Origin of the sequence: Actinoallomurus spadix (assembly GCF_024055725.1) — a bacterium.
Taxonomy (GTDB): domain Bacteria; phylum Actinomycetota; class Actinomycetes; order Streptosporangiales; family Streptosporangiaceae; genus Actinoallomurus; species Actinoallomurus spadix.
The window spans coordinates 1-230,686 of the sequence record NZ_JAMXMX010000003.1; the positions used below are offsets into that span (position 1 = coordinate 1).

211 protein-coding genes, 2 tRNA genes and 1 pseudogene (1 of these 214 cut by a window edge) are annotated in these 230,686 nt (G+C 71.4%); 69 read left to right on the top strand and 145 right to left on the bottom strand.

All coding sequences use genetic code 11. The annotated features are described in order from the left end of the window. The 5 genes from NE235_RS04170 to NE235_RS04190 all read right to left on the bottom strand — a co-directional run. Nucleotides 1-264, bottom strand: a 264-nt coding sequence (locus NE235_RS04170; RefSeq protein WP_252799523.1) for a dihydrodipicolinate synthase family protein, incomplete at its 3' end; no start/stop codon positions are given. Beyond that, nucleotides 261-1,274, bottom strand: coding sequence for an oligopeptide/dipeptide ABC transporter ATP-binding protein (locus tag NE235_RS04175; protein ID WP_252799524.1), 1,014 nt, complete (start codon nt 1,272-1,274; stop codon nt 261-263). The genes NE235_RS04175 and NE235_RS04170, both read right to left, overlap by 4 nt. Then, nucleotides 1,271-3,256 carry a dipeptide/oligopeptide/nickel ABC transporter permease/ATP-binding protein gene (locus tag NE235_RS04180; protein WP_252799526.1) on the bottom strand — a complete coding sequence of 662 codons (1,986 nt, stop codon included), beginning with the start codon at nt 3,254-3,256 and terminating at the stop codon, nt 1,271-1,273. Before NE235_RS04180 ends, NE235_RS04175 begins: the two co-directional genes overlap by 4 nt. After that, nucleotides 3,256-4,215: an ABC transporter permease gene (locus tag NE235_RS04185; RefSeq protein WP_252799528.1), complete on the bottom strand. Its 960-nt coding sequence runs from the start codon at nt 4,213-4,215 to the stop codon at nt 3,256-3,258. Before NE235_RS04185 ends, NE235_RS04180 begins: the two co-directional genes overlap by 1 nt. A 43-nt stretch (nt 4,216-4,258) precedes the next feature. Then, nucleotides 4,259-5,866: an ABC transporter substrate-binding protein gene (locus NE235_RS04190; protein ID WP_252799529.1), complete on the bottom strand. Its 1,608-nt coding sequence runs from the start codon at nt 5,864-5,866 to the stop codon at nt 4,259-4,261. 135 nt (nt 5,867-6,001) lie between these two features. Here NE235_RS04190 and NE235_RS04195 point away from each other — a divergent pair, with 135 nt between their 5' ends. Continuing rightward, nucleotides 6,002-6,766: a FadR/GntR family transcriptional regulator gene (locus tag NE235_RS04195; RefSeq protein ID WP_252799531.1), complete on the top strand. Its 765-nt coding sequence runs from the start codon at nt 6,002-6,004 to the stop codon at nt 6,764-6,766. A gap of 46 nt (nt 6,767-6,812) precedes the next feature. Here NE235_RS04195 and NE235_RS04200 read toward each other — a convergent pair whose 3' ends face one another. Together NE235_RS04200 and NE235_RS04205 are read right to left on the bottom strand one after the other, a co-directional pair. Next, complete coding sequence (locus NE235_RS04200) at nt 6,813-7,634, bottom strand: ABC transporter permease (protein WP_252799533.1); 822 nt, start codon at nt 7,632-7,634, stop codon at nt 6,813-6,815. Further along, on the bottom strand, nt 7,631-8,572 hold the full coding sequence (locus tag NE235_RS04205; RefSeq protein ID WP_252799534.1) for an ATP-binding cassette domain-containing protein: 942 nt from the start codon (nt 8,570-8,572) through the stop codon (nt 7,631-7,633). The genes NE235_RS04200 and NE235_RS04205 overlap by 4 nt, the downstream gene beginning before the upstream one ends. Before the next feature lie 84 nt (nt 8,573-8,656). Between NE235_RS04205 and NE235_RS04210 the strand changes: the two genes are divergently transcribed. Continuing rightward, nucleotides 8,657-9,409, top strand: coding sequence for a TetR/AcrR family transcriptional regulator (locus NE235_RS04210; protein ID WP_252799536.1), 753 nt, complete (start codon nt 8,657-8,659; stop codon nt 9,407-9,409). Nucleotides 9,410-9,443: 34 nt separating this feature from the next. On the opposite strand, the gene NE235_RS04215 is transcribed toward NE235_RS04210, so the two are convergent. The 10 genes from NE235_RS04215 to iolC form a co-directional block, all read right to left on the bottom strand. Then, nucleotides 9,444-9,520, bottom strand: a tRNA-Pro gene (locus NE235_RS04215). 96 nt (nt 9,521-9,616) lie between these two features. After that, nucleotides 9,617-10,525: a polysaccharide deacetylase family protein gene (locus NE235_RS04220; RefSeq protein ID WP_252799538.1), complete on the bottom strand. Its 909-nt coding sequence runs from the start codon at nt 10,523-10,525 to the stop codon at nt 9,617-9,619. A gap of 115 nt (nt 10,526-10,640) precedes the next feature. Beyond that, complete coding sequence (locus NE235_RS04225; RefSeq protein ID WP_252799539.1) at nt 10,641-11,801, bottom strand: Gfo/Idh/MocA family protein; 1,161 nt, start codon at nt 11,799-11,801, stop codon at nt 10,641-10,643. 16 nt (nt 11,802-11,817) lie between these two features. Next, complete coding sequence (locus tag NE235_RS04230) at nt 11,818-12,708, bottom strand: ATP-binding cassette domain-containing protein (RefSeq protein ID WP_252799541.1); 891 nt, start codon at nt 12,706-12,708, stop codon at nt 11,818-11,820. Further along, complete coding sequence (locus NE235_RS04235) at nt 12,705-13,757, bottom strand: ABC transporter permease (protein ID WP_252799542.1); 1,053 nt, start codon at nt 13,755-13,757, stop codon at nt 12,705-12,707. The genes NE235_RS04230 and NE235_RS04235 overlap by 4 nt, the downstream gene beginning before the upstream one ends. 20 nt (nt 13,758-13,777) lie before the next feature. Further along, nucleotides 13,778-14,770: a sugar ABC transporter substrate-binding protein gene (locus NE235_RS04240; protein ID WP_252799544.1), complete on the bottom strand. Its 993-nt coding sequence runs from the start codon at nt 14,768-14,770 to the stop codon at nt 13,778-13,780. Between the two features lie 15 nt (nt 14,771-14,785). Then, entirely contained in the window at nt 14,786-16,666 is a 1,881-nt protein-coding gene (gene iolD / locus NE235_RS04245) for a 3D-(3,5/4)-trihydroxycyclohexane-1,2-dione acylhydrolase (decyclizing) (RefSeq protein WP_252799546.1), read from the bottom strand. Then, nucleotides 16,663-17,520: a 5-deoxy-glucuronate isomerase gene (iolB, locus tag NE235_RS04250; RefSeq protein WP_252799547.1), complete on the bottom strand. Its 858-nt coding sequence runs from the start codon at nt 17,518-17,520 to the stop codon at nt 16,663-16,665. Before iolB ends, iolD begins: the two co-directional genes overlap by 4 nt. Then, on the bottom strand, nt 17,517-18,407 hold the full coding sequence (locus NE235_RS04255; RefSeq protein ID WP_252799549.1) for a Cgl0159 family (beta/alpha)8-fold protein: 891 nt from the start codon (nt 18,405-18,407) through the stop codon (nt 17,517-17,519). The genes iolB and NE235_RS04255 overlap by 4 nt, the downstream gene beginning before the upstream one ends. Beyond that, nucleotides 18,397-19,362 (bottom strand): 5-dehydro-2-deoxygluconokinase, encoded by a 966-nt coding sequence (gene iolC / locus NE235_RS04260; protein WP_406567533.1) that lies wholly within the window; start codon nt 19,360-19,362, stop codon nt 18,397-18,399. Before iolC ends, NE235_RS04255 begins: the two co-directional genes overlap by 11 nt. A gap of 191 nt (nt 19,363-19,553) precedes the next feature. Here iolC and NE235_RS04265 point away from each other — a divergent pair, with 191 nt between their 5' ends. Then, nucleotides 19,554-20,306 carry a GntR family transcriptional regulator gene (locus NE235_RS04265; RefSeq protein WP_252799551.1) on the top strand — a complete coding sequence of 251 codons (753 nt, stop codon included), beginning with the start codon at nt 19,554-19,556 and terminating at the stop codon, nt 20,304-20,306. Nucleotides 20,307-20,410: 104 nt separating this feature from the next. On the opposite strand, the gene NE235_RS04270 is transcribed toward NE235_RS04265, so the two are convergent. Further along, entirely contained in the window at nt 20,411-21,190 is a 780-nt protein-coding gene (locus NE235_RS04270; protein WP_252799553.1) for a DUF6973 domain-containing protein, read from the bottom strand. Nucleotides 21,191-21,405: 215 nt separating this feature from the next. Then, nucleotides 21,406-21,999 carry a TetR/AcrR family transcriptional regulator gene (locus tag NE235_RS04275; protein WP_252799555.1) on the bottom strand — a complete coding sequence of 198 codons (594 nt, stop codon included), beginning with the start codon at nt 21,997-21,999 and terminating at the stop codon, nt 21,406-21,408. Between the two features lie 127 nt (nt 22,000-22,126). Here NE235_RS04275 and NE235_RS04280 point away from each other — a divergent pair, with 127 nt between their 5' ends. The 3 genes from NE235_RS04280 to NE235_RS04290 all read left to right on the top strand — a co-directional run bounded on the left by NE235_RS04280 (nt 22,127) and on the right by NE235_RS04290 (nt 25,195). Continuing rightward, nucleotides 22,127-22,807, top strand: a complete 681-nt coding sequence (locus tag NE235_RS04280; RefSeq protein WP_252799557.1) for an SDR family oxidoreductase — start codon at nt 22,127-22,129, stop codon at nt 22,805-22,807. A gap of 94 nt (nt 22,808-22,901) precedes the next feature. Continuing rightward, the gene (locus NE235_RS04285) at nt 22,902-23,387 is read left to right on the top strand and encodes a hypothetical protein (RefSeq protein ID WP_252799559.1); all 486 of its coding nucleotides are present in this window, start codon (nt 22,902-22,904) and stop codon (nt 23,385-23,387) included. Nucleotides 23,388-23,548: 161 nt separating this feature from the next. Then, a complete protein-coding gene (locus tag NE235_RS04290; RefSeq protein WP_252799560.1) occupies nt 23,549-25,195 on the top strand; it encodes a serine/threonine-protein kinase in 1,647 nt (548 codons plus the stop codon). 74 nt (nt 25,196-25,269) lie between these two features. Here NE235_RS04290 and NE235_RS04295 read toward each other — a convergent pair whose 3' ends face one another. Together NE235_RS04295 and NE235_RS04300 are read right to left on the bottom strand one after the other, a co-directional pair. Continuing rightward, complete coding sequence (locus NE235_RS04295; RefSeq protein ID WP_252799562.1) at nt 25,270-27,669, bottom strand: choice-of-anchor Q domain-containing protein; 2,400 nt, start codon at nt 27,667-27,669, stop codon at nt 25,270-25,272. A gap of 299 nt (nt 27,670-27,968) precedes the next feature. After that, nucleotides 27,969-28,979 (bottom strand): Lrp/AsnC family transcriptional regulator, encoded by a 1,011-nt coding sequence (locus NE235_RS04300; RefSeq protein ID WP_252799564.1) that lies wholly within the window; start codon nt 28,977-28,979, stop codon nt 27,969-27,971. A 99-nt stretch (nt 28,980-29,078) separates the two neighbouring features. On the opposite strand from NE235_RS04300, the gene NE235_RS04305 reads away from it, so the two are divergent. From NE235_RS04305 to NE235_RS04315, 3 genes are read left to right on the top strand one after another with little or no spacing between them, the layout of a single operon-like run. After that, nucleotides 29,079-30,317: a M20 metallopeptidase family protein gene (locus tag NE235_RS04305; RefSeq protein ID WP_252799566.1), complete on the top strand. Its 1,239-nt coding sequence runs from the start codon at nt 29,079-29,081 to the stop codon at nt 30,315-30,317. Next, nucleotides 30,317-31,630 (top strand): MFS transporter, encoded by a 1,314-nt coding sequence (locus tag NE235_RS04310; RefSeq protein WP_252799568.1) that lies wholly within the window; start codon nt 30,317-30,319, stop codon nt 31,628-31,630. Before NE235_RS04305 ends, NE235_RS04310 begins: the two co-directional genes overlap by 1 nt. Continuing rightward, nucleotides 31,617-32,411 carry a cyclase family protein gene (locus NE235_RS04315; protein ID WP_252799569.1) on the top strand — a complete coding sequence of 265 codons (795 nt, stop codon included), beginning with the start codon at nt 31,617-31,619 and terminating at the stop codon, nt 32,409-32,411. The genes NE235_RS04310 and NE235_RS04315 overlap by 14 nt, the downstream gene beginning before the upstream one ends. A gap of 13 nt (nt 32,412-32,424) precedes the next feature. Here the strand turns inward: NE235_RS04315 and NE235_RS04320 are convergent, their stop codons facing one another. After that, entirely contained in the window at nt 32,425-34,620 is a 2,196-nt protein-coding gene (locus tag NE235_RS04320) for a UvrD-helicase domain-containing protein (protein ID WP_252799571.1), read from the bottom strand. Then, nucleotides 34,617-41,105: a DEAD/DEAH box helicase gene (locus tag NE235_RS04325; RefSeq protein ID WP_252799573.1), complete on the bottom strand. Its 6,489-nt coding sequence runs from the start codon at nt 41,103-41,105 to the stop codon at nt 34,617-34,619. Before NE235_RS04325 ends, NE235_RS04320 begins: the two co-directional genes overlap by 4 nt. A gap of 283 nt (nt 41,106-41,388) precedes the next feature. Between NE235_RS04325 and NE235_RS04330 the strand changes: the two genes are divergently transcribed. Beyond that, the gene (locus tag NE235_RS04330) at nt 41,389-42,024 is read left to right on the top strand and encodes an NYN domain-containing protein (protein WP_252799575.1); all 636 of its coding nucleotides are present in this window, start codon (nt 41,389-41,391) and stop codon (nt 42,022-42,024) included. A 302-nt stretch (nt 42,025-42,326) separates the two neighbouring features. On the opposite strand, the gene NE235_RS04335 is transcribed toward NE235_RS04330, so the two are convergent. After that, entirely contained in the window at nt 42,327-42,713 is a 387-nt protein-coding gene (locus NE235_RS04335; RefSeq protein ID WP_252799958.1) for a PQQ-binding-like beta-propeller repeat protein, read from the bottom strand. Between the two features lie 484 nt (nt 42,714-43,197). On the opposite strand from NE235_RS04335, the gene NE235_RS04340 reads away from it, so the two are divergent. The 5 genes from NE235_RS04340 (at nt 43,198) to NE235_RS04360 (ending at nt 46,168) form a co-directional block, all read left to right on the top strand. After that, nucleotides 43,198-43,467: a hypothetical protein gene (locus NE235_RS04340; RefSeq protein WP_252799577.1), complete on the top strand. Its 270-nt coding sequence runs from the start codon at nt 43,198-43,200 to the stop codon at nt 43,465-43,467. After that, nucleotides 43,436-44,065, top strand: a complete 630-nt coding sequence (locus NE235_RS04345) for a DUF6879 family protein (RefSeq protein WP_252799579.1) — start codon at nt 43,436-43,438, stop codon at nt 44,063-44,065. The genes NE235_RS04340 and NE235_RS04345 overlap by 32 nt, the downstream gene beginning before the upstream one ends. Nucleotides 44,066-44,087: 22 nt before the next feature. Next, nucleotides 44,088-44,837 carry a DUF6082 family protein gene (locus NE235_RS04350; protein WP_252799581.1) on the top strand — a complete coding sequence of 250 codons (750 nt, stop codon included), beginning with the start codon at nt 44,088-44,090 and terminating at the stop codon, nt 44,835-44,837. Between the two features lie 468 nt (nt 44,838-45,305). Beyond that, nucleotides 45,306-45,605: a transposase gene (locus NE235_RS04355; protein WP_406567534.1), complete on the top strand. Its 300-nt coding sequence runs from the start codon at nt 45,306-45,308 to the stop codon at nt 45,603-45,605. 197 nt (nt 45,606-45,802) lie between these two features. Then, on the top strand, nt 45,803-46,168 hold the full coding sequence (locus tag NE235_RS04360; RefSeq protein WP_252785909.1) for a hypothetical protein: 366 nt from the start codon (nt 45,803-45,805) through the stop codon (nt 46,166-46,168). 14 nt (nt 46,169-46,182) lie between these two features. Here the strand turns inward: NE235_RS04360 and NE235_RS04365 are convergent, their stop codons facing one another. After that, nucleotides 46,183-47,400, bottom strand: coding sequence for a hypothetical protein (locus NE235_RS04365; RefSeq protein ID WP_252799583.1), 1,218 nt, complete (start codon nt 47,398-47,400; stop codon nt 46,183-46,185). A gap of 497 nt (nt 47,401-47,897) precedes the next feature. Between NE235_RS04365 and NE235_RS38070 the strand changes: the two genes are divergently transcribed. Together NE235_RS38070 and NE235_RS04375 are read left to right on the top strand one after the other, a co-directional pair. Further along, nucleotides 47,898-48,617, top strand: a complete 720-nt coding sequence (locus NE235_RS38070; protein WP_252799584.1) for a DUF433 domain-containing protein — start codon at nt 47,898-47,900, stop codon at nt 48,615-48,617. Between the two features lies 1 nt (nt 48,618). Further along, nucleotides 48,619-49,053, top strand: a complete 435-nt coding sequence (locus NE235_RS04375; protein WP_252799586.1) for a PIN-like domain-containing protein — start codon at nt 48,619-48,621, stop codon at nt 49,051-49,053. Between the two features lie 17 nt (nt 49,054-49,070). Here NE235_RS04375 and NE235_RS04380 read toward each other — a convergent pair whose 3' ends face one another. From NE235_RS04380 to NE235_RS04400, 5 genes are all read right to left on the bottom strand, one after another. Next, nucleotides 49,071-50,252, bottom strand: coding sequence for a DNA methyltransferase (locus NE235_RS04380; RefSeq protein ID WP_252799588.1), 1,182 nt, complete (start codon nt 50,250-50,252; stop codon nt 49,071-49,073). After that, a complete protein-coding gene (locus tag NE235_RS04385) occupies nt 50,155-50,559 on the bottom strand; it encodes a DNA methyltransferase (RefSeq protein WP_252799590.1) in 405 nt (134 codons plus the stop codon). The genes NE235_RS04380 and NE235_RS04385 overlap by 98 nt, the downstream gene beginning before the upstream one ends. 477 nt (nt 50,560-51,036) lie before the next feature. Beyond that, nucleotides 51,037-51,447, bottom strand: coding sequence for a hypothetical protein (locus NE235_RS04390; RefSeq protein ID WP_252799592.1), 411 nt, complete (start codon nt 51,445-51,447; stop codon nt 51,037-51,039). A gap of 95 nt (nt 51,448-51,542) precedes the next feature. Beyond that, nucleotides 51,543-51,983: an ATP-binding protein gene (locus NE235_RS04395; RefSeq protein WP_252799594.1), complete on the bottom strand. Its 441-nt coding sequence runs from the start codon at nt 51,981-51,983 to the stop codon at nt 51,543-51,545. Nucleotides 51,984-52,058: 75 nt separating this feature from the next. Further along, nucleotides 52,059-52,379, bottom strand: coding sequence for a hypothetical protein (locus NE235_RS04400; protein ID WP_252799596.1), 321 nt, complete (start codon nt 52,377-52,379; stop codon nt 52,059-52,061). 89 nt (nt 52,380-52,468) lie between these two features. Here NE235_RS04400 and NE235_RS04405 point away from each other — a divergent pair, with 89 nt between their 5' ends. Then, nucleotides 52,469-53,323, top strand: coding sequence for a helix-turn-helix domain-containing protein (locus NE235_RS04405; protein ID WP_252799597.1), 855 nt, complete (start codon nt 52,469-52,471; stop codon nt 53,321-53,323). Beyond that, nucleotides 53,320-53,424 carry a DUF397 domain-containing protein gene (locus NE235_RS38570; protein WP_406567535.1) on the top strand — a complete coding sequence of 35 codons (105 nt, stop codon included), beginning with the start codon at nt 53,320-53,322 and terminating at the stop codon, nt 53,422-53,424. Before NE235_RS04405 ends, NE235_RS38570 begins: the two co-directional genes overlap by 4 nt. Nucleotides 53,425-53,513: 89 nt before the next feature. Here NE235_RS38570 and NE235_RS04410 read toward each other — a convergent pair whose 3' ends face one another. Genes NE235_RS04410 through NE235_RS04420 form a run of 3 tightly spaced genes read right to left on the bottom strand, consistent with a single transcriptional unit; the run spans nt 53,514 to nt 62,422 of the window. Continuing rightward, nucleotides 53,514-58,604 carry a class I SAM-dependent DNA methyltransferase gene (locus NE235_RS04410; RefSeq protein ID WP_252799599.1) on the bottom strand — a complete coding sequence of 1,697 codons (5,091 nt, stop codon included), beginning with the start codon at nt 58,602-58,604 and terminating at the stop codon, nt 53,514-53,516. Beyond that, complete coding sequence (locus NE235_RS04415) at nt 58,601-61,363, bottom strand: DEAD/DEAH box helicase (RefSeq protein WP_252799601.1); 2,763 nt, start codon at nt 61,361-61,363, stop codon at nt 58,601-58,603. The genes NE235_RS04410 and NE235_RS04415 overlap by 4 nt, the downstream gene beginning before the upstream one ends. 45 nt (nt 61,364-61,408) lie before the next feature. Beyond that, complete coding sequence (locus tag NE235_RS04420; RefSeq protein WP_252799933.1) at nt 61,409-62,422, bottom strand: serine/threonine-protein kinase; 1,014 nt, start codon at nt 62,420-62,422, stop codon at nt 61,409-61,411. Between the two features lie 11 nt (nt 62,423-62,433). On the opposite strand from NE235_RS04420, the gene NE235_RS04425 reads away from it, so the two are divergent. Further along, nucleotides 62,434-63,930: a hypothetical protein gene (locus NE235_RS04425; RefSeq protein WP_252799603.1), complete on the top strand. Its 1,497-nt coding sequence runs from the start codon at nt 62,434-62,436 to the stop codon at nt 63,928-63,930. 75 nt (nt 63,931-64,005) lie between these two features. On the opposite strand, the gene NE235_RS04430 is transcribed toward NE235_RS04425, so the two are convergent. Then, nucleotides 64,006-64,587, bottom strand: coding sequence for a dihydrofolate reductase family protein (locus NE235_RS04430; RefSeq protein ID WP_252799605.1), 582 nt, complete (start codon nt 64,585-64,587; stop codon nt 64,006-64,008). 197 nt (nt 64,588-64,784) lie between these two features. Then, complete coding sequence (locus tag NE235_RS04435) at nt 64,785-65,633, bottom strand: oxidoreductase (protein ID WP_252799607.1); 849 nt, start codon at nt 65,631-65,633, stop codon at nt 64,785-64,787. A gap of 82 nt (nt 65,634-65,715) precedes the next feature. On the opposite strand from NE235_RS04435, the gene NE235_RS04440 reads away from it, so the two are divergent. The 3 genes from NE235_RS04440 (at nt 65,716) to aepY (ending at nt 68,704) form a co-directional block, all read left to right on the top strand. Continuing rightward, on the top strand, nt 65,716-66,330 hold the full coding sequence (locus tag NE235_RS04440) for a TetR/AcrR family transcriptional regulator (RefSeq protein WP_252799609.1): 615 nt from the start codon (nt 65,716-65,718) through the stop codon (nt 66,328-66,330). A gap of 167 nt (nt 66,331-66,497) precedes the next feature. After that, the gene (locus NE235_RS04445; protein ID WP_252799611.1) at nt 66,498-67,226 is read left to right on the top strand and encodes a dienelactone hydrolase family protein; all 729 of its coding nucleotides are present in this window, start codon (nt 66,498-66,500) and stop codon (nt 67,224-67,226) included. A gap of 317 nt (nt 67,227-67,543) precedes the next feature. Then, nucleotides 67,544-68,704 carry a phosphonopyruvate decarboxylase gene (gene aepY / locus NE235_RS04450; protein WP_252799613.1) on the top strand — a complete coding sequence of 387 codons (1,161 nt, stop codon included), beginning with the start codon at nt 67,544-67,546 and terminating at the stop codon, nt 68,702-68,704. 104 nt (nt 68,705-68,808) lie between these two features. On the opposite strand, the gene NE235_RS37155 is transcribed toward aepY, so the two are convergent. Together NE235_RS37155 and NE235_RS04460 are read right to left on the bottom strand one after the other, a co-directional pair. Then, the gene (locus NE235_RS37155) at nt 68,809-69,501 is read right to left on the bottom strand and encodes a TetR/AcrR family transcriptional regulator (protein ID WP_289848189.1); all 693 of its coding nucleotides are present in this window, start codon (nt 69,499-69,501) and stop codon (nt 68,809-68,811) included. A 73-nt stretch (nt 69,502-69,574) separates the two neighbouring features. Next, entirely contained in the window at nt 69,575-70,327 is a 753-nt protein-coding gene (locus tag NE235_RS04460) for an MBL fold metallo-hydrolase (RefSeq protein ID WP_252799615.1), read from the bottom strand. 35 nt (nt 70,328-70,362) lie between these two features. Here NE235_RS04460 and NE235_RS04465 point away from each other — a divergent pair, with 35 nt between their 5' ends. Next, the gene (locus NE235_RS04465; protein ID WP_252799617.1) at nt 70,363-71,355 is read left to right on the top strand and encodes an NAD(P)-dependent oxidoreductase; all 993 of its coding nucleotides are present in this window, start codon (nt 70,363-70,365) and stop codon (nt 71,353-71,355) included. A gap of 59 nt (nt 71,356-71,414) precedes the next feature. Here NE235_RS04465 and NE235_RS04470 read toward each other — a convergent pair whose 3' ends face one another. The 7 genes from NE235_RS04470 to rfbH all read right to left on the bottom strand — a co-directional run bounded on the left by NE235_RS04470 (nt 71,415) and on the right by rfbH (nt 79,605). Next, nucleotides 71,415-72,575, bottom strand: coding sequence for a phosphonoacetaldehyde reductase (locus tag NE235_RS04470; RefSeq protein WP_252799619.1), 1,161 nt, complete (start codon nt 72,573-72,575; stop codon nt 71,415-71,417). Then, entirely contained in the window at nt 72,572-73,552 is a 981-nt protein-coding gene (rfbB, locus tag NE235_RS04475; protein ID WP_252799621.1) for a dTDP-glucose 4,6-dehydratase, read from the bottom strand. Before rfbB ends, NE235_RS04470 begins: the two co-directional genes overlap by 4 nt. Beyond that, nucleotides 73,549-74,607: a glucose-1-phosphate thymidylyltransferase gene (locus tag NE235_RS04480; RefSeq protein WP_252799623.1), complete on the bottom strand. Its 1,059-nt coding sequence runs from the start codon at nt 74,605-74,607 to the stop codon at nt 73,549-73,551. The genes rfbB and NE235_RS04480 overlap by 4 nt, the downstream gene beginning before the upstream one ends. A gap of 12 nt (nt 74,608-74,619) precedes the next feature. Beyond that, the gene (locus NE235_RS04485; RefSeq protein ID WP_252799625.1) at nt 74,620-75,843 is read right to left on the bottom strand and encodes a cytochrome P450 family protein; all 1,224 of its coding nucleotides are present in this window, start codon (nt 75,841-75,843) and stop codon (nt 74,620-74,622) included. Nucleotides 75,844-75,846: 3 nt separating this feature from the next. Continuing rightward, entirely contained in the window at nt 75,847-77,025 is a 1,179-nt protein-coding gene (locus tag NE235_RS04490; protein WP_252799627.1) for a nucleotide disphospho-sugar-binding domain-containing protein, read from the bottom strand. A gap of 64 nt (nt 77,026-77,089) precedes the next feature. Continuing rightward, entirely contained in the window at nt 77,090-78,298 is a 1,209-nt protein-coding gene (locus NE235_RS04495) for an aminotransferase class I/II-fold pyridoxal phosphate-dependent enzyme (RefSeq protein WP_252799628.1), read from the bottom strand. After that, nucleotides 78,295-79,605, bottom strand: coding sequence for a lipopolysaccharide biosynthesis protein RfbH (rfbH, locus tag NE235_RS04500; protein WP_252799630.1), 1,311 nt, complete (start codon nt 79,603-79,605; stop codon nt 78,295-78,297). Before rfbH ends, NE235_RS04495 begins: the two co-directional genes overlap by 4 nt. Nucleotides 79,606-79,750: 145 nt before the next feature. On the opposite strand from rfbH, the gene NE235_RS04505 reads away from it, so the two are divergent. After that, entirely contained in the window at nt 79,751-81,016 is a 1,266-nt protein-coding gene (locus NE235_RS04505) for an NDP-hexose 2,3-dehydratase family protein (RefSeq protein WP_252799632.1), read from the top strand. After that, nucleotides 81,013-82,008: a Gfo/Idh/MocA family protein gene (locus NE235_RS04510; protein ID WP_252799634.1), complete on the top strand. Its 996-nt coding sequence runs from the start codon at nt 81,013-81,015 to the stop codon at nt 82,006-82,008. Before NE235_RS04505 ends, NE235_RS04510 begins: the two co-directional genes overlap by 4 nt. A gap of 6 nt (nt 82,009-82,014) precedes the next feature. On the opposite strand, the gene NE235_RS04515 is transcribed toward NE235_RS04510, so the two are convergent. From NE235_RS04515 to NE235_RS04595, 17 genes are read right to left on the bottom strand one after another with little or no spacing between them, the layout of a single operon-like run. Next, on the bottom strand, nt 82,015-83,877 hold the full coding sequence (locus tag NE235_RS04515) for an AfsR/SARP family transcriptional regulator (RefSeq protein WP_252799636.1): 1,863 nt from the start codon (nt 83,875-83,877) through the stop codon (nt 82,015-82,017). After that, nucleotides 83,874-85,289, bottom strand: coding sequence for an MFS transporter (locus NE235_RS04520; protein ID WP_252799638.1), 1,416 nt, complete (start codon nt 85,287-85,289; stop codon nt 83,874-83,876). The genes NE235_RS04515 and NE235_RS04520 overlap by 4 nt, the downstream gene beginning before the upstream one ends. Before the next feature lie 53 nt (nt 85,290-85,342). Further along, a complete protein-coding gene (locus NE235_RS04525; RefSeq protein ID WP_252799639.1) occupies nt 85,343-86,035 on the bottom strand; it encodes a DedA family protein in 693 nt (230 codons plus the stop codon). Between the two features lie 8 nt (nt 86,036-86,043). Then, nucleotides 86,044-87,282 carry a beta-ketoacyl-ACP synthase II gene (gene fabF / locus NE235_RS04530; RefSeq protein ID WP_252799641.1) on the bottom strand — a complete coding sequence of 413 codons (1,239 nt, stop codon included), beginning with the start codon at nt 87,280-87,282 and terminating at the stop codon, nt 86,044-86,046. A gap of 10 nt (nt 87,283-87,292) precedes the next feature. Next, nucleotides 87,293-87,661, bottom strand: a complete 369-nt coding sequence (locus NE235_RS04535) for a Rieske (2Fe-2S) protein (RefSeq protein WP_252799644.1) — start codon at nt 87,659-87,661, stop codon at nt 87,293-87,295. Next, nucleotides 87,658-88,749 (bottom strand): amidohydrolase family protein, encoded by a 1,092-nt coding sequence (locus NE235_RS04540; RefSeq protein WP_252799646.1) that lies wholly within the window; start codon nt 88,747-88,749, stop codon nt 87,658-87,660. The genes NE235_RS04535 and NE235_RS04540 overlap by 4 nt, the downstream gene beginning before the upstream one ends. After that, nucleotides 88,736-89,584, bottom strand: a complete 849-nt coding sequence (locus NE235_RS04545; protein ID WP_252799648.1) for an SDR family oxidoreductase — start codon at nt 89,582-89,584, stop codon at nt 88,736-88,738. The genes NE235_RS04540 and NE235_RS04545 overlap by 14 nt, the downstream gene beginning before the upstream one ends. Further along, entirely contained in the window at nt 89,556-90,986 is a 1,431-nt protein-coding gene (locus NE235_RS04550) for an aspartate aminotransferase family protein (protein WP_252799650.1), read from the bottom strand. The genes NE235_RS04545 and NE235_RS04550 overlap by 29 nt, the downstream gene beginning before the upstream one ends. After that, nucleotides 90,983-92,230, bottom strand: coding sequence for an aminotransferase class I/II-fold pyridoxal phosphate-dependent enzyme (locus tag NE235_RS04555; RefSeq protein WP_252799652.1), 1,248 nt, complete (start codon nt 92,228-92,230; stop codon nt 90,983-90,985). Before NE235_RS04555 ends, NE235_RS04550 begins: the two co-directional genes overlap by 4 nt. Before the next feature lie 14 nt (nt 92,231-92,244). Next, entirely contained in the window at nt 92,245-93,636 is a 1,392-nt protein-coding gene (locus NE235_RS04560) for an aldehyde dehydrogenase family protein (RefSeq protein WP_252799655.1), read from the bottom strand. Nucleotides 93,637-93,642: 6 nt separating this feature from the next. After that, on the bottom strand, nt 93,643-94,524 hold the full coding sequence (gene bcpA, locus NE235_RS04565) for a carboxyvinyl-carboxyphosphonate phosphorylmutase (RefSeq protein ID WP_252799656.1): 882 nt from the start codon (nt 94,522-94,524) through the stop codon (nt 93,643-93,645). 35 nt (nt 94,525-94,559) lie between these two features. Beyond that, the gene (locus NE235_RS04570; RefSeq protein ID WP_252799658.1) at nt 94,560-95,747 is read right to left on the bottom strand and encodes an enolase-like domain-containing protein; all 1,188 of its coding nucleotides are present in this window, start codon (nt 95,745-95,747) and stop codon (nt 94,560-94,562) included. Beyond that, nucleotides 95,744-97,024 (bottom strand): CMP-5'-phosphonoformate--3-phosphoglycerate phosphonoformyl transferase, encoded by a 1,281-nt coding sequence (locus NE235_RS04575; RefSeq protein ID WP_252799660.1) that lies wholly within the window; start codon nt 97,022-97,024, stop codon nt 95,744-95,746. The genes NE235_RS04570 and NE235_RS04575 overlap by 4 nt, the downstream gene beginning before the upstream one ends. Further along, nucleotides 97,014-97,544 carry an adenylyltransferase/cytidyltransferase family protein gene (locus NE235_RS04580; protein ID WP_252799662.1) on the bottom strand — a complete coding sequence of 177 codons (531 nt, stop codon included), beginning with the start codon at nt 97,542-97,544 and terminating at the stop codon, nt 97,014-97,016. Before NE235_RS04580 ends, NE235_RS04575 begins: the two co-directional genes overlap by 11 nt. After that, nucleotides 97,541-98,482, bottom strand: a complete 942-nt coding sequence (aepX, locus tag NE235_RS04585; protein WP_252799663.1) for a phosphoenolpyruvate mutase — start codon at nt 98,480-98,482, stop codon at nt 97,541-97,543. Before aepX ends, NE235_RS04580 begins: the two co-directional genes overlap by 4 nt. 10 nt (nt 98,483-98,492) lie before the next feature. Beyond that, on the bottom strand, nt 98,493-99,503 hold the full coding sequence (locus NE235_RS04590) for a C-terminal binding protein (protein WP_252799664.1): 1,011 nt from the start codon (nt 99,501-99,503) through the stop codon (nt 98,493-98,495). 45 nt (nt 99,504-99,548) lie between these two features. Continuing rightward, nucleotides 99,549-100,868, bottom strand: coding sequence for a histidine kinase (locus tag NE235_RS04595; RefSeq protein ID WP_289848191.1), 1,320 nt, complete (start codon nt 100,866-100,868; stop codon nt 99,549-99,551). Between the two features lie 175 nt (nt 100,869-101,043). On the opposite strand from NE235_RS04595, the gene NE235_RS04600 reads away from it, so the two are divergent. Together NE235_RS04600 and acpP are read left to right on the top strand one after the other, a co-directional pair. After that, entirely contained in the window at nt 101,044-102,282 is a 1,239-nt protein-coding gene (locus tag NE235_RS04600) for an Nramp family divalent metal transporter (protein WP_252799665.1), read from the top strand. A 16-nt stretch (nt 102,283-102,298) separates the two neighbouring features. Further along, complete coding sequence (gene acpP / locus NE235_RS04605) at nt 102,299-102,562, top strand: acyl carrier protein (protein WP_252799666.1); 264 nt, start codon at nt 102,299-102,301, stop codon at nt 102,560-102,562. A 139-nt stretch (nt 102,563-102,701) separates the two neighbouring features. Here the strand turns inward: acpP and NE235_RS04610 are convergent, their stop codons facing one another. From NE235_RS04610 to NE235_RS04625, 4 genes are all read right to left on the bottom strand, one after another. Continuing rightward, on the bottom strand, nt 102,702-103,307 hold the full coding sequence (locus tag NE235_RS04610) for a response regulator transcription factor (protein WP_252799667.1): 606 nt from the start codon (nt 103,305-103,307) through the stop codon (nt 102,702-102,704). A 132-nt stretch (nt 103,308-103,439) separates the two neighbouring features. Then, the gene (locus NE235_RS04615) at nt 103,440-104,621 is read right to left on the bottom strand and encodes a sensor histidine kinase (RefSeq protein WP_252799669.1); all 1,182 of its coding nucleotides are present in this window, start codon (nt 104,619-104,621) and stop codon (nt 103,440-103,442) included. 123 nt (nt 104,622-104,744) lie between these two features. Beyond that, complete coding sequence (locus NE235_RS04620; protein WP_252799670.1) at nt 104,745-105,104, bottom strand: amidohydrolase family protein; 360 nt, start codon at nt 105,102-105,104, stop codon at nt 104,745-104,747. Continuing rightward, nucleotides 105,101-105,295 (bottom strand): hypothetical protein, encoded by a 195-nt coding sequence (locus NE235_RS04625; RefSeq protein ID WP_252799672.1) that lies wholly within the window; start codon nt 105,293-105,295, stop codon nt 105,101-105,103. Before NE235_RS04625 ends, NE235_RS04620 begins: the two co-directional genes overlap by 4 nt. A gap of 91 nt (nt 105,296-105,386) precedes the next feature. Between NE235_RS04625 and NE235_RS04630 the strand changes: the two genes are divergently transcribed. Then, nucleotides 105,387-106,154, top strand: coding sequence for a TetR/AcrR family transcriptional regulator (locus NE235_RS04630; protein WP_252799674.1), 768 nt, complete (start codon nt 105,387-105,389; stop codon nt 106,152-106,154). Nucleotides 106,155-106,190: 36 nt separating this feature from the next. On the opposite strand, the gene NE235_RS04635 is transcribed toward NE235_RS04630, so the two are convergent. Both NE235_RS04635 and NE235_RS04640 read right to left on the bottom strand, forming a co-directional pair. Then, nucleotides 106,191-106,823 carry an MBL fold metallo-hydrolase gene (locus NE235_RS04635; protein ID WP_252799676.1) on the bottom strand — a complete coding sequence of 211 codons (633 nt, stop codon included), beginning with the start codon at nt 106,821-106,823 and terminating at the stop codon, nt 106,191-106,193. Beyond that, on the bottom strand, nt 106,820-107,905 hold the full coding sequence (locus NE235_RS04640) for an S-(hydroxymethyl)mycothiol dehydrogenase (RefSeq protein WP_252799678.1): 1,086 nt from the start codon (nt 107,903-107,905) through the stop codon (nt 106,820-106,822). Before NE235_RS04640 ends, NE235_RS04635 begins: the two co-directional genes overlap by 4 nt. Before the next feature lie 159 nt (nt 107,906-108,064). Between NE235_RS04640 and NE235_RS04645 the strand changes: the two genes are divergently transcribed. Continuing rightward, on the top strand, nt 108,065-108,295 hold the full coding sequence (locus NE235_RS04645) for a hypothetical protein (protein WP_252799679.1): 231 nt from the start codon (nt 108,065-108,067) through the stop codon (nt 108,293-108,295). A gap of 10 nt (nt 108,296-108,305) precedes the next feature. Here the strand turns inward: NE235_RS04645 and NE235_RS04650 are convergent, their stop codons facing one another. Further along, on the bottom strand, nt 108,306-108,782 hold the full coding sequence (locus NE235_RS04650; protein ID WP_252799680.1) for a hypothetical protein: 477 nt from the start codon (nt 108,780-108,782) through the stop codon (nt 108,306-108,308). A gap of 196 nt (nt 108,783-108,978) precedes the next feature. Between NE235_RS04650 and NE235_RS04655 the strand changes: the two genes are divergently transcribed. Continuing rightward, entirely contained in the window at nt 108,979-109,557 is a 579-nt protein-coding gene (locus NE235_RS04655; RefSeq protein ID WP_252799681.1) for a hemerythrin domain-containing protein, read from the top strand. A 353-nt stretch (nt 109,558-109,910) separates the two neighbouring features. Then, entirely contained in the window at nt 109,911-110,321 is a 411-nt protein-coding gene (locus NE235_RS04660; protein ID WP_252799682.1) for an STAS domain-containing protein, read from the top strand. Between the two features lie 130 nt (nt 110,322-110,451). Here the strand turns inward: NE235_RS04660 and der are convergent, their stop codons facing one another. Continuing rightward, complete coding sequence (der, locus tag NE235_RS04665; protein ID WP_252799683.1) at nt 110,452-111,828, bottom strand: ribosome biogenesis GTPase Der; 1,377 nt, start codon at nt 111,826-111,828, stop codon at nt 110,452-110,454. After that, nucleotides 111,821-112,552, bottom strand: a complete 732-nt coding sequence (cmk, locus tag NE235_RS04670) for a (d)CMP kinase (protein ID WP_406567536.1) — start codon at nt 112,550-112,552, stop codon at nt 111,821-111,823. The genes der and cmk overlap by 8 nt, the downstream gene beginning before the upstream one ends. Before the next feature lie 121 nt (nt 112,553-112,673). On the opposite strand from cmk, the gene NE235_RS04675 reads away from it, so the two are divergent. Next, nucleotides 112,674-113,297, top strand: coding sequence for a GntR family transcriptional regulator (locus tag NE235_RS04675; RefSeq protein WP_252799684.1), 624 nt, complete (start codon nt 112,674-112,676; stop codon nt 113,295-113,297). A 43-nt stretch (nt 113,298-113,340) separates the two neighbouring features. Then, nucleotides 113,341-114,651, top strand: coding sequence for an MFS transporter (locus NE235_RS04680; RefSeq protein WP_252799685.1), 1,311 nt, complete (start codon nt 113,341-113,343; stop codon nt 114,649-114,651). A gap of 26 nt (nt 114,652-114,677) precedes the next feature. Here NE235_RS04680 and NE235_RS04685 read toward each other — a convergent pair whose 3' ends face one another. The 10 genes from NE235_RS04685 to NE235_RS04730 all read right to left on the bottom strand — a co-directional run bounded on the left by NE235_RS04685 (nt 114,678) and on the right by NE235_RS04730 (nt 125,153). Continuing rightward, nucleotides 114,678-115,760, bottom strand: a complete 1,083-nt coding sequence (locus NE235_RS04685; RefSeq protein WP_252799686.1) for a prephenate dehydrogenase — start codon at nt 115,758-115,760, stop codon at nt 114,678-114,680. Nucleotides 115,761-115,871: 111 nt separating this feature from the next. Next, nucleotides 115,872-116,240 (bottom strand): chorismate mutase, encoded by a 369-nt coding sequence (gene aroH, locus NE235_RS04690; protein WP_252799687.1) that lies wholly within the window; start codon nt 116,238-116,240, stop codon nt 115,872-115,874. Between the two features lie 37 nt (nt 116,241-116,277). Next, nucleotides 116,278-117,015 carry a pseudouridine synthase gene (locus NE235_RS04695; RefSeq protein WP_252799688.1) on the bottom strand — a complete coding sequence of 246 codons (738 nt, stop codon included), beginning with the start codon at nt 117,013-117,015 and terminating at the stop codon, nt 116,278-116,280. Beyond that, nucleotides 117,012-117,626, bottom strand: coding sequence for an SMC-Scp complex subunit ScpB (scpB, locus tag NE235_RS04700; RefSeq protein WP_252799689.1), 615 nt, complete (start codon nt 117,624-117,626; stop codon nt 117,012-117,014). Before scpB ends, NE235_RS04695 begins: the two co-directional genes overlap by 4 nt. Continuing rightward, nucleotides 117,619-118,455 carry a segregation and condensation protein A gene (locus tag NE235_RS04705; protein ID WP_252799936.1) on the bottom strand — a complete coding sequence of 279 codons (837 nt, stop codon included), beginning with the start codon at nt 118,453-118,455 and terminating at the stop codon, nt 117,619-117,621. Before NE235_RS04705 ends, scpB begins: the two co-directional genes overlap by 8 nt. Before the next feature lie 52 nt (nt 118,456-118,507). Beyond that, a complete protein-coding gene (locus NE235_RS04710; RefSeq protein WP_425542352.1) occupies nt 118,508-119,329 on the bottom strand; it encodes a ParA family protein in 822 nt (273 codons plus the stop codon). A 255-nt stretch (nt 119,330-119,584) separates the two neighbouring features. Next, on the bottom strand, nt 119,585-120,496 hold the full coding sequence (xerD, locus tag NE235_RS04715) for a site-specific tyrosine recombinase XerD (RefSeq protein WP_252799690.1): 912 nt from the start codon (nt 120,494-120,496) through the stop codon (nt 119,585-119,587). Nucleotides 120,497-120,570: 74 nt separating this feature from the next. Further along, nucleotides 120,571-121,254 (bottom strand): NUDIX hydrolase, encoded by a 684-nt coding sequence (locus tag NE235_RS04720; protein WP_308206020.1) that lies wholly within the window; start codon nt 121,252-121,254, stop codon nt 120,571-120,573. After that, the gene (locus NE235_RS04725; RefSeq protein WP_252799691.1) at nt 121,251-122,909 is read right to left on the bottom strand and encodes a CTP synthase; all 1,659 of its coding nucleotides are present in this window, start codon (nt 122,907-122,909) and stop codon (nt 121,251-121,253) included. The genes NE235_RS04720 and NE235_RS04725 overlap by 4 nt, the downstream gene beginning before the upstream one ends. Nucleotides 122,910-123,032: 123 nt before the next feature. Beyond that, complete coding sequence (locus tag NE235_RS04730) at nt 123,033-125,153, bottom strand: coiled-coil domain-containing protein (protein ID WP_252799692.1); 2,121 nt, start codon at nt 125,151-125,153, stop codon at nt 123,033-123,035. Between the two features lie 186 nt (nt 125,154-125,339). Between NE235_RS04730 and pip the strand changes: the two genes are divergently transcribed. The 6 genes from pip (at nt 125,340) to NE235_RS04760 (ending at nt 133,247) form a co-directional block, all read left to right on the top strand. Beyond that, nucleotides 125,340-126,299, top strand: coding sequence for a prolyl aminopeptidase (gene pip, locus NE235_RS04735; RefSeq protein ID WP_252799693.1), 960 nt, complete (start codon nt 125,340-125,342; stop codon nt 126,297-126,299). Nucleotides 126,300-126,354: 55 nt separating this feature from the next. Beyond that, entirely contained in the window at nt 126,355-127,281 is a 927-nt protein-coding gene (locus tag NE235_RS04740; RefSeq protein ID WP_252799694.1) for an arginase family protein, read from the top strand. Nucleotides 127,282-127,360: 79 nt separating this feature from the next. Continuing rightward, nucleotides 127,361-128,527: a thiolase family protein gene (locus NE235_RS04745; protein WP_252799695.1), complete on the top strand. Its 1,167-nt coding sequence runs from the start codon at nt 127,361-127,363 to the stop codon at nt 128,525-128,527. A 49-nt stretch (nt 128,528-128,576) separates the two neighbouring features. Then, the gene (locus NE235_RS04750) at nt 128,577-128,972 is read left to right on the top strand and encodes a Zn-ribbon domain-containing OB-fold protein (protein WP_252799696.1); all 396 of its coding nucleotides are present in this window, start codon (nt 128,577-128,579) and stop codon (nt 128,970-128,972) included. Then, a complete protein-coding gene (locus tag NE235_RS04755) occupies nt 128,953-130,083 on the top strand; it encodes an NAD(P)H-dependent flavin oxidoreductase (RefSeq protein ID WP_252799697.1) in 1,131 nt (376 codons plus the stop codon). The genes NE235_RS04750 and NE235_RS04755 overlap by 20 nt, the downstream gene beginning before the upstream one ends. Nucleotides 130,084-130,289: 206 nt before the next feature. Further along, nucleotides 130,290-133,247, top strand: coding sequence for a type 1 periplasmic-binding domain-containing protein (locus NE235_RS04760; RefSeq protein WP_252799698.1), 2,958 nt, complete (start codon nt 130,290-130,292; stop codon nt 133,245-133,247). Between the two features lie 26 nt (nt 133,248-133,273). Here NE235_RS04760 and NE235_RS04765 read toward each other — a convergent pair whose 3' ends face one another. Next, the gene (locus NE235_RS04765; protein WP_252799699.1) at nt 133,274-134,326 is read right to left on the bottom strand and encodes an SGNH/GDSL hydrolase family protein; all 1,053 of its coding nucleotides are present in this window, start codon (nt 134,324-134,326) and stop codon (nt 133,274-133,276) included. Between the two features lie 346 nt (nt 134,327-134,672). Between NE235_RS04765 and NE235_RS04770 the strand changes: the two genes are divergently transcribed. Beyond that, nucleotides 134,673-134,876, top strand: coding sequence for a cold-shock protein (locus NE235_RS04770; RefSeq protein ID WP_252799700.1), 204 nt, complete (start codon nt 134,673-134,675; stop codon nt 134,874-134,876). Nucleotides 134,877-134,939: 63 nt separating this feature from the next. Here NE235_RS04770 and NE235_RS04775 read toward each other — a convergent pair whose 3' ends face one another. The 4 genes from NE235_RS04775 to NE235_RS38075 form a co-directional block, all read right to left on the bottom strand. Further along, complete coding sequence (locus NE235_RS04775; RefSeq protein ID WP_252799701.1) at nt 134,940-135,419, bottom strand: carboxymuconolactone decarboxylase family protein; 480 nt, start codon at nt 135,417-135,419, stop codon at nt 134,940-134,942. Between the two features lie 288 nt (nt 135,420-135,707). Further along, nucleotides 135,708-137,822, bottom strand: a complete 2,115-nt coding sequence (gene uvrB, locus NE235_RS04780) for an excinuclease ABC subunit UvrB (protein WP_252799702.1) — start codon at nt 137,820-137,822, stop codon at nt 135,708-135,710. A 228-nt stretch (nt 137,823-138,050) separates the two neighbouring features. Next, nucleotides 138,051-138,743, bottom strand: a complete 693-nt coding sequence (locus NE235_RS04785; RefSeq protein WP_252799703.1) for a response regulator — start codon at nt 138,741-138,743, stop codon at nt 138,051-138,053. Next, a complete protein-coding gene (locus NE235_RS38075) occupies nt 138,740-140,059 on the bottom strand; it encodes a sensor histidine kinase (RefSeq protein WP_252799704.1) in 1,320 nt (439 codons plus the stop codon). Before NE235_RS38075 ends, NE235_RS04785 begins: the two co-directional genes overlap by 4 nt. Nucleotides 140,060-140,265: 206 nt before the next feature. Between NE235_RS38075 and NE235_RS04795 the strand changes: the two genes are divergently transcribed. From NE235_RS04795 to NE235_RS04805, 3 genes are all read left to right on the top strand, one after another. Continuing rightward, nucleotides 140,266-140,952 (top strand): ABC transporter ATP-binding protein, encoded by a 687-nt coding sequence (locus NE235_RS04795; RefSeq protein ID WP_252799705.1) that lies wholly within the window; start codon nt 140,266-140,268, stop codon nt 140,950-140,952. Continuing rightward, a complete protein-coding gene (locus NE235_RS04800) occupies nt 140,949-143,333 on the top strand; it encodes an ABC transporter permease (RefSeq protein ID WP_252799706.1) in 2,385 nt (794 codons plus the stop codon). The genes NE235_RS04795 and NE235_RS04800 overlap by 4 nt, the downstream gene beginning before the upstream one ends. A gap of 204 nt (nt 143,334-143,537) precedes the next feature. Then, complete coding sequence (locus NE235_RS04805) at nt 143,538-144,362, top strand: glycerophosphodiester phosphodiesterase (protein ID WP_252799707.1); 825 nt, start codon at nt 143,538-143,540, stop codon at nt 144,360-144,362. Nucleotides 144,363-144,435: 73 nt separating this feature from the next. On the opposite strand, the gene NE235_RS04810 is transcribed toward NE235_RS04805, so the two are convergent. The 7 genes from NE235_RS04810 to polA all read right to left on the bottom strand — a co-directional run bounded on the left by NE235_RS04810 (nt 144,436) and on the right by polA (nt 154,222). Continuing rightward, complete coding sequence (locus NE235_RS04810) at nt 144,436-145,137, bottom strand: hypothetical protein (RefSeq protein WP_308206021.1); 702 nt, start codon at nt 145,135-145,137, stop codon at nt 144,436-144,438. 121 nt (nt 145,138-145,258) lie between these two features. Then, nucleotides 145,259-145,870 (bottom strand): dephospho-CoA kinase, encoded by a 612-nt coding sequence (gene coaE / locus NE235_RS04815; RefSeq protein ID WP_252799708.1) that lies wholly within the window; start codon nt 145,868-145,870, stop codon nt 145,259-145,261. Nucleotides 145,871-145,908: 38 nt separating this feature from the next. Continuing rightward, nucleotides 145,909-146,391: a GNAT family N-acetyltransferase gene (locus NE235_RS04820; RefSeq protein WP_252799709.1), complete on the bottom strand. Its 483-nt coding sequence runs from the start codon at nt 146,389-146,391 to the stop codon at nt 145,909-145,911. A gap of 6 nt (nt 146,392-146,397) precedes the next feature. Further along, on the bottom strand, nt 146,398-148,410 hold the full coding sequence (locus NE235_RS04825; protein WP_252799710.1) for an endonuclease/exonuclease/phosphatase family protein: 2,013 nt from the start codon (nt 148,408-148,410) through the stop codon (nt 146,398-146,400). Between the two features lie 41 nt (nt 148,411-148,451). After that, nucleotides 148,452-149,915 carry a 30S ribosomal protein S1 gene (rpsA, locus tag NE235_RS04830; protein WP_252799711.1) on the bottom strand — a complete coding sequence of 488 codons (1,464 nt, stop codon included), beginning with the start codon at nt 149,913-149,915 and terminating at the stop codon, nt 148,452-148,454. 207 nt (nt 149,916-150,122) lie between these two features. After that, nucleotides 150,123-151,310 carry a polysaccharide deacetylase family protein gene (locus NE235_RS04835; protein WP_252799712.1) on the bottom strand — a complete coding sequence of 396 codons (1,188 nt, stop codon included), beginning with the start codon at nt 151,308-151,310 and terminating at the stop codon, nt 150,123-150,125. Nucleotides 151,311-151,528: 218 nt separating this feature from the next. Continuing rightward, nucleotides 151,529-154,222, bottom strand: coding sequence for a DNA polymerase I (polA, locus tag NE235_RS04840; protein WP_252799713.1), 2,694 nt, complete (start codon nt 154,220-154,222; stop codon nt 151,529-151,531). 53 nt (nt 154,223-154,275) lie between these two features. On the opposite strand from polA, the gene NE235_RS04845 reads away from it, so the two are divergent. After that, nucleotides 154,276-154,695 (top strand): PaaI family thioesterase, encoded by a 420-nt coding sequence (locus NE235_RS04845; RefSeq protein WP_406567537.1) that lies wholly within the window; start codon nt 154,276-154,278, stop codon nt 154,693-154,695. Between the two features lie 337 nt (nt 154,696-155,032). After that, a complete protein-coding gene (locus tag NE235_RS04850) occupies nt 155,033-155,632 on the top strand; it encodes a DUF4352 domain-containing protein (RefSeq protein ID WP_252799714.1) in 600 nt (199 codons plus the stop codon). 70 nt (nt 155,633-155,702) lie between these two features. On the opposite strand, the gene NE235_RS04855 is transcribed toward NE235_RS04850, so the two are convergent. From NE235_RS04855 to NE235_RS04880, 6 genes are all read right to left on the bottom strand, one after another. Continuing rightward, nucleotides 155,703-156,434 carry an ABC transporter ATP-binding protein gene (locus NE235_RS04855; RefSeq protein WP_252799715.1) on the bottom strand — a complete coding sequence of 244 codons (732 nt, stop codon included), beginning with the start codon at nt 156,432-156,434 and terminating at the stop codon, nt 155,703-155,705. After that, complete coding sequence (locus NE235_RS04860) at nt 156,424-157,236, bottom strand: ABC transporter ATP-binding protein (protein ID WP_252799716.1); 813 nt, start codon at nt 157,234-157,236, stop codon at nt 156,424-156,426. The genes NE235_RS04855 and NE235_RS04860 overlap by 11 nt, the downstream gene beginning before the upstream one ends. Continuing rightward, nucleotides 157,233-158,420 (bottom strand): branched-chain amino acid ABC transporter permease, encoded by a 1,188-nt coding sequence (locus tag NE235_RS04865; protein ID WP_252799717.1) that lies wholly within the window; start codon nt 158,418-158,420, stop codon nt 157,233-157,235. The genes NE235_RS04860 and NE235_RS04865 overlap by 4 nt, the downstream gene beginning before the upstream one ends. Further along, on the bottom strand, nt 158,417-159,382 hold the full coding sequence (locus NE235_RS04870) for a branched-chain amino acid ABC transporter permease (RefSeq protein ID WP_252799718.1): 966 nt from the start codon (nt 159,380-159,382) through the stop codon (nt 158,417-158,419). The genes NE235_RS04865 and NE235_RS04870 overlap by 4 nt, the downstream gene beginning before the upstream one ends. Before the next feature lie 85 nt (nt 159,383-159,467). Then, nucleotides 159,468-160,607, bottom strand: a complete 1,140-nt coding sequence (locus NE235_RS04875) for a branched-chain amino acid ABC transporter substrate-binding protein (protein WP_252799719.1) — start codon at nt 160,605-160,607, stop codon at nt 159,468-159,470. Between the two features lie 300 nt (nt 160,608-160,907). Next, complete coding sequence (locus NE235_RS04880; RefSeq protein ID WP_252799720.1) at nt 160,908-161,519, bottom strand: ANTAR domain-containing response regulator; 612 nt, start codon at nt 161,517-161,519, stop codon at nt 160,908-160,910. Nucleotides 161,520-161,615: 96 nt separating this feature from the next. Between NE235_RS04880 and NE235_RS04885 the strand changes: the two genes are divergently transcribed. Continuing rightward, nucleotides 161,616-161,689: transfer RNA gene (locus NE235_RS04885), tRNA-Leu, on the top strand. 318 nt (nt 161,690-162,007) lie between these two features. Then, a complete protein-coding gene (locus NE235_RS04890) occupies nt 162,008-162,532 on the top strand; it encodes a hypothetical protein (protein WP_252799721.1) in 525 nt (174 codons plus the stop codon). Here the strand turns inward: NE235_RS04890 and NE235_RS04895 are convergent, their stop codons facing one another. The 3 genes from NE235_RS04895 to NE235_RS04905 form a co-directional block, all read right to left on the bottom strand. Continuing rightward, entirely contained in the window at nt 162,533-162,721 is a 189-nt protein-coding gene (locus NE235_RS04895) for a hypothetical protein (RefSeq protein WP_252799722.1), read from the bottom strand. A 110-nt stretch (nt 162,722-162,831) separates the two neighbouring features. Continuing rightward, nucleotides 162,832-164,268 carry a pyruvate kinase gene (pyk, locus tag NE235_RS04900; protein WP_252799723.1) on the bottom strand — a complete coding sequence of 479 codons (1,437 nt, stop codon included), beginning with the start codon at nt 164,266-164,268 and terminating at the stop codon, nt 162,832-162,834. A 343-nt stretch (nt 164,269-164,611) separates the two neighbouring features. After that, on the bottom strand, nt 164,612-165,166 hold the full coding sequence (locus NE235_RS04905; protein ID WP_252799724.1) for a type 1 glutamine amidotransferase domain-containing protein: 555 nt from the start codon (nt 165,164-165,166) through the stop codon (nt 164,612-164,614). Between the two features lie 374 nt (nt 165,167-165,540). Between NE235_RS04905 and NE235_RS04910 the strand changes: the two genes are divergently transcribed. From NE235_RS04910 to NE235_RS04915, 3 genes are all read left to right on the top strand, one after another. Then, nucleotides 165,541-166,968, top strand: coding sequence for an alkaline phosphatase family protein (locus NE235_RS04910; RefSeq protein WP_252799725.1), 1,428 nt, complete (start codon nt 165,541-165,543; stop codon nt 166,966-166,968). 27 nt (nt 166,969-166,995) lie between these two features. Then, nucleotides 166,996-168,363, top strand: a complete 1,368-nt coding sequence (locus NE235_RS38080) for a YncE family protein (RefSeq protein WP_308206022.1) — start codon at nt 166,996-166,998, stop codon at nt 168,361-168,363. Between the two features lie 338 nt (nt 168,364-168,701). Continuing rightward, nucleotides 168,702-168,989: a YiaA/YiaB family inner membrane protein gene (locus NE235_RS04915; protein WP_252799726.1), complete on the top strand. Its 288-nt coding sequence runs from the start codon at nt 168,702-168,704 to the stop codon at nt 168,987-168,989. Here NE235_RS04915 and NE235_RS38575 read toward each other — a convergent pair. After that, nucleotides 168,973-169,332, bottom strand: coding sequence for a hypothetical protein (locus tag NE235_RS38575; RefSeq protein ID WP_406567538.1), 360 nt, complete (start codon nt 169,330-169,332; stop codon nt 168,973-168,975). The genes NE235_RS04915 and NE235_RS38575 overlap by 17 nt on opposite strands. 595 nt (nt 169,333-169,927) lie before the next feature. On the opposite strand from NE235_RS38575, the gene NE235_RS04925 reads away from it, so the two are divergent. The 3 genes from NE235_RS04925 to NE235_RS04935 all read left to right on the top strand — a co-directional run bounded on the left by NE235_RS04925 (nt 169,928) and on the right by NE235_RS04935 (nt 171,808). Next, the gene (locus NE235_RS04925; protein WP_252799727.1) at nt 169,928-170,440 is read left to right on the top strand and encodes a hypothetical protein; all 513 of its coding nucleotides are present in this window, start codon (nt 169,928-169,930) and stop codon (nt 170,438-170,440) included. Between the two features lie 47 nt (nt 170,441-170,487). Then, nucleotides 170,488-170,856: a DUF427 domain-containing protein gene (locus NE235_RS04930; protein ID WP_252799728.1), complete on the top strand. Its 369-nt coding sequence runs from the start codon at nt 170,488-170,490 to the stop codon at nt 170,854-170,856. Between the two features lie 127 nt (nt 170,857-170,983). Continuing rightward, entirely contained in the window at nt 170,984-171,808 is an 825-nt protein-coding gene (locus NE235_RS04935; protein ID WP_252799729.1) for an alpha/beta fold hydrolase, read from the top strand. A gap of 127 nt (nt 171,809-171,935) precedes the next feature. Here NE235_RS04935 and NE235_RS04940 read toward each other — a convergent pair whose 3' ends face one another. Both NE235_RS04940 and NE235_RS04945 read right to left on the bottom strand, forming a co-directional pair. After that, nucleotides 171,936-172,193, bottom strand: a complete 258-nt coding sequence (locus tag NE235_RS04940; protein ID WP_252799730.1) for a DUF397 domain-containing protein — start codon at nt 172,191-172,193, stop codon at nt 171,936-171,938. 66 nt (nt 172,194-172,259) lie between these two features. Beyond that, nucleotides 172,260-173,027: a helix-turn-helix domain-containing protein gene (locus NE235_RS04945; protein WP_252799731.1), complete on the bottom strand. Its 768-nt coding sequence runs from the start codon at nt 173,025-173,027 to the stop codon at nt 172,260-172,262. Nucleotides 173,028-173,110: 83 nt separating this feature from the next. On the opposite strand from NE235_RS04945, the gene NE235_RS04950 reads away from it, so the two are divergent. Next, complete coding sequence (locus NE235_RS04950; RefSeq protein WP_252799732.1) at nt 173,111-173,392, top strand: hypothetical protein; 282 nt, start codon at nt 173,111-173,113, stop codon at nt 173,390-173,392. Nucleotides 173,393-173,516: 124 nt separating this feature from the next. On the opposite strand, the gene NE235_RS04955 is transcribed toward NE235_RS04950, so the two are convergent. Continuing rightward, nucleotides 173,517-174,242, bottom strand: a complete 726-nt coding sequence (locus tag NE235_RS04955) for a hypothetical protein (protein WP_252799733.1) — start codon at nt 174,240-174,242, stop codon at nt 173,517-173,519. An 829-nt stretch (nt 174,243-175,071) separates the two neighbouring features. Here NE235_RS04955 and NE235_RS04960 point away from each other — a divergent pair. Then, a complete protein-coding gene (locus NE235_RS04960; protein WP_252799734.1) occupies nt 175,072-175,455 on the top strand; it encodes a hypothetical protein in 384 nt (127 codons plus the stop codon). A 273-nt stretch (nt 175,456-175,728) separates the two neighbouring features. Here NE235_RS04960 and NE235_RS04965 read toward each other — a convergent pair whose 3' ends face one another. The 5 genes from NE235_RS04965 to NE235_RS04985 form a co-directional block, all read right to left on the bottom strand. Continuing rightward, nucleotides 175,729-176,394, bottom strand: coding sequence for a sigma factor-like helix-turn-helix DNA-binding protein (locus NE235_RS04965; protein WP_252799735.1), 666 nt, complete (start codon nt 176,392-176,394; stop codon nt 175,729-175,731). 50 nt (nt 176,395-176,444) lie between these two features. Then, a complete protein-coding gene (locus NE235_RS04970) occupies nt 176,445-177,908 on the bottom strand; it encodes a glutamate synthase subunit beta (RefSeq protein ID WP_252799736.1) in 1,464 nt (487 codons plus the stop codon). A gap of 10 nt (nt 177,909-177,918) precedes the next feature. Further along, nucleotides 177,919-182,487, bottom strand: a complete 4,569-nt coding sequence (gene gltB, locus NE235_RS04975) for a glutamate synthase large subunit (RefSeq protein WP_252799737.1) — start codon at nt 182,485-182,487, stop codon at nt 177,919-177,921. A 221-nt stretch (nt 182,488-182,708) separates the two neighbouring features. Continuing rightward, nucleotides 182,709-183,866, bottom strand: coding sequence for an alpha-hydroxy-acid oxidizing protein (locus tag NE235_RS04980; protein ID WP_406567539.1), 1,158 nt, complete (start codon nt 183,864-183,866; stop codon nt 182,709-182,711). Between the two features lie 62 nt (nt 183,867-183,928). Beyond that, the gene (locus NE235_RS04985) at nt 183,929-184,996 is read right to left on the bottom strand and encodes a hypothetical protein (RefSeq protein WP_252799738.1); all 1,068 of its coding nucleotides are present in this window, start codon (nt 184,994-184,996) and stop codon (nt 183,929-183,931) included. A 113-nt stretch (nt 184,997-185,109) separates the two neighbouring features. Between NE235_RS04985 and NE235_RS04990 the strand changes: the two genes are divergently transcribed. Beyond that, entirely contained in the window at nt 185,110-186,633 is a 1,524-nt protein-coding gene (locus NE235_RS04990; protein ID WP_252799739.1) for a bis-aminopropyl spermidine synthase family protein, read from the top strand. A 34-nt stretch (nt 186,634-186,667) separates the two neighbouring features. Here the strand turns inward: NE235_RS04990 and NE235_RS04995 are convergent, their stop codons facing one another. From NE235_RS04995 to NE235_RS05055, 13 genes are all read right to left on the bottom strand, one after another. Then, nucleotides 186,668-187,942, bottom strand: coding sequence for a hypothetical protein (locus tag NE235_RS04995; RefSeq protein ID WP_252799740.1), 1,275 nt, complete (start codon nt 187,940-187,942; stop codon nt 186,668-186,670). Beyond that, the gene (locus tag NE235_RS05000; RefSeq protein WP_252799741.1) at nt 187,935-188,720 is read right to left on the bottom strand and encodes a hypothetical protein; all 786 of its coding nucleotides are present in this window, start codon (nt 188,718-188,720) and stop codon (nt 187,935-187,937) included. Before NE235_RS05000 ends, NE235_RS04995 begins: the two co-directional genes overlap by 8 nt. A gap of 127 nt (nt 188,721-188,847) precedes the next feature. Beyond that, nucleotides 188,848-190,206 carry a prolipoprotein diacylglyceryl transferase gene (gene lgt, locus NE235_RS05005; RefSeq protein WP_252799742.1) on the bottom strand — a complete coding sequence of 453 codons (1,359 nt, stop codon included), beginning with the start codon at nt 190,204-190,206 and terminating at the stop codon, nt 188,848-188,850. A 203-nt stretch (nt 190,207-190,409) separates the two neighbouring features. Continuing rightward, on the bottom strand, nt 190,410-191,246 hold the full coding sequence (locus NE235_RS05010) for a DsbA family protein (protein WP_252799743.1): 837 nt from the start codon (nt 191,244-191,246) through the stop codon (nt 190,410-190,412). A 47-nt stretch (nt 191,247-191,293) separates the two neighbouring features. Further along, complete coding sequence (locus NE235_RS05015) at nt 191,294-191,959, bottom strand: MauE/DoxX family redox-associated membrane protein (RefSeq protein ID WP_252799744.1); 666 nt, start codon at nt 191,957-191,959, stop codon at nt 191,294-191,296. A gap of 114 nt (nt 191,960-192,073) precedes the next feature. Further along, nucleotides 192,074-192,904, bottom strand: coding sequence for a tryptophan synthase subunit alpha (gene trpA / locus NE235_RS05020; protein ID WP_252799745.1), 831 nt, complete (start codon nt 192,902-192,904; stop codon nt 192,074-192,076). Nucleotides 192,905-192,921: 17 nt separating this feature from the next. Next, on the bottom strand, nt 192,922-194,151 hold the full coding sequence (trpB, locus tag NE235_RS05025) for a tryptophan synthase subunit beta (RefSeq protein ID WP_252799746.1): 1,230 nt from the start codon (nt 194,149-194,151) through the stop codon (nt 192,922-192,924). A gap of 109 nt (nt 194,152-194,260) precedes the next feature. Further along, the gene (gene trpC / locus NE235_RS05030) at nt 194,261-195,067 is read right to left on the bottom strand and encodes an indole-3-glycerol phosphate synthase TrpC (protein WP_252799747.1); all 807 of its coding nucleotides are present in this window, start codon (nt 195,065-195,067) and stop codon (nt 194,261-194,263) included. Nucleotides 195,068-195,285: 218 nt separating this feature from the next. After that, complete coding sequence (locus NE235_RS05035) at nt 195,286-195,729, bottom strand: DUF2752 domain-containing protein (protein WP_252799748.1); 444 nt, start codon at nt 195,727-195,729, stop codon at nt 195,286-195,288. A gap of 36 nt (nt 195,730-195,765) precedes the next feature. Then, nucleotides 195,766-196,470, bottom strand: coding sequence for a response regulator transcription factor (locus tag NE235_RS05040; RefSeq protein ID WP_252799749.1), 705 nt, complete (start codon nt 196,468-196,470; stop codon nt 195,766-195,768). Further along, nucleotides 196,471-197,058: a Trp biosynthesis-associated membrane protein gene (locus tag NE235_RS05045; protein WP_252799750.1), complete on the bottom strand. Its 588-nt coding sequence runs from the start codon at nt 197,056-197,058 to the stop codon at nt 196,471-196,473. Beyond that, nucleotides 197,055-197,423, bottom strand: a complete 369-nt coding sequence (gene hisI / locus NE235_RS05050; RefSeq protein WP_252799751.1) for a phosphoribosyl-AMP cyclohydrolase — start codon at nt 197,421-197,423, stop codon at nt 197,055-197,057. The genes NE235_RS05045 and hisI overlap by 4 nt, the downstream gene beginning before the upstream one ends. Before the next feature lie 9 nt (nt 197,424-197,432). Next, complete coding sequence (locus NE235_RS05055) at nt 197,433-198,602, bottom strand: MFS transporter (RefSeq protein WP_308206027.1); 1,170 nt, start codon at nt 198,600-198,602, stop codon at nt 197,433-197,435. Here NE235_RS05055 and NE235_RS38580 point away from each other — a divergent pair. Further along, nucleotides 198,572-199,069, top strand: a pseudogene (locus NE235_RS38580) (PadR family transcriptional regulator); the annotation flags it as partial. The gene NE235_RS05055 and the pseudogene NE235_RS38580 sit on opposite strands and share 31 nt — an antisense overlap. 16 nt (nt 199,070-199,085) lie before the next feature. On the opposite strand, the gene NE235_RS05065 reads toward NE235_RS38580, so the two are convergent. The 3 genes from NE235_RS05065 to NE235_RS05075 all read right to left on the bottom strand — a co-directional run bounded on the left by NE235_RS05065 (nt 199,086) and on the right by NE235_RS05075 (nt 203,161). After that, nucleotides 199,086-199,289, bottom strand: coding sequence for a cold-shock protein (locus NE235_RS05065; RefSeq protein WP_252799752.1), 204 nt, complete (start codon nt 199,287-199,289; stop codon nt 199,086-199,088). A 288-nt stretch (nt 199,290-199,577) separates the two neighbouring features. Next, complete coding sequence (locus NE235_RS05070; protein WP_252799753.1) at nt 199,578-201,353, bottom strand: ABC transporter ATP-binding protein; 1,776 nt, start codon at nt 201,351-201,353, stop codon at nt 199,578-199,580. Further along, nucleotides 201,350-203,161 (bottom strand): ABC transporter ATP-binding protein, encoded by a 1,812-nt coding sequence (locus NE235_RS05075; protein WP_252799754.1) that lies wholly within the window; start codon nt 203,159-203,161, stop codon nt 201,350-201,352. The genes NE235_RS05070 and NE235_RS05075 overlap by 4 nt, the downstream gene beginning before the upstream one ends. A gap of 112 nt (nt 203,162-203,273) precedes the next feature. Here NE235_RS05075 and NE235_RS05080 point away from each other — a divergent pair, with 112 nt between their 5' ends. Next, the gene (locus NE235_RS05080) at nt 203,274-203,912 is read left to right on the top strand and encodes a TIGR03085 family metal-binding protein (protein ID WP_252799755.1); all 639 of its coding nucleotides are present in this window, start codon (nt 203,274-203,276) and stop codon (nt 203,910-203,912) included. 148 nt (nt 203,913-204,060) lie between these two features. Here the strand turns inward: NE235_RS05080 and NE235_RS05085 are convergent, their stop codons facing one another. Next, nucleotides 204,061-205,533: an MFS transporter gene (locus NE235_RS05085; protein ID WP_252799756.1), complete on the bottom strand. Its 1,473-nt coding sequence runs from the start codon at nt 205,531-205,533 to the stop codon at nt 204,061-204,063. A gap of 112 nt (nt 205,534-205,645) precedes the next feature. Here NE235_RS05085 and NE235_RS05090 point away from each other — a divergent pair, with 112 nt between their 5' ends. After that, the gene (locus tag NE235_RS05090) at nt 205,646-206,617 is read left to right on the top strand and encodes an Lrp/AsnC family transcriptional regulator (protein ID WP_252799757.1); all 972 of its coding nucleotides are present in this window, start codon (nt 205,646-205,648) and stop codon (nt 206,615-206,617) included. Nucleotides 206,618-206,658: 41 nt separating this feature from the next. Beyond that, nucleotides 206,659-207,888 carry a HEAT repeat domain-containing protein gene (locus NE235_RS05095; RefSeq protein ID WP_252799758.1) on the top strand — a complete coding sequence of 410 codons (1,230 nt, stop codon included), beginning with the start codon at nt 206,659-206,661 and terminating at the stop codon, nt 207,886-207,888. A 144-nt stretch (nt 207,889-208,032) separates the two neighbouring features. Here the strand turns inward: NE235_RS05095 and NE235_RS05100 are convergent, their stop codons facing one another. Then, nucleotides 208,033-209,169 carry an FAD-dependent oxidoreductase gene (locus tag NE235_RS05100; RefSeq protein WP_252799759.1) on the bottom strand — a complete coding sequence of 379 codons (1,137 nt, stop codon included), beginning with the start codon at nt 209,167-209,169 and terminating at the stop codon, nt 208,033-208,035. A gap of 101 nt (nt 209,170-209,270) precedes the next feature. Between NE235_RS05100 and NE235_RS05105 the strand changes: the two genes are divergently transcribed. Both NE235_RS05105 and NE235_RS05110 read left to right on the top strand, forming a co-directional pair. Next, complete coding sequence (locus tag NE235_RS05105) at nt 209,271-209,831, top strand: TetR/AcrR family transcriptional regulator (RefSeq protein ID WP_252799760.1); 561 nt, start codon at nt 209,271-209,273, stop codon at nt 209,829-209,831. Between the two features lie 27 nt (nt 209,832-209,858). Next, nucleotides 209,859-211,232: a glutamine synthetase family protein gene (locus NE235_RS05110; RefSeq protein WP_252799761.1), complete on the top strand. Its 1,374-nt coding sequence runs from the start codon at nt 209,859-209,861 to the stop codon at nt 211,230-211,232. Between the two features lie 66 nt (nt 211,233-211,298). On the opposite strand, the gene NE235_RS05115 is transcribed toward NE235_RS05110, so the two are convergent. From NE235_RS05115 to NE235_RS05165, 11 genes are all read right to left on the bottom strand, one after another. After that, complete coding sequence (locus NE235_RS05115; RefSeq protein ID WP_252799762.1) at nt 211,299-212,717, bottom strand: sugar porter family MFS transporter; 1,419 nt, start codon at nt 212,715-212,717, stop codon at nt 211,299-211,301. Nucleotides 212,718-212,723: 6 nt separating this feature from the next. Next, nucleotides 212,724-213,770: a glucose 1-dehydrogenase gene (locus tag NE235_RS05120; protein ID WP_252799763.1), complete on the bottom strand. Its 1,047-nt coding sequence runs from the start codon at nt 213,768-213,770 to the stop codon at nt 212,724-212,726. 442 nt (nt 213,771-214,212) lie between these two features. Beyond that, on the bottom strand, nt 214,213-214,965 hold the full coding sequence (gene hisF / locus NE235_RS05125) for an imidazole glycerol phosphate synthase subunit HisF (protein WP_252799764.1): 753 nt from the start codon (nt 214,963-214,965) through the stop codon (nt 214,213-214,215). Beyond that, on the bottom strand, nt 214,962-215,366 hold the full coding sequence (locus NE235_RS05130) for a RidA family protein (RefSeq protein WP_252799765.1): 405 nt from the start codon (nt 215,364-215,366) through the stop codon (nt 214,962-214,964). Before NE235_RS05130 ends, hisF begins: the two co-directional genes overlap by 4 nt. Beyond that, the gene (gene priA / locus NE235_RS05135; protein ID WP_252799766.1) at nt 215,363-216,091 is read right to left on the bottom strand and encodes a bifunctional 1-(5-phosphoribosyl)-5-((5-phosphoribosylamino)methylideneamino)imidazole-4-carboxamide isomerase/phosphoribosylanthranilate isomerase PriA; all 729 of its coding nucleotides are present in this window, start codon (nt 216,089-216,091) and stop codon (nt 215,363-215,365) included. The genes NE235_RS05130 and priA overlap by 4 nt, the downstream gene beginning before the upstream one ends. Before the next feature lie 4 nt (nt 216,092-216,095). After that, complete coding sequence (locus tag NE235_RS05140; protein WP_252799767.1) at nt 216,096-216,428, bottom strand: hypothetical protein; 333 nt, start codon at nt 216,426-216,428, stop codon at nt 216,096-216,098. Then, nucleotides 216,428-217,054, bottom strand: a complete 627-nt coding sequence (gene hisH / locus NE235_RS05145) for an imidazole glycerol phosphate synthase subunit HisH (protein ID WP_252799768.1) — start codon at nt 217,052-217,054, stop codon at nt 216,428-216,430. Before hisH ends, NE235_RS05140 begins: the two co-directional genes overlap by 1 nt. Beyond that, a complete protein-coding gene (gene hisB, locus NE235_RS05150; protein WP_252799944.1) occupies nt 217,051-217,641 on the bottom strand; it encodes an imidazoleglycerol-phosphate dehydratase HisB in 591 nt (196 codons plus the stop codon). The genes hisH and hisB overlap by 4 nt, the downstream gene beginning before the upstream one ends. Nucleotides 217,642-217,661: 20 nt before the next feature. Beyond that, nucleotides 217,662-218,735 carry a histidinol-phosphate transaminase gene (locus NE235_RS05155; protein ID WP_252799769.1) on the bottom strand — a complete coding sequence of 358 codons (1,074 nt, stop codon included), beginning with the start codon at nt 218,733-218,735 and terminating at the stop codon, nt 217,662-217,664. Further along, on the bottom strand, nt 218,732-220,039 hold the full coding sequence (hisD, locus tag NE235_RS05160; RefSeq protein ID WP_252799770.1) for a histidinol dehydrogenase: 1,308 nt from the start codon (nt 220,037-220,039) through the stop codon (nt 218,732-218,734). Before hisD ends, NE235_RS05155 begins: the two co-directional genes overlap by 4 nt. Nucleotides 220,040-220,147: 108 nt before the next feature. Continuing rightward, nucleotides 220,148-220,321: a hypothetical protein gene (locus NE235_RS05165; protein ID WP_252799771.1), complete on the bottom strand. Its 174-nt coding sequence runs from the start codon at nt 220,319-220,321 to the stop codon at nt 220,148-220,150. Nucleotides 220,322-220,578: 257 nt separating this feature from the next. On the opposite strand from NE235_RS05165, the gene NE235_RS05170 reads away from it, so the two are divergent. Continuing rightward, a complete protein-coding gene (locus tag NE235_RS05170; RefSeq protein ID WP_252799772.1) occupies nt 220,579-221,241 on the top strand; it encodes an LON peptidase substrate-binding domain-containing protein in 663 nt (220 codons plus the stop codon). A 60-nt stretch (nt 221,242-221,301) separates the two neighbouring features. Then, a complete protein-coding gene (gene ybaK, locus NE235_RS05175; protein ID WP_252799773.1) occupies nt 221,302-221,799 on the top strand; it encodes a Cys-tRNA(Pro) deacylase in 498 nt (165 codons plus the stop codon). Here the strand turns inward: ybaK and NE235_RS05180 are convergent. Next, nucleotides 221,683-222,294: a hypothetical protein gene (locus NE235_RS05180; protein WP_252799774.1), complete on the bottom strand. Its 612-nt coding sequence runs from the start codon at nt 222,292-222,294 to the stop codon at nt 221,683-221,685. The two genes, ybaK and NE235_RS05180, sit on opposite strands and share 117 nt — an antisense overlap. Before the next feature lie 102 nt (nt 222,295-222,396). Here NE235_RS05180 and NE235_RS05185 point away from each other — a divergent pair, with 102 nt between their 5' ends. Then, nucleotides 222,397-223,083, top strand: coding sequence for a DUF6882 domain-containing protein (locus tag NE235_RS05185; protein WP_252799775.1), 687 nt, complete (start codon nt 222,397-222,399; stop codon nt 223,081-223,083). Nucleotides 223,084-223,090: 7 nt separating this feature from the next. Here NE235_RS05185 and NE235_RS05190 read toward each other — a convergent pair whose 3' ends face one another. Continuing rightward, complete coding sequence (locus NE235_RS05190; RefSeq protein WP_252799776.1) at nt 223,091-223,726, bottom strand: GOLPH3/VPS74 family protein; 636 nt, start codon at nt 223,724-223,726, stop codon at nt 223,091-223,093. 65 nt (nt 223,727-223,791) lie between these two features. Then, nucleotides 223,792-224,502: a TetR/AcrR family transcriptional regulator gene (locus NE235_RS05195; protein ID WP_252799777.1), complete on the bottom strand. Its 711-nt coding sequence runs from the start codon at nt 224,500-224,502 to the stop codon at nt 223,792-223,794. 111 nt (nt 224,503-224,613) lie between these two features. Between NE235_RS05195 and NE235_RS05200 the strand changes: the two genes are divergently transcribed. Together NE235_RS05200 and NE235_RS05205 are read left to right on the top strand one after the other, a co-directional pair. Further along, nucleotides 224,614-225,516 carry an SDR family oxidoreductase gene (locus tag NE235_RS05200; RefSeq protein ID WP_252799778.1) on the top strand — a complete coding sequence of 301 codons (903 nt, stop codon included), beginning with the start codon at nt 224,614-224,616 and terminating at the stop codon, nt 225,514-225,516. 29 nt (nt 225,517-225,545) lie between these two features. After that, nucleotides 225,546-225,752 (top strand): 4-oxalocrotonate tautomerase family protein, encoded by a 207-nt coding sequence (locus NE235_RS05205; protein WP_079313442.1) that lies wholly within the window; start codon nt 225,546-225,548, stop codon nt 225,750-225,752. Nucleotides 225,753-225,886: 134 nt separating this feature from the next. Here the strand turns inward: NE235_RS05205 and NE235_RS05210 are convergent, their stop codons facing one another. After that, nucleotides 225,887-226,573: a response regulator gene (locus NE235_RS05210; protein ID WP_252799779.1), complete on the bottom strand. Its 687-nt coding sequence runs from the start codon at nt 226,571-226,573 to the stop codon at nt 225,887-225,889. Then, on the bottom strand, nt 226,570-227,784 hold the full coding sequence (locus tag NE235_RS05215) for a sensor histidine kinase (RefSeq protein WP_252799780.1): 1,215 nt from the start codon (nt 227,782-227,784) through the stop codon (nt 226,570-226,572). Before NE235_RS05215 ends, NE235_RS05210 begins: the two co-directional genes overlap by 4 nt. Before the next feature lie 226 nt (nt 227,785-228,010). Between NE235_RS05215 and NE235_RS05220 the strand changes: the two genes are divergently transcribed. Then, nucleotides 228,011-229,402 (top strand): FAD-binding oxidoreductase, encoded by a 1,392-nt coding sequence (locus NE235_RS05220; protein ID WP_252799781.1) that lies wholly within the window; start codon nt 228,011-228,013, stop codon nt 229,400-229,402. Nucleotides 229,403-229,423: 21 nt separating this feature from the next. Here NE235_RS05220 and dnaE read toward each other — a convergent pair whose 3' ends face one another. After that, nucleotides 229,424-230,686, bottom strand: the 3' portion of a protein-coding gene (gene dnaE / locus NE235_RS05225) for a DNA polymerase III subunit alpha (RefSeq protein ID WP_252799782.1). It continues 2,262 nt past the right edge of the window; the window shows 1,263 of its 3,525 coding nt (coding positions 2,263-3,525); the start codon falls outside the window, past its right edge — the gene reads right to left on this strand; the stop codon is at nt 229,424-229,426.

The window sequence follows — 230,686 nt, forward strand, 5'->3', positions numbered from 1 at the left end:
GGGCGCGGTCATGTCGATCACACCCGCCAGCACCGGCACCTGCCCCGCGACGTGGCCGAGCACGATGTCCAGCACGGTCCGGCGGTGCCGGTCGGGCAGGAACGCCACCTCCGAGGACGACCCGAGGACGAACAGCCCGTGCACGCCGCCTTCCAGGAGGTGGTCGACCAGCCGGGTCAGCGAGGCGGTGTCCACCTCGCGCTCCGGGGTCAGCGGGGTGCAGACGGGCGGGATGACGCCGGACGACGGTGCGGCGTTCGTCATGAGTTCTCCTGTGTCTGGGTGATGAGTTCGCGGTCGGTGGCGCCGGCGAGGACCGGATGGTGGCAGCGGAAGAAGCCACCGGCGTTCTCCTCCGGGGCGGGCATCTCGGCGGCGCAGGTCTCGTCGGCCTTCCAGCACCGGGTGCGGAAGGGGCAGCCGGACGGCGGCCGGGTCGCCGACGGGACCGGGCCGGTCAGCGGGATCGGGTCGATCGGGGACAGCAGCCCCGGCGTGGCGGAGAACAGGGCCCGCGTGTACGGGTGGCGGGCCGCGCCCGGCACGGCCCCGGCCGGCGCCTGCTCGACGATCCGGCCGAGGTACATCGTCACGACCCGGTCGCTCATCCGCCGCACGGTCTGGATGTCGTGGGACACGAAGACCATCGCGAGGCCGAACCGCTCCTTCAGGTCCTGCAGCAGGTTGAGGATCTGCGCACGGACCGAGACGTCGAGCGCGCTGGTCGGCTCGTCGGCGACCAGCAGCCGCGGTCGCAGCGCGAGGGCGCGGGCGATCGCGACCCGCTGCCGCTGCCCGCCGGACAGCTGGGCGGGCAGCCGGTCCGCCGCGCTCGCGGGCAGGCCGACCAGGTCGATGAGCTCGCGGACGCGTTCCTCCCGCTCGGCCGGGGTGCCGGCGCGCTGCACGTCGAGCGGGTCGCGCAGGATCCGGCGGACCGGCAGGCGGCGGTTCAGGGCCGTGGACGGGTCCTGGAAGACCATGCCGATGCTCGACCCGATGGCCTCGCGGCGGGCGGCGCCGGACATCGACCAGACGTCGCGTCCTTCGAAGGCGACGGTGCCGGCGGCCGGCCGCTGCAGGCCGACCAGCACCCGGGCGAGGGTCGACTTGCCGCACCCGGACTCGCCGACGACGCCGATCGTCTCACCGGGGTGGACGGTCAGGTCCGCGCCGGTCAGCGCGTACACGCGGTCGCGGGTGAACAGGCCGCCGGAGCGTGCCTTGTGGACGACGTGGACGTCGGTCAGCTCGACGATTCCCTGGGTGCTCATGAGCCCTCCGGCGGGTCGGCAGGCGCGGCGGCCGCGCCGGCGGCGGACAGGGAGGCCGAGACGTCGGCCGCCGGGTGGTGGCAGGCCACCGCGTGCAGGCGGTCCCGTCCCTCCAGGCGTGGCGTCTCGGTGTGGCAGACCTCGGTCGCGGCGGGACACCGGTCGGCGAACCGGCAGCCGGCCGGGAAGTCCGCGGGTGAGGGCACGACGCCGGGGATCTGGGTGAGGTGCTCCGCGCCGGACTCCAGCGACAGCACCGAGCCCAGCAGGCCGCGCGCGTAGTGGTGCGCGGGGTTCCCGACGACGTCCGGGGTCGCGCCCTTCTCGACGATCTGCCCGCCGTACATGACGACCACCCGGTCGGCGACGTCGGCGACCAGCGCGAGGTCGTGGGAGACGAGGATGAGCGCGAAGTCCAGTTCCTCGCGGAGCCGCAGCAGCAGCTCGATCACCTGCGCCTGGACGGTGACGTCCAGCGCCGTCGTCGGCTCGTCCGCGATGATCAGCTTGGGGTCGCGGGAGAGCGCCATCGCGATGAGCACGCGCTGGCGCTGCCCGCCGGACAGCTCGTGCGGATACGACGAGAGCGTGCGGGCGGGGTCCAGGCCGACGAGCTCCAGCAGCTCCGCCGGGGAGCGCCGGCCGCCGCGCCGGACGACCTGCTTGAGCTGTGCCCGTACGGTCATCGCCGGGTTCAGCGACGACAGCGCGTCCTGGTAGATCATCGCCATGTCGTGGCCGAGCAGCCGCCGCCGGTCCCGCGCGGGCATCGCCAGCAGGTCGCGGCCGTCGAAGCCGATCTCACCGCGCACCCGCGCGCCGCGCGGCTGCAGCCCCATGATCGTCAGCGCGGTCAGGGACTTGCCGCAGCCTGACTCGCCGACCAGGCCGAGCACCTCCCCCGGCCGTACGTCGAAGGAGATCCCGTCGACGATGTCGACGCCGTCGTGGCGGTCGTCGAAGCCGACCCGCAGGTCCCTCACCCGCAGGACGGGCTCGCCGTCCGGGAGCGGCCGGGCGCGTTCGGCGAGGCGCCGGGCGGCCTCGGCCAGCCCCGTGAGCTCGGTGAGCTCGGTGACGGGGCCGGGCGCCGCCCGCCGCGTGGTGCCGGCCCCGGTCGTCTCGGCCGGGCGCGTGGCGGGCGCGGCCCAGGCGTCGGAGACGCCCTCGGCGAGGATGTTGAGGGCGAGCACCGTAATGAGGATCAGCAGGCCGGGGAAGACGGTCGCCCACCAGCCGCCGGTGAGCACCATGTTCCGGCCGTCGGCGATGACGCTGCCCCAGGAGGGGTCCGGGGGGCGCACGCCCGCGCCGACGAACGACAGGGACGCCTCGAACACGATCGCGTCGGCCACCATCACCGTGCAGAACACCAGGATCGGGGCGGCGCAGTTGACGGCCACGTGCCGGATCAGGATGTGCGGGGCGCGGGCGCCGATGACCCGTTCGGCCGCGACGTAGTCCTCGCCGTACTGGGCCAGGACGTTGGCCCGGACGACGCGGACCACCGAGGGCATGTAGAGGAAGGCGATGGCCAGGACCAATACCGGGATGCTCCCGCCGAAGACCGCGACGAGCACGGCGGCGAGCGCGATGCCGGGGAAGGCCATGATCACGTCGAGCGTGCGCATGATCGCCTCGTCGACGGACCGCCGGGAGGTCGCGGCGACCGCGCCGATCACGGCACCGGCGACGAGCGCGATGGCGGTCGCGCCCAGTCCGATCACCAGTGACCAGCGCGCGCCGTACAGCAGGCGCGCGAAGATGTCGCGGTTGGCGCTGTCCAGGCCCATCCAGTGCGACGTGCTGGGACCGCCGCCGCCGGCCTCCTGGACGTACGGCGAGTGCGGCGCCAGCACCGGGGCGAGCACGGCGGCGAGGATGATGACGACCACGACGCCCAGGGAGATCCAGGACGCCGGGCCGAGGCGCCGGAAGCCGATGCCCGCGCGGGACAGTCGGTCCGCCAGTCCACTGCGCATCAGGCGGCGCTCCTCAGTCGGGGGTTGACCAGCAGGTACAGGACGTCGATGAGGAGGTTGACCACGACGAAGCCGACCGCGATGGTGATCACGACGCCCTGGACGACCGCCGGGTCGCCGTTGCGCACCGCGGTGATCATGAGCTGGCCCATGCCGGGCAACGCGAAGATCGTCTCGATCACGACCGCGCCGCCGAGCAGGTAGCCGACCCGCAGGCCGAGCACGGTCAGCGGGTTGATCAGCGCGTTCCGCAGGACGTTGCGCCCGACCACGACGACGGGCGGCAGGCCGCTGCCGATGGCGGTGCGCACGTAGTCCTTGTCGAGTTCCTCGACCATCGACGTGCGGATGATCCGGGTGAGGTACGCCGCGATGGGCAGCGACAGGGCGAACGCCGGCAGCGTCAGCGACCGCAGCCAGCCGCTCACCGAGTCGGCCGGGTTGATGTACCCGCCGGTCGGGAACCAGCCGCGGTCGACCGCCAGGTACTGGGTCATCAGCAGCGCCAGCCAGAACGCCGGCGAGGCCACCCCGACCAGCGAGACGAGGCGGATGACCTGGTCCGGCCACCGGTCCCGGAAGATCGCGGCGACGACGCCGAACAGCACGGCCAGCACGATCGCGATGACGACGCCGAACAGCGTCAGCTGGAGCGTCAGCGGCAGGGCGGTGGCGACGGAGCTGCGCACCGGCGCCTTGGTGAGCGCGCTCGTTCCCATGTCGCCGTGCAGCAGCTGGCCGACGAACCGTACGTAACGCACGGGCAGCGGGTCGAGCAGGCCGTTCTCCACCTGGAACTGATGAATCTGCTCGGCGGTCGGGTTGGCGCCCTGGAAGTAGGCGTACTCCGGCTTGTTGTCGGAGAACCGCATGATGATGAAGACGAACAGGACCACGCCCAGCAACAGGGGGATCAGGATGAGGACGCGGCGCACCAGCATTCTGGCGATCGCTGCCACGGGTGCCTCCTGAGGGATCGGATCGGGGTACGGAGGCGGGCGCTCAGAGGCGCTTGGCCTGCAGCAGGTTGACGCCGGGGTACGCCTGCGGCCGGACGCCGGTGAGCTTCTTGGGGTTCCAGGCGGTCATCAGCTCGGTGTGCAGGACCGGGTAGAGCACGGCCTGCTCGGCGATGACGTCGAGGTACTGGTGCAGCAGCTCGAGCTTCTTGGTCTTGTCCGGCTCCCGGGTCGCCCGGTCCATCAGCGCGAAGAGGGCCTTGGCGTCCGAGCTCTTGTCCCACTTGGTGTACTTCATCCAGGTGCCGCCGGACGTGTAGTTGTAACGCAGGATCAGGTCGGCGTCGAGGCCGAACTGGTTGGGGTTCGAGGCGGCCGCGACGACCTGGTAGCTCTGCGACTGGTCCATCTTGGTGAACAGCGCGCTGGTGTCCTGCGGCTCGAGCGAGGTCTTGACGCCGATGGCGTTCCAGGAGTTGGCGATCGTCGGCAGGCAGTCGGCGATCCAGCTCACGTTGACCGCCATCAGGTTGACCGACAGGTTCTTCACGCCCGCGGCGGCCAGCAGCGACTTGGCCTTGTCCGGGTCGTAGCCGTAGACCGTCTTGGCCGGCGCGTACGCCGGGTTCTCCTTGTTGAGGAAGCTGCTGGCCGGTGTGCCGTGGCCCTTCAGCGCCACGTCGATCATCTTCTTGGTGTCGATGGCGTACAGCAGCGCCTGGCGCACCCGCACGTCGTCGAACGGCTTCTGGCCGGTGTTGAACATCAGGAACATGTGGTTCATGCCCTTGCCGCCCTCGACGGTCAGCCCCTGCTTGCGGAGCTGGTCGATGTTGGCGTACGGCACGTTGTCGGCGATCTGCGCCTCCGCGCCGCCGCCGGAGATCTTCGCGACCCGGGCCGAGGCGTCCACGATCGACAGCCAGTTCATCTTCTTGATCGCCGGCTTGCGGGGGCCGTTGTAGTCGGCGAACGCCTCGAAGGTGGTGTTGGACTTCGGGTGGTGCGCGGTCATCTTGTACGGGCCGGAGCCGACCGCCTTGCCGTTCTTGGCCGCGTCCCAGCCGCCCGGCTGCCCGAAGACGTGCTTGGGCATGATCTTGGCGATGGTCAGCCGCTGCAGCGCGTCCGGGAAGGAGAACTTGAAGACGAGCTCGACCGTGGTCGCGTCGACCTTGCGGACCTCCTTCAGCCAGGTGGTGAAGAAGGAGGACACCAGCGTGGAGGAGTCCTGCACGCGGTCGAAGGTGAACAGCACATCGTCCACGGTGACCGGCTGCCCGTCGTGCCACTTGGCGCCCTGCCGCAGCGTGAACCGCCACGTGGTCGCCGAGGGGTCCGACGGCAGGGCCGTGGCCAGCGCGGGGTACGGCGCGCGGGTGATCGGGTCGGTGTCGACCAGCCCCTCGTAGATGTGGTTGTTGCCGGCCATCGCGAACGCCGACGCGCTCATGGTCGGGTCCCAGCTCTGGTCGTTGCCGTAGCCGATGACCACGGTGACGAGGTCCTTGTTCCCGCCGGAGCCGGCCGAGCCGGTCGAGGCGGGGCCGCCGCAGGCGGAGATCGTGCTGGAGAGGGCGGCCGCGGCGCTCATTATCCCGCTGTAGCGCAGGAAGTCGCGGCGGCTGAAGGGGGATCGCGGAGCGCTCACGGTGTCTCCCGGTGTGGGCTGTCAGGCAGGCACGAGATGGGGGTGGAGGTGGGACGTCCCACGTCCTATCTCTGATAGCGTCGGAGACTAGAAGTCCGTTACGTTTCGCGTCAAGAGCATGACCAGGAGATGTCCGTGTCGTTGCGTGACGATCGCCCCCTCGCCGAGCCCGGTGGGCCGGCTCCCGCCCGTAGCCGCCGGCTCAGCCGATCGCTCGAGGTGCAGGAGGCGGTCAAAGAGCTGATCGTCCGGCGCGGGCTGACCGCCGGAGATCCGATGCCGACAGAGACCGAGCTTATGCAAGAACTGGACATCGGGCGCAACTCGGTACGCGAAGCCCTAAAAGCCCTGCAGGCCGTCGGCATCGTCGACATCCGCCACGGCTTTGGCACGTTCGTCGGCCAGATGTCCCTGAACGGGCTGGTCGACGAACTCGCCTTCCACAGCCGGATCGGGCCACAGGACGAGCAGAGCCACCTCGCCCACCTGATCGAGATCCGCGAACTCCTGGAGAACGGCCTGGCCGCCCGCCTGATCGACCGGCACGGCGGCGCCGGCCTCGCCGACCTGCTCTCCCCCGCCCGCGAGGCACTGGAGCGGATGGAGGCCGAGGCGCTCGTCGGCGTGGTCTCCCCGGAGACCGACCGGCTCTTCCACGACTCGCTCTACCGGCCGCTGGGCAATCCGCTGGTCGGCCGGCTCCTCGGCGCCTTCTGGCAGGTCTTCCACCAGCTCAGGAACGAGCTCGGCGCCCCGGACGAGACCCCGGAGTACGTCGCCCGCAAGCACCGCGACATCTACGCCGCGGTCATCGCCGAGGACCGGGACGCCGTCGAGGCGGCGATGATCGCCCACTTCGCGGGCATCCGCACCCGCCTCGCCCGCCTCCGCGACGACTGAGGGTGGACAGGGCGCCGCCGGCCCAGGGCGGGCCGGCGGCGCCTGTTCACCGGCCCCTGCGCCTGTAGGTGCGGACCGACAGGGGGACGAAGACCACCAGCAGCGCGGCCGACCAGAGCAGGACCGTGGCCGCCGGATGCGCGAGCGGCCAGGTCAGGTGCCCGGACGGAGCACCGGGGTTGCCGAACAGGTCCCGCGAGGCGGCGGTGAGCGCGCTCACCGGGTTCCAGTCGGCCAGGAACCGCAGCCACCCTGGCATCCCGCCCGTCGGGACGAACGCGTTGGACAGCATCGTGACCGGAAAGAACAGCGGCACCATCTGATCGGCGATCTGGTCGTTCTTCACCACCAGGCCCACGTAGACGCCCGCCCAGCTCAACGCGTACCGCAGCAGCGTTATCAGCAGGAACGCCTCGGCCGTGGGGACCAGGCCGCGATGGGGCCGCCAGCCCACCAGCAGGCCCGCCCCCACCATGATGGCCAGCGACAGCAGACCGGTCAGGGAGTCGGCGCCGGTCTGCCCGAACGGCACCGCCGACCGCGCCATCGGCATGGAGCGGAACCGGTCCATCACGCCCCGGGAGGCGTCGGTGGCGACCCGCACCATGACTCCCATCACCGCCGAGAAGGTCACCATCGCGAACAGCCCGGGCATGAGGTACTCGCGGTAGTTCCCGCCGCCCGGCACCTGGATCGCGCTGCCGAACACGTACCCGAACAGCACGACCATGACGGCCGGGAAGATCAGCGCGGCGATGAGTTCTCCCGGGTTCTGCCGCAGCCGTCCCAGCTCGCGGCCGACCAGGGTCAGCCCGTCGATGAGGGTCCAGCGCAGGCGGTGGTCCGCCGGCGGGGTGAGGGCGGTCATCGGACGGGCTCCTTCCGGTCGGTGAGGCGCAGGAACACCTCGTCGAGGGTGGGGCGGCGCAGTCGCACGTCGGCCGCGGCGACCCCCGAACGGTCGAGCTCGCGCACGACGTCGGCGAGGCGGAGACCGCCGGGCAGGACGACGCTGAGCCGGTCGGCGTCCATCGTGGCGGGGGCGGTCCCGGCCAGGGTGGTCAGCACGGTGGCGGCCGGACGCAGCGCGGCGGGGTCCTCGACGACGACGTCGAGGCGGTCCCCGATCGTGGCCTTCAGCTCGTCGGGAGTGCCTGTGGCGATCACCCGCCCCTGGTCGATGACGGCGATGTCGTCGGCGAGCCGGTCGGCCTCGTCCAGGTACTGCGTGGTGAGCAGCACGGTGGTGCCGTCCGCGACCAGTTCGCGGACGCTGTCCCAGATCTCGCCGCGGCTGCGCGGGTCGAGGCCGGTCGTCGGCTCGTCCAGGAAGAGCACCTCGGGGCGCAGGATGAGGCTGGTGATCAGGTCGAGGCGGCGCCGCATGCCGCCGGAGTAGCCGGCGACCTGGCGATCGGCGGCGTCCGTCAGGCCGAAGCGTTCGAGCAGTTCGTCGGCCCGGCGGTGCGCCGCGCGCCGGGACAGGTGGGAGAGGCGCCCGAACATGCGCAGGTTGCCACGGCCGGTGAGCTTCTCGTCCACGGCGGCGTGCTGGCCCGCGAGCCCGATCCGGGCCCGCACCTCCCCGGCCTGGCGGACGACGTCGTACCCGGCGACGCGGGCGTGCCCGGCGTCGGGGTCGGACAGGGTCGCCAGGATGCGCACCGCGGTCGTCTTCCCCGCGCCGTTCGGCCCGAGCACGCCGCAGACCCTTCCCCTCGGGATGCTCAGGTCCAGGCCGCGCAGCGCCTGAACGTCGCCGAAGGACTTGCGCAGCCCTTCGGCGAACACGATCGGATCCGTCACGATCCCTCCACTGGGTACGTCGTACGCGGTTATGCCGACGAGGCTAGGTCACTGGGTACGATGTACGCAAGTGAGGGGAGGACCGTGAGCGACGCCGAGTACGTGAGCATCTGGATGCGGCCCGAGCGCCCGGCCCGCGGGCCGAAGCCGGCCTACAGTCGCGCGCAGATCACCGAGGCCGCCATCCGGATCGCCGACACCGAGGGGCTGGAGGCCGCCACCATGCGGCGCATCGCCGCCGAGATCGGCGCCGGCGCGATGTCCCTCTACCGGTACGTCCCGAGCCGCGACGACCTCATCGCGCTCGTGGCCGACCGGCTGATGGGCGAGATCGACGTCGAGGGCATGCCCTCGGGCGACTGGCGCGCGGACCTGACGCGCTATGCGAACGAGGTCCGGGCCATGTGGCTGCGGCACCCGTGGATCGCCACCGTGCACCGGTCACTCCCCGGCCTCGGCCCCAACCAGCTGCGCCTGATCGAACGGGTGATGGGCACCCTCGACGCTCACGTCCCCATCGACGAGAACCTCGGCCTCATGGCCATCCTGACCGGCTACGTCGAGGGCACCGTCCGCGAGGAGGTCAGCGCGGCCGAGGAGCTCCGCCGCAGCGGGCTCAGCGAGTCGGAGTGGATGGCGCGGAGCTCCCCGCGCGTCCGGCAGCTGCTGGAGAGCGGGGAGTACCCCATCTTCACCAAGATCGTGATGGAGGCGCGCCGGCCGCACCTGAGCCGCGACGAACAGTTCCGGTACGGCCTGGAGCGCGTCCTGGACTGCATCGCCGCCGCCCTCCCCTCAACGGCCGGGCCGGAAAGCGAAAACCCCCCGAACCCGTAGGTCCGGAGGGCTTGCGATGTCCTGCGACATCACCTGGTCGGGACGGCGGGATTTGAACCCACGATCTTCTGACCCCCAGTCAGACGCCTTACCAAGCTAGGCCACGTCCCGGTGCCCGCCGCGAGCGAGCGGAACAACTCTAGCGCAGACGGCGACCTCTTCGCGCATCGGAGGAAACGCCGGACGATCACGCCGGCCTTCCCGAGGTCAGTGCACCTGGTCGGAGAGGCGGACGAAACGGTGCCCCGAGGCCAGGAGGTGCGGGACGGCGCCGATGATCCCCTCGGCCGTACCGCCCTCGGGGTGGTTCATATGGCAGATGACGATGGAGCCGGGCCGGGCCTTCGCGACGGTGCGGCGGACCTCGCCGGGGCCGAGGGTCGCGCCGCCGTCGCCGTTGACGGTGAAGCCGACGACGCGTTCGCCCAGGTCGGCGGCGATGCGGACCGCGATCTCGTCGGAGTACGCCGTTCCCGGGCGGAAGAAGCGCGGCGGGGCGCCCAGGGACCGGGTGAGCTTCGCGCGGTTCCCGGCGACCTCGTCGTAGACCTCGCCGGCGTCGCGCGTGCCCGCGATGCCGTACGCGGACCGCCCGTTGACCGAGAGCGGGCGGTGGCGGGTGCCATGATTGGCGATCTCGAACAGCGGCTCGCGGGCCAGTTCGCGGAAGACCGCCCGGTTGGCGTCGATCCAGCGGGAGTTCAGGAAGAGCGTCGCCGGCACCTCCCGCCGCCGGAGGAAGTCGATGAGGCGCCGGTCGTAGCCGTCACCGCCGGGTCCGCCGCAGGCGTCGAAGGTCAGCGCGATCACGCGCTCGGTGGTGGGCAGCGCGCGGACGATCCCGGGCGTCTCCAGGCTCCAGTGCCGGGGCTTGGCGTGGCGGTAGCGCGCCACGATCTGCGCGCGGGTCACCGCGGGCGGCGTCGCCCCGGTGGTGCGCCCCACAGGTCGCGGCGCGCCGCCCTTCGGCGTGGATCCGGGTGAGCCGGGAGTCGTGGGGTTCCCGGCGGTGCCCGGGGTCGCGGGGCCGCCGGCGGCGCCGGTGGCCGAGCGGGTGCAGCCGGCGAGCGCGGTGGTGACCGCGGCGGCCAGTACGGCACGGCGGCTGAGGGACATCGGTTCCTCGTCAGGTGGGGGGTGACGCGCCGGTACGCGGGCCGGACGTGGCAGCGACTTTACCGAGCCGGTACCGGATTCCACGGTGAATCACGGAGGAAGATCACAAACCGGTTCAGAGGCGGACCCAGGTGCCGTCGGCGGCGGACCGTGCCATCGCCTCCAGGGCTTCGGCGGCGCGTACGGCGTCCTCCAGGGTCGGCCCGTACGGCGCTCCCTCGTCGATGCTTCTCAGGAAGGCGGCGGCCTCGATCACCTTGGTGTCGTCGTAGCTCATCACGATCCCGGCTCCCGGCTGGAACCGCGCGTACTCGCCGTCCCCGGGCCCCGGGAACACCCTCTCCGCGGGCTGGTTCCGGTAGTCCCCGCCCGCGGAGACCGTCAGCTCTCCGGCGCGCCGGAAGTCCCAGCCGACCATCCCCTCGCCGCCCTGCACGACGAAGCCGTAGGCGTTCTGCGCGCCCGCCTCGGTGCGCCCCGCCTCCAGGGTGACCCGGACCCCGCCGCGTGTCCGCAGCAGCGCGCAGACGTAGTCCTCGTTCTCCACGGCGCCGGTCGGCCCGCCCGGGGCGTCCACGACCGTGTAGTGGCTGCCGCCGGGCGCCGTGAGGGGCCGGTGGGGCACGAACACGGCCGTGTCGGCGACGAGCCGTTCGACGTCGCCGAGGAGGAACCGCAGGAGGTCGACGCCGTGGGACGCGAGGTCTCCGAGGACGCCCGAGCCACCCTGTGCCCGCAGGAACCGCCAGGTGAGCGCGCCGGAGGGGTGCGCGGCGTAGTCGGTGAGGAAGGTGACGCGGGCGTGGGCCGGCGTCCCGATGGCGCCTTCGGCGATGAGGCGGCGGGCGCGGGCGACGGCGGGGAAGTTGCGGTAGTTGAACCCGACGGTCGCCTGGACGCCCGCCCGGGCGGCGGCCTCGGCCGCCGCGCGGGCGTCGCCGGCGGTCAGGCCCACCGGCTTCTCGATCCACTGGTGCTTGCCCGCCCGCGCCGCCGCCACCGCCATGTCGCGGTGGTAGGCGTTCGGCGCGGTCACGCTGACCGCGTCGATCCCGGGATCCTTCAGCAGCGCCGCCCAGTCGGCGTGGATCCGATCCGGGGCGTACCGCGCGGCGAAGTCCTCGGCCCGGGCCGGGACCGTGTCGGCCACGGCGACCAGGCGCGCCCGGAGTCCCAGCTCCGGATAGTGGTGGGGCAGCCGGGCGTACGCGCGGGCGTGCACGTGCCCCATCCACCCGGCGCCGATGACCCCGACGCCGAGTACTCGTTCCGGCACGGTTCCTCCCTCGGGCTCAGGCGCCCTGCTCGGGCGGCGCGGTCCGGCCCGACAGCTCGGCGACGTCCTGCTCGAGCTCCTCCGCGACGCGGCCGAGATCGGCGTCGGCGGCGGCCGCCCCTTCGAGTTCGTGGCTGAGCTGCTCGAGCTCCTCGCCGCCGGCCATCAGGGTGGTGAGCCGCTCCCGCGTGATCTCGTCCTTGGTGTAGGCGCCGAGCGGGCGTCCCCGGTTGAGCAGCAGGAACCGGTCGCCGACCGGGTACGCGTGGTGCGGGTTGTGGGTGATGAACACGACGCCGAGGCCGCGCGCCCGGGCCCGCATGATGTAGCGGAGGACGACGCCGGCCTGCTTGACGCCGAGCGCGGCGGTGGGCTCGTCGAGGATGAGCACCTTGGCGCCGAAGTAGACGGCGCGGGCGATGGCGACGCACTGGCGTTCACCGCCGGACAGGGTGCCGATCGGCTGGTCGACGTCGCGCAGGTCGATGCCCATGTTGCGCAGTTCCGTGCGCGTGGTGTCGCGCATGAACCGGATGTCGAGCCGGCTGAGCGGGCCGGCGCCCTTGCGGACCTCCGAGCCGAGGAAGAAGTTGCGCCAGACCGGCATGAGCGGGACGACGGCGAGGTCCTGGTACACCGTCGCGATGCCGTGTTCGAGGGCCTCGCGCGGGGACGTGAAGCGCACGGGCTCGCCCGCGACCTCGTACGTTCCGGCGTCGGCCTGGTGCATACCGGAAATGATCTTGATGAGGGTGGACTTGCCGGCGCCGTTGTCGCCGAGCACGCAGGTCACCTCGCCCGGGTGCACCTCCAGCGACACCCCGGTCAGCGCGATGATCGTGCCGTACCGCTTCTCGCAGTCGGTGAGCCGTACGAGCGGAGTCCCCGTGGTCATCGTGTCGCTCATCGGGCGGCCTCCGTTCGCCGGCGGACCCAGAGGTTGAGGAGGGTGGCGCCGAGCAGCATCGCGCCGAGGAAGAACTTGAACCAGTCGGCGTTCCAGCCCGCGTACACGATGCCCTGAGTGGTCATCCCGAAGATGAACGCCCCGGTGGCGGCGCCGATGGCCGAGCCGTACCCGCCGGTGAGCAGGCAGCCGCCGATGACCGCCGCGATGATGTACAGGAACTCGTTGCCGACGCCCTCGCCGGACTGGACGGTGGTGAAGGAGAACAGCAGGTTCATGCCGGTGAACCAGGCCAGGAACCCGACCGTCATGAACAGGCCGATCTTCACGCGCCGGACCGGGACGCCGACGGCCCGCGCGCTCGACTGCGCTCCCCCGACCGCGAAGATCCAGTTCCCGACGCGCGTCCGCAGCAGTACCCAGGTCGCGATCGCGGTGAACAGCAGCCACCACACCACGCTGATCCGCAGGGACAGGCCGCCGAGGTTCCACTCGGCGGCGAAGACCTTCCGCGCCGCCCCGAAGCCGTCCATGTCCGCGATGTCCGGGCTGGCGACGTTGCCGGTGATCACCTTGGTGATGGCCAGGTTCAGGCCCTGCAGCATGAGGAACGTCGCGAGCGTCACGAGGAAGCTCGGGATGCCGGTCTTCATGACGAGATAGCCGTTCAGCGCGCCGACACCCAGTGCCAGCAGGAGGCCGACCGCGATCCCCACCCACAGGTTGAGCGTGAGCTGGAAGCTCAGCATCGACGCGACCAGCGCCGAGCTCGTCACGGCCACGCCCGCCGACAGGTCGAACTCCCCGCCGATCATCAGCAGCGCGACCGCCACCGCCGGGATGCCGATCGTCGAGCTGGCGTACAGGATCGTCGCGAGGGCGTCGAGACCGCGGAACGGTGGGGCGACGGCGAAGAAGAACACGTAGATGACGACCGCGCCGGCCAGCGAGCCGGTCTCGGGGCGCGCCAGCAGCCGGGCGAGCGGCGACCGCCGGGCGAGCCGCTCGTCCGGCGGGGACGGCGCGGCGGTGTCCGCGGCCTGGCTCATCGAGATCTCCGGGGCCATCGCTACCGGGTGCCGCGCGCGGCGTACTTGGCGACCGCCGCCACGTTGCCCTTGTCGACGAAGTACGGGCCGGTCGGCGTCGTCTTGCCGCCGCCGAGGACGTTGCCGTTCGTCCGGTACAGCCACAGCGAGTCGACGGCGAGGTAGCCCTGGAGGTACGGCTGCTGGTCGACGGCCCACTCGACCGTGCCGTCCTGGACCGCCTTGACCATGGCCGGGTTCATGTCGAACGCCGCGACCTTGGCCGCGCTGCCCGCGTCCTTGACCGACTGCAGCGCGGTCAGCGCGAACGGCGCGCCGAGCGCGACGACCCGGTCGATGCTCTTGTCCTGCTTGAGCTTGGCCGCGATGGTCGACCGCACCGACGGCATGTTGGTCCCCGTGACGTACACCTTGTCCGTCTTGCCGGAGAACGTCCTGGCCAGGCCGCCGCAGCGCGCCTCCAGCGAGACCGAGCCCTGCTCGTGCAGGACGCACAGGACGTGCTTGGCGCCTTCGGTGCCCAGCCGCGTCCCGGCGCTCTCCCCCGCGAGGCTCTCGTCGGAGCCGAAGAACTCCAGCGCGCCGACCTTCTGCCAGTCGTCCACGCCGGCGTTGAGGACGACGACCGGGATGCCCCCGCCGGTGGCCTTCTTGACGGTGCCGGCCATCGCGTCGGGGTGGGAGAGGGTGACCGCGATGCCGTCGACCTTGCTGTCGATGGCGTTCTGCACCAGAGTGGCCTGCTTGTCGCCGTCCGGGTCGTTGGAGTAGACGAGCTGCACGTTGTCCTTGGCGGCGGCGGCCTCGGCCCCCTTGCGGACGATGTCCCAGAAGGTGTCGCCGGGCGCCTGGTGCGTGACCATGGCGATCTTCATCCGGGGGGTGTTCGCCTTGCCCGCGCCCGTGTCCGCGGCCGACTCCTGGGCCTTCTTCCCGCCGTGACCGCTGCACGCCGTCACGGTGAGGGCCAGGGCGGCCAGAATGGTGCCGGCCCGCCTACCTGTTCGAAGCATCGCGTCTCTCCGTCCTCACTGTGTCGGGCCGAGGTGGGGGCGTTGCGCAGCCTTGGCGGCCTCGTACTCGGCCCGTGCCTTGCGGGTGCTGTCGAGCGCGGAGACCTCCGCCACCGGGACGTCCCACCAGGCGTCCGAGGAGGGCGCGGGCGCGAGCGGGTCGGTCTCGACGTGGACGACGGTCGTGACCTTCGACTCCCGGGCGCGGTCGAGCGCGGCGCGGAACTCCTCGATGGTCGTCGTGCGCAGCACGTCGGCGCCGAGGCTCGCGGCGTTCGCCGCGAGGTCGACGGGCAGGAGGTCGCCGTCGAACAGGCCGGTCTCGGGGTTCCGGTAGCGGTAGCTCGTGCCGAACCGCTGCGAGCCCAGCGACTCCGACAGCGCGCCGATCGAGGCGAAGCCGTGGTTCTGGACGAGCACGATCGTCAGCTTGATCCCCTCGGCGACCGCCGTGACGATCTCCTGGGCCATCATGAGGTACGACCCGTCGCCGACGAGGACGAACACCTCTCGCTCGGGGTCGGCCATCTTGATCCCCAGGCCGCCGGCGATCTCGTATCCCATGCAGGAGTAGCCGTACTCGACGTGGTACTGCCGCGGGTCTCGCGCCCGCCACAGTTTGTGCAGGTCGCCGGGCATGCTGCCGGCGGCGTTCACGACGACGTCGCGCGGGCCGGCTGCCTCGTTGACCGCGCCGAGGATCTCGGTCTGCGCCGGCAGCGGGCCGTGCCCGAGGTGGTAGGCCCGGTCGACGACCCGCCGCCAGTCCTCGGCGAGCCGCCGCGCGCGATCGGCGTACGCGGCGTCGACGCGGTGACCCGCCAGGGCCTCGGTGAGCGCCCGCAGCCCCGCCCGCGCGTCGGCGACCAGCGGGACGGCGGAGTGCTTCGCCGCGTCGAACGACGCGACGTTCAGGTTGATGAAACGAACGCCGGGGTGGGCGAAGACGGTACGGGACGCGGTGGTGAAGTCGCTGTAGCGGGTGCCGACGCCGAGGACCACGTCGGCCTCGCGGGCGAGGGCGTTCGCGGCGGCCGTGCCGGTGGCGCCGACGCCGCCGACCGCGAAGGGATGGTCCCACGGCAGCGAGCCCTTGCCCGCCTGGGTCTCGGCGACCGGAATGCCCGTCGCGTCGGCGAAGGCGAGCAGGTCACCGGCGGCGTCGGAGTAGGTCACGCCACCGCCCGCGACGACCAGCGGCCGCTCGGCCCCGTGCAGCAGCGCGACCGCGCGTTCGAGCTGCGCGGGCTCGGGCACCGGCCGGGGCACATGCCACACCCGCCGCGCGAACAGCTCCTCCGGCCAGTCGCAGGCCTCCGCTTGCACGTCCTGCGGCAGCGCGAGGGTGACCGCGCCGGTCTCGGCGGGGTCGGTGAGCACCCGCATCGCGGCGAGCAGCGCAGACGGGAGCCGTTCGGGACGCTCGATGCGGTCCCAGTACCGCGACACCGGCCGGAACGCGTCGTTGACCGACACGTCACCGGACCGGGGGTCCTCCAGCTGCTGCAGCACCGGGTCGGCGACCCGGGTGGCGAACACGTCGCCGGGCAGCAGCAGCACCGGGATCCGGTTGATGGTGGCGAGCGCCGCGCCGGTCACCATGTTGGTCGCGCCGGGCCCGATCGAGGACGTGCACGCGAACGCCGCGAGCCGGTCGCGCATGCGGGCGTAGCCGACGGCGGCGTGCACCATCGCCTGCTCGTTGCGGGCCATGTGGTACGGCAGGACGGCCGCGCCCGTACGGTGCGCCTCCAGCAGGGCCTGCCCGACGCCCGCGACGTTGCCGTGCCCGAAGATCCCGAAACAGCCGGCGAAGAACCGCTGCTCCCGCCCGTCCCGCTCCGACCACTGCGCCGCCAGGAACCGGACGACCGCCTGTCCTACGGTGAGCCTCATCTCTCCTCCTCGGTCGTCGAGGTGAGGGGAAGCCGGGGATCGATCTCCTCGTCCCGCCACGTGCCGCGCACCCAGGCGTGGGCGGGGTCGTCGCAGATCCGCCACGCGCGCTCCGGCGAGGGACCGGCCATCACGTTCAGGTAGTACAGGTCGTAGCCCGGCACCGCCATCGACGGGCCGTGCCAGCCGTGCGGGATCAGCACGGCGTCGCCCGTGCGCACCTCTTCGAGCACGTCGATCGGCCGGTCGGCGGTCCCGTACACCCGCTGGTACGCCATCGCGGTGGGCCCGCCACCCACCTCGAAGTAGTAGATCTCCTCCAGCACGCTCTCGCCGGGGCGGTCCTCGTCGTGCTTGTGCGGCGGGTAGGACGACCAGTTGCCGCCGGGCGTGAGCACCTCGCAGGCGATCAGTCTGTCGGCCGAGAACGCCTCCGGCGTGCAAAAGTTGTTCACCTGCCGCGACGCCCGGCCCGCCCCGCGCAGCTCGACCGGCACGTCCCTGGCCGGGCCGTACCGCGCGGGAAGGCGGTTCTCGCACCGCGCGGCGGGCAGCGCGAACCGGCCGCGCCCCGTCACCGTCACCACGGCGTCGCGCGGCACGTAGGCGAAGTCGGTGACGCGGGAGAAGACGTCCCGCCGTCCCTCCAGCTCGAACGTCTCGCCGTCACAGGCGACACGGCACGACCCGGACAACGGCAGCACGAGCGTCTCGTACGAACCGGTCGCGAAGGTGTGCGCGCCGTCGAGTTCGAGGACGCGCAGCGCGGAGTACGTCCAGCCGGCGGTCTCCGGGGTGATCTCCAGGGCGTACGGCGGGGTGCCGGTGGTGCCCGCGGGCACGTAGTGCGTCAACCCAGGACCTCCACGGCGGCGTCGACGGCGCCGGCGACGTCGTCGCCGGCCGGGTACAGCAGGGTGCGGCCGGCGACCAGGCCCTTCACGGTCGGCAGCCGCAGGGCGCGCTCCCAGCGGGCGGGCGCGGCGCGGGGGTCGTCGGGCACCTCGCCGCCGAGCAGCAGGGCGGGCAGCGTGGAGGCGGCCAGCACGCGCTCCATGTCCTCGACGACCGGCACCTTCAGCCAGGTGTACGCGGAGGTCGTCCCGAGCCCCGAGGCGATCGCGATGGCTCTGGTCATGGCCTCGGGTGTGAGGACGTTGCGCACCCGGCCGCCGACCCGCTGGGACATGAACGGCTCGACCAGCGCCATCAGCCCGCCGGCGGCCAGTCCCGAGACGGCCTCCGCGCAGGACTCCAGCGCGCGGGCGGTCGCGGGGTCGGCCTCGTCGATCCGGAGCAGCATCTTGCCGCCGTCGAGGCGCCGGTCGGCGATGGCGCGCGCGTCGTACGCGGTGAACCGGTCGTCGATCTCGAACGCCGACCCGGCGAGGCCGCCGCGGTTCATCGAGCCGAGCACGACCTTCTCGTCGAGCGCGCCGAGCAGCAGTAGGTCCTCGACGACGTCGGGGGCGGCGAGCACGCCGTCGACACCGGGGCGGCTGAGCGCGAGGCAGAGGCGTTCGAGCAGGTCCCGGCGGTCCGCCATGGCCATGGTCCGGTCGCCCGCGCCGAGCGACCCGCGCGCCGGATGGTCGGCGGCCACGATCATGAGGCGGCCGTTCGGGCCGAGGAGCGTCCCGCGCCGGACGCGCCGCGCCGCCGCGTCGGCGACCGCCGACGGCCGGGAGGCTCGGATCTCGGTGAGCGCCGCGATCCGTTCGGCGAAGACCTCAGTGATCACCGGTCGCCTCCACGAGCTCCTCGACCTCGCCGGTGGCCGGCATCGCGGGCGAGCAGGCGAGACGGGAGGCCACGATCGCGCCCGCGGCGTTCGCGAAGCGCACGGTCCGCTCGACGTCCCAGCCGGCGAGCAGGCCGTGGCAGAGCGCCCCACCGAACGCGTCCCCGGCCCCGAGCCCGTTGACGACCTCCACCTCGACCGGCGGGACCTCGACGACGTCCATGCCGCCGGCCGCGGAACGGGCCGCCGCCAGCACGCCCTTCGGCCCGCGCTTGACGATCGCCAGCCGGACGCCCCGGTCCAGCAGCGCCTCGGCCGCGGCGTACGGCTCCCGCTCCCCCACGGCGACCGCGCACTCCTCGGCGTTGCCGACCGCGACGGTGACGTGCTCCAGGGCCCGCCGGACCGCTCCGCCCGCCTCCTCCGGCGACGGCCAGAACATCGGCCGGTAGTCCAGATCGAGCACGGTGTCCCGCCGCCGGGACCGGGCGGCCAGCGCGGCGAGGGTCGCCGTACGGCTCGGCTCGTCGCACAGGCCGGTGACCGTCGCCCAGAAGATCCGGGCCGCGCGGATCGCCGGCAGGTCCAGTTCGCCGGCCTCGATCTGCAGGTCCGGGGCCTTGGGATACCGGTAGAAGTACAGCGGGAAGTCGTCCGGCGGGAAGATCTCGCAGAACGCCAGCGGGGTGGGCAGGCCGGGGACGGCCGTGACGAACCGGTCGTCCACGCCGTACTCCCGCAGCGCCGTATGGACGTACCGGCCGAACGGGTCCTCCCCGGTCCGGGTGATCACCGCGGTGCGGTGGCCGTGCCGCGCCGCCGCGACCGCCACGTTGGTGGGGCTGCCGCCGAGGTACTTGCCGAACGTCTCGACGTCCTCCAGCCGGACGCCCACCTGCAGGGGGTAGACGTCCACGCTGACGCGGCCCATCGTGATCAGATCGTGCGGACTCACGGAACGGATCACCTCCGGCACGCCGGCGTGTCACCGGTGTCACGGTTCGTTCACCGGCGTTCCCAGCCTCCGCAGGGGATGACCGCCTGTCAAGGGTTTGTCCTGACATCAAGACGTATTAGCGTGGAGGAGGAGCGACCGCTCGACGACGCCGGCGAGCGGGCCTCGGGAGGAACGCCCGGAGGTGCGGCATGGGCAGAGCGGCCGTCCACCGCCCGGTGGTGCGGGTGGACCGTGCCAGCCCCGTCCCGTTGTACTTCCAGGTGGCGCGGCAGCTCGAGGAGGCCATCCACGACGGCCGGCTTCCGCCCGGGAGCCGCCTGGAGAACGAGATCCGGCTCGCCGACGGCTACGGCCTGTCCCGGCCGACGATCCGGCAGGCGATCCAGCACCTCGTCGACAAGGGCCTCCTGGTCCGCAGGCGCGGCGTCGGCACCCAGGTCGTGCAGGCGCAGGTGCGGCGCTCGATCGAGCTGACCAGCCTGTACGACGACCTGCTCGCCGCCGGCCGCAGTCCCGCCACCCGGGTGCTGGAGCTCGGCACGCTGCCCGCCGGCGAGACGGTGGCCCGGGAGCTCGACGTGCCGCCCGGCACGGAGGTGGTACGCCTGCGGCGGCTCCGGCTGACCGGCGAGGAACCGCTCGCCCTGCTGACGAACTACCTCCCGGCCGGCCTCGTCGCCCTGACCGCCGAGGACCTGGCCGCCCGCGGCCTGTACGAGATGCTGCGCGCCACCGGGGTCAACCTGCGCATCGCCCACCAGACGATCGGAGCGCGGGCCGCCACCGCCGCCGAGGCACGGCTGCTCGGCGAACGCCGGGGCGTCCCGCTGCTGACCATGACCCGGCTCGCGTACGACGACAAGGGCCGCCCGGTGGAGTACGGCAGCCACGTCTACCGCGCCGGCCGTTACTCCTTCGCCCTCACCCTCGTCGAACGCTGAGCGGCCGGGCGGGGCAGCGCGCGGATCACGGGACGAAGGCCCCGCACCACGTGCGTGGTGCGGGGCGCGAAGGCCGCGATGTTCCGTACGCGGACCGCCGTCCGTCAGGGGTTGGCGGTGAAGTACACGAACGTGTCGGCCGGGTCGGGGGTCACCTGGTGGGCGAGGTCGGGACTGGACGCGGGCGTGTACGTGACCTGGACCGCCTGGGCGATCGCGTCACGGCACAGTTGGAGGATCCGGTCATTGGTCCGATCGTAGGAGTCGAGGGCCTTCGTCTTCTTGTAGAGATCGGCCAGGCCGACCAGGGTGGGGTCGCCCGCCATGGACCGGGCGACGATGTTGTTGTGCAGGTCCATGGCATGCGTGCGGGGCTCATCGGAGTTCTGCTCGTGTGCGTCCCCCCATTTCTTCGCGTAGTCCGCGCCGAACCAGGTCGTCAGGCCCAGCTGCCATACGCAGTGCCGGGCCGCGTCGGCCTTGTCGTCCTGCTTCTGCTCGGTGACCCCCGCCACCTGGGCGGCGTTGTTGTACGCGAACGAGTAGGGCCGGCCGGCCACGATGCACTGGGCCTTGTTCTCATCGCACACCGCCTTCTCCGGTGGCGTCATCGCGGTGTAGGTGTCCCAGCCTCTCTGGATGAAGTTCTTGTATCCGGGTGAAGGGTCGGCGTCCGCGGCGTCGGTGCCGTCGGCGGTGCCTTCCACGGTCGTCTGCGCGCTGCCGGTGTCGCCGCCGGGCGAGGTCGGGTCGGCGTGGGCCGGTGTCGTCCAGACGGCGACGGTGGACGTCGCGATGGTGGCCGCGATGACGAGGGCGAGCGTCAGGATGGCGCGCCACGGGTTCGCGTGAGGTCGGGCGATCCGGGCTGAGGGGTGTCTCACGGCAGGTCCTCCTTGTCGGGGGGAGCGGTCACCCTCAGGTGTAGGACCTGGGACTTTGTTCGTCACCGGCCGGAGCGTCCGAACAATCAAGGCCGATCAAATGTGCACGAACGGGTCCGGGCGGACCCACGGGTGACGCCTGACCGGGGGAGCCCGCGCCGGTCGACCCGGCGGGCGCTCCCCCGCGACGTTGATGATCCGCGCACCGTCGCCGGTCAGGCCGGCTGCGGGTCGGCGACCGGGAGGAGCGCGTCGAAGACGAGGGTGAAGAAGGAGTCGAACGCCTCCGCCGAGCGATCCGCGCGGGCCCTGATGAGGGATCCCTCCCACGCGTTGACGAGGAAGCCGGCCGTGGCGCGCGGGTCCAGGCCGGCGCGGAGGGCGCCGCCGTCGCGGGCCTCGGTGAGCGCGCCCGCAACGGCGTCCGTCCACTGCGCGAGGCCCTCGCGGACGGCCTCGCGGATGACCGGGCTGTGGTCGGCGATCTCGGCTCCGAAGTTGCCGACGAGGCAGCCGCGCGTGAACTGCGCTCCCACGACGGCGTCGCGGAGCGACTCGAAGTGCGCCCGCAGCCGGGCCAGCGGTTCGCCGTCCCCCGCGACCAGCTCCTGGAGGTGACGCCGGGCGCCGTACCGCTCGAGCGCGACGACGGCGAGCGCCTCCTTGCTGTCGAAGTGGTTGTAGAACGACCCCTTCGGCACGCCCGCCGCATCGGTGATCACCTTCACGCCCGCCGCGTTGTAGCCCTGGGCGTGGAACTGCTCGAGAGCCGCCTCGACGATCTCCTCGCGTACGCCTCGCCTACCCATGCCGACCACCTCCGGCCTCAATATGGCCGGTCGTCTCCTCTGTGTCAACCCAGGTGGGCGCCGCTTGACAGATCTAAGACGACCGGTCATATTCACTTCATCGCAGTTCGGCGTGGAAGGAGAGATCATGAACATCGAGGGTTCGGTCGCGGTCGTGACCGGAGGTAATCGGGGCTTCGGCCGGGAGCTGGTCACCCGGCTCGTCGAGCGCGGGGCCAAGGTCTACGCCGCCGCCCGGCGCCCCGAGACGGTGGACGTGCCCGGCGCCGTGCCGCTGCGGCTGGACATCACCGATCCGGCGTCGGTACGAGACGCGGCCGCCGCGGCGACGGACGCGACCCTACTGATCAACAACGCCGGAATCTCGACCAAGGCGTCCCTGCTCGGCGGCGACGTCGAGGACGCGAGGCGGGAGATGGAGACGCACTACTTCGGCACACTGTCCACGATCCGGGCGTTCGCCCCGGTCATCGAGGCCAACGGCGGCGGCACCATCCTGAACATCCTGTCCGTGCTCTCCTGGTTGCACATCCCGGCCTCCGGCGCGTACTCGGCGGCCAAGGCCGCCGAGTGGGCGATGACCGACGCTGTGCGCCAGGAGCTGCGCCCCAAGGGGATCCTCGTCGCGGGACTGCACGTCGGCTACATGGAGACCGACATGACCGCGGGCATCACGGCCACCAAGTCTGACCCGGGATTGATCGCCGAGATCGCGCTGGACGGAATCGCCGCGGACAGCGCGGAGATCATCGCGGACAGCCTCAGCCGGAACGTCAAGGCGAACCTGTCCGCGCCGATCGTGGCCTGAGACGCCATCGAACGCCCCGCACCGGTTGACCCGGCGGGCGCTCCCCCGCGATCATGCCGACTCCGGAAGATCCCCGGGACGTGCTGGAGGGGCCGTGGCGGTGCGGGTGTGCTCGCTGAAGTTCGACGCCGACCGTGACGGCGGCCCGCAGTCCGTCCCGGCCGGCGGCGCGTACCACGTCGTCCGCTTCCCGTACGGAGCGGCCGAGTCGTACGACGCCGACAACATGCACCCCCAGACACGGAACGGCACCGACCACCCCTTCCCCTCCGACCCCGCGAGCGGGCTGATCCGGCCGGCGCACGACGCGTGGGGCCGCCTGTACGCGATGATCCAGTGGGAGACCGCGGCGGGCGGCGCGGCGACGGAGTTCCGCGACCAGTTCGTCCGTGACCCGCTCGGGACGCCGGACACGACCTGCACGGAGCACAGGCCGCCCTCGCCCGGGATGCAGTGCTTCGCCAAGGCATGGGCGATCTTCGTGTCCCCGGACGTGCCGCTCGCCCTCCGGGTCGCCCACGACGCCGACCGGCCCCTTGACCTCGTGATCGCCGAGTTCAAGCTCGAGTACGACGCCTGACGCAACGGCGGTGGGCGAACCGCTGTTCACGGGGCCTTCCCCGGCCGCTTCTGGACAATCTCGCGGCTCGATTGTCCAGGGAACCGGCGATTGGACAATGCGCGCGGTACGAAGATCCTGTCAGGCGCTTCCGGACGGAAAGGCTCAGCAGGGTGGACGTCTTGCCCAGATTCACGCCCCTCGACAATGATGATCCGCGCACCGTCGCCGGGTACGTGCTGCACGCCCGCCTCGGTGGCGGTGGGATGGGGCAGGTCTACCTCTCGTTCAGTCCTGGGGGCCGAGCCGTCGCGGTCAAGGTGGTCCGGGCCGAACTGGCCGACGACCCCGAGTTCCGCCGCCGGTTCCGGCGTGAGGTCGAGGTCGCGCAGCAGGTGCACGGCCCGTGGACCGCTCCGGTCCTGGACGCCGACCCGGACGCGCCGCGCCCCTGGCTCGCCACCGCCTACGTCGCCGGGCCGACGCTGCAGGAGGCGGTCCTGCGGCACGGCGGGCTGCCCCAACCGGTCGTCGCACGATTGCTCGCCGGATGCGCCGAGGCACTGGCCAGTGTGCACGCCGCCGGCCTGGTGCACCGGGATTTCAAGCCCGGCAACGTGCTGCTCGCCGAGGACGGCCCGCGCGTCATCGACTTCGGTATCGCGCGCGCCGCGGACGCGAGCACCCTCACCCGTTCCGGCCTGATGATCGGTACGCCCGCCTTCATGGCTCCCGAGCAGGTCGCGGGGCGTGAGGTGACCCCGGCCGCCGACGTGTTCGCTCTCGCGCTCACCGCCTACTACGCCGCCGGCGGACAGAGCGCGTTCGGCGACGGCAACGCGGCCGCCCTCGCGTACCGGATCGTTCACGAGGAGCCGGAACTCCACGGCTGCCCGCCCGACCTGCGTCCCCTGCTGGCCCGGTGCCTGGACAAGGAACCGGGCCGCCGCCCGAGCACCTCCGAGGTCATCGAACAGGCCCGCGCGTTCGTGCCGGACGAGCAGCTCCAGGCGGGGACCTGGCTGCCCTCCGCGATCGCCACCACCTTGGCGGGCTATCGCCCGGCGACGCCGCCGCACGCCGCACCCTCACCCGCCACGCCGCCGCCCGCGGACCCCCGGACCCGGACGGCTACCGCACCGTACGCCCCCGGGTCCGGCTCCGGCCCGTCCGCATCGACGGCCTTGGACCCGGACCCCGGCGCATCCGGGAGAGGCGTCATCTCGCGTCAGCCGGTGCTCATCGCCGCGGCCGTCGGGATCGCGGTCTTCGCCGTGGGCGTGGTCGCGCTGGTCACCCTGCCGAAGGCGCATTCCGGGGACGAGACGAAGAACGGGCGCCGGCCGGCCGCGCAGGCCGACGCCACCCCGGCGCCGGCCGCCGGAGGGCAGGCCGCGTCGCCGTCCTCGTCCCCGACCCCGTACGGCGGCGCGTTCGTTCCGGAGTACAAGGACGTCTCGTTCTCCCTGCCCGGCCACGGTGGGATCTCCGGAGTGACCTTCACCGACAAGGGACCCAAGGTCACCACGGACGCCGCCGAGACGGGCGTGGCGGATCTCCAATACTTCACGGTCACGGACGGGGAACTCCGGCTCTACGACACTGTCGAGATGGCCCCGATCACCGGTCCGGCGGACGCAGCCGCGTGCAAGGACGCCGTCGACCGGAATCCGATAGCCGGCTCCGTCAGCTACCCCAGCCTTAAGGTCGGGGCCGCCTTCTGCCTGACCAATGGCGCGAACGACCAGCTCGCGTACATCCGGCTCACCGGCAAACGCAAAGACCGTCTGGCCTGGACCGCGACCGGCTGGCTGACCCAGTCCGGCTGATCCGGGCTCGCGGGTGACCGCGTCCTCTGCGCCGCCGGCGCACGTGGCGGCGGCACGGAGGACGCGGGACGACGTCAGCGGGCCAGCTCGTACGGCCCAATGTCGATGCCCTTACCGGCGGGGCGTCTGCCGCCGTCGAGGTCGCCGGCGGGCGCGCCCGTCGTCGTACCGGCGTCGACGCACGGGCTGTCCGCGGTCAGGTGGTAGTCACCCGTGCCGTCCGCCGCGTACCGCACGAGCCGGGGATCGGCGTCGAGCGTTCCCGAACTGTTCGGCGGCGTGAACTCCTCGCTGTTGTCGAGCCCGTACCTGCCCTTGTGGTTGTCGAAGAAGAGGTTGTTCCGGTACTCGTTGTGCGGGCCGTTCGCGTCACCGCGCACGTTGATGCCGTACATCGCGTTGTCACGCACGATGTTGTTCGTGATCACGAAGCCGTCCGCGGTCGAGTCGCCGCCCGTGATGTAGATCCCGTGGTTCGCGTTGGCGAACGACAGGTTGTTCGCGATCGTGGCGCCCTTCGCGTTGTGGTTGAAGCGGATGCCGCTGCCCGAGGTCTGCGACACGATGTTGTTCGCGATGACGTCCGCACCGCCGGACGGGTAGATGCCGTGGACGTACTCACAGGCGGTCGGATAGGGACCGATGTGGTCGACGCGGTTGCCGATGAAGGCGTTGTCGGAGGCCGCCGCGTCGTCGCCGATGGCCTGCCCGCCGGGACTGCCGTCACAGTCGCTCGACGCGAGGTGCGTCAGCACGTCGTGCACGTGGTTCCCCTGGATGACGTTGTGGTGGCCCCAGATGAGGATGCCGCTCCACGCGCCTCCCGTGCCGCTGATGTCGAACCCGATGACGCGCACGTAGTCGCCCTTGCTCTCGAAGGGGAACGCGGAGGTCTTCGGTGCGATGACCGCCTTGCCCGGGTGCTCGGCCTCGAAGGTCAGGTACGCGCCCTCGTGCCCGCCCTTCGTGGTGCTGATGGACTCGGCGTAGGTGCCGTCGGCGACGTGCACGGTGGCACCGGCGTTCCCCACCGTCGCCTGGTCCGCGGCATGCTGGATCGTGGCCCACGGGTGGGCGCTCGTGCCGTCCCCCTTGGCGTCGTCGCCGTCGGACGCGACGTAGTACTGGTTCCCGGTGTCCTGGTTGCCGGTGTCCTGGGACGCGCCGGGGCCGCCGGACGGCGGATTCTCAGCCGGTGACGGGCTCTCGCTGGACGGCGTGGCCGGGGGCGAGTCGACGTGGGAGGAGCCCTCCTCGGGCGACGAGCCTCCGGTGGGCGACGGGCTCCCGGTCGGCGTCGGGGGCGAGTCGACCTGGGAGCCGTCCTCCGGCGGCGCGTCCGTGCCGGACCTCGTCCCGGACGCCGGCGTCGTGGGCGGCGGTACCGGCGAAGCGGGCTCCGACGGCGGCTCGGCCTTCGGCCGCGTGACCGTGGACGAGCCCGTCATCGCCTGGCGGAAGGCCCGGCCCTGGGTGGTGAGCCGGTCGGCGCCGGTGACCAGCCCGAACTGCTCGTGGTCGGTGGCGGTGTAGACCATCGCTCCGGCCGGGGCGGGACGGAGGCCGCGCAGCCGCTCGATCGCCTTGGTCGTCCACGACGCGAGGTATCCGGCGTTCGCCTCGGTGTAGACGGAGCCCTTGTCGCCGGAGTCGGCGTTCCACTCGGAGATGAAGTACGGCAGTTGCCTGCCGATCTTCCCCTGGACGGTCATCTCGACGTCCGTGACGTGCGTCTGCCAGTTGGCGAGATGGGTCTCACAGGTCTGCTTCCAGTCGGAGTCGCCGACCGTGTCGCAGACGTACTCGTGCCAGGACAGATAGTCGGGCTCGGGTGTCGCGCCGGCGACGAAGGCGCCGATGTACTTCACGTAGTCGTGGTCGACCCGCCAGGAGGCCGGCCCGACGTAGCGGTACGCGGCCTTCGGGTAGCGGCTCTTCAGGGCCGGCACCACCGTGTTCCAGGCCGCCGTGTAGTCGGCGACCGGCACGCCGGCGTCCGGGCCGTCGGGCTCGTTGCCGAACTCCAGGTAGGCGGTGCCGTCGCCGAAGACCTGGTGGATCAGGTCGAGCAGGTGCAGGTCGGTCTTCTTGACGTCGTCGGCGGTCCGGCCGGAGCCGGGCGCGCGGATGATGAGCATCGGTGTCGCGCCGATGTCCCGTACGGCGCGCATGGCGGACATCCACTGGTCGTCGGTGACCGGCGGGCCGTCCGGCTTGAAGCGATCGCGCAGCGGCACCCGGACGATCGGCACGCCCCAGGAGCGGAACAGCTCACGCGTGGCCGCCTGGGTGACGAACGCGTCATCGGCGCCGAAGAACGACATGTTGATGCCGAAGAGCGGATCGGCGGTGGTCGGTGTGGTCGTGCCGCGGGCGGTGGGCACCACCGCCGAGGCGACGGCGACCAGGAACGCGAGGATCAACGTGAGCCGGCTGCCGAGCCGGCGCGACGCGCCGGGGGAGGGTCCGTACATGAGGGTGGCTCCTCCTCATCGGGAGATTCTGCCCCGGGCCGGAGAGGCTCTTCTCAAGAGGGGACGCCGCTCCGCCCGAGGGCTGGACACCCACAGGTTCGACCGGTGCGGGCGGCCGGAACAGCGTTCGGCGTTGATCTTTCGTTCGGCGTTTTGATGGTTTGTTCGGCGCACCGTCCGCGCAGGTCGGCGCGTGGGCCCGTTCGCACGCGAAGCGCCTGAACGATCTCCGCCGCTGCCCTACGAGAACGCGAAGCGCGGGGGGAGTTCGAACGGCCCGAGGCCGGGTGACGCCGGGCTCATCGCGGGAGGAGGGCGGAGGGGACGATGACCTTGCCGGTCGAGCGGCCCCGCGCGTCCAGCATCCAGCCCATGCGTTTCGGGGTGCGCAGGTTGATGGCGTTGTCGCGGACTCGCAGGAAGGGCAGACGTGCTCCGAGCAGCAGCTCGATGCGCTGGATGTCGCCGACGGACCGGGTCCAGATCGTCATCGCGAGATTCGTCTCGCCGGTGGTGGAGATGCACATCCGCAGTTCGGGCAGGCTCGCCAGGGCGGTGACGGCGCGCCCCTGATCGGCGGCCTCCGCCCTGGCCGTCCAGGTGCTGCTCACCGACCAGCCCGACACCTCCGCCGCCAGCTCGCAGCGGAAGGACAGCAACCCCGAACGCAGCACCCGGTGGAGCTGGCGGCGCGTGGTCGCGGGATTCTGGCCGAGCGTACGGGCGAGGTCGGCGGCGCTCGCCCGGCCGTCCCGGGCGAGTGCCTGGATCAGCGGCGTCAGGGCCGCCGGGACCGTGCCGCTCGGTCCCTTCGGAGCCTCGTCGGCGATCCGCTGGAACGCCGCCTCCTGGGCCGGTTCGAGGGCGTCGAGGCGCCAGTGGCTGCCGTGGCGGTGGACGCGCGTCGCGACGTGGCTGCGCTGGCGGGCGACGCCGCGCAACGACTCCAGGTCATCGAGCAGGAACGTGGTCAGCTCCGGCAGGTCGTGGGTGATGACCGTGAGGAGGAGATCCCGGCCGCGGGTCGACTCCTCGACGGTGACGACCCGCGGGTCCCGGCACACGGCGCGCAGCACGTCGGGCCGGGCGCCCGGGAGGCAGTCGACCTCGACGAGGGACAGGGTCACCTCGCGGTACCCGGCGCCCGGCTGCGCGCTCACCCACGCCAGGCCGGCCGATCGCAGCCGGGTCCAGCGGGCGACCAGGGAGGAACGGCCGGCGCGGAGTATGCGTGCCGCGTCCGTCCACGTGACCCGTGGAGCGATCTGCAGGGCGTGCAGCAATTGCAGGTCTCGCTCGTCGAGTTGCACGAATCGCCTCCGAATCGGGCTGTCTGTGCTTGATTCGGTCGATTATCGCTCCTTCGGGGGTCCATCGCCGATTCTGTTCGGAACAGACGGGAGGTGGCGATGAAGATCCTTCGCGAGGCGCAGGCGCTGCTCGGCGAGCTGACGAATCTCCGGCACCGGCTCCACGCTCACCCGGAGCTCGGCCTGGACCTTCCCCGGACTCAGGCGGCGGTGCTCGAGGCCCTGGACGATCTGCCGTTGGAGATCACGCCGGGGAAGAATGCGACGTCCGTGACCGCGGTGCTGCGCGGGCACGCGCCGATTGCGGCGGGAGAACGGACCACCGTGTTGCTGCGGGCGGACATGGACGCCGTGCCCGTGTCGGAGGAGACCGGCCTGCCCTTCCGTTCGCGGGTCGAAGGCGCGATGCACGCCTGCGGTCACGACCTGCACACCGCCATGCTCGCGGGCGCCGCGCGCCTGCTCGCGACGCGGCGGGACCGGCTGCGCGGCGACGTCGTCCTGATGTTCCAGCCGGGAGAGGAGGGCTGGGAGGGGGCCAGGACGATGATCGAGGAAGGCGTACTCGACGCGTCGGGGCGAAGAGCCGACGCCGCGTACGGGCTGCATGTCTTCTCCACCCTGCCGCAGCGTCTGTTCACTCGCCCGGGCCCCATGCTGGCGGCGTCCTCCGCGCTGCTGGTCACCGTGCACGGTGCGGGTGGTCACGCGTCGGCACCGCACCTGGCCCGCGACCCGGTCCCCGCCACCGCGGAGATGATCTCGGCTCTGCAGACGATGGTGACCCGGCGGTTCGACGCGTTCGACCCCGTCGTCCTGACGGTCGGCATGGTGCACGCCGGCACGCGGCGCAACGTGATCCCCGCCACGGCGACGTTCGAGGCGACGATCCGCACGTTCGGCGATTCGGTCGCCGACAGGGTGGGTGAGGAGGCTCTGCGCCTGCTCCAGGGGATCGCCGACGCCCATGGCGTCCGCGTCGACGCGCGCTTCGTCCGAGAACGCCCGGCCACGGTCAATGACGCGGCCGAGACGGCGTTCGCTGAGCGGACGATCCGCGACGTCTTCGGCGCCGACCTGCACGAGCCGCTTCCGCGGCCGTTCACCGGCGCCGAGGACTTCTCCCGGGTGCTCGCCGAGGTCCCGGGCAGTTTCGTGGCACTGGGTGCACTACCGGCCGGCGCGGACCCCCGCGACGCCGCCTACAACCACAGCGGCCACGCGGTCTTCGACGACGCCGTGCTCCCCCTGGGCGCGGCCCTGTACGCCGAGTTGGCGTTGCGGCGGACGGCCGTACGGCCGTCCGGCCTTCCGGAAACACCTGGGGAGGTCCAGTAATGAACGATCGTCTCTCCGCGCGGCCCCCGCGCCGGGCCTTGGTCGGCACGGCCCTCGGACATGCCCTCGAATGGTACGACTGGGGGATCTACGCGATCTTCGTGCCGTTCTTCTCGACACAATTCTTCGACTCCCGCGATGAAATCTCCGCCGTCCTGTCGAGCCTTGCGGTCTTCGCGGTCGGGTTCGCGGCGCGGCCGGTCGGCGGCCTGATCGTCGGACGATTCGCCGACCGCGTCGGGCGTAAGCCGATGATGCTGGCGACCGTCGCGGGGATGGCCGCCGGCAGCCTGGTCATCGGGCTCTGTCCGACGTACGCGACGCTCGGCGCGGCCGCCTCCGCGATCCTCGTGCTCGCCCGCATCGTGCAGGGACTGGCCACCGGAGGTGAGCTGCCGTCGGCCCAGACGTACCTCGCGGAGTACGCGCCGCGACGGCACCGGGGCCTCTGGTCCAGCGTCATCTACATCGCCAGCGTCGGCGGGAACACCGTCGGCGTCCTGCTCGGTCTCCTGCTGTCGGAGCTGCTGTCGAAATCGGCCATGGCGTCGTACGGCTGGCGCATCCCGTTCATCCTCGGCGGGGTCCTCGGCGCCGGGACGCTCTGGATCCGCCGGTCGCTCGCCGAGAGCGCCACGTTCACGGCCGAGCGGCAGGAGCGCCCCCGGCTCTGGCCGGAGGTGCTGCGTCACCGCCGGCAGGCGATCCAGGTCGTCGGCATGAGCGTCGGGCTCACGGTCGTCTACTACGCCTGGGTGATCGCCGCCCCGGCGTACGCCATCAGCGCGATGCACGTGAACGCGAACTCGGCCCTGCTCGCCGGAGTCCTGTCCAGCCTCGTGCTCATCGGCGTGCTCCCCGCGTGGGGGGCGCTGTCCGATCGTGTCGGTCGCCGGCCGGTGCTGCTGGTCAGCACGCTCGGCACGGCCGTGTCGCTCTTCCCCCTGCAGGCGATGATCGATGACAGCGCCTGGCGGCTGGGGGTGGCCATGGCGGTCGCGATGGTGTTCATCGGCGCCGGCGTGTCGATCCTGCCCGCCGCGTACGCGGAGATGTTCCCGACCCACATCCGCACGGTCGGGCTCGCGGTACCGTACTCGATCGCCGTCGCCGCCTTCGGCGGAACGGCGCCGTACCTGCAGACGTGGATCGGAGAGACCGCCGGCCGGGCCGCGTTCACCGGCTATGTGGTGCTCCTGCTGGTGGTGTCCGCGGTGACCGTCCTCACCCTGCCCGAGACCCGCGGGATGAGCCTCACCGCGGCCCGGGACCACGGCGGCGAAACGGAGGGCGTTGCGCGTGAAGCTGCTTGACCTGCTCGATGACGGCATCGAGGCGATCGACCTGGCACAGCCGCTGGAGACCGGGATGCCGGTGTCCCCGACGCATCCCGGCTTCCAGTTCGCGCTGCGCCAGCGGCACGGCGACGTCGAGCGCCCGGACGGGATGACCGGCTCGCACGAGATGCTCGTCCTCGGCGGGCACGTCGGAACGCACATGGACGCGCTGTGCCATGTCGCCGTCGACGGCCGCCTGCACGGAGGCGTGGCGGTCGCCGACGCCCTCGACGACGGCCGGTACCGCAGCCACGGCATCGACCAGGTGCCGCCGCTGGTCCGCCGCGGCGTGCTCGTCGACGTCCCCGCCGTACGCGGACTGGACCGCCTCCCCCCGGGAGAGCCCGTGAGCGTGGAGGACCTGCGCGCCGCCGGGGTCGTGCCGAAGCGGGGCGACGTCGTGCTGGTACGCACCGGATGGGCGCAGCTGTGGGACGACCCGCCGGCCTACCTCGGGGACGAGCGCGGCGTACCCGGCCTCGATGCCGGGGCCGCGGCCTGGCTCGCGGACCAGGGGGTCGCCGCGGTCGGCGCGGACACCATCGCGCTGGAGCACATCCCCCCGGGCGGCGGGCTCGCCCGCCTGCCGGTGCACCGGCTGCTGCTCGCCGAGCACGGCATCAACCTGATCGAGGTGATGGCGCTCGAGGCCATCGCCGCGCGCGGCGTGCGCGAGTTCCTCTTCGTCGGCGCGCCGTTGAACGTCCGCGGCGCGACCGGCGCGCCCATCCGCCCGCTCGCCCTCGTCGGAAGCTGATCGAGCGGGGTGGTCAGGGGAGGTCGGGCAGGAAGGGGCTGGGGCGGCCGTGCCAGGAGATCGTGAGCGAGTCACGGGCGCGGGTGGCGGCGACGAACAGCAGGGACCGGGCGCGCTGCAGCTCACGGCGGTACCGCTGCGGGTCGCTGGACCGGTAGTGCGCGACGTACGCCCTTGGCACGGACCCCTCGGAGACACTGGCGATGACCATGTGCTGGTACTCCAGGCCCTTGAAGCGGTGCATCGTGCCGATGTGCACGACGTCGTCGAGCTTCGGGCCGTCGGGACCGATCGCCGCCGCCGGGATGCCGGCGCGGGCGAGGCGGCGTTCGACGTCGGCGACCTGGCTCCGGTCGGGAACGCAGATGGCGATCGACGGACTGGGGCCGTCGATGAGGTCGCTGACGCGGGCGGCGATGGCGTCCTGCTCGGCCTCCCAGGTGGGCGCGGACAGGAAGGAGGGCCGGGGGCCGCGGAGGACGGACCGGTAGCCCGTCAGCTCGTCGGTGCCGTCGTCGAGGTCGTCCCAGGACTCCTCGCCCAGCAGTGCCAGCGCGGAGCCGAGGATCTCGTGGGTGGTCCGGTAGCTGAGCGTCAGTCTCGACGAGCGGCCCCGGATGTTGATGCCGAGACTGCCGAGCGACACGTAGTTGTCGTAGATCCGCTGGTGGGTGTCGCCGACGAGGAAGATGTCATCGGGCCCGGGCGGGACCATGGCGCGCAGCATCTTCCAGTGCGCGGCGTTCAGGTCCTGGGCCTCGTCGACGACGACGTGCCGGTAGCGGTGCCGCAGCCACGCTCCGGACTGGTCGGCGCGGTGGATGACCTCACCGTGTTCGGCGCGGTCGGCCTCGTATTGCTCGACCTTCGCGGCGCCCTCGATCTGGATCCGGGCGGCGCGTTCGGCGACCTGCCGGTAGGTCCAGAGGTTCTTCTCGTCGAGGCGCATGACGAACTTCTCGACGAGCTGCCAGATCTCCGCGCGCTGTGCCCGGCCGAGGTTGCGCCCTCGGCCGGCCCGTCGTGCGCGGAAGTACTCCGTGCGTGAGTTGACCGCTTGGCCGAGGATGACGTGGCTCCACTCGGCGTGCAGGAATTCGGCGTCCCAGGTGCTCTCGCCGAGTTCCGTGAGCAGGTCGCGCCACTCTTGGACGGCCTTGGCGTCTTCCAGCCAGCGGCGTTTCCCGCCGGGTTCGGCTTCGGTGACGATCTGGGTGGCCAGCTTGTCGATGTTGATGATGTCCACGCGGTCGGCGATCTCCTTGCCGCCGAGTTCGAGGAGGCGTTTACGCAGGTCGCCTGCGAGGTTCTTGTTGAAGGTCGTCAGCAGGACGGGCCTGTCGTGGCCGGGTCCGAGGCGTTCGACGAGGTGCTTGACCCGGTGCAGGGCGACGATGGTCTTGCCGGTTCCCGGGCCCCCGCTGACGCGGGCGGGGCCGCTGTAGCGGCGTTCGACGAGCTTGCGCTGGACGGGGTGCAGGAACACCTTCCAGCCGGCGAAGTCGCCGTCGAGGACGGCCTGCAGCTCGGTGTCCTCGCTGGTGACGCGCGTCGCGGGTCGGGTGAGGGCGGTCGCGTAGTCCTGGGCGTCGACCGGTTCGTCCGCCTTCTCGGGGGTCGTGACCTGGTCGAGGACCTCCTCGAAGCTCTTGCCCTCGTATAGGCCGAGGAGGACCTCTTCGGTGAGCGCCGGGGCGTACTCGACCAGGCCGAGCAGCTCCTCCTCCGTGGTGATCTTCGCGATGAGCGGCAGGAGCGGCTCGGCGACGCCGAGCTCGCGCAGCTGCTCGTCGGTGTACCGGGCGAAAAGTGGTTCCGGCCTGGCGGGGCGGGCCTCCTCCTCGCGGCCGGAGACGCTGTTCTCGACTGTGGTGAGGTCGACGAACTCGATGCCGCCGGTCACGGGGTTGATCTGGTACGCGTAGCGGTCGAGGTTTTCGTAGACGTCCTTGCGGTGCCGGACGGCCACGAGGATGTAGTCCTGGCCGCCGGCGTGCAGCAGCAGGGCACGGTAGTCCTGGGTCACCCGCGCGGAGTACAGCCGCGAGTCGCCCTGGAGCTGTTTGAACTGCAGACCCGGCGCGTTCGGGTTCTTCTTGAACTTGCCGTGGAACTCGTAGATCGCGCCCTTAATGACCCGAGGGAGCTTCTGGATCTCCTTGTCGGCCTTGTGGAGTACCCGCAGCGTCGCCTGCTCCCGCTCGGTCATGATTCCTCTCCGGTGAGACGGTTCAGTTCTTCGGCCGTCCAGTCCGTCGCGGTCCGTACGTCCCATCCCGCCGCCGCGTAGGCCGCGAAGCAGTCGGTCGTCTCCTGGTCGTCGCCGGCCAGGATGACGCCGATCCGCGCGGCGGGCCAGGCCAGCTCGGCCTGCCAGGCGTGCTCGCCCAGCTCGTAGCCGACCTCGGGGGCGGCGACGCCGGCCGTGATCAGGCCGCTGACGAGCTCGGCCAGCCCAGGTTCGTCCGGATCGAGCAGGTCCAGGACCTGGGCCCACGCGGCGTCGGGCGCCTGCTCCTCACCGGCACCGGATTCGGTGGCGACCCCTCCCCCGGTCCCTCCCCCGGAGCCTGATCCGGAGCCGGGGCCGGTGGTGACGCCCGTCCCCCCGGCCGACGATCCGTCCCCGGGCGGCTCCTCATCGTCGAGCGGCAGCAGGCTGAGCGAGCTGAGGAGACCGGCGCCGCCGGTCACGGCGAGCGCGGACGGGTCGAATCCGGGAAGCGCGGTGTGGGCGAGCTGTCCGCCGTCGCCGCCGCCGTCCGTGAGGAACTGCAGCAGGTTGCCCCAGTAGAGCCAGGCCCGCCAGCGCAGCCGGTGGGCGGCCTCGCCGGTCTCGATCGTGGCGGCCCGGTCGTCGATCACGGCGAACGCCGACCAGGTCCGGTCGGACTCGCGTACGACGAGGGTGACCGGGCAGCCGGCCTCGTCACGGCCCCGTCCGATCAGGAGGTCGCCGGGCACCTGCGCCGGGAGCGGGTCGCCGCGGAGGGCGGCCAGGACGCGTTCGCCGACGCCGTCGGGGCCGGACCTGGTGTGCTCGAGGCCGGGGTGGCGGAGCATTCCGGCGACGGCGGCGACCGCGCGCCGCTGCCAGAGCCGCCGGTCCGGGTCGGCGAGGAAGGCGAGCAGGGTGTGGACCGGGTTGGTCCAGATCAGGGCGGGGAGCTCGGCCGGGTCGCCGCCGAGCTGGAGGTAGACGCCCTGGGCTGCGCGCTGCGCGTTGCCCTGGTACGGCCGCCAGGCCGGGGTCCGCGGCGGCTCGCCGGTCTCCCATTCCCGGATGTCGTCCCAGGTGAACTGGAAGACGTACCGGCCGTGGGCGCGCAGCCGGGCGCGCTTGTCCGCGTCGTCGGCGAGGCGGTTCACCGCCGGCGCGGCGTGGTACTCGTAGCCGTCGAGGTAGACGGCGATCTCCAGGGGCGCGGCGTCGAGCCGTTTGAAGACGACGTCGGGGCGGGTCTCCCGGATGGTGTTCTGCAGGATGACCCGCCAGTGCACGATCGACCCGTCGGCGGCGGTGAGGCGCAGGTCGGCGGTGCGCCGGTCGTTCATCCGGCCGCCGAGGCCGAGCGTCCGGTCGTCGCCCGCGGCGGCCCACGCCTTCAGCAGGGCGAGGAAGCGCGCCTCGAGCTCGCTCTCGACCTGGTCCCACAGGGAGATGTCGTCGGTACTGCCGACGGGTGCGACGTCCCAGCCGTCGAGGAGTTCGTGCAGCATCTCGACGGCCAGGCTGCGATCGGCCAGGTCGAAGTCGTCGCCGCCCACGTGGGAGAGCAGGCACCGATGGCAGGCGGCCTTGCCCTCCTCCTCGGCGCAGGGGCAGTTCGCCACGACGTCGAGCGCCGTTTCGAGGACCTGCCGGAAGCCGTGTTCGGACGCCATGCGGTGCAGGTAGCCGGTGCCGCCCGGCAGTGAGTCGTGCAGGACGACGTAGCGCCGGCGGTGGCCGGTCGGCGGGTCGGGCATCGTGGCGATGACGACGCGCAGGTGGTCGGGGTCGCCGCCGTAGACCTTGGCGACGCCGGCCATGAGCGCCGCCTGGAAGGTGACGGTGCGTTCGGCGAGCATGGTCGTCGCCGCCGGGACGAGGATGCGCAGCGCCTCGGTGTGCAGTTCGTGGGCGAGGATGAGCGGGACGTGCCGGACGTCCGCGCCGCGCCGCTGCGGGCACCAGGGCCGGTGGTGGCCGGGCGTGGAGTCGTAGCCGGAGCCTGTGGTGCCGTCGAGGTGCCCGGCGGTCTGCGGTGGCCCGGACGCGGTCGCGCCGCCGCAGGTGGTGCAGACGTGGACGGGGTTGATGCGCTTCAGTTCGCCGGCGAAGGGGTCCCCGGCGGGTCGGTCCATGCGGGCGGCGCCGAGGTTGAAGGTGCGGACGACGGCGCGCCGGGCGAAGTCGACGCCGAAGGTGCGCCGGGCGTGCCGCCAGGACCCGGTGGCGATCTCCTCGGCGGGGATGTCCACGGCGACGGCCTGCTCGTAGTAGCCGCGCTGCCGTTCGTCCTGGTCGTCGCGGATCTTCGCGTCCTCGCGCAGGTCGTGGGCGGTGACACGGGTCGGGACGAGCACGTTGTGCAGGGCGCTGCTGTCGCCGATCTTCTCGTTGTGGCAGCGCGGGCAGGGGGTGGTGTTCTCGACCGCCGAGGTGGTCCGGATGTACCCGCACTCCTGGCAGACGCGCCACTGTCCCCAGGCGGGCCGGTTCTCCGAGCCGATGTCCAGGCCGGAGATCTCGTGCTGGTAGCCGCGCACGTAGAAGTGGTTGCCGGGCGCGAACTCGGTCAGGGCGAGGGCCGCGGACCGCTCGTACTCGCGGACCTCACCGTGGTATCGCTTCTCGTCCTCGCCCTCCTCCTCCCAGGTGAGGGTGGCCTCTAGGGCGGTGCGCGTGTCGATGAGGGAGTAGTTCGGCAACAGGCCGAGGTCGACGAGCGCGCCGTGCGCGTCACTGCGGCCGAGCTCGCCGATGCGGTTCTGTACGGCGCGGCGTTCGGCGCGCAGTTCCCGGCGGCGGGCGCGCTGCTGCGGGTCGGATTCCACCATCGCGTCGATCGCCGCGTCGATCACTGCGAGGCGGGCGCGCAGGTCGTCGAGGCGGTCGTCCCACTGCCGGGCGGCGGTCCGTACGGCGTCGGTCAGTCCGCCGGTCGCGAACTCGCGTAGCCGCGCCGCCGCGTCCGCGCCGACCGCGTCGCCGAACAGGGCCAGGGACCCGTCCGCCAGCGTCTCGCCGTGCTGGACCGCGACCTCGGCGAGGCCCGCCAGCCAGCCGGACTCGCCGAACAGCGGCGACGCGAGGCGGGGCAGTGGCAGCACGCCGGGCAGCCGGTCGCGGGCGGCCAGGTCGAGGAGGTGGGCGGTGTACTGCCGGCGCAGGATCGCGATGGCCGACAGGTAGCAGCCGGGCGGCGCGATCTGCCCGTCGATCATCTGCAGCGGGTCGGCGAGGTAGTACCGGTCGCGGGGCCGCCGGCCGACGAGGGTGAGCACGAACGCGTTGCCGGTGCGGCGCCCGGCCCGGCCGGCGCGCTGCACGTAGTTGGCGGGTCCCTTCGGCAGCGACCCGAGGATGACGGCGGACAGGTCGCCGATGTCGATGCCCAGCTCCAGCGTGGGCGTCGCGGACAGGACGTTCGGGTCGCTGTAGCGGGTGCCGTCGCGGAACGCCCGTTCGACCTTCTCCCGCTGGGGACGGGTCAGCGCGCCGGTGTGCTCGGCCGTCACCACGCGGAACGGCGTACCGCGCAGGTAGAGCCGCCGGTAGTAGTCGTCGGCGTACTCGTGGACGTCGCGGACGCGCAGCCGCCCGGGGCAGCGGTACCGCGGGCAGGGCGCGTCGAGCCACTCGCGCATGGAGCGGGGGTGGACGGTCTGCTCCCAGTGGCAGACGTCGCAGCCGACGCCGGACTCGGCGACCCGGTCCTCGTCGAGGAGGCGCACCTGGATGTGGCCGGGCCGCAGCCCGTACACGACGGTGGCGCCGTCGGCGGCGGTGCGCCGGGCGATGACGGCCTCGTCGGCGAGCAGGTCGAAGACGCGGCCGAGGTAGTGCGCGGCGTCGTCGGGGCCGAGGCCGAGGCAGCGGCGGGTCCAGTCCTGGTACCAGTTGTGCCGGCCGGGGATGGTGTCGAACTCGCTGCGGTCCTTGCGCCGGTCGAGCAGGAAGCGCGGCGCGGCCAGGCCGCGCGGGAAGGCGGGCATGCCGTCGGGTCGCTTGCCCCAGATGGTGCCGTAGCGGCGGGTTCCGGCCTGCGCGATCCAGGGTTCGAGCCAGGCGTGCTTGACCGCGCCGCGCATCCGCAGCCGCTCCAGCAGCCCGCGGATGAACACGGCGTACGTCTCGGGCTCGGGCAGGCCGGTGAGCCGCGCCGGGCCGCGCAGGTGCAGGTCGCGGGCGAGCGCGGCGATCCGTTCCGGTTCGTCGAGGATGACCTCGGCGGCGGCCGTACGGGTGAGTTCGAGGGTGCGGCCGAGGCGGGACCGCAGACCGAACTCCATGACGGTGGCGAAGGCGAGGCGTTCGCCGATGAGGTCCCAGGTCTTGTCCGAGCCGCTGCTCTCCCCCGCGAGCAGCGCGTCGACGTCCTCGCGGTCGTGCAGGTCCGGTGGGACGACCGACGGGAGGTACTGCGGTTCGCACGCCTCCTTGACGACGTCGGAGATCAGCTCGTTGAGCGGCCTGGGCAGGCCGGGTTCGAGCGCCATGGCGAGGAGCAGCCGCAGCGAGAAGCCGTACGACCGGTTCGCCACGAACCCGGCCCGGTGCGCGGCGTCCTGCACCGAGTCGTTGAACAGCAGGGTCTTGCGGTTCTCGGCGTCGAGCTGACCGCCGCTGAACAGTTCGGTGATGGCGACGGACGCGAGCGCGGCCAGTCCGGCGCCGAGGAAGCGGGTGCCCTGTTCCATGCCGCAGGCGGGGCACTGGTCGCGTTCGGCCGCGCGGTTCGCCTCCTTGGTGTGGGCGAGGTCGGCGAGGACGAAGACGTCGCGGAAGTCGCTCTGCTCCGCCCGCCGTGGGTCGCCGGGGTCGAGCGGCCGCACGTGCCGCCCGTCGGCCCGCAGCACGAGGACGGCGGGCCCCTCGCGCCCCTCCGCCTGGGCCTGGACCTCGTTCGGCGTGGCAGTGATCAGCGGCCGTACGAGCTTCTTGTCGGACGTCACACCGGCGCGGTAGATCTTCGCCGGCTCGGTGACGAGGTCGTGCGGGTCCTTCTCCGGGGAGATCGCGGCCCACCCGGACCGGCCGCAGTGGCGGCAGTAGACGGCGGGGAGCAGTTCGCGGCCCGCGCCGAGGACGGTGGACTCGGCCTCCAGCGGCGGCGGCGCCTCGCCGTACCAGGCGAAGCCGGGTTTGCGGCCGACCGCGCGCAGCAGCCGCGACACCGACCGAACCCACAGGTGCGTCTGGATGTGCAGCAGCGGCTCGTCCGCGTCGTCGGGTTTACGGGCGATCGACAGGAGCGCGACGTACCGCGCGAGCGCGGCGGCGGCCTGCCGGGGCTGCAGCCGGATCGCGGTGCCCCAGTTGTACGCGCCGCGCCGGGGCAGCTGTTCGAGGATCTGCCCGAGCGTGCTCGGCTCGCCGCCGAGCACGTCGAGGACGGCGCTGGTGAGGATGTGGCGGCGCAGGACCGCGCCGAGCTCGGTGGCGGACAGGTCCGCCCGCCCGGTGACGGCCTCCATGATCCGCCCCATGGCCTCGTCGTCGCCGTGCGGATCGGGGATGACCGCGAGCTCCTGCGGGTCGGGCAGCGGGAGGGAGTAGTCGATGTCGTCGATGAAGTCGTCGGTGCTCGCGCGGTCCTCGGTGATGACGGAGTCCGCGTCGAACGGCGTGCCGAACACCGCCTCCGCGACCTCGCGGATCTTCGTCCCGTCGCCCTCCCCCAGCGTCGCGCTGGTGGCGACCGGGCAGATCCGCCCGAGCGGCCGGCCGGGCTCGCTGCGCCCGGTGGCCGCCGCGAGCCGCCGCAACAGCATCGCGACGTCCGTGCCCTGCGCTCCGTCGTAGGTGTGGAACTCGTCGACCACGACGTACGCCGGCTCGGCGTCCTCCCACAGCGGCAGGTCGTCGGCGCGCTGCAGCAGCAGGTCGAGCATCTTGTAGTTGGTCAGCAGGATGTCGGGCCGGGCGCGCCGGATTTCGCCGCGCCGGGTGAGCACCCGCGGGTACCCGGTCTCCGGCGTGTCCCCGATGTACAGGCCGGCGGTGACCCCCTGCAGGCCGGGCAGCTCCAGCAGCTCGTTGAGCCGGTGCGCCTGGTCGGTGGCGAGCGCGTTCATCGGGTAGAGCAGGATCGCCTTGACCCCGGTCCGGCCCCGCCGTCCCTCCCGGCGGCAGTGGTCGAGGATCGGCAGCAGGAACGACTCGGTCTTCCCGGAGCCCGTCCCGGTGGTGATCAGCGTCGGCCGCGCCTCGCCGTGCAAGGTGCTGAGCCGCTCGAACGCCTTCGCCTGGTGCGCGTGCGGGTCGAAGTCCGGCTTCGTCCACTCCAGGTGCCGCTGCCACCCGTCCGCCGCCTTCCGGAACGGCGTGCGGATCCGGAGGTACGGCCCGCGGAAGATGCCCAGCTCGGGATGGTCGAGGAAGCGCGCCAGCCCGTCGCGTACGTCCTCGTCGGCGAGCGCGAACGTCGTGGTGAGGTACTGCGTGAGGTTCCGCCGGACCTCCTCGGCGGCAAGGGTAGGCCTCACCGCGCGCCCGCCCCGGCCAGGTCACGGCCGTACGGGAACCAGCACCGCCCGGCCCGAACCCCTGGTCGATCGACACCAGACCGCATCCGCACCGCACCCGTCAAAGCACTCTCCGCAATCACCCAAGAGATCGCATTACCCCGCAGCCCGAGAGGTTACGCGGCTTCCCCCTGATCGGAAAGTGCTCCGCGGTCTTGCGGTCCGACGACCGTCGGCTCTCTCACCACGGAGCCGCGCCTTAGATCTAGCCAAGGCTAACTTTTTGTGACGCTATCATTACCGTGTGCGAGCGAATGTCTACGTCGACGGCTTCAACCTGTACTACGGCTGCCTCAAGGGCGCGCGGCACAAGTGGCTGGACCTCGACGCCCTCTCCCGCCGCCTGCTGCCGCAGCATGAGCACATTCACCGGATCCGCTACTTCACCGCCCAGATCGGCAGGCGTACCGACGATCCTCAACGGCACAACAGGCAGCAGATCTATCTCCGGGCCCTCAGGACGATCCCTCATCTCGAGATCCACCTGGGGCGCTTCCAGCAGACGACCGTACGAATGCCTCTGGCCGTCCCGCCCGTGCAGGGACCGCGCACCGTGGAGGTGATCAAGACGGAAGAGAAGGGATCCGACGTTAACCTCGCGACTTATCTCGTCGCGGATGCGTTCCGCGGCGACTTCGACGCCGCCCTGGTCATCACTAACGACGCCGACTTGGCAGAGCCGATTCGTCTCGTTTGCCATGAACTGCGGCTCGTCGTCGGGATTGCGAGTCCACATCCTCCCCATCGACGCAGCGGAGCGCTCAGGCAAGCGACGCCAACGTTCTTCCGGCAGATTCGCCCGAGCACGCTGCGCGCCTGCCAGTTTCCCGACCTGATCAAGGATGGCCAGGGCCTCGTGCAGGGGCCACTGATGTGGTGACATGACAAGGCCCCATCCGAAGGATGGGGCCTGACCCACCAGCCTAGGCGAGTGGGGCGATTGCTCTTATTCAATCGCATCCGGACCGCATCCGTCAACGCACGCTCCGCAGTCACCCAGCAGGTCGCCTTCCCAAGCGGCTGCATAGGGGTTCGATGACGCCGGCCGAGGTCCAGCATCGGCGCAGTGCCGGTCGGCCTCGCGATGGTCGCGGGCCCATGATGCGGCGCCAAGTACTCGGCTGCGCAGTGAGACGGCTGCCAACCGCAAGCGACGGCCGCCGCCGGGCGGAAGCGGCCGGATCAGACGCGCAGGCCGTACACGGTGTTATTGCCGGAGTACGAGTAGCAGTGGAGGGCAACGGTGCCGTCGCCGGTGATGCCGACCCGCTGCGACATGCCGGCGTGGCAGCTCCACAGCAGGCGCCCGGTCTCGGCGTGCACCGCGTAGGTCATGTCGTAGGAGCTGGTCAGGTAGACGACGCCACCGAACGGGCCCCACGCACCCCGGAGATCCTTGCCGCCGTCGAATCTCCAGGCCAGGGTGTTCTGCCCGAACGCGGCCTTCCAGCGGATTCGGCCGGTCCCGGCGTCGAGCGCGTAGAGCGGCGTTGATTCCCGACCGCCCACGTAAACGGCGTCGTGGGTGGCCAGCGGCCGGCGAGGCGCCTGCCGGCGGCGAATCGCCACCGTTCCCTTTCGCGGCCGAGATAGACCCGTCCCATCCCGCCGGCGCCCAGGCGACCGACCAACGCGTACGGACCGACTCGCGCGGGGTCTTCCGGCGCGAGCGACTCCACCACACCCCCATACGCATACGATCACCCGTAAGCGGCACCGGACTTTCCGGGCCACCATAGCGATCATCATTCCATCGGACGATCGGGGCAGATGGTGACGCGGTCGCATCTTCGACGGCCCACCGGCCGAAGTGACCGATCTTCCCGGCGCCCGGGTAAGGGCAGAGCGGGCGATCAGTCGGCGACATCTACGATGTTCGGTCTCGGCCACCCTTGATGTGGCCTCGGCTCAGGTGACGGTGCCTTTACCGGCGAAGTCTCCTCGGCCTCTCATATTGGGCAGGCAGGAGACCGAAACCTCGACGACGCTTGTGTGACCATCCTTGACGTGCGAAAGTCCTGACAGAGCCGTCGGAGCAGATAAGGAGCGCGCCGTGTCTCGCCCCTGGGAAGCCGATCACGGAGCCCGGTTCAGCCGTCGCCTCGGTAAAACAGCAGCCGAATTAGGGAACAGCCGCACCACGAACGACTGCCCGGACATCTGGGAACTCGACAACGGCGACATCGCGATCGTCGGGCGCGACATGACGACCGTGTTCGCCGACCGGCTGCCTTCCGACGTCCGGATCGGAGTCGATGAACGGCTGGTCGTCATCCCTGGGAACATGCTGCGTGCCGCGAAGCCGGACATCCCGGATGCTTGACCGCATACATCGGATCCCAGGGAAGACACTCGATGTCGCTACCTACCATGCCGTACGGCGTGCGGAGACCGAGCGCCTGACCGGACCCATCTGGAAGCTCGAGCGTTCGCAGTACTTCCACGAGCCCGATGACGACCCCAGCTGGCAGGCGTTCGTCGCGGACGACTGGCCGCGGGTGCACGCCGTGTTCGAGAGCGAGCGGGCCGACGCGCGGGCCGAGGTGGAGAGCTACGCACGACAGGGCAGTGAGCTTCGCCGCCTGCGCATCGTCGAGCGGCCGGTGTCGCGATATCTCCTCTGGGAGATGCAGTGGTTCAAGATCTTGGCCGAGGAGGGAACCGCGATCCGCGTCCTCGACGCCGGAGACATCGAAACCCTTGAGCGCGACGGCGTCCTTCCTGAGGTCGTGGTCGACGAACACGCGCTCTACCACGTCCGGTACGACGAGGAGTGGCGGCCTTGCGGGGCCAGGCGAATCGACGACCCTGACGTGATGCGTCAGGCCACCACGGAACTCGCGGAACTATGGGAGTTGGCGGAGCCGTTCTCGCGGTATTTCACTCGTGAGATCATGACGCTCCTGCCATCGGCCCCGTGAGGGCCGGACCCCCTGAAGAGGTATGAGCCGGCGAACCCGTAACCGGAGCATCAGAAGCACGCTCACCACCGCCGTCCTTCTGCTGATCGCCGCGACGGCCGTGGCGCTCATCGGCATCTCCCCGATCGCGCTCGGAGTCTTCCGCGGTCCGACCGACAGGTGGGAACGATTCAGCTTTATCGGCCAGACCTACGGCGCGGCGTCAGCCATCGTGTCGGTGCTGGCGTTGGTCGGCATCGTCCTGACCTTGAGCTATCAGGCGCGTGAGACGAAGCTCGCCCGTGAGGAGACCCGGCGCCAAGCGGTCGGCGATCTCCTCAAGATGGCGATGGAGGATCCTGACCTCGACGAGTGCTGGGGACCGATGCCAGAACCGGACGACCCCAAGACCCGCAAGCAACTGCTCTACACGAATATGATCATCGCTGAATGGTCGCTGTCCTACGAGACGAGAGCACTTCCGGAAGCCCGCCTGCGTGCCATCGCGAACGAGATGTTCCAAGGCCAGGTCGGACGGAACTATTGGAAGGGCGCCCGCGAGGCACGGCTCTCAACGTCGGCCAACCGCCGGGAACGGCGCTTCCACGAGATCCTCGACGAGGAGTACGAACGGGTCCAGCCTCCGCTGCTCACTCGGCAGGTCCGTCCTGCATCGCCGATCACCGTTGTGGCGACGGCGAAGGAACGCCTGTCGTGGATGGCGCTCGGTGTCGGCGCCACAGTGCTTTATCGGGCGTTCTTCCGGCGTCGCGATGTTGACAGGGGAAGGTGACGGAGTGGAATCCCCCGGTGGGGACCGCCAGGAGGCAGGACGGCCACGAGGGCTCGCGGTACCTCGTGGGCGCTCCGGCTCAGCCGCAGTGCACCTTGTTGTACACGCGTAGCCGTTGTCGGTCTTGCTCTGGGTATCGATCTGAGCCTTGAGGTCGATGCACTGGCCGGCGGCCGAGACGTAGACCGGGCCCGCGCAGTACGTACTGCCGGAGTCGTAGGCGAGGGCACAGTTCTTCCCGGAAGCGGAGCTGTAGTAGAGCTAACCTCGCGCTTTCACGCGAGCTCTGGACGATCTGATCGTTTACATGAGAAAAGTGCCTCTGAGCTGGGAGGATCGGGCTTGTCGAGAGTCCTGTCCACCCATGCTGAATGGCACTTTTCAGGTGCAGCCTACCGGTCGCCGCCCCAAGATCACGGTGTCTTCGGACGGTAAGGGAATCGTCGGTCAGGCCGGGGCCTGCTGCTGATGGAGACGTTGCGGGTCACCGGGCTGGATCAGGGCCTGTCACAGGCGCTGGAGCGGTGGCGGCCGTCCCGGGCGGTGCATGACCCGGGCAAGATCATGTGTGATCTGGCGGTGATGCTCGCGTTGGGCGGGGACTGCCTGGCCGACATCGCCATCCTTCGCGCTGCACCGGAGCTGTTCGGGTCGATTCCCTCCGACCCGACGGTATCCCGGCTCAGCGGGCGCTGCACCACCGGTTCGAGACCGTCGATGGCGTTGCCAAGGCGCTTGCCCTCCTGGAGGACCACGGCTATATCGTGACCAATGGAGGAGATCGAGTGGCTGGCCCCGCGCGGCGGCGCGTACGCTGGGCCGCGGGAGCCGACGAAACGGTGGGTGAGTGCATGTCCTGGGTACCCAGCGTGGCCGCGCGGCTGTTAACCGCCGTTGTCCTGCTGAGTTCTGTGACTGGGTGCGAGGACGGTGCCGGGCGGGGAGCGTCGACATGCGCGCCGCCCGTGCTGACCCTCAAGATCGGCTCCTGGACCCGCCAGCTCGGTAGCTGCGCGGGCCAGTACCAGGATCTGGGGTCCACGACGCTCAAGCCGGGCGGCACCATCACCGCGGACATCCCTCGTGCTCCTGGTCTGGGTGCGCTGCCGTTGCCGCAGAGCAGTGCCCCCGCGGTCGTCGCCGTCGTCTCCCGTACGCCTGACGGGCGCCATGAACGATTTCGTGCCATGGCGCCCGGCGCGGCAGTCCTGCTCGTACGGACTTCGTTCTGCTCACCGCCCAACTGGGCGGCGACGCCTTCGCCTCCCGGGGATTCGGCGGTGCCATGGGGGCTGTGCCGTGTCCTCCACGTCGACGTCACCGGCGGCTGAGGCGCGGCGTCAGCTCACGAGCAGGCCTTCCAGGTGTTCTTCCACGCGGTGGAGCTGGAGCCGCTCGTCGGGAAGTTCGCCGGCACCGACAGGAAGTTCCCACCGGCATCGTCGGTCATGTTGACCTGGTTCCAGTTGGGATACTGGTAACCGGGGACGACGTCCCCGTCCTGGTCGTTGGCGATCTCGGCGTCCAGGAATTGGCTGTACTTCGACGAGGGTTGCCGCAAATTCACGTTCTTGCCGTTGACCTGCGATCGTTCGGCGATGGTCTCGGCATATGTTCCGTCGTAATAGTCGTCGGCGGTGCCGACAGGGATGCCGTTCTGGTCCTTGATGATGCTCCACGGGCCGAGCGTGACCAGCTTGTTGGTGCTCAGGTTGTAGACCTGGAACGCGATGGTGTGACCGATCGGATCGTAGTAGGTCATCGCCTGGACCTTGTTCCCGGCGGACACTTTCATGTTGGTCACGACCTGCTCGTTGAGGGTCTGGGACTTGCTCTGGTTCAGCGCCTCCCACCACACGTAGTCATCGTTCGGCCCGGTGCCGCCGAGGTTGTCCACGCCTACCTGCAGGAGTCCCCACTTCGACGGGTTCGAATTCCAGCCGCCCAGCCCCGACCAGATGTTGTACGACGACGCAGTGGGACATGCCGCGACGAAGGTCGGTTCGTTCCACTGGACGAAGGCCGAGGTGAACGCGGGGCTCCCGGTCGCCCGGATCGCCAGGCCTCCCGACCAGCGTGGGCTGGTCAGCGGCGCCGACGCCAGAGCGGTGCCGCCCGCGCGGGACGTCGGGGGAGGTCCAGCGGTCACTCCGGTGTTGCTGCACATCTCGGGCGTGACGTAGTCGATGTGGCGGTGGGGGTAGAGCCGGTTCCACCGTTCGCGCGCCGGACCGCTCGCCGGTCGCGGCGGGAATCCGTAGAGCCGGAGCTGTGAGTCGGTGGCGGCGTGCGGGTCGAATCCGGCCGGCGGCACCACCACTTTCATGCCATTGGCGCCACCGCCGAAGACGCGGACCTTCCCGGAGTCGCTCTGGGCGGCGCTTCGCCGGCCTGCGGCGTCGATGGAGTACGTCTCCCGCACCGAATACTTCTTGCAGTTCGGCGGCGCCACGTCGCCGGACCGGGCACTCGCCGTGGTGGCACCAAGGGCCGACGGTGCGGCCGTGGCAATGAGCGTCGTCGTGACGATGGAGGAGAACGCTAATAGTTTGGCCGATCTCATCAGTTCCGTGCCCCGTTCGTCGCGTGGTCCCTGTGGAGGGACTCATCGCTACGGATCTTCCTCGCCGCATGCCGGACTATCCATCTAATGTCCGCATATGGTCATTTACATAAGGCTGAAACTCGTCGTCACTAAGTGCCTGACCAGCGACATTCGGCGGCGCCCGACAGCCAGTGTGTCGAGTGCTCGTCGTGCGGACGGCCGAAGGCGGATCGTCCCGGTATCGGCGGGTATACGGGCGAACCCGGGAACGCGGCCCCCGTCCAGTAGGTGGAGGGCACCTCAGTCTGGTCGGCTATCGCGCTCCGCCGGAACCTCGCCGCCGTGGACGAAGCACACGGTGACGGTGGATCGAGGAGTCTTGGCCGGGACCGGACACGTCGCCATCGAGGTCGAACTCCCGCGCTGCGCTGTGAGGACACGATAGAAAGACGTGGAACGACCAACCGGCGTCCCAGCGCACATCCCCACTCCAGAGCGGAAAGGAGGCGACCGAGGTGGACGGCTCAAGCGACGTCATCGCTGATCCGCACTACTGCCTGCCCATCTATCACAAGGCGGAGGCCGCCCACATCATCGATGTGCCGGCCCAGACCTTCAGAAATTGGTCGATGGGGTACGCCTACAAGCGGATGGATGGTTCCCAGGTCGTCTCCGCGCCGATCATCACCACCCTAGAACCGCCTCGCCCCCACGGTGTGAGCGTTCCCTTCGTGGGGCTTGCCGAGGCGTACATCGTCTCCGCGTTCACCAAGGCCGGTGTTCCGATGCAGAGGATTCGTCCGGCGGTCCTCTGGCTTCAGGAGCACATCGGCCTCGAGCAGGCGCTCGCCAGCGAGCGGCTCCAAACCGATGGCGCTGAGGTGCTCTGGGACTTCGCCAAGCAGTCGCCGGACCCCGCCGACCAGGACACGGTCGAGGATCTCGTCGTCATCCGTCGCGAAGGCCAGCAGGTGTTCCGGCCGGTGGTACGCGACTATCTGACGCGCGTCAGCTATGACCGCGGCTGGACCCGCACCATCCACCTTCCTCAGTACCCGGACGTAGATGTCATCGTCGATCCTTGGTTGAACGGCGGCCAGCCGACTGTGGCCGAGCGTGGAGTTCGCGTCGCGGACATTGTGAACAGGCTCAAGGCCAGAGAACCTGCCGAGGACGTGGCGTACGACTACGACCTCACGCTCGGCCAGATCGAAGCGCTCCAAAGGGCGGCTTAGCATGGCGAGCGAAGCGACCGAATCCGGGCTGCGCTTCTTTCTCGATCGAGGGTTAGGTTCCCGAATTGTCCCGCAAGCGCTACGAGAAGCCGGCTGGGTCCTCGAGACGATGGATGAGCGATATGGGAAGAGCGAGTCAAAGTACATCGAAGACACCCGCTGGATCGAAGAGGCGACTCTGATCGGCGACATCTTGCTCTGCAAGGATGTCGCCATCGCCCATAACCCGCTCGAAGCGCAGGTAGTCTATATGTCAAGCGCCAAGGTGTTCGGCTTGTCGAACGCGAACATCGTAGGGCGGACCATGGCCGACTGGTTCCTGGCAAACGAAGCACGCATCATTGATGCGGCATTGAAGGCAGAAGGACCATATATCATGGCCGTCAACCCGTCGTACGGACTACGGCGCCTGAAACTAGCGTATCCGCCGAGGTAGTACTTGCCGGGAAGTAGCTAACCTGCCGTACGCGCGCTTGCGATCAGCTCTTCCGCAGTGATTTCGCGCGTTTCGCTCGGCCCGCTTAGCGGCAGCTCTGTGACGGATGCAGGTTCCGGCCACATAGGGCCTCGACGTTCGGTCTTGGGTTTCAAGAGGTCGGCGACGGTGACGAGCTTGATGTCGAGGTTCTCGTGCCATCGGGCTCGAGCAGCCTCCTCACGGGCCCCCTTGGTGAAGCTGAAGGCGACGATCCATCCGGTCGTTGATCTATCACGCTTCACCGCCGTCTCGAATTTATCCACGACATCGCGCCCGACGCGATCCGATTGCTTCACTTGGATGGGATCGTGAGTAAGGAAGGTGTACCCGTCGATTCCCATGTCTCCGGTCTTGCGCGGAGAATTCACTCCATAGAATTGCTGAATCACCCAGTTCTGAAACTCGAACGGCTTCAACTGACGGAGACTCTCTACCGTGGAGGGGAGTCCAACGAGCTTCGGCGACTTCGTGCCAGCGATTCGCTTCAGGCGGCGAGCCATGATGTTAACGGCGGTCGGACTGATATCGATACCGATCCAGCGACGACCGAGTTTCTGTGCGACGGTGACGGTTGTGCCACATCCACAGAAAGGATCGAGCACAGTATCCCCGCGATTCGAGCTTATCGAGATGATTCGCTCAAGAAGCGATTCCGGCTTCTGCGTAGGATATCCGAGCCGCTCGGCGGCACGGCTGTTGAGAGGAGGGATGTCCGTCCAGACATCCCCGAGCGGCTTCCCCCTCTGCTCATCGAGATAGCGCTTGAGCCTAGGGACACGACCAGGGGCGGTCTGGACAACGACGCCGTCTCGGTACGCTTGCTCCATTCTATCTCTGGTCCATCGCCAGACCCGGGTTACACCGAGGAACTCATAAGTGAGATTGGGACGATCCGCATTCGGATTAATGAGGCTGGTCAACTGATAACGCCGCCCACCCTCATCCACGAGAGAGTACTTCTGCTTGGTCTTTTCATCGAGGTCATCCGGATTATAGGGGATGAATGAGGACTCCTTGTTCCAAGTCGACTTGTCACTTTTTGCATACACGAGGATGACGTCATGATTCGACGGGAATCGGCTCGTAGACAACGCTTTTTGCCGCAGTCCGCTTCCAAATGATCTCATTGCGGAAGCAGGATGACCCAGCGAGTTCATCGAGCATCACCTTGAGGTAATGGCTTGCGTGTGGGTCGCAGTGCAGGAAGAGAGTTCCCGTAGGTTTCAGGGTGCGCCAGAGCTCCATGAGACGGTCGCGGAGCCAACCAACATAGACGTGGATTCCTCCTTCCCAGCGATCCTCGAAGGATCGGACCTCGGCTTCGTCACCCCAGATCACCTCATATACACGGTCACTAAAGAACGGAGGATCTAGATAGATCAGGTCTACTGATTCAGCAGGGAAGGTCGCCACGCGAGGTAGATTGTCGTCACAATAGAGCACGCCGGTCTCAATCGCTGGCACCGTTGGATCGCCTCCGCGCTCGTTAGGACGAGCTCACCCAGAGCCCGTTGATTGGTGCTCTGGGTTCAGCTAGTCCGATCGCGATTGTTGACCTCGCCACGTCGAAGGCCAGAGAACTGCGCGAAGACTGGCCCATCGCGATGCCTGCCGGGTGGTCCGTCGCTGCCGCCGGGATGAGGATTGGCCACGGCATCCTCCGTTGGGGTTCCCTGCCATCATCACCAATTCGAAAGAATACTTCAATGACTGTGCCGCATCCGGCCATTGCGACAAGGCCATAGTTTGCGCGCGCGTTCCGACTGCAGGGGCGAGAGGAGGTCGTTCCGATGAACGGGGCCAACGAATCGAAGCCGATCAGCGCGCAGACGACGCTGACGGCCGCGGTATGGCGGCTCGTAACGTTGAGCCCCGGCGCGGACGTACGGGCAGCCGACATCTGCCGGTCATTGCCCACTCAACAGGTGCCGCCGTCCTGGATCACGGCACAGGGACGTCTCCGTGATCTTCCCCCGAGAGGGTCATCGTCGGCCGAGCGTCCAGATCCGGGTCGGCCAGGATTCGTGCCGTGGCGCGCCATTCCACGATGACGCGATACAGGTCGGCATGTACGTCCAGGCCGGCCGTGTCGCGAAGGGCATCCACGAGATCAGCGACGAACTCACATACCTCGTCGGCCGAGAGATGCTGCGCCCATGGGAACACCTGCGGGACAGCGACCAGGACGGCGCGAAATCCTTCGTCGCTGCCGGTCAGCGCGCCGAGCAGGCGAGTGGTCACGTCGGCGGTCCCCTGCCGCTGCCGGTCGTGACGCTCGGTGGTGAGGTACAGGTCCTCACCACCGAGTCGCGTGACACGAACCCGCTGAGCACACTCGACGGCCTGGGCCACTCGCCAGAGGTTCTTCGACAGCTCGGAGAACGGAACGACGGGAGGCGACGCAGCCACAGGACGTTACTCCGATCGAGAGACCGAAGAAGCGTCCGTCATCCGATCACCCCGGAGGCTGACCCGGCCGGTTGATCGAAGAGGACGAACTCGGCTCGTACGGTCTTGCCGGTCGTGGTGGGGTGGATGGTGAGGCGGGCGAGTTCTTCGGCGATCCACAGGCCGAAGTGACCGACCTCGCCGGGCAGGTCCTGGACCGGCAGTTCGGGTGAGGCGTCGGCGATCTCCAGAATGACGGTCGGCTCGGGCTCTTTTCGTACGGTGACGGTCAGGGTGACCGGGGCGTCCCCATGGGCGATGGCGTTGGTGACCAGCTCGCTGGTCACCAGGACGGCATCTTCGACCAGGTCGGCGTCCCAGCCGGCCAGCACGGTGCCGACCAGGGCGCGGGCGGTGATGACGGCCGCGGGGTCCTCGTCCAGCCGGCAGAACCACTGCCGCTGCTCGTACGTGGTGCGGGGGTCGTTCTCGGCGTACATGGCGTGACCCTCCTGGGGGTGATGCCGTGACCGGCCGGGTGCCGGGCGGGCCCGGCCGGTCACGGCGAATGCGTGTCAGCGGCCGGGGCAGCCGAGAACCTGAATGATGCGGGCGGCGGCGATGTCGACGTTGTCGACGTGCGCGATCCGGTCGCCGAACGACCAGCGGAACCACCACAGCCCCGCCACGTCGGCGCCGAGGCGGATGTCGTCGTTGAGCGGCGGCGCGTACGGGTTGACCACCCGCACTAAACCCGCCTGCCCCGCCGAGACGATGACGCGGGCGTACCACCCTTCGCCCCGCAGCCGCTCGGCGAGCGCTTCGAGGTGGCGATTCGGATCACCGAGTGGAAGATCCGCTCGGGCGTGCCTGCCCGAGCCATGACATTCAGCCATTTGCCCCCGCTCCGTAGTTGAGCCGTGACAGCATGTGTTCGATCGCACGCTAGACCAAGAACCGTGATCTCACAAGCGAAGGGACCACAATGAGCGCATCACTCGTCCTCCGACGTCGTCTCGCTGGCGAACTGCGAGCCCTCCGCCTGCAGACCGGCCTCTCCCAAGAGCAGGTCGCGGAGTACCTGGACGCCTCCGCCTACAAGATCGTCCGGATCGAGAACGCGCAGAGCTCGATCGGCATGAGCGACCTGCGCCAGCTCCTGACCCTGTACAAGGTCGACGCGGAGACCCGCGACCGCCTCATCGACCTCGGCCGCAACGCCCGCAAACGCGGCGGCTGGTGGTCCTCCTACCGCGACGTCCTCCCCGGCCCGTACGTCCAACTCGAAGCCGAAGCATCGCTCATTCGCAACTATCAGCCCAGCATGGTCCCCGGTCTTCTTCAGACGCCCGACTATGCCCGCGCGGTCGTCCAGTCATCGAGCCTCGCCATCAGCCCCGACGAGATTGAGCGGCGAGTCACCGTGCGCATGAAGCGGCAGGAACGCCTATACGATGCCGAGAATCCGCTCGAACTCCACGCCCTGATCGATGAGGCCGTCCTGTACCGGCAAGCGGGAGAGGAGCGGGTCATGCAGGCTCAACTGGAGCACCTGATCGAGGCCGCCGCCCTCGACAACGTCAGTCTCCGGGTGCTGCCGTACGATGCGGGTCTCTACCCCGCCGTCGGCAACCCATTCGTCATCCTGACCTTTGCGGAGTCCGTCGACCCTGACGTCGCACTATGCGAAAACCGTGTCGGCGAGAAATACTTCCACGACGCAGAGGAGGTCTCTGGATTCCATGCGGACTTCCGACAGATGACCAAGGTCTCCCTCGATGAGGCCGCCTCGGTTAAGCTCATCAAGAGAACGATCACTGAGGTAGGGACGCAGAGATGATCATCCAGCTGGACTGGCGGAAGAGTAGCCGGTCAGACACAGTCGGCAACCAGTGCATCGAGGTAGCCAGCGTCAAGCTTTCTCAAGGATCTGCCGAGTAGTACGGCGACGATCCGCTGTGGGCTAACTGGACTGGTTCTCCTGCATCAGAGCCCATGTCGAGCTAGTTACACGGGCCTGACGCTCTGCCTCAGGACGGCGACCATCCGGCTTCCTCAGCCTGCCGCAGACTTGAGGAAAAGAATGCGTGCGCCTTTCGATATTCGCGTTCTCTATCCGCTCGGTAAAAGGGAGGCTCGTAGCCCTCCGGCGGCCGCTCAGCATCCTCCTGTTCTAGATATCCGAGCAGTCGTTCATAATCACCCTTTGATTGCCTATTACCATAGGCATTGAAGTTCTCGGCGATCTTTTGTCCATTTACATCAAACCACATCGCGCTTTCATAGGTGACCGCGTGCGGGAATCGGGCTCGATAGACCGCCAAGAGTTCATCAGCGGTGATGCCCAACATCACCGCAACCAGAGCATCCAATTCTATCGAAGCGGCTCTTCTCTCGAACTCTGAGCGGAGTGCAGTTGCTCTCTCCCAGGTCGATGCGACAGCGCCGAGCGGCCGGATGAACGGCCAGTCACAGGCCCATTTCTTGGAACGCCACTCCTCTCGGTACAATTCCTGCCATATCTCGGAGTACACTTCAGTTAGACAGTTCAAGCGCAGCGCTCTCAGCAACAACTCCTCGGCCAACGGATGATTCGGGTCCGGCGCCGGCAAGGTACGCGCATCGTTAATGTGCAGGTGTCCTCGACCAGTTACACGCAACAAATAGTCGATCGGCAAGCCCGCCCAAAACCCTGCAAGAAGTGCAGTTTCGCGATTGGTAGGCAGGGCCATCGATCTAACAAAGTCAATATGCGCAGGGCCCGGCGGAATCAAGACAGGGAATAGGCTTCGCTCTGTGCTGTTAGGGATCATTTCCCGCCAGGCGACCCGCCAGAACTCTGTATATCGCTTAGACGCGCGACCACGAAGATCGGCTATCAGCAGGTCCTCGGGAATGCTTCCGGCATCGACGCCTCGCGCGGCGGCTAGTGCCTGTCGAGCCTTTTCTACAGATTCCAGAGAAGCTAGTAGCTCAGACAGCCGCGTGTGGTCAACCCAGCGATCCTGTGATCGCTCATATTGATCAAGATCAGTGGCGCGCTGGTAGTCAGTGGCGGGAACCGCATCTGATGCCAACGTTCCGAGATCGACAGGGCGATCATTACGCCCCATGTTAGGTGGCTGTTTGGCAAAAGGCGTCAGAATAGAGAATTGCGGACCACGGAGGATAACCTCTCGCCAGTCGCTGGGGTGACCTATCCTCCATTGAATCAGTCCAGCTTTCTTGGCGTTCCCCTCGTGGAAGCCGGGGCTTATCTGAGGACTTAGCTCGCCGAGGCGACGTTCGACGCGGGCAAGCGCCGAGATCGCCGATCGCTCGGCGGTGGTGACCGGGTATAGGAGCTTGGTCTCTACAACTGGTCCAGTGTCATTGACCAAGCGCTGCCATCCCGCGAGGACATCTCCGTCTACCCATATCAGCCGATCACGATGGGGCCTGAGGTCCCAAGATCCGTTCTGCTTGATTCCTGGCCGCTCTCCGCTACCGTCATGATCAAGAGATCCAACCAGAGGCTCTGTTCCATACAGCCAACTAACGTGCGTGAATCCTATCTCCTTCTTAACGCCATAGATCTGTACCCCATATTCGACGTTCCAATCGATATCCGCAAAAAGGAGGCGCCTATTATGGAAGTGTGCATGCATTCGGAGATGTTGATACGTGGCCGCACGCAACCTACCCTCATGCGCTCCAGAGAAGTGTGAGTCCGGATGAATAAGACCCGCTATCCCGCAGTTGCCGAGATTTCGCCATACTCGAACCATGAAAGCTCTATATAGATTAGGCTGCGTCCCTACCAGTTGAGCATATGTCGCAGGTGACCCAAAGAAAGATGCGAGCCCAACATTCTCCTGAAGCGTAGACAAGAAGAATTTCTCGTTCTCTCGCGAATTGAGAGTCTTTCTCTTATTTTCAATCCATTGGTCATTCGTGGGCTTGGTAACCAGCTCAAACCAAGGATCTAGCTCTGCGAGGACAGGCCCTTCGAGCCACCGCGGACGCACCCAGGGCGGATTGCCGACTTGAAGATCGAAGCCGCCCTTAGCGAAGATTTGGGCGAACTGAAGTTCCCAGTGAAAGAAACCTTGCTGGTCGACGATATCCTCAACGGCTCCCAGCCAGGGGAAGCGATTGTCCAGTTGGAGTGGCGTGTCCATGCCCATCCAGGCGGGCAGCTCTTCCTCGTGATCGTCGAGCTCGGCCAGGGTGGCGTAATGAGCGCCGAGGGAATCTTCCGGGATGTCGGTGACGCCGAGGAGGGCTTCGGCGAAGTCGAGCCAGTCGTCGAGGTCGGCGAGCGGGATCACCGCGCGGGGCTCTGGCCGGGGCGCCGGCTTGCGCGGTCGTTTCGGCTGGGGCTTCGCCGAGGCCAGCGGCAACTGTTCCGATGACTCGCCGAACAGGGAGTCGGCCTCCCACGTGCGCGGGAAGCCGGTCGGGTTCGGGTCGGGGACCTCGATCGTCCCTTCCATCGGGACGGCAGAGTCGAGCGACGCCGTCTTGCGCAGGCGCTCGTACACGTCGTCCGTGCCGTCGAGGAGGCCGACGGCGTTGAGGGGCCAGAACCACAGGGCGCACCAGGCGTCCATCAGGGTCTTGAGCCGCCAGTACGGTGTGCCCTCTAGCAGCAGCGACGCCAGGACCTCGTCCCGTTCGATCGCCTCCTGCGGCTGCGGCAGGTCGTCGGCGCCCCAGACGTCGATGCGGCGGCTGATCTCACGCTCGGAGATCTGCAGCCGCTTGATGACCAGGCTCCACAGGTACTCCGCTCGGCGGGACAGGGCCTGGAGGCGTTGGACCTGGGAGAATTTTTGGCCCTGCTTGCGCTTCGGGGACGGGGCCTTGCGGATGCCCTTGCGCCAGTCGGCGAGGCGTTTGGCCTGCTCGGGGGCGAGGGCCTTGGCCTCCTTCTCCCCCGCGACCGCGCCCCAGCCCTGGGCGGGGAGGAGGAAGTGGTGGATGTGTCCGTCCGGGATGGGGCCGTCGCGGAACGGGTGGTCGTCCGGGGCGCTGGTCAGCCACGCGCCCTTGGCCAGCTTATCCGGCGCGTACAGCCTGCGGCCGGCGCCGATGAGGGAGTTGCCGCGGCGCAGGTGCAGGCCGAACCATGGGGCCTGCAGGCCCGGGTACATAACGTTCAGCCAGAGTGACACCTCGGCCAGCTCGACGGCCGTCTCGTTGAGGTCCACGCCGTACGAGTTGTGCAGGGCGATGTACGCCTTGACCTTCTGCAGCTCCTCGTCGTACCGGTCCGGGTCGAGGCGTTCGCCGAGCTCGGCCTGGCGGCGTTTGAGGTACTCGGCGGCGACCTGGTTGATGGCCTCGTTGAGGAACGCGCCGGAGCCCAGGGCGGGCTCGCAGATCGTCCAGCCCAGGATCTCCCGGGCCGTCGTGGTGGTGCCGTCCTGGTCGAGGCGGTGCTTCAGGGCCAGCTCGACGGTGACCTGGGTCAGGGACTCGGGCGTGTAGTAGGAGGCGCTGGTCTGCCGGTCGCGGCCGGCCAGGCGCCAGACGAACGCGCCCGGCTTGTAGCGCACGCGCTCGCCGTTCGCGTCGCGGACGAAGACGGCGTCCTCATAATCGTCGACCTTGGACGCCGGGATCATCCAGGAGCCGTCCTTCGGGTCGCCGCCCTTGGCGACCTCGTACAGCTCCTCGTCGGCGATGAAGCCGGTGTAGGACATCAGGCCCTCGTACACCGCGCCGAGCTGGTTGATGCCGAGCTGGGCGTACGAGATGAAGCCGCCGCGCTGGTTGCGGCGGCCCTTGGCGAGCATGAGCAGCCGCAGCACCTTGTACAGCGCGGCGTTGCGCAGGCGGGTGTCGACGCGGGGCGCGGCCGGGTCGTCCTCGTCGTACCCGGGCAGGACGATCTCGCTCCGGCCGATCAGGCGCGTACGGGACGGCTCGAACAGGTCGGCCTTCAGCGGTTCGAAGCGCAGGCCCTCGCCCTCGGACGTACCGACGGCCTCGCCGCGGCGCGGCCGGTGGCCCTCGTTGACCATGCGGAACAGCAGGTCGAGAGAGTCGTACAGGTGGAAGCCGCGCCGGGACTCCTCGCTGACCAGGTCGCGGACGACGAGGTCGCCGAGGCGGGCCATGCCGTACCCCCTGACGTACGCGTCGTCGTCGGAGGGGAGCACGCCCAGCTCGGGGCGGGCCTCGGCGTACAGCAGGAACAGGATGCGGTACAGGTAGCGCAGCGCCTCGCGGCCCAGCTCCTTGGCGAGCGCGCCCGGCTCCATGATCTGGTCGGGGCGGACGCCCTGCTCGCGGAGGCGGTCGAGCACCTCGTTGGCGATGATCTCGACGGACTCCTTGAGACCGTCGCGCAGGTCCTTGGACACGCCGACGGCGTGCCGGCGGGAGTCGGCGACCAGCTCGGCCAGCGGCTCGGTGCCGCCCTCCTCGGGCGGCAGCAGCGAGTCCGCGCCGAACAGCGCGCCGATCGTCTCCAGCTCCTTGCCGTCGGCGCGGCCGAGCGCGACGTCGAGGCTGACGCCGAGGTAGCGGCCGTCGCCCCAGGTCATCCGGTCGGCGAGGATGACGACGCCGCCGGCGAGGATGAGGACGTAGCGGGGCGGCTCGTCGCCGTCGAACAGCCACGTCGCCAGCTTCGCGCCGGTGGTGATCTGCTCCCGGTTGTCGAGCTGGAGTGGGGTGAGCAGCATTCCGGCCTGCTCGGGGTCGAGGGCGGCGTCGACGTCGGTGGCCCAGCCGCACTCGATCGCGACGACCGTGGGCGCGGCGTACGCGACGGCGACGTCGTACCTCTTGTCCGCACGCTCGACGGTCAGCTCCTGGGGCTCCGCGTCGTACCCGAGCGCCCGCAGCACGTCGCCGTGCAGTTCGTGCAGCGACTTGCGCCACTCCTCGGCGTCGTCGAGGCGGCGCGGCCCGCCGGACAGGCTCCGCTCGGCGAACTCGGCGAAGAACGGCCGGCCCTTGAAGTAGTCGCGCTTCAGACCCCGCAGGCCCGTACGGGGGGTGCGCCCGCCGGCGTTCTCGCGTTCGTCCCAGCGGGGCAGGACCGTCTTCTTCAGGTCCTTGGGGAGCTGTTCGGCGAGGTAGTGCGCGGAGAAGTAGTCGCGGCGGTTGACGATCGAGTCGTAGCTCATGATTCGGGGTCCAGTACGGCGAGGATCCGCAGGAGGGGTTCTCCGGTGGTCTGCATGCGGTCGAACAGGCGGCGCTGCTCGTCGGCGGTGGCGAGGACGTCCTGGCGTTTCTTCGCGCCGCGCCAGTCGTCGGGGATGACCTCCAGGCTGGTCTGCTCCCACTCCTGGAGCCGGGACCGGCCGGGGCGCAGGCTCTCGGCCACCTGCGCGTCGTACTCGCCGCGCCGTTTCTCCAGGTGCTCGCGGGCGGCCTCGACGGCCGGGACCACGAGCTTCTTGAGGGCGGCGAGGTCGGGCGTGCGCGATGTGTTGATCATGCCGGGGCCGACGCCGGCGGCGGCGAGTACGTCGGTCAGATCACCGATGACCGGGGCGTCCGGCAGGCCGGTGACGGCCATCCACTCGACGACGGTCGGCTGACCGAGCGCGTTGGAGTACATGCCCTGCACGAGGAACGCCGGCTCGCCGACCTTCGCGGTCAGCACCGGGGCCTGCTGGCGCAGGAGCTGCACCTGCACCTTGTCGACCAGCCACTCCACCATCGGGTGCAGGTCGGACAGGTAGGCGATGTCCGGCCACAGCGTCTTGGTGCGGCGGGCCTCGTCGAGCTTGCGCTGCGCCAGCCGCCGGTCGAACGTCACCTTCATCCGCTCGGTGATCCGGTGCGTGCGAAGGTACGACGCCGGGAGCGCGGACAGCCGGTGCACGAGGTCCGGCGGCGGCTCGAACGCCAGGAGCTCGCCGTCGTCGTCGACGTGCAGCTGCGGGCAGACGGTGCGCAGCGCCTCCCGTACGAACGCCTCCGTGGAGTCGAACAGCCGCGGCACGCGGGCGCGCGGCGGGTCGGCACGGCCCGCCTGCTCCCCCACGCCGCCGAGCAGGTCGCCGAGGAAGTCGGCCGGGGACGCGTCCAGGGACTCCTCGACGGTACGGCCCGCGAGGAGGTCCTGGATGAGGCGGTCCTCCTCGCGCTTGGCGGTGTACTCGCCGGTGACCGCCTCGGCGGTGCCGAGGCTGCGGTGCGCCTCCTCCTCGCGCCTCAGCAGCTTCTCCGCGACCGTGGTGTCGTCCTTGGCGCCCGGCGTCTGTGAGGTGAGGATCAGCGCCCGGAACTGCGGCCGGTGCTCCTGGCCGTACCGGTCGATGCGGCCGTTGCGCTGCTCGATCCGGATCAGGCTCCACGGCAGGTCGTAGTGGATGAGGTGGTGGCACTGGCGGTGCAGGTTCACGCCCTCGGACGCGACGTCGCCGGTGAACAGCAGCCGGACCTTGCTGTCGGCGAGGGAGAAGCGCTCGACGATGTCCTGCTGCTGCTGATCGGAGCAGCCGCCGTGCATCAGCTCGACTTGCTCGGGCTTGAGGTCCAGCTCCCCCGGCACCGTGTCACGGAGCCATTCGAGGGTCGGCACGCTCTCGGAGAAGACGACGACGCGGGTGTGGGAGCGCGGGCCGACGCCGATCTCGCGGAGCTGGTCGATCAGCGCCGTCCGCTTGGCCGAGTCCTCGGCCTCCATGCCGATGGTGAGCGAGTCGAGGGTCTCCAGGGCGGCGCGCTCGGCCGGATCCTCGGCGTTCTTCAGCCGCTTGCGCACGGTCGTGCCGAGCGCGACGTGCGAGGACAGGAACGCCTTGAGCAGCGTGTACGGGAACAGGCGGCGGTCCCTGCCGACGGCCGGGGCGTTCTCGCCCAGCCAGACCTCGGTGAGCTCCTTGAAGATCAGCTCTTCCTTGCCGGTGGCGGGGCAGCGGATCGGCACGGACGGGGCGCGCTCGGGCCACTTGCCGCCGATCTGGTCGCGCACCTCCGGGCTGACCTTCGTACGGCGCAGGTAGAGGTGCTCGATCTCCTTGGCCGAGTAGCGCTTCGGGTCGGCGATGGCGGCCGGGTCGAGCAGGGCGATGAGCTGGGCGAACGACTCGGCGTCGCCGTTGTGCGGGGTCGCGCTGGCCAGCAGCAGCGCGTCGGTGTGCGCGGCGAGCAGCCGGGCCAGCTTGCTGCGGAGGGTGGCCTCGCCGATGAGGTTGTGGGACTCGTCGATGACGACCGCGTCCCAGTGGAGGCTCTCCAGATGCTGGCCGTACTTGCCGCGGTTCTTCAGCGTGTCCACCGAGATGATGACGCGCTTGTAGTACAAGAACGGGTTGCGGCCCGCCGGGATGTCGCGCTGGATGCGCTCGATGCCGACCGAGTCGAGGCGGACCAGCGGGATCGCGAACCGCGTCCACAGCTCGTGCTGGAACTGCTCCAGCACCTGCTGCGGGGTGACGACGAGGATGCGCTCGCCCCGGCCGCGCCGGATCAGCTCCGCGAGGATCAGGCCGATCTCCAGGGTCTTGCCCAGGCCCACGACGTCGGCGAGCAGAATGCGGGGGCGCAGGCCCTGCAACGCCAGTTCGGCGGGGCGCTGCTGGTACGTCAGCGGGTCCAGCAGGAACCGGTCGGGCAGCGCGAGACCGCGCTCGGACTGCGGCAGCGGCGTGCGGCGCAGCACCGACTCCAGGTACAGCCGGCTCCTGGCGAACGCCGGGGTGTCGTCGGCGACGAGGTCGGTGTCCTCCGGCCGCAGCGGCACCGGCGGCTCGATGCCGGTGAAGAAGATCGCGTCCTCGTCGCGGACGAACTCCGAGACGCCCACCGCCTGGATCTTGTAGCCGTCGTCGGGATGGTCGGCGCGCGTGCAGGTGCGCACCATCCACTCGGCGTCGCGGACGATGATCCGCGCACCGGGCGCGAAGGGCGTCTCTTCGCCGCTGGGCACTGTGGGGGCTCCCTCGTTCACAGGTCAGTCAGTCTGCCACGGCCGTCACAGCACTCCGCCACGGTCGTAACCGGACCGCAGCCGGTCCGCCAGCCGGGCGACGACCAGGGTGGGCAGCGGGTGCCCGTCCCGGCGCGGCCGGGCCGGCGGCGGTGGCGGCGCGACGTCGACCGGCGGATCTCCGGCCTGCTCGACGTACGTGAGGCTCACCAGGTGGACGCGGGCGGCCGTGATCGAGGACGCGATGCGCGACCGCAGCGCCTTCGCCACCTCGGTCGTCGTCGGCCGGGCCGCCGGGTCGTGGGCGAGCATCGCCGTGATCAGAGGCGCCAGGTCGACAGGCAGGCCGGACAGGTCCGGCGGCGTGTCCAGGTCCGTGATCGCCCGCAGCAGCGGGATCGCCGGCCCCGGCTCGTACGGATAGTGGCCGGTGAGCGCGAACAGCAGGGTCGCGCCCAGCCCGTACACGTCGGCGGCGCGCGTCACGTCCCGCGCGGATTCCGCCTGCTCCGGGGGCATGCAGATCGGGGTGCCGAGCGGGGTGGCGGTGCCGGTCAGGTCGCTCACCGACTCCGTCAGGGCCACCAGGCCGAAGTCGATGACCTTGGGTCCGTCGCGGCCGAGCAGGATGTTCGCCGGTTTGAGATCACGGTGCAGCAGCCCGGCCGCGTGGATCTCGGTCAGCGCCTCGGCCAGGAGCTCGCCGAGCGCGGCGCCCATGTCGGCGGTCAGGGGCCCGTCGGCCTCGACGTGGTCGCGCAGGTTCTGGCCGCGGACGTACTCCATCGCCAGCCACGGCTGCTCGGCCTCCGGGCCGGCGGCATCCACCAGCACGGCCACCCGCGGGCCCTGCACCATGCGGAGCGCCGCGATCTCCCGGTCGAAGCGGGCGCGGACGTCCGTACGGTCGGCGAGGTGCGGGTGGATCACCTTGACGGCGACCCGCAGCCCGTCGGGCGTCACCCCGAAGTAGACCTTGCCCATGCCCCCTTCACCGAGCACCCCGTGCAGTTCGATGTCGCCGAGCACAGGAGGATCGGCCGGTTTGAGAGGTTCCATCGCCACCCGTCGTGAATGATCGTCCACCTTCCGCCTGTTCAGGTTATTGCGTCGCGTCGCGTTACAGGTTGTTACCGTCCGAATCCGGCCATCCGTATCCTCCCTTTTCTGGTGACACATCGACTCACTCGGGGGAACGGAAACGGTGGATCGCCTCCCGGCGTAACCTTGGCGATCCCCCGAACCGACTCGACGACAAGGACGACGCGTTGCCCGCCGAACCCCCCACCGAGGCATTCCAGGAGTTCACCCGCAACCTCGAATACGCCCGGCAGCTCGTCGGCGGCGGGAGGCGGCTGGGCCAGCTGCGCGTCGGCGCGTTCGACGTAGACGACCTGTACCGCGCCGCCTGGGTGCAGGCGGTGGCGGCCCTCGACCACTGGATAACCCGCGAGATCATCGACCGCGCGGTCACCCTCGCCCAGAATCCCTCGATCACCCGGCCGCCGAACTTCAACAAACTCAAGATGCCCGTCGAGCTTTTCGAAAGGGTTCACTACGAGCAGGAGCCGATCGACGCGGCTTTCCGCGCTTTCTTCGAGCAGACCTTCGAATTCCGGACCTTCCAGGCCCCCGACAAGATCAAAGAAGGCTTCGCCCACGTCAGCACCGTCAAATTGTGGGTACGCGTGGCGGAGATCATGGATGCGGCGCGGTCGGACGATGAGCCCATCACGCCCGACATCGTGCGGCAACGGCTCGACAGGATCGCCAAGCGCCGCAACGCCATCGCCCACACGGCCGACCGGGACCCGACCTCCCCGACCATGCGCGCGGCGATCACGGCGGACGAGACCCTGGCGACCATCAACTGGCTGCAGGCGATGGCGGCCGCCATCCAGGAGGCCGTGGGACAACCCACCGTCGCGCCGGACTACGACAGCGGGCCCGAGGACGACGCCGGCCCTACAGCCGAGGTGCGTCTCCAGAAACCGGGCCATCGGCGGGACGCCGAGGGGACCTCAGGAGCCGAGGACGCGCAGGTGTCCCCGCCCGAGAACTTGTCCCTGACCGAGGCGCCGTCGGCGCGGGCCGACGAGACGTTCGTTCGCCAACGTCACCGGTGGGACGAGACGGACCTGCTCGAAAGCATCGAGAATCACTGCCCGCCGGACGTGGCGAGGACCCTCCTGAGCGTCTACCGGCACGCCGAGAAACATCCCGCGTTTCAGGAGTACCGGTTCGGGACGGGCGCGCAGCCGTCCGTCACGGCCTGGTTCAGCATCGGCACCGACGATGCCCCGGTGTGGAGCATCTATACCGGGGTCAGTATGTCGGCGCTCTCCATCAACTTCGAGTGGATGCAGAGCCGCGGTGCCTCCACGGAGGTCCTGAGCAAGCTGGCGCACGACCTCCGGACGATCCGCGGCTGGCGCCACCTGCCGGCGAAGCTCGAATCCGATGACTATCGCAGGCGGCCGTCCATCGGAATGCGTTCGCTGGCCGTCCCCTCTACCGCGGAGACCGTCATCACGGCGCTGAACGACCTGCTCTCCCCCACCGGATGAGCCATCGCAGGCGGTGCCGAGGATCCTTGTCGTCGGCGCGACGAAGGACCTCGGCGTAAGCCTGCGGAGCCGCGATCAGCGGCGTACGCGGTAGCGCAGGTGGGTGGCGCCCCTGCCCTGGATGACCACCGGGTCGTCGAAGCGGTGCGGGGCGCCGGTGAGGCCGGCGAAGTAGGGGATGCCCGCGCCGAGCAGAACGGGGACGAGGCTGACGACGACCTCGTCCACCAGGCCCAGGTCGAGGGCCTGCCGGGCGATGTCCGCGCTCGCGACGCAGACGTCCTCGTCCCCGGCGATCTCCTTGGCGCGGGCGATGCCCTCCGCGACGTCGCCGGCGAACGTCGTACGCGGCCGCGTCGCCGCGTCCTGCGGCACGTTGTGGGTCACGACGACGACCGGCGCGCCGATCGGATGGTCGTCGTTCCAGCCGTTGGTCAGGTCGAACAGCCGGCGGCCGCAGACGAGCGCACCGGTGCCGGCGAGGACGCCGCGCAGCAGCTCCGCGCTGTCGGCGTCGACCTGGAAGGCCGTGTGCTCGTCGGCGCCGGGCACGGTGACGTCGCCGGCGCCGTACCAGCCGAACAGCTCACCGATCCCGTCGTCCGGGTCGGCGATGTATCCGTCCAGCGACATCGTCATGTGCGAGTACACGGCCATGGGGGCCTCCCTGGTGCTGCTCTCCGAGTGGACGGTCCTGTAACGGCCCAGGTGACCGGAACTCATCGGTGAATCTCACTTTTTCTCTCGGCCACCGCCTCGTCCCGGCCGGGCGCCGCGCGTGTCGGCCGCGGCAGGTCGGTCCGGGCGACCGCAGCCGGTACCGCCGGGGCCGGGTCGCCCGCCCGGCAGAGGCGTCAGGCGATCTGGTGGCCGTCGGGGAAGTCGGTCGAGCGGGACAGCTCCTCCCAGGTGTCCAGGTCCTTGTCCAGCTCCGCTCGCGCCGCGCGGACGAGACGCAACGCGTCGGAGCCGAGCACCAGGTGGGCGGGCGGGTCGGGCTCGTCGAGGATGCGCAGGACGGCCGCCGCCGCCTTCTCGGGGTCGCCGAGCTGGTTTCCGCTCGCCGCCTGCCGGGCCGCGCGGATCGGCTCGAAGAGCTCGTCGTAGTCGGAGATGCCACGCGGCACGCGGACCATCGAGCGCCCGGCCCAGTCGGTGCGGAAGGACCCGGGCTCGATGGCGGTGACATGGATGCCGAACCCCGCGACCTCCTTGCCGACCGCCTCGAGGATGCCTTCGAGCGCGTACTTGCTGCCGCAGTACGCCGAGACGCCGGGGAAGGCGGCCAGGCCGCCCATCGAGGTCACGGCGAGGACGTGCCCGCGTCGGCGCTCGCGCATGTACGGCAGGACGGCCCGTACGGTCGCTGCGGCGCCGAACACGTTGACCTCGAACTGGGCGCGGAGCTCGCTCAGCGGGGTCTCCTCGAAGGTCCCCTCGACGCCGTAGCCGGCGTTGGCGATGAGGACGTCGATGGGGCCGACGGAGTCCTCCACGTCCGCCACGACGGAGCGGACCGCGGCCTCGTCGGTGACGTCGAGGAGGCGCGCGTGGGCGTGTTCGGGGCTCAGGGCCGCGAAATCCTCCGCGTCGGCCTGCTTGCGCACCGTCCCGACGACGGTGTGACCCGCCCGGAGGGCGCCGGCGGCGAAGGCGCGGCCCAGGCCGCTGCTCACCCCGGTGATCAGGAAAGTCTTGTCCATGACCCTTACTCTACACACTGCTGATTTTTTTCCGCACTGTGCAGAATACGGTAGCCTCTTCGGTGGTCGGAGGAGGAGAACGATGGGCAGGCGAGCTGGCGCTCCGAGCAAAGGAGACCGCCGGGAGCAGGCGCTCCTCGACGCGGCGGAGGTCCTCCTCGAGCAGACCGGCCTGGAGCGGATGACGGTCGACGCGATCGCCCGGGGGGCCGGCATCTCCCGCGGCTCGATGTACTTCTACTTCGGTTCCAAGCACGAGGTGCTCGAGGCGCTGGTCCGCCGCACGATGTCCGAGATCCGGCAGGAGGCGTCGATCACCGCGGACGACCTGGCGTCCTCGCCGGTCGGTGCCATGGAGCGGGCGGTCAGGAGCGTCGAGAAGATGTGGCGCGATCACGGCACGGTGATGCGCGCCGCCGTCGAGTACGGCGCCGCGCACTCCGGCATCGGTGCCGCGTGGGACGAGACCGTGGAGCTGTTCGCCGCGACGATGCGGGGCGTGCTCGCCCGTGCGGGCGTGCCCGACGGGGACGGCCCGCAGGACGCCGCGGCCCTGGCCCGTGCCCTGTGCTGGATGACCGAGCGGGCCTTCTACCAGGCCTCCCGAGCCCCCGACGATCAGCTGGCGCGGGCCGCCGAGACGTCCATCGAGGTCTGGCGCCGGATCATGACGGCGCCCGCGCCTCCGGAGGGCTGAGCGGCCGAAGGCGCGAGTGACGATCTTCGTGGTACCTTCGGCGTCGCCGTGCACCACTGCGCATTCGAGGAGGTGAGACCGATCAACGCTGTGACAGGTCGGGGCTCCCTCCTCCGCATGGCCTAGGGAGCGCCCGCGCAAGGCATTCCGAAAGGCCTGAAACGCTGATGCGCTTCATCTCCCGGACGTCGTCGGACGGCGTCACCGAACGGTTCTTCACCCTCGACGAGGTCCCCGGCGTGCTGTGGACGCCGGAAGACGCCTCCGGTACTCGTCCGCTGATCCTGCTGGGGCACGGTGGCGGGCAGCGCAAGACGGCCCCCGCGACCGTGGCCCACGCGCGTCGCTTCGCCGCCGCGGGTTTCGCGGTCGTCGCGATCGACGCGCCGAACCACGGCGACCGGCCCAAGTCGGAGGAGTTCGGCCGGATCGCGGCCGAGCTGCGGGCCGGCATGGCCGCCGGCCGGAGTCCGGGTGCGCTGGTCGCCGGCATGCACGGTCACCTGGCCGGTCAGGCCGTCGCGGACTGGCGGGCGGTCCTGACCGCCGTCCAGCGCCTCGACCAGGTCGGGACCGGCCCGGTGGGCTACTGCGGCATGTCGATGGGCTGCGGGCTCGGCATCCCGCTCATCGCGGCGGAACCCCGGATCCGGGCCGCGGTGCTCGGCCTGCTCGGTGTGCACGGGCTGGCCGAGGACGCCGCCCGGATCACCGTGCCGGTGCGGTTCCTGGTCCAGTGGGACGACCGGCTGGTGCGACGAGACGAGAGCCTGGCCCTGTTCGACGCCCTGGCCTCGGCGGAGAAGACGCTGCACGCCAATCCCGGCGATCACGGGGACGTGCCGTCGTTCGAAGCGGACGACGCCGTGGGTTTCTTCACCCGGCATCTGAGCTGACGCACGAATCGCGGCGCGTCCGCGGGCCGACCGCCCCCACCGACCGACCACCACCGCTCGCCACCGGCCGATCACGGCCCGGCGCGGAGGTCAAGTAGCGGGAACGCGACGTCGAAGCCTCAGGGCGACCGTCCGGATCGGACCCACGGGGCCTTGATCAGCGCATGTGCAGATCGCATGTTCAACACCTGCGGATCGCACACCGATCTCATGACTCCCGCACTACAGGGTTTCGCCGTTCACGACGATTCTTGACCTCGGCAAGAGAACAGGACAGGGAGATCGTCCGGAGAAGGTTCCGAGGATGGAGGCGGCGCGTGATCGACGCGGGATTGCTGATGACGGAGTTGACCGGTCGTGGGGTGAGCCAGGTGAGCGGCGTGCCCTGCTCCTTCCTCACGCCGATCATCAACAGGGCGATCAGCGATCCGAATGTCGGCTACCTACCGGTCACGCAGGAGGGCGAGGCGGTGGCGCTGGCCGCCGGCGCATGGCTCGGCGGAGGGCTGGGCTGCGTGATCAGCCAGAATTCCGGGCTGGGCAATATCGTGAACCCGCTCACCTCGCTCCTGCATCCCTGCCGGATTCCGGCGCTCCTCATGATCACGTGGCGGGGACGGCCCGGGCGGCCGGACGAGCCGCAGCACGAGCTGATGGGCATGGTGACCGAACCTCTCCTGGCCCTCCTCCGCGTCGACTCCTCGCGGCTGCCCGCTGATCAGGGGCGGCTCAAGGAGGTCTTGGATCGTTCCTTCGAGGACCTGAACGACGATCGGTCGCACGCCCTGGTCGTCGACCACGGCGTCGTCGCCGCCGAACCGCTGAGCGAACCCGAACCGGGCGTTCTGCCCGAAGCGCGGATCCACCGCGCGCACCGGCCTCTCCCAGGGGCGACGGTACGCCGCGTGGAGGCCCTCCAGCGGCTCCTCGAGATCATCCCGGACGAGGCCGCCGTGGTGTCGACGACCGGGAAGACGAGCCGCGAACTGTTCACCATCGCCGACCGTCCGCAGAACTTCTACGTGGTCGGGGCGATGGGCTCGGCCGCCATGGTCGGGTTGGGCGTGGCGCTGCACTCCCCGCGTCCCGTCGTCGTCGTGGACGGTGACGGCGCGCTGCTCATGCGGCTGGGGTCACTGGCCACCGTCGGCGCGCAGGCGCCCGACAACCTGGTCCACGTCGTCCTCGACAACGGCGTTCACGACTCCACCGGGGGGCAGCGGAGCCTGTCGGCCACGACCGACCTGCCGGCCGTGGCGGCGGCGTGCGGCTACGCGCGGGTCTACGAGTGCGTGGACCTCGGCGCCTTCGAGGCCGGCCTCAAGGACTCCCTGTACGCCACCGGCCCCTCCCTGATCCACCTGCGGATCACCCCCGGCTCGCTGGCGAAGCTGGGCAGGCCGACCGTGCACCCCGCGGACGTGGCGAGCCGGTTCCGCGACTTCGTCAGGACGGCGCGCGTCGCGCAGACCCGGTGAGTGAGACGCCGGGCCGGGCACGGAAACAGGGACGGGGACGGGGACGGGGACGGGGACGGGGATGGGGACGAGAACGGCGCACGGGCGCGACGAGGGGGAAGGGTTCAGCGGCCCTTCTCCTCCTCGGCGCCGCTCTCCGCGGCCTTCTTCGCGAAATGCTCCGAGATAGCCAGGCAGACCTCGACCCATGTGTCGAGGAACCGGTCGTCGTCGAGCCCGAGCGGCTTCTGCCCATAGATCGACTCGAGCATGCGGTAATACCCCATCGAGCCGGAGATGATCAGTGCGAGTGACTCGGCGTCGACCCCCTCCAGGCCGTCGGAGGCGGTCACCTGCGCGATCCACCGGGCGATCTCCCGGTGCGGCCGGTCGTGGACGGCCTCCCGGACGTCGTCCACCAGCCCGGGCACCACGTCGCCCTCCTGGCGTACGAGCCGCAGCAGCGGCTCCCGGTTGGTCAGCTCCTGAAGATTCCACCGGCCCAGCATGATGAGCTCGGACCGGAAGTCGGCGAGCGGGAGAAGGTCCATCACCGAGACGACCCGCTCCAGGTCCTCGATCTGCTTGCGCACGCCCGCGCGCAGGACCTCTTCCTTACTCGCGAAGTGCTGGTACAGGGCACCCGAGCGGGGGGCCAGGCCGGCGCGGCTCTCGATGTCGGCGACCGTGGTGTTGCGGTATCCGCGCTCGGCGAACAGCTCCATGGCCGCCGTGATCATGCGATCGCGCGTCGCCCCGGATCGATCGCCGGAACCGGCCGGCCGCTTACGCCGTGCGGCCTGGTCATCTTTCTTCATCTTTGCCTTCCACCGCCTTCACTGGATGAACGATAACAGCGATGTGCTGGACGAATACGCTGAGGTTCACTCGTCATTCAAGGTTCACCACGAGCCCGTCCGCGGCGATCTCGAAGCCGGCGACCGGCAGGTCGTCGAGGACGTCGGCGGACATGTGGGTGAGGATCACCCGGCCGGCGCCGATCGATCGGCGGTGGGCGACGAGGTCGGCGAGGCGCAGATGGTACGGAATCGCCTTGTCGCGGTAGTAGGCCTCTGCGATGAGCAGGTCCGTGTCCCGGGCGGCCTCGACGATCGCGTCGGTCCAGGCGGTGTCGCCCGTGTACGCCACCGCGCGGCCGCCGACCGTGACGCGGAGGATCAGGGCGGGAGCGCCGCTCGGATGGTCGGCCGCCCACGTGGTGACCTCGGTCCCGGCGACCGTCGCCGTCGTGCCGGGCGGCAGTTCCGTCACCTCGACCGGGAAGGCCCGCCGCGCCGTGGAGGATCCCGGGAACAGCACCTCCATCGCCTCGGTGAGCCGCCGTCCGGTGCCCGGCGGGCCGGCGATCAGGAGCGGCTCCCGGCGGCGGGAGAACTGCCCGTCCAGGATGAGGAAGGGAAGCCCACCGAAATGATCTCCATGCAGGTGCGAGACGATCACCGCGCCGATCTCGCCGGGCGGCAGCCCGAACCGCTTCAGCGCGGTCAGCGAGGTGGCGCCGCAGTCCAGCAGGACGGGCGCGTCGTCGGCGCGGGCGCGGACGTGGACGCACGCCTGGAACCGTCCGCCGCTGCCGAACGCGTCCCCGCACCCGGCGAAGGTCACGGTCACCGGTCCGGTCATGTCGAGGTCGCCTTCCGTGTCGGGGGTCCGTGGTCATGAGACCCCGTGTGGTCGTGACGCACTGGGTGCACGATGAGGTCGCACGCCGTCTCGCCGGGTTCTGCGATCCGCGCATCCCGACCCGGGCCGAGGGCGTGTGGCCCCGTGACCGGATCGCGGAGCTGGCCGCCGACGCCGACGGGCTGATCGTATGCATGGCCGACCGCGTCGACGCGGAGCTTCTCGACGGATGTCCCCGGCTGCGGATCGTGAGCGGGACGCTGAAGGGCCACGACAACCTGGACGTGGCGGCCTGCACACGACGCGGCGTGTGGGTGACGGTCCTGCCGGACCTGCTGACCGTGCCGACGGCCGAGCTGACGGTCGGGCTCACCATCGGCGTCATGCGCAGGATCGGGGAAGGCGACCGGTTCGTGCGCTCCGGAACCTTCGCGGGCTGGCGTCCGCGGTTGTACGGGTCCGGTCTGGCCGGCGCGACCGTCGGCATCGTCGGCATGGGCCGCGTCGGCCGCGCGGTCGCCCGCCGGCTGGCGGCGTTCGACGCGCACGTCGTCCACAACGACGTGCGGCCCGAGGCGGGCGGCGTCGGGCTGCCCGACCTGCTGGCGACGAGCGACGTGGTGATCCCGCTGCTCCCCCTCACGCCCGCGACGCGTGGCCTCATCGGCGCGGGTGAGCTGCGGCGGATGCGGCCGGGAGGGTACGTCGTCAACGTGTCCCGCGGCTCGGTCGTGGACGAGGAGGCGATCGCCGACGCCCTGGACGCCGGCACCCTGGCCGGGTACGCGGCCGACGTGTTCGCCATGGAGGACCTGCTGCAGGCGGGGCGGCCCCGTACCGTGCCGCCGAGGCTGTCGGCTCATCCGCGCACGCTCTTCACGCCGCACCTGGGGTCGGCCGTCGACGACGTACGGCGGCGGATGTCGCTCGCGGCGGCGGAGCAGGTCCGGCAGGTCCTCGACGGGCGGCGGCCGGAGCAGGCGGTGAACGACCCGGCGTGCCGTCCCGAGGCCGGCGGCATCACCTGATCGCCCTCGGCCGGAGCGGACGGTGTACGGCCCGCCGTACCGTCCCGGGACCGGCGGCATCACCTGATCGCCATCAGTTCGTCCAGGACGCCGGGGAGGGTGAGGGCCACCGGGTTCCCGGCGGAGCGGTTGTGCCCGAGTCCCGCCGTGGCGAGGGCCTCCACGTCCGCGCGGGCGGTCACGCCGTACGCGCCGAGACGGTCCGGCAGACCGGCCCGGGCCAGCAGCGCGGCGGGTGTCGCCGCCCCGATCAGGCCGTCCAGCTCGGCGAGCCGGTCGCGCAGGTACGCGGCGCCGCGGGCGTCCTGGCAGGCGGTGCCCGCCCGGCGTGCGTTGTACTCCAGCACCCAGCGGAGGTTCAGCAGGCAGGCGAGGCCGTGCGGCACGCCGTGGCGGATCGTCAGCCGGTAGGCGAACGCGTGCGCGGCCGTCGTCCGCGTCACGTCGATCGCCCGCCCGGCGGCGCACGCGGCCGTCGCCAGGCCGGCGCGGTCGGCCGGCCGGAGGGCGGTGAAGTCCGCGGTGAGGAGGATGGGGGTCATCAGCCGCAGCGCCGTACGCGCCGCCTCCCGGGAGGCCGGCGTCGAACGGCGGCTCCAGAACGACTCGACGGCGTGGCAGTAGGCGTCGAACGCACACGGGTAGGCCACCTCCGGCGGGCAGCCGCGCAGCAGGTCCGGGTCGACCAGCGCGACGTCGGGGCGGACGCCGCCGTGGTCGAGGGATCTCTTCTCCCCGTCCACGAAGACGGTCGCGAACCGGGTGACCTCGCTGCCGGTGCCCGCGGTGGTGGGGATCGCGACCAGCGGAACGCGGGGGCGCCCGGGCGGGCCGGAGCGGCCGTCGACGACCGCCCGCGCCGCGGCCGGGTCTGCGGGCAGCGCACGGATGAGTTTGGCGGTGTCCAGGGCGCTGCCGCCGCCGACCGCGACGATGGCCTGCGGGTCCCAGTCGTCCCGGACCGCGCAGCCGCGCAGTGCCTGCTCCAGCCGGGGATTGGGTGAGAACCCCGAGAAGAGGCGGACGCCGTCGCCGGAGAGCACCTCCCGCAGGCCGGTGCGGACGAACCCGCTCTCCGACGCGACGACGAGGACCCGGCGGGCCCCGCGGTCCGTGACGATCTCACCGGCCAGACGCGACGCCCCGCCGCCCGACAGGACCGTCAACGGCGCTGCCTTCGGATCGTCGAGCCGCAGCCTCGTCACGGCGGGACGCGTCACCGCACGCCCGCCTCGGCGGGGGGCATCGCCCGGCGTTCGGGCCGGGCACGGTACCAGTCGACCACCTCCGCCAGCCCGCGGTCGAACGGAACGGCCGGGGCGTACCCGAGCTCGCGCCGGATCTTCGAGTCGTCGAGCGCGTAACGCAGGTCGTGTCCCTTACGGTCGGCGACGCGCTGGACCATGCTCCAGTCCGCGCCGCACAGCTCCAGCAGCCGTCCGGTGAGCTCGCGGTTGCTGAGCGGCTCGCCGCCGCCGACGTGGTAGATCTCCCCCGCCCTGCCGCGCGTGAGGACGAGGTGCACGGCCCGGCAGTGGTCGGCGACGTGCAGCCACTCCCGTACGTTGTGGCCCTCGCCGTACAGCGGTACGGGCCGGCCGGCGAGCAGCCGGGTGACGAAGCCGGGGATGAGCTTCTCGGTGTGCTGCCGCGGCCCGTACGTGTTGCAGGACCGGGTGATCCGCACGTCCAGGCCGTGCGTGCGGACGTGGGAACGGGCGAGGAGGTCGGCGGCCGCCTTCGACGCGGCGTACGGCGAGTTGGGGCGCAGCGGCTCATCCTCCGTCCACGAGCCGGTGGGGATCGACCCGTAGACCTCGTCCGTCGAGACCTGCACGATGGGTCCCACCCCGGCCGCGCGGCACGCGTCCAGCAGCGTCTGGGTGCCGAGGACGTTGGTGACCACGAAGTCGCCGGCCGCCGCGATGGAGCGGTCGACGTGCGACTCCGCCGCGAAGTGCACGACGGCGTCATGGCCCGGGAGCAGGTCGCGGAGGAGGTCCGCCGAGCAGACGTCCCCCTCGACGAAGTCCAGCCGCGGGTGCGCGGCCGGCAGGTTCGCCCGGTCGCCGGCGTAGGTGAGCTTGTCCAGCACGGTCACGCGGGCGCCGGCGGTGCCCGGGTAACCGCCGTCCAGCACGGTGCGCACGTAGTGGGACCCGATGAATCCCGCGCCGCCGGTGACGAAGATCCTCATGCCGCGACCTCGATACGCGTGTCGTCTCCGATGAGGAGGCGATGGCGCCGCCTTCCCGCGGTGACCTCGGCGCCCCGGCCGATCAGCGAGTCCTCGATGCCGGTGACCCCGGTGACGGTGGCGTGGTCGAGCACGATCGAGCCGCGGATCCCGGCGGACGTGATCACGCATCCCGCGCCGATCGACGTGTGCGGGCCGATCCGGCTGTCGCGTACGACGCTGCCCGGCCCGACGATGACCGGCCCGGTCAGCTCGGACCCGATGACCGTCGCGTCCTCGGCGACGATCACCTCCCCGGTGAGCGTGCTGGCGGCGTCCGCCCGGCCCCGGGCGCCGGCGCGCAGCCCGTCGAGGACGAAGCGGTTGCAGTCCAGCAGATCGTCGATCTTCCCGGTGTCCTTCCAGTAGCCCGAGTACTCCTCCCCGAGCACGTCGTGGCCCTCCGCGACGAGGAGCCCGATGGCATCGGTGATCTCCAGTTCGCCGCGGCGGCTCGGCCGGACCCGCCGCACCGCGTCGTGGATCGCCGGGGTGAAGAAGTAGACGCCGATCAGCGCGAGGTCGCTCCGCGGCGACTCGGGCTTCTCCGTCAGTGCGGTCACCCTCCCGTCGCCGTTCAGCTCCGCCACACCGTAGTCGCGCGGGTCGTCGACCTTGCCGACGAGGACGGCCGCGCTCGGCCGCCGCGCGCGGAACAGCTCCGCGGCGGGCGCGAGACCGTCGAAGAGGATGTTGTCGCCGAGGTACATCACGAAGTCCTCGTCGCCGAGGAACCCCGCGGCGACCCGCACGCAGTGCGCGAGGCCGAGCGGCGACGGCTGTTCGATGTAGGTGACCCGGACTCCGGCGCGCGAACCGTCGCCGATCGCCGCGCGGATCTGGTCGGCCTGCCCGCCGACGACGATGCCGACCTCGTCGACGCCGATCTCGCGGACGCATTCCAGGCAGTACGACAGCACGGGCCGGCCGGCCACCGGCATCAGCTGCTTGGGCATCGCGTGCGTGAACGGGCGCAGGCGCGTCCCCGTACCGCCGGCCAGGATCAATGCCTTCATCAGGCTCCTTCGTCAGGCGAGACGGACGGGAAGGCTCGTCAGTCCGTGGATCAGGATGCTGTCGCGCCAGCTCAGTTCCTCCGGCGGCACGGCGAGGCGGAGGCGGGGGAAGCCGCGGAGCAGGCGGGAGAAGGCGATCTCGCCCTCCAACCGCGCCAGCGCGACGCCGATGCAGTAGTGGACGCCGTGGCCGAAGCCGACATGGCCGTGCGTGTCCCGCCTGATGTCGAACCGGTCCGGGTCGGGGAACTGGTCCGGGTCGCGGTTGGCCGCGAGCAGGGAGATGAGCACCATCTGCCGGCCCGGTATCACCACGCCGCCCACGTCGACGGGCTCCTTCGTGTACCGGTACGTGGCGGTGCCGAACGATCCGTCGTACCGGACCATCTCCTCCATGGCCCCGTGGAGCAGCGACAGGTCCGACCGGAGCAGGTCGAGCTGATCGGGGTTGCGGAGCAGGGCCAGGGTCCCGTTACCGAGGAGGTTGACCGTGGTCTCGTGGCCGGCGACCAGCAACAGGAAGATCATCGAGATCAGCTCGACCTCATCGAGCCGGTCCTCGTCGTCCCTCGCCTGGATCAGCGCGGTCAGCATGTCGGTGGTCGGCCGCCGGCGCCGCTCCTCGATCAGGCCGCCGAGGTACTCGATCATCGCCTCACAGGCCGGCAGCACCCGCTCCGGGTTCGTGGTGGTGATGATCTCGTTCGTCCACCTCCGGATGTCGTCGCGGCCGTCGGTGGGAATGCCCAGCATCTCGCAGATGACCGTGATCGGCATCGGGAAGGCCAGCGCGTCGATCAGGTCGACGACGCCCTCCCGGGGCATGGCGGCGATCAGCTCATCGGTGATCTGCTCGATCCTCGGCCGCATCTGCTCGATGCGGCGCAGCGTGAACGCCTTGCTCACCAGCTTGCGCAGCCGCGTGTGGTCCGGCGGATCGGTGTTCAGCATGTACTTGATGAGGTCCTTGTCGAACTCCCGGCTGCGTTCCGGGTGCAGCAGCGAGTTCTGGATGACGTCGTCCGCCGAGAGCATGTCCTTGCTCATCCGGGGATCGCTCAGCACGGCTCGGACGTCGGCGTGCCGCGTGACCAGCCACACCCGCAGCCCGTTGGGGGTGATCACGCGGTGGACGGGCCCCGCGGCGCGCAGCCGGGCCAGGATGCGATGCGGGTTCCGCATGTAGTCGGCGTCGAAGACGCCCTCGATGACGGCATCGGTGGTGGTCTGGCTCATGGCTCACTCCTTCTCGGCGGCGACCAGGTCTTCCAGGAAGTGCACGGTGTCGGCCGGCGAGGGGAGCGCCATGTTCTCCTCCGCCAGGCGCCGCGCGGCCAGCCGGGTGTCCTCGTCCGCGAGGAGCCGGGCACCGTGCTTGCGGATGGTCTCGACCTCGGCCTTCTCCAGCAGCAGGACCTCGCCGGCCCCGGTCTTGGCGAGCTGCTCGCCGTCGAACAGGTGATCGGGGAGGTAGGGGATGATGAGCTGCGGTACGCCGTGGAAGACGCCGGCCATCATCGTGCCGGTGCCGCCGTGGGAGACCAGCAGGTCGACGGTCGGCAGCAGGATGTGCAGCGGCAGGTTCTCCACCACGCGCACGTGCGGCGGCACCTCGCCGAGGAGATGCCGGTCCTGGGCGGAGACGGCGACGACGAGGTCGACGTCGAGCGCGGCGAACGCCTCGATCTGCTCCGTCACCCGGAACAGGTGCTCGCCCATGGCCGGGTTGGTCGTACCGCAGGTGATGCAGACCCGGGGACGGCCCGGCGGCTCCAGCAGCCAGGCCGGTTCGACCGCGGTGCCGTTGTACGGGACGTAGCGCATCTGGTGGTACGCGTACGGGGCGTCGACCTGCATGCTCGGCGGGCAGGGGTCCAGGGTGACGGTGCCCCAGACACCGGTCGCGTCCTCGATGCCGTACCGCTGGAACAGCTCCACCGCGGCCACGCCGACCGCCGGCCCGATCTCCTGGCGGATGTGACCCGGGTAGTCCGGTCCCCACAGGTGCCGCGCCGAGGGGATGCCGGTGCGCAGCGCGAGGATCGGCCCGGCGAAGCTCATCTGGTCATAGACGATCAGGTCGGGCCGCCACGCCTCGGCGTACGCGATGAGGTCGTCGAGCACCTCGTGGGCGACCTTGGCGAACACGCGGACGGTGTTCGCGGCCTTCTCGACGCCCATGGTGTGCCAGTCGGCCCGGGACTCGTCGTGCAGTTCCATCGCGTCGAGGAGCAGTTCGTGCAGGTCGACGTCGTCACCCGTGGCGACCGCGTTGATCCCGGTGCCGCGGATGATGTCCATGTGCTCGGGGTTGCTGGCCACGCGGACCTCGTGGCCCGCGGCGTTGAGCGCCTGGGCCAGCGGGACCATCGGAAAATAGTGCGACCCCCACGCCCAGGTGGTGAAAAGTACCCGCATACTCCGTACCTCCAGCACAGATCGGATGCGCTCTCCAGCTGCCGGAGAGCATTTCCGGAACGTCTCAGAGATCTCTCAAGGATCCCTTAACCGAAACGGCCGGCCCCAGGGTCGAGCAGAGCCGGACGATCTCGCATATCTGGTCGATGTGATGGTCTTCGATGGACATTCCCGTCGGCAGTTGCATGACGCGCGAGGAAAGCGCCTCGGAATGGGGCAGCGGCAACGGCGAATGGACCTCGGGCCGGTCCCGGTAAGGGGCACGGCGATGGCAGCAGGGGTCGAAGTGCGTGCGGACGAGGACGTTCTCCGCCCGCAGCACCGCCGCCAGGGCGTCGCGGTCGAATCCGGCGGTTCCCGCGTCGACGTCCACGGTCACGAACTGGTGGTTGCTGACCTCGTCCGGCGCGGGTTCCCGTACGCGGACGCCCGGCACGCCGGCCAGGCCTCGCACGTACCGCTCGTGGTTGGCGCGGTTGCGGGCGAGGAGCCCGGGCAGGTGATCCAGCGAGGTGAGTCCCATCGCCGCGGAGATCTCGTTCATCTTGGCGTTCGTGCCGACCGACACGACGTCGCCGCCGTCGTCGAAGCCGAAGTAGTGGACCGAGCGCACGCGCGCGGCGAGGGCGTCGTCGTCGGTGACGATGGCGCCGCCCTCGAAGGCGTTGACGAACTTCGTCGCGTGGAAGCTGAACACCTCCGCGCGCCCGAACGACCCCACCGGACGGCCGGCCTTGCCGCACCCGATGGCGTGGGCGGAGTCGTACAGCAGCTGCAGATCGTGCTCGTCGGCGAGGGCCCGCAGCTCGTCCACCGCGCACGGACGCCCCCACACGTGGACGCCGAGGATCCCGGTCGTACGGTCGGTGATCAGCCTGGCGACCTGGGCGGGGTCCAGGTTGCCGGTCTCCGGGTCGATGTCGCAGAAGATCGGCGTGACGCCCTCCCACCACAGCGCGTGCGGGGTCGCGACGTAGGTGAAGGACGGCACGATGACCTCGCCGCGCAGCCCGGCGGCGCAGATCAGCACCTGCAGCCCCACCGTGGCGTTGCACACCGCGACGCAGTGCCGGGTCCCGGCGACCTCGGCGACCCGCGCCTCGAACTCGCGGACCAGCGGCCCGAAGTTGGTCAGCCGGCCCCGGTCGAGGGCCTCGGCGACGCGCTTCATCAGGCCGTCCCGATCGGGGATGTTGGGGCGTCCGACGTGCAGCGGCTCGGCGAAGACCACCGGGCCGCCGAACAGCGCCAGGTCGCGCAGAGCGGTCTTCATCGGCCCACCGCCTCGACGAACTCCCGGATCGACGCGGCGACGTAGTCGGTCATCTCCGTCGTGATCCCCGGGTAGACGCCCACCCAGAAGGTCCGCTCCGTGATGATGTCGCTGCCGTCGAGCGTCCCGGACACCCGGAAACGCCGTCCGCGGTACGCGGGATGGCGCGTCAGGTTCCCGGCGAACAGCAGCCGGGTGCCGATGTTGCGGGCCTCGAGGAAACGGACCAGTTCGGCGCGCCGGAACGGCGCGTCCTCCTCGATCGTCAGGGCGAATCCGAACCAGCTCGGGTCGCTGCCCGGCGTCGCCGAGGGCAGCAGCAGGTGGGGCACGTCCTCCAGGAGGCCGCGCAGCCGCCGCCAGTTCCGCCGGCGCGCGTCGCCGAACTCGGCGAGCCGCGTGAGCTGGCTGCGTCCCAGGGCGGCCTGCAGGTCCGTGGACTTCAGGTTGTACCCGACGTGCGAGAACGTGTACTTGTGGTCGTACCCGTAGGGCAGGTCGCCGCTCTGGTAGCCGAACCTCTTCCGGCAGGTGTCGCTCTCCCCCGGCTCGCACCAGCAGTCGCGACCCCAGTCGCGGAACGACTCCACGACCCGCGCCAGCAGCACGTTGTCGGTGAGCACGCACCCGCCCTCCCCCATCGTGATGTGGTGCGCCGGGTAGAAGCTCACCGTCGACAGGTCGCCGAACGTCCCGGTGTTCCGGCCGCGGTAGGTCGAACCGACCGCGTCGCAGTTGTCCTCGATGAGGAACAGGTCGTGGTCGGCGGCGATCCGCGCGACCTCCTCCGCCTGGAACGGGTTGCCGAGCGCGTGGGCGATCATCACGGCGCGGGTACGCGGCCCGATCGCCTCCTCGATCAGCTCGGGTGTCGTGTTGTACGTGCCGGGCCGCACGTCGACGAACACCGGGACGAGCCCGTTCTGCACGATGGGGTTGACCGTCGTCGGGAAGCCCGCCGCCGCCGTGATCACCTCGTCGCCCGGGCGCAGCCGCGCCTCGCCGAGCTCCTCGGCGGTCAGCGCGCTCAGCGCGAGCAGGTTCGCCGAGGAGCCGGAGTTCGTGAGGTGCGCCTTGCGCACGCCGATCGTCCGGGCGAACTCCCGCTCGAAGGCCCGCGAGTGCGTGCCCGCGGCGATCCGCAGGTCCAGGGCGGCCTCGGTCACCGCGACCCGGTCGTCCTCGGTGAGGACCGCGCCGGACGGCAGGACGGGCGTCACCCCCGGAATGAACTCCCCGGAGGGCGCGCATTCCCTGTCGTATTTCCGGACCTCTTCAAGAATACGCGCCTTGGCCGCACTCGCCATCGCCTCTCCAGATCCTCGAATCGGTGTCCGGCGAAGACTCGCATCGGCGACTCAAGGAGATCTCAAGGGGACCGTTTTGAGCGGCCCTTGATCGGCGCGCGATAGGAGATATCGATCCGTCCCATGCGTCGAAGGAGATATCACCGTGCGACTGTCGACTCCGGCCGCGCCCGGCACTTTGGCCGCGTCGGTACGATCCTGGCTGGACGAACGTCTCGCCGAAGGTTCATACGAGGTCCGGCGCATTCCGTTCTCGGCGCTCGAGGGATGGGGGTTCGAGCCCGGAACCGGGGACCTCCGTCACGCGGACGGGCGCTTCTTCACCGTCACCGGCCTCCGGGTGACCGCCGAGGGCCGGTCCTGGGAGCAGCCGATCATCGACCAGCCGGAGGTCGGCGTCCTGGGCCTGCTGGTGAAGGACTTCGGCGGCGAGCCGCACTGCCTGCTGCAGGCGAAGATGGAGCCGGGAAACGCCGGCACGCTCCAGTTGTCGCCGACCGTGCAGGCGACCCGGAGCAATTACACCCGTGCTCATCGCGGGCGGCACGTCCGCCATCTGGAATACTTCACCGGCGCCTCGCCGCGCGACGTGCTCGTGGACGTCGCGCACTCCGAGCACGGCACGTGGTTCCTCGGCAAGCACAACCGCAACATGGTCGTCCGGGTGACCGGCGACGTGCCCGCGCATCCGGACTTCCGCTGGATCCCCCTGCGCGCCCTCGGGGAGCTGCTCCGCGTGGACGACCTGGTCAACATGGACACCCGCTCCGTCCTGTCGTGCCTCTCACCGGCCCGGCACGGCGAGGACGGTGTCGCGGAGATCCACGGCTGGCTCGCCGGGGAACGAGCCCGGCGGAGTCTGCGCGCCGAACGGACGCCGCTGGCCGACGTACGCGACTGGCACTGGAAACCGACGGAGGTCCGCCGCGCCGACGGCCGGTACTTCAGGGTGATCGCCGTCGACGTCCGGGCCGGCGCCCGCGAGGTGACCCGGTGGACGCAGCCGCTCCTGGCGACGCCCGGCCTCGGCGTGATCGCGTTCCTGGCCCATCGGGCCGGCGGCGTGCTCCGCCTGCTCGTCCACGCGCGCGTCGAGGCCGGCTTCGCCAACACGGTGCAGATCGGCCCCACGGTGCAGTTCCGCTCCGGCGACCGGCCGCCCTTCGCCGACCTCGTCCTGGACGCGCCGCCCGAGCGGATCCTGTACGACGGCGTCCAGTCCGAAGAGGGCGGCCGGCTCTACCAGAGCCGGAGCAGATACCTCATCGTGGAGACCGACCCCATCGATCCGCCGCCGGGCTACCGGTGGCTGACGCCGGCGCAGCTCGGCGCCCTGGTCCGGCGGCCGGGTGACGTCACCGTCCAGGCCCGGACCCTGCTGGCCCTCGTCGACCTGCTGGGGCTGTCATGATCCGGGTCGGGGTGCTCGGCTGCGCCGACATCGCCTGGCGCCGCACGCTGCCGGCCATGGCGGCCTCCCCCCTCCTCACCGTCGCCGCCCACGCCAGCCGTGACCCGGCCAAGGCCGGGCGGTTCGCCGAACGCTTCGGCGGGGAGCCCCTCACGTGCTACCGGGCCCTGCTCGACCGCGCCGACATCGACGCCGTCTACGTACCGTTGCCCGCCGCGCTGCACGCGGAGTGGGCGACGCGGGCGGTCGAGGCGGGTAAGCATGTGCTGGTCGAGAAGCCCCTCACGACCTCGCACGCCGCGACGGTCCGGCTCCTCGCCGCCGGCCGGGCGCGGGGCCTGGTGGTCCAGGAGAACCTCATGTTCCTCCACCATCCGCAGCACACGGCCGTCCAGAAGATGGTCGACGACGGCCGGATCGGCGAGCTCCGCGCGTTCACCGCGTCAATGGGGATACCGCGGCGCGCCGGCGAGGACATCCGGCTCCGGTCCGAGCTGGGCGGCGGCGCCCTCCTCGACGTGGGGGTCTATCCCGTACGGGCCGCGCAGCTCTTCCTGGGGCCCCATCTCGACGTACGGGGCGCGGCCCTGCGGCACGACGCGTCGTACGGGGTGGACGTCGGCGGCGCGGCGCTGCTCGCCCGCGCGGACGGCGTGACCGCGGAGCTGTCGTTCGGGTTCGGCATGTCCTACCGCAACATGTACGCGCTGTGGGGCGAGGACGGCCGCATCAGCCTGCACCGCGCCTTCACACCACCGGACACCTGGCAGCCGGTGATCGAGATCCGGCACGGCGACCGGACCGAACAGCACGTGCTCCCGGCCGCTCCGCAGTTCACCGAGAGCCTGCACCACTTCGCCCGGCACGTCCTCACCGGGACGATCCCGGACGCCGATCCCATGCTGCGGCACGCCGCGCTCATGGACGCCATCCGGGAACGGGCCGGCACCACGACGCACCGGCGGAGCACCCGCGGGAGGGCGAGGCCCTGACCGGCCCTAAGGAGGGCGGGGCCTGGCCGGAACGGGCGTCGGCGCCCACGGTGACCGGGGGGCGGGGCGGCCCAGGCGCCGGCCGGCCGGCGCCGGGGCGCCGGCCGGTCCGGGATCCGCGGGCCGGCACGCGTGCACCCTGAGCAGTTCGGGCAGCGCGTACGTCGGCCCCTGGAACGCCTCGTTCCAGCCGGAGCTCAGCAGGTGACACTCGGTGAGCCGGGCCAGGCTCAGCTCGACGTGCCGCCGGTCGGCGCCCAGCACGGCGGCGAGGCTGCCGGCCGTGAACCGGCCGGCCGGCATCCGGCCGGCCGCGCGCAGCACGGCCTCGTCCTCGGGCGGCAGGTCACGGTAGACGGCCGCGAGGTCCCTGCGCAGGTCGATGTCGCCGACGCGCAGCTCGTCCAGGCACTGCCGCGGATCCTCGAGCCTCTCGGCGAGCCTGCGCAACGGGAGCCGCGGGTTGTACGCGAGCCTGGTGCCCGCGACGCGGATCGCCAGGGGCAGGCCGCCGCAGGCGCGGGCGATGTCACGTGCCGCCGCGGGCTCGGCCGCCACGCGGTCGCGTCCGGCGATGCCCTTCAGCAGTTCGACGCACTCCGCGGCCGGCGGCGGCTCCAGCAGCAGCGTCCTGCCCGCGGCCACCCAGGACGCGCGGCTGGTCACGATGACACCGCACCGGTCGCCGCCCGGCAGCAGCGGGGTGACCTGCGCGGGCCCGGCGGCGTCGTCCAGGATCAGCAGCAGCGCGCTGGAGGCCGTACGCGTGCGGAAGAGGTCCCGCCGCTCGACGAGGTCCCGGGGGATCCGGTCGGCGGGCGTCCCGAGCGACTGCAGCAGGCGGGCCAGGACCTCCCCCGGATCGGCCGGGTCCGGGCCGCTGCCGCGCAGGTCGGCGAGCAGCTGCCCGTCCGGGAACCGGGACTTCAGCCGGTGGGCGGCGTGGACGGCGAGCGTCGTCTTGCCGATGCCGACCATCCCGAGGATCGACACCAGGCGGGTGGCCGTGGCGGACGGGGCGGTGAGCCACCGCTCGATCGCGCTCGTCTGTTCGCGGCGCCCGGTGAAGTCCGCGATGTCGGGCGGCAGGTGCGCCGGGGGCGGGGCGGAGGTCTCCTCCTCGTCGGCGGCGAGCAGTCGCCGTTGGAGTGCCTGGAGCTCCGCGGACGGCTCCAGGCCCAGTTCGGCCACCAGCGTCTCGCGGAACCTCTGGAAGATCTCCAGCGCCTCGAGCCGCCGCCCGCAGCGGTGCAGCGCGGTCATCAGCTGCCCCTGGAAGCCCTCGTGCAGTGGATGCGCGCACAGCAGCTCCTTCAGCTCGCTGACCAGCCGATGGTGCCGGCCGAGGCTGAGGTCGGCGGCCAGGCGCAGGCGGACGACCTCGAGCCGCTCCTCCTGGAGCCGGGTCGCGTGCGCGGCGAGGATCTCTCCCGCGGGCACGTTCGCGAACGGCTCGCCCCGCCACAGCAGAAGCGCCTCGGAGAGCGCACGGGACGCGGCGGCCGCGTCACCCTGGTCGAGGTACCGGCGGCCCTCACCGGCGAGCCGGTCGAACTCCCGGAGGTCGCAGTCGGCCCCGTCCGCGGTGAGGAGATAGCCGCCCTGCCGGGTGTGCAGCAGGTCCGGGCCGAGCGTCTTGCGGAGCGTGGAGACGTAGGTCTGGATCGTCGGCAGCGCGCGGCGGGGCGGCGCCTCCCCCCACAGCTCGTCGACGATCGTGGTGGTCGGGACGACCTGGCCGCGCTGCAGCAGGAGCAGGGCGAGCAGGGACCGCAGCTTCGGCGCGGACGGTGTGCGGTCCTCGCCGCCTTCCGCGATCTCGAGGGGGCCCAGCGCGCGGAAGCGCATGCCCCTGGCCGCGCCGCTCACCGCTCGCTCGGCCGTACCTCGGGCGGCGCGTCCACCGTGAGCGGCGTCTGCCGCCCGAGCGCCGCGGCGATCGGGGCGGCGGCCAGGCTCACAATCGCGGTGAACCAGAATCCGTCCTGGAGGGAGTGGCGGGCGATCGTGCCCGCGCCGACGACGACGGTGAGGAGAGCGACGCCCAGGACGGCGCCGAGCTGGCGCGCCGCCGCGTTCAGCGCGGTCCCGCTGCCGAACCTGCCGGGCGGCAGGGAGGCGACCGCGGCGCCGCTGAGCACCGGGAAGGCCAGGCCGTTACCGATGCCCGTGAGGATGGACCCGGGGAGCCAGTCGGCGAAGTACGACGGGGTGAGACCGGGCCGGAGCGCGAACCAGGCACATCCGATCCCGTAGACCACCGCGCCCACCGTCGCGGGGGTCCGCGGTCCGTACCGGCCGGCGATCCGGGTGGTGAGGGGTGCGCACACGGCCGTGACGAAGGGCCCGGGAGCGAGTGCGAGGCCGATGTAGACGATGTTCCAGTGCCACACGTCGGTCATGTACAGGACATCGACGAGGATCTTCGCGTACATCGCCGTGGTGAAGACGACCAGCGCGAGATTGGCCACCGAGACGGCCCGGATCCGCAGGAGCGACAGCTCGATCGCCGGGGCGGGATGACGCCTCGAACGGATCACGGCGACGACGACGAGGACCGCTCCGACGGCGATCCCGCCGATCACGCCGCCGTTCCCCCATCCCCAGGTGTCGCTCTGGACCAGGCCGAAGACGATCGCCGCGAGCCCGGCGATGAGGACGACCCCACCGCTCCAGTCGGGTGCCGCGTCGCCGCCCGCGCCGGAGCGGGCCCGCAGGACGCGCATGCCCCACAGCACCGTGATGACGCCCAGGGGCAGGTTGACGAGGAAGGCCGCGCGCCAGTCGCTGACGTCGATGAGGGCGGCGCCGACCGTCGGGCCGAAGGCCGCGGCGACGGCCGAGGCGGCGCCGAGCATGCCCGTCACCTCCATCCGGCGCTCCGGCGGGTACTCGTCGAGCAGCAGCGCGGCGCCCGCCGGGATGACGGCGACGGAGCCGACCGCCTGCAGCGCCCGGAAGGCGATCAGCATCCACACGTCGATGGAGGCGGCGCAGCCGGCCGACGCCACCGTGAACAGCGCCATGCCGACCAGGAAGGTGCGGCGGTGGCCGAAGAGGTCCGCGAACTTGCCGGACGGTACGAGCAGCGCCGAGAAGGTGATGTTGTAGCTGCTCATCACCCAGGACACGGTCCAGTCGTGGGCGCCGGAGAACGTCTTCTCGATGCTGGGGAAGGCGACGTTGACCACGGTGACGTCGAGGAACGCGACCATCGCCGCCAGGGCGCAGACGCCGAGCACCTGCGCGTTCCCGGCCTTCCGGGCGTGGAGTTCACTCACTGCCATCTCGTTGCTCATGCCTGCCGTCGCATCGCTTCCGTCGGGACACTGGATCAATCGCCATTATGCTCAGTCACTACGGCGTAGTCCTTGGCATCATCAACTCTGGTCGACCCTCCTTTGCGGGACCGCCGGCGGCGGAGCCGGGCGCGCGCCGCCTCCGCGAAGAGAGGTGACAGCGCGACGGCGATGACGACCACGGAGACGATCCCGAGCTTGTCGGCGAGCGAGTCGCCGAGTAGGTAGGCGAGCACCAGAAGACCGTCCGTCCACAGGACCCCGCCGATGACGTTCCACCACAGGAACCTCATCGAGGGCATCTCCAGGACGCCCGCCACCGGGTTGATGAAGGTGCGGACCACGGGAATGAACCGGGCGAGCAGCACCGCGCGACCCGGCCGCAACCGGACGAAGTACCGCCGGGCGGCCTCGACGCGTGAGCGCCGGAACCACCGCGAGTCGGGCCGGCGCAGCAGCCGCTCCCCCAGCACCGACCCGATCAGATGCCCCGTCTGGGCGCCGAGGATCGCGAACAGCGGCGTACCGATCAGCAGCACGGTGAACGACAGCCGGCCGTGGAACGCCCGCGTCGCGGCGGGCGACGCCGCCACCCCGGCGACGACCAGGAGCGAGTCGCCGGGGAGGAAGAACCCGGCCATCAGCCCGGTCTCCGCGAAGACGATGAGGAAGACGCCGATCACACCGAACGTCCTGATCAGCGTCGGCGGATCGAGGATCGCGTGCATCGGCCCGCTCACCAGGCCCGGAAGGCGAGCACGACGTTGTGGCCGCCGAACGCGAACGAGTTCGACAGGGCGGCGCGGACCTCCATGTCGCGCGGTTTGAGGGGCACGAGGTCCAGGCCCAGCTCGGGGTCGGGCTCCTCCAGGTTCACGGTCGGCGGGACCACGCCGTTCACGATGGCCTGGACGGTGGCCACCGCCTCGATCGCCCCGGCCGCGCCGAGCCCGTGGCCGGTCATCGACTTGGTCGCCGAGACCGCGACGCGCTCCGCGGCGGTGCCGAGCGCGGCGCGCAGGGCCATCGTCTCCGCCAGGTCGTTGAAGGGCGTTCCGGTGCCGTGCGCGTTGACGTACGCGACGTCCTCCGGCGCGAGACCCGCGGAGCGCAACGCGGCCCCGACGGCCCGCCGCGCTCCCGCGCCCTCCTTGTGCGGCATCGTGACGTGGAACGCGTCGGAGGCGCGGCCGAACCCGGCGAACTCGGCGTACACGCGTGCCTGCCGGGCGGCCGCGTGCGCCGCCGACTCCAGGATCAGCACCGCGGCGCCCTCGGCGATGACGAAGCCGTCCCGGCCGGCGGCGAACGGGCGGCTGGCGCGTTCCGGGACCTCCGTCCGTGTGGACAGCGCGCGCATCTGGGTGAACCCCCCGACGATGGTCTCGACGACGGGCGCCTCGGAGCCACCGGCGATCACGACGTCCGCCTCGCCGGACTCGATCATCTGCGCGCCCGCCACCAGGGCCTCCGCCCCGGACGCGCACGCGGCGACCGGCGCCAGGGAGGGGCCGCGCGCCCCGAACTCGATCGACAGCCGCGCGGCGGCGCTGTTCACCATGGCCATCGGGATGAACCGCGCCCGGATGTGCCCCGGCCCCCGCTCCACGTTGATGCGGACGTTCTCCTCCCAGGTGTCGATACCTCCGATGGCGGTGCCCAGGGCGACCCCCACCCGGTCGGGGTCCTCGGCGGTGAGGTCCAGCCCGCTGTCCTGAACGGCCAGCCGCGCCGCGGCGAGGGCCAGGTGCGTGCACCGGTCCTCGGCGCGCAGTTGCCGCGGCGTGGGCGCCAGTTCCGGGGGCAGGTCCACCTCGCCGGCGATGTCCACGTCGAGCCGCGACGCGTCGAACAGCGAGATCCGCCGTACGCCGCTCACGCCGCTGAGCTGGGCGGCGTGGAAGTCCGCCGCGCCGACCCCGATGGGGGTGACCGGGCCGAGGCCGGTGACGACGACGCGATCGCTGACCATCATGTGCTGCTCCTCAGACGTAGACGACGACGTCGCCGTCCTCGACCGCGACGGGATACGTGGCGGCGCGGGAACGATTGATCCGCAGCACCGGACAGCCGGTCCGGGCATCGGTCTCGAAGTTGTGGTACGGGCAGATCAGGACCCATCGGTCCTCCGCCTGGCGATGCTCGTAGTAGTCGTCGCCGACCCACATGCGCTCCATCGATCCGCCGGACAGCGGCCCGCCCTGGTGCGGGCAGTAGTCGGTCACGGCGGTGTACTCGTCGTCGGACAGCCGCGCGACGAGGATCCGCCGCCTGCCGCCGGGCGTCAGGAGCTTTGTGCCGCCGGGCCGCAGTTCCTCGGCCCGGCAGACGACGAGGCGGCGCCGCCCCGTCACAGCCGGTCCTGCAGCTTGTAGAACTTCACCGCGTTGTCGAACAGGATCTTTCGCCGCAGGTCGGCGGGGAAGCTCGGCGGCAACGACCGTGTCGGCGAGTCGAAGTCCCAGTGCGGATAGTCGGAGGAGAACATCAGGAATTCGTCGTTCCCCACCATCTCGAACATCTGATAGAGGTGGTCCGGGTTCTCCACGATCTCCATCGGCTGGGTCGTGAACTTCACCTGGTCCCGGATGTACTCACTCGGCAGGCGCTTGACCCACGGCACCTCACGGCGGAGGCTGCGGAAATTGTGGTCGAAACGCCACATCAGGTGGGGCAGCCAGGTCCAGCTCGACTCCACCATCGCGACCCTCAGGTCGGGGAACTTCTCGAACACGCCGCCGATCACCAGGCTGATCAGCTGCGACTGCCACGCCTGCGAGATGCCGGTGTGCCATTCGATGTAGAAGGGCGGCAGGCCCACGGCCGTCTCGATGGTCGCGCCCTGGTGGAAGGCGACCGCGAGGTCGTTGCGCACCGCGGCCTCGTAGATGGGGTGGTAGTACTTGCGGCCGAACGTGTCATGGGAGATCACCGGGAGCATCACCTGCACCATCTGCGGGTGTGAGCCGATCCGGTCGATCTCCGCGGCCGCCACCTCGGGCTCTTGCGCGGCGATGTGCACCGATCCCAGGAACCGTGGATCCTTCGCCAGCCACTCGTGCGCGACCCAGTCGTTGTACGCCTTGGCGATCCCCGCCGCGAAGTCGGGCTGGACCTTGAACTCGCTCGGATAGAGCAGGCCGGTGAGGATGGCGAACCTGATGTCGAAGGCGTCGAGGTGCTGCTCGCGCATCAGGTTGTAGTCCGAGCCGGCGCGCTCGCCATTGTCCGGAATGGCGTCCGGCCGGGCCAGCCCTCCGGTGGTGGGCCAGGAGTAGGGAATGGAGATCCCCATCCAGTTGTCCGGATGGAGCCGCCCCTTCCAGGGTTCGTCGACGAAGTCGAGGAAGTTGATGTCCCCGATCATCTCGTGCACGTCGGTGTCGATCACCGGCCCGGTCGTCGAGGTCGTCTCGGCGGCCGGCTGTTCAGTGACGGTCAATTCGAACGCTCCTTTTCGTTGCCAGCCCATAGCGGTGGGCCACCATGCGTTCCGCGGTGCGGTCCGGCACGAACCGCCGGACGAACCGCAGGACCGAGCCATGACTCCCGACGCAGCTGACGGCCGGGGGCTGGCCGGAGGCCACGAGCCGCGCCACGCGCGCGGCGACCTCCGCCGGGTCGCCCGCGGCCGCGTGCGCCGCGCCCACCGCGTCCATCACCCGTCCGAGGCGTTCCTCGTACGGCGAGTCCGGGGCGGTGTGCCACTCCCGCCGATCGTTGATCTCCGAGCGGTAGTAGCCCGGCTGCAGCACCGAGACGCGGACGCCGAAGGGCGCGACCTCCGCGCGCAGCGCCGTGGCGAAGGCGCGCAGGGCGGTCTTGGCCGCGGCGTACCCGCCCTGGAACGGCACCGGGAAGTCGGCCATCAGCGAGCCGACGAAGACGACGTGGCCGTGGCCGCGGTCGCGCATGCGCGGCAGCAGACGGCGGGTGAGCTCCAGCGGGCCGAACACGTCGACCTGGAAGAGGCGTTCGATCGCGGCCGGGTCGAGGTGCTCGATCGGGCCGCCCTGGCTCTCCCCGGCGTTGTTCACCAGGACGTCGACGTCCTCGGCCGCCTTGGCGCACTCGTGGATGCTCGCCAGGTCCGACTGGTCGAGCCGCAGGTAGGTGACGCCGGGCAGGGGGTCGCGCAGCGTCTCGGGGTGCCGGGAGGTGCCGAGGACCGTCCAGCCCTCCCGGGCGAACCGCCGGGCCACCGCGCGGCCGATCCCGCTGGAGGCGCCGGTCACCAGGATCCGGCGGTCACCCGAGGAACTCGATGAGCCTGGCATACGCGTTCACCACCTTCTCGTTGTCGGTGGCGCTGTGGGCGAGCGAGACCATGTCGCGTCCCATCCGGGACAGCACGCCGCCGTTCGAGACGGGCACCATGTAGTCGGCCAGGACCGCCCGGCGCTGGATGATGGGCTCGACGTTCTCGGGTCGGCCGGCGTCGAGCACGTGCGGAGCCGTCATCTCGATCTTGACGATCGTGCCGAAGTGGTAGGCGAAGAACCCGGTGTCCGAGGCGTCGAACAGCTCGTTCAGGCGGGTGACCAGGTCGGAGGCGACCCCGATCGCGGCGGAGAGCGCGCCCGGCCGGGTGATCGCGCCGAGGGTGTGGAGGCAGGCCGCCATCGACAGGGTGTTGCCCGACATCGTGCCGCCCAGGTAGGCGAACGGGCCGCCCGACGGCAGGCCGATCACCGCGGTGTTCATGATCTCCGCGCGTCCGGCCACCGCCCCGCAGCCGGGGTAGCCGTTCATCAGCCCCTTGCCGAGGGTGAACAGGTCCGGGGTGACGCCCAGCCGCGCCTGCGCTCCCCCGACCCCGGCCCGGGTTCCGCTCACGACCTCGTCGAAGACGTACAGCGCGCCGTGCTCCCGCGCGAGCATGCTCGCCTGCCGGTGGAAGTCGTCGGGGAACGGCACCAGCCCGGACTCCCCGCCCAGCGGCTCACTGATCACCGCCGCCACGTCGCCCGCCGCGAGCACGTCGGCGAGCTCGTCGATGCGGTGCGGGTGCACCAGCACCGTGTCGGCGTAGTGCTCCTCCGGCACGCCGCCCGCCATGAACGCTCCGGAGCCCGGCACCTCCAGGTCGACCATGAACTGGTCGCCCCAGCCGTGATAGTGGCCGCGGAACTTCACGATCTTCTTCCGCCCGGTGTACGCCCGCGCGATCCGGGCCGCCGCCAGGTTCGCCTCGGCGCCCGAGGCGGTGAAGCGCACGGATTCGGCGGCCGGGAAGGTCCGGCAGATGCGGTCGGCCGCCAGCACCTCGTACTCGTCCAGGTGCCCGTGGAAGCCGGTGCGGGTGGCGAGCAGGTCACGGATGGCCGCGGTCAGTTCCCGGTCGTTGTGGCCGAGGAGGATGGCGCCGCCGGCCAGGATGCAGTCGACGTAGGTGTTGCCGTCGACGTCGACGACCTCGCTGCCGTCACCGTGGTCGAGGAACAGCGGGTACGGCGAGGAGAGCGGATCGACGTGCTCGTTGCCGCCGGCGAGCAGCCCGCCGGCCTTCGCGTGCAGTTCCGCGGAACGGCGCGTGCGCCGCCGGAAGATCTCGCGTTCCCGCTCCATACGCTCGGGCGCGATCGTCCGCAGGGGCCGGTCGGCGAGCGCCCGTCCGCGTTCGAGGATCTCCAGCGCCGACATGCTGCCCAGCGACGTGAGGGCGGCCCCGGCCATCATGACGTGACGGACGCCGGCTCGAACGTGCGCCCGATCACCTCCTCGGCCGCGCCCAGGAGCGCCTGAACCGTCGGCTCGACGTCCTCGACCTCGTGCGCCGCCGTCGGGATCAGCCGCAACTGGGCGACGCCCGCCGGTACGACCGGATAGATGACGCCCGAGCAGAAGACGCCGTACTTCTCCCGGAGCACCCGCAGGTACTCCACGCCCTTGATGAGGTCGAGGCCGGAGGAGTCGAAGAACACCGGCGTGACCGGTGCCGCCGACGGCCCGATGTTCAGGTCGGCCGCGATCAGCGCCTTCTTCAGCGCGTCCGACACCGCGAAGCACTTCTGCCGCAGCTCGGGGCGGGTTCGCATCAGCCTGAGCCGGACCCGGTTGCCCGCCACGATCGGCCAGGGCAGCCCCTTGGCGAAGATCTGCGAACGCATCGTGTACCGCAGGCGCCACAGCACGTCCGCGTCGCCGGCGACGAACGCGCCGATGCTGGCGCCCGCCTTGGCGAAGGTCCCGAAGTACAGGTCGATGCCGTCCTGGACGCCCTGCTCCTCGCCCGTGCCGCCGCCGTCGGGCCCCAGCACCCCGAACCCGTGGGCGTCGTCGACGAGGAGCCGGAAGTCGTACCTCTCCTTCAGGGCGACGATGTCCCGCAGCCGCCCCTGGGCCCCCGACATCCCGAACACGCCCTCGGAGATGACGAGCACCGCGTCGTCGGGGTGCCGCTCCCGTTCGATCCTCGCGAGGATCGACTCCAGCCGGCCGATGTCGTTGTGCGGGAACGCCTTCTTCGGGCCGCGGTGCAGCCGGACGCCGTCGATGATGCAGGCGTGCGACTCCCCGTCGTAGACGATCCAGTCGTGCCGGTCGACCAGGGCGTCGATGAGGGAGAACATCCCCTGGTAGCCGAAGTTGAAGAACAACGCCGCGGGCTTGCGCGCGTACGCGGCCAGTTCGCTCTCCAGCGCCTCCAGCTCATCGGTCTCGCCGGACATCATGCGCGCGCCCATCGGCGTGGCGAGGCCGTAGCGGTCGGCGAACTCCGCGTCGGCCGCCCGCACCTCGGGATGGTCGGCCAGACCGAGGTAGTTGTTGATGCTCCAGACCAGCATCTCCTTGCCCTGCCACGCCATCCGGCGGCCGATGGGGCCGGTCAGCCGGGGGTACGCCGCGATGCCGTGCGCCGCGTGGGACAGCTCGGCCAGCGGGGTACTCGCCCCCTTCGTGAGCTTCTGAAAAAGGTCCATCGCTCGTTCTCTCCTCAGCCCCCGTAGGGCATGGTGATCGTCTTGGCTACGGTCATCTCGGCGATCGCGTACCGGATCCCCTCCCGGCCCACCCCGCTGGACTTCACCCCGCCGAACGGGATGTGCGGCGAGTCGAACTGCGGACCGGCGTCGAGGTTGACGGCGCCGACGCGCAGCCGGTCCGCGATCCGCAGGAAGTCCGGCGCGCTGTCGGTGACGACGCCGGCCTGCAGCCCGTACGCGGTGCCGTTCGCCACGTCGACGGCCTCATCGGGGCCCGCCACCCGGATCACGGGCGCGACGGGGCCGAACGTCTCCTCGGTGACGAGTTCGGCGTCGGGCGGCACCCGGTCCAGCACCGTCGGTTCCATGAGCGCGCCGTCGCGGTGGCCGCCGTGGCGCAGTTCGGCTCCCGCCGCGACCGCGCCCTCGATCCGCTCCTCGACGCGGCGGGCGGCCGCGACGCTGATCAGCGGGCCGAGGTCGGTCCGCGGATCGCGGGGGTCGCCGTGGCGCCTGCCCGCCGCGGCCTTGACCAGGAGCGGGACGAAGGCGTCCGCCACCTCCTCCGCGACGATGATCCGTTTCACGCCGCGGCAGGACTGCCCGGCGGTGGCGAACGCACCGGTCGCCGCGAGGTCGGCCGCCCGGGCGAGGTCGGCGTCGCGCAGGACGATGAGCGGATCGTTGCCGCCGAGCTCCAGCAGCAGTCTCCGGCCGGCGGCCGCGGCGGCGACCGCGCGTCCCGCCGTGACACCGCCCGTGAAGGTGACCATGTCGACCGCCGGATGGCCCGCGAGCGCGGGCCCGACGACGGCCGGCGGCCCGGTGACGACGGCGAGCAGGTCCGCCGGCAGTCCGGCCTCGATGAGCAACGCGGCGAAGGCCAGCGCGGTCAGCGGGGTCTTCTCGGAGGGTTTCAGCACGAACCCGCATCCCGCCGCGATGGCCGGCGCCGCCTTCACCACGACCTGGTTGAGCGGGCGGTTGAAGGGCGTTATGCCCGCCACCACGCCCACCGGCTCCGGGACGACCACGGCGAGACGGTCGTGGCCCGGCACCGGGATGCTCTCCCCGCGGATCCGCTCGGCCTCCTCGGCGGCGACCCGCAGGTTGGCCGCCGCCCGCTCCACCTCCCGGCCGGTCTCCCGGCGGCAGACCCCGGACTCGGAGGTGATCAGCTCGGCGAACTCCTCCGCCCGGGCCAGCAGCGCGGAGGCCGCGGCGGCGAGGATGCGCGCCCGCCGCCGGGCCGGCAGCGGACGCCGGGCGGCGGCCACGGACGCGACCGCCTCCCCCACCTCCGCGGCCCCGTCGGACGGCACCCGGCCGACCACCTCGCCGGTGAACGGATCCGTCACCGCCAGCGTCTCGGCCGCCGGCCTGAGCTCCCCGTCGAGGAACATTCCGGGTCAGCCCTCGTCCCGGACGAAACGCTTCTCCAGCTCCGACAGCCGGCCGTACTCGAAGACCTCGAACAGCTCCGCGAACGTCATCCGCAGGTCGAGGCGGTCCCAGAAGCCCTGCGTGGTGCCGGTGTCCCGCAGTTCGGCGAACAGCTTGCGCAGGACCGACGCGGCGGCCATCCATCCGGAGAGGGGGTAGATCACCAGGTTGTAGCCGAGCTCCTCGAGCTCCGTGGTCGTGAGCCACGGTGTCTTCCCGCCCTCGACCATGTTGGCCAGCAGCGGCGCGTCGACCTCGTCACGGACGCGTTTCAGCTCGTCGCGCGACAGCGGCGCCTCGACGAAGATGCAGTCCGCGCCCGCGGCGACGTACGCGTTGGCCCGCCGGATCGCCTCGTCCATGCCGAGCGCCTCGCGGGCGTCGGTGCGGGCGATGATGACGAAGTCCGGGTCCTCACGGGCGTCCACCGCCGCCTCGATCTTGCCGACCATCTCGTCCGTGCTGATCAGGCGCTTGCCCTCCAGATGGCCGCAGCGCTTGGGGACCATCTGGTCCTCCAGGTGACAGCCCACGATGCCGGCCCGTTCGAACTCCCGGATCGCCCGCCAGGTCGACATGGCGTTGCCGTATCCGGCGTCCGCGTCCATGATCACCGGCACGTCGACGGCGAGGACCAGGTTCTTGGCGTGGGTGGCCATCTCCGACGTCGTGGTGAAGCCGAGGTCGGGGTAGCCCAGCAGGCTCGCGGAGGTGCCGGAGCCGGTCATGTGCAGGGCGCTGAAGCCGGTCTGCTGGATCACCTTGGCGCTGAGGGCGTCGTACGCGCTGGGCACGACGAGGATCTCCGGCGCGTTCATCATCTGGCGGAATCGGGCGGCCTTGGTCATGGTGTCCCTCCTGCGGGCTCGATTCAGGCGAATGCTCAGGCGAATGAGGCGTGACGGTCCGCGTCCACCGACTCCGCGAGCCGGAGCAGCTGGTTGTACTTGGCGAGCCGGTCGCCGCGGCGCGGACCGCCCACCTTGATCAGTTGGGCGCCGACGCCGACCGCGAGGTCGCACATCGCGGTGTCCTCCGTCTCGCCCGAACGATGCGAGACGGCGAGTTGCAGACCCGCCGCGCGGGCGGCCCGGGCCGCCTCGACGGTTCCGGTCAGCGTTCCGGCCTGGGTGGGTTTGAGGAGGATGCCGCCGGCGAGACCCGGGCGTACGCGGCCGGGGGTGGTGGCGAACAGGTCGTCGCCGACGACGAGGGCGGTGGGCGGCCGGAACCCTTGCCAGGCGGCCTCGTCGGCGGGGTCGAACGGGTCCTCGATGTAGCCGATCCCGAAGTCGGCGGCGAGGCCGAGCAGTCTGTCGCCCAGTTCACCGGCGGACAGGACGGCTCCCTCGAAGCGGTAGCCGCCGTCGCCGGCGAGGTGCTCGGCGGCGACGTCCACCCCGAGCGCGATGTCCGGGGCGACCGCGTCGCAGGCGGTTCGCGCCTGTTCCAGCTGCCATGCGGTCGTACGGCCACGGGTCACGAGGCCGCTTGACGCCGACAGCCCGGCCTCGCCGCCGACCGCCTCCGCGAGCCGGTCGTAGACCGCGCACGCGAGTTCGATGTCGGCGGCCGGCGTCCCGCGGTCAGGGATGATCATTATCTGCTGGAAGGTGTCCGGCGGCCCCGGCAGGTGGATGCCGCCGGAGAAGACGTTGACCAGCGGGCGCGGCAGGGCGGGCGTCGTCCCCGCCAGGTCCGCGACGATCTGGTGCAGCGGCCGGGACCAGCGCGAGCCGCACGCCCGCGCCCAGGCCAGCGACAGCGACAGCGTCAGGTCGGCGCCGAGGTCCAGCCGGTCGTCGATCCCGGTCAGGGATTCGTCGAAGTCACGCTGGCCGTCGAAGTCGCGGCCGCACAGGAGCGGGATCAGCGCCTGCTCGGTCTCGGTGAGCCGGCCGAGCCGCCGCTCGGCGCCGCGCCGGCGTTCCCGCCGGCCCGGCGCGATCGCCCGGGCGGCCGAGCCGCGCCCCGTGTGCCGGCAGTCGACCGTGAGCTCGGCCTCGACCGTACGGCGGGCCCGTGAGTCGAGGATGCCCCGCAGGGCGACCTGGGTGACGCGCACGCTCACCGCCCCCCTGACGCGTCGATCAGCCAGGGCAGCAGGTCCGCGGCCCGGTCCAGCGGCAGGCCGCCCGCGGCGCAGGACCGCTCGCCGAACTCGCCGACCCCGTCCGGTTTCACGCCGCCGCCCGCCACCACGAGCGGCACCCGGTCGGGCGCGTGGATGCCGAGCTCGCACGGCGTCGCGTGGTCGCAGGTCACCACCACCACGTCGTCGGCGCCGACGGCGTCGCGCAGCGGCCCGACGAAGGCCGCGTCGATGTCCGTGACGGCCCGCACCTTGTCCGCCGGGCGGCCGTCGTGACCGGGCTCGTCCGGGCCCTTGAGGTGCACGAAGATCACGTCGGCGGGGTCGTCGAGGAGCGCGGGCAGCAGTTCGGCGAAGAAGTCCGGGTCGGGCTGGCCGGTGGCCGCCTTGGCGACCGTGAAGGACGCGCCGATGAGCCCCGCGAGACCCCGCTCCGCCGGCACCTGGCCGTACATCGACAGGCTGCGGCCGGTGCGCTCCCGGAACGCCGCCATGCTCGGCAGCGAGTCGCCGCCGTCCCGGACCAGGATCAGGTTCGCGGGCAGCCGCCCCGCCCGGCGCCGGCGGCGGTTGACGTCGCTGCGCTGCAGGATCTCGGCGCTCTGCGCCACGAACTCGTTGACGAGACGGGCGGTCCGGGCCGCCTCCTCCGTGTCCTCCAGCGGTTCGCAGGGCAGCGGGGTGGACGCCGGGTCCGCGACCGGGACGCCGAAGCCCGCCACTCCCCGGAACCCGGGGTCGGTGTTGCTCACCCGGCCGGACAGCCGCAGCGTCCTGCTGGTCAGGCTCATGATGCCCCGGTGCCGGCCGAAGCCGGTGATGCGCATCCGCACCTCCGGATCCAGCCGCACGCCGTCCGCGACCTCCTCGACCAGGGTGGCGAGTTCGTCGTCGCGCAGGTCCCGGGACGTACGGCGGTCGAGCCGGCCGTTCTCGGGGTTCCACGAGGCGAAGTTGATGCGGAACGCCGTGGACCAGCCGTCCGGCTCCCAGAAGCCCATGCCCAGGCCTTCGAGAGGCCCGCGCCCGGTGTAGTGCCGGAGCGGGTCGTAGCCGAGCAGCGCCATCGCCCCGGAGTCCGACTCCGGGGGGATGTCCGGCCGGATCACGGTGATGAGCCCGGAGACCCCCTCGGCCGTCATGGCGTCGAGGTTCGGTGTGGGCGCGGCCTCGAACGGCGTGCGCCCGCCGAGCGCGGCGATCGGCCGGTCGCCTCCGCCGCACAGGGCGACCATGAAGATCCGCCTAGCGGTCATGGCCGCACGCCTTGATGACCTCGGCCACCGGAGCCGGCACGAGCGACGCCCAGTCGCCGCCGGACCTGATCGCCTCGCGGACGCGTGTCCCGCTGACCGGCTTGTCGGTACGCCGCCACATCACCTCGGTCCGCAGGCCCAGTTCGGTGAAGCGGCGGACCTTCTCCTCTCCCCAGGCGTCGTAGACCGTCAGGAAGTACGTCGCGTCGGCCGGCGCGTAGTACCGCAGCCGGTCCGGGTGACCGTGCGGGAAGGGCACGATGGCCAGCCGTTCGTACGGCACGCCGGCTCCGGTGAGCGCGGCCTCGACCATGAGGTACCGCTCGTAGTAGGTCCAGGGATTGGCGTCCGGCAGGCCGCGCGCCGGGTCGGTCTCCTCGTACGCGGTCAGGGCCGGATCCGGGTTCGTGATGCCGACGACCAGCCGCTCGCAGCGATTCGCACCCGCGAGGAGGTACTCGAGGTGACCGTTGTGGAGCGGCTGGAACCGCCCGTGGATCACTCCGACGTCCGCCCTCACAGGGCGTCACCGGCCGAGGCGGGCACCGGTCGCGCCGCGAGATGCGCGCCGACGTCGGCGTAGCGCAGTTCCTCGGCCTCCAGTTCCTCGTACCGCATGAGGGCGAAGATCTCCTTGAGCGGCGTGATCTCGGCCTCGATGGCCGCCACCCCGCCGCTCTGCAGGATCCGGGAGCACGCGTCGCGCACCGCGGCCACCTCGGCGCGCAGGGTCTGGTTGGCCCAGATCACCCCGTTGATCCCGAGCCGGCCGAACTCCTCCAGCGACGTGGCGTAGTACGTGGTCGGCGCGATGACGAGGGGCGCCCGGCCGCCCCACTGGCGGGCGAAGTCCGCGATCTGCTCCACCGTCGACTGCCGCGAGTGGATGAAGATGGCGTCCGCCCCGGCCTCCCGGTAGCGATCGGCCCGGTCCAGCGCCTCGGCCACGGACCGGCCGGCGATCAGCGCCTCGACCCGTGCGACGACCACGAAGCCGTCGTCGTTCTGCGCGTCCTTGCAGGCGGCGATCTTGCCGCAGAACTCCCCGACCGGCGCCAGGCGGTGATCGTCGCCCACGAAGGAGTTCATCTTCGGGAAGATCTTGTCCTCGATGCAGATCCCCGCCACGCCGACGCGTTCGGCCTTGATGGAGAATCGCCTGGCGGTGTTGAAGTTGCCGTACCCGGTGTCCGCGTCCACGAGGACCGGGGCGGGAGTGTTCGCGGTCATCGTCTCGACGACGGCGAGCAGCTCCGACCAGGTCGCCTCGTCGCTGTCGCGCACGCCCAGAGCGGTGGACATGCACAGGCCCGAGGCCCACAGCGCGGGGAATCCCGCCGCCGTGGCGATGCGGGCGCTCAGACCGTTGTAGACGCCCATGATCTGGCAGGGCTCCGCGCCGGTGAGCAGGGACCGTAGTCCGTGCCCGGGCGAGGTCACAGCAAGGCTTTCGTCCATTTCTCCTCCATCAGGCGACGCGGCCGTCGATCGGCGGGACGTCCTCGACCAGGACGGTGCGGACGCCGGCCGCCACGCGACGCCGCAGACTCAGTTCCGACTCCTCGGACAGGAAGGCGCGGTGAGACGAGACGATCACGTTGTCGCGGGTGAGGAGTTCACGCGTGACCGCCGAGCGGTTGGGATCCTCGGGAGAGAAGACGTCCGAGGCGAATCCGGCGAGCCGCCCATCGTCCAGCGCGCCCCGGACCGCGCCCGGGTCGACCAGCCGGCCCCGGGCGGTGTTGACGAGGAGACATCCCGGCTTGACGGCGGCGAGCGCGCGCTCGTCGATCAGGTGATCCGTCTCGTCGGTCAGCTCCGCGTGCAGGACGACGGCGTCGACGGTGGCGAGCAGGTCGTGCAGCGACCCGGCGTGCCGTACGCCGTGGCCGGCCATCACGTCGGCCGCGACGTACGGATCGTAGGCGTGCACCCGGTCGTAGAAGGGCTGCAGCTTGCGCGCCGAAGCCCGCCCGATCCGGCCGAATCCGACGATCCCGACGCTCCGCTCCGCGACCCGTCGCGGAACACCACCGGCGTGGATTCCCCACTGCCGCGACTTGACCAGACGGTCCTGCACGCAGACGCCACGTTCGAGCGCGAGGAGCAGGGCCGCCGTGTGGGTCGTCACCTCGTCCCCGCAGTAGTCCGGCACGTGGAAGCCGTACACGCCCCACTCGACCAGGGAGGGGATGTTCAAGTTGTCCAGCCCGACGCCGCTTCTCGCGATCACCCGGCAGGACGGCTTGACCACGGCGAGCAGCTCGGGCGTCACCTGGCACCGGTAGACGACCAGGGCGTCCGCCCCCTCGGCGTACGCCAGGAAGGCGTCCCCGGAGGTGACGTAGCCGTCGTCGTACAGCCCCAGGTCCAGCTCCACCTCAGGGCCGAACACCTCGCGCTCGACCCAGGCCAGTGCCGGATCGGGGCGGTCCCGGCCGGCGATCGCCCACGCCGGATCGGTATAGAGGACCCGCACGTCCGCTCCCCCTTTCACTCGTCGCTCGAATGACGCCGGCGCCGGTCAGCGCTGGTAGCCCCAGCCGGACAGGTCCCGGTGGCCGCGGCGCAGCGTCGCGGCGGGCTCGTAGGTGTTGGTCAGCTCGAACAGGTCCAGGTAGCCGACGTGGCCGCCGGAGTTGAACTTCAGCACCGCGCCGGTGCCGCGCCACCGGTGGGCCACGAACGGGGCCACCCAGGCGGACCCGTCCGCGGACAGCCTCGCCGTGGCGGGCTCCCCCCGCTCGTCCACCCAGTCGAGGTGCGGTTCCCCGTCGGTGACCAGGTAATGCGTCTCGTTGTCGTCGTGCCGCATCGGCACGTCGCCGTCGTCCGCGGCGACCTTGACGAAGAGGCCGGACAGGTCCGGCAGGTGCGGGGCGCCGGCCATCGACGCGACCTCGTACGGCCCGAACGGCCGGATGGACTCCCGCGACTCCTCGACGGTCCGGCAGGTCTTGCCCACGGCGTCGTGGCGCCGCACCGCCGGCAGGAGCAGCCGGTAGTCGATGCCCAGCTCGGCGCCCAGCGCGCGGAGCGTGTCGAGCGACGCGGGGAGCGAGCCCGGGTCGACGCCGAGCCTGGCGGCCGCGGTCTCATCGGTGTACCCGCGCCGGGCGAGCGCCAGCCGGAGCAGTTCCTCCGGTGCCAGCCCGCCCTTCTCAATGAACTGCGACCAGCGCTCGAAGGCGGGCTCCGGCCAGGTGTTGTTCTCCTCGATCAGGGCCGCGAGGTTGGAATCGGCGGTGTAGGAGACGATCCGCGCGGGGACGTCGCCGGCCAGCGCGTAGCTGTGCGGGCAGTAGGACGGCTCCACATAGGAGTCACCGGTGATCCACCGGTCCGCGCCGGTGTTGGCCGCCAGCACGCGCCACGTGTCATCGGACAGCTCCTCTCCCCAGCGACCGTGGATGTCCCCCGGCCCGAGGTTGACGGTGATCGCGGGCTCGAGGTGACCGTTGTTGAGGGCGGGCAGCCGGTCCGCCGGGCAGAGGATGTCCAGGATCACCGGCGCGACGCGGCCCTCCGGCCCGGCCATCGAGTAGTAGTCGTAGAAGTGGATCCCGTCGCGCTGGATGGGGCGCCGCGTCCGGTACATCTCCTCGGCGGAGCGGACCAGCACGGCGCGACCCGCACCGGCGGCGGCGATGAGCCGGCCGGTCTCGACCGCCAGGCCCGTGGCGAGCCGTCCGAGCCGCTCGTCGTCGATCTCCACCGGGCCTGACGCGTGCAGCGTCGACTCCAGGAACGCCTGGTCGACCCCGGCCAGTTCGGCGAGCCGTCCCGGCGTGAGCTTTCGCGCGTTCATCCAGCGAACGAACTTGAACGGATCGAGATTCGGCACGTCTTCTCCTCGCCACGAGCGGCGTCGCGAGCCTCTCGGGCCCGGCCTACCACTCGGACCCTAGATATCGACCAATACGGCGTCAAGACTGGATCACAACAACGTTGTGATGTAACACTGCGGTCCGAGGGAAAGGAGGTGACAGGGTGCGGCACCGAACCTCATCGAGACCCCGGTGACCGGCGAGCGGACCATCCCCCGGCCGTCCCCCACCGCGGCACGGCCGCGCGCCCGGCTGGTCACGGCACTCGGACCGGCCGTCATCGCCGCCGTCGCGTACATCGACCCGGGGAACGTCGCCACCAACGTCGCCGCCGGCTCGCGCTACGGGCATCTGCTGGTCTGGGCCGTCGTCTCCGCCAGCTCCTTCGCCGTGATCGTGCAGTACCTGTCGGCGAAGGTGGGCCTGGCGACCGGCCGGACCCTCCCGCAGCTCTGCCGGGAACGGTTCGGCCGGCGCGCCGCCCGGCTGCTGTGGATCCAGGCCGAGTGCGTCGCCGCCGCGACCGACGTGGCGGAGGTGATCGGCGGCGCGATCGCGCTGCGCATCCTGTTCGGCCTGCCCCTGCTCGCCGGCGGCATCATCGTCAGCGGGGCGTCCCTGCTGGTGCTCCAGGTCCAGACCTCCCGGGGCCAGCGCGGCTACGAACTCGTCGTCGGGGCACTGTTCACCTGCGCCGTGGCCGGGTTCTGCTGGCCCACCATCGCCGGCGGGCCGGACCCGGCGGCGATCACCGCGGGCATGATCCCCCGGATCACCGACCACGGCAGCGAGGTCCTGGTCGCCGGGATCGTGGGGGCGACGATCATGCCCCACGCCGTCTATCTCCACTCGGCGCTGGTCACCCGCAGATTCGGCACCGTCCTGGCGTCCGACCGGCGGCACCGCCTGCTGCGCGCCACGCGGTGGGACGTGGGCGTCGCCATGACGGTCGCCACCGCCGCGAACGTCGCCCTGCTCGTCGCCGCGGCCGAATACCTGCGGGGCGCCCCCATCGAGGACATCGTGCAGGCGCACGCCGGACTGCGGCACGCGGCCGGTCCGGTCCTGGCGACGCTCTTCGCGCTCGCCCTGCTGGCCTCCGGCCTGGTGTCCTCATCGGTCGGAACCCACGCCGGCGCCGTCATCATGGAAGGCTTCCTCGGCCGCCGCACCCCGCTCGCGGTGCGCAGACTCGTCGTCCTCGTCCCCGCGCTCGCCACCCTCGCCTCCGGCGTCGATCCCGGGGAGGCGCTGATCCTCACCCAGGTGATCCTGAGCTTCGGGATCCCGTTCGCCCTCCTGCCGCTGATCGTGTTCACCCGCGACCGCCGGCTCATGGGCGACCTCGTCAACCGCCGGACGACGACCGCAGCGGCCGGTCTCGGCACGCTGGCGGTCCTGGCCATCAGCCTGTTCACCCTCGTCAGCTGAAGAAAGGTCGAACCTCATGTCGCTGAACCAGCAGCAGATCTTCGAGGCGGTCGCGCAGATCCTCACGAAGACCGTCGGCGTGCCGCGCGACGCGATCGCACCCGGTAAGACCCTCAAGGAGGACCTGGAGATCGACTCCCTCGACACCGTCGAGGTCCTCGTGGCCGCCGAGGACGACTTCGGATTCCGGATCCCCGACGAGGACGCCGCCGCGATGACGACGATCCAGGACATCGTCGACTACGTGTACGAACACCAGCCGGAGCGGGCCGTCTCCTGAGCACCGTCCTCCCGTGATCGGTCCCGGTCCGGCGATCGGTGAAGTCCGGCGCCCGGACCCGGGGGCCGGACCCGGGGCCGGCCGCACGACGCGCCGGCGTGGGACTCACGGGCGAGCGGGCGAGCGGGCGAGCGGGCGCTCAGAGCCATCCGGCGTTCACGGCGATGCGGACGGCGTCCACCCGGTTGCGCGCGCCCAGCTTGCTGACCGCCGACGCCAGGTAGTTGCGCACGGTTCCCTGCGACAACGACAGCCGGTCACCGATCTCCGGCAGATTCGCACCGTCCGCGATCAGCCCGAGGACCCTGCTCTCCTGAGTCGTGAGCGGGTTGTCGGCGAACTCCAGCGCGGCCAGGGCCAACTGGGGATCGATCATCCGATGCCCCTCGGCGACCTTGCGGATCGCATCCGCGAGTTCGGCCGCGGAGGCGTCCTTCAGCATGAATCCCGTGATGCCCGCGTCCAGCGCACGACGGAGATAGCCGGGCCGGCCGAGACCGGTGAGGATGAGCGTCCGGCACGCCGGGACACGATCGTGGAGCTCGGCGGCCACGGTGAGCCCGTCCTTACCGGGCAGGTCGATGTCGATGACCGCGACGTCCGGCGCCGTCTCCGCCGCTCGCGGCAGGACCGCGGGGCCGGACTCGACGGCCGCGACCACGTCGATGCCCTCGGCCAGATCGAGTAACGTCACGAGAGCGTCGCGCAGTATTCGCACATCTTCGGCAAGCAGAACCCTGACCATGGTCCCCCCAGGGAAAAGCGAACCGATCCCCCTGTTTCAGCCAGACCTTAAAGGGGTGTCCCGGCAAAGTCCAGAGAGGCTTCCGGCATTCGGCAGAGCGCGAACGACGCCGTTCCCCGCCCCTTATCCCGGTTACGGCCGTGGGACGACCGCGGTGAGCCGGAATCGGCCGTCATTCGACACCCCCGCACTGAGGCTTCCCCCCACGACGGCGAGGCGGCCGGCGAGGTTGTCCAGTCCCTGGCCGTAACGGCCGGATCGGCGGCCGAATATGCCGGCCGGCCCATCGTTGCTGATCACCAGCCGGATCACGTCGTTCCCGGCGGACATCGTGATATCGCAGCGACGAGCCCGGCTGTGCCGGAGCACATTGGTGACGCCCTCACGGAGGACGATCGCCAGCACGGTGTTCAGCTTCGCGTCGAGCACGCCGGGGGTGATGTCGACGCAGGTCTGAATGCCGGCCGTGGCCAGCACCAGTTTCGCGGACGCCACCTCCGACTCCAGTGACAGCTGCCGATATCCGTTCGCGACGCTACGGACATCGGACAGCGCCTGACGTGAAAGCTTCACGATCATGTCGAGTTCCTGCCGCGCCAGATCCGGGTGCTGCGCCATCAGCTGATGGACGACCTCGCTCTTCAGGCTGATCGCCGACAGGCTGTACCCAAGGAGGTCGTGCAGGTCGCGCGCGAAGCGGCGCCGCTCACGCGCCACGGCGAAGCGGGCGATGTCGCCCCGGGCCTCGTGAACTCTCATGAGCAGGTCGGACAGCCGCGCCTGGGCCCAGCTGATCTGGCCCATCACGGCCGTCAACGCCGTCAGATAGACGGTCTCCCGGAACGGCATGTGGAACATGGGACGGGCGAAGAAGACGCTCAGCACGATGAACGTGTAGGCCGTCCAGCCCGGGACACCGCGCACGAGCAGGAGAACGGAGCCGCCGAGAAAGCCGGCCACGTCCCCCCATTCGACGCCGTAGTACCAGAACGGGATGAAGGTGAGGAGGGCCTGCACGCAGAGCGTGCAGGCCCAGATCTTCGGGGACCTGTGGTCGGGCCGCGGGTAGGTGTGGAACAGCTGCAGTGCGACGATCACGAGCATCGAGGCGGAGCAGACGCGCAGCGCCGCCGCGTTCGGCCGGTCCTCCAGCAGGTTGATCAGCGCGATGATCGACAGACTGGTCAAGGTGAGGACGACCGTGATGCGCGCCATTCGCATCGTCGGCACGCCCATCTGCCGATAGTCGCTGAACAACCCCTGATCATCTGGCGTATCGGCGGCGAGGACGGGCTCATCCGTTCGATCGGCCATGGTTCCAGCCCCCTTGCTCCAAGATCACTTTAGAGCCGGGGGATCGACACTACGTTTGAATCGCGATTTCCGGCGGCCCGAACGAGCGAAATCGGCGCGCCCGCTCCGCTTGCGCAGAACGGCTCAAAAAGCGTTGGTCAGCCGCTCCCAGTTGCCCGATCCGATGGCAGCCTTCTCCTCGGCGGTGAACGGCGCGTTCTCGAGGAACGACCGGGCGGCCCCGCCGCTGGTGTCGACGAAGGGGAAGCCGCCGGGCCGCGTCCCGAAGGTGTAGGGGTAGTCGGTCGAGTAGAGCATGCGGTCGGTCCCGACGACCTCCGCCGTCCACCGCAGGTACCGCTCGCTCACCGTCCCGCTGCCCGCGACCCAGAAGTTCTGGCGGAAGTAGTCGATCAGGGGCCGCTCCAGCTTCGCCATCTCCCCCAGGTAGCCGGCGTGGTCGAGGTGGAACAGGACGACCTCGCCCCAGTGCCCGGCGATCACCTGCAGGCCGGGATGACGGTCGAAGACTCGGCCAGCCGCAGCTCACCAACGTCGCGCAGCCGCCGCGCGAGCGGGTCGTCGCCGTAGCCGCGCGGAGCGATCCGTGGCTCTCCCGCCCTCGCCCAGGCGTCGAGCAGGACCGGCGGGACCACGTGCTCCTCCAGGGCCACGATGCGCAACTCGGTCGTCATCAGACCTCCCTTCACCTGTGTTAACAGCGTTCATCAGCTGACTATACCGGTGATAACATCGTTGGCAACACGTAGCCGGTATCATTGATTCATGCCTGAGGGAGCGAAGGATGACGCGAACGCCGGCACGGAGACGACCCCGGGGCAGGAGGTGGTGGGCGACGCCCGTGAGCTCACCCGGCAGCGGATCGTCGAGGCCGCGGCGGACCTGCTCTCCCGCCAGGGGCGCGATGCGGTGACCACCCGCGCGGTCGCGGCCGCCGCCGGGATGCAGGCCCCGGTGATCTACCGCCTCTTCGGCGACAAGGACGGGCTGCTCGAAGCGGTCGCCGGGCACGGATACGCCGTGTTCCTAGCGGCCAAGCACCAGGACAATGCTCCCGAGGACCCCGTCGAGGATCTCCGCGCGGGCTGGGACCTCGCGGCCGAGTTCGGGCTCGCCAACCCGGAGCTGTTCACGCTGATGTACGGCGACCCGGGACGCGGCACGACCTCGGCCGCCTTCCAGGCCGGCATGCGGATCCTGATGGGACGCATCCGCCGCGTCGCCGCCGCGGGCCGCCTCCGCGTCGACGAGCCGCTCGCGGCCGCGCTCATGCACGCGACCACGCGCGGCGCGGTGCTCACCTGGCTGTCATTGCCCGAAGACCGGCGCGAGCCCGCCCTGCTCACCACCATGCGCGAGACGATGATCGCCACCATCACCTACGACGAGCCGGCCGTACGGGAGCCGGGGCTCGCCGCCGCCGCCCGGGCCCTGCGCGCCCGGTTGCCCGGGCAGAAGACGCCGTTGAGCGACGCCGAGCAGCACCTGCTCGGCGAATGGCTCGACCGCCTCGCCGCGGACGGCCGGCCCTGACGTCCGGCCCCTCCGAACGGGTCCCGCCGCCCGTGGTCAGTGACCGCGGGCGATCCACTCCTCCAGGTGCGGCGCCTCCGCGCCGACCGTGGTGTCGTCACCGTGGCCGGTGTGCACGACCGTCTCCGGCGGCAGGGTGAGCAGGCGACCGCGGATCGAGTCGATGATGGTCGGGAAGTCGGAGAACGACCGGCCCGTCGCGCCCGGGCCGCCCTGGAACAGCGTGTCGCCGGAGAAGACCGCGCCCAGGGCAGGGGCGTGCAGGCAGACGGCGCCCGGGCTGTGGCCCGGCGTGTGCAGGACGGTCAGCTCGACGCCGGCGACCCGGACGGTCCGCCCGTCGGCCAGGTCCGCGTCGGGGGCGCGGCCGGGATGCGTGAGGTCCCACAGCGGCCGGTCGGCCGGGTGCAGCAGGATCGGCGCTCCGGTGCGGGCGGCCAGGGCCGGGGCCGCGTCGACGTGGTCGTCGTGGGCGTGGGTGCAGACGATGCCGACCAGGCGGCGGTCGCCGACCGCCGCGGCGATCGCGTCGGCGTCGTGCGCCGCGTCGATGACCAGCGCCTCGGCGTCGTCGCCGATGATCCAGACGTTGTTGTCGACGTCCCAGGTGCCGCCGTCGAGGGAGAAGGTGCCCGACGTGACGAGGTGATCGAGGCGCGCCGTCGTCACAGCGTCACCACCGAACGCAGGACGTCGCCGCGCCCCATCCGCTCGAACGCGCCCTCGACGTCGTCCAGCGGAATCGTCTCGGAGACGAACGCGTCCAGGTCGAGCCGCCCCTGGAGGTACAGGTCGATCAGCATCGGGAAGTCGCGGGACGGCAGGCAGTCGCCGTACCAGGACGACTTGAGCGCGCCGCCGCGCCCGAACACGTCCAGCAGCGGCAGTTCGAGGCGCATCTCCGGCGTCGGGACGCCGACGAGGACCACCGTGCCGGCCAGGTCGCGCGCGTAGAACGCCTGCCGGTACGTCTCGGGGCGGCCGACGGCCTCGATGACGACGTCCGCGCCGAAGCCACCGGTCAGGTCGCGGATCGCCTCGACGGCGTCCGTGCCGCCGGAGTTGACCGTGTGCGTCGCGCCGAGCTTCTTGGCCTGGTCCAGCTTCCGGTCGTCCAGGTCGACGGCGATGATCTTCGCCGCGCCGGCCAGCCGGGCGCCGGCGATGGCCGCGTTGCCCACGCCGCCGCACCCGATCACGGCGACCGAGTCGCCGCGCCCCACTCCCCCGGTGTTGATCGCGGCGCCGAGGCCGGCCATCACCCCGCAGCCGAGCAGCCCCGCGGCGGCCGGGGAGGCCGCCGGGTCGACCTTCGTGCACTGGCCCGAGGCGACCAGGGTCTTCTCGGCGAACGCGCCGATGCCCAGGGCGGGCGACAGCTCGGTGCCGTCGGCCAGGGTCATCTTCTGGGCGGCGTTGTGCGTGTTGAAGCAGTACCAGGGACGGCCGCGCAGGCAGGCCCGGCACTGGCCGCATACCGCGCGCCAGTTGAGGATGACGAAGTCGCCGGGGGCGACGTCGGTGACGCCCTCACCGACCGACTCCACCACGCCCGCCGCCTCGTGCCCGAGCAGGAACGGGAACTCGTCGTTGATCCCGCCCTCGCGGTAGTGCAGGTCCGTGTGGCAGACCCCGCAGGCCTGGATCTTCACGACCGCCTCACCGGGACCGGGATCCGGCACCAGAATCGTCGTCGTCTCCACCGGCGCGCCTTTGGCCCGGGCGATGACTCCGCGTACTTCCTGCGCCATCCTGTGTGTCCTTCCGGTGCTGGGGCCTGGTGCGGCCCGGTCCGCCTCGGGGGCTGTGCGCCGATCGTACGCGCGCCCGTGCCTCTCGTCGCCGCGGGTTCCGCCTGCCGAAAGGCCGGTGCCCGGGATGTCCCCTGATTTCAGGGGTAATGGGGTGGAATGACCCGTCACCAGCTGCACAGCACCGACCAGGATCTCGTCGAGGAACAGGGCGTCAACGCCTCCCCGGGCGCCGATGAGGAGCCCCTTCCGGCACACGACGGCACCCCCGCCGAGGGCACGCCCCCCGAGCCCGTCGACCTGCTCGCCACCGAACCGGACCGGCGGGTCGGCCTCCCGGAGCAGCGTCCCGGCTATCCGGGCCAGCAGCGGTCGATCGAGACGAGCTGACCGCCGGCCGTCACCCGGCGAAGAGCGCCCCGGTGATCTCGGTCCGCAGCTCTTCCACGGTCTCGGCCTGACGGCGGGCGCGGTCGAGGAGCTCGTCGAGATCCTCGCCGCTCAGCCGGTCGTCGTGGCCGGCGACCGCCCGGAGCGAGCGCCACCCCGACGCCTTGCCCTCGATGCCGAGCCGCATCGCGTCCAGCTCGACCAGGTCGCTGAGCGGCGACCGGCTCGTCAGGTGCCCGTTCGGCTTCAGCCGCCCGATCTTCTCGCCGATCCAGCCCGCGCACACCTTGTACTGCTGAACCGGTACGCCGAGCGCGCGCATGATCCGCAGCAGCGCGTCACGGTCCTCGGCGATCTCCTCGGCGAGCCGCCGGAAGGTCTCCTCGCCCTTCCTCCCCTTGTGCGCGCCGACGGCACGGCGGGCGAGCTCGACGCCGGCGGTGGCACCGGCCAGATGGTCGTTGAGATAGATGCCCAAAAGGTTCATGCCCGGTCTGTGCCACCCGAACAGCGGTTTCATGCGTCCGCCGGCGCGCGGGCGGACGCATGGGACGCTCCCGGGCGCGCCCGCGGGGCGCCGGACCGCTCACCCGGCGGCACCGCGCGATGACGATGAGGATTGACCGCCGCTCTCCGGGTAAGGACAGGGCACTCACCGGCACGGACACGAGAAGGAAGATCGCATGGCCGACGTCGTCGAACTCATCATGCAGGACCACCGCACGCTGGAGAAGCTGTTCGACGAGCTCCAGCAGGACACCGCGCGACGCCCTGAGCTGCTCGAGAAGGTCGCGGCGCTGCTGACCGCGCACTCGCGCGCCGAAGAGGAGCGGGTCTACCCCGCGGTGGCGAAGGAGGCCGGCGAGCGGGACGAGGCCCACCACGGCACCGAGGAGCACCACGAGGCCGAGGAGATGCTCGAGGAGCTCCGCGGGATGTCCCCGAAGGGCAAGGAGTTCGAGGCGAAGCTGAAGGAATTCGTCGACGCGGTCAAGCACCATGTCGAGGAGGAGGAGAGCGACATCCTCCCCGCCCTCCGCGACGCGGTCTCCGCCGAACGCCTCAAGGAGCTCGGAACGGCCTTCGCCGAGCGGCGCCGCGAGGAGCTCACCGGCAGCGGCGGCAACGGCTCGACCTCCGGATCCGAGGAGCGGACCAAGGACGAGCTGTACGAGGAGGCCCAGGAACTCGACGTTCACGGCCGCTCCACGATGAACAAGGACGAACTGGCCGAGGCGGTCGACCACCAGCGCTCGTCCTGACGGCTCAGTCATCGCAGGGCTCGGCGAACCCCGGCACAGCCGCCCCGAACGCTCCTCTCACATCGTTCAGGGCGCGTGAGCGCGGCGTTCACCGAGCCCTTCACGCGTCCGCTCACGGAACCGGGCCGCGCGGGCCCGCCGGTCACCAGCGATGCGGAGGTGCTCACCGTCCGTGTCCGCGGGCCGCTACCGCTCGGCTTATTACCGGCGTAATCGCAGGTCAGCGGCGATTGAGGGTTTCTTCCGCTCATATCGGGTACATGCATAGTCCCGACACAGCGCTCCTGACTGGCGGTCACCTTGCCAGTTGCTGGGTCGTCCCCGTTACCGGCCAGCCGTGAGGTGGAATCTCGATGCGACATCTGTCCGCGGTCGATCTCGAGGTGGAGCAGGTCTCCGGAGTGACCGTCGTCCGTTTCCCGCATGAGGTCGACGTGGTCAACGCCGCGGCGATCCGGGAACGCGTGCTCCGGCTCCTCAACAGCGGGGTGACGGAGATGCTCCTGGACCTGACCGGCACGAGGGTCCTCGACTCGGCGGGCATCCACATCATCGTGCGCGCCCACGGCCGCAGCACCGCGCTGCGGGTCCCGCTCTCCGTGGCGATTCCGGAGCAGGGCAACGTACGCCGGGTCTTCGACCTGGCGGCGCTGTCGCGTCTCGTCCCCACGACGATCGGGCTGCCCCGCAGGCTCGGCGGGGTCGTGTCGCGGCCCTGCTCGACCGCCGGCGCGCGCGGGCGCGCGCGCAAGCCCCGGGGATGACACGCGGCGCCCGGGCCGGGTCCGGCGGCTCGGCCGGGCGCAACGGCCCGGCGAAACGGCCGGCATCGTCTCCGTCGGCGCGACCGCCGCCCTGGCCGGGGCGGCGGTCACCTGTCCGGGCGGGCCGGGGTCACTTCCGCTGGCGCTTCTCCCGGATCTTCATGCTGATCTCGATCGGGGTGCCCTCGAAGCCGAAGTCCTCGCGCAGCCGCCGCTCGACGAAGCGGCGGTAGCCCGCCTCCAGGAAGCCGGACGTGAACAGCACGAACTTCGGCGGCTGCACGCTCGCCTGCGTGGCGAACAGGATCTTGGGCTGCTTGCCGCCGCGTACGGGATGCGGCCGGGCGGCGACCAGATCGGTGATGAAGGAGTTGAGCCGGCCCGTCGGCACCCGCTCGCCCCAGCCCGCCAGCGCCGTCTCGATGGCCGGGACCAGCTTCTCCACGTGCCGGCCCGTACGAGCCGAGATGTTGACGCGCGGGGCCCAGCGGGCGTGGTGCAGCTGCCGGTCGATCTCACGGTCGAGGAAGTGGCGGCGCTCCTCGTCCACGAGGTCCCACTTGTTGTACGCGAGGACGAGGGCTCGGCCGGACTCGATCACCATGGAGATGATCCGCAGGTCTTGTTCGGTGAGAGGCTCGCTGGCGTCCACGAGCACGACCGCGACCTCGGAACGCTCCAGCGCCGACCGGGTGCGCAGGGTGGCGTAGAAGTCGGCGCCCTGGGACTCGCGAACCCGCCGGCGGATGCCGGCCGTGTCGATGAACCGCCAGGTCTCGCCGCCCAGCTCGATGAGCTCGTCGACCGGGTCGCGGGTGGTGCCGGCGACCGAGTCGACGACGACGCGGTTCTCTCCGGCGAGCTTGTTGAGCAGGCTGGACTTGCCGACGTTCGGCCGGCCGAGCAGCGCGATGCGCCGCGGGCCGCCCGCGGCGCCGTACGCCTCCGGCGGCGCCTCCTCGGGCAGGGCCTCCAGGACGGCGTCGAGCAGGTCACCGCTCCCCCGCCCGTGCAGGGCGGAGACGGGCAGCGGCTCACCGAGGCCCAGGGACCACAGGGCGGTCGCGTCCGCCTCGGCCCGGGCGTCGTCGACCTTGTTGGCGGCCAGGACGACCGGCTTCTTGGCGCGCCGCAGCACGTCGGCGACGGCCTCGTCGGTGTCGGTGGAGCCGACCGTGGCGTCGACGACGAACAGGACCGCGTCCGCGGCGTCCACGGCGAGCCGCGCCTGGTCGGCGACGGCGGCCGCGAGGCCCTCGGCGTTCGGCTCCCAGCCGCCCGTGTCGACGACGGTGAAACGCCGCCCGCTCCAGGTGGCGTCGTACGCCACCCGGTCCCGAGTCACGCCGGGGACGTCCTCGACGACCGCCTCACGGCGGCCCAGAATGCGGTTGACCAGCGTGGACTTACCGACGTTCGGCCGTCCGACGATGGCCACGACGGGCGGCGGCGCCACGTCGTGCTCGACGGCGACGTCGATCGCCTCCGCGTGCTGGAATTCACTCACTCGTCTCGCTCCTCTGGGGCGGCTCACCCGTCAGGGAGCGCGCCGGTGATGCCGAATCGCCGTCGGCGGCGGCGAGGTTCTTGCGCGCGATGCGCAGAACCTCCTCGATGACCTCGTCGAGGCCGAGGCTGGTGGTGTCGAGCTCGATCGCGTCGGCCGCCTGCGCGAGCGGGTCGACCTTGCGGGTGGAGTCGAGGCGGTCACGGCGGGCCAGGTCTGCCTGCGTCGCGGTGATCGAGGCACCGCTGAGCTCGGCGCTGCGGCGCTGGGCCCGCGCCTCGGCGCTCGCCGTGAGGTAGATCTTGACCTGGGCGGCGGGCGCGACGACGGTGCCGATGTCGCGGCCCTCGACGACGATGCCGCCCGCGCCGATGATCTCCCGCTGCAGGGCGACGAGGCGCTCGCGGACGGCGGGCACGGCCGCGACGGCGCTGACGGCGCCGGTGACCTCCTGGCCGCGGATCGGGCCGGACACGTCGACGCCGTCGACCGTGATCGTCGGCGCGGCCGGGTCGGTGCCGGAGTTCAGGTCGGGCTCGCCGGCCCGGGCCGCGATCGCGGCGGGGTCATCGACGGGGACGCCCTCGTGCAGCATCCACCAGGTCATGGCGCGGTACATCGCGCCCGTGTCGAGATAGCGCAGCCCGAGAGCGCGTGCCACGCCCTTGGAGACGCTGGACTTACCCGACCCGGAGGGACCGTCCATGGCGATGACGAGCGTCACGTTCGCTTCCTTATCTGCCTATTCGTGGAAACCGACCGGCCAACGAATGAGGCTACCGGTCTGCGGGTCCCCCCGTGGCCGTCCGCGGTCCCGTACGACTTGTATGTAACATAGATACAAGATGACATCGGCAACCTCCCGGGCCTACGACCACGTCAAGCAGGCCATCCTCGACCGCGCCTACCCGGGCGGCGCGCTGCTCAGCGAGGGTGAGATCGCCTCGGCGGTCGGCGTCTCCCGCACTCCCGTACGCGAGGCGCTGCTCCGGCTCGAGGCCGAGGGCCTGGTCCGGCTCTATCCCAAGCGCGGCGCGCTCGTGCTGCCGGTCTCGTCCCAGGAGATCTCCGACGTCTTCGAGGCGCGGGAGCTCGTGGAGACGTTCGCCGCGGACAAGGCGGCGCTCGGCCCGGAGCAGATCGACGAACTGGCCCGGTGGCTCGAGGCGATGCGCACCCACGCCGCCTCCGGGGACGCCCGGGAATTCACGCGCGCGGACCGTTGTTTCCACCGAACAATGGTCGCCGCGGCGGGCAACGAGATCATTCTGCAGCTCTACGACGCGCTGCGCGACCGTCAACTGCGCATGGCGCGGCTGACGGCCGATGATCCGGAACGCACCGCGACCGCGATTCAGGACCACGCCGAGATCCTCGAGGCCGTGCGAACCGGCGACCGCGAGCGGGTCCGCGCCGCGGTCCACCGTCACCTGCGTGTCGCGGTGACGGTCCTGCGCGGGTACGCGTGACCGCCATACCGATCGAAGCACCACCCCCGAAAGGCTGCCCCCCTTGAAATCCGCGGTACTGACCGTTCCCGCCGAAGCGTCCGCACCGCGGCCCCCCTCTCACCCGCTCGGCGGACGCCGCGCCTGGACCGTGTGGGGCGTCGCGGCGCTGGCGTACCTCATCGCCTTCTTCCACCGGACCAGCCTCGGCGTCGCCTCGCTCGCCGCGCAGCAGCGCTTCGGGGTCGGTGCGACCGCGCTGTCGATGTTCGTGATCCTGCAGCTCGGCGTGTACCTCGTGATGCAGATCCCGGGCGGGCTGATGGCCGACCGGCTCGGACCACGCCGGATGATCGGCGCGGCCCTCGTCATCATGGCGCTCGGCGAGACGGTGTTCGCGTTCGCGACCACCATGCCGCTCGCCGTCACCGGCCGGGTGCTGGTCGGGCTGGGCGACGCGATGACGTTCCTCAACCTCATCCGCCTGATCGCCGCATGGTTCCCCCGCCGGCGGTTCGCGCTGCTCACCGCGATGACCGCGATGATCGGGTCGCTCGGTCAGGTCGTCGGCACGGTGCCGCTGTCCGCCGGCCTGCACGCGTACGGCTGGACGAGGACGTTCGTCGGCATCGCGGTGATCAGCGGCGCGATGGCGGTCGTCGTGTGGCTGTTCGTGCGCAACCACCCTGGCGCTCCCATGGAACGCTCCATCTCCGTCGCGGGCACCTCCGCCGACGCGAAGAAGCGCTCCGCGCTCGACGACATCCGGGCGGTCTTCGCCGCGCGCGGCACCCGTACCGGCCTGTGGACGCACTTCACGCTGTCGTCGTTCACCGTGCTGGCCACCCTGTGGGGCTACCCGTACCTGGTCAAGGGGCTGGGCATGGCGCCCGGCCCGGCCCGGCTCATCCTCACGCTCGGCGCGGCGACACCCATGGTGGCGGCCCCGCTCCTCGGCTGGTTCGCCGGCCGCCGTCCCGACCTGCGCGGCCGGTTGATCATCTCGGCCGTCATCACCCTCGCGGTCGCCTGGCTCGTCGCGATCACCTGGCCGGGCGGTCACCTGCCCGCTCCGCTGGCCCTGCTCCTCGTCCTGATCAACGCGGTCGGCAGCGCGGCCTCCATGCTCGCCTTCGACCTCGCACGGGACTCGAACCCGCCGGAGCGCGGCGGCGTCGTCTCCGGCATCGTCAACCTCGGCGGGTTCTCCTCCACCATCACCGGCCTGCTGACCGCCGGGGTCCTGCTCGACGCCACCGGCGGCGGCTACGGCCCCACCGCGTTCCAGGTGGCGTTCATCCCGATCACCGGCCTGGTCGTCATCGGCGCCGTGCGCGTGACGATGCTCCTGCGTCGGTCCCGGCCCGGCCGCTGAGTCCCGTCTCAGCCGCGTGGGCCCGCTCAGCGGGGAACGGACCAGCCCCGGGCCCGCAGCTCCTCGGCGAGCCGCTCGGCCGCGGCGGGGTCGACGCTCAGCTCGACCACACCGACCGGGCGGCCCGGGGAGTGCTCGATCGTGACGTCCTCGATGTTCACCCCGGCGACGCCCGCCGCCTGGAACAGCAGGGCCAGCTCGCCGGGCCGGTCGGGGATGACGACGGACACGACGGTGTACGCGCCCGGCCGCCCGCCGTGCTTGCCGGGCAGGCGGCGGCGGCCCGCCCCGCCACGCTCCAGGAGGTCGGTGACGCCCGGCCCGGCGTCCTCGCGCAGCGCGGCGGCCACGGCCGTCAGGTCGGCGGCGACCTCCTCGATCACCTCCGCCACCGGCAGGGCGTTCGATCCGAGGATTCCGATCCACAGGTCCGGGTCACCGGCCGCGATGCGGGTGACGTCGCGTACGCCCTGGCCGGCGAGGCCGAGCGCGACCTTCGGCGCGTCCCGCAGGCGCGCGGCCACCGCGGCCGCGACGACGTGCGGCGCGTGCGAGACCAGCGCGACGGCCTGGTCGTGCTCCTCGGCGTCCACCACCACGGTCTGCGCCCCGCACGCCCGCGCCAGCGCGGTGACGGTCTCGACGGCGGCCGCGTCGGTGTCGCCGGTCGGGCACAGCGCCCACGGCCGGCCGAGGAACAGATCGGCCCGCGCGGCGGCGGGCCCGGACCGCTCACTGCCGGCCAGCGGATGCCCGGCGACGAAACAGCCCAGATCGCAGCCCAGCTCGGCGGCCTCGCGCAGCGGCCGGGTCTTGACGCTGGCCACGTCGGTGTAGACGCGGGCCAGGCCCCGTTTCTGCGCGTCCAGGAGGGTGGCCGCGACCGCCGCCGGCGGGACCGCCAGCACCGCCACGTCGGCCGGTCCGTCGTCGTCGCGCAGCGGCGTCCCAGCCCCCAGCTCGGCCGCCAGGCGCACGGACGCCTGGTCACGGTCGGCGAGTGACACCTCGACGCCCCGCTCCCGCAGCGCGAGGGCCACGGACGTCCCGATCAGTCCGGTGCCGATGACGACGATCCGCCGGATCTCCCCGATTGGTCTCACCTCCACGCGAGTTACCAGCGTATCGATTCCACCGCCCGCGCGAGGCCCGGCGATCAGGGGCGGAAGGGCGTACGGCCGGGTCTTCCGCCCCCTCGGGAAGGCATACGGGAACCTGCGCTACTGGACGATGTCGAGCCGCAGGGCGACGGCCCCGCGCAGGTAGACGTGCTGGATCTCCGAGCGCGGCCGGGCGGTCTCGGCCCAGGCCATCAGCCGGATCACCCGGGGCAGCGCGTGCGGCACGTCGATCTCGGTCGCGCACAGCAGCGGGACCTCGTTGAAGCCCATCTTGCGCGCGGCCAGCGCCGGGAACTCCGCGGTCAGGTCCGGGGTCGCGGTGAAGATGACGCTGATCACGTCGTCGGTCGTGAGGGCGTTGCGGCTCATCACCTCCGCGACCAGCTCGCCCGTCGCCTCCAGGATCTGGTCCCGGTCGTCATCCTCGATCTGCGTGGCACCGCGGACCGCTCGTACTGCTCGTCCCATGAAACCTTCCTCGATATCCGCCCGCGTACGGTGCGCTCTACAGCTCGACGGCGGCGTACAGCTCGCCGATCTCCTTGGTGCTCAGCGCCCGGATGGTGCCGGACTGCAGCCGGCCGAGCTTGATCGGGCCGAACTCCGTACGGGCGAGCTGCTGGACCGGGTAGCCGACCTCCGCCAGCAACCGCCGGACGATGTGCTTGCGCCCCTCGTGCAGCGTCACCTCGACGAGGACGCGCCTGCCGACCTGGTCGAAGATCCGGAACGCGTCCGCCTTGGCGAACCCGTCCGCGAGCTCGACGCCCTTCTTCAGCCGGCGGCCCAGGTCCCGGTCGATCGGGCCGTGCACCTCGGCGAGGTAGGTCTTGCTGACGCCGTACCGCGGGTGCATCAGCCGGTTGGCCAGCTCCCCGTCGTTGGTCAGCAGGATCAGTCCCTCGGTGTCGGTGTCGAGCCGCCCCACGTGGTAGAGCCGCTCGGGAACGTCCCCGACGTACGCGGCGAGGGTCTTACGGCCGCGCGGGTCCGACATCGTGCTGACGACGCCCCTGGGCTTGTTCAGGGCGTAGTAGCGCAGCTCGGTGCGGGTCGGGATCCGCTTGCCGTCGACGTGGATCACGGCGGTCTCGGGATCGACGCGGGCGCCGAACCACGTCACCTTCTCGCCGTCCACGGTCACACGGCCGGCGGCGATCAGGTCCTCACAGGCGCGCCGGCTCGCGATGCCCGCGTCGGCGAGCACCTTCTGCAGTCGTACGCCCTCATTGGTCTGGTTCACTGCTGGAGTTCCTCTATGCCTTCCACGTCGTCAGGTAGATACGGGGCGAGATCGGGCAGCTCCTCCAGGCTGTTCAGTCCCAGCCGCTCGAGGAAGTAACCGGTCGTACGGTAGAGCACCGCCTGGTGCTCGTCGTGGCCCGCCTCCTCGATGAGGCCCCGCAGGGTCAGCGTGCGGATCACGCCGTCGCTGTTGACCCCGCGGATGGCCGAGACCCGTGCCCGGCTCACCGGCTGGCGGTACGCCACGACGGCGAGCGTCTCCAGGGCGGCCTGGGTCAGGCGAGCCTGCTGGCCGTCCCGGACGAACCGCTCGACGAGCGGCGCGCAGACGTCACGCGTGTAGAAGCGCCATCCACCGGCGATCTCTCTCAGGTCGAACCCGCGCCCCTGGGCGGTGTATTCCGCGGCGAGCCCGCGCAGCGCCGCGGCGACCTCATGCCGGGGCCGCTCGACGATCTGCGCGAGCGTGACCTCCGGCACCGGCTCGTCGACGACGAGCAGGATCGCCTCCAGCCCCGCCCGCAGCGACGGCTCCGGCCCCGGTCCGCCGGGGAGCTCGTCGTGGGAACCCGGGAGCGTCTCGGCCTCGTGGGGTGATGTGTCAGTCATCGTCGTCGGACTCCGTCGGTCGGCCGGTGTAGTCGTCGCCGACCTTGATGTCACCCTCGGCGGACCCGGTCCAGGTGACGTGCAGCTCACCGAGGGGCTCGTCCTGCTCGAAGGCGACGGCCTTCTCGCGGTAGAGCTCCAGGAGGGCCAGGAACCGGGCGACGACCTCGAAAGTGCCCGCGCAGTCGGCGGTCAGGACCTGAAAGGTCGCGTGCCCAAGCTTACGCAACCGCTCCACGACGATGCTCGCCTGCTCCCGCACACTGGCCTGCGGGGAGTACATGTGCTCGATCGACACGGTCGGCGGGCGCTTGGGCGCGAGGGTACGGGCGGCCAGGCTCGCGAACGCCTCCGGTCCGAGGCCGAGCAGCACCTCGGGCAGCAGGCCGGCGAACTTCGGCTCCATCGGCACCATCCGCGGGAACCGGCGCGACTCGGCGGCGATCCGCCCGGCGAACAGCGCCGCGATCTCCTTGTAGGCGCGGTACTGCAGAAGCCGGGCGAACAGCAGGTCGCGGGCTTCGAGGAGCGCCAGGTCCTCCTCGTCCTCGACCTCGCCCGACGGGATGAGCCGGGCGGCCTTGAGGTCCAGGAGGGTGGCGGCGACGAGCAGGAAGTGGCTGGCCTGGTCCAGGTCCCAGTCGCGGCCGTGGGACCGGATGTGGGCGATGAACTCGTCGGTGACCTTGTGCAGCGACACCTCGGTGATGTCGAGCTTGTGCTTGGAGATCAGCCCGAGGAGCAGGTCGAACGGCCCCTCGAAGTTGTCCAGGTGGACCCGGAAGCCACCCTCCTGCTCCGCTGTCTCCTCTGCCGCCGGTTCGCCCACCTCGTCCACGGTAGTCGAGGTCACGGACTCCCCTACGGCGCCGTCGCGGGGATCACCCGGCGGGCTGCCACCTCTGCAGCACCTCCTTGGCCAGCTCCCGGTAGGCGTTCGCGCCCATGGACGACGGGTCGAACCGGGTGATGGGCTCACCGACGACCGTCGCATCCGGGAACCGGACCGTGCGGTTGATGACCGTGTGGAAGACCTTGTCCCCGAAAGCCTCGACGATCCGGCCGAGCACCTCGCGGGTGTGGAGGGTACGCGAGTCGTACATGGTGGCCAGGAACCCGTCGATGGTCAGCTCCGGGTTGAGCCGGGCCTTGACCTTCTCGATCGTCTCCATGAGCAGCGCGACGCCGCGCATGGCGAAGTACTCGCACTCCAGGGGCACGAGGACGCCCTGGCTGGCGGCGAGCGCGTTCACGGTCAGCAGGCCGAGCGACGGCTGACAGTCGATCATGATGTAGTCGTACTCGTCGGTGACCGGCTTGAGCAGCCCGCCGAGGATGTACTCCCGGCCGACCTCGTGGACCAGCTGGACCTCCGCGCCCGACAGGTCGATGTTGCTGGGCAGCAGGTCCATGCCCTCGACGCTGGTCGGCAGGATGACCTCGTCGGTCTCCACGCCCCGCTCCATGAGCAGATTGTAGATCGTCAGGTCGAGCTGACGCGGGTCGCCCTTGCCGAGGCCGACCGACAGCGCCCCTTGCGGGTCGAAGTCGACGAGCAGCACCCGGCGGCCCTGCTCCGCGAGCGAGGCGCCGAGGTTGATCGTGGTCGTCGTCTTACCGACGCCGCCCTTCTGGTTACAGACCGAGACGATCCGGGCCGGCCCGTGCTCCTGCAACGGCGGCGGGTCCGGAAACGACGGAATGGGACGCTGCGTAGGGCCGAGTGGCGCCGCGTCACGCGGATCGGTCGCGATGGCGGTCGAGAGCGCCAACTCCGAACGTGCTCTCTCCTGCTCGCTGGGTTCAGTCACCAGCTCCTCGAACCTCCCCGGCGGCTGTGGTTTGCCGTAGATGGGGACTCTAGGGCCTGTCAATCAGGACGGGCAAGGCGGCGCACCGCGAACACCACCGTCTCACGGACCTGCGGGACGCCGTCGGACGGCGCCGGCTCGGCCCGCTCACGCCAGCGCGCGCGGATGCGCCGATGCGTAGACCTCGCGGAGCCGGTCGACGGTGACCAGGGTGTACACCTGGGTCGTCGTCACCGACGCGTGGCCCAGCAACTCCTGTACCACCCTAACGTCGGCGCCGCCGTCGAGCAGGTGGGTCGCGAAAGAATGCCGCAGTGTGTGCGGGGAGACGTCCTTCAGCCCGGCGCGCGCCGCCGCCGACCGCAGCGTCGACCAGGCGCTCTGGCGCGACAGCCGCCCGCCGCGGGCGTTCAGGAACAGGGCCGGGCCGCCCTGCCCCCGGCCGCCCAGCGCCGGCCGGGCCCGTACGAGGTAGGCCTCAAGGGCCTCCCGCGCGTACCGGCCGACCGGGACGACGCGGTCCTTGCCGCCCTTGCCGCGCAGCAGGACCACGGCGTCGTCCAGGTCGACGTCGTCGACGGCCAGGCCGACGGCCTCGGAGATGCGGGCGCCGGTCCCGTACAGCAGCTCGAGCAGGGCGCGGTCGCGCATCCCCCGCGCCGTGTCCGGCGGCCCGGCGGCGGCGAGCAGCCGCTCGACCTCCTCGATGCCGATCGCCTTGGGCAGCCGGCGCGGCGGCGCGGGCGGTTTGACGTCCCGCGCCGGGTCGGCCGCCGCCATGCCCTCCCGCACCGCGAACCGGTGCAGGCCGCGCACCGCGACGACCGCGCGGGCCGCGGAGCCGGCCGCGAGCGGCGGATGCGCCTCGTCGCCCTCCCGCAACCCCGCCAGGAAGGACACGACGTCGTCCTCGCCGACCTGGCCGATCGCCGTACGGCCGCGCGCGGTCAGCGCGTCGACGTAGCGGCGCAGGTCACGCCGGTAGGAGCTCAACGTGTTGGCGGCCAGGCCGCGCTCGACCGCGAGATGGTCGAGGTAGGCCCGGACCTGCGCCTGCAACGATCGTCCGACCTCTTCACCGGCGGCGGATATCAGCGCGGCACCTCATCTGGACGAGTCGTGGCGGACGCGGGTCACCACTCGGGGGCGTCGGGTGCGCGCAGGTCGCGGAAGCCCGTGGCCCGGGCGGCGTAGACCGACAAGATACCCATGACCGCGAGGGAATTGTGGATCCGTCCCTGCCGGACCGCGGCGACCGCCTCCTCCAGCGGGACCCACACGGTCGGCATGTCGGCCTCCTCGTGCACCCGCTCGAAGTCGTTCTCGCCTTCGGGGATCTCGCTGAGCCCGCGGGCGAGGAAGACCCGCGTCCGCTCGTCCGTCATGCCCGGTGACGTGCAGGCGTCCAGGAGGGTGTGCCACTCCCGGGCGCGGTAGCCCGCCTCCTCGGCCAGCTCGCGCTCCGCCGTGCGCCACAGCGGCTCGCCCTCGACGTCGCGCAGACCGGCCGGCGGCTCCCACAGGAGGTACCCGACGGCGTGGCGGTACTGCCGCAGCAGCAGGACCCGCTCCTCGTCGTCCAGGCAGATCACGCCGACGGACCCCGGGTGCACGACGATGTCGCGCCCGACGACCTCCGAGTCGTCGCCGTTCGGCATCCGGACCCGGTCGGTGCGCACCTGGATGATCGCGCCGTCGAACCGCGGCTCGCTGCCCACGGTCTCCCAGCGGCAGGGCTCGTCGACGACGTCGCCATCCCCGCCGCGCACGTCACCGCCGGTCGCCGGTCCCCCGCCGGTCACGTCCCCGCCGCTCACCGGTCGCCCATCTCGCCCAGGGCGGCGGCGACGAGGCCGGCGAACAGCGGGTGCGCGCGGGTCGGCCGGGACCGGAACTCCGGGTGCGCCTGGGTCGCGACGTAGAACGGGTGACGGTCACGGGGCAGCTCGACGTACTCGACGAGGCGCGAGTCCGGGGACAGGCCGGAGAAGACGAGCCCGGCCGCCGTCAGCTCCTCGCGGTAGGCGTTGTTGACCTCATAGCGGTGCCGGTGCCGCTCCTCGACCTTTGCCGCGCCGTACAGCTCGCGGACCAGGGAGCCCTCGGCGAGGTCGGCCGGGTACAGGCCGAGCCGCATCGTGCCGCCCATGTCCCGCTCGCCCGCGACCACGTCGACCTGGTCGGCCATCGTGGCGATCACCGGGTCGGCGGCCTTCTCGTCGAACTCGGCGCTGTTGGCGCCCTCGATGCCGGCCAGGGCCCGGGCCGCCTCGATGACCATGCACTGCAGGCCCAGGCAGATGCCCAGGGTGGGGACGCGGTTCTCCCGCGCCCAGCGGGCGGCGGCGACCTTGCCCTCGATGCCGCGCACGCCGAAGCCACCGGGGATCAGGACGCCGTCGACGCCGCGCAGCTCACGCTCCGCGCCCTGCGGCGTCTCACAGTCGTCGCTCTTCACCCAGCGGATGTTGACGCGGGTGTCGTTGGCGAACCCGCCGTGCCGCAGCGCCTCGGTCACCGACAGGTACGCGTCGGGCAGGTCGATGTACTTGCCGACCAGCGCGATCGTGACCTCGTGGGCGGGCCGGTGCACACGGTGCAGCAGGTCGTCCCACTGCTTCCAGTCGACGTCGCGGAACGGCAGGCCCAGCCGGCGCACGACGTAGGCGTCCAGGCCCTCCTTGTGCAGGACCTTCGGGATGTCGTAGATGCTGGGCGCGTCCACGGCCGAGACCACGGCGTCGGCGTCCACGTCGCACATCAGGCTGATCTTGTTCTTCAGGCCCTGGGTGATCGGCCGGTCCGAACGGCACACGATCGCGTCGGGCTGGATGCCGATGCTGCGCAGCGCGGCGACCGAGTGCTGCGTCGGCTTGGTCTTCAGCTCACCGGACGGGCCGATGTAGGGCAGCAGCGAGACGTGCAGGAAAAAGCAGTTGTCCCGGCCGATCTCGTGGCGGATCTGGCGCACGGCCTCCAGGAACGGCAGCGACTCGATGTCGCCGACCGTGCCGCCCACCTCGGTGATGACCACGTCGACGTCGGGACCGGCCATGCCGCGGATCCGGTCCTTGATCTCGTTGGTGATGTGCGGGATGACCTGCACGGTGTCGCCGAGGTACTCCCCGCGCCGCTCTTTGGCGATCACGTTGGAGTACACCTGGCCGGTGGTGACGTTGGCCGAGCCGTGCAGCTCCGTGTCGAGGAACCGCTCGTAGTGGCCGACGTCGAGGTCGGTCTCGGCCCCGTCGTCGGTGACGAAGACCTCCCCGTGCTGGAACGGGTTCATCGTTCCCGGGTCGACGTTGAGGTAGGGGTCGAGCTTCTGCATGGTGACGCGCAGACCCCGCAGGGTCAGCAGCCGCCCGAGACTGGAGGCCGTCAGGCCCTTACCGAGGCTCGAGGCGACACCGCCGGTGACGAAGAGATGCTTGGTGGCCCGGACGGGCCCACCAATGACTGCCGAAGGCAAGAAAGACGCTCCCGTGGTCGTTGTCGCGGCGTTCACCGGCGTGGCGAACAACCGAATGTCCACGGGCCACCAGGATAACAGGCGACTCTCCTGGCGGCGCCCGCCGATCGGCGGTGAGCGGCGTCAGCGGTAGCCGTTCGCGTAGCTCCCCGTCGTGTTCGGCACTCCACCGCCCTGGATCTGGCCGCTGAGCTCGTCGATGATCTTCCGGGCCTGGTCGGCGGCGGTACGCGCCTGGTCCCGCTCGGTGGAGAGGGCGGCCAGGGCGTCACGCTGCTGGGTGACGGCCTCGGCGAGCTGGTCGACCCACTCCTCGCGCTCCTGCAGCTTCTTGGCGAGAGCGTCGCGGTCGGCGGTGGCCTGCCGGGCGGACGCGAGGGCCTGGTCGCGCTCGGTGGTCACCTGCCGGACGGACGCGAGGGCCTGGTCACGGTCGGCGGTCGCCTGCCGCGCCGACGCGAGGGCCTGGTCGCGGTCGCGGATGGCGTCCTCGGCCCGGCGCTGGGCCTGGGCCAGCTCGGACTGGGCCCGCGCCTGCCCGCGCTCGGCCAGGTCCCGGTTGCTCTCGGCCTTGGTCGCCTGGTCCACCGCCCGGAGGCGCTCGACGTCGAGCTCCTGGGCGCGACGGCGGGCGTCCTCGGCCTCCTTGGCCGACGCGGCCGCCGTCTGCTGCAGGGTCAGGGCCGCCGCCTCGAGCTCGGCGACCTTCGCGCGCAGGCCCGCGATCTCGATCTGGGAGGACTCCAGGGTCTTCGAGAGGTCGGCCGCGTGCTGGGAGATCCGGTCGCGCTCGCCCTCGACGGCCTTGCGCGCGGTCTGGGCCTCGCCGGCGGAGCGGTGCGCCTCGTCGCGGTCCTCCCGCATCTGGTCGCGTTCGGAGAACGCCTGCCGGGTGGTGGCCTCCGCCTGCTCGGCCGCCGCCCTGGCCTGCTCGGCGACCGCCTGCGCCTGATCGGCGGCGGCCCGCGCCTGGTCGCGCTCGGTGAACGCCTGCCGCATCGCGGCCTCGGCCTGCTCGGTCGAGACGCGCAGGCGCTCGACCTCCTGCCACGCCGAGCCGGCCTCCCGCTGTGCGGCCTCCCGCTCGGCCATGAGCTGGCGTACCGCGGCCTCGGCCTGCTCGGCCCGCTGCTCGGCCTGCCGGGACTGCGCGAGGGCCTGGTCGGTCTCCTGCCGGGCGGCGACGGTCTCCTGCTGCGCCTGGTCACGCTCGGTCAGGGCCTGGCGCATCGCGGCCTCGGACTGTTCCGCCTGGGCGCGGGCCCGCAGGCCCTCCTGCCAGGCGGTCTGCGCCTCCTGCTGGGCCTGGTCGCGCTCGGAGACCGCCTGCCGGGCGGACGTCTCGGCCTGCTCGACGCGCTGCCCCATCTCCTCGACCTGGGCGCGCATCCGGTCGACCTCCTGCAGGGCGGCGGCGGCGTCCTGCTTGGCGGCCTCACGCTCGGCCATGAGGCCGCGGGCGGTGGCCTCGGCCTGCTCCTTGAGCTGCCGCTCCGCCAGGGTCTCCTGCCGCGCGGCGGCGGTCTCCTGCTGGGCGGCCTCACGCTCGACCATCATCTGGCGGACCGCGGCCTCGGCCTGCTCCTTGAGCTGCCGCTCCGCGAGCGTCTCCTGCTGGGCGGCCTCACGCTCGACCATCATCTGGCGGACCGCGGCCTCGGCCTGCTCCTTGAGCTGCCGCTCGGCCTGCGTCTCCTGCCGCGCGGCGACGGTCTCCTGCCTGGCAGTGGCGGTCTCCTGGCGCGCGGCCGCGGCCTCCTGCTGCGCGGACTCCCGCTCGGCCATCATCTGGCGCACGGCGGCCTCGGCCTGCTCGACGCGCTGCTCCATCTGGTCGTGCGCGGCGCGGATGCGCTCGACCTCCTGCAGCGCGGAGGCGGCGTCCTGCTTGGCGGACTCGCGCTCGGCCAGCATCTGGCGCGCGGTGGCCTGGGCCTGCTCCATCTGGGTGCGCAGCCGCTCCGCCTCCTGCCAGGCGGACGCGGCCTCCTGCTTGGCCGACTCGTGCTCGGCGCGTACGGCGGCGATCTGTGCCGCGGCGTCCTGCTTGGCCTCGGCGACCTTCTGCTCTCCCTGCGCGAGGGCGCCGGCGAGCATGTCGGCCATCTGCCTCAGCCGGTCGACCACCTCGGCCGGTTGGTCGGCCTCGCCGGGGCGCGCCGGTGGGTTGGCGTTGCTGGGCGCCCACGACGACCCGGCGCCCTCTGGGGCATAGGAACCGCCCGAACCGTTGAGATCGCTCACATAGGGAACTCTAAGGGCGTCTCACCTAGCTGTCTGCCATGTCACGCAAGGTGTGGCGCATAACTCGTGATGATTTCGAGATCTACGCTGTTTCATGCGACCCCCGTGACCAGCGGTGACGCACCGTGAGGCCGTCGGCCGTCACTCTGCGCGGTCGTCGGCGTGTCGGGTGCGAGAATCTCCGGCATGAGGACGCTCTACCCGCCGATCGAGCCGTACGACTCCGGCCTGCTCGACGTCGGCGACGACGATCATCAGATCTACTGGGAGGTCTGCGGCAACCCCGACGGCAAGCCCGCGGTGATGCTGCACGGCGGGCCCGGCGGCGGCTGCACGCCCGGCCACCGGCGGCAGTTCGACCCGGAGGCGTACCGCATCGTGCTGTTCGACCAGCGCAACTGCGGGCGCAGCCGACCGCACGCGAGCGACCCGGCCGTCTCGCTGGAGCACAACACGACCTGGAACCTCGTCGCGGACCTGGAGCGGCTGCGCGAGCACCTGGGCATCGACCGGTGGCTGGTGTTCGGCGGGTCCTGGGGCAGCGCGCTGGCCCTGGCGTACGCCGAGACGCACCCGGACCGGGTGACCGAGCTGGTCCTGCGGGGGATCTTCACGCTGCGGCCGTTCGAGCTGTACTGGTACTACCAGGAGGGCGCCTCGCTGCTCTTCCCCGACCTGTGGGAGCAGTACGTCGCCCCGATCCCCGAGGACGAGCGGGACGACCTGATCGCCGCGTTCGCCGCGCGACTGAACGACCCCGACCCGGACGTGCGCGTTCCGGCGGCGCGGGCGTGGAGCGTCTGGGAGGGCTCGACGATCACGCTGCGCCCCGACCCGGAGATCATCGCGCAGCAGGGCGACCCCGACTACGCGGTGGCGTTCTCCCGGATCGAGAACCACTACTTCGTCAACGACGGGTTCCTCGAGGACGGGCAGCTGATCCGGGACGTCGGCAAGATCCGGCACATCCCGGCGGTGATCGTGCAGGGCCGCTACGACATCGCGACTCCGGCGGCGACCGCGTGGGACCTGCACCGGGCCTGGCCGGAGGCCGAGTTCCACCTCGTCGACGACGCGGGGCACGCCTACAGCGAGCCGGGCATCCTGCACCACCTCATCGAGGCCACGGACCGCTTCGCCCGTTGACGGCGCGGATCACCCGCCGACAGGATGTGACCACCGTAACGACTTAGGTGGTGTCATGACCTCCGTGCAGCGATCGATCGCCGTCCTGGACGCTCCGTCGAACCTCGGGCTCCGGCCGCCGCGCGAGGGCCACCAGCCCGGGGTCCGCGGCCTCGCCGCCGCGCTGCGCGGCCACGGCCTCGTCGACCGGCTCGGCGCGGCGGACGCGGGCCGGGTCGAGCCGCCGCCGTACTCGTTCGACGGCGACCCCGTCACCGGCTACCGCAACGGCCCGGCGATCGCGGAGTTCTCCGTACGGCTCGCGGACCGCGTCGGGGACCTTCTCGACGCGGGACGGTTCCCGCTCGTGCTGGGCGGCGACTGCGGCATCGCGCTGGGGCCCGCCCTGGCGCTGCGGCGGCGCGGCGCGTACGGGTTCGTGTACCTCGACGGGCACGACGACTACTCCCCGCTCCTGGACCCGGCGAGCCGGCACGGCCGCTTCACCGCCGGGGGCACGGCGCTCGCGCTCATCACCGGGCACGGGCCGGCGGCGCTGACCGGCATCGAGGGCCTCGGCCCGTACATCGCCGAGGAGCACGCGGTGCACATCGGCGCGCAGTACGAACCGGAGGACCTCGAGCTGTTCGACATCGAGCGCTTCCGAACGTCGCCGATCCACCGCTACCCGATCGAGTACGTCCGCGCGCACGGCGCCTCGGCGGCCGCCGAGGCGGCGCGCCGGGACCTGGCGGCGGCACCCGTCGAGGGGCACTGGATCCACATCGACGCGGACGTGCTGGACAGGAGCGTCATGCCGGCGGTCGACTCCCCCAACCCGGACGGCCTGTCCGTCCCGGAGTTCACCGAGGTCCTGGCGATCCTGCTCGCCGACCCCCGCGTGGCCGGCATGCACGTGGGCATCTACGACCCGGAGCTCGACCCGTCGGGCGAGGCGGGCCGCGCCCTGGCCGGCGCCCTCGTCTCGGCCCTCATCCGCTGAGCGGGCACTCCCCGTACCGAACTCCATTCGGTACGGTGGGGAGCGAACGCGCACGAGAGTGAGGCGGCGACGGTGGGCCATGGCTGAGACCGCGATCGCCGGGCTGGGCATGACCGAGCTCGGCAAGGTGTACGGCCGCAGTCCGCGCCGCCTGGCGGCGCAGGCCGTACGCGCGGCGGCGGCCGACGCCGGGCTCGCCCTCACCGACCTCGACGGCCTGATCGTCGCGCCCGGCATGTCCGGCTCCCCCGGCATCGAACTGGCCCGTACCCTCGGCCTGCGCGACCTCCGGCTGCTCACGTCGATGAACACGTTCGGCGCGTCGGCCGGAGCCATGGTGGCCCACGCCGCGTCGATGATCGCCGCCGGTTCGGCGAGCGCCGTCGCCTGCGTGTTCGCCGACGCGCCACTGCGGCCCGAACGTTCGGCGGGCGCCGCGTACGGCCGCGACGCCCGCGAGTGGCACGGCCTGGACGGGCTCCGCGCGGCCCTCGGGTTCCGCAGCGTCAACGTCTACTACGCGCTGGCCGCCCGGCGGCACATGCTCCGCTACGGCACCACCAGCGAGCAGCTCGGCGCGATCGCGGTGAGCACCCGCGCCTGGGCGGCCGGCAACCCCCGCGCCCAGCTGCGCGACCCGATCTCCCTGCGCGACCACCAGGAGTCCCGCTGGGTCGTCGAGCCGCTGCGCCTCCTCGACTGCTGCCTGGTCTCCAACGGCGGCGTCGCGGTCATCGTCACCGGCGCCGAGCGCGCCCGCGACCTGGCGCGGCCCCCGGTCCACATCTGGGGCTGGGGGCAGGGGCACCCCGGGCACCGGCTCGAACGCGGCAGTGCGTTCGGGCTGACGACCGGGGCCGCGATCTCCGGCCCGGCGGCGATGAAGATGGCCGGCGTCACCCCCGGCGACATCACCGTGTGCCAGCTGTACGACTGCTACACCTACACGGTCCTCGTGTCCCTGGAGGACTACGGCTTCTGCGCCAAGGGCGAGGGCGGCCCGTTCGCCGCGAGCGGCGCCCTCGGCCCCGGCGGAGCGCTGCCGACCAACACCGGCGGCGGGCAGCTGTCGGCATACTACCTGTGGGGAATGACGCCCCTGTCGGAGGCCGTCATCCAGGCGCGCGGCGACGGCGGCGACCGTCAGGCGCCGCGCAACGACCTCATCCTGGTCAGCGGCAACGGCGGCATCCTCGACCACCACTCCACCCTGATCGTCGGCCCGCACCCGAAAGGACGACCGTGAACGAGCGGATCACGACCACGGCGTCCCCCGCGACGGAGGGCGCCTGACCATGGAGACGTTCGGCGTCGTGCGGCGCGACGGCCGCTCCGATCCGTTCTTCGACGGCGCGGCGCGGGACCGGCTGGTGATCCGCCACTGCCCGCCCTGCGACCACTGGTACGCCCCGGACGCCGGCGGCTGCCCCGAGTGCGGCGCGGAGGAGCTCGAGTGGGCGGAGGCGAGCGGCCGGGCGGTCCTCGTGTCGTGGGCGGTCGCGCACCCGCGCGGCGGGGAGCCCGCGCCGCTGGCGCTGGTCGAGCTCGCCGAGGGACCGTGGATGTACGGGCGGCTGCACGGGGTGACCTCCCCGCGCGAAGGGCTGCCGTTGCGTGCGCGCTTCGTCCATCCGGACGAGGGCGAGAGCCACCCCCTGTTCGAGGAGGACCGTGAAGACCGAGGTCTGTGACAGGTTCGGGATCGAGTTCCCGCTGTTCGCGTTCAGCCACTGCCGCGACGTCGTCGCGGCGGTCACCAACGCGGGCGGCTTCGGCGTGCTCGGCGCGGTCGCCTACAGCCCCGACCGTCTCGAGGAGGAGCTGCGCTGGATCGACGAGCACGTCGGCGGCCGCCCGTACGGCGTCGACGTCCTGGTCCCCGGCAAGATCGCCAAGGAGGCGGCGGACGGCCGCGGCTCGCTGCTGTCCGCGGTGCCGCCGGAGCACTGGCGGTTCCTGAGCGGGCTGTTCGAGAAGTACGGCGTTCCGGCGCCGTCGCCGGAGGCCCTCGGCGACCCGCGGGTCGACGGCGTGGGACGGCAGGTGACGCAGCAGGGCGCCACCGAACTGATCGACGTCGCGCTGGCCCATCCGATCCGGCTCATCGCCAGCGCGCTCGGCCCGCCCCCGCCGGTCATGGTCGAGCGGGCCCGCGCCGCCGGCGTGCCGGTGGCGGCGCTGGTCGGCACGGTCGAGCACGCCCGCCGCCAGGTGGCGGCCGGGGCCGACCTGATCGTGGCGCAGGGCGGCGAGGCCGGCGGCCACACCGGCGAGATCTCCACGATGGTGCTCGTCCCGGAGGTCGTCGACGCGGTCGCGCCGCTGCCCGTCCTGGCCGCGGGCGGCATCGCGACCGGGCGTCAGATGGCCGCCGCGCTCGCGCTGGGCGCGTCGGGCGTCTGGTGCGGCTCGGTCTGGCTGACGACCGAGGAGGCCGAGACCCTGCCCGCGGTCAAGGCCAAGATGCTCGCCGCCACGTCCCGGGACACCGTCCGCTCCCGGTCGCGCACGGGCAAGCCGGCCCGGCAGCTCCGCTCCGCCTGGACCGAGGAGTGGGACTCCCCCGCCAGTCCCGGCCCGCTGCCGATGCCGCTGCAGATGATCGTCGCCGAAGGCGCGATGGCGCCGATCGGCAAGGCCGCCGAGGCCGGCAACGAGGGCGCCCGGCAGCTCGCCAACTACTTCGTCGGCCAGGTCGTCGGGCTGATGAACACCGTCAAGCCCGCGCGCCAGGTCGTCTACGACATGATCGAGGAGTTCGCCGACGCCCTTGAACGGCTGAACCGCATCACGAACGACTGAGCCTCGTCACCGACCACGGGGAGCCGCCGTTTCCGGCCGCTCCCCGCCGGTCCGGCCCGGCGCCGGCTTTTGTTTCGGCGCTGCCCCCGCCCAGGTTGTGGTTGGGACTGATCCCGCAGTGTCGGGAGGGGTCCCGCATCCGCCTCGTACGCTGCATTCACGGCGGTCTGCCACCGCCGAGCGATCCGATTTCGCGGGGGTGCGGCATGAGCGTGACGGAACCCGCCAGAGCGATGGGCGAGGAGATCCTCAGCACCGGGGTCGGCCGTGAGCTCCTGGAGCGGCTGGACGAATGGACCAGGGCGCATCCGTGGCGGCTGGGCGGCCAGGCGTTCCCGTTGGTGGTGCTGGAGTCGGCCGACGCCGGTGTGGACGCCGGCGCGTACGTCGACGCCCTGGCGCAGGCGGCGGCCGCGGCCGACATCCCGCACCTCGTCCTGTCCTCCCCGGACGCCCCGGAGCGCGCCGCCGACGGCGAAGATCAGGGCGGCGCGGTCCCCGGCAGGACGCCGCCGGGGATCACCCTGCTCGACTCGCTGAGCAAGCCCGGCGCGTGGCCCGAAAACGGTCCCGCGGCCGGCCGTTACCGGTTCCCCCGGTCGGACCTCGTCCGGTCCTGCGAAGAGGCGGTCCGCAGCGCCGCCGAGAAGAACCGGGAACGGCCCGCCTCGACGACACCTACCGAGGAGTGGTCCGACGCCGCCGTGCTGCTGCCGTGGACCCGGCGGCCGCTGACCGCGCCGGTGTGGTGGTCCACCGTCATCGTGCTGGTCGCCGCCATCTTCGGCGGCATCGCCCAGGGCGTCGCGGACAAGACGCGCATCGGCACCCTGCTTGCCGTCTGCTGCGTCCTGCTGGCGGCGGTCGCACTCGCCGCCGGCCTGTCGAACCGCAGGATCTGGCTGCCCATCCTGTCCCGTGTCGGATTCGGTACGCGCTACCGCTGGCTGGCCGCCTCCTCGTTCTTCGCGGTTCAGGGAAGCCGGGGATTCGGCGGGCGGCTGAACTCCCAGCTCGAGCAGATCAACGATGCCCTCGGGATCGAGTCGGCCAGGTCGGCCGGCGCAAGGAAACGGGAGAAGGCGGCCAAGTCCTGGCTGCAGACGAAGACGTTCGCGTTCCTGGAGGACCTGCGCGCCCGGCACCGCAAGCTCTCCTTCACCCTCCGGGGGTTCAAGCGCCCCGTCCCGTCCGTGGTGTTCCTCCGGGACATCACCCGCCGGAACGGCGGCGCCGAACTGCTGGTGGCCATGAGCGACGTGCGCAGCCGCCGCAGCGAACTGCATCCCCTGCTCGTCATCGCCTCCGTCGACCATGCCCACCGCGCCGACATCGACGACCTGCTCGGTGCCGCTCCCGCCGCCGGTTCCCTGTCCTCCGGCAAGCGCTCCGAAACTCTCAAGAAGCGCTACGAGGACTGGATCAAGTCCCTGGCCGGCGCCCAGGGGCCCAGCACCCAGGTCACCTCGCCGTGGCTGCTGCGGCTGCCCATCACCGCCGACAACCCCGCCGACGCGACTCCTCCGCCGCTGAAACCCCGCACCCGGCCCCGCTGGACGTGGCTGTGGTCGGGCCGATCGCTGCTGGCGCTCCTCGCCGCCCTCGCCGTCGGCGGGTCGTACCTGCACGCCCAACTGACCTCGACGCACTGCAGCGTCCACGCCCTGTTCTTCGCCAACACCGACACCCAGCTACGCCGCGACGCCGCGGGCAGCCGCGAGTGCGTCGGCATCGCCACCGAAGGCGTCCGCTTCGAACAGGGCCCCCTCAGCACGACGCTGGGCGGCGGGAGCGCCAAGCCCGACGCCGCCCATACCGCGGACCAGATCACGCTCGCCGATCTGGAGAACCGGATCGCGGCGGAGAACGCCTGGGTGCTGGCCGGCCACCGGCCGTACGTGACGATCCTGTACGTCGGGATGATGACGGCGGCCAACGGCCAGGAGAACAGCACGGTGAGCACCATCCGCCAGCTCGCTGGAGCGTACCTCGCGCAGCGCGGCAACAACCGTGCCCAAGCCGGCGGCGGCGACGATCCCCTGAAGATCCGTCTGCTCGCGGTGAACGCCGGGCAGGACATGGCCTTCTCCAAGATCGCGGCGGACCGCATCCTCGCCATGGCGCGCCGGGACCGCACGGTCGTCGGGGTGGTCGGTCTCGGCCGCAACACCGCCGAGTCGCAGAAGGCCATCCGCAGGCTGAGCGCCGCCGGCCTCGCGGTGGTCAACCCGGTCAACTCCTCCGACACGCTGCGCGCGCTCCCGCAGTTCTACGGTCTGGCCGCCACCGACAACGACGAGGCCGTGGTCGCCCGTAAGGCCCTGGGCGGCAAGCGCGCCGGCCGCACGCTGATCGTTTACCGCTCCCCCGGAGTGGAGGGCAACGACTACGGCGCGGAGCTGGCCGAGGACGCACGGCGGGCGCTGGCGGTCGGCCGGTCCTCGACGATGCTGCGCTACGACGGCATCGACGACATCGGCGCGAAGGTACGGGCGGCTTGCCGGAACTCGGCGGGAGACCCCTACACCCTGGTGTACTTCGCCGGGCGCACCGAAGACCTCGGCGGCCTCATCAACGCGCTGCGCGACGGCGGCTGCGCCGATCGCGAGCTGACGGTGCTCGGCGGGGACGAGGTGTCCCGGTCGCGGTTCGGCACCGGCCGGACCGACGTGCTGTTGCCGCGGTCGATGACGGTCTACTACACGACGTTCACCTACCCGCCGAACCTGGTCGCGGGGAACAGGGACACCGACAACCCGTTCTTCGTCCTCGCCCGGAACGAGCTCGGAATCGGCCCCGAACAGCGTTCGGCGCTGCTGGCGGACGGCCAGATGATCATGTCGTACGACTCGACGTCCGCGTTGGCACAGGCCGCGGAGCGCGCCTTCGGAACGCTGGACCTCGCCGCGCACGGCGCGGCCCGCGCGCCGGGCTCCGCGTCGGTCACCTCCGGCTCGGTGCTGCTGACGTTGCCGAATCTCAGCTACCAGGGCGCGACCGGTCTGATCGACTTCACCCACGACCAGCACGTCAGAGGCGGCTCCGGCCGCCGGGCGCTCACTCTGGTCAAGGTGACCGGCCGTGACCTCGGAGCGACGCCCAAGGCCGTCTGCGGCCAACTCGCCGGTGGCCGGCCCGCCCCTGGCCTTCCGGCCTGCCAGTAGGCGGCGAGCCGGGGAGGAACGGCCGGTCAGCGGCGGTACTGATACACCGGGCGGGCCGGCCCGGCCTGGATCTGCCGGTCGATGAGCTGGGCGAACGCTCGATAGCCGAGCTCGTTCGGGTGGAAGCTGCGCGGTTCGACCGCCAAGGCCCCGAAGTCGACCTTCAGGGAGTTCAGGTAGGGCTGCGCCGTCCCGAGCTCGTGCCCGTCGAACGCGGCGTACCCGTCGGTGAACTCCACGGTGCCCGGACGGCCCGCAGCCGCCAGCCCCCCGTCCGCGCGGCGGGCCGCGGCGGCGATGACGTCGTCGAGGTCACGGACGACGCCGTTGAGGTACGCCTGGTCGGCGACGCCGATGTTGTCCACCGAGTGGCCGGGCCGCACCGGGAACGGCCGGGGATAACCCAGCACGACGATCCGCGCCTTCGGCGCCCGCCGCCCGATCTGGTCGAAGACCGTGGCCAGCCGGGCGGGCAGGGCGGTCATCCGGGCCCGGATGCCGGGGTCCTGGTCACGGCAGGCCGACGACCAGGGCAGGCGTACGACGCACCGGGTGACGATCTGCGAGAAGCCGAGGTCGTTGCCACCGATGGTGAGAGTCACCAGGCTCGTCTCGGGCCGCAGGCGATCGACCTGGGCCGGCTCACCGTGCCGGCCGCCGTACAGGATGTCATCGATCCGCGCGCCGCTGCAGGCCCAGAGATTTCCGCCGAGCGCGAACCGGAAGCCCTGTGCCACCGCCGAGAAGTACGCGCCCCTGGACCGGTGGCAGTCCTCGGACCCGCCGCCGGCGTACCCGCGGTCGGCGGTGAGGTCCCAGGTCCCCTCTCCCGAGGAGTAGGAGTCTCCGAGGGCGACGTAGCCGCCGCGCAGGGCGGCCTGCAAGGCGGTCAGCCGGGTCGGCGGGGAGACGAACCGGATGCGCGGGATCCCGCAGCCGGAGCCGAAGAGCCGGCACTGCCCGGTCACCGCGAGCGGAACGACCAGCGCCCCGATCAGCGCCGCGACGAGCGCCGGGACCAGGATCAGCAGGCCACGGCGTGTGCGGATGCGCCTCCCCAGTGCCGCGAGCGCGACCATGCACCACCTCCGCCCCATGATCATGGTCTCATCTCACCACGCCGGAGGCGAGCCTCGGGCCCGGCCGCGACGGGCCTCCGTTCCCGGGGGCGGCGCGCCACCCGAAGACCCGCGATGATCCGGCACGCTTGCCGGGGTTCCGGGGAGCGGATAGCATCCCAGGTGTTGCAGTCGTAGTTTCCTCGTACGTGTTAAGTTTGATCTTGAACGCCCGCGGAAGTATTGACGGCGGGCGTTTTCGCTTCTCCGGGATAGTCTTCGCGGACGTAAGCCAAAGGTCCGTAAACGCAGCCCCGGGCGCAACCGGCGTCTGGTGTGGCTCCCCAAGAAGGAGAGAAGAAGGAAAGTGGCAGAAGGTACCGTCAAGTGGTTCAACGCCGACAAGGGTTTCGGATTCATCGCGCCTGACGGCGGCGGCCCGGACGTTTTCGTTCACTACTCGGCGATCACTTCCTCCGGCTTCCGCAGCCTGGAGGAGAACCAGCGCGTGAGCTTCCAGACGACCCAGGGCCCGAAGGGCCCGCAGGCGGAGGACGTGACCCCGCTCTAAGGCTTAGATGTGCCTGTCCGGGCCCGCACCGTTCATCGGTGCGGGCCCGGTCTCGTTGACCGATCAGTTCCCTGCGAACATCCCGGGCTCGTAGGAACCGCCCTGCCGGCGGGTGATCACGCCGAGCCGGTTGGCCGCGTTGATCACGGCGACCAGGTAGACCAGCGCGGCGGTCTGGTCGTCGTCGTAGTGCCTGCGCACCTGAGCCCACGTCTGGTCGGACACGCCCTCGCAGGCGTCGGCAAGCCGGGTGCCCTCCTCGGCGAGTGCCAGCGCGGCCCGCTCGGCCTCGGTGAACACGCTGGACTCGCGCCAGGCGGCGACCAGGTTGAGGCGGACCGGAGTCTCCCCCGCGGCGGCGGCCTCCTTGGTGTGGATGTCCACGCACCAGCCGCAGCCGTTGATCTGGCTGGCGCGCAGCATCACGAGCTCCTGGAGATCCCGGGGCAGCGACGACTGCTGGATCGCCAGGCCGACGTTGAAGAACCGCTTGCCGATCTTGCTGCCGAGCTCGTTGGCCATCAGGTCGAAACGAGGTTCCATGACTTTTCCCTCACGCGTGGGGCGGCGTACCGCGCGGATCGTCCGCGCGGCGCCCTGACGACCACGAGATGCCGGCGCCCCCGCCCCTGTGACAGCCCGGCCATGTGACGTACGCCACCGGCCGTCGGCGTCACAGAACGCCCGCGACCGACATCTGGTGCGTGGAGAGCAGTCGACAACGAACGGGCGGGCGGCCATGAGCGAGCACGGGAAGGCGACGACGGACCGGGATCCGGACACGAGGGAGCACAGCGGGGCGACGCCGGACGCGGCCGCGTCCCGGCGCGACTACCGGACGCCGGCCTCCTTCATGTCGCGCAGTTCGCGCTTGAGCTCCTTGATCTCGTCGCGGAGCCGGGCCGCCATCTCGAACTGCAGCTCCTCCGCCGCGTGGTGCATCTGCTGCGTCATCTGCTCGATGAGGGCCTCCATCTCCTCGCGCGGCCGCTCGCCGACGAGGTCGGCCGCGTGCCGGCCGGCGCGCTGCTTGGAGGACAGGCCCGGCACCGGCGCCTTACCCCGGCTCTGCTGCCGTCCGGCACCGCCGATGAGCTCCTCGGTGTCGGCGTCCTCCCGGGTCAGCATGTCGAGGATGTCGGCGATCTTCTTGCGCAGGGCCGTCGGCTCGATGCCGTTCGCCTCGTTGTAGGCCATCTGCTTGGCGCGCCGCCGGTTGGTCTCGTCGATGGCCCGCTCCATCGACGGGGTGACCTTGTCGGCGTACATGTGCACCTGGCCCGAGACGTTCCGCGCGGCCCGGCCGATCGTCTGGATCAGCGAGGTCTCTGAGCGCAGGAAGCCCTCCTTGTCGGCGTCGAGGATGCTGACCAGCGACACCTCCGGCAGGTCGAGACCCTCGCGGAGCAGGTTGATGCCGACCAGGACGTCGAACTCCCCCAGCCGCAGCTCGCGCAGCAGCTCGACCCGGCGCAGCGTGTCGACCTCGCTGTGGAGGTAGCGCACCCGGATGCCGAGCTCCAGGAGGTAGTCGGTGAGGTCCTCGGCCATCTTCTTGGTCAGCGTGGTGACCAGCACCCGCTCGTCCCGCTCGGCGCGCTGCCGGATCTCGTGGACCAGGTCGTCGATCTGCCCCTTCGTCGGCTTGATGACGACCTCGGGGTCGACCAGGCCGGTCGGGCGGATCACCTGTTCGACGACGTCGCCCTTCACCCGGCCCAGTTCGTACGGCCCGGGGGTCGCCGACAGGTACACCGTCTGCCCGATGCGCTCGAGGAACTCCTCCCACTTCAGCGGGCGGTTGTCCATCGCGCTCGGCAGCCGGAACCCGTGGTCGACGAGGGTGCGCTTGCGCGACATGTCGCCTTCGTACATCGCGCCGATCTGCGGGGTCGTCTGGTGCGACTCGTCGATGACGAGGAGGAAGTCCTCGGGGAAGTAGTCGAGGAGGGTGTTGGGCGGGGTGCCGGGACCACGGCCGTCGATGTGCCGGGAGTAGTTCTCGATGCCGGAGCAGGTGCCGACCTGCCGCATCATCTCGATGTCGTACGTGGTGCGCATCCGCAGCCGCTGGGCCTCCAGCAGCTTGCCCTGCCGCTCCATCTCGGCGAGCCGCTGCTCCAGCTCCGTCTCGATGCCGTTGATGGCGCGCTCCATGCGCTCCGGACCGGCGACGTAGTGGGAGGCCGGGAAGATGTACAGCTCCTCGTCCTCGGTGATCACCTCACCGGTCAGCGGGTGCAGCGTGGCGAGCTTCTCGATCTCGTCGCCGAACATCTCGATGCGGACGGCGAGCTCTTCGTACTGCGGAATGATCTCGATCGTGTCGCCGCGCACGCGGAACGTGCCCCGGGTGAACGCCAGGTCGTTGCGGGCGTACTGCATCGCGACGAGGCGGCGCAGCAGCTCGTCCCGCTCGATCTCGTCCCCGACCTTGAGCCGGACCATGCGGTCGACGTACTCCTGCGGGGTTCCCAGGCCGTAGATACAGGACACCGACGCGACCACGATCGTGTCGCGGCGGGTCAGCAGCGAGTTGGTCGCCGAGTGCCGCAGCCGCTCCACCTCGTCGTTGATCGAGGAGTCCTTCTCGATGTAGGTGTCGGTCTGCGGGACGTACGCCTCAGGCTGGTAGTAGTCGTAGTAGGAGACGAAGTACTCGACGGCGTTGTTCGGCAGCATCTCGCGCAGCTCGTTGGCGAACTGCGCGGCGAGCGTCTTGTTCGGCTGCATGACCAGGGTCGGGCGCTGGACCTTCTCGATCAGCCAGGCGACCGTCGCGGTCTTGCCGGTGCCGGTCGCTCCCAGGAGCACCGAGTCCTTGTCGCCGCGCTTGACGCGCCGCTCCAGCTCGGCGATCGCCGCCGGCTGGTCGCCGGACGGGGTCATCTCGGTGACGACCTCGAAGGGCGCCACCTTCCGCTGAAGATCGGTGACAGGCCGCACGCTGCTCCTCCGAATGATGCGCTCACTGGCCGCCTCGGCGGCTTCTGAACCGGGCGGGCCCCCTCACGGCCACAGTCCCCGGTATGAGGTTCAACCTACGCCCCGCCACCGACATTCCGGTCCAGCGAGCGCCGGCTCGCGCGTGGTCGAGCCCGTACGGGCACGGGCTCGGATCGGGCAGGGGCTCGAATCGGGCGGCGGATGCCGGTGAGACACCGGCCGGGGGGATCAGCCCTCCGCGCCGCCGGCCCCGCCGGCCCCGCCCGGGACGACGACGCCTGTCTCGTAGGCGACGACGATCGCCTGGGCGCGGTCGCGCAGGCCGAGTTTGGACAGGATCCGCGCCACGTGGGTCTTCACGGTCGCGTCGCTGACGTGCAGCACGCCGGCGAGCTCGGCGTTGCTGAGCCCGCGCGCCAGCAGCCGGAGCACGTCGAGCTCCCGGGGGGTGAGCGTCGACAGGTCGCGGTGCAGGGTCGCGCCCCGATCGTCGTGGCGGGCGTACCGCTCGATGAGACGGCGGGTGATGCTCGGGGCGAGCAGCGCGTCGCCGGAGCGCACCAGCCGCACCGCCGCGACCAGATGCTCGGGCGAGACGTCCTTGAGGAGGAACCCGCTGGCACCCGCGCTGAGCGCGGCGTAGACGTAGCGGTCGAGGTCGAAGGTCGTCAGGATGATGACGCGCGGCGTGTACGGGCCGGCCGACAGGATGCGCCGCGTGGCCTCCAGACCGTCGACCTCGGGCATCCGGATGTCCATGAGCACGACGTCGGGCCGGGTCCTGCGGACCTCGTCGACGGCCTTCGCGCCGTCGGCGGCCTCCCCGACGACGTCGATCCCCTCGGCGGCCAGGATCATCGCGAACCCGGTCCGGACCAGCGCCTGATCGTCGGCGATGACGACCCGGAGGGGATCGCTCACTCCTCTCCCCCTGGCAGCACCGCGCACAGCCGATAGCCGCCGGCCGGAAGCCCACCGGCCTCGAGCGTGCCGCCGTAGACGGCGAGTCGTTCGCGCAGTCCGATCAGCCCGCGGCCGCTGCCGGAGCGGGCCGACGCCGTGGGCGTACCGCCGGTGTCGGTCACCTCGATCCGCAGATCGCGAGGGCCGTACGTGACGCTGATCGCGACCCGCGCGCCCGCCGCGTGCTTGACCGTGTTGGTCAGCGCCTCCTGCACCACCCGGTAGGCCGCGAGATCGACCCCGGCGGGCAGCGGAACCGGAGAGCCGGTCACGGTCAGCTCGGCCTCCACTCCCGCTTCCCGGGCCCGCTCGACCAGCGCCGGGACCTGGTGAAGCCCGGGCGGCGGGGCGAGGTCCTCCGCGCCCACCTGGTCCGGGTCGTCACCGTTCATGGTGAGCAGGCCCATGACGTGGCGCAACTCGGTCATCGCGGTCCGCCCGCCGGACTCCACGGCCAGCATGGCCTGCTCGGCCCGCTCGGGCGCCGTCTTCAGCACCTTCCGGGCGGCGCCGGCCTGAACGACCATCATGCTGACATTGTGGGTGACGACGTCGTGCAGTTCCTGCGCGATCCGCGACCGCTCCCGCTCGACCGCCCGCCGTGTCGTCGTCTCCCGCTCCTCCTCCAGGATCCGTACGCGCTGCTTCCAGGTGTGCATCGCGTTGGCCGCGAGCCCCGCCGGGATCAGGACGAGGAACGTGACCACGCCGGGCCTGATGGAAGGCACGACCCCCTCGTGGTCGGCTGCGAGCAGCACCGCGCCGGCCAGCGCGCCGGCCAGCGCCAGCGACCGGTGCGGACTGTACATCACGGCACTGTAGGCGGCGATCAGGCAGGCGGCGAAGGTGAATGAGGGGTCGTAGCCCGGGTGCAGGTGGTAGAGCTGTGTCGCGCCGAGGACGACCCAGAACGCCGCGACCGGGTACCGGCGCCGCGCCACCAGGGGCATCGCGGTCAGGACCGCCAGGATCAGGTGCCAGAACGAAGTGCCGCCGTGGAGACTCCCGGCGTCGACGCCGTGGGGCGGCGCCGGCGGATCCGGGGGAACCGGGACATCGCCCGGGGTCACCGGGACGGGCCCGCCGTTCACCACGGAGACGGGATCTGACGCGCTCGGGTACCGGCTGACGCTCAGCGTGCCCAGGGTCAGGACGAGAGCGAGGATCGCGTCGGACGTCCAGGCCCAGCGGGAAACGGCCGGCGGCGGACCGGTGACACGCCACAGCGCGGCAACACCGCCAACCCGGCGGCCGATGATCTCTGCTCTGCTCACCGGCCAAGTGTCCCAATCGGCGGGAATCGCGACATCCGCCCCGATGACGACCGGCACGCGGGTACCGGCGTACATCGCAAGGATGACGCGCCGCCCTCGTCCCCCTGGCGGAGGACCGGAGTTCGCCACGGTTGCCGACGCGCCGGTCCGCGCACCGCTCCTAGCGTCGGGTCGCGTCGACACCGACCCGATCCGTGGAGGACCCGTTGACAGCGATCATCGAGATCCGAGATGTGCGCAAGAGATACGACGAAGGGCCGCCGGCCCTGGACGGCCTGAACCTCCAGGTGCGCGCCGGTGAGGCGCTGGCGGTGCTCGGCCCGTCGGGCAGCGGCAAATCGACCCTGCTCAACATGATCGCCGGATTGGACAAGCCGAGCGAAGGCGCCGTCACCGTGGACGGCCTACGCGTCGACCGGCTGGGCGAGGCCGCCCTGGCGAGGTACCGGCGGGAACGGATCGGAATGGTCTTCCAGTTCTTCAACCTGCTGGACGACCTGACCGCCGAGGACAACGTGCTCCTGCCGGCCCAGCTGGCCGGCGTGCCGCGGGCCAGGGCCCGCGCCCGGGCCGCCGAACTGCTCGACCAGCTCGGCATCGCCCGGCACGCCCGCGCCTTCCCCGGCCGCCTGTCCGGCGGCGAGCGCCAGCGCGTCGCGGTCGCCAGGGCGCTGATGAACCGTCCCCCGCTCCTGCTGGCCGACGAGCCGACCGGCGCTCTGGACAGCGCCTCCGCCGCCGACGTCAGGGAACTGCTGGTCGACCTCAACCGGAACGGGCAGACGATCCTGCTGGTCACCCACGACACCGCGCTCGCGGCGTCGAGCGCGACACGGACGATCGAGCTGATGGACGGCAGGATCTCGCGCGACGTCCAGACGGTCACCCGATGAGCGCGCTGGGGAGGGTCGTACGCGCCGGCGTCGGACGGCGCCGCGTCCAGACCGTGGTGATGACGCTGACCACGATGATGGCGGTCACCGCGTCGGTGCTGGCCGCAGGTCTCCTCGTGACGTCGCAGGCCCCGTTCGACCACGCCTTCGCGAAGCAGAAGGGCGCGCACCTGACCGTGCAATACGACGGATCAAGGGTCACCGCCGGGCAGGTCGCGGCCACCGCGCACGTCTCCGGGGTGACGGCGGCCGCCGGGCCGTTCCCGGTCCTGTCGCTGCGTCCGCATGTCGGCCGGAACAAGTCCGGCATGCCGCTGGGCGACCACCTGCCGCCGATGACGATCGTCGGCCGTGCCGATCCGGGCGGACCGGTCGACGACCTCGACCTCACCACCGGTCGGTGGGCCACCGGGGCGGGGCAGGTCGTGCTGAGCGACGAGAATGCGCCGTTCGGCATCGGCGACCGTATGGATTTCCCCGATCTGCCCGGCGGTCCGTCGCTGACCGTCGTCGGGCTGGCCAGGTCGGTGGGCGCTAGCGCGGAGGCGTGGGTGTCGCCGGCGGAGCTCACCGCGCTGACCGCTCCCGGTGCCGTACCGGCCCATCAGATGCTCTACCGCTTCGCCGGCGCCGGGACCGACGCCCAGATCACCGCCGATCGCGCCGCGATCACCGCGGCCGTGCCGCCGGGATCGATGACCGGAGCGGCGTCCTACTTGAAGATCAGGCTGGCCGCGAGCCGCGCCTCGGCGACGTTCGTCCCGTTCGTGATCACCTTCGGGGTCCTCGGCCTGGTCATGTCGATCCTGATCATCGGCGTCGTGGTCAGCGGGGCGGTCGGCGCCGCGACCCGGCGCATCGGCGTCCTGAAGTCGCTGGGGTTCACCCCGGCCCAGGTCGTGCGCGCCTACGTCGCGCAGGCGCTGATCCCCGCGACCGTCGGCGCCGTCCTGGGCGTCATCTCCGGCAACCTGCTGTCGATCCCGGTCCTGAGCCAGGCCAAGAGCGCGTACGGCACCGGCGGGTTGACGGTCGCCCCATGGATCGACGTCGCCGTTCCCGCCGTCGTTCTCGCCGCGGTCGCCGTCACCGCACTGGTGCCCGCGCTGCGTGCCGGGCGGCTGCGGACCGTCGAGGCGATCGCCGTCGGCCGCACACCCCGCTCCGGACGCGGCCGCGCGGTGCGGTACCTGCTGGGCCGGCTGCCATTGCCGCGGCCGGTGAGCCTCGGCCTGGCCACCCCCTTCGCCCGGCCCGCGCGGTCGGCGACGGTGGCCGCGGCCGTGGCCTTCGGCACGATCGGCATCACCTTCGGCGTCGGTCTCGCCCTGTCCCTGAACGCGATCCAGAACGGCCTCAACCGCCGGACCCCGGGTACGGTCGTGGTCTCGGCCTTCGCGTTCGCCCCGCCGGCCCCCGGGACGGACCCGGCCACCCCGCTCGTGAAGCCGGCCGTGAAACCCGCGGCGATCGCCGCGAAGATCAGTGCGCAACCGGGCACCAGGCGCTACTTCAGTACCGGCCAGACCCGGGTCGGCGTGGCCGGACTGGCCGGCCGGACGACCGTGATCGCTTACGAGGGCGACTCGTCCTGGGGTTCGTACCAGATGGTCGCCGGGTCGTGGTTCCACGGCCGAGGCCAGGCGGTGGTCCCCTCGGGGTTCCTCAGGACGACCGGGGCCCATATCGGAGACACCATCACCCTGACCGAGGGCGGCCGCAGCGCCCCGGTGCGGATCGTCGGCGAGGCGCTGGACCTGCGGGAGGAGGGCATGGTCATCCTGACCGATGACTCGTCCCTCACCGCCCTCCGCGCCCCCGTCCTGCCGGAGTCGGTCGAGTTCGCGATCGATCTCAAACCGGGAACCGATCCGCGGGCGTATCTCGACTCGCTCAACGCGGCCCTGCGGCCGCTCGGCATCACCGCGGCGACCAATTCCGGGCGGCTGAGCGGCACGGTCGTCGCCATGGACACCCTGGCCGCGATGCTCACGTTGATGCTGCTCGCCGTGGCCGGTCTGGGCGTGCTCGACACCGTCGTGCTCGACACCCGGGAGCGCGTCCACGACCTGGGGGTGCTGAAGGCGCTGGGTATGTCACCGAGGCAGACGGTCACCATGGTCATCACATCGGTCGCCGGAGTCGGCCTGCTCGCCGGCGCACTCGGGGTCCCGGTCGGCGTCGCGCTGCACGATCACGTGCTGCCGGTCATGGGTGATGCCGCGGGCACCAGGTTCCCGGCGGCGGACATCGCGGTGTACGACCTGCCCGTGCTGATACCGCTCGTCCTGGGCGGGCTGGTCATCGCGGCGGTGGGCGCGTTCCCGCCGGCCGGCTGGGCCGCCCACACCCGCACCGCGACCGCTCTGCGCACGGAGTAGCCGGCCGACCGTTCGAGGTCCTCATCGGGTCGCCCGCCCTCCCTCCAGGGTGGCCGGGCGACCGCTGCCTCCGAAGGCCCTCCGGGCCGGGTTACCTGATGTCAATATGAACGTCATGCCCGACTTACACCCCGCTTCCCGACCGGCAGTCCTGTCGGCGCACCGTCATGACCGAGCCCCCGCCCCCGGCCGTGAAGGACCCCCATGCTCGTACGCCTCGCCGCCATCACGCTCGTCTCCGCCGTCCCCCTCGCCCTCGCCGGAACCGCCTCCGCCGCTTCGACCGTCGCGGACGTCGGCCACCGGGGCGCGTCCGCGTACGCGCCGGAGAACACCCTCGCGGCCTTCCGGCAGGCCAAGACGAGGCACGCCGACTACTTCGAGCTCGACGTCCAGCAGACCAAGGACCACAAGCTCATCGTCATGCACGACGAGACGCTGAAGCGGACCACCAACGTGGAGAAGGTCTACCCGCACGGCTCACCATGGCGGATCCGCGACTACACCCTCAAGCAGATCAAGCGGCTCGACGCCGGGTCGTGGTTCTCGTCCAAGTACAAGGGCGAGCGGGTGCCGACCCTGGACGAGACGCTGAGCGCCATGCAGGGCCAGGGTCTGAAGCTCCTCCTGGAGCTCAAGAACCCGTCCCTGTACCCCGGCATGAACGGCCGGGTCGCCACGGCGCTGCGCGCCCACCCGTACTGGCTGCGCCCGGGCCGGCTGATCGTCCAGAGCTTCGAGTGGTCGTACCTGAAGAGCTTCCACCCGCTGCTGCCGTCCGTGCCGCTGGGCGTCCTCGGCAAGCCGACCACGGCACAGCTCCCGGCGGTCGCGAAGTACGCGCGCTACGTCAACCCGAAGTACACGAAGGTCGGCAAGAGCTACGTCGGCAGCGTCAAGAAGCGTCACCTGAAGGTCTTCGTGTACGTGGTCGACGACCGCGCGACGATGCGCCGGATGATCGGCTACGGGGTGGACGGGATCATCACCAACCGCCCCGACACGCTCCGCTCGGTCCTCAAGGGATAGGCGTGCCGCCGTCAACGCCGTGGATCGTCGTCGTCCACGGTACCGGGATCCTCGGCGCCGGTCGCCGAGGATCTCAGGGGGCGGGGAACTCGCAGTAGGCGACGGTCGCGTCGTCGTGACGCTTGTGCCGGGGCCAGCGCCGGCCGTCCGGGTCGGATCGCTCGGCCTCCCGGACCTGTTCGATCAGCGCCGCGGGCCCTCGCTCGCCCAGCGTGGCCAGGGTCTGCGGCCAGTCGGCCAGGCCGAAGGCGTCGACCGCCCGGGTCGCGCCGTCGGTCAGCAGGGCCGCCCGGCGCAGCTCCGGGAGCGGCACGCTCCCGGTGAGCGCCCGCCCCGCCACGCGCGGGTCGGCGGCGGCGAATCCGCTGCCGTCGGCGGTGAGCGCGGTGACCCGCCCGCCCTGGTCGAGCAGCAGCGTGGAGTCCGACAGCACCAGGTAGTCCGCGGCCTGGTCCCGGACGCGCAGCGCGACGACCGTCGTCGCCGGGGTCCAGGGATGGGACAGGTCACAGCGGCCGCCGTGCGCGGCGGCCGTCTCCGTGATCGCCTGCGCGAGGGCGGCGGCCGGGCTCAGTCCGTGGTCGAGGAGGCCGGCGAGCAGCCGGGTCGCGAGCTGCCCCACGTACCAGGGGCGGCCGTGCACGCAACCGGTCTCCAGATCCATGTCGATGCTCATGCCGTCCAGCACCACGGCAGCGCCGAGCGCGGTCGCGACGAAGTCCTCGTTCGGGCGAGCGGGGCTGCCCTGATCGGTCGCCCAGGTAACCCGCATCATCGCCCACTCCTCGCACCGGTACGGCCCGCGGGCCGGCCGCCCGTCCGGGCGATCCGCGTCATCGCCCGCTCCTCCACGTCGGTACGACCCGCGAGCCCGCCGCCCGTCCGGGCGATCCGCGTCATCGCCGGTCCTCCGCGTCGGCGTGGCGTTTCAGGTCCGCCCACAGCTCGTCGACCTGCCCGGCGAGCCGTTCGAGCGTGCCGGAGTTGTCGATGACGCGGTCGGCGATCTCCAGCCGCCGCTCCCGGGTGGCCTGGGCCGCGATGCGGGCCCGCGCGTCCGCCTCGGTCATGCCGCGCCGCCCGGTCAGGCGCCGCACCTGCTCCTCGACGGGCGTGTCGACGACGACCACGAGGTCGTACATGCCCGCCAGGCCGTTCTCGGCGATCAGCGGCACGTCATAGACGACGATCGCGTCGCCCGGCGCCCGCTCGACGAGTTCGCGCATCCGCTCGCCGACGCGCGGGTGCACGATCGCGTTGAGGCGCGCCCGCCGTTCCTCATCGGCGAACACGATCGACCCGAGCCGTTCCCGGTCCAGCGAGCCGTCGGGGAGCAGCACCCCCTCGCCGAACTCCGCGACGACCTCGGCCAGGCCCGGCGTGCCCGGCTCGACGACCTCCCGGGCGACGGCGTCGGCGTCGACGACCACCGCGCCGTGCTCCGCGAGCCGCCGGGACACCTCGCTCTTGCCCGACCCGATCCCTCCGGTCAACCCCACACTCAGCACGACGGCGAGCGTACTCACCCGCCCCGCGCGGGGACCAGTCAGCCGCCCCGGACGGGCCCGAGGGGCTTGCGCATGTGGACGAGCGTCAGGTGGTCGGCGACCCGCTCCCGGTTGGTCTCGGCGTAGCCGAGCCGGCGGTACATCCGCAGGTCGGTCTCGCTGAGATGCCCGGTGAACAGCACGCAGGCGTCGGCCCGGCCGGCCGCCTCCGCCTCCAGCGCCCGCATCAGCGCCTCGCCGATCCCCCGGCCCTGCAGGTCGGGCGCGACGACGAGCCGGCCGACCAGGCAGGTGCGCTCGTTGAACCGGCCGCGTACCGAACCGACGAGCCGGGGTCCCACGCTGGCCTTCAGGACCAGGGACTCGGCGATCATTGCGCGGATCTGGTCGAGGGACTCGACGAGCGGCGGCAGGAACGGGTCACCGTGCAGCTGCGCCTCGGTGACGTACGCGGCGCGCTGCACGGTGAGGATCTCCCCGGCGTCGGAGACGTCGGCGTGTTCGATCCGGACCTCCTCCACGGACGGTCAGCCCACCACGCGGACCGTCGCGGCCACCGGATAGTGGTCCGAGGCACGCCGGGACGAGTCGACCGCGCTGTTGTCGAAGCCGAGGTCGTCGCTGCCGAGGATCCAGTCGGCGCGGACGCCGCCCGTCATGGTCGGCGGAGGCGATTCCATCGTGCCGCGCAACCCGCTCTGGCCCATGAGGCGGCTCAGCTCCGGGGTTCCCGGACCCGCGCCCATGTTCCCGGCGATGATCGTACGCGGCGCGCCGCTCCACACCTGCAGCAGCTTCCCGATCTCGGTCAGCCGGCTCTGGGCGCGGTCGGCGCCCTGCTGGAGCCGTACGGACCACACGTCGGCGGTGTTGCCACCGCCGACGTCGACCCGGGCCCAGACGTACCCGGGCGCCTGCGGGCCGGCGCCGACCGGCAGCCGCCCGGCGCCGGTGGCCTTGACGCGCAGCCGGGTCAGCACCGCGTTGCCGTCCTGGTGGTCGGCCGCCGCGCCCCACACGAGGCGCATCTTCAGCCGCCGGGCCAGCCAGGACGCGACGTCCGTGGTGCCGGACATCGGACGGCCCCGCCCGACCCCCTGCAGCGCCACGACGTCGGCGCGCTGCGCCTCGATCGCGCGGGCGATCGCCTCCGGGTCCAGCCGGCCCCCGTCACCGATGGCGTCGTGGATGTCGTACGAGACGAGCCGGAACGTGCCCGGCAGCCTCGTCGCCGCGCGGGTCACCGACGGCGCGGTCACCGCGTAGATCACCGGGACGACCGCGAGGACCAGCGCGCCCGCGCCCGCGCCGAGCGCGCGGACCGCCGAACGCGCCGGGAGCGGGCCGCCGCGCGCCGCGGCGATCGCCGACAGCAGGCCCAGCGCGATGCCCGCCAGGCCCGGCAGGACCTTGTTCGGCAGGGGCAGCGGGTGGGTGTAGTGCAGTTGGTACGGCAGGATCACGACCAGGACGCCGAGCGCGCCGAGGGCCGCGCCCAGGTCGATGCGCCACGCCCGGCCCCCGGTGTCGGGGACGCTGACGTCCGGCGGCGGGCCGCCCCGCTCGGCGGGCCGGCCGCGGTAGCCGCCGCGCCGCAGCGGCACCCGTGAGGCGACCGCGAGCAGCCACGCCGACAGCACCTGCCCGATGATCACGACGGCGATGGCGACCGCGCCGGTCAGGCCGTACCGGCCGGTGACCGCGCCCGCGCCCACGCCGAGCAGCGTGCCGCCGAACACGCACACCCCGCCGGGCACGGCCGCGACGGCCAGGCCCGAGGACAGGAACGCCATCGCCAGCGCCTGCCCCGCCAGGACGACCACCCCGGCGACGGCCAGCGGCAGCCCGCCGCTGGAGGACGTGAACGCCGGACTGGACAGCACGAGGATCTGCAGGGCCAGGAACGGCCCCAGCGCCGCCGCGCCGAGCGCGTCACGCCAGCCGATCACCGGCGCCTCGACCGGCGGGTTGCGCAGCCAGCGCACCAGCGCCGCCACGCCGCCCGCGACGATCAGCAGCGTGACGATCCAGGCGGCGACGCCCGCGCGCGCGGGCGGGTCCCAGGTGCCGAACGCGAGCCGCAGCGCGGTGTCGCCGGTGAGCCCGGCCGTCGCCGCCACCGCGAATCCGGTGCCGGACAGGCCGCGCGCCGCCTCGTACAGCGCCGTGACGGCGAGCATCCCGAACACGGCGCCGGCGAACGCCAGCCACAGCGCCGGTGAGACGGCCTGCATGGCGAGCCGGACGGCCAGCAGGCCGCCGATCGCGACGGCCGGCAGGCCGCGCGGCCCGGCGACCGCGCGCACACCGGGCGCCAGAAAGCCGGACAGGCACGACACCAGGATCACCAGCGTGGCGGTGACCGCCCCACCGGACTCGGTGTAGTGCCCGAACGCGGGGAATCCCGCCCGCAGCACCTCGGCGAGCACCGCGAGGGTGACCGCGATCAGCGAGATCCGCGAAAGTTCCTGGGGAACGACCGGGGGTCCCGCCGTAGCGACGGGACCCCCGGATCGGACGCGTGAGTCAGAATCGACCATAACGGTGGTCTGTCTACTCCTCGCCGGTTTTCGGTTGTGTGTTACTCCTGGCCGCCGGACAGCTTCTCGCGGAGCGCCGCGAGCGCCTCGTCGGAGGCCAGCGCGCCGCCCGTGTCGCCGCCCTGCGACTCCTCCGTCGCGTACGACTGCGGGCCGGCCGCCTCGGCCTCGGCCCGGCGGGCCTCCTCGACCTGCCGCTTGTGGGCGTCGAAGCGGGAGCGGGCCTCGGCGTACTGCCGCTCCCAGGCCTCACGCTGCTCCTCGTAGCCCTCGAGCCAGTCGCCGGTGTCCGAGTCGAAGCCCTCGGGGTACTTGTAGTTCCCCTGCTCGTCGTACTCGGCGGGCATGCCGTAGAGCGTCGGGTCGAACTCCTCGTCGGTGAACGTCCCGCCGGTCTCGTTGGCCTGCTTCAGCGAGAGGCTAATGCGGCGCCGGTCGAGGTCGATGTCGATGATCTTGACGAAGATCTCGTCGCCGACCTGGACGACCTGCTCCGGGATCTCCACGTGGCGCTCGGCCAGCTCGGAGATGTGGACCAGGCCCTCGATGCCCTCCTCGACCCGCACGAACGCGCCGAACGGCACCAGCTTGGTGACCCGGCCCGGAACGACCTGGCCGATCTGGTGGGTGCGGGCGAACTGCTGCCAGGGGTCCTCCTGCGTCGCCTTGAGCGACAGCGAGACCCGCTCGCGCTCCATGTCGACGTCGAGGACCTCGACCGTGACCTCCTGGCCGACCTCGACGACCTCGGAGGGGTGGTCGATGTGCTTCCAGGACAGCTCGGACACGTGCACCAGACCGTCGACGCCGCCGAGGTCGACGAACGCGCCGAAGTTGACGATGCTGGAAACGACGCCCTTGCGGACCTGGCCCTTCTGGAGGGTGTTGAGGAAGGTCTGGCGGACCTCGCTCTGCGTCTGCTCGAGCCAGGCACGGCGGGACAGGACCACGTTGTTGCGGTTCTTGTCCAGCTCGATGATCTTGGCTTCGAGCTCACGGCCGACGTACGGCTGGAGGTCGCGGACCCGGCGCATCTCCACCAGCGATGCCGGCAGGAAGCCGCGCAGGCCGATGTCGAGGATGAGGCCGCCCTTGACGACCTCGATGACGGTACCGGTGACGATGCCGTCCTCGTCCTTGATCTTCTCGATCGTGCCCCAGGCGCGCTCGTACTGCGCGCGCTTCTTGGACAGGATCAGGCGACCTTCCTTGTCCTCCTTCTGGAGGACGAGGGCCTCGACGTGGTCTCCGACCGTGACGACCTCGTTCGGGTCGACATCGTGCTTGATCGAAAGCTCACGCGAGGGGATGACACCCTCGGTCTTGTAGCCGATGTCGAGCAAGACCTCGTCTCGATCGACCTTGACGACAGTGCCCTCGACAATGTCGCCGTCGTTGAAATACTTGATGGTCTCGTCGATCGCCGCGAGGAAGGCTTCCTCGGACCCGATGTCATTGACCGCTACCTGCGGGGTACTCGAGGTGGCCTCGGTGCTGCTCGTCATGTGTGGGATGGCTCCGGATACGGACATGCGTAGTTGCCTGTGCTGCGCGGAGGGCCAGTTATCCGTCCCTGCCGATGAACCGGCGGCGTGACCATACCGATGTCGACGTGACCGAGCGCGAGCCTGCTCTGTCCGAGGCGCGCGCAGGCCCACAGCGCAGCGATCAGAATATGGGACGTAGGCCGGTACGGTCAATCGCCCGCTTGATCAATACGGGCACGCGCGGGCCACGAAGCTCTCCGCGAGGTAGATCATCTTAGCCCGCGGGAAGGCCACCGTGGCCGGATCACCATCGGATGTGTAGCGCTTGTCCGGATGCCGGGCCAGCCAGTCGAGCCAGGCGATCGAGCAGAATCGCCGGCAGTCGTCCTGGCGAACCCGGCCGTCGTCGCGGATCCGCGGGATCTGCCGAGGATCATAGTCCTTCTCGAACGGCGAGTCGGCCGGACGCCATCCCGCGAGGAACATCCCCCGGAAGTCCCACCGGGCTCCGCCGGCCGATCCGTGGCCGGCCCACGACAGGCGTGCCGGGGCGCCGAAAGGAAACGCGAACGTCACCGGCGGGATAGCCGTCGCAGCCGTGATCATCTTCTGGTCGGCACCGATCTCCTCGGCCACCCCGCCGTGATCCATCCCCGCCAGGTCACGATGGTGGGCCGTATGGTTGGCGACCTCGAAGCCGTGCTGGACCAGCCAGCGCAGCGCGGCCGCCGCCCGGTCCCCCAGCGCGAACGGACCGGCGTTCACGAAGAACGTCGCGACCGGACGGAACCCCGGGTGCTCCCGGGCCACCCTCTCGATCACCCCGACGGCGGTGTCCGGCTCCGGCACGCCCGCCGCGTCGAACGCCAGATGCGTCGGCGACCCGTCGTCGAAGGTCAGCACGACCGGATGCCGGCCCGCCGGAACGTTCATCGTCCCCGTGACGAACTCCGCGGCCGTCACCGGCACGTACCCCTCCTGCGCCAGCCGGGTGAACTCGGCGTACAGCTGGGCCGGCGTGCGGTCCAGCGACGCCTTCGGCCGGGCCAGCACCCGGTGGATCATCAGGATCGGGACCTGACCGAGTTCGTTCGCGTCGGCGGCACGGGCCACCGCGGCCGCCCGCGCCCGGTCGAAGGCCGGGACCGCCGGGGCCGCCTGCGCCGGGCCCGGCGGCGCGACGGCACGCCGGCCGCGTCCCGCCCCGTCTCCCGCCCCACGTGCCGGCGCCGCCGCGCCGTCCCACGGCCCGCCGCCGCCCGCCGCGCCGTTCCCGGCGGCGGAGACGGCCGCGGTGACGCCCGCGCGGCGCGTGGTGCCGGCGCGGCGGCCGTGCCCGTCCGGGGGCAGCAGCAGGCCCACGGCGACCGCGGCGACGATCAGGGTGGCGGCGAGTCGGTGAAGATGCGGCACGTGCCCCCCAGCAGCTCGTACCCGTGGCGAGCCGTGCGGCCGCGGGCACCGTCGAAGTCCGCGCGGAACGGCCGTCGGATCATGGCCGCCCGTCTCGCGCGGACTCTTCCTTCCCGCTCACTGGATCTTGCAATCCGTCACCGGGGTGAGCCCTCCGTGACCGGCCCCCGCCGCAGGGGTGAGCCCTCGGTGACCGGTGCCGTCGGCGGGACCAGCCGTCAGTGACCGGCCTCCTGCCAGGTGCGCCCGGTGCCCATCGAGACCTCCAGCGGCACCCGCAGGTCGTACGCGCCGCCCATCTGCTCGCGCACGAGGGACTGCAGCGTCTCCAGCTCGCCCGGCGCCACCTCGAAGATCAGCTCGTCGTGGACCTGCAGCAGCATCCGCGACGCCAGCCCGGCGGCGCGCATCGCGCGGTCGACGTTCAGCATCGCGACCTTGATGATGTCGGCCGCCGACCCCTGGATCGGCGCGTTAAGCGCCATCCGCTCGGCCATCTCCCGGCGCTGCCGGTTGTCCGAGGTCAGGTCCGGCAGGTAGCGGCGGCGGCCCATGATCGTTTCGGTGTAGCCGTCCTGCCGGGCCCGAGCGACGATGTCGCGCAGGTAGTCGCGCACGCCACCGAACTGCTCGAAGTACTCGGCCATCAGCGCCCGCGCCTCGTCCGGCGTGATCTTCAGCTGCTGCGACAGCCCGAACGCCGACAGGCCGTACGCCAGGCCGTAGTTCATCGCCTTGATCCGCGACCGCAGCTCGCCGTCGATCTGCTCGGGCGGCAGGTCGAACACCCGGGAGGCGGTGATCGTGTGGAAGTCCGCGCCGGACCCGAACGCCTCGATCAGCGCGGCGTCCTCCGACAGGTGCGTCATGATCCGCAGCTCGATCTGGCTGTAGTCGGCGGTGAGCAGGCACTCGTAACCCGCGCCCACCATGAAGCCCTCGCGGATCTGCCGGCCCTCGGCCGAGCGGATCGGGATGTTCTGCAGGTTCGGGTCGGAGGAGGACAGCCGGCCGGTCGCCGCGACCATCTGCCCGAACGTCGTGTGAATGCGCCGGTCCTCGTCCGCCATCGGGATCAGCGAGTCGACCATGCTCTTGAGCTTGGCGACCTCACGGTGCCGCAGCAGGTGCTCCAGCACCGGATGGCCGGTCTGGGCGAACAGGCTCGTCAGCGCGTCGGAGTCGGTGGTGTAACCGGTCTTGGTACGCCGCGTCTTCGGCAGCTCCAGCTCGTCGAACAGCACCTGCTGGATCTGCTTGGGCGACCCGAGGTTGAACTCGTGCCCGATCGCCTCCCAGGCGGCCTCCTCCATCGCCTTGACCTCCGCGCCGAAGGTCGCCGACAGCTTCGCCAGGTAGTCGATGTCCAGGGCGACGCCGACCCGCTCCATGCCGGCGAGGACCTCCACCAGCGGCAGCTCGACATCCTGCAGCAGCCGGGTCGCACCCCGCCGCTCCAGGTCCGCGTCGAGCGCCGCGGCGAGGTCGACGACCGCCCGCGCCCGTACGACGAGGTCCCGGGCGGCCTCCTGCTCGCCGGAGCCGTCGATCGTCAGCTGGCCGCCGCCGTCGGCCTCCTCGCGCAGCTCCCGGTGCAGGTAGCGCAGGACCAGGTCACCCAGGTCGAAGGAACGCTGGCCGGGCAGCGCGAGGTAGGCGGCCAGCGCCGTGTCGCTCGTCACCCCGTCGAGCCGCATGCCCCGCGCGGCCAGCGCCAGCATCGGGCCCTTCGCGTCGTGGACGGCCTTCGGCCGCTTCGGGTCGGCCAGCCACGCGGCCAGCGCCCGCTCGTCCTCCTCGACCAGCTCCACAGGGTCGACGAACGCCCCCGCACCCGCCTGGTTGGCCAGCGCCAGACCGGTGAGGTCGCCGGTGCCCCGCCCCCACGTGCCGGTCACCGCGACGCCGACCCGGCCCTCGCCGGTGGCGTGCTCGTCCAGCCACGCGGCGAGCTCGCCCGGCCCCGGCCGGGCCACCTCGACCTCGAAGCCCTCCTCCGCCTCCGGCTCGACCGCCGACAGCGTGGCGTACAGCCGCTCGCGCAGCACCCGGAACTGCAGGGTGTCGAACAGCGTGTGGATCTCGTCGCGGTCCCACTGGCCGATCGTCAGCTCCGCCGGAGCCTGCTCCAGCGGCACGTCGCAGACGAGCTTGTTGACCTGGTAGTTGCGCATCACCTCACCGAGGTGCTCGCGCAGGCTCGCGCCCGCCTTACCGGTGATCTCGTCGACGTGCGCGATGACCCCGTCCAGCCCGTCGTACTTGGCGATCCACTTCGCGGCGGTCTTCGGGCCCACGCCCGGCACGCCCGGCAGGTTGTCGCTCGTCTCCCCCACCAGGGCCGTGAGCATCCGGTGCCGCTCCGGCGGCACGCCGTACTTCTCCTCGACCGCCGCCGGCGTCATGCGGGCCAGGTCCGACACGCCCTTGCGCGGGTACAGCACCGTGCAGCGCGGCCCGACCAGCTGGAACGCGTCCCGGTCACCGCTGACGATCGACACGTCCATGCCCTGGTCCACGGCGCGCGTGGCGAGCGTGGCGATCAGGTCGTCCGCCTCGTAGCCCGCGACGGACAGCCGCGGGATGCGCAGCGCGTCGAGCACCTCGAAGATCAAGCTGATCTGGCTGCGGAAGTCGTCCGGCGTCTCCCGCCGGTTCGCCTTGTACTCGACGTAGGCCTCGTGCCGGAACGTCGGCTCCGACCGGTCGAAGCACACCCCGACGTGCGTGGGCTCCTCGTCGCGCAGCACGTTGATCAGCATGGACGTGAAGCCGTACACCGCGTTGGTCGGCTGCCCCGTCGTCGTCGAGAAGTTCTCGATGGGCAGCGCGAAGAACGCCCGGTAGGCCAGAGAGTGCCCGTCCAGGAGCAGCAGGCGCGCGTTTTCAGAGGTCGCTTCCGTCGTCACCACGCCAGCAGCCTAGTCTTCGATGCCGACAGTTCTACGCACGTCATGGAGGTTTCATGGGCGAGGCCGGCGGCGGCCCCACGAACGATCTCGGCGGCATCGACCCGCGCGGGGATCTCGCCACGGCGATGGGCGTCGAACTCCTCGAGGCGAGCCCCGAACGCGTCGTGGCCCGCATGCCCGTCAAGGGCAACACCCAGCCGTACGGCGTCCTGCACGGCGGCGCCTCCTGCGTCCTGGCCGAGTCCACCGGCTCCGTCGGCGCGGCCCTGCACGCCGGACCCGGCCGCATCGCCCTCGGCATCGAGATCAACGCCACCCACCACCGGTCAGCCACCAGCGGATACGTCACCGCGGTCGCCACCCGCCTACACGGCGGACGCACCCTGGCCAGCTACGAGATCGTCATCACCGACGAGCAGGACCGCCGCGTCTGCACCGCCAGACTCACCTGCGCCATCCGCGACAAGGCATAGATTTCTCGCATCTTTTGCACCAGTCACTCCAGTCTCGCTACCGTTGGAGGGCAAGAGCCCGGAGCGCTGAGTAGAAAACGTACGATCCGGTCCTCGTGCAGGGCCGGGGAAGGCCTGCACGGGCCACCAGGTCGGACGGCACCAAAGGCGCTCCGGGCTCATTGTCGTTCCGCCCCGCCCGCCGGAACCCTCGGCACGTCAGAACCCCCAGCCCGCCGGAACCACCGGCCCAGCGGCCCACCTGAACCCTGGCGCGCCGGTCTCGATTCGGCCACAGCCGCTCTACGCGTCGGCCACGGGGCTTTGCATGATCACGCCCGTCGCCTACCGTCGCGCTGTGCGCCCCTTCGCGATCACACCCGGCGTCCGCGCCCGGCGCCGATCCGGCGCCCTCCGCGCCGTCGCACCGCTCCTCGCACTCGCCCTCGCCGCGGCGGGCTGCGGCCACCCGGCCCGCGACTACACCATCCCCCGCCAGCCCCTCCCCGAGCACGAGACACCGCTCAAGGGCCGTACCGCCACCATCGGCGAGGTCACCTACACCGCGATCGGCGTCCGCACCAAGATCCCCGAGGTCATCGGCTCGCACGCCAGCTGGATCCCGCACGGGCAGTACGTCCGCGTCCGCCTCCTGATGGTCAACCACGGCCGCGAACGCCACGACCTCGACCCCTACCGGCAGCGGCTCGTCACCGCCGACGGCGCCACGTACCTTCCCAACACCGACGCCATGCAGATCTCCCGCGCGCCCTCCGGCGTGCAGTCCATCGCCTCCCAGGAGATGCGCGCCTTCGACCTCTGGTACGACGTGCCCGCGAACGCCAAGGTCAAGGCCCTGCGCGTCCTCGGCGACCCCTCCTCGTCCCGGCTCGGCGACCAGCTCAAGGGCGCCGCCGTCGGCCACACCAAGAACCCCGTCGACCTCTCCCTCACCTGACGCCGGGAAACGACGAAGGGACGGCGGCCCGCCCTGCGAGCCACCGTCCCTTTCCAACGCGGCGCCTGGTCTAGTCGCCCGACCCGGCGGCCGCCTCCGCGCCACCGCCGAGGTACGCCGCGCGCACCTGCGGGTCGTTCAGCAGCGCACTCGCCTCCGCCGACTTCACCACCGCGCCCGTCTCCAGGACGTACGCGCGGTGCGCGACCTGCAGCGCCTGCTGGGCGTTCTGCTCCACCAGCAGCACCGTGGTGCCCCGCCGGTTGATCTCCGTGATGATCTCGAAGATCTGCTGGATCAGCTTCGGTGCCAGACCCATCGACGGCTCGTCCAGCAGCAGCACCTTCGGCTTGGTCATCAGCGCCCGGCCGATCGCCAGCATCTGCTGCTCACCGCCGGACATCGTGCCGCCCGCCTGGTCCTTGCGCTCGGCCAGCCGCGGGAACAGGTCGTAGACCTCCTTCAGGTCCTTCTCGACCTCATCCCGGCGCGCGTACGCGCCCATCAGGAGGTTCTCCACGACCGTCATGCCGGGGAAGATGCCACGACCCTCAGGGGACTGCCCGATGCCCATGAGCACGCGCTTGTGCCCCGGCACCTTGCTGATGTCCTTGCCGTCGAACAGGATCTGCCCGCGCGTCAGCGGACGCAGCCCAGAGATCGTCTTGAGCGTCGTCGTCTTGCCGGCGCCGTTCGCGCCGATCAGCGTGACGACCTCACCCTCGTCGACCTCCACGGACACGCCCTTGAGCGCGGCGATCTTGCCGTAGTGGACGTGGATGTCCTTGATCTCAAGAAGCATCGGCGGGGACCCCCAGGTACGCATCGATGACCCGCTGGTTGGTCTGGATCTCGGCCGGCAGACCCTCTGCGATCTTCTGGCCGAAGTCCAGCACGGCGATCCGGTCGCTGATGCCCATGATCAGGCTCATGTCGTGCTCGATCAGCAGCACCGTGCGCCCGGTGTCCCGGATCTTGCGGATCAGGCCCTGCAGCTCCTCCTTCTCCGTCGGGTTCATCCCGGCGGCCGGCTCGTCGAGCAGCAGCAGCTTCGGGTCCGTCGCCAGCGCACGAGCGATCTCCAGCCGCCGCTGGTCACCGTACGGGAGGTTCTTCGCCGTCTCCTCCATCCGGCGCGCGACCCCGACGAACTCCAGCAGTTCCTCCGCCTTCGCCCGGCCGTCGCGCTCCTCACGGCGATGCCACGGCAGCCCCAGAGCCGCCCCGGCCAGACCCGTACGGTGATGCGCGTCCGCGCCCACCATCACGTTCTCCAGCGCCGACATGTTGTGGAACAGCCGGACGTTCTGGAACGTGCGCGCCACGCCCCGCTTCGTCACCTGGTAGCGCTTCTTGCCGTCGATCCGGGAACCCGCGAAGACCACCTGGCCCTCGGTCGGCCGGTACACGCCGGTGACGACGTTGAACACCGTCGTCTTACCCGCGCCGTTCGGGCCGATCAACGCGAAGATCTCACCCTCGTTGATCGCCAGGTTCAGGCCGTTGATCGCGACGACGCCGCCGAAGCGCATCGTGATCCCGCGCAGCTCCAGCACCGGCGTACCGGTCTTCTTCTCCGCCGGAACGCCTGCCGTCTCACTCATTCGCCCACCTCACCAGCGGCGACGGTCACCGGACCGCCCACCTCGGCACCCAGGCCGCCCATACCGCCCTCGCCCTCGGCGAGCTCCGCCTTACGGCGCCGCGACGGCAGCAGACCCTCCGGCCGGAAGATCATCAAGAGGACCAGGACCCCACCGAACACCAGCACGCGGTACTCCTGAAGGCCACGGATCCGCTCCGGAATCCACGCCACCAGGAACGCCCCCAATATGACGCCCGGGAGATTCCCCGAGCCGCCCAGGACCACCGCCGCCAGGATCGTCGCCGACAGGATGAACGGGAAGTTCGTCGGAATGATCGACACCGACTGCGACGCGTACACCACGCCGCCCGCGCCACCGATCGCCGCGCCGATCGCGAACGCCGCCAGCTTGAACTTGAACGTCGGAACACCCATCAGCTCGGCCGCGTCCTCATCCTCACGGATCGAGGCCCACGCCCGGCCCACCCGGCTGTTCTCCAGCCGCTTGGCGAAGATGATCGCCGCGACGATCAGCAGCAGCATCAGGTAGTAGTACGGCTTGCCGTCCAGCGCGCCGTACTTCAGCGGCTGCACGCCGCCGATCCCGATCGCGTCGAAGAACCCGTTGTCCGGGATCGTCCACTCCGACAGCGACGGCGGGTGCGGAATACCACCGATGCCCCGAGGACCACCGATGTAGTCGGTATTGTTCGCCACGATCCGGACGATCTCCCCGAAGCCCAGGGTCACGATCGCCAGGTAGTCGCCGCGCAGCCGCAGCGTCGGAGCGCCCAGGATGATCCCCGACACCGCCGACAGAAGCACGCCGACGACCAGGATCTCCCAGAAACTCATGTGCATCTTCGTCCCGAAGATGGCCATCGCGTAGCCACCGATCGCGAAGAACGCCACATAACCCAGGTCGAGCAGGCCCGCCTGCCCCACCACGACGTTCAGGCCGATCGCCAGCAGGATGTACCCGCCGATCGGGAAGAACAGCAACGTCGGCCAGTCCGTGTACGGCGACATGAAACTGCCGACACCGTCCGCCGGCAGCAGGATCGCCAGCACGATCAGCACCAGATAGACGACCCAGCGCGCCCAGCGCGGAGCGGTCGCCCATCGGTCACGAAGCGTATCGAAGAAGGACGAATACCCGTCCCGAGCTCGGGAGAGCGGGTTCCGGTTGGTCGTATCGTTCATGCGCGCGCCTGCTGGAGAGACTCACCGAGGATCCCGGTGGGACGGAACATGAGGACAAGCACCAGAACGCTGAAAGCAACGACGTTCTGCCACTCGGAGCCGAAGACCGCGGAGCCGTACATCTCGATCAGGCCGAGGACGATACCGCCGACCAGCGCACCGCGAAGGTTGCCGATACCGCCCAGCACCGCGGCCGTGAACGCCTTGATGCCCAGCAGGAACCCGACGTCGAACCGCGTCTCCTCGAACCGCAGCATGTACAGCGCCGCCGCGACACCCGCCATCGCGCCGCCGAGCGCGAACGTCGCCGTCACGATCCGGTCGATGTTGACACCCATCAGCACGGCCGTCTCCGGATCCTGCGCCGTCGCGCGGATCCCGCGGCCGAGCTTCGTCCGGTTCACGAACATGTCCAGCGCGACCATCATGAGCACCGCACCGACGATCACGATGAGCCGGTCGTTGGACAACTCGAACCCGCCGATGTGAATCACATTGGTGTGGTGCACGAAGTGGCCCTGGACCGGCAGCGCGCCCTTCTCCTTCGGCAGGCCGAACGCCTGCGGGATCACCAGCCGGGCGAACAGCTGCTGCAGGAACAGGGACGCGCCGATCGCCGAGATCAGCGCCGCGAGCCGCGAGGCGTTGTTCCGCCGCAACGGCCGGTACGCCACGTACTCCAGGATCACGGCGCTGCCGCCCGACGCGATACCACCCGCCACCGCGAGCGCCAGGACCAGCGCCACCAGCGCGAAACCGCCGACGTTCGATGGCATCCCGAACAGATGCAGCGTCCCCAGGGCCCCGAACGTCCCGATCATGAAGATCTCGGAGTGCGCGAAGTTGATGAGTCGCAGGACGCCGTAGACCATCGTGTAGCCGAGCGCCACCAGCGCGTAGATCGCGCCCAGCGACAGGCCGTCAATGGTGTACGGCCAGAATTGACTGAAGAGATTGTTCAATGTGGTCGCCTTCATCGCACGGGGCGGGAGCGCACCTGTCGCTCCCGCCCCTGCGCGTTCTCAAGGCCGCCGTCTGGTCGGCGGGCTACTTGACCGTCGCGTTCTTGGCGTTGCCCAGCAGCGGAAGCTGGTCGCCCTTGACCTGGTAGACGTAGACGTCCGCCGCGGCCGGCTCACCGTTGCTCTGGAACTTGATCTCCTTCGACACGCCCGGCTTGTCGATCTTCGACAGGTAGTCGTTGATCTTCTCCGGGGTCGTGTTCCCGGCCTTGACCGCCTCGATGAACGCCGTGGCCGCGTCGTAGCCCTCGGCCGAGTAGACCGCCGGGTCGGCGTGGAACTTGGCCTTGTAGTCCTCGGCGAACTTCTTGCTCGCCGCGCTCGCCGTACCGCTCGGGTCGATCAGGCAGGGGCAGCCGATGATCGAGCCGTCCGCGGTGGTACCGCCGGCACCCTTCGCCAGGCCCTTGTCCAGCGAACCGTCACCGGACAGGAAGCGCGCCTTCACGCCACCCTCGCGCAGCTGCTTGATCAGCTTGCCGCCCTGCGCGTAGTAGCCGCCGAAGAAGATCGCTTCCGGGGTGAACGCCTTCACCTTGTTGACCGTCGCGGAGAAGTCCGACCCCTGCGGGTCGATGGCGTCCTCGGCGGTCTGGGCGCCGCCCTGCGTCACCGCGGCCTTCACCGTCTCGGCAAGCGGCTTACCGTACTCGGAGCTGTCGTGGATGATGAAGACCTTCTTGGCCTTCAGCGAGTTCGCGATGAACCCGCCGATCCCCTGGCCCTGCACGTTGTCGTTGCCGATCACACGGTGCCAGTACTTCCAGCCGTGCGTCGCCAGCGAGGCGTTGGTCGCCGAGGAGGAGATGTTCGGCAGCTTGCCCTCCTCCAGCACCGGGTCGGCCTGCGCCGACTCGCCGGAGAAGGTCGGGCCGATCAGGCCGGCGATCTTGTCCTTGGTGATCGCCTGCTTCGCCAGCGGCACGGCCTGCTCGCCCTTGCCCTGGCTGTCGTAGGTCTTGAGGGTGATCTTGACCTTCGGGTTGGTCGCGTTGTACTGGTCGATGGCCAGCTGAGCGCCCTGCCTGGGCGGAATGACCAGACCGGAGTTCTCACCGGTCAGGTCGCCCATGAACCCGATGGTGACGGTGTCGCCGCCGCCGCTCTTCGAGCCGCCACCACACGCGGACGCGCCGAGCGCCAGTGTCGCGCTCGCCGCCGCCACGCCGACGACCGTAATCAATCTGCTCCGCAAGGTAGCTCTTCCTTCCGTCCGAATCCCCTGGATCAGGGAACTTCTCTGCACCCAGGGCGTGGACTCGGTGCGGGCGAAATAACACGGTTCCCTGGGGCTCGGTGGGTAGTACACCGAGCACCGGCTACGAACAGTAGGGATCCAGCGAGGGTGTTGCGGATTCGTTACTGGCCCGTGCCCTAAAAGTCCAGATCTGATTACGGACGACTACTTTGCGTAGTGGCACAGCTCACTTGGTTTCAAGGGTGTTAACGGACAAGCGCGACACGGCTATTCGGCCGATCCGCCGGAGGTCTCCCCCGCGCCGCCCGCGATGACCGCCTCCGCCACCGCCCGCATCGTCAGCCGGCGGTCCATCGACGTCTTCTGGATCCAGCGGAACGCCTCCGGCTCCGACCACCCGTGCGCGCTCTGCAGCAGCCCCTTGGCCCGGTCGACCAGCTTCCGCGTCTCGAGCCGCTCCCCGAGCGACGTCACCTCGGCCTCGAGGCTCTTGATCTCCTGGAAGCGGCTCACCGCCATCTCGATGGCGGGCACCAGATCCGCCTTCGTGAACGGCTTCACGAGATAGGCCATGGCTCCGGCCTCGCGCGCCCTCTCGACCAGCTCCCGCTGCGAGAACGCCGTCAGGATGACCACCGGCGCGACCCGCTCGGCGGCGATCCGCTCGGCCGCCGAGATCCCGTCCAGGACGGGCATCTTCACATCGAGGATCGTCAGGTCCGGCACCAGCTCCATCGTCAGGCGAACGGCCGTCTCTCCATCCCCGGCCTCGCCGACGACCTGGTACCCGTCTTCTTCCAGCATCTCCTTGAGGTCCAGCCTGATCAGGGCCTCATCCTCAGCGATCACAACACGACGCGCGCTCTCGGTCACGCGCACGAGCGTACCCGGACCCGCTACCCTGGTACCCGACCCAGGTCGGTAGACGGCACCTCTACCCACGACTCGGACATATAATCGAATATCCCGAATAATGCCCCGATAGCCCAATCGGCAGAGGCCGCAGATTCAAAACCTGCACAGTGTGGGTTCGACTCCCACTCGGGGCACCTCAAGAAACCGCCGTCCGTAACGGGCGGCGGTTCTGCCGTAGGGCGATGCAACACTGAGCGCATGTATGACATTGCCACGCGTAATCGCGCATTAAGCCTTCTCGCGCAAGGTATGACCGTCAGCGAGGTCAGCAGGCGCACATCTCCCGGTGGGCCATCCGCGACTGGCAGCTGCGGGCGGACCAGGGCAGACCCATCGCGTCGTCTCGCCCCACGTCATGCCCCCGCTGCACGACCCCTGCGGCGCTCCCGCAGTCTGCGGATCGGTACGCCTATCTCCTCGGGCTCTATCTCGGTGACGGCTGCATCAGTCCGGTGGGTGATTCCGCCAAACGAATCTGGGCGCTGCGCATATCCTGCGCGGACGACTATCCAGGTCTGCAGGTCGAGTGCGCGGACGCCATCCGCGCGATCCGGCCCGACAACAGGATCCGCTTCCTCCGACTCGCCGGCTGCACGGAGATCAACAGCCATTCGAAGCACTGGCCGTGCCTCTTCCCTCAGCATGGTCCGGGCAAGACGCACAACCGGACGAGCGCGCTCGAATCCTGGCAGCAGGACCTCGTGGAGCGGTATACGAGACCGTTCGTCCGTGGTCTGATTCACTCGGATGGGAGCCGCTCGACCAATCGCGTACGGCATGCGGCCGAAGGCGGCGATCGCTGGTATGAGTACCCGCGTTACTTCTTCACCAACGAATCCGCCGATATCGCGAAACTCTTCACGGACGCGCTCGACAGGCTCGGCGTCGCCCGGAAGCGATCGAACCGCAACAACATCTCCGTCGCGCGGCGGGAGGCGGTGGCGCGGTTGGATGAGTTCGTGGGGCCGAAATACTGATCAGCCGGCGTGGCGGATCATGAACTCCTGCTGGGCGTCCGGGGCGGTCATGATGGAGCCGGGGACGGCCGGGTCGCGGTGCTCGGCCTGGAGGTCCTCGGGGCGCGGGCGCGCCGGGAGGGAGCGCCAGCGGGCGGGGCGGCGGGGCGCGGAGTCCTTCTGCGGGAGGACCTCTTGGTCTTCGCTCATGGTTTCAGGATGCCGCGTGCCGTGCCGCGTACCAACCCTTGGCCGTATCCCGTGGGGTGCGGGGCCATCGCCGGAGACGATGATGGCCCCGCACTGCGGAACGCCTCGGGTCAGGAGGACGGGTGGGTGGCGATGGCGTCGCCGATGCGGTGGACGCGCAGCGCGTTGGTGGAGCCGGGGGTGCCGGGGGGCGAGCCGGCGACGATGACGACGCGGTCGCCCTTCTGGAGGCGGCCGATGTCGAGGAGCGCGGCCTCGACCTGGCGGACCATCTCGTCGGTGTGGAAGACCTCGGGGACGATGAAGGTCTCGACGCCCCAGACGAGGGCCAGCTGGCTGCGGGTCTCGGGGCGGGCGGTGAAGGCCAGGAGGGGGATCGGCGAGCGGTAGCGCGACATGCGGCGCGCGGTCTCGCCGGTCATGGTGAAGGCGACGAGGGCCTTGGCTCCGACGGTCGCGCCGATCTCGGCGGCGGCGCGGGCGATGGCGCCGCCGACGGTCTCGGGGACGCGGTCGAGGGAGTGGGTGGCGCGGAGGGTGTGCTCCTCGGCGGCGGTGACGATGCGGCCCATGGTCTGGACGGACTCGATGGGGTAGTCGCCGACGCTGGTCTCGCCGGAGAGCATGACGGCGTCGGCGCCTTCGAAGACGGCGTTGGCGACGTCGGAGGTCTCGGCGCGGGTGGGGCGCGGCGCGCTGATCATGGATTCGAGCATCTGGGTCGCGACGATGACCGGGCGGGCCTTTTCGCGGGTGAGCTCGATGGCGCGTTTCTGGACGATGGGGACCTGCTCGAGCGGGAGCTCGACGCCGAGGTCGCCGCGGGCGACCATGATGCCGTCGAAGGCTTCGACGATCTCTTCGAGGCGCTCGACGGCCTGCGGCTTCTCGATCTTGGCGAGGAGGGGGACGGTGCGTCCTTCCTCTTCCATGATGCGGCGGGCGGTGGTGGCGTCGTCGGGGTTGCGCACGAAGGACAGGGCGACCATGTCGACGCCGAGGTGGAGGGCGAAGCGGAGGTCGTCCTCGTCCTTCTCGGTGAGGGCGGGGACGCTGACGGCGACGCCGGGGAGGTTGAGGCCCTTGTGGTCGGAGACCATGCCGCCGATGAGGACGCGGGTGCGGACGCGGGGGCCGTCGACGACGGTGACGTTGAGGACGACGCGGCCGTCGTCGATGAGGACGGTGTCACCGGGGTTGACGTCACCGGGGAGGCCGCCGTAGGTGGTGGAGACCATGGCGCGGTCGCCGGGGACGTCCTCGGTGGTGATGGTGAACTCGTCGCCTAGGGTCAGGCGGACCGGGCCGTCGGCGAACCGGCCGAGCCTGATCTTGGGTCCCTGGAGGTCGGCGAGGATGCCGACGCCGTGGCCGGTGGCGTTGGAGGCTTCGCGGAGATATCGGTAGACCTCCGCGTGCTGCTGCTGCGTGCCGTGGCTCATGTTGAGCCGGGCGACGTCGATCCCGGCCTCCACGAGGGCGTGGATGCGCTCCTCGCTGGAACAGGCGGGACCTATCGTGCTGACGATCTTTGCTCGGCGACTCACGCTACAACCCTAGGTAGTTACTGGGCGGTACGCGTATTCATGCAGGTCGGCGTCGCCCAGTGTTCACGTATTGGTCTAGACCGAAGGGGCCGACACGGGTCCCTTGGCCTAGATGTGAGGGTATGCCCGGATGCGGGGAACGGCAGCCGGATCCGAAAGTCCGGCCCGTGCGGCGGCCGGCGCGCGCCCGGCCGCGCGAAGCGGCTCCGGGTCGGGCCGGGGCGCCGTACGCCCGCCCGCGCGGGGTGGTTCCCGGGCGGGCCGGGGCGCCGTACGCCCCGGTCGCGGGGAGGGCGGCGCGGCCGCCGGCGAAGGGTGGCCCGGCCGGCCGCGCGCCGGTGGTTCAGGCCGCGAAGGTCTCGACGATCTCCTGGCAGAAGGCCTTGAGGTCGTCGGGTTTGCGGCTGGTGATGAGGGTGTTGGGACCGGCGGTGCAGCGTGCGACCTCCTGGTCGACCCAGGTGCCGCCCGCGTTGCGGATGTCGGTTTGCACGCTGGGCCAGGACGTCAGGGTGCGGCCGCGTACGACGCCGGCTTCGACGAGGGTCCAGGGCGCGTGGCAGATCGCCGCGACCGGCTTGGCGGCGTCGAAGAATCCCTTGGCGAAGGCGACGGCCTTGGGTTCGGTGCGCAGGAAGTCGGGGTTGGCGACGCCGCCGGGGAGGACGAGCGCGTCGAAGTCGGCGGCCGAGACCTCGTCGACGGTGGCGTCCACGGGGAAGGTGTCGGCCTTCTCGAGGTGGTCGCGGGCCTGGACCTGGCCGCTGGTGGTGGAGACGAGGCGGGGCGTGCCGCCGGCCTGTTCGACCGCCTTCCAGGGCTCGGTCAGTTCGACCTGCTCGATCCCGTCGGGGGCGACGAGGAAGGCGATCGTCTTGCCGTGGAGGTTGGTGCTCATGGGTCAGTACCTTCCCGGATGAAGCTTTCGGCGGTTCCTGAAGAGCCCTGCCCGGCATCGGGGCCGGTATTCACGTCCGGGCGTGACGTTCGGAACCGAGTGTTCTCGCCGGTGCGGGGTGCGAGGTGCGGCCCGCCGGCGCCGTGGCGGTCGTGTTCGGCCGCGTTCTGTGGGCGGTGGGTCTCCGGCCGCCGGATCGCCGCGATTTGCAGTTACATTTCGCCATAGCAGCGATTTTTGTTGATTGTCCGGTTCAACGTTTCCGTCGCTCGATCATCGAACGTCGTTCATGCGTTCGCGTTGCGCCCGGCCGCCGAATGAGCCATTTTCTATCTGGTGTTTCGTGGTCCTCGAGTCGACGGGAGCGTGGCAATATGCCGGAACTCACCCGCCGTCGCCTGTTCAGTGCGGCGGGATCGATGGGCGCGGCGGCGTTCGCCGCGGAGTTCCTGCCTTCGAATCTGCGGCGAGCGATGGCGGCCGCGTCGCCGGCCGGGGGCCGGCTCGGCGACATCAAGCATGTCGTCATCTTGATGCAGGAGAATCGCTCGTTCGACCATTATTTCGGAACACTTCCTGGAGTGCGGGGTTTCTCCGATCCGGCGGCGATCACGCTGAGCACCGGCCGGTCGGTCTTCCACCAGCCGGATCCGGAGAACCCCGCGGGTCATCTCCTACCGTTCCACCTGGACACACAGCGGACGAACGCGCAGTCGATCCCGTCCACCGACCACGCGTGGAAGGTCCAGCACGAGGCGTGGAACAACGGCAGGATGGACAACTGGGTGCCGGCGCACCGGGCGGCCGACGGGGACGACGCGCCGTACATCATGGGCCATTACACCCGGGCGGACATTCCGTTCCACTTCGCATTGGCCGAGTCGTTCACGATCTGCGACGCCTATTTCTGCTCGGTGCTGGGACCGACCTGGCCGAACCGCCTCTACCTGATGAGCGGCACCATCGATCCGGGCGGCGAGAGAGGCGGCCCCGTCATCGGGAACCGGGACCCCGTCCCGTACCGCTGGAAGACCTATCCGGAGGCGCTGACCGACGCCGGAGTGGACTGGCGGGTCTACCAGGAGGTCGACAATTACGGATGCAATGTCCTCGAACGCTTCGACGCGTTCCAGAGCGCCCCCGCCGACTCGCCGCTGTACCGCAACGGGCTCCGGACGTACACCGCGGGCCAGTTCGAATTCGACGCGGCCCACGACCGGCTGCCGACGGTCTCGTGGATCATCCCGACGAGTTATCAGTCCGAGCACCCGGACTACACTCCGGCGGCCGGCGCCGACTATGTGGCGAGCAAGATCGACGCGATCGCGTCCAATCCCGCCGTGTGGGCCAAGACGCTGTTCATCCTCACCTACGACGAGAACGACGGCCTGTTCGACCACGTCCCTCCCCCCGTCCCCCCGGCCGGCACCCCGGACGAGTTCGTCGCGGGCCTGCCGATCGGGGGCGGCTTCCGCGTGCCGTGCGTCCTCGTGTCCCCCTGGACGCAGGGCGGCTGGGTGGCGCGCGAGGCGTTCGACCACACGTCCACGCTGCGGCTGCTGGAGCGGCTGACCGGGGTGCGCGTGCCGAACCTCAGCGCCTGGCGGCGGCGGGCGTTCGGGGACCTGACGTCCGCGCTGGGGATGGCGGTACGCGGCCGGCCGCCGCGGCTGCCCCGGACGAAACCGGAGCTGGCGCGGGTGGCCGAGACCGTCGACCGGCTGCCGGCCCCGGAGTTCCCGGGCGCCGCGCAGACCCCGCCCCACCAGGAGAAGGGCCCCCGGCCTCGGCCCCGGAGCTGAGCCGCGGCGGCCCGGAAGGGACCACACGTGCCGAAGGACATCTCACGGCGGCGGCTTCTCCTGACCGCGGGCGGCGTCGCGGGGCTGGTCGTCCTCGCCGTCCCCGCGGGTTCGGCGGCGCAGGCGCCCCGGCCGCGGCCGAGCCCGCGCAACAGCGTCCCCGGCGAACCGAAGTGGGACACGCCGGGCGAGCAGCCGCAGGCCAGGCGGGCGGCCGGCGCGTACGTCGCGTATGTGGCGCTGACCGGCGGGCAGACCGTGGCCATCATCGACGTCGCTACGCACCGGGTCGTGGCGAACGACATCCCCGCCGACGCCGCGCAGAGCGTCGCGGCGACCCCGGACGGCGCGAAGCTGTACGTCGCCCAGACGGGCCGGTTCCAGGTGCTGGCCGTGGATCCGGCGACCGGTTCCGCGCGCCCGCTGCGCGTCGGGCCGTTCCCCCGGAGCGTCGCGGTCTCCCCGGACGGGACGAAGGTGTACGCGGCGGTCACGGGCGGGGACACCGGGAAGGGCGGTTCGGACGTCGTCGCGGTGATCGACGCCCGGTCCGACACGGTGGTGCGGTCCGTACGGGTCGGGACCGCGCCGCGTCAGGTGGTGTTCGCGGCGGACGGGACGCGCGCGTACGTGACATACGACTCGGGAGTGGCGGTGCTGGACGCGCGCAGGGACCGGGTGATCCACCGGATCAGCGACGCGTCCGGCCCGCAGGGCATCGCGGTCGATCGGCCCGGCCGGACGCTGTACGTGACGGAGCCCCGGGCGAACACGGTCGCGGTGCTCGACGCGGCGAGCGGCCGGCTCCGCGGCCGGGTCGCCGTCGGTGACCAGCCGTGGGGCGTCGCGGTCACCCCGGACGGCGCCAAGGCGTACGTCAGCCGGATGAACGCCGATGCCGTGGCGGTGATCGACACGGCGGCGCGGAGGGTCCTGCGGACGGTCGCGGTCGGCAGGATCCCCGCTCCGGTGGTGATCACGCCCGACGGCGCGGAGGTCTGGGTGGGCAACGTCCTGTCCGGCGGCGTCTCCGCGATCAGCACGGCGTCGGACGAGGTCATCGCGACGATCAGCGGCGGTCCCGGGAGAAGACCGCTGCGCGCGGCTCCACTCGGCATCGCCTTCGCCCGGAACCCGGACGAACCACCCCCGGCGGCCCGCCGTCCCGGGGCAGGCAGGCCCGGGGCAGGCCGCCCAGGGCCGCCGGCCGGGCCGGTGCCCGGTCTACGGCCGTCTGTCGGCGTTCCGGCCTTCGACCACGGCCGACCATCGGTGCCGCAGATCGGTCTGGCCGAGGCCGAGTTCCTCGAACCGGTCACGGAACCAGCTGTCACCGCCGCCCACCGGCCAGAAGCCGCCGCCGAGCTTCCGCTGGGCGGCCTGGAAGATCGATGAAGGGCCGCCTCAGCCTGTCGTCCTGGGCGCTCACCACGCGTACGGCCCACTCCACGACCTGGCCGGGGCTCGCGTCGCGGTCCATCAGGTGGGTGAAGACATAGGGGGCGTTCCGGGCCAGGCCCCGGGCACGGTGGTGGGCCATTCCGTCCGGCCGCCGGTAGGCGCGGATGACACGCGGATACCCGGTGCGGGTGGGTGCAACGATGACCTCGCACAACTCCTGACGCAGGCCCAGGACTCATGAGCCTGCCGATGGTCATGTCCTCATGACGTGGCTCGGGGACTTGAGTACTTGTGCTCATGCGGCCGGGCGCGGGCGGGCCGACGATCGGCGTATGAACACCACGGTCAAATCGAGCACCACGACGGCGTTCCTGGTCCAGGCGGCCGTCTCGTTCGGGCTCTCGTTGGCGGCCTGCGTGATCGGCATCGCCTACCTGCCGGTCGGCGGCTGGATCAGGGCGTTCCTGGGCCTGGCGTTCCTGTACGCGGTGACCTCCACCTTCACGCTCGCCAAGTGCGTACGGGACCGGCAGGAGACGGCGACGCTCACCGGTCGCGTCGACCAGGCCCGGCTGGACAAGCTGCTGGCCGAGCACGACCCGTTCAAGGTCGAGGCCTGACGGTCCGGGCGGGGGGTTCCCGGCCCGGTTCCGCGCCGTTCTCGTACGGCCAGATGGTCGGTCTCTTCGGCGACAGGCCGGTGCACTCCTCCGCGAACGCCAGCAGGTCGGCGGTGCCGAATTCCTCGGTCCACGTGTGTCCCAGGCCGAAGCGTTCGTAGCGCACCATGTCGCGGAGCGGCCCCGCGGCGATGACCGCGGCGTACAGGTCCGGTCGCTGTACGGCGGCGGCGGTGACGAGCAGCCCGTCGCCGCCGCGTACGCAGGCGACCGCGTAGGCGCCGCCGGCGCCGACCCAGGCGGCCGCCATGGGGAAGAACCAGGGGCGTATCGGCGAGGACACATCGTCGACGAGCGACGCCCACGACTCCCGTGCGCTCCATCCGGCGCGGACGAACGCCCTCCTCCGCCGCGTCGGCCGCCTGACATGAGCGGAGGTACTGCGGTCCTCAGCCCGCAGTACCTCGCCTCGCTCAGCTAGGACTCGCCTCGAAGGATGTCCTGCTGCCGGCCTCGGACGCCCCCGGAACGGGGCGCCGGACCGGTGGAGCTGTAGGGCAGGTAACGGCTCATACCAGCCTCTCGAGTCCCTCCGGAATCGCCCAGAATAAGCGTTTTCCTGCTGAACCCCTTCTCTCCCCCGGCGATCGATAAACGAGCCGATGTGAGCACCGCCCCACGGGACGTCGGCAGGAGGTAAAACTCCCGCAAGTCGGTAGTGCACTCGGGAAGGTCACGCGCAGGTCGACGTCGCCCGGCGGCAGATTCTCAGGAGCTGGGATAGGTACGTCTCAACCGGGAGACCATCGTGGTGTAAAGGTTCGCCATCCGGTGCGGTCATCGCGAACAGCGCGGAACGACGTCCCATCCGCTGCGGTCCAACAGTCGGCGGCGTCCGAGCACGGACGCAGAGTCTGGAACGACGGGAGAGCACGCCGATGGCCGCAGAAGCACTCTTCGGGTTCGCAGGGGTCGTGCTGGGATCCTTCACGACCTCCGTCCTGACCATCTACAAGGACAGACTGGCGGCCCGCCATGAGACGGCCGCCCGTGACCGGCAGCACGAGCGCGATCGTGTCACTGCCCGCAACACCTTTCAGCGCGAGAGCATCCTGGCTCTGCAGGCGGCGGTCTCGGACCTCCTCAAGGCCGCGTACGAGGAACTCGACCGGGTCATCGCCGAGTCCCGGCGTTCGGGGATCTGGCCCGCCCGCCAGTGGGAGACGCCCACGGCGACGGGATGGTCGGAGGCCCTGCTACGGCTGGAGGCGTTGCGCGCCCGCGTGTTCGACGACGAGTTGCGCAGCCTGGCCGGAGAGATCCGCGAAACCGCCGGCGACGCGGTGTGGGCGAAGGACCTGGACGCCGCGAAGACGTTCAGCCGGCGCCTCGAACCACTGCAGAGACGGTTCAACGAGGCGGTCACCACGATCATCCCGTCGCTGTACTGAGGGCTCGGAATCGGTTGAACGCGTGCCGGAGATGTCAGGATGGTGGCATGAACGCCAAGGGACATGAGATCGAGGTCACGACCGGCTCCGAGCAGGTGGTGGTGCGGATCAAGGACACGGTGGTCGCGTCCTCCTCGCGGCCGGTGGTGCTCACCGAGACCGGCTGCCCCGTGCGGTACTACCTGCCGCCGGAGGACGTGAAGATGGACCTGCTCCGCTCGTCGACGACCACGTCGCACTGCCCGTTCAAGGGCGACGCCGTCTACTGGTCGGTGCAGACGGAGGACGGCACCGTCGAGGACGCCGTGTGGTCCTACCCGGAGCCGTTCGCGCGGGTCGAGCGCATCGCCGGCCTGCTCGCCTTCTGGACCGAGAAGCCCGGCGTCACCCTGGAGCTGAACGGCCGGCCCGCGTAACCGCCGGCCACCGACCGCACCGACGGCCAAAGAATCTTCAAAAAAGTCGCGGAGGGATGTCGATTCGGGGCCGGGCCGTTCGACGCGTCGGTGTAAGCGCGAAGACGAACCCCTCAAGGAGCACTCCATGACCGCCTCGACCGGCACTTCCGCAGCGGCCTCCACCGTCGTCTCGGCGGACGGCACACCGATCGCGTTCACCCGGATCGGCGCGGGACCCGCCGTGATCCTGGTCGACGGCGCGCTGTGCCACCGCGGGTTCGGCCCGATGCGGAAGCTCGCCGAAGAGCTGAAGAGCGACTTCACCGTCTACACCTACGACCGGCGCGGTCGTGGCGAGAGCGGTGACGCCCCCTCGTACGATCCTGCCCGTGAGGTCGAGGACCTGGCGGCGCTGATCGAGGAGGCCGGGGGTTCCGCGCACGTGTGCGGCCTTTCTTCCGGCGCGGCCCTCGCCCTGGAGGCCGCCCGCAGCGGCCTGCCGATCGACCGGCTCGCCCTGTACGAGGCCCCGTTCATCGTGGACGACAGCAGGACGCCCGCCCCGGACGACTACCTGCCCGGGCTGGAGCGGGCCATCGCCGCAGGCAGGCCCGGTGACGCGGTCCGGCGCTTCATGCGCCTCGTGGGGATGCCGGCGGTCATGGTGTCCATGATGCGCTTCATGCCGGGCTGGTCGAAGCTGAAGAAGGTCGCTCACACGCTGCCCTACGACGGCGTGCTCGTGAACGAGTTTCAGCAGGGCAGGCCGCTGCCCGCGGACCGGTGGGCGTCGGTGACCGTGCCGACGGCCGTGATCGACGGCGGCAAGAGCCCGGCCTGGATGCGCAACGCCAACGCGGCCCTCGCCGCCGCGGTCCCCGGTTCGGCCTACCGGACCCTGCCGGGCCAGACCCACATGGTGAAGGCCGCCGTCCTGGCCCCCGCGCTGGTCGAGCACTTCACCGCGTGACCGCCGGAGCGCGGTCCGCGTGGGGCCTGAATCGCCGGAGCTCGCCGCCGGCGTTGCCGGGACGGATCCGGCGATTCAGGCGTTCGGCCGACGCCACCGGCGGCGAAGAGTCAACAGCGGCGAGCGGTCAGCCGTCGGCCAGGACGGCCTGAATCTCCAGGCCGATGTCGATCTCGTCGCCGAGGACCACGCGGTCTCCCTGGAGGGGGACGTTGAACCGAATGCCGAACTCCGAGCGCAGGATGCGCGTCGAAGCCGTGAAGCCGGCGCGAAAGCCCTGGCCGCTGCTGCGACTGCTCTTACGCCACTCGGCGACCTCGACGCATGCGCCGCCTTGACCGCTGCTGCGGCTGCTCTTACGCCACTCAACCTCGCTGCTCATCATTCTCCGATCAGGTCAGCGATCATCCGGACGGAGTCATCGGGCGGAAGCGCACACGCACGCAGAAGGTCAAAAGCGATGCGACAGTTCGCGACCTCCTCCGGGAGCCCCGGTGATGTGCCCGCCGCCGAGGGCTTCAGCGTAAACGAGCTTGCTCTCGTCGGGGAGGGTGAAGAGGATCATCATTCCGTTGGTTCCCGGGTGTGCGCCGACCGCGAACGGCAGCACTTGGAGCACGATGTGCGGAGACCGTGAGGCGTGCACCAGCCGGGTGAGCTGGTCGCGCATCACCGCGGCTCCGCCGACCGGGCGACGGAGCACGGCCTCGTCGAGAACGACCCACAGGAACGGCGGATCGTTGCGCGTGAGGATCTCCTGGCGGCTCATCCGGGCAGCGACGTGCTTCTCGATCTCCTCGTCAGTGTCGCGGGGCCGTCCCGCGCGGAGTTGGGCGCGGGCGTAGTCCTCGGTCTGGAGGAGGCCGGGCACGGCCTGCGGCTCGTACTCCAGCATCTCGGTGGCCTCGGACTCGACCTCGACGAAGGGGCGGAACCACTCCAGGTAGGAGTGCTTGATGATGCGCTTCCAGAGCCGCGCGAGGGAGCCGTTGGTGCCCAGGACCTGGTCGCAGGCCCTGATGAACTCGATGCGGGGCGCGCGCCTGCCGGTCTCGACCATGGCGACCATGGACGGGGACATGTGGATCGCGCGGCCCAGACCCTCCTGGGTGAGGCCCGCCTGTTCGCGGTGGAACCGCAGCTCGTCGCCCCAGTAGGCGAGCGCCGTGAGGCCGGAGACGGTGGCCGTGGCCGGCTTGCCGGAAGTCTTCGATGTCACTGGAGGGCTCCTCACCTCACGGTCGCTTCACCGGCATCCCGGTTGCCTACCGAGCGTAAGTATGCAACGACAGACTGTGCGCCATGACGAAGATTTCCACATTCACCGACCTTCAGCAGGAGGTCGCGGAACTCGCCGCCGAGGAGGCGCCCCGGCGGTTCGCGCTCTGCTGGATCGACGCCGAGGCGGACGACGGAGGTGTCCTGTGCTGGGGCCTGCAGCTCCGCCGCGGCGGCGCCCTGGTCCACCGGGACGGCGGAGGCTGGTCCGGGCGGTTCGAGAGCGCCGAAGTGGCCCGGCGCATGTTCTCCCGCATCCGTACGGTCACGCTCGTCTGGCTCGACGGGCCCGGCCCTGCCCTCTGATCACCAGCCGTTCTCACACAGACTGCCGCTCCGCCGCGAGGTCTCGCAGCGAAGCAAAGATCGCTCAGGCACTTTGTGCGAACGGGCTCACGGGACGGCGCGCGGCCTCGTCTCACCTGCGTTCCTATACGCGGCGGGCGGTGACGATCCCGGAGATCAGGACCGCACACCCCAGCCAGGCGATCAGGAAGACCTTCGGATCCGCGTTATCGTCCGCCGACTGCAGGGCACCGACGACGAGGGCGAGTACGGCGAGACCGCCGGCCGCCTTGCCTTCGGGCGGGATCGCCCTCCCCGAGGCGCGCCAGCGCTCGTTGAGCCCGGGGTGGAGGTTGCGCACGGCGAGGTCGGCGGCCATAAGACCGAAGAGAAGGAGCGCCACAGCGACGGCGAGGTGGTTCATGGGGTTGACGCCCGGTGGTTCGCGCGTCTCTTGGACTTGCCCGTGCGCCGCTATCGAGGTCCGCCGTCCGTGCCAGACCCGGACCGTGACGCGGTCGCCTAATCTGAGCTGGGACAGCACGGGCTTCGCGCCGTAGAACGTGAGCCGGCCCGCGACGGCAGGCGGTCCGGCGAGGACGATCTCGTAGCGACGGCCCTTCCCGCTGTCCTTGATCCGCCTCTGAGCGACCTGTGCCTCCAGGACCTGGACGCAGTCGGCGCGCGGGGCGGCGGGATTCGCGCAGACAGGGGCGTGCTGGTAGGCGCGGAGGTTACCCCGGGAATCGGGGTAGGTGATCAAGAGGACGGCGCTCCCGGCGGCCATCAGGAGCAACGAGATGATCGCCCAGTTCCGGCCGACGCGGCGGGCTCCGAGTCCTGTGTGCTTCGAGCCGGCCCTGGTGCGCATGATCGCCTCCGTCCGTGACGGCCACGCGCCGGATCTCCGCGCCGGGCGCGTCGCCACACCGGTTGGACGCACACCGGCCGCAGGCCGTTGCCTGGAACGCAGGCCCGATCGGTGGCGCCCCTGAGCGGTTCGCCGGTCTGGCTCGACGGTCCGAGAGCGGACCTTGCCGCCGACGTTGTCCGGCGAACCTGGCGATCCGGACACCGGACCGGCGACGCCGACGGCAGGGTGTCAACAGTGACGGCCGAGTCGAGGCGAGCGCCGGGCGGCCTCGCTGCCCGCGGTTCCCGTTGGGCGGGGACTCCTCGGCGGGCCGTCCGCAACCCGGCTGCGCGGGGAATGTTCGGGAGGGGCGTGGCACTCACGCGGACCGCGGGCCTCAGGGACTGGGGCGCGCGCCGGTCGGGTCGGTGACGGACGTGAGGGCGCAGAAGCTCCGGAGGGGCGGCGCTTCGGCACGGAGCTCGGGCCAGGCCGCCCCCGGCAGTCGTGGCCGGTCGGCTCGTGGCGTTCTGTGCCGTCTACCGAGGCGAGGGGAATTCTCGCCTCGGTAGACGGCGCTGAGGGCGAGGCGGCACCGAAGGTGTCGTTCTGCTCCGGCATCGGAATCCCGTCCCCGGCCTTGGCACACTGCGGCCGGTCGGCCAGCCATGACTTGAACAGGTACAACTTCGCTTCGATCAGCGTCGGCCAGTGGGAGGCGTAGGCGAGGAACACAGACTGCAGGACTAGGCAGTCACCGACAGATGCCGATGCCCAGAACGATGATTTTAGGCATAGATGCCGTACCAGAAACAGCTAATCTAGGCATACCACTGCCATTGCCCATATGCAAGGATGTATCAGCCGTTATCAACCGATTCAGGTTGACGGTCGTATCGAAGGGACGAAGATGGGCCTCAAGGCAAGGACGAAGGCTGTGCTAGGTCTCACCGTGGCGGGCGTCGCCGCGTCGGTGCTGATCCCCGCGACGGCACAGGCGTCGGACCAAAACCAAACTATTTGCAACCATAGCGACGTCTCTCAAATGTACATTTTCCAGCCGTGGGATGGGTATCAGGGCATCGGCTCGCCCGTCATCGGCCCGAATGAGTGCTGGACCGCCTGGGTGCGCGACCTCCCTCGGCCGGTAGATCTCTATAAGCAGATCAACGGGCAGATGCAGTTCTATGGCACCACGGAAGCCGGTGGTGTGGAATTCGGTGTAGTCTGAGCCTTGTAGGCGCATAACGCTGGAACGTCTTTCGCGTGTCGAGCCGTCTGTGCCGCGTGGCCCTATGGTGCGGTGGCCGGGGTCGCCGGGGCGTCGCTTCCCCGTGAGGAGCGCAGGCGGTCGGCACGGGATTCGAGGTAGCGCTGTTCGGCGAGGCCGGCGGCGGCTCGCCGATAATCCCCGTTATGCCCCCGGCCGTGTCACCGGTCCTCTCCAGCAGGTGCGCCCGGACGGACAGCAGCCGGTGGTGGCCGGCGATCCGTTCGTCAGCGTTCAACGTGAACAGCAGGGTCGGCCCGGCGTGGGGGCCCTCGGTCTCGGCGAGCGCGATCGCCCGGTTGAGGGTGACCATCGGTTCGAGGCGATCCGCTCCAGGATCAGGTAGAGGGCGTGCACCTGCGCCCATCGGTCTCCTCTGCGGTGGCCGCGTCGGCGTGCGTGGCGGCGATGGCGGCCTGCAGCCGGTACGGCCCCAGCGCCGGGCCGGCCAGCGACGCACGTACCGAACGAGCCACCGGCGGTCTTGATGCGCTGCTTGGCCCGGCTGATCCGGACCGCCGTCGTGCCCTCCGGCACCAGGAACGCGCGGGCGATCTCGGCGGTGGTCAGGCCGCCGACCGCCCGCAGGGTCAGGGCGGTCTGAGAGGCCGCGGTCAGCGTCGGATCGCAGCAGAGGAACAGCAGGACGAGTGTGTCGTCGGTGCCCGGTACGTCTTCGGGCACCGCCTCGGTGGCCGTCGCCGGCTTCCGCTCGCGGCGCGCGTGATCGCTGCGGTTCTGGTGATGAGCCGCCGGGATACCTCGACGCCCAGACCCTTGATCGCGGCGGCGTCGTCGCGGCGGTCGTCTTCGCCGGGTCGGCCGTGCTGATCCTGAACCATGCGCCCGGCCACCGGACCGCCCCGGCGGCGCTCCCCGAGTACGAGGCGACGCGGGCATGAACGCGCATGGGGCACGCCCGGGAACGGGCGTGCCCCTGAGGCGGTCGGTCAGACGAGCGGGCGGGCGGTCGGCGGGATCGGGGCCGGGAGGGCCGAGTGGCCCGTCAGCCACTTGTCCACCGCCGCGGCCGCGGAGCGGCCCTCGGCGATGGCCCAGACGATCAGCGACTGGCCGCGGCCCATGTCACCGGCGACGAACACACCGTCGACGGAGGTGGCGTACGCGGTGTCGCGGACGACGTTGCCGCGCTGGTCCAGCTCGACGCCGAGCTGCTCCAGCAGACCCTCGCGCTGCGGGCCGAGGAAGCCCATCGCCAGGGTGACGAGCTCGGCCGGAATCTCCCGCTCGGTGCCCTCGATGGGCGCGAAGCCGGTCTCCGGGCCGCGTACGTCGACGAGGCGCAGGGCCCGGACGCGGCCGTTCTCGTCGCCGAGGAACTCCAGCGTGTTGACGGCGTACGCGCGCTCACCGCCGAGGTCGACCAGCTCCTCGTGGGCCGACTCGACCTTGAAGAGCATCGGGTACGTCGGCCACGGCTGGCTGCCGGGCCGGGTCTCCGGCGGACGCGGCATGATCTCCAGCTGGGTGATCGACGCCGCGCCCTGGCGGACGGCGGTGCCGATGCAGTCCGCACCGGTGTCGCCGCCGCCGATGACCACGACGTGCTTGCCCTTGGCGGAGATCGGCGAGTCGGCGATGTCACCCTCCTGGACCTTGTTGGCCAGGGGGAGGTACTCCATCGCCTGGTGGATGCCGTCGAGCTCGCGGCCGGGCACCTTCAGGTCGCGCCAGGCGGTGGCGCCGCCGGCGAGGACGACGGCGTCGTACGAGGCGCGCAGTTCCTCGGCGGTGACGTCCGCGCCGATGTTCACCGAGCAGCGGAACTCGGTGCCCTCGGCGCGCATCTGGGCCAGGCGGCGGTCCAGGTGCGCCTTCTCCATCTTGAACTCGGGGATGCCATAGCGCAGCAGCCCGCCGGGGCGGTCGGCCCGCTCGTACACGACGACGTCGTGGCCGGCGCGGGTGAGCTGCTGGGCGGCGGCGAGGCCGGCGGGGCCGGAGCCGACGACCGCGACCTTCTTGCCGGTCCGGACGGCCGGGGGCTGCGGCGTGACCCAGCCCTCGGCGAACGCCCGGTCGATGATCTCGACCTCGACCCGCTTGATGGTCACCGGGTCGGAGTTGATGCCCAGGACGCAGGCGGACTCGCACGGCGCCGGGCACAGCCGCCCGGTGAACTCCGGGAAGTTGTTCGTGGCGTGCAGCCGCTCGATGGCGTTACGCCACTCGTCCCGGTGGACGAGGTCGTTCCACTCGGGGATGAGGTTCCCCAGCGGGCAGCCGTTGTGGCAGAACGGGATCCCGCAGTCCATGCAGCGGGACGCCTGCTTCTCCAGGGCGGGCTTGGGGAAGTCCTCGTACACCTCGCGCCAGTCGCGGATCCGAACGTCGACCGGGCGACGCTTCGGGAGCTCCCGCGGATGGGTCATGAAGCCCTTCGGGTCAGCCATGTCTCCCCCTTCACCCGTTGCTGGCCATGACGGCCTGGTCGGCGTCGCGTCCTTCGGCCTCCGCGGCGGCGCGGGCGGTCAGGACCCTCTTGTAGTCGCGCGGCATGACCTTGCTGAACCGGCCGGCCGCGGTGTCCCAGTCGGCGAGCAGCGCGGCGGCCACCGTCGATCCGGTCTCGGTGTGGTGGCGTTCGACGACGTCCCGCAGGTAGGCGAGGTCGTCGGCGTCGAGCGGGTCGAGGTCGACCATCTCGGTGTTGAGGCGTTCGGCCCGCAGGTCCAGGACGTACGCGATGCCGCCGGACATGCCGGCCGCGAAGTTGCGGCCGGTCGGGCCGAGGATGACGACCCGGCCGCCGGTCATGTACTCGCAGCCGTGGTCGCCGACGCCCTCGACGACGGCGGTGGCGCCGGAGTTGCGGACGCAGAACCGCTCGCCGACGACGCCGCGGACGAACGCCTCACCGGACGTCGCGCCGTACAGCATGACGTTGCCGGCGATGATCTGCTCCTCCGCCTTGAACGGCGCGTCGGCGGGCGGGCGCACGGTGAGGCGGCCGCCGGACAGGCCCTTGCCGACGTAGTCGTTGGCGTCGCCGATGAGCCGCAGGGTGATCCCGCGCGGCACGAACGCGCCGAACGAGTTGCCCGCCGAGCCGGTGAAGGTGACGTCGATCGTGTTGTCGGGCAGGCCCTCGCCGCCCCACTTCTTGGTCACCTCGTGGCCGAGCATCGTGCCGACGGTGCGGTTGACGTTGCGGATCGGCAGCTCGAGCGTCACCTGGTCGCCGTAGGCGATGGCGCCTTCGGCGAGCTGGATCAGCGTGTTGTCCAGGGCCTTCTCCAGGCCGTGGTCCTGCGTGGTGACGCGGCGCAGCGCCGCGCCGTCGGGCAGGTCCGGCCGGTGCAGGATCGGGCGCAGGTCCAGGCCGGCGGCCTTCCAGTGGTCGACGGCCTCGGCGGTGTCGAGCAGGCCGACCTGCCCGATCGCCTCGTCCAGGGACCGGAAGCCGAGCGCGGCGAGGTACTCGCGGACCTCCTCGGCGATGAACTCGAAGAAGTTGACCACGAACTCGGGCTTGCCGCTGAACCGCTTGCGCAGCTCCGGGTTCTGCGTCGCGACGCCGACCGGGCAGGTGTCGAGGTGGCAGACGCGCATCATCACGCAGCCGGAGACGACCAGCGGCGCGGTGGCGAAGCCGTACTCCTCGGCGCCGAGCAGCGCGGCGATGACCACGTCGCGGCCGGTCTTCATCTGCCCGTCGGTCTGCACGACGATGCGGTCGCGCAGGCCGTTGAGCAGCAGCGTCTGCTGGGTCTCGGCGAGGCCGAGCTCCCAGGGCGCGCCGGCGTGCTTGATCGAGGTGAGCGGCGAGGCGCCCGTACCGCCGTCGTGCCCGGAGATGAGCACCACGTCGGCGTGCGCCTTGGACACGCCCGCCGCGACCGTGCCGACGCCGACCTCGGCGACGAGCTTGACGTGCACGCGCGCCGCGGGGTTGGCGTTCTTCAGGTCGTGGATGAGCTGGGCGAGGTCCTCGATCGAGTAGATGTCGTGGTGCGGCGGCGGGGAGATGAGCCCGACGCCGGGCGTGGAGTGCCGGGTCTTGGCGATCCACGGGTACACCTTGTGGCCGGGCAGCTGGCCGCCCTCGCCGGGCTTGGCGCCCTGCGCCATCTTGATCTGCAGGTCGTCGGCGTTGGTGAGGTACTCGGAGGTCACGCCGAACCGGCCGGAGGCCACCTGCTTGATGGCCGAGCGGCGCAGGTCGCCGTTGGCGTCGGGCGTGAACCGCTCGGGGTCCTCGCCGCCCTCACCGGTGTTGGACTTGGCGCCGAGGCGGTTCATCGCGATGGCGAGGGTCTCGTGGGCCTCCGCGGAGATCGAGCCGTACGACATCGCGCCCGTGGAGAACCGCTTGACGATCTCCGAGACGGACTCGACCTCCTCGATCGGCACCGGCGGGCGTACGCCCTCGCGCAGCTTGAACAGACCGCGCAGGGTCATCAGCCGCGCCGCCTGGTCGTCGACGAGCCGCGTGTACTCCTTGAAGATCTCGTAGCGGCGGCTGCGGGTGGCGTGCTGCAGCTTGAAGACCGTCTCGGGGTTGAACAGGTGCGGCTCGCCCTCGCGGCGCCACTGGTACTCCCCGCCGACCTCGAGGGTGCGGTGGGCCAGCTCGTTGCCGCCGGGCGGGAACGCCCGGCGGTGGCGCTGCGCGACCTCCTCGGCGAGGACGTCGAAGCCGACGCCGCCGAGGCGGGAGGTCGTGCCGGCGAAGCACTCGGCGAGGACCTCTTCGCCGAGGCCGACGGCCTCGAAGATCTGCGCGCCGGTGTAGGAGGCGACCGTGGACACGCCCATCTTGGACATGACCTTCAGGACGCCCTTGCCGTACGCCTTGACGAGGTTGCGGACGGCCTTGGCCGGCTCGACCTCCAGGACGCCGGTGGCGACCAGGTCCTCGACGGTCTCGATGGCGAGGTACGGGTTGACGGCGGAGGCGCCGTACCCGATGAGCAGCGCCATGTGGTGGCACTCGCGGGCGTCGGCGGCCTCGACGACCAGGCCGACCCGCGTGCGGCTCTTCTCCCGGATCAGGTGGTGGTGCACCGCGCCGGTGAGCAGCAGCGACGGGATCGGCGCCCGGTCGGCGGTCGCGCCGCGGTCGGACAGGACGAGGAGGCGGGCGCCGTCGCGGATCGCGGCCGAGACCTCGGCGCAGATCTCCTCCAGGCGGTGCCGGAGCGCCTCGCCGCCGCCGGTCACGTCGTACAGGCCGGAGACGACGTACGGCTGGAAGTCCGGCCGGTCGCCCTCGTCGTTGATGTGGATGATCTTGGCCAGTTCCTCGTTGTCGAGGATCGGCGTGGGCAGCACGAGCCGGCGGCAGGACTCCGGGCCGGGCTCGAGCAGGTTGCCCTCCGGGCCGAGCGTCGACTGCAGGCTCGTGACCAGCTCTTCGCGGATGGCGTCCAGCGGCGGGTTCGTGACCTGCGCGAACAGCTGCTTGAAGTAGTCGAACAGCTGCCGCGGGCGGTCCGACAGCGCGGCCAGCGGCGTGTCGGTGCCCATGGACCCGATCGGCTCGGCGCCGTTCTTCGCCATCGGCGCCAGGATGATCTTCAGTTCCTCGTTGGTGTAGCCGAAGACCTGCTGGCGCTTGACGAGGGTCTCGTGCGAGGGCAGGTCACCCTCGTGCAGCTCCTCGACGACGCGCAGCTCGCGCTCGGGCAGCTCCTCGAAGCGCACGAGACCGTCGCGGAGCCACTCGGCGTACGGGTGCTCGCGGGCGAGCTCGGCCTTGATCTCGTCGTCCTCGACGATGCGGCCCTGCGCCGTGTCGACGAGGAAGATCTTGCCGGGCTGCAGGCGGCCCTTGCGGACGACCTTGGACTGCTCGATGTCGAGTACGCCGGCCTCGCTGGCCAGCACGACGAAGCCGTCCTCGGTGACCCAGAAGCGCCCGGGGCGCAGGCCGTTGCGGTCCAGGACCGCGCCGACGACGGTGCCGTCGGTGAAGGTGACGCTGGCCGGGCCGTCCCAGGCCTCCATCAGCGTGGAGTGGAACTCGTAGAACGCCCGCCGCTCGGGGTCCATCTCGGCGTGGTTCTCCCACGCCTCGGGGATCATCATCAGCACCGAGTGCGGCAGCGACCGGCCGCCGAGGTGGAGCAGCTCCAGGCACTCGTCGAAGGAGGCCGTGTCGCTGGCCTCGATGTCGATCACCGGGAAGATCCGGGACAGGTCGCCCGGCAGCAGGTCGGACTTGAGCAGCGCCTCGCGGGCGCGCATCCAGTTCCGGTTGCCCTTGACGGTGTTGATCTCGCCGTTGTGCGCGACGAAGCGGTACGGGTGGGCCAGCTCCCACGCCGGGAACGTGTTGGTGGAGAACCGCGAGTGCACCAGCGCGATCGCGCTGTCGTAGCGCCGGTCGGACAGGTCCGGGAAGAACGGCTCCAGCTGCGGGGTGGTCAGCATCCCCTTGTAGACGATCGTGCGGCTGGACAGGCTGGGGAAGTACACCCCGGTGTCCTGCTCCATGCGCTCGCGGGCGCAGAACACGATCCGGTCCAGCTCCAGCTCCCGCGCTCCGTCGCGGGCGCCGAGGAACAGCTGGGCGAAGTGCGGCATGACCGCGCGCGCCGTCGGCCCGGTGAACTCCGGGTCGTACGGGAGCTCGCGCCAGCCGAGGACGGTCAGGCCCTCCTCGTCGGCGATCCGCTCGATGATCGCGACGGCCTCGGCCCGCTCCGCCTCGCCGGCGGGCAGGAACGCGATGCCGGCGGCGTACGCGCCGGGCTCGGGCAGCGTGAAGCCGACGACCTCACGGAAGAGGGCGTCGGGCAGCTGGGTGAGAATGCCGGCGCCGTCGCCGTCGTCCGGCTCGGCGCCCTTGGCGCCGCGGTGATCCAGGTTACGCAGGACGGTCAAGGCCTTGACGATGATGTCGTGGCTCTTACGACCATTGAGGTCGGCGACCATGCCGACGCCGCAGGCGTCGTGTTCACCGGCGGGGTCGTACAGACCTTGACGCTCAGGGCGTCCCCGGCCCGGAATCATGGCAGCAGGCACCATCAACCCTCCCGTCGTCTCGTTAGCTCCTCATCAGTGCAGTCCGGGACGACGTTGGCCCACTGCGGTGACTAGAGATTACAACACTGCCTGATTCATCCCCGACGCGGTGGGATCGCGAAACTTGCACAATCTCCCGCATCTTGGAGCAACCGTGCCGTCCGCCGGATTGTTCCGGCCGCGCGGCCGGACGTTCGTCACCCCGGCGACCTGCGGAAACGCGATCATCCGACGCGGCGGAGCGCCTCCGGCGTGAGATCCCTCCGGGCGGGATAACCGTCGACCGCCATGATCAAATCGGCCTCGGCCAGCAGCGAGCGCAGCACGTGGACGACGCCGTCGACGCCGCCGAGGGCCAGCCCGTAGGCGTAAGGGCGGCCGACCCCCACCGCCGTGGCGCCCAGCGCCAGCGCCTTGACGACGTCGGCGCCGGTGCGCACGCCCGAGTCGAACAGGACCGGCAGCCCGCCGGCCGCGTCGAGCACACCGGGCAGGCACTCCAGGGCGGGCAGCCCGTTGTTCGCCTGCCGCCCGCCGTGGTTCGAACAGTAGATGCCGTCCACGCCGTGGTCCTTGGCACGGCGCACGTCGTCGGGATGGCAGATGCCCTTGAGCATCAGGGGCAGGGCGGTCTGCGACCGGAGCCAGTCCAGGTCGTCCCACCGGAACGGCCCGCCGAAGATCGGCAGCGTGCGCACCGCCACCTCGACCGGATCGTCACCGGGCCCCAGTCTCCGCTGGAACACCGGGTCACCGGTGTAGTTGCGCAGGCACCCGCTGGGCACCTGGGGGTAGTTCGAGCCGCGCAGGTCCCGGGGCCGCCAGCCGGTGACCCAGGTGTCGAGGGTGACGGCGATGCCCGTGAAACCCGCCGCCTCCGCCCGGTGCACCAGGCTCGCGGCCAGATCCCGGTCCGGCGGCGTGTAGAGCTGGAAGAAACCGGGCGTGTCGCCGAGCAGCGCGGCCACGTCCTCCATCGGATCCGCCGACAGCGTCCCCGCGAAGAACGGAACACCCGTGCGGGCGGAGGCCCGCGCGCACGCGAGATCGCCGTGGCCGTCCTGGGCGCACACCCCGATCACCCCGATCGGTGCCATGAACACCGGCGAGGGCAGCTCGATCCCGAACAGCTCGATCGACAGGTCGCGTTCGGCGGGCGCGACGAGCATGCGCGGATACAGGCCCCAGCGCTCGAACGCCGCGCAGTTGGCGCGCTGGGTGTGCTCGTCGCCGGCGCCACCGGCCACGTACTCCCAGACCTTCGGCGTCATCGCGGCCGAGGCCTTCTCCTCCAGCTCCGCGAACCTGATGGGGTACGGCGGCTGATGCCCGGTCAAGCCCCGGGCATACAGCTCGTCCTGGTATTCGGCGAATGCCGCCACGATGTGCGTGCTACCCCACCGTGTGACGCGCCAACCCGAGCACGCGGCAAAGCCGCGGCAGGTCAGTGGGAGCCGACGTTCCGGCTGAACAGGAACGTCTTGCCCGCCCGCTCCGTGAGCCCGGCCGGCGCGATCGTGTCGCTCTCGGACGCGCTGCCGTCCGCCGACCCCGCCCAGCCGATCACGACGAAGTGGCCGTACGCGCCGCCGGACGCGCCGGTGCTCCCCTTACCGAACCGGTCCACCGGCGAGGCACCCGACACGGGCAGGAAGAAGCCCTTGCCGGCCGCCTCCGGGTCCATGTCCTGGATCAGCGTGTTGGCGGCGTTGACGTCCCGCAGATTGAAGATCACCACCTGGCCGACCCACTTCTGGTCCGTGGAGACGTACGCCGCGCGGATCGCCTGCGTGCACCCGTAACTCTGCAGCGCCGCCTTCAGCCCCGGGCCCCACACCGTGCTCGCGCAGTCCGTGTCCAGCCGGCCGCCGCCCTGCAACTGCATCGTGATGTGCTCGATGTTGTTGGTCTGGCTCTTGGCCTCACCGTCGCCGAACACCTCGTCGACGGTCATCGGCTTGGAATCCTGCGCGGCGCTGTTCAGGTTGTTCCACAGCGACCAGGACTTGGTCGCGTTGTAGTACGAGGGCTTGTACTGGCCGCCCGCCGTGCCCGGCTGCCCGGCCGTCGGCCGCCCCGCCTCCGGCGTTCCCACGGTGGCCGGCGTGGTCTTCGACTTGTCGTCGTCCCCGCCACTGGACGCGGCGTAGTAGGCGCCGCCCAGCACGCCGCCGACCAGGACGACCGCCGCGGCGATCACCCCGGCGACCAGGCCGCCGTTGCCCTTCTTCGGAGGCGGGCCCATCGGCGGCTGCCCCATCGGGCCCATCGGACCCATCGGCGGCTGGCCCATCCGGCCCATCGGCGGCGGTCCCTGCGGCGGCAGCATCTGCGGCGGCCCCATGGGCACGCCACCCGCCATCGTCTCCTGGTGCTGCCAACCGGGCCCGGACGGGTTGTATCCGCCCTGGGACGGGTCGTATCCGCCCTGCGGCGGCGGCGCGCCCCACCCGCCGGGCTGGCCGCCAGGGGGCTGCTCTCCGGGGCCGGTGGGCGGGTACGGGTAACTCATATCGCGATCTCCTCTGACGACATCGCCATTTTGATGGAAGAAGCCTAAGGTCTGGTTCCCTGCTCTTTGGGCGGATTCTGGCACCGGATTCTGACACCTCTACGCTGGACGGCATGTCTGAGGTGCCCGAGGAAGCCGCGCGACTCGTCGAGGGCGTCGGTGCCCGCCGCCTGCGCCATGCCCTCGCTCTGCTGACCGGCGACCGCACATGGGACGCCGACGCGCTCGTCCGGGCGACCGCCGCGCCCCGCCGGGCGATCGACGCGCTGCTCACCGCGCTCGGCGACGACCTGGATGACGGCCGGATCCGCCGCGACCGGGTCGACGCCTACCGGCCCCTGGCCGCCCCGCCGGTCATCGCCGACCCCGTCGCCCACCTCCTCCCCGGCCACGCCGAGGCCGTCGCCACCATGGCGGAGCTGGTCGCGGCCGCGCCCCGCGCCCGCATCGCGCTGGACCACGTCGCGGCGACCGCCGAGACGGCCGTACGACGGGCACTGCTGCTCGGCGCCCGGTTCTGGCTCGGCTCCGCCCGGCTGCTGTGCGTCGGCGACCACGACCTCACGTCCCTCGCGGTCGCGCTGACCCACCCCGGCGTCGAGATCACCGTGGTCGACATCGACGACCGCATCCTGGAGTTCATCGGCGAGGAGGCCGCCCGGCGCGGCCTGCCGATCCACTGCCGGTTCGCCGACCTACGGCTCGGACTGCCACCCGGCGCGCGCGAGTGGGCCGACCTCGTCTTCACCGACCCGCCGTACACCCCGGACGGCGTCGCGCTGTTCACCCGGCGCGGCCTGGAGGGCCTGCGAGACCGCGACTCCGGACGGATCCTCGTCGCGTACGGCGCCAGCGAGGGGACCCCGGCGCTTGCGCTCAAGGTCCAGGAGGCCCTCGGGCCGCTGCACCTGGCGTACGAAGCGATCTGGCCGGACTTCAACCGCTACGACGGAGCCCCGGCGATCGGCTCTGCCAGTGACCTGTACGTCCTGCGCCCCACCAGCCGCACCTGGAAGGCGCTGGGACCCGCCGCCGCGGGCACCCGGATCTACACGCAGGGACCGCAGGCCGTGGAGGCCCGGGAACGGCCCTTCGAGGCCACCGACGCCGGCACCGCCGACCTGCTGGTCGGCGACTGGCCCAAGGGATTCGCGCCCGGCACTCCGCGCGTGCACCTGGCGACCTGGCTCGCCAAGCCGTACGCCGGCCGCACCGGGGACGTCGTCATCGCGCTGCCGGCCGGATACGACGCCCTGCTGCCCCGCGTGCTGCTCGCGTCCCGCGCCGAGCGGGTGCGCGTGCTCACGCCCGCGGTGCTCCCCCGGGCCCTGAAGGGCGTCCTCTCGGCCGTGTACCACCTCAAGACGGCGTCCGGCGAGATCGCCGCCTCCCGGGTCGAGGCGCCCGGCGGGACGGGAGCCGTCCTCCGGCACATCCTCGACCGGCCGCACAACCGGATCGCGGGCTCCTGGCGCGAAGGTCTCATCCGGCACACCGCCGGCGACCTGACCAAGAACCAGGCGCGCGCCCGGATCCAGGAGGCCGCCCCCTGGCTCGGCGACGCGACCGTACTCGACCTGCCCGCCCACCGGCTCGCCGGCCTCCCCGACCTGGTACGACGGACGCTCGGCGCCTGACCCCGCCCGCCGGGCGGCCGGGGCGACGGGCGCGTCAGTCCTGCGTGCCCCTGTCGGCGACGCGCCCGACGATGGCGGGCGGAGGGCCGATCGTGACCAGCAGCGACACCAGCTTCGGATCCGTCTCACTTCCCGAACCGTCCGCGCGCCGTACCCAGGTGATCACCGCGTAGTGGCCCATCGCCACCCCGCGCGCCGTGCTGAACCCCTGGCCGTACGCCCCGTCCTGGTCCAGCGGGCGCACGAACCCGTCGCCGGTCTGCGGATCCGCCGCCGCGACGAGCTTGTCGGCGGCCGTGGAGTCCGCCAGGTTGAAGATCGTCACCAGGGCCGAGAAGCCCTTGTCACCGTAGGCGGCGCGCGTCACCTGCGTGCAGCCCGACCGCTGCAGCAGCTGAGCGAACGGCTGCCCCCACACGGCGTCGGCGCACCGAGCGTCCAGCTTGGACGCCTTCAGTTTCAAGGACGCCCTGGCGTCCCGATCCGAGATCGTCTTCTTGTCGAAGACCTCGCCCGCGGTCAGGGGATGCGGGTCGGCGGTGCGCTTGGCGATCGGCGCGAACACCGCCGTGGAGGAGGCCGCGGAGTAGACCGATGGCAGCGGTCCGCCGGCGGGTGCGGCGGCCTGCTGCGGCCCGGACGGCTTCCGATCGTCGTGGAGCAGCACCACCAGGCTCGCGACGACGATGAGCGCGACGACGATGATGACTCCGGCCGCACCGAAGTACGCGGCCGGCGGCACAGCGCCGGGGCCCCGCTCACCGCGTGCGGGGCGGGCCGGCAGCTTGATCGAGGGAAGCCGGAGCGACCGGCGTGACGGTCGCGGCTTCTCCTCCTCCGGATCAGGCTCCGTCTCCCAGCCGGGCGGCCGGCCGCCGTTCCACGCGGCGGGCTCCTGCCCCTCCCAGGCGGGAGGCCCCGCGCCGTCCGGCCCGGGCTGCGGCCCGTCCCAGGTGGGGGGCTGCCCGCCGTTCCAGACCGGCTGCTGGCCCTGCCCTGCCGGGGGCCGACCGTCGTTCCACGCGGGCGGCTGCTGCCCCTCCCCCGCCGGGGGCCGACCGTCGCTCCACGGCGGCTGCGGTCCCTCCCCCGCCGGGGGCGGTCCGCCGCTCCACGCGGGCGGCTGCTGCGCGTCCGTCCTCGGAGCGTGTCCGCCGTTCCACGCCGAAGCCGGCCCGGCACCCCACGGCCCGGGCGGCGCGCCGTACCCGTGGGGCGGCTGCGGAAGATCCCCCTCGGGGCTCTGCGGGGCGTCCTGGTCCGCGGCGTTGTCGGGCGCCGCGGACCGGCGGCGTGGACGCCTATGCACCGGCGAGGACGAGTCGTTCCCAGACGAAGTCGTCGGCCCGCTCGATGGCGATACTGGCGTCCAGGAGTTCGTTCATCGACTGCGGCTGGGCGCCGCCGGCCTTCTCCACCCAGCTGACGACCACATAGTGGCCGAACGCCTGGCTGTAGGCCGCGCTGAAACCGTCGCTGAAGTCCGTCGATCCCTTCACCGCGAACGGTGAGACGAAGCCCGCGCCGCTGTCGGGGTCCAGGTCGCGGACGAGCTGCTCGGCACCCTGCAGGTTCTCGAGGTTGATCGCGATGAACTGGCCGACGTACTGCTTGTCGTTGCTGACGTACGCGCCGCGGGCGATCTGAGTGCAGCCGTACTTCGCCAGGTCGCTCTGGAGTTGCTGTCCCCAGGTGACCGTCTTGCAGTCCGATGCGAGGTCCGCTCCCGCGAGCGTGAAGGTGTACTTGCCGTGGGTGACGGTCTTGTCGTCGTCGCCGAACACCTCGTTCTTGTTCAGCGGGCGCTTGTCCTTGGCCCGGTCGGCCAGCTTCTTCACCTGCGGGTTGGCCGGGGTGTTGACGTACACCCTGGGCTTCACCTTCGCCGCGGCGGCGGCCTGCGGCTTCTTGTCGCCGCCACCGCCCATCGCCACGACCGCGACGACGGTGACGATGAGGATCACGGCCACCGCGGCACCACCGATGATCAGCAGATTCCGCTTAGAACCACCCTCGGAGCCTTGTGCGGCGCGGCGTCCCCGGGACGGCCGACCTTGCTCGCGGTCCTCGTAACCCATCTCGCTCACGAGGCGTGAGCTTAGCGAACCTCCATCGCCGAGATGTCCATATCGCCGCTTCGCCCCGTTTTGTCGCAGTGTTTGTGGCATACCCCACGGACCGACGGACGCCTACCCCGCCTCGCGGAGCGCCCGATCACGCCCCGTGGGTCGCCGACGACCGGTCGGCGGTGTCCACCGGACCGGCCGCGGACTCCGTACGGCCGCCGTCACCGGGCTCCTCGCCGCCCGCCTCGTCGTCCTCGCCGCCGTTCTCCTCGGAGTCCTCGGCCGTGGCCTCTTCCGCCTTGGTGTCCTTCACCTCGGTGTCCTTCACCTCGGCGGGCTCGTCGTCCTCCGGCTCGGCCGGGTTCGCCTCGGCGTCCGCAGGCGCGGCGCCAGCGGGCCCGGCGGGCTCCGCATGGGTCGTTTCGGCCGATTCGGGCGTGGCAGGCTCGGCGTCGGCCGCATCGCCCGTGGCAGGCGCGCCGGCGGCCTTGTCGGAGGCGACGGGCTCAGCGTCGGGCGTGGCAGGCTCGCCGGTGGCTTCGGTGGCTTCGGTGGCTTCGGCGGGCTCGGCGCCGGCTTCGGTGTCCGCCGGCTGCGCGGTGGCAGCAGTGGCGGTGGCGTCGTCGTCCGCGGCCGCCGGAGCGGGCGGGTCCTCCGCGGTCTCGCCCGCGTCGCCCGCCGTGCCCAGGGCGCCCGGCGGATTCGCCGTCCCGCGCTTGACGTACAGGTAGGCCACCGCGCCGAGGAACACGATCAGGCAGGTCCAGTCGTTGAGCCGCAGGCCCAGGATCCTGTGCGCCTCGTCGATGCGCAGCCACTCGATCCAGGCGCGGCCGACGGTGTAGGCGGCGACGTAGAGCGCGAACGCGCGGCCGTACGCCAGGCGGAACCGCTTCTCCGCCCAGATCACCAGGATGGCCACCCCGATGCACCAGAGGAACTCATAGAGGAAGGTCGGCTGGTAGGTGGCGATGTCGGCGTACTTCGCGTCCGGCGGGCGATGGGCGGAGTCGATCTTCACCGCCCAGGGGAGCTTGCTCGGCCGGCCGTACAGCTCCTGGTTGAACCAGTTGCCCCAGCGCCCGATCGCCTGGGCGAGGGCGATGCCCGGTGCGGCGGCGTCGGCGAACACGCGCAGCGAGATGCCGCGGCGCCGGCAGCCGAGGTAGGCGCCGAAGGTGCCGAGCGCGATAGCCCCCCAGATGCCCAGGCCGCCGTTCCAGACCTTGAGCGCGTCGATGGGGTGGCGGCCGTGCCCGAAGTACAGCTGGTGGTCGGTGATGACGTGGTAGAGACGCCCGCCGATCAGGCCGAACGGGACCGCCCAGACGGCGATGTCGAGGACCGTCCCCGCCGTGCCGCCGCGCGCCGCCCAGCGCCGGTCCCCGAGCCAGACGGCGACGATCACCCCGATGATGATCATCAGGGCGTACCCGCGGAGCGGCAGGGGCCCCAGATGGATGCTCCCCTGCGACGGGCTCGGGATGAAGGCGAGCGGCTGCTGCATGGGATGTGAGATTACCGCCTGGCGAGCGCGCGGAGGCGCGGCGACGGTGAAGATCGGGCGTCGATTGCAGGGCGCCGCGCGGCCGCTCGTACGCCGGGTATGCGAGAAGAGGGACGCGACCGGGTGGTCACGCCCCTCTTCTCAGCCGTCCGTCCGCGATGGCCGCCGGTGCGCGGCGCGATGGTGGGCGCCGCCCGCGGCCGTCACTTGGCGGGCTTGGTCGGCGTCGCGCTCGCCGAACCGCTCGGCGTGGTCGACGGGACCGCGCTCGGCGTCGCGTCGACGGGCTTGGCGGCCAGGACGGCCTTCTTGAGCGCGGACGGCTTGAGCAGGACGTTGGTCAGGTCCAGCGACTGGCCGTTGAGGAAGACGGTGGGCGTGCCGGTGACCTGACGGGTCTGCTCCGCGTAGTTCGTGAGCGCGTCGAGCTGGCTCTGCTTCTGCAGGCCCTTGACGCACTGCTCGAAGGCGGGCGTGTCGAAGCCCAGCTTCTTGGCCCAGCCGATGAGGTCCTTGTTGGAGAAGCCGTTCGAGCCCTCCGCCGGCTGGTTCTTGTAGATCATGTCGTGGTACTGGACCCACTTGTCCGCCGGAGCGCACAGCGCGGCGTTGGCCGCCCGCTGGGAGTTGCCGCGGATCGGCTCCGACTGCTGCTTGAACAGCCAGAACGGGTAGTAGACGACGTTGACCTTGCCCTCGGCCGCGAGCTGCTTGACGGTGTTGCCGCTGGTGTTCTCCATCTCGTGGCAGATGGGGCACTGGAAGTCCTCGAACAGCTCCAGCTTGGGCGCCTTGATGCCGGGCTTGCCCATCAGGATCCCGCCGTCGGCCAGGCGGGTCGCCGGCGCAATCGCACCGGTGTAGGTGTTCTTGTCCTTCTTGTTCACGACGTACACCGTGACGATCACGGCCAGCGCCACGATGGCGAGGGCGCTGATGGCGATGGTCAGGGCGCGCATCCGCTGCTGCTTCTGCGCCTGGCGCTTGCGCTCCTCTGCCAGCCGCTCGCGGGCCGACCGCTGTCGAGCGGCCTTGCTCATCTGATCTCCTAGGTGATTATTCGTGGAACGCCCGGACCGTCTGCGGCTCAGGCGTACAGCCCGAGCATCCGGTCGAGCGCGTATTTGCCGCGTGGGTACAACATCAGCCAGGCGGCGAGAACGAGGAAGCCGAGGTCTCGGAAGACCTCTCTAAGGTAGTGGGTCTGTCCCTTGGCCACCGTGCCGCCGCCCCCGAAGCAGCCACAGTCGATGGACAGTCCGCGTGCGGCCACGGAGATGATCCCGGCGATGAAGACGACGAACAGCAGACCCACGCAGATCGCCATGACCCGGGTGGCGAAGCCGAGGAGGATCATCGCGGCGAGGACCATCTCCAGCACCGGCAGCCCGAGGGCGACCGGGCTGACCATGCCCTGCGGCAGGATGCGGTACGCGGACACCGCCGTCTTCTGCAACGCGACCGGCTCGGTGAACTTCGCGTAGCCGGCGGTCCCGAGGATCCCCGCGAGCAGGACGCGGACCGCGAGGGTGATCCACTGCTGGTAGCGCTCGGGGATGGCGGGGACTCGGACCCGCCCGGCCAGGCCGGCCCCGCGCTCGTCGACGTCGACCCGCTCGCGCCCCGGGCGGGTTTTCGCGTCGCCCGGTCCGCCCTTGGCCCGCGCGGACGTGGTCTTGCCACCCGCGGGCCTGGACGCCCCTCTGGTGGCCTTCGTCCTACGCCCCGCGGAGTCAGCCTTGGCTTCAGCCACTGTCGTTCCTCACCCTGTCTTGATCCCGGCGCGCGCCAGCATAGGCGACGGGAATGTAAGGACGCCGTCAAGCACGGGGTAGATCCTGTCACCTTCGCGCCGGGTGTGGGCGCTCTACCGCCGCACACCTTCGGCGAGTTCGGCGGTGAGACGGCGTACGGCGTCGATCCCGGCCTCGGGCGACGGCGCGTCGAGCAGCCGCCGGATGAACGCCGAACCGACGATCACACCGTCGGCGAACCCCGCGACCTCCGCGGCCTGCTCGCCGTTGCTGACGCCAAGGCCGAGGCCGACGGGCAGCGGCGACCCCTGCGTCATCGCCTTGCGGGTCCGCTCGACCAGGTGCGCGGCGCCGGTGTCGACGGCCGTGCGCGCGCCGGTCACGCCCATGAGCGAGGCGGCGTACACGAATCCACGGCACAGGCTGGTGATCTTGGCCAGGCGCTCGTCGGTCGAGCTGAGCGCGACGAGGAACACCCGGTCCAGGTCGCATGCGTCGGAAGCGGCCAGCCACGGCTCGGCCTCCTCCGGCGTCAGGTCCGGGGTGATCAGGCCAGAGCCGCCCGCCGAGGCCAGGTCACGGGCGAAGGCGTCGACGCCGTAGTGGTCGACGGGGTTCCAGTACGTCATGACGAGCGTCCGCGCGCCGGTGGCGGCGACCGCCTCGACCGTGCGGAACACGTCGGCGACCCGGATGCCGCCGGTCAGCGCCTGGTGGACGGCGTCCTGGATGGTCGGGCCGTCCATGAGCGGGTCGGTGTAGGGCAGGCCGATCTCGATGACGTCACAGCCCGCCTCGACCATCGTCTTCGCGGCGGTGATGGCGCCTTCGTAGGAGGGGAATCCCGCGGGGAGGTACCCGACCAGCGCGGCCCGTCCCTCCGCCTTGGCCTGCTCGAACGCCGTCGCCGCGGTGCGCGCCGGCGCCCCCTCGGTCCGTTCCATGGTCTCGCTCCGCTCGCTCATGCGCCCGCCGGCCCTTCGCCCTCGACCAGCCCGAACCACTCGGCGGCCGTGTGCATGTCCTTGTCACCCCGGCCGGACAGGCAGACCACGATCGTGGCGTCCGGGCCGAGCTCGCGGCCGACGCGCAGCGCGCCGGCCAGCGCGTGCGCGGACTCGATGGCGGGGATGATGCCCTCGGTGCGGCACAGGAGCGCGAACGCGTCCATGGCCTCGGCGTCGGTGACGGCCTCGTAGGTGGCGCGGCCCGTGTCGTGCAGCCAGGAGTGCTCGGGGCCGACGCCGGGATAGTCGAGCCCGGCGGACACCGAGTGGGTCTCCAGGGTCTGCCCGTCCTCGTCCTGCAGCAGGTAGGTGCGCATGCCGTGGATGACCCCGAGGGAGCCGCCGGCGAGGGTGGCGGCGTGTTTGCCGCTCTCGACGCCGGAGCCGCCGGCCTCGAAGCCGTACAGCCGGACGCCCTCGTCGGGCACGAAGGCGTGGAAGGCGCCGATGGCGTTCGATCCGCCGCCGACGCAGGCGACGACCGCGTCGGGCAGCCGCCCGGTCAGCTCGAGGACCTGCGCGCGGGCCTCGACGCCGATGATCCGCTGGAAGTCGCGGACCATCATCGGGAACGGGTGCGGGCCCATGACGGAGCCGATGCAGTAGTGGGTGTCGTCGACGGTCGCCACCCAGTCGCGGAACGCCTCGTTGCAGGCGTCCTTGAGGGTGCGGCTGCCGGTCGTGACCGGGACCACCTCGGCGCCGAGCATCCGCATCCGGGCGACGTTGAGCGCCTGCCGGACGGTGTCGACCTCGCCCATGTAGACGACGCACTCCAGGCCGAGCAGGGCCGCGGCGGTCGCGGTGGCGACGCCGTGCTGGCCGGCGCCGGTCTCGGCGATGATCCGGGTCTTGCCCATCCGCCGGGTGAGCAGCGCCTGCCCCAGGACGTTATTGATCTTGTGCGAGCCGGTGTGGTTGAGGTCCTCGCGCTTGAGGAGGATCCGGGCGCCACCGGCCTCCGCGCCGAAGCGCTTCGCCTCGGTGAGCAGGCTGGGCCGCCCGGCGTAGGTCGCCAGCAGGTGGTCGAGCTCGGCGCGGAAGGCGGAGTCCGCCATCGCGGTCTCGTACGCGGTGGTGAGCTCGTCGAGCGCGGCCATGAGCGCCTCGGGCGCGAACCGCCCGCCGAAGCGGCCGAAGTGTCCCGTCAGGTCGGGAAGAGAGCGTGCGGCATCGATGGTCATCGCGATGTCCTGTCGCAGTCGGTGAGTCTGGATCCGGTCAACTGAGGTGCGGATTCAGGCCCGCCATCGCTCGCGAAGGATCACGCGCATAGCTTACTTGCTCCGCCGCCTACTTGCCCTGACGCAGCGCCGGGTGCGTCCCGGCGGCGACCAGGTCGGACACCGCCGAGCGCGGGTCCTTCCCGATGACGAGGCTCTCCCCGACCAGGACCGCGTCGGCTCCGGACGAGGCGTAGGCGAGCAGGTCGTGCGGCCCGCGCACGCCGGACTCGGCGATCCGCACGATGCCGTCGGGTATCTGCGGCGCGATGCGGGCGAAGGTGCTGCGGTCGACGCGCAGGGTGGTCAGGTCGCGGGCGTTGACGCCGATGACCTTCGCCCCGGCGTCCAGCGCGCGGGCGAGCTCCTCCTCGGTGTGCACCTCGACGAGCGGGGTGAGCCCGATCGACTCCGCCCGCTCGATCAGGGAGACCAGGGCCTGCTGCTCGAGCGCGGCCACGATCAGCAGCACGAGGTCGGCGCCGTACGCCCGCGCCTCCCACAGCTGATAGGAGGAGACGACGAAGTCCTTGCGCAGGACCGGGATGTCGACGCGGTTGCGCACCGCGGCCAGGTCGTCGATGCTGCCGCCGAAACGGCGGCGCTCGGTCAGCACGCTGATCACGGCGGCGCCACCGGCCTCGTAGTCGGCCGCGAGCGCGGCCGGGTCGGCGATCGCCGCCAGCGCGCCCTTCGACGGGCTGCACCGCTTGACCTCCGCGATCACCGCGACGCCCTGACCGCGCAGCGCGCCGATCGCGTTGCGCGGCGACGGGGCGTGGGCCGCCATCCGCTTGAGCGCGTCGAGTGACACGGCCGCCTGCCGCTCCGCAAGATCGGCCCGGACGCCGTCCAGGATCTCGTCGAGCACGCTCACGAGCCCACCTTTCCCGCACTCATCGGAGGCCTTGGTGACGTTGCCGCCCAGAACCGGTCGCCCACATGCCCTCCCCGCTGATCGCTCGCCGGATGGCCGCCGTCTTCGCGACGGGGCCTGCCGCGCAGGCCCGCCCACGAGAACGGTCCCCCTTGCCGGACGGTCGTGTGTCTCGATCGTAGCCCCGCCGGTCCGATGCGCCTTGCGGGGGTGGGAATTCACGGTGCCAGGGCACGTCCGATGGAGAGATTACGGACAACCCAGAAGAACAGGATGACCATCGTGAACCCGGTGATCACCACCGGATGGAGGATCCTGGACCGCACCCGCCGTCCCCTCCGCGCCGCCCAGACCCACCTGACCCACAGGTAAGCCAGGAATGGCAGCGTGGCGAAGGTGAGCGGGTTATGGCCGAACGCCTCGGCGAAATGACCGTGACCGATCGCATGGATCATGCGCAGCGCCCCGCAGCCGGGACAGTAGTACCCCGTCACGGCGAGGAAGGGGCAGGTCGGGTAGTGCCCCGGGTGGTTCGGATCGACCGCCGAGACGTAGCCGGCCGCGCCGAGCACGGCGGCGAGCACGGCGTACGGCGCCCAGCGCGCCCTCCGGCGCTCCGCCCCCGGCGGCATCGGCCGGGTTCCGGCCCGTCCCACTGTCACGCTCACAGCGTACGGCGGACCCGCCTCGGAGGCCGGTCAGAGATCGGCGACGTAGCCGACGCCGCGTACGGTGCGCAGCGGGCTGCCGGCGCCCAGTTTGGCGCGCAGCTGCGCGATGTGGACGTCGACCGTGCGGGCGCCGGCGGCCTCGGTGTCCCCCCACACGGCCACGAGCAGCTGGTCGCGGGGGAAGACCCGCCCCGGATGGCTCATGAGGTACGCCAGGAGGTCGAACTCCACGGCGGTCAGCGCCGTCGGCACGCCCGCCACGGTGACGGAACGCGCACTCGTGTCGAGCACGACGGCGCCGGCCCGCAGCACGTCGTGGCGCGGCGCGGCGGCCCGGTGCCCCCGCAGGACGCGGCCGAGCGTGGCGAGGAGCACCCGCGGGCTGAACGGGCGCGGCACGGCGGGCCCCGCGGGCGCCGTCATGCCGGGCGGCACCACGGACACGATGACCGCCGGGCCGGCGGCCTCCGCGACCTCCCGGTGCACGCCCGTGGTCAGGTCGAGGACGATCGCGTCCGGCCGCAGGGTGCGGGCGAGCCCGGCGGCCGCCTGCGGATCGGCGGCGAATCGTACGCGGTACCCCTCGCGGGCGAGGTAGAGCCGGATGAGCTCGGCGACGCCCGGGTCGTGCTCCACCACGAGCACGGTCGCACGGCCCGGCGCGGTCGCGCGGGGACGCTGCGGGCGGGCGTCACGCGCGCCACCCTCCCCGGACGGCGCGCGCCCGCTCAATCAGTGCTCCCGGAGCTCGTCGCTGGTGGGGTCGTCGCCGCGGTCGAGGGACTTCCACAGCGAGGCGGGATCGTCGCCGGCGCGCGCGGCGGCGCCCGGGCGGTCGTAGCGGGCGGACATGCCGGGCCAGCGCCGGCCGCGTACGACGGTGAGCAGGCCGGCGGCGGCCAGCAGGACCCCGCCCGCCAGCGAGACGATCCACCAGCCGCTCACGTGCACCGACAGGTCACCGGTCAGCCGGGTGAGGTTGGTCCGGTCGGCGGCGGCCGACACCACCCGCGCGTGGCGGACGGCCAGCGGGGACAGCACGGCGACGACCACGCCGAAGACGGTCAGCAGGACGCCGACGGCCGTACGGGCCCAGCCGCGCGTGGCGAGCAGCGCCGCGATCCCGGCCAGCCCCACCAGGCCGAGCGCGGCGATGCCGCCGCTCAGCGACCTCCCGGTGAGGTGCTGCAGCGACGGCACCAGGTCCGGGCCCCCGCGCACGGTGACGGTGGCCCACGTCCGGCCGGTGAAACCGGCGGCGAGCCCCGCGCCGACCGCGCCGAGCAGCGCGGCGGCGGCGAGTTCGCGACGGTGCGTCACTCGGGACGCTCTCCCACGACGGCGTCGAGACGGTCGGCGTCCCAGCAGGTGCGGTCCCCGGTGTGGCAGGCGGCCCCGACCTGGTCGACCTTGACCAGGATGGCGTCGCCGTCACAGTCGAGGGCGACCTCCTTGACCCACTGCTGGTGGCCGGAGGACTCCCCCTTCACCCAGTACTCCTTGCGGCTGCGCGACCAGTAGGTGGCGCGGCCGGTGGTCAGCGTGCGGTGCAGGGCCTCGTCGTCCATCCAGGCCAGCATGAGCACCTCGCCCGTGTCGTACTGCTGGGCGATGGCCGGGACGAGGCCGTCTTCGGTCCGCTTGAGACGATCGGCGATCTTGGGGTCCAAGGACATGGCATCCATTGTGCCGCCTCATTCGGCCGCGGTGGCCGCGGGGCCACGGAGCCGCAGCGGGGACTCGGGCATCAGCGCGAAGACCACGAGCGCGATGGCGGCGCCGGCGGCCCCGAGCCACGGGATGACGGTGGCGGTGGCGGACGCCGATGCGGCGACCAGGCCGTGCGCCGGGGCGGCGGCGCGCACGTGGGAGACGTACGCGGTGCCGGCGATGGCCAGGGCGACCGACCCGCCGACCTGGCGGAAGAAGGTGACCTTGCTGGTGGCGGTGCCGATGTGCTCGGGCTCGACGGAGTTCTGGACGGCGATGGTGAGGCCGGACAGCATCGGCCCGACGCCCAGTCCGATCAGTGTCATCCAGCCGGCCAGGACCCAGACGCCGGTGTGGACGCCGATGCCCGCGCACAGCAGCGATCCCGCGGCGAGCAGGACGGGCGCCGCGACCAGCCACGGCTTGTAGCGCCGGGTCCGGCTGATCAGCGCGCCGGTGAGGAAGCTGCCGGCCAGCATGCCGAGCATCAGCGGGTACACCTTCAGCCCCGAGGTGGACGCGCTGTCGCCGTGGACCGACTGGAAGTAACGCGGCAGGAAGATGATGGCCGCGTACATCCCGAAGGCCGTGAAGAACGATCCGACGTTGGCCGCGGTGTAGGTGCGGTTGCGGAACAGTCCGAGCGGCACGATCGGCTCGGCGGCCCGCCGCTCGACGAGGACGAACACGGCCAGCAGCACCAGCGAGACGGCGATCGGCGCGGCGACGGTCCCGCTGGTCCACGCGTGGGTCGCTCCGGCGGACGTCGTACGCCCCTTCTCGGTCAGGCCGTACAGCAGGAGGCCGATGGCGGCCGCGAACACCGCGATGCCGAGGTAGTCCGGCCGGGCGGGCAGCCGCTCGCGCCGCGCGTGGGGCAGGCGGAGGGCGATCACCGCGAGGACGACCGCGCCGATCGGCAGGTTGACCAGGAACACCCAGCGCCAGTTCGCCTGCTCGGTGAGCAGGCCGCCGAGGTACGGGCCGGCGACGTAGCTGAGCCCCATGACGCCGCCGACCGCGCCCTGGATGCGCCCGGAGTTCTCCGGCGGGAACAGGTCGACGACCAGCGCGAGCGACAGCGGGATCAGCGCGCCCGCGCCGAGGCGCGGGACCGTCCAGCGGCTACGACCTGACCAAGCGGTTCGAGGGATCGCTCGCCCACGTCTGGCAGGCGAGTCACAGCCAGATCTATCCCGAGCTGAACCGCATGGCGGCGGATGGACTGCTTCAGGTCGAGGCGGAGGGTTCGCGCGGCCGCAAGACGTACTCCATCACCACCGCCGGCCGGGCCGAGCTGCACCAGTGGCTGACCGAGACCAAACCCGAACAGCGGGTGCGCAACGAGGGAGCGCTCCGGGCCTTCCTGATCCCCCTGCTGCCACGAGAGGAGGCCCTCGACCTTGTCAGGGAAGAACTACGCCATGTCGAGGCCAGGCTGACCGAACTGGAAATGCTGTGCGACGGGACCGATGAGTCCGACTTTGGGCGTTATGCCCTCGAACGCGGACTTCGTCAGTTGGCGGCGTCCCGTGACTGGGCACTCTGGGCGATCGACCGGCTCCAGAAAAGCGAAGAGGCCCGTACCGTAACGGCACGGACCCCGACGGGTGAACTTTAACCGAACGTTATGAGTCCTACAGCGGACGGACCTGGTCCGCCTGCGGGCCGCGGTCGCCCTGAACGACCTCGAACTCCACGCGCTGGTTGTCCTCGAGCGTGCGGTATCCGTTGGTGGCGATCGCCGAGTAGTGGACGAAGACGTCCGGACCACCGCCGTCAATGGCGATGAAGCCGAACCCCTTGTCGGCGTTGAACCACTTCACGGTGCCCTGGGCCATGCCTAACTCCTTGCGGGACAAACAAAACCCACAGGTTGTGGGTCACTTTGTGGTTGCCGCGGGTGTGCGCAGGCCCCTCAAGAAGGCACGAACACGCCCGCCAGTCATCGGTCCGCGGGCGTCTGGCAAACGAACGTGGAACTACGACAACAACCGGTTTGAGTTTACCAAGTTCGGTGCTCTGTCACACGCCCCGGTGCGAAAGACTGTTTTCTGCCATCGATATTCCCCGCCGTTCTCGCGGCAACCCACCTCTCACCGGCGAGAACGGCGCGGGAGTCCGGAAAATCAAATCTTCAACTGTGCTGCCCAGGACGCGTACAACTCGGCATATCGTCCTGGTTCGGCCACCAGTGCGGCGTGTGGGCCGCGCTGCACGAGACGTCCACGGTCGAAGACGAGGACCTCGTCGGCCGCCTCCGCGGTGGACAGCCGGTGGGCGATCGAGACGGCCGTACGGCCGCGGGTGACGCTCTCGATGGCCCGCTGCAGGCGGACCTCGGTGGCGGGGTCGACGGCGGAGGTCGCCTCGTCCAGCACCAGCAGGTCGGGGTCGGCGAGGTACGCCCGGGCCAGGGCCACGAGCTGCCGCTCCCCCGCCGACAGCGACTCGCCGCGCTGCCCGACCGGAGTCGCAAGGCCCTCCGGCAGGCCGTCCAGCCAGTCGCCCAGCCCGAGCTCGGTCAGCACCCGGCGGATCTCCTCGTCCGACGCCTCCGGCCGCCCGAACCGGATGTTGTCCGCCAGGGACGCGTCGAACAGGAAGCCGTCCTGCGGGACCATGACGATCCGCTCGCGCAGCGAGGAGAACCGCACGTCGGTCAGGGGCACCCCGTCGATCAGGACACGTCCCGACGCCGGGTCCATCATCCGGGTCAGCAGCTTGGCGAAGGTCGTCTTGCCCGACCCGGTCTCCCCCACGACCGCGATCCGGGAACGCGGCGCGATGCGCACGGACACGTCCTGCAGCACGGTCGGACCGCCGGGATAGGCGAACGACACGTCCTCGAACGCGACGTCGACCGCGCCCCGGGGCAGCTCGACCCCCGCGGCACCCGGGTCGGCCACGTCCGGGGTCATGTCCAGCACGCCGAGCACGCGCTGCCAGCCGGCGATGGCGTTCTGGGCGTCGTTGAGGACCTCGGTGGCCACCTGCAGCGGGCTGACGAACAGCGTCACCAGGAACAGGAACGCCACCAGCCTCCCCGCCGTGAGGTGCCCCCCGACGCCCAGCGCCGTCCCCGCCACGACGACCCCCGCGGTCGCGAGCGCCGCGGCCAGCTCGGTCGAGGGGAAGGTCAGGGCGACGAGGGTCTGCGCCCGTACCTGCGCGTCGCGGTAGGCGCCCACGGACTCGTCGATCCGGCGGGCGGTGCGATCCTCCGCGCCGTACGCGCGGATCACCGGCGCGCCGACGACCGACTCGCTCACCGCCGACAGCATGTCGCCGACGCGCTCCCGGACGGCGCCGTACGCCTTCGACAGCCAGCGCTGGAAGACCCGCAGCGCGAACGCCAGCGGCGCGAAGACGACCCAGACCAGCAGCGCGAGCGGCCAGGAGTAGACCGCCATGAGCACGGTGGCCACGATGAGCTGGCCGCCCGCGATGATGATCATCAGGCCGCCGTACTGCATGAACTGGCTCATCTGGTCGACGTCGCTGGTGACACGGGAGACCAGTGACCCGCGCCGCTCGCCGCTCTGGGCCAGCATCGACAGGTCGTGCACGTGCCGGAAGGCGCGGACGCGCAACGCCGCCAGGCCGTTCTCGCTGGTGCGGTACAGCCGGATGTTCATGAGGTACGCCGCGACGGCCGTCAGGAGGACCGCGGCGGCGCACACGAGGACGGCGGTGCGGATGAAGCCGATGTCGGGTCCGCCGCGGGCGCGCAGCCCGCGGTCCAGGGTCTGCTGCACGGCCACCGGGACGACGATGCGCCCGGCGGTGGCGACCAGCGCGAGCAGCAGCGTTCCGGCGATGCCCTTCCGGAACTCCGGGGTCAGGGCCAGCCCGCGCCGGAGCGTCGCCAGCCCGGACCGCGCGGGAGTGTCCACGGCGGTCATGCCACGGCCTCCTCGTTCTCCTCGTCCTCGTCTTCACCCGGTGCGGGCTCGTCCGGTGCGGGCTCGTCGGCGGCGCGCTCGTAGGCGGTGACGAGGTCCCGGTATCCGGCGGAGCGTTCCAGCAGCTCCTTGTGCGGGCCCTGGGCGAGGACCCGTCCGCGCTCGATGTAGACGACATCGTCGGCCAGCTCGATCGTCGCCTTCCGGTAGGCGACGACCACGACGGTGGCGGCCGAGTCGCGCAGGCTGTCGAGGATGCGGGCCTCGACCTGCGGATCGACGCTCGAGGTCGCGTCGTCGAGCACGAGGAGGCGCGGACGGCGGACGAGGGCGCGGGCCAGCGCGAGCCGCTGCCGCTGCCCGCCGGACAGGGTGGCGCCCCGCTCCCCGACGCGGGTGTCGAGGCCGTCCGCCAGCGCGGAGACGAACCCGTCGGCCTGGGCCAGCCGCAACGCCTCCCACACGTCCTCGTCCGGGACGTCCAGGCCGAGCGTCACGTTGCCGCGCACGGTGTCGTCGAACAGGAACGCCTGCTGCGGCACCAGCGCCGTCGTCGCCGACAGCCCGTGCCGTTCCACGTCGCGCGCGTCGACGCCGTCGAGCAGGACCCGCCCGCCCGCGGGGTCGACGAGGCGGACGAGGAGGTTCGTGAGCGTCGACTTGCCCGAACCGGTGGGGCCGACGACCGCGATCGTGCGGCCGGGCTCGGCGGTGAAGGTGACGTCGTGGAGAACGTCGTCGCCGGTGTAGCCGAACCGCACGTCGCGCACCTCCAGCCCCGCCGGTCCCTTACCGTCGACGGACCGGTCACCGTACGGCAGGGAGCCGGTCGCCTCCAGCACGTCCTGCACCCGCTCCCAGCCGACGACGCTGCGCGGCACCTCGGCCAGGACCCAGCCGAGCGCCCGGATCGGGAAGGCCAGCAGGGTGAACAGGTACGCGACGTGCACCAGATCGCCGGGCGACATCGCCCCCGACCGCAACCGGATCGACCCGACGAGCAGGACGGCGAGCACACCGAGGTTCGGCAGGGCCTCCAGGATGGGGTCGAACAGCCCGCGCAGGCGGCCGACCGCGACGTTCGCCTCGCGCAGCTCGGCCGCGACGGCGGCGAAGCGCTCGGTCTCGTCGGCCTCACGGCCCAGCGTCTTGACGACCAGCGCGCCCTCGAAGCTCTCGTGCGCGACCTCGCTGACGCCCGCCCGCAGGCGCTGCGCGTGCGCGGCGACCGGGGCGAGGCGGCGCTGGTAGATCACGTTGAGGCCGGCGATCGCGGGGAAGACGAGGAACCCGACGATCGCCACGACGAGATCGGTGGCGAGGATCGCGATCGCGGCGATGACCAGCATCAGCACGACCCCGAGTGCCATCGGCAGCGGGGCGAGCGGGGCCCAGGCGGCCTCGACGTCGGCATTGGCGTTCGACAGGAGCCTGCCGGTGGGGTGCCGCTGGTGCCAGGCCAGGGGCAGCCGGAGGTACTGGCGGGTGACCGCCCGCCGGTACGCCGCCTGCATGTTGTACTGGACCATCCCGGCGTACAGCCGCCGTCCCGCGACGCCGAGCGCCTTGAGGAGCGCGACACCGACGATCGCCAGGCCGCCGAGGACCAGCGTGCCCGTCGTGGTGCGGCCGTCGCGGAAGGCGGCCATGACGACGTCCTGCGTCACCCGGCCGAGGACCCAGGCGCTGCCCACGGTCATCGCCGCGTACAGCGCGCTGCTCAGCACGGCGGCCGTGAGGAGACGCGGCTCCGCGCGGGCGGCGACCCACAGGACGCCGGCGCCCTTTTTCAGGATGTCCGATGTCACCTTTTGTGACAACAAAGTCCCCTCTCGTGGCAGGTAGTGGGGCCGATAATCCCTATCACGCGGGAACGACGGGTTATTCCGCGCCGCGGAGAGGCGGGCCTACGATCGCGGGATGGGGAACGAGAACCGGGCGCGCGCCGAACGCCACGCCCTCAGCGACGCCCTGATCGACGCCGGCCCCGACGCGCCCACCCTCTGCCAGGGCTGGACCACCGCCGACCTGGCCGCCCACCTCGTCATCCGGGAGCACCGGCCCGACACCGCGCCGGGCGTCATGATCCCGCTGTTCGCCGGCCACACCGAGAAGGTACGCCTCCGGGTCCGCGACGCCACGCCGTACGCCCACCTCGTGGCGCGCTTCCGTGCCGGGCCGCCGGCCTGGTCGCCGTTCGCGCTCGCCGCCGTCGACGCCGCCGCCAACACGACCGAGTACTTCGTGCACCACGAGGACGTGCGCCGCGCCCAGGAGGGCTGGGAGCCGCGCGAGCTGCCTCCGGCGTTCGAGGAGCGGTTGTGGCGGGGGCTGCGGATGGCCCGGCTCGTCCTGCGGCGGCTGCCCGTGGAGATCACCCTCGTGGACCCGGCCGGCCGTACCCAGCGCGTCACCAAGGGCGGCAGGCTCGTCCGGGTCCACGGCCGGCCGAGCGAGCTGACGCTGTGGGCCCTCGGCCGCAAGGACGCCGCTCAGGTCGAGCTGACGGGCGAGGCCGAGGGGATCAACGTCCTGAACCAGGGCCGCTGGCGCCTGTGACCCCGCCCGCCGCGCGCGCCCAGGCCACGGCCCGCCACACCCCCGGTCGGCCCCGCGGAGACGCCGCCCAGGCCACGGCCCGCGACGACGCCGCCCAAGCCACGGCCCGCCGAGGTTCGGGGCAGCCCGCGGCCCGCCCGGGCCCGGGTCAGGCGGCGGCCTTCTGCCGCTGCGGCTCCGGCCGCGCGGTCCGCCGCGGTGGCCGCGCGAGCACCAGGACGATGATCCCCGCCGCGATGCCCAGCCCCGCCGAGACGGCGTAGACCTCGTTCAGCCCGGAGGCGACGGCCGCGCGGACGATCGGCAGCCGGGGCGCCCGGCCGCCGCTCGCCGCGCCGGCCATCGCGTGCGGATCGGTGACGTGCCCGGTCAGCGCGTGCTCGATCCGGCCGCGGAAGACGATGCCGAGCACGGCGATCCCGAGGGCGTAGCCGAGTTGCCGGAACGTGTTGAGGGCACCGCCGGCCATCCCGCCGCGCTCGGGCGGTACCGCGCTCATCACCGCCGCCGACAGAACGGGGATGGCGGCTCCGACGCCCACGCCGCCGACGATCAGGCCCGGGACGATCGCGGTCGCGGAGGACCCGGCGTCCAGGACGGCCTGCAGGCCCGAGCCGGCGCCGACCAGCAGCAGCCCGATCCCGATGCTCAGCCGGGGCGGGACGCCGTGCAGGAGACGCGCTCCGGCGGCGGACACCACGAAGGACGTCAGGGCGAGCGGGATGAGGGCGGCCCCGGCCCGTACCGGCCCGAGGCCCAGGGCGCCCTGCAGCCACAGGGAGGTGAAGGCGAGGCAGGCGAACGCCGAGGCCATCAGGAGGGCGCCGGCGACCAGCACGGCGACGAACGACCGGTTGCGGAACAGGCCGAGGTCGAGCAGCGGGTGCCGGGTCCGCGTCTCGACCAGGACGAAGACGGCCAGGGTGACGGCGGCCAGGGCGAACATCGTGAGCGGCGCCGCGGCGGTGAAGCCGTCGTCGCCGGCGCGGATCAGCCCGTAGGTGAGGGTGCCGGCGGAGGCGGTGAAGGACGCCATCCCCGGGAGGTCGATCCGCGCCCGGCCGGCGGGCCGGGGCCTCCCGACGACGGCGAGGGTGAGGGCGATCGCGATGACGGTGACCGGCAGGTTCACCAGGAAGATGGACCGCCAGTTCACGTGCTGGGTGAGCAGGCCGCCGAGGATCGGGCCGCCGGCCGCGGCCAGGCCGTTGACGGCGCCCCAGACGCCGAACGCGACGCCCCGGTCCCGGCCCTGGTACGTGCTGCTCAGGAGGGCCAGGGTCGTGGTGAACATGGCCGCGCCGCCCACGCCCTGCACGCCGCGCGCGGCGATGAGGGTCGCCGCGTTCGGCGCCAGCCCGCACGCGAGGGAGGCGGCGGCGAACAGCACGAGCCCCGCGACGTACACCCGGCGCGCGCCGAACAGGTCCGCGACCGACCCGGCGCCCAGCAGGAGCGCGGCCAGGGCCAGCGCGTAGATGTCCAGCACCCACTGCAGGGCCGAGAACGACGCGTCGAGGCTTCTGGCCATGCCGGGCAGCGCGACCGTCACGATCGTGACGTCCACGAGCAGCATGAAGGCCCCGAGACAGACCGCTACGAGCGGCCACCACTTACGCATCCGAGGTTTCCTTCCGGTTCGGTGGGGAGGTCCTCACCTTCGCCGGGGGTGCGGAGACTCTCCAGCCGGCCGCCCGCAGTCGGCGATTATCGACACGGGTTACGCTCCTGCGGTGAAATCCCACACGCTCGACGCGTTGGACCGGTGCCTCGTCCACGCCCTGCAGATCGACGGCCGGGCACCGTTCAGCAGGATCGGCGAGGTGCTCGGGGTCTCCGACCAGACCGTCGCCCGCCGCTACCGGCGGCTCCGGACGACCGGGGCGCTGCGCGTCGTCGGGGCCGTCGACGCGCCCCGCGTCGGCCTGGTCTCCTGGGCCATCCGGCTCCATGCCACGCCGGACGCGGCCGGTGCGATCGCCGCAGCGCTCGCCCGCCGCCCGGACACCCACTGGGTCCACCTGCTGTCCGGCGGGACGGAGATCGTCTGCGGAACGATGAGCCGCACGCCGGAGGAGCGCGACAACCTGCTGCTGGAGAAGCTGCCGCGGACGGGCCGCGTGTCGTCGGTCACCGCGCACGCGCTCCTGCACCAGTTCGTCGGCGGGCCGATCGGCTGGGCGGGCGTCCGGTCGCTCACGCCGGAGCAGGCCGAGCGTCTCCGGCCGGATCCGCCCGTGCCCGGCGACGAGCCGGTCGCGCTGGACGAGACGGACCACGCGCTGCTGGCGGCGCTGGCCGTCGACGGGCGGGCCGGCCACGCCGAGCTGGCCTCGGTCACCGGGTGGTCGGCGTCCACGGTCCGGCGGCGCATGGACCAGCTCCGCCGCGCCGGTGTGCTGTTCTATGACGTGGACCTGCCGACGGCGCTGTTCGGCCACCCGGTCGAGGCGCGGCTGTGGATCTCGGTGGAGCCTGCGCGGCTCGCGGCCGCCGGTGAGGCGCTGGCCGCGCACTCCGAGGTCGGCTTCGCGGCGGCGACCACGGGCCCGACCAACCTGCTGGTCGCCGCCATGTTCCGGGATCCGCACCACCTCTACCGCTACCTGACCGAGCGGGTCGGCTCGCTGGAGGGCGTCCGCCACGTGGAGACCGCGCCGGTGATCCGTACGGTGAAGCGGGTGGGTGCGACTTTGCTTCCGTAATTGGCTTGCCCGATTTGTGGTCGAGTGCGCATCCTGCAGCAGTGGAACCCATCGTCATTCACCCGGCGGAGTCACTGCACGGCCGCCTGCAGCGCGGCCGTGGCTGTGCCGCACGCCGTGCCGCCGGAACGCCCGGCACACGCGACCTGATCTACGACTGCGTGAGCCGCGACCCTCGATGGGACACCCTTGAGGAACGCGGACTCTACTACGCGCGGCTGATCTTCGACCTGGAGCTGGAGATCGGCCCCATAGTCGAACATATATTCGATCCTGACGATCGCTTGGACACCGAACCGGACCGCACCACCCTGGCACTCGACGTCCTGTCCCAACTCGTCCGCCTCGGCCGCCGGGAGGCCGCCCTGCCGCTGCGCCGGTACGCCGCCGAGGGCCAGAACTGGTACACCGCCCTGCAGGCCCTTGTCGAGCTCGACGACCCGGCGCTGGCGGAGGGGCTCGACGAGGTCGCGGCGGCCCGCTGCGACGACCGCGCCCTCACCTGGCTGTGCGGGGTGGACGGCGCGGTCACCCGGATGTGGGCCCGCCGCCAGCCGAGGATCGCCGCCGCCCGCAGACCGGAGCAGCGCCCGTACGAACCGAGGCCCTCACTCACCGGCCGCTCCGACGCCGACCTGGCCGCGCTCGTCCGCGCGGAGGGCGAGGGCGCCACCGCCGCCATCCTCGAACTCGGCCGCCGCCGCAGCGCCCTCGTCCTCGACCTCGCCGAGGCGCTCCTGCCGGGCGGCGCCTACGACGGCCCCCTGTGCCGCGCGGTACGCGACCTGGGCCCCGTCGCCCTGGGCCGCGCCCGGATCTGGGCCGCGGAGCAGCGCTCCTACCAGGACGTCGGCATCGACGTGCTGGCCGCCCACGGGACGGAGTCCGACGCCCCACCCCTCTTGGAGTCCCTCGAGGACGCCCTGGGCGAGGAGGACTGGGACCTGGCCGCCGTGCCCGCCGACGGGCTCGGCCGCCTGCGATCCCGGCCCGCGATCCCCCTGCTGCTGTACGGCTGGGAGGAGAGCGCCTCGTCGGGCCTGCGCGCCCACCTGCTCGGCGCGCTGACCAGGATCGACCCGCACGTCGCGGAGCCGTATCTCGTGGAGGCCCTGTGGGACTGTGAGAGCGGGGTGCGCCGCGTCGCGGCCGGGGCGGTGCCCCTCGACGACGCGGCCCGGGCCCGGCTGCGCCGCCTCCGCCACGAGGAGGCCGAGGAGCCCGCGGTCCGCTCCGCGGCCGGCGAACGCCTGTCCGGCCACCTGAACTGAGCCACGGCGCACCCCTCCGGCCGCCCGGCAACGCGACCGCCCGGCGCCGCGACCGTCCCCGCCCCCACGGTCGCCCGATGCCGCGGCCGTCCGCCCCCACGGCCGCCCGGCGACGCGGCCGTCCGCGCAGGTGCGGTGGCGCCCTCAGCGGTCGAGGGCGAGCTCGGACAGCCGCATCGCCAGATTCCGGCGCACGGCCGCGTTGTGGCCGGCCACCGTCAGCAGGGTGTTGCGCACGGCGCGCGCGGCGGGGCCGCCGGCGGTGGCGGCGCGGGTCATCCGGTCGGTCATCGCCACGACGCCGGCGGCCACCGGACGCCGCGCGTCCTCATAGCCGTCCTCGGTGCCGTCGGCGAGGCGGCGGGCCAGGTCGACGGCGTCCTGGATGCCGGTGTTCATTCCCTGCCCGCCGGCCGGGCTGTGCACGTGGGCGGCGTCGCCGGCGAGGAAGATCCGCCCGGCGCGGTAGTGGTCGGCGAGCCGGTGGTGCACCCGGAACCGTGAGCTCCACGCGACGTCGCCGACGCGCGCCGGGACGGACCGCGGCCCCCGGGCGACGAGCAGGTCGCGCACGTCGGCGGCGTCCGGATGCTCGGGAGCGTCGTCGACGGTGGCGACGACCCGGTGCCGGCCGCCCGGCAGCGGGGCGACGACGACCAGCCCCTTCGGGGAGAAGAACAGCTGGACCTCGTCGTCCGGCAGGTCCCACTCCAGGTGGACGTCGGCGAGGACGAACGACTGCGGGTACGCGTCGCCGGTGAAGCCGATGCCGACCTGCTCGCGGACGACGCTGTGCATGCCGTCGGCGCCGACGGCATGCCGCGCGCGGACCGTGGCCCCGTCGGCCAGCCGCACGGTGACGCCCTCCGCGTCGCCCGTCACCGCGGTCACCTCCCGGCCCCGGTGGACGTCGCCGCCGAGCGCCCGCAGGCGCCGGAGCAGGACCTCCTCGGTGGTGCTCTGGGGGACCATCAGCGTGTACGGATGCGCGGTGGGCAGCCCGCCGAAGTCGACCTTCATCAGGATCCGGTCCCGGTCCCGGACCGTGAACGTCGGGACGATCACTCCGCGGCCGACGAGCTCGCCGGTGACCTGCAGGGGTTCGAGGACCTCGAGGGTCCGGGCGTGCACCACGGCGGCGCGGGAGGTGTTCGTCCCCTCCGCGGCCTTGTCCAGCAGCAGGACGTCCTTCCCCCGGTCGAGCAGTGACGCGGCCAGGGCCAGGCCGGTGGGGCCGGCGCCGACGATGACGACCTCGGTGGTGTCGGGAAGCTGCGGCATGGTGATCTCCCATGGTCAACGATTGATGGCCAACGTCCGTTGGCAAGACGATAACGCTCCTGCGGGCGTTTGCCAACAGTTGTTGGCCTACACTTGATGGCATGGCCTTCACCGCTCGATCCCAGGAGTCCCGCGCGGCGATCCTCGCCGCGGCCCGCCGCCGCTTCGCCGCCGACGGCTACGAGCGGGCGACCGTCCGCGCCATCGCCGCCGACGCCGGCATCGACCCGTCGATGGTCATCCGCTACTACGGGTCCAAGGAGGGGCTGTTCGCCGCGGCCGTCGACGTCGACCTGCGGCTCCCGGACCCCGCCGCGGTCCCCGCCGACCGGCTCGGCGAGGTCTTCGTCCGGCACTTCCTAGGGCTGTGGGAGGGCGAGGGCCCCGGCGAGGTGCTCACCGTGCTCCTCCGCGCCGCGGTGACGAACGAGGGCGCGGCCGAGCGGATGCGCGCGGTCTTCGCCTCCCAGGTCGCGGCGGCGCTGGGCTCGTCGACCGAGGACGGCCCCACCCGCGCCGCCCTCGTCGCCAGCCAGCTGCTCGGGGTCGCGCTGTGCCGCTACATCCTGCGGCTGCCGCCGATCGTCGCCCTGGACGTCGAGACGCTCGTCGCCGATCTGGCCCCCACGGTCCAGCGGTACATCGGCGCGCCCCTGGCCTGAGAGCACCGCTCGTGTTACGCCATAGTCATGAGCGCCAGCAGAAGGCGGGACGACCGCGTGGCCGCACACGTCGCGGAACGGGTCGAAACCGGCCGCATCGACCTCGTCCGGTTCCTCTACGCCGACCACGGCGGCATCATCCGCGGCAAGGCCGCCGCCGGGCCGCGGATCGCCGAGCGGCTTCACACCGGCATCGGGCACACGGTCGCCATGATGGCGATGACCATGCTCGACACCCTGCAGCCGGTCGAGGGCATGGGCCCCGTCGGGGAGGTCCGCATCCTGCCCGACCCGTCGACCTTCACGCCGCTCCCCTACGCCCCCGGCTCGGCCGTGATGCTGTCGGACCTCGTCCACCCCGACGGCCGGCCGTGGGCGGCGTGCCCGCGCACGTTCCTCGGGCAGGCCGTCGCCGAGCTGGCGGACGCCGGTTACTCCGTCCTCGCGGCCTTCGAACCGGAGTTCACGCTGGGCCGCCGGACCCCGGCCGACCAGGGCCCGGACCGGCTCGTCCCCGTCGACGACAGCCTCTGCTACTCCGCCGAGGGCTTCCACGCCGCGCACGACTTCGCCCGCGAACTGCTCCACGCGCTGGAGGCCCAGGGCATGCGCGTGGAGCACTACCACCCCGAGCTCGGGCACGGACAGCAGGAGATGTCGATCCGGCCCGCGCCCGCCGTACGCGCCGCCGACAACCACGTGCTCTACCGCGAGACCGTACGGGCCGTGGCGAGGCGGCAGGGGCTGTGGGCCTCGCTCGCGCCCAAGCCGATCCCCGACCAGCCCGGCAACGGCTGCCACCTGCACCTGTCGCTGTGGTCCGGTGACCGCAACGTCTTCCACGACCCGGCCGGGGCGTACGGGCTGTCGAACGAGGGCCGCTGGTTCGTCGGCGGCCTCCTCGCGCACCTGCCCGCCCTGACGGCGCTCACCTCCGGCACCGTCAACGGCTTCCGGCGCCTCACGCCACGGACGTGGGCGAGCGCGTACGCCTGCTACGGCATGGACAACCGCGAGGCCGCCGTGCGGATCTGCTCACCCATGCGCGACGCGGCCGAGGAGAGCACCAACCTGGAGCTGAAGCCGTCGGACTCCTCCGCCAACCCGTACCTGTCGCTGGGGGCGGTCATCCACGCCGGGCTGGACGGCATCCGGTCCAAGATCGAGCCCGGTGTGGCCGTCGACGTCGACCCGGCCACCCTTCCCGAGGCCGACCGCCCGCCCCGCCTGCCCTCATCCCTCGGCGAGGCGCTCGACGCCCTGGAGGCCGACGACCTGCTCATGAGGGCGCTCGGCCCGCTGCGCGCCGCCGCCTACCTGGCGGTCAAGCGCGCCGACGCCGAGGCCTTCGCCGGTGAGAGCACCGACTACGAGTGCTTCCACCACTTCACCAAGTACTGAGCCGCGACGACCGGCGTCCGCCCCCGGTGCGACGGCGGCGGACGCCGGTGCCCGGCCGTGCCCGCGTCAGCCCATCTCCTCCAGCCTCTTGCCCTTCGTCTCGTGCAGATACCTGATCACGAAGAACACCGACAGCAGGGCGAAGACCGAGTACCCGATGTACGCCCCGGACAGGCTCCACTCGGACAGGCTCGGGAAGGTGACCGTGACCAGCCAGTTGGCGATCCACTGGGCCGCGACCGCCACCGCCATGGCCGCCGCGCGGACCCGGTTCGGGAAGATCTCCCCCAGCATCACCCAGACGACCACGCCCCACGACAGCGCGAAGAACAGCACGTACGTGTGCGCGGCCACCAGCGCGACCATGCCGTGCGAGTGCGGGATGTGCACATCGGTGCCGCCCGTCTTGTGCGCGGCGCTGAACGCCCAGGCCATGACCGCCAGGGAGATCGTCATGCCGACGGAGCCGATCAGGGCGAGCGGCTTACGGCCGATCCTGTCGACGAACATGATCGCGATCAGCGTGCCGAGGATGTTGATGATCGAGGTGGAGAGGCTGATCAGCAGGGAGTTGGTCTGGGAGATGCCGACCGAGTGCCACAGCGACGCCGAGTAGTAGAAGATCACGTTGATGCCGACGAACTGCTGCAGCACGGACAGGGCGATGCCGATCCACACGATCGGCAGCAGGCCGAGCGCGGGTCCGCGCAGGTCGCGCACTGACGGCTTGTGCTCCGAGCGCAGGACCCCGCGGATCTCCTCGATCCGGGCGTCCAGGTCGATGTGCTCGCCCTCGACCTCGGCCAGGACCTGCCGGGCCCTCTTCAGCCGGTTGTTCGCCACCAGGTAGCGCGGCGACTCCGGGATGACCAGCGTGACCACGAGGAACACCAGGGCGGGCAGGGCCGCGACGCCCAGCATCCACTGCCATGCCTCGACGCCCAGCAGCCGCCCCCGTACCTCCCCGCCGGCGAACGACGCGATGCCGAAGTTGACGAGCTGGGAGATCGCGATGCCGAGCACGATCGCAAGCTGCTGGAAGGAAGCCAGCCGCCCGCGGTAGGCGGGCGGCGCGATCTCGGCGATGTAGGTCGGGGAGACCACCGAAGCCATCCCGATCGCGATGCCGCCGACGATCCGCCAGCCGGCCAGTTCCCATTCCGCGAACGGGAACATCGAGCCGACCGCGCTGATCACGAACAGCAGCGCGGACAGCCGCATCACGATGAGGCGGCCGCGCAGGTCGGCGAGCCTGCCGGCCACCGCCGCGCCGACGGCCGACCCCAGCAGGGCCGACGAGACGATGAGGCCGGTGACGCCGGCCCCGACGTGGAAGTGACCCTTGATACCGTCCACGGCCCCGTTGATGACGGCGCTGTCATACCCGAACAGGAACCCGCCGAGGGCGGCGGCCGCGCTGATGAACACCACGTGCGCCAGCGTGTGTTCCTGCCGGGAGACGGGAGCTTGAATGGTCATTTTCATCCCGATCTACAGGTCGATGACGACTTTCACGTCGTCGTCGCTGCCGGACCGGAGCGCCTCGGGCGCCCGGTCCAGGGGCAGCCGGTTGGTGATGAGTTGGGCGAGCCACGACCGGTCCGCGCGGCCGAGGGCGTCCGCGGCCAGCCGGTAGTGGCGGTGGTTGGCGTTGACCGACCCGAAGACGGCGGCGTTGCCCAGGACGACCCGCCGGTTCAGCTCGCCGGCGTCGACCTCCGTCGGGTGGCCCGCGCGCGAGACGCCGGTCAGGCACACGACGCTCGCCGCCGCCTCCGCGATCGCGGCCATGACGAGCCGGGGGACGCCGGTGGCCTCGATGACGATGTCCGGCCGCGTCTTCGCGGCGACCTCGGTGAGGGGGCCCGTGTGGTACGCGCCGCCGAGATTCGCGACGATCTTCGGCTTCACGCCCCCGGTGACCCGGTCGAGCACGTGGACGTCGAGCCCGCGCTGGGCGCCGAGCAGGGCGGCCAGCAGCCCGATCGGGCCCGCTCCGGCGATCAGGACCCGGCGGGGCCCGAACCACGCCCGCTCACCGATGCGCTCGATGTGGTCCCAGGCCTTCGCCACCACGGTCGTCGGCTCCAGCAGCACGCCGAGGTCGCCCAGCGCCGGATCGACGCGGATCGCGTAGTCGGCCTCGATCGTCCATCGCTCGGCCCCGAAGCCGTGCAGTCGCGTGATCCCGCGCTCGGTGTACCGGCCGTTGCGGCACATGTCGAACTCGCCGTGCGCGCAGGCGCCGCACGGCACCGGGTCCGGCCTGCGGACGATGCCGACGACGAGGTCGCCCGGGGCGAGGTCACCGCCCTCCGGGGCCTCCAGGACCCGGCCCAGGGACTCGTGCCCGATGATCAGGCGCTCGTCGCCGGGAGGCGCGTCGCCGAAGTCGCCGGAGACGATCTCCCGATCGGTGCCGCAGACGCCGAGGGCGACACCCTCGACGAGGAGCTCTCCCTCGCCCCGCACGGGCTCGGGGACCTCGCTCAGCTCGAGCGACCCCGCCTGCAGCGGCACCATCGTAAGAGCGCGCATGATCATCTCCTACTCAGAGCCGTCGCCCCGTTCCCCCAGGGCGACAACGGCCCTAATGTCCGAAATGTGGATTCGCGGCAACCGTACACACAACATGCGTGATCAGGCCGCCACGGATCGCACACGGCACCGGACACCCCGCTCACCCGGTGCCCGGCGGTTCGCCGGGCACCGGGTGAGCAGGTCGTTCCTGGGGGACACGTCCCACCTTTGCCCCGCTCAAAGGTGAACATGCCTCGGAAAAGCGCATTCGAGACGCACGTCACGGCCGCCCACCCCGCTGAGCTCGGCGAACGCCGTCACGGACGAGCGCCGTGCTCAGCCGGGCGGGTGCCGTAATCGGGCGGGCGTCGAGCTCAGCCGGGCGCCGCGACCAGCCGGGCCGGAGAGCGGCCTACGGGACCGCCGGCAGCGGGCCCGGGAGTGCGGAGGGGACCGCCGGTCAGCGGACCGGGTGGCCCGCCCGGCGCAGCGAATCCTTGACGTCGCCGATCTTCAGGTCGCCGAAGTGGAACACGCTCGCGGCGAGCACCGCGTCGGCGCCCGCGTCGATCGCGGGAGCGAAGTGCTCGATCGCGCCCGCTCCCCCGCTCGCGATGACCGGGACGCTCACCACCGCGCGCACCGCGCGCAGCATCTCCAGGTCGAAGCCGTTCTTCGTGCCGTCGGCGTCCATGGAGTTCAGCAGGATCTCCCCGACGCCCAGCTCCTCGCCGCGTTTCGCCCACTCCACGGCGTCGATGCCGGTGCCGCGCCGCCCGCCGTGCGTGGTCACCTCGAACCCGGAACCCGAGCGCCGGGCGTCCACCGACAGCACGATGCACTGCGAGCCGAACCGGTGCGCCGCCTCCCGCAGGAACTCCGGCCGCGCGATCGCCGCGGTGTTGATCGACACCTTGTCCGCGCCGGCCCGCAGCAGCCGGTCGACGTCGTCCACGGTACGGATCCCGCCGCCGACCGTCAGCGGGATGAACACCTGCTCGGCCGTGCGGCGGACGACCTCGTACGTCGTGTCGCGGCCCGCGCTGGAGGCGGTGATGTCGAGGAAGGTGAGCTCGTCGGCGCCCTCGGCGTCGTAGCGCCGGGCCAGCTCGACCGGGTCGCCGGCGTCCCGGAGGTTCTCGAAGTTGACCCCCTTGACCACCCGCCCGGCGTCGACGTCGAGGCACGGGATCACCCGGACCGCCACGGTCATGCGTTCTCCCCGTCCTGGAGCGCCGGGCGGTAGGCGTCCACCTCGATCTCCACCAGCATCCGGTGATCGATGAACCCGGACACCTCGATCATCGTCGCGGCCGGGCGGACCTCACCGAAGAGCTCGCGGTGCGCCCGGCCGACGGCCTCGGCGTCGCCGATGTCCCGGACGTACATCCGGGTCCGTACGACGTCCTCGACCGAGGCGCCGGCCTTCTCCACCGCCTGCAGGGCGATGCCGAACGCGGTCTTCGTCTGGCCGTACGCGTCGTTCTCGTGCAGCACCTCACCGTCCACCGTCGAGGTACAGCCCGCGACGAGCACCCAGGGCCCCGCGACGACGGCCCGGCAGTATCCGACGACGTCCTCCCAGGGGCCGCCGGAGAAGATCCGCTTGATCACGCGACCGCTCCCACCGTGGCCAGGGCCTCCTCGAGGGTGAACGCCCCGGCGTACAGGGCCTTGCCGACGATGGCGCCCTCGACGCCGGCCGGCACCAGCTCGGCGAGGGCGCGCAGGTCCTCCAGCGACGAGACGCCGCCGGAGGCCACCACCGGGCGGTCGGTACGGGCGCAGACCTCGCGGAGCAGGTCGGTGTTGGGGCCCCGCAAGGTGCCGTCCTTGGTGACGTCGGTGACGACGTAGCGCGGGCAGCCGTCCGCCTCCAGGCGGTCCAGGACCTCCCACAGGTCGCCGCCCTCGCGGGTCCAGCCGCGGGCGGCGAGGGTCGTGCCGCGCACGTCCAGCCCCACCGCGATCTTGTCGCCGTGCTCGGCGATGATCTTCCGGCACCAGTCGGGGTTCTCCAGCGCGGCGGTACCGATATTGACGCGCGTGCAGCCGGTCGCCAGCGCCGCCGCGAGCGACTCGTCGTCGCGGATCCCGCCGGACAGCTCGACCTTCACGTCCAGCTTGCCGGTCACCTCGGCGAGCAGCTCGCGGTTGGAGCCCCGGCCGAAGGCGGCGTCCAGGTCCACCAGGTGGATCCACTCCGCGCCCGCGCTCTGCCAGGCCAGGGCCGCCTCGATGGGCTCACCGTACGACGTCTCGGTGCCGGCCTCGCCCTGCACCAGGCGCACGGCCTGGCCGTCCGCGACGTCGACGGCGGGCAACAGGACTAGGGACATGTTCTTAGGACCTCCGGTCGAAGGCGAGCGTGACGAAGACGGGGACCAGGAAGACCGACAGGGCCAGCACCCCGAGCCGCCCGGTCCACGAGGACAGGTAGATCCAGGTGACCACCTGGACGAGGACGAAGACCACCGCGACGATGGCGTTCTGCTCGCGGCGGCGGCGGGCGAGGATGCCGTTCGGGCGCCCTGACCGGCGCGGCAGGAGCCGCGTGACCCGGGCGATCCGGGCCCGGCGCCGCGCCGCGCGGGCGTCCCTGCGGGCGGCCTCGGCGGCGGCGCGCTCACGCGCGGCCTCGCGCTCGGCCCGCCGCCGCTGCCGTTCCTTGCTCATCAGAGCGTCGAGAGCCAGTTCTTCAGGACGGCGGCGCCGGCGTCGCCGGACTTCTCCGGGTGGAACTGCGTCGCGCTCAGCGGGCCGTTCTCCACCGCCGCGACGAACGGCCCGCCGTGCTCGCTCCAGGTCACCAGCGGCGGGGTGAACCGGCCGGGCGGCATGTCCCAGCGGCGCACGCCGTACGAGTGCACGAAGTAGAACCGCGTCTCCGGGTCCAGGCCCGCGAACAGCGTGGTGCCCTCCGGCGCCCGCACGGTGTTCCAGCCCATGTGCGGCAGGATCGGCGCGTCGAGGCGCTCGACCGTGCCCGGCCACTCGGCGCAGCCGTCGGTGGTGATGCCGTGCTCGACGCCCTTCTCGAACAGGATCTGCATGCCGACGCAGATGCCGAGCACCGGGCGGCCGCCGGCGAGGCGACGGCCGATGATCTGCTCGCCGCGGACGCCGCGCAGGCCGTTCATGCAGGCCGCGAAGGCGCCGACGCCCGGCACGACCAGGCCGTCGGCGTTCAGCGCCGCGTCGAAGTCGGCGGTGACGGTGACGTCCGCCCCGGCCCGGGCGACGGCGCGCTCGGCGGAGCGGAGGTTGCCCGATCCGTAGTCCAGGACGACGACGTTCCTCACAACGCGCCCTTCGTCGAGGGGATGCCGTGCGCCCGCGGGTCGTGGGCGACGGCGTCGCGCAGGGCCCGCGCCAGGGCCTTGAACTGCGCCTCGACGATGTGGTGCGCGTTGCGCCCGTACGGGACGTGGACGTGCAGGCAGATCGCGGCGTTGAACACGAACGCCTCGAAGATGTGCCGGGTCATCGTCGTGTCGTAGTCCGGGCCGATCATCGGGGCGATGCCCTCCGGCTCGGTGTGCACGAGGTACGGCCGGCCGGACAGGTCGACCGTCACCTGGGCGAGGGTCTCGTCCAGCGGCACGCTGGCATCGGCGAACCGCCGGATACCGGACTTGTCGCCCAGGGCCTCGCGGAACGCCTGGCCCAGCGCGATCGCGGTGTCCTCGATCGTGTGGTGGCTGTCGATGTGCAGATCGCCGGAGGTCTTCACGGTCAGGTCGAACGACCCGTGCTTGCCCAGCTGCGTCAGCATGTGGTCGAAGAAGCCGACGCCGGTGGCGACGTCCACCCGCCCGGTGCCGTCCAGGTCGATCTCGACGACGACCTGGGTCTCCTTGGTGCCACGCTCGACGCGTCCGGTCCGCATCCGCTGCTCTCCTCCGGTACTCACACGCTCTCCTTCAGTGCGGCGCGGAAGGCCGCCATCTCCTCGGGCGTGCCGACGCTGACCCGCAGCCACTCCGGCGGGCCGACCTCGCGGATCAGCACGCCGCGGTCCAGGACGCCCTGCCACACGGCCCGCCGGTCGGGGAACCGGCCGAACAGCACGAAGTTGGCGTCGGAGTCGGCGACCTCGAAGCCCTCCCCGCGCAGCCAGCCGACCAGGGCGTCGCGCTCGGCGCGCAGCGCCTCCACCGCGCCCAGCAGCTCGTCCTGATGGGCGATGGCGGTACGCGCCACCGCCTGCGTCACCGCCGACAGGTGGTACGGCAGGCGCACGAGCAGCAGCGCGTCGATCACGGCCGGATCCGCGGCGAGGTAGCCGACCCGGGTGCCCGCCATGGCGAACGCCTTGCTCATCGTCCGGGTGACGATCAGCCGCGGGTGGCCGGGCAGCAGCGACAGCGCGCTCGGCGTGCCCTCCCGCCGGAACTCGGCGTACGCCTCGTCCACCACGACCATGCCCGGCGCCACGGCCAGGACCGCCTCGATCGCCTCCAGCGGCAGGGAGGTGCCCGTCGGGTTGTTCGGCGAGGTCAGGAACACGATGTCGGGACGGTGCTCCTCGATCGCCGCGACCGCCCGCTCGGCCTCCAGCCCGAAGTCCTCGTCGCGGTACGCGTCGATCCACTCCGTGCCGCTGACCCGCGTGATGATCGGATGCATGGAGTACGACGGCTCGAAGCCCAGCGCGCTGCGGCCCGGACCCCCGAACGCCTGCAGGATCTGCTGGATGATCTCGTTCGAGCCGTTGGCCGCCCAGACCTGCCGGGCCGTGACGCCGTGGCCGAGGTAGTCGGCGAGGTCCTTGCGCAGCTCGACGGCGTCGCGGTCGGGATAGCGGTTGAGGCCGCCCGCGACGTCGGCGACGGCGCGGCCGAGCGCCTCGACCAGCCGCGGCGACGGCGGGTAGGGGTTCTCGTTCGTGTTGAGCCGGACCGGCACGTCGAGCTGCGGCGCGCCGTACGGCTCCCGCCCCCGCAGGTCGTCGCGGATCGGCAGCTCACTGAGAGATGTCACTCGGGGACGCCCCAATCGAACCGCGCCTTCATGGCGGCGCCGTGGGCGGGCAGGTCCTCGGCCTCGGCGAGCGTGACGACCCGCCCGGTCACGTCCGCCAGCGCCTGCTCGTCGTAGTCGACGACGTGGATGCCGCGCAGGAACGTCTGCACCGACAGGCCGCTGGAGTGGCAGGCGCAGCCGCCCGTGGGCAGCACGTGGTTCGAACCGGCCATGTAGTCGCCCAGTGACACCGGAGCGTGCGGCCCGACGAAGATCGCGCCGGCGTTGCGCACCCGGCTCGCGACCGTACGGGCGTCGGCGGTCTGGATCTCCAGGTGCTCGGCGGCGTACGCGTCGACGACCTTCAGCCCGGCGTCGACGCCGTCGACGAGCACGATCCCGGACTGGCGGCCGGCCAGGGCCGCGGTGATCCGCTCGGTGTGCTTCGTCCGCGCGACCTGCTCGGCCAGCTCGCGCTCGACCGCGTCGGCGAGCTCCTCGGAGTCGGTGACCAGGACGGCGGCGGCCAGCGTGTCGTGCTCGGCCTGGCTGATCAGGTCCGCGGCGACGTGCACCGGGTCCGCGGTGGCGTCGGCCAGGACCGCGACCTCCGTCGGCCCTGCCTCGGAGTCGATGCCGATGACGCCCTTGAGCAGCCGCTTGGCCGCCGCGACCCAGATGTTGCCGGGTCCGGTGACCATGTCGACGCGCCGGCACTCCTCAGTGCCGTAGGCGAACATCGCGATCGCCTGCGCGCCGCCCGCGGCGTGCACCTCCTCGACCCCGAGCAGGGCGCACGTGGCGAGGATCGTCGGGTGCGGCAGCCCGCCGAACTCCTGCTGCGCCGGCGAGGTGACGGCGAGCGACTCGACCCCCGCCTCCTGCGCGGGCACGACGTTCATGACGACGCTGGAGGGATAGACGGCCTGGCCGCCGGGGACGTACAGCCCGACCCGCTCCACCGGGACCCACCGCTCGGTCACGGTGCCGCCCGGCACCACCTGCGTGGTGACGTCGGTGCGCCGCTGCGCGCGGTGGACGACGCGGGTGCGGCGGATGCACTCCTCCAGCGCGTCGCGGACGGCGGGATCGAGCTCCTCCAGTGCCCGGCCGATGGCCTCCCGGGGCACCCGTAGCGACCCGGCCGTCACGCCGTCGAAACGCTCGTTGTAGTCCCGTACGGCCTCGGCGCCGCGATGGCGTACGTCATCGCAGATGGGCCGCACCTTCTCCAGGGCGGCCTCGACGTCGAGCTCGGCTCTCGGCAGCACGGAGCGCAGGTCGTCCGGAAGGGACGCGCGCAGGTCGATACGGGATATCACCTGATCAGTCTACGAAGGCGCGTCACCGGCCCGGACGCCCGTCTCACCAACCGAGACACCAGGGGTCCGAACTTCACTGCGCGAGACGGCACGGGCCACGGTCAGGTGTCAGGCGCTCGGCCGCGTGCCTCCGGTGAACTGTTCCTGGTTCCCCTGGCCCTCCGGGGCGGCGGGGCCGCCCGTGGGGAAGCCGCCCCAGCGGCGGGGGCGGGCGACGATCCACCCGAGGATGAATCCGACGCACAGGCTGGCGATGGTCAGGAACAGCATGTTCAGCCACATACGGGCCTCCGGACGACCAAGCCGGCGGGAGGTACCGCCGTACCGCGGCGGCGGGCCGCGCGGTCGTCCGACCGTAACTCCGCAGCTCATGGTGGTGTGTGCCGGTTGACGCGATCTAGTCCAAGGTGACTACGGTCACACCGTCCGGTCGGCGACCTCCACGGTGATCCCTGACCACACACGGCCACCGCCTTTACGTTGTAGATCACAAAAAAGGCGGGCGACGGCGACCGCCCGGACGTCGTACGCTGAACGCCGTGACCGAACGGCTGCCGATCTTTCCGCTGGGAGCCGTGCTGTTCCCGGGGCTGGTGCTGCCCCTCAAGATCTTCGAGGAGCGGTACCTCGACCTCATGCGCGACCTCTTGGAGGGCGAGGAGCCCTTCCGGTTCGGCGTCGTCTCCATCGAGCTCGGCCACGAGGTGGGCCCCGGCGCCGCGCGCCGGCTCGCCGCGGTCGGCTGCACCGCGGAGCTGCGCGGGATCCAGCGGCACGACGACGGCCGCTACGACGTCGTCACGAGCGGCGGCACACGATTCCGGATCGAGGACGTCGACGACTCGCTGAGCTACCTCCGCGCCGACGTCACGATGCTGCCCGAGGAGAACGGCCCGGGCGCCGACACGATCAGCGGGCCGGTGACCCGGCTCTTCCACCGCTACTGCGACCGGCTGTCCGACCACGGCGCCGAGGTGGCCGAGTTCGGCGACCTCCCCGAGGAGCCGGTGCGGTTGTCCTACGTGATCGCCGCCGCGATGGTCCTGGACCGCCACGACAAACAGCGGTTGCTGCAGGCCGAGGACGCCGCCACCCGGCTCCACCTGGAGTACGACCTGTTGCGCCGGGAGAACGTCCTGCTGGAGGCGCTCCCCACCGTGCCGGCGTCGGAGTTCCTCGGCGGCACCGTCAGCCCCAACTGACCACCGCCGGCTCCGACCGGCCGGCCTCGACCCGACCGACCCGGAAGGAAGACAACACCCGTGGCATCGAATCGGCGATCGGGCGGCAAGGGCACGCCCGCCACCGTGTCGGCGACCCGCGCCGGAATCGACTTCACCCTGCACCCGTACGAGGTCGATACGGACGCGGACTCCTACGGCGAGGCCGCCGCGGACGCCCTCGGGGTGGCCCACGACCGGCTGTTCAAGACCCTGGTGACCGAGGTCGACGGCGACCTCACCGTCGCGGTCGTGCCGGTGTCGTCCTCGCTGGACCTCAAGGCCCTGGCCGCCGCCGCGGGGGGCAAGCGCGCCGCCATGGCCGACCCGGCGCACGCCGAGCGCGTCACCGGTTACGTCCGCGGCGGCATCAGCCCCCTCGGCCAGCGCAAGCGGCTGCCGACGGTCGTCGACTCCTCCGCGTCACGGTTCCCGACCATCTACGTCTCGGCCGGTCGGCGCGGCCTGCAGATCGAGCTCTCCCCCGCCGACCTGGTCCGCCTCACCGGGGCTTCGACCGCCGGCATCGCCCGCGGCTAGCCGCCCGCGCGACTCCCGGTTCGCCACGTCCAGGGCCTCCAGCAGGCCGAACGCCACCACCGCGATGAGCGGCCAGGCGAGGAGCACTCCGTAGGCGTGCAGGCCGAGCGGAGCGCCGGCCCGCGCTCCGTCGCCCGCGGTCCGCAGCGCGTGGTCGTAGGCGCTCGCGCCGAAGAGGTGGCCCAGCCGCCAGGCGACGACCGCCGCCGCGGCACCGCCCGCCGCGATCCCCGCGAGCAGGCCCGGCTCTCCCCACCGCCCCGCCAGCAGGTAGGCGGTGAGGCCGCAGAGCAGGCCCGCGGCGGCGGTCAGCACGGCGAACCAGCCGTCCGCCGCGATCAGCGTCTGGCTCTCCGGGTCGGCGAGGACTCCCTTGCCGCCCGAGACCAGGTAGACCGTCCGGGGCGCGATCGCGACCCACAAGAGCCCGATCGGCACTCCCAGCACGGTGATCGCAAGTGCCGCAAGCAGTCCGATGCGTATCCGGCTCGCCACTCGCCCTCCCCCGGCGTCGGTGAACAAGGCAGCGTAGCGCCTTAACCTGGACGCCTCCCGGCCTGCTCCGCTACGTCGATCTTCTGAGATAGTGTGCCCGGCATGTCTGGATTCAGCCCAGCGTTCGAACGGCTCGGCGCCGCGTACGCGGCGGTCGCCGCGCAGCAGCAGGAGGTTCTGGCGAACGTCCTGCCGGCGAGCGGCGACTGGACGACGGATCTGGCGGCCGGCACGTACACGCGGGGCGACGTCACGTTGCACGTCGCCCTGATCGGAAGCTTCGCCGAGAACGACCGCAGCTGGCTGTGGGGCTGGGCCAATCCGCAGTTCGGCCCGGGGCACCCGGCGGTGCTGGATCCGCGCCCCATGGGCTCCCGGCTCGGCGTGCCCGAGATGACGACGTCCGAACTGGATCTGGCCTGGTACGACGGACCGGCCCGGAACGGCGGCGAACTCGTCGCCCTGGTCACCAACGGCCTTCTCGGCCTCAGCGGGACGATCCCCGGCCCGTACGACGGCGGTGTCGCCTACTTCGCCGTCCGGGACCCGGCCGTACCCGGCGCCGTGTGGGACCCCGTCACGGCGCCCCGCCTGATCACCGGGGGCCTCTCCCTGTTCCCGGCCGATCACCGGCTCACGGTGATGCGGTTCTTCAGCCGGCACCGGCTGCCGTACCGGCAGACCGAGACGTCGATCGTCGCGAAGCTCCCGGACGGCGGCTCCTGCGCCGCGCGGTTCGACGACCGGGACCGGCTGACCGACCTGTCGATGACCGTTTCCGGCCGCTGACCGGAGCTCAGGCGGAGACGCTCCCGAGCTCCGCGGCGAGGGCGCGGCGTACGGCCCCGGCGATCCAGTCGTCCTCGGTCATCGCGCGCATCCGGTCGCGGAGTACGCGCCAGTTCCCCGACGTGGCGAACACCGGCTTGCTCAGCCCGGTGGCCGCCACGAGCGCGCCGAGGGCGCGGGTACGGGCGTCGGCGGGGGCGGTCGTCGTGACGGCCGCGACCACGCGCTGCTGGGCGTCCCACAGCCCCACGATGTCGCGGACGGGGTGGCGGGTCTCGACGAGGACGCCGAGGGTCCGGTGGAGCCGGTGACGGTCGACGGCGATCTGGCCGTGGTCGGCCAGCCGCGCCAGCAGCCGCCGCTGGTGGTCGGTCGCGCGCAGCCGGGTCACCCACTCCTGGGGCGTCCGGCCGCGGGGCGAGGCCGCGACGTCGGCGAGGAGGCCGTCGAGGAGCGGGTCACCGACGGGGTCGGCGTCGGCGACGGCCAGCACCGTGCCGTCGAGGTGGAGCCGGCCGGCGAGCCTCAGCTCCGACAGCATCGCGCCGCCGACCCCGCAGTCGAGCTCGACCGGGCCGATACGGCACTTTCCGCGCAGGTCATAGGCGAGGAGCAGCAGCTCCTCGGCCAGCGTCTCAGGCACGTTCGGCACTGTAGGCCGCGGACGCGACGCCTCGGTGAACAACAGGCGAAGCGTTTTACCTCGCTCTAACCCGCCGTCCCGTCCGGCCGAGTGATGCGCTCGAGCCAGTGCAGGAGCAGCGCGGTCTCGACCGGCTCTAGGGCGTCGGTGCCGGCGAGTTCGAGCTGCGCGCGCAGGCGGAGGGCGGCGGCGTGGAGGGGGTCGGCCTCCTCGCGCGCCGTCGTCTCGGTGAGCACCCGCGCGAAGACGGTGTCGCGCATGCGGTGGGACAGCGTGGGATCGCCGAAGAGGGCCGGGTCGGCGATGTGGTTGAGGGCGAGACCGATGTTCGCGGACAGGATCAGCCGGGCGGCCGTCCGCGGTTCGAGCGTGAGCGCGCCCGTCGCCGCGCAGCGCATGAGCGCCGCAACGAGGAGGTCGAACACGCGGTCGCGAGCCGTCGAGTGGGACCACGGCCGGGGCGTGAACATCAGCTGGTAGAGGGCCGGGTTGTCCCGGGCGAACCTCATGTGGTTGTCCCAGCCCGCGCGCAGGTCCGCCACCGGGTCGTCCGTCTGTTCCTCGGCGGCCTTGAGCGCGGCGTACCGCTCGTAGCCGTGGTCGGCGACGGCGTCGAGCAGCCCCCGCTTGTCGCCGAACAGCCGGTAGAGGACGGGCTGGGTCACGCCGACCGCCTCGCAGACCGCCCGCGTGGCGATGTCGTGGTCCGCGGATTCCGCCAGCTGCCGCTCCGCGGCCTCGATCATCGCCGCGCGAAGCGCCTCCGTGTCCGTCATGGAATCAATGATACGACCACCCGCTAGCGTCGTTACGAGATCCGTGCTAGCGTGCCACCATAACGTCGATACGGAAGTTGCCTATCGGCGATAGCCAAGGGAGTCGCCATCATGAGTGATCAGCGGATCATCGTCGTCACCGGCGCCTCGAGCGGGTTCGGCCGGCTCACGTCCGTCGCCCTGGCGCGCGCCGGGCACGCCGTCGTCGCCGGGATGCGGGCGACCGGCGGCCGTAACGCACCTGCGGTCGCCGCCCTGGACCGCCTCGCGCACGACGAGGACCTCGCCCTGTCGGCGGTCGAGCTGGACGTGCAGTCGCAGGAGTCGGCCGACCAGGCCGTCGACACCGTCCTCGGCCGGCACGGACGTCTGGACGTCGTCGTCCACAACGCGGGGCACATGGTCCTCGGCCCCGCCGAGGCGTTCACCCCCGACCAGCTCGCCGCGCTCTACGACGTCAACGTCCTCGGCACCCAGCGGGTCAACCGGGCCGTCCTCCCGCACCTGCGCGGGCAGGGCTCCGGACTGCTGGTGTGGGTGGGCAGCTCCTCCACCCGCGGCGGTCACCCGCCGTTCCTCGCCCCGTACTTCGCGGCCAAGGCCGCCATGGACGCGCTCGCGGAGAGTTACGCCGCCGAGCTGATCCGGTTCGGCATCGAGACCTCCATCGTCGTCCCGGGCGCCTTCACCTCGGGCACGAACCACTTCGCCAACGCCGGCGGCCCGGGCGACGCGGACCGGGAGAGGGAGTACCACGAGGCGTACGGGGAGCTCCGCGCGAGCCTCGGCGACCGGCTCGCCCGGCTCATTCCGCCGGGCAGCGACGCCCAGGAGGTCGCCGACGAGATCGTCCGCGTCGTCGGCCTCCCGCCCGGCCGCCGCCCCTTCCGCACCCACATCGATCCCAGCAGGGACGGCAGCGAGGTGGTCTCCGTCGTCGCCGACCGGATCCGCGCCGAGTTCTACCACCGCGTGGGCATCGAGGACCTCCTGTCCCCGACCGCCTCACTCTGAAGAAAACCCATCGGAAAGGAACGATCGCCATGCCGTTCGCCAACCTCAAGGTTCCCGCCGACACCCTCACGCCCGAGTCCAAGAAGAAGCTCATCGACGCCGTCACCGACGCCTACGCCGACGTGTACGGCGAGCGGGCCCGGGCGACCACCCTGGTCCTCGTCGAAGAGGTCCCCGACGGCGGCTGGGGCCTCGGCGGCAACATCCTCACCGCCGAGATGCTCGGCCGCAGCTGAACCGGCCCGGGCCCGGGCCGGGCGGCGCCCGTCCGGGCCCTGAGGCGGCCCGCCTGCCGGCCTCTCGGCCGCGCGGGCCCGGCCGCCCGAGCGCCGGCCGGCGGACCCGGCCGGCGCTCGGGCGGCGCGGCGTGTCAGCGGGCGGAGTCCCACCGCTCCCCGGAGCCGTCGCGGGCCCGCACGAGTCCCGACTCGTAGGCCAGGACGACCAGTTGCGCGCGGTCCCGGGTGCGCAGCTTGGTCATCGCCCGGCTCACGTGGGTCTTGGCCGTCGTCGGGCTGATCACCATGTGCGCGGCGATCTCGTCGTTCGACATCCCGCGGGCGACCAGCGCGGTCACCTCGCGCTCCCGGTTGGTCAGGACGTCGAGCACGTTCGGGGAGGCGGGCGGGCGCCGGGAGACGAACTCCCGGATCAGCCGGCGGGTGATCGCCGGGGCGAGCAGCGCGTCGCCCCGGGCGGCGACGCGGACGCCGTGCAGCAGGTCGGCAGGTTCGGTGTCCTTCACGAGGAAGCCGCTCGCGCCCGCGCGCAGCGCCTCGAAGACGTACTCGTCGAGCCCGTAGTTGGTCAGCATCACGACGTGGACGCCGGACATCCGTTCGTCGGCGGTGATCCGGCGGGTCGCCGCGATCCCGTCGAGGACGGGCATCTGCACATCGACGAGGGCGACATCGGGCAGGCGGGCGGCGGCGAGCTCGACGGCCTCCCGCCCGTCGGCGGCCTCGGCGACCACCTCGATGTCGTCCTCCGCCTGCAGCAGGGCGCGGAACCCGGCGCGGATCAGCGCCTGGTCGTCGGCGAGCAGCACACGGATCACAGTGCCGCCTCCTCGGCGACCGCGCGGTCCAGGGCCGGGGCCGGGGCGGGGACCGGCAGGCCGCCCGGCTCCGGCCCGCCGGCGATCGGGAACTCGGCCTGGACGGTGAAGCCGCCCTCGGGGCGGGGCTCGGCGCGCAGCCGGCCGCCGAGCGCCGTGACGCGCTCACGCATCCCGGTCAGGCCCACGCCCGGCTCGGCAGGGGTCCCCGGCACGGCGCACCCGTCGTCGTCGACCCGCACGGTGAGCGTGTCCGCGCCGTACCGGATCTCGACGGAGGCGGCGGCCGGGCCGGCGTGCCGCGCGATGTTCGTCAGCGACTCCTGGACGATCCGGTACGCCGCGCGGTCGACCGCCACCGGCAGGTCGCGGGCCCGGCCGGTGACCGTGACGTCGGCCGGCAGCCCCGCCGACCGGGCCCGGCGCACCAGGTCCGGCAGCCGGTCGAGACCGCTCCCCGCGGGCTCGCCGTCGCGCAGCACCTCGAGCGTGGCGCGCAGCTCCCGCATCGCCTCGCCGCTGGCCTCCTGGATGGCCAGCAGGGCCTCCGGCACCGGCTCGCCGCGCTTGCGGGCGAGGTGGATCGCCACCCCGGCCTGCACCTTCACGATGGAGATGCTGTGGGTCAGCGAGTCGTGCAGTTCACGGGCGATCCGCAGGCGTTCCTCGCCGGCGCGGCGCAACGCCGCCTCCTCGCGGGTCCGCTCGGCCTCCGCGGCCCGCTCCCGCGCCTCGTGGACGTAGGCGTCCCACTGCCGGAACGCGCCGCCCATCATGGCGCTGGCCACCAGCCACCCGGCCAGCAGGAACCGGTCCTGCAGGACCTGCCTGACCGGCTCCCCGTGATGCAGCGTCAGATCCGTGATCACGACGACGATGAGGGCGACCTTGGGCACGAACACGACGAACCGGTGCCCGGCGCGCATCGCGGTGAACAGCGCGACCATCACCGGCTCTGCGGCGGCCACGCCCGGGTAGCCGCGGACGAGGTAGGCGAGCACGCACGTGGTCGTGATCATCAGCACGGCGGCCGGAGCGCGCCGGCGCATGACCAGCGCGGCGGACCCGGCCAGCAGGAGCAGGTAGCCGAACGCGTCCAGCCCGGTGCGCCCGGGCGGCGCGATGGCCGCGCCGATCAGCGCGATGGCGGCGACGGCCGTCGAGATGACCACGTCGGGCACGGGCCCGCGAAGCCGGTGCTGGATCCCCATTCGGGCAGCCTAAACCGCGGGCCGCCCTTTCCGGCTCCTCCCGGAAGCGGAGCCACGCGCTACTCCCACCGGAGTACGCCGGCCTCCGCTGCGCCGAACGGGGCAGCGCGACTGCCGTCCCCCGGCCGATGACGCCGCGGCGCCGGCACGGCGAGCATCGTGACGTCGGCAGGACGGAGCGCCGTCACACCGGGTGACGGCCGGTACTCACGGGGAGCGTGACCAGATGACCCAAGCGACGACCGTCGGCACGGAAAGCGTCGCGCGCACGCTGCGCGACGGCTTCGCCGGGCCGGTGCACCGGCCCGGCGACGCCGCGTACGACGTGACGCGGTCGGGCTGGAACCTCCTGGTCGAGCACCGTCCGCCGGTCGTCGCCGAGGCGACCGGCCCCGGCGACGTACGGGCCGCGGTCCTCGCCGCGCGCGACTCCGGGCTGCCGCTCACCGTCCAGGCCACGGGGCACGGCACGTACGCTCCCGCCGGCGGCCTGCTGCTCACGACGGGGCGGATGGCGGGCGTACGGGTCGACCCGTACCGGCGCGTCGCCCGGGTCGGCCCTGGCGCGCGCTGGTCCGATGTCGTCGGCGCGGCCGCGCCGTACGGCCTGGCGCCGCTGTCGGGCACGCCGTTCGTCGGCGTGACCGGCTACACCCTGGGCGGCGGCACCGGATGGCTGTCCCGCAAGTACGGCTACGCCGCCGACTCCCTGCTCCGGGCCGAGCTGGTGACCGCCGACGGCGAGCACGTCACCGCGGACGCCGATCACCACGCCGACCTGTTCTGGGCGCTGCGCGGCGGAGGCGGCAACTTCGGCGTGGTCACCGCGCTGGAGATCCGGCTGTACGACGTCGGGCGGGTGTACGCGGGCGTGTCCCTGTACGACGCCGGCCGCGCGGCGGGGACGCTCGCCCGCTACCGGGAGTGGGCGGCCGGTGAGCCGGACGAGCTGAACACGGCCGTCCTGCTGATGCGGATGCCGGACGCCCCCGGCGTGCCCGAGCCGGTGCGCGGCCGGCCGGTCCTCGGCATCCGGATGTTCCACCTGGGCGGGTACGAGCAGGCCGAGCGCCGGCTCGAACCGCTGCTGGACGCGGCGGGCGCGCCGCTGGTGGACGGGTTCCGCGCGATGACGTTCGCGGAGGCGGGCACGGCGATCGCCGGGTCCTCGGCGCCTCCGATGGCGGTCCGCCAGCACCTCGACCTGTTCCGTGAGCTGCCGGACGCGGTGCTCGGGGCGCTGCCGGACGCGGTGTTCGGCGACCCGCCGGGACCGGCGGTCGAGGTCCGGCACTGGGGTGGGGCGATGGCCCGCCCGGCGCCGGACGCCGGGCCGGTGGGCCACCGCGACGTGCCGTTCTCGGTGATCGCGACCGCGCCGTACGGGCCCGGATACGGCGACCCGGGCGTACGCGCCCGGGTCGACGCGGGCGTCGACGGCCTCGCCCGACGGCTACGGCCGTACGCGACCGGCGGATCGTTCCTGAACTTCCTGAGCGACCCGGCCCGCACCGCGACGGCGTACACGCCCGAGGATCACGCGCGCCTGGCCCGGGTCAAGAAGACCTGGGACGCCGATGACGTGTTCCGCCCGGGCCACCACATCCCGCCGCTCTGAGGCGCGCGCCGGGCGGCGGGCTCAGACCAGGCAGGTGGGCCCGAGGAGCTCTTTAAGGTCGCCCATCAGCGCCGGCGAGGCCGTGACCCGGAGCCTGTCGTCGAGGCGGACGACCGTGGTCCGCGGGCCGTTCTGCAGCTGCAGGTGGACCTCGGTCTGGCCCGGGTGGGCGCCGAGCACCTCCTTCAGGCCCTGGACGACCGGCGGGGTCACCCGGGTCACCGGCATCGAGACGGTGAGCGGCCGGCCCGCGTCGCTGACCGTCAGGTCCGGCTGGGTGACCTCCATCGCGATCAGCTTCGGCGTGTCCTCGCGCTTGTCGAGGCGCGCCTTCACGATGAGGATGGCGTCCTCGGCGAGCAGCGTGGAGCACAGCTGGTACGCCGACGGGAAGATCATCAGCTCGATGGCGCCCTCGAGGTCCTCCAGGGTGGTGAGCGCCCAGGAGTCGCCCTTCTTGGTGACCTTCCGCTGCAGTCCCGAGACCAGGCCGCCGACGGTGACGATCTGGCCGTCCGGCCGCTCGTCGGCGGTCAGCGCGGCGATCGAGCAGTCGACGTTGGCCGACAGGATGTGCTCGATGCCGAGCAGCGGGTGGTCGGAGACGTACAGGCCGAGCATCTCGCGTTCGAAGGCGAGCAGGGTGGTCTTGTCCCACTCCCCCTCCGGGATGGCGACGTCGAACGTGGTGTCCACCACGTCCTCGCCCCCGCCGAACAGTGAGTCCTGCCCGATCGCCTCGTTGCGCTTGATGTCGATGATCGCGTCGATGGCCTGCTCGTGCACCATGACGAGGCTCTTGCGCTCGTGGTTCAGGCTGTCGAAGGCGCCCGCCTTGATCAGCGACTCGACGACCCGCTTGTTGCAGACCTGCGGCGGCACCTTGCGCAGGAAGTCCTGGAAGTCGGTGAAGCGGCCCTTCTCCGTGCGGGCCTTGACGATCGCGTCGACGACGTTCTCGCCGACGTTGCGGATCGCGGACAGGCCGAACAGGATCTCGGTGTCGCCCTTCGGGGTGAAGTCGGAGTCGGACTCGTTGACGTCGGGCGTGAGCACCTTGATGCCCATGCGGCGGCACTCGTTGAGGTAGAGGGCGCTCTTGTCCTTGTCGTCCTTGACCGACGTGAGCAGCGCCGCCATGTACTCGGCGGGGTAGTTGGCCTTGAGGTAGGCGGTCCAGTACGAGACCAGGCCGTATCCGGCGGTGTGCGCCTTGTTGAACGCGTAGTCGGAGAAGGGCAGCAGGATGTCCCACAGCGCCTTGATCGCCTCTTTGGAGAAGCC

Coding starts and splice junctions, on each gene's coding strand:
- NE235_RS05140 (WP_252799767.1), bottom strand. CDS start 216,428: ATGAGCAAGGAACGGCAGCGGCGGCGGGCCGAGCGCGAGGCCGCGCGT.
- NE235_RS04985 (WP_252799738.1), bottom strand. CDS start 184,996: ATGAGTTACCCGTACCCGCCCACCGGCCCCGGAGAGCAGCCCCCTGGC.
- NE235_RS04990 (WP_252799739.1), top strand. CDS start 185,110: ATGTCTGAGGTGCCCGAGGAAGCCGCGCGACTCGTCGAGGGCGTCGGT.
- NE235_RS04320 (WP_252799571.1), bottom strand. CDS start 34,620: ATGACCGAGCGGGAGCAGGCGACGCTGCGGGTACTCCACAAGGCCGAC.
- NE235_RS04645 (WP_252799679.1), top strand. CDS start 108,065: ATGACCCGTCACCAGCTGCACAGCACCGACCAGGATCTCGTCGAGGAA.
- NE235_RS04230 (WP_252799541.1), bottom strand. CDS start 12,708: ATGAGCGACACGATGACCACGGGGACTCCGCTCGTACGGCTCACCGAC.
- NE235_RS04550 (WP_252799650.1), bottom strand. CDS start 90,986: ATGATGGCCGGGGCCGCCCTCACGTCGCTGGGCAGCATGTCGGCGCTG.
- NE235_RS37155 (WP_289848189.1), bottom strand. CDS start 69,501: ATGAAGAAAGATGACCAGGCCGCACGGCGTAAGCGGCCGGCCGGTTCC.
- NE235_RS04380 (WP_252799588.1), bottom strand. CDS start 50,252: ATGAACTCGCTGGGTCATCCTGCTTCCGCAATGAGATCATTTGGAAGC.
- NE235_RS04745 (WP_252799695.1), top strand. CDS start 127,361: ATGGCTGAGACCGCGATCGCCGGGCTGGGCATGACCGAGCTCGGCAAG.
- NE235_RS05070 (WP_252799753.1), bottom strand. CDS start 201,353: ATGACCGCCGTGGACACTCCCGCGCGGTCCGGGCTGGCGACGCTCCGG.
- NE235_RS38570 (WP_406567535.1), top strand. CDS start 53,320: ATGATCATCCAGCTGGACTGGCGGAAGAGTAGCCGGTCAGACACAGTC.
- trpB (WP_252799746.1), bottom strand. CDS start 194,151: ATGACCATCGATGCCGCACGCTCTCTTCCCGACCTGACGGGACACTTC.
- NE235_RS04490 (WP_252799627.1), bottom strand. CDS start 77,025: ATGCGGGTACTTTTCACCACCTGGGCGTGGGGGTCGCACTATTTTCCG.
- NE235_RS04740 (WP_252799694.1), top strand. CDS start 126,355: ATGACCTCCGTGCAGCGATCGATCGCCGTCCTGGACGCTCCGTCGAAC.
- NE235_RS04405 (WP_252799597.1), top strand. CDS start 52,469: ATGAGCGCATCACTCGTCCTCCGACGTCGTCTCGCTGGCGAACTGCGA.
- hisI (WP_252799751.1), bottom strand. CDS start 197,423: ATGGATGCCATGTCCTTGGACCCCAAGATCGCCGATCGTCTCAAGCGG.
- NE235_RS04365 (WP_252799583.1), bottom strand. CDS start 47,400: ATGAGATCGGCCAAACTATTAGCGTTCTCCTCCATCGTCACGACGACG.
- NE235_RS04395 (WP_252799594.1), bottom strand. CDS start 51,983: ATGTACGCCGAGAACGACCCCCGCACCACGTACGAGCAGCGGCAGTGG.
- NE235_RS04265 (WP_252799551.1), top strand. CDS start 19,554: ATGGGCAGAGCGGCCGTCCACCGCCCGGTGGTGCGGGTGGACCGTGCC.
- NE235_RS04905 (WP_252799724.1), bottom strand. CDS start 165,166: ATGAGCACCAACCTCCACGGCAAGACGATCGCCTTCCTCGTCGCCCCC.
- hisF (WP_252799764.1), bottom strand. CDS start 214,965: ATGACCGTGGCGGTCCGGGTGATCCCGTGCCTCGACGTCGACGCCGGG.
- lgt (WP_252799742.1), bottom strand. CDS start 190,206: ATGCAGCAGCCGCTCGCCTTCATCCCGAGCCCGTCGCAGGGGAGCATC.
- NE235_RS04950 (WP_252799732.1), top strand. CDS start 173,111: ATGACGAAGATTTCCACATTCACCGACCTTCAGCAGGAGGTCGCGGAA.
- NE235_RS04555 (WP_252799652.1), bottom strand. CDS start 92,230: ATGGACCTTTTTCAGAAGCTCACGAAGGGGGCGAGTACCCCGCTGGCC.
- NE235_RS04200 (WP_252799533.1), bottom strand. CDS start 7,634: ATGACCGCCCTCACCCCGCCGGCGGACCACCGCCTGCGCTGGACCCTC.
- NE235_RS04420 (WP_252799933.1), bottom strand. CDS start 62,422: ATGGAACCTCTCAAACCGGCCGATCCTCCTGTGCTCGGCGACATCGAA.
- NE235_RS04775 (WP_252799701.1), bottom strand. CDS start 135,419: ATGGAACCTCGTTTCGACCTGATGGCCAACGAGCTCGGCAGCAAGATC.
- NE235_RS04235 (WP_252799542.1), bottom strand. CDS start 13,757: ATGAGCCAGGCCGCGGACACCGCCGCGCCGTCCCCGCCGGACGAGCGG.
- NE235_RS04375 (WP_252799586.1), top strand. CDS start 48,619: ATGGCGAGCGAAGCGACCGAATCCGGGCTGCGCTTCTTTCTCGATCGA.
- trpA (WP_252799745.1), bottom strand. CDS start 192,904: ATGGAACGGACCGAGGGGGCGCCGGCGCGCACCGCGGCGACGGCGTTC.
- NE235_RS04810 (WP_308206021.1), bottom strand. CDS start 145,137: ATGATGCGGGTTACCTGGGCGACCGATCAGGGCAGCCCCGCTCGCCCG.
- NE235_RS05085 (WP_252799756.1), bottom strand. CDS start 205,533: ATGCGTAAGTGGTGGCCGCTCGTAGCGGTCTGTCTCGGGGCCTTCATG.
- NE235_RS05010 (WP_252799743.1), bottom strand. CDS start 191,246: ATGAGCAAGGCCGCTCGACAGCGGTCGGCCCGCGAGCGGCTGGCAGAG.
- NE235_RS04805 (WP_252799707.1), top strand. CDS start 143,538: ATGCTCGTACGCCTCGCCGCCATCACGCTCGTCTCCGCCGTCCCCCTC.
- NE235_RS04180 (WP_252799526.1), bottom strand. CDS start 3,256: ATGCGCAGTGGACTGGCGGACCGACTGTCCCGCGCGGGCATCGGCTTC.
- NE235_RS04935 (WP_252799729.1), top strand. CDS start 170,984: ATGACCGCCTCGACCGGCACTTCCGCAGCGGCCTCCACCGTCGTCTCG.
- NE235_RS04355 (WP_406567534.1), top strand. CDS start 45,306: ATGGAGACGTTGCGGGTCACCGGGCTGGATCAGGGCCTGTCACAGGCG.
- NE235_RS04860 (WP_252799716.1), bottom strand. CDS start 157,236: ATGAGTGAGACGGCAGGCGTTCCGGCGGAGAAGAAGACCGGTACGCCG.
- NE235_RS04280 (WP_252799557.1), top strand. CDS start 22,127: ATGAACATCGAGGGTTCGGTCGCGGTCGTGACCGGAGGTAATCGGGGC.
- NE235_RS04625 (WP_252799672.1), bottom strand. CDS start 105,295: ATGACGACCGAGTTGCGCATCGTGGCCCTGGAGGAGCACGTGGTCCCG.
- NE235_RS05205 (WP_079313442.1), top strand. CDS start 225,546: ATGCCGTTCGCCAACCTCAAGGTTCCCGCCGACACCCTCACGCCCGAG.
- NE235_RS04545 (WP_252799648.1), bottom strand. CDS start 89,584: ATGCCAGGCTCATCGAGTTCCTCGGGTGACCGCCGGATCCTGGTGACC.
- NE235_RS04955 (WP_252799733.1), bottom strand. CDS start 174,242: ATGCGCACCAGGGCCGGCTCGAAGCACACAGGACTCGGAGCCCGCCGC.
- NE235_RS04440 (WP_252799609.1), top strand. CDS start 65,716: ATGGGCAGGCGAGCTGGCGCTCCGAGCAAAGGAGACCGCCGGGAGCAG.
- NE235_RS04915 (WP_252799726.1), top strand. CDS start 168,702: ATGAACACCACGGTCAAATCGAGCACCACGACGGCGTTCCTGGTCCAG.
- NE235_RS04640 (WP_252799678.1), bottom strand. CDS start 107,905: ATGGCGCAGGAAGTACGCGGAGTCATCGCCCGGGCCAAAGGCGCGCCG.
- rfbB (WP_252799621.1), bottom strand. CDS start 73,552: ATGAGGATCTTCGTCACCGGCGGCGCGGGATTCATCGGGTCCCACTAC.
- pip (WP_252799693.1), top strand. CDS start 125,340: ATGAGGACGCTCTACCCGCCGATCGAGCCGTACGACTCCGGCCTGCTC.
- rfbH (WP_252799630.1), bottom strand. CDS start 79,605: ATGGCGAGTGCGGCCAAGGCGCGTATTCTTGAAGAGGTCCGGAAATAC.
- hisB (WP_252799944.1), bottom strand. CDS start 217,641: ATGCGGACCGGACGCGTCGAGCGTGGCACCAAGGAGACCCAGGTCGTC.
- NE235_RS04675 (WP_252799684.1), top strand. CDS start 112,674: ATGACATCGGCAACCTCCCGGGCCTACGACCACGTCAAGCAGGCCATC.
- NE235_RS04525 (WP_252799639.1), bottom strand. CDS start 86,035: ATGCACGCGATCCTCGATCCGCCGACGCTGATCAGGACGTTCGGTGTG.
- aepX (WP_252799663.1), bottom strand. CDS start 98,482: ATGGACGAAAGCCTTGCTGTGACCTCGCCCGGGCACGGACTACGGTCC.
- NE235_RS04650 (WP_252799680.1), bottom strand. CDS start 108,782: ATGAACCTTTTGGGCATCTATCTCAACGACCATCTGGCCGGTGCCACC.
- NE235_RS04220 (WP_252799538.1), bottom strand. CDS start 10,525: ATGTCCCTCAGCCGCCGTGCCGTACTGGCCGCCGCGGTCACCACCGCG.
- NE235_RS04970 (WP_252799736.1), bottom strand. CDS start 177,908: ATGGCTGACCCGAAGGGCTTCATGACCCATCCGCGGGAGCTCCCGAAG.
- scpB (WP_252799689.1), bottom strand. CDS start 117,626: ATGACTGACACATCACCCCACGAGGCCGAGACGCTCCCGGGTTCCCAC.
- NE235_RS04435 (WP_252799607.1), bottom strand. CDS start 65,633: ATGGACAAGACTTTCCTGATCACCGGGGTGAGCAGCGGCCTGGGCCGC.
- NE235_RS04630 (WP_252799674.1), top strand. CDS start 105,387: ATGCCTGAGGGAGCGAAGGATGACGCGAACGCCGGCACGGAGACGACC.
- NE235_RS04760 (WP_252799698.1), top strand. CDS start 130,290: ATGAGCGTGACGGAACCCGCCAGAGCGATGGGCGAGGAGATCCTCAGC.
- NE235_RS04960 (WP_252799734.1), top strand. CDS start 175,072: ATGCAAGGATGTATCAGCCGTTATCAACCGATTCAGGTTGACGGTCGT.
- NE235_RS04410 (WP_252799599.1), bottom strand. CDS start 58,604: ATGAGCTACGACTCGATCGTCAACCGCCGCGACTACTTCTCCGCGCAC.
- NE235_RS05100 (WP_252799759.1), bottom strand. CDS start 209,169: ATGCCGCAGCTTCCCGACACCACCGAGGTCGTCATCGTCGGCGCCGGC.
- NE235_RS04175 (WP_252799524.1), bottom strand. CDS start 1,274: ATGAGCACCCAGGGAATCGTCGAGCTGACCGACGTCCACGTCGTCCAC.
- NE235_RS05065 (WP_252799752.1), bottom strand. CDS start 199,289: ATGGCCCAGGGCACCGTGAAGTGGTTCAACGCCGACAAGGGGTTCGGC.
- aroH (WP_252799687.1), bottom strand. CDS start 116,240: ATGGGACGAGCAGTACGAGCGGTCCGCGGTGCCACGCAGATCGAGGAT.
- NE235_RS04855 (WP_252799715.1), bottom strand. CDS start 156,434: ATGCTTCTTGAGATCAAGGACATCCACGTCCACTACGGCAAGATCGCC.
- NE235_RS04845 (WP_406567537.1), top strand. CDS start 154,276: ATGGGCGAGGCCGGCGGCGGCCCCACGAACGATCTCGGCGGCATCGAC.
- NE235_RS04825 (WP_252799710.1), bottom strand. CDS start 148,410: ATGGTCGATTCTGACTCACGCGTCCGATCCGGGGGTCCCGTCGCTACG.
- bcpA (WP_252799656.1), bottom strand. CDS start 94,524: ATGACCAAGGCCGCCCGATTCCGCCAGATGATGAACGCGCCGGAGATC.
- NE235_RS05115 (WP_252799762.1), bottom strand. CDS start 212,717: ATGAAAATGACCATTCAAGCTCCCGTCTCCCGGCAGGAACACACGCTG.
- NE235_RS04445 (WP_252799611.1), top strand. CDS start 66,498: ATGCGCTTCATCTCCCGGACGTCGTCGGACGGCGTCACCGAACGGTTC.
- NE235_RS04465 (WP_252799617.1), top strand. CDS start 70,363: ATGAGACCCCGTGTGGTCGTGACGCACTGGGTGCACGATGAGGTCGCA.
- gltB (WP_252799737.1), bottom strand. CDS start 182,487: ATGGTGCCTGCTGCCATGATTCCGGGCCGGGGACGCCCTGAGCGTCAA.
- NE235_RS05105 (WP_252799760.1), top strand. CDS start 209,271: ATGGCCTTCACCGCTCGATCCCAGGAGTCCCGCGCGGCGATCCTCGCC.
- NE235_RS04925 (WP_252799727.1), top strand. CDS start 169,928: ATGGCCGCAGAAGCACTCTTCGGGTTCGCAGGGGTCGTGCTGGGATCC.
- rpsA (WP_252799711.1), bottom strand. CDS start 149,915: ATGACGAGCAGCACCGAGGCCACCTCGAGTACCCCGCAGGTAGCGGTC.
- NE235_RS05080 (WP_252799755.1), top strand. CDS start 203,274: ATGGGGAACGAGAACCGGGCGCGCGCCGAACGCCACGCCCTCAGCGAC.
- acpP (WP_252799666.1), top strand. CDS start 102,299: ATGTCGCTGAACCAGCAGCAGATCTTCGAGGCGGTCGCGCAGATCCTC.
- NE235_RS04615 (WP_252799669.1), bottom strand. CDS start 104,621: ATGGCCGATCGAACGGATGAGCCCGTCCTCGCCGCCGATACGCCAGAT.
- NE235_RS05120 (WP_252799763.1), bottom strand. CDS start 213,770: ATGCGCGCTCTTACGATGGTGCCGCTGCAGGCGGGGTCGCTCGAGCTG.
- NE235_RS04510 (WP_252799634.1), top strand. CDS start 81,013: ATGATCCGGGTCGGGGTGCTCGGCTGCGCCGACATCGCCTGGCGCCGC.
- NE235_RS04610 (WP_252799667.1), bottom strand. CDS start 103,307: ATGGTCAGGGTTCTGCTTGCCGAAGATGTGCGAATACTGCGCGACGCT.
- NE235_RS04800 (WP_252799706.1), top strand. CDS start 140,949: ATGAGCGCGCTGGGGAGGGTCGTACGCGCCGGCGTCGGACGGCGCCGC.
- NE235_RS05110 (WP_252799761.1), top strand. CDS start 209,859: ATGAGCGCCAGCAGAAGGCGGGACGACCGCGTGGCCGCACACGTCGCG.
- NE235_RS04485 (WP_252799625.1), bottom strand. CDS start 75,843: ATGAGCCAGACCACCACCGATGCCGTCATCGAGGGCGTCTTCGACGCC.
- NE235_RS04275 (WP_252799555.1), bottom strand. CDS start 21,999: ATGGGTAGGCGAGGCGTACGCGAGGAGATCGTCGAGGCGGCTCTCGAG.
- NE235_RS04350 (WP_252799581.1), top strand. CDS start 44,088: ATGAGCCGGCGAACCCGTAACCGGAGCATCAGAAGCACGCTCACCACC.
- NE235_RS04460 (WP_252799615.1), bottom strand. CDS start 70,327: ATGACCGGACCGGTGACCGTGACCTTCGCCGGGTGCGGGGACGCGTTC.
- NE235_RS04575 (WP_252799660.1), bottom strand. CDS start 97,024: ATGACCGCTAGGCGGATCTTCATGGTCGCCCTGTGCGGCGGAGGCGAC.
- NE235_RS05165 (WP_252799771.1), bottom strand. CDS start 220,321: ATGTGGCTGAACATGCTGTTCCTGACCATCGCCAGCCTGTGCGTCGGA.
- NE235_RS04660 (WP_252799682.1), top strand. CDS start 109,911: ATGCGACATCTGTCCGCGGTCGATCTCGAGGTGGAGCAGGTCTCCGGA.
- NE235_RS04910 (WP_252799725.1), top strand. CDS start 165,541: ATGCCGGAACTCACCCGCCGTCGCCTGTTCAGTGCGGCGGGATCGATG.
- NE235_RS05185 (WP_252799775.1), top strand. CDS start 222,397: ATGTCTGGATTCAGCCCAGCGTTCGAACGGCTCGGCGCCGCGTACGCG.
- NE235_RS04750 (WP_252799696.1), top strand. CDS start 128,577: ATGGAGACGTTCGGCGTCGTGCGGCGCGACGGCCGCTCCGATCCGTTC.
- NE235_RS04400 (WP_252799596.1), bottom strand. CDS start 52,379: ATGGCTGAATGTCATGGCTCGGGCAGGCACGCCCGAGCGGATCTTCCA.
- iolD (WP_252799546.1), bottom strand. CDS start 16,666: ATGAGGCTCACCGTAGGACAGGCGGTCGTCCGGTTCCTGGCGGCGCAG.
- NE235_RS04430 (WP_252799605.1), bottom strand. CDS start 64,587: ATGGCCGTGTACTCGCACATGACGATGTCGCTGGACGGATACATCGCC.
- NE235_RS04865 (WP_252799717.1), bottom strand. CDS start 158,420: ATGAACGATACGACCAACCGGAACCCGCTCTCCCGAGCTCGGGACGGG.
- fabF (WP_252799641.1), bottom strand. CDS start 87,282: ATGATGGTCAGCGATCGCGTCGTCGTCACCGGCCTCGGCCCGGTCACC.
- NE235_RS05220 (WP_252799781.1), top strand. CDS start 228,011: ATGACCCAAGCGACGACCGTCGGCACGGAAAGCGTCGCGCGCACGCTG.
- NE235_RS05200 (WP_252799778.1), top strand. CDS start 224,614: ATGAGTGATCAGCGGATCATCGTCGTCACCGGCGCCTCGAGCGGGTTC.
- NE235_RS04655 (WP_252799681.1), top strand. CDS start 108,979: ATGGCCGACGTCGTCGAACTCATCATGCAGGACCACCGCACGCTGGAG.
- NE235_RS04560 (WP_252799655.1), bottom strand. CDS start 93,636: ATGTTCCTCGACGGGGAGCTCAGGCCGGCGGCCGAGACGCTGGCGGTG.
- NE235_RS04305 (WP_252799566.1), top strand. CDS start 29,079: ATGAAGATCCTTCGCGAGGCGCAGGCGCTGCTCGGCGAGCTGACGAAT.
- priA (WP_252799766.1), bottom strand. CDS start 216,091: ATGTCCCTAGTCCTGTTGCCCGCCGTCGACGTCGCGGACGGCCAGGCC.
- NE235_RS04940 (WP_252799730.1), bottom strand. CDS start 172,193: ATGATGAGCAGCGAGGTTGAGTGGCGTAAGAGCAGCCGCAGCAGCGGT.
- NE235_RS04495 (WP_252799628.1), bottom strand. CDS start 78,298: ATGAAGACCGCTCTGCGCGACCTGGCGCTGTTCGGCGGCCCGGTGGTC.
- NE235_RS04240 (WP_252799544.1), bottom strand. CDS start 14,770: ATGCTTCGAACAGGTAGGCGGGCCGGCACCATTCTGGCCGCCCTGGCC.
- NE235_RS04310 (WP_252799568.1), top strand. CDS start 30,317: ATGAACGATCGTCTCTCCGCGCGGCCCCCGCGCCGGGCCTTGGTCGGC.
- NE235_RS04930 (WP_252799728.1), top strand. CDS start 170,488: ATGAACGCCAAGGGACATGAGATCGAGGTCACGACCGGCTCCGAGCAG.
- NE235_RS04965 (WP_252799735.1), bottom strand. CDS start 176,394: ATGCCCGCGTCGCCTCGTACTCGGGGAGCGCCGCCGGGGCGGTCCGGT.
- NE235_RS05215 (WP_252799780.1), bottom strand. CDS start 227,784: ATGGGGATCCAGCACCGGCTTCGCGGGCCCGTGCCCGACGTGGTCATC.
- NE235_RS04895 (WP_252799722.1), bottom strand. CDS start 162,721: ATGAGCGAAGACCAAGAGGTCCTCCCGCAGAAGGACTCCGCGCCCCGC.
- NE235_RS04295 (WP_252799562.1), bottom strand. CDS start 27,669: ATGTACGGACCCTCCCCCGGCGCGTCGCGCCGGCTCGGCAGCCGGCTC.
- NE235_RS04765 (WP_252799699.1), bottom strand. CDS start 134,326: ATGGTCGCGCTCGCGGCACTGGGGAGGCGCATCCGCACACGCCGTGGC.
- NE235_RS05195 (WP_252799777.1), bottom strand. CDS start 224,502: ATGACGGACACGGAGGCGCTTCGCGCGGCGATGATCGAGGCCGCGGAG.
- NE235_RS04480 (WP_252799623.1), bottom strand. CDS start 74,607: ATGAAGGCATTGATCCTGGCCGGCGGTACGGGGACGCGCCTGCGCCCG.